The sequence below is a fragment of the Halomonas sp. DP3Y7-2 genome (genome assembly GCF_019800795.1).
Classification (GTDB): Bacteria; Pseudomonadota; Gammaproteobacteria; order Pseudomonadales; family Halomonadaceae; genus Halomonas; species Halomonas litopenaei_A.
In genome coordinates this window covers 172,151-347,117 of sequence record NZ_JAHVKJ010000005.1, presented here as the reverse complement: position 1 = coordinate 347,117, position 174,967 = coordinate 172,151, and the positions used below count along the sequence as shown (strand labels likewise).

Genomic DNA, 174,967 nt, shown 5'->3' with positions numbered 1-174,967 from the left:
ATGACGCTGCATACGCAGCAGCTGTTCAACCGCTATGGGGACATCTATAGCCGGGGCGACCTGACCCTGGCACGCAACAGCGCCTTGGCCAAGGCGGACCGGCTGGAAAACCGCTCCGGGACCATCGAAGCCGAGGGGGATATGACGGTCGCGGTGAGCAATGTCACAAATACCGTTGATGCGTTTTCTACAGAGCAACAGCTGGTAGGTCGTGAAGTTTCGGGCACTCAGTACGAAGTTCGTATGTATCGCAAAACGGTGGACCACGACGGCCATGATGGGAGCGGAGCGACAGAAACCATCACGCTACTGGGCACTATCGATCATTTCGGTGAATACCAGCTCGTTGAGCGCTTCGAAAATAGTGTCAGCCTGGAGTCCGCTGCTGCCGAAATAGTGGCCGGGGGTAATGTCACGTTGCTCACCGATGAACTGGTGAATGATGCCAGTATCATCGCTGCCAACGGCGATGTGGTGATTCGTACTGACACCTTGGAAAATACCGGCCGGTCCAACACCTTGGTCGAAAAAACCACCGTGTTGGCAACGGACGAAGACGCACTAGCCTGTACAAAGAGAGAAAACTTTAATCGCTGCATGGGCTATAGCGGCAGCGGTGGCCGTTTCTATCGATTGTTCATTGATGAATCCAACTCTCGATTCGATAGCTGGAATACAACGAGTGGATTTGATAGTGGCAACACGCTTCTTCCTCTTCCTTTTCTCACTGATGAAGTGGTCAAGGTCAGCGAGGTGGAAACCCGCACCATTCTCCCAGGTGGTGCTCCCGCCGTGATTTCCGCCGGTGGCCGTGTCTCCATTACCGCCACCGAGCAACTCCACAACGGCGATATCCAGGAACATACCCTGGCCCAGTTGCAGGGGCGCCTTGGCGATGCGGCGACCCAGGGGCCGGTTTCCACGCTGTCCATGACCCTGGGCCGTGATGCCGACCAGGCCAGTGCCCAGGGGCTGAACGCGCCATCGCGAGTGGACCGCAGTGGTGCCAGCCGCGATGCGTCGCTGGCGGATATCGGCGCAACGCCCAACACCGCTGGCGGGGGTCTTGACGGTGCACTGGACACCAGCGCGGGAGCCGGATTTGACGCGGGAGGCGGCGTCTGGGTCTTCGACGACGCGCCCTTCCTGCGGGTCGATATCGCGCAGACGCCGTCCTTCCGGCTGCCGGAAGGTGACTATGGCCTGTTCGTGCGCGCCCCCGAGGCCCAGGGGCGCTATCTGGTCGAGACCAACCCGGAGTTCACCAACCTCGAGCAGTGGCGCGGTTCCGACTACCTGCTCGACAAGCTCGGCTACACCGACGACGAGGCCTATCGGCTGCTCGGCGATGGTCGCTATGAATCCCGGCTGATCCGCCAGGCAGTGCTGGCCACCACCGGCCAACGCTACCTCAGTGAGGGGCTGGGCGATGACTACGCCCAGTATCGCTACCTGATGGATAACGCCCTGGCCTCGAAGGACCGCCTGTCCCTGGCGTTGGGGGTGGGCTTGAGCCCCGAGCAGGTGGCGGCGCTGACCCACGACATCGTCTGGCTGGAGGAGCGTCAGATCGACGGCCAGACGGTGCTCGCGCCGGTGCTGTACCTGGCCAACCTGGACAGCCGAGACGTGCGCGGTGGTGGGGTGATCCAGGGCCGTGACATCGACCTGATCAGCGGCGGTGACTTGGTCAACGTCGGCACCCTGCGCGCCACCCACGATCTTAATGCCTACGCTGCTGGGTCAGTGTTGCAGGGCGGCCTGGTCGAGGCCGGAGACGCCCTGAACCTCACCGCCCGCGACGATATCCGCAACGCCATGGGGGGACAGATTCGCGGCGATCGGGTCAGCCTGACGGCCCTTGAGGGGGACGTGGTCAACGACCGCCTAAGCGTGGCGGCTGGCACCTCACGGGACTATCGCAGCTATCTCGACCAGGGCGGCAGCATCAGCGCCCGCGATCAACTCGACATCCAGGCCGGGCGTGACGTGATCAATCGTGGCCGCCTGACAAGCGGTGCTGACCTGTCCGTGACCGCCGGTCGTGACATCGTGGCCGGAGCCGTGGTGGACGTCAGCCATTGGCAGGATGCCCGTGGTCGCGATTATCAGGACAGCGCCACGACGCTCGGCTCAACCACCACCGCCGGGGGCGATCTTACCTGGCAGGCCGGACGGGATATCGCGATCGACGCCAGTCAGGTCTTAAGCGGTGATGACCTGGTGCTGGCCGCCGGGCGCGACATGGCTATTGTCTCCGGTGAGGACAGCGACGCCAGCCGCGACGTCAGTCGTCGCCAGATCACCACTACCGATAACGTGACCCAGGTGGGCAGCACCCTTGAGTCGGGAGGCAGCGCGAGCCTTAGCGCCGGCGGTGACATCACCCTGGCGTCTGCGGCTAACTCCAGCGAGAGCCACACCCGCAAGCCCAACAAGACCTACGACACCCGCACAGTGCGCCAGCAGGGCGGCGAGCTGGCGGCCGGCACCGACCTGACGGTGGCCGCCGGGGGCGATCTCACCCTGGTGGCAAGTACCGCCAGCGCCGGTGATGAGGCGTATCTGTATGCCGGTGGCGACGTGGTCCTGCTGGCTGCCAACGACGAGGATTACTCCCGCTACGAGAAGAACGAGAGCGGTGGCCTGTTCGGCGGTGACAAGCATCGTCTCGATGAAGTGCAGGACCTGCGCGCCCAGGGCAGCGAGATCGCCAGCGGCGGTGACCTGATCATCGTCAGCGACGGCGACCAGACCTATGAGGGCGCCCGACTCGATGCGGGCAACGATCTGGTGCTGGACAGCGGCGGCGAGATCACCTTCGCCCATGCCCGTGACCTGCATAGCGAGACCCACGAGAAGAGCTCGAGCAATGCCGTCTGGCAGTCGGCCAAGGGCGAAGGCGAGACCGTCGAGACCCTGCGTCAGAGTGAGCTGGTGGCCCAGGGGGAGCGGATCATCCGCGCCGCCCAGGGCGTCAACGTCGACATCGAGCAGGTCGATGAACAGAGCATCCACCAGACCATCTCCGCCATGGTCGAGGCCGACCCGAGCCTTGCCTGGTTGGCCGAGATGGAAGCCCGTGGCGACGTCGACTGGCGCGAGGTCAAGGCCCTCCATGACCAGTGGGACTATGACCACTCAGGCATGAGCGCCGCCGCGCAGCTGGTGGTGGCGATTGTGGTGGCCTACTACGTCGGCCCCATGGCCACCAAGCTGGTCGCGGGTGGTGCGACAACTGGCGCCCTGGCGGCTGGTGGCTGGGCCAATGTAGCGGCTGCTACCTCGCTCACCAGTGTGGCCAGCAATGCCGCCGTCAGCACCATCAATCAACAGGGGGACCTCGGCGAGGCTTGGGGCGACGTCACCTCCAGTGACGCCCTGCGCGGCTACGCTGTAGCGGGCATGACCGCCGGGCTGACCAACGGCCTGTACGACGGTTGGACCGGCACCCAGACCGGCCTGACAACTGGCCTTCCTAATAGCGGGACGGTCACAGGCGCCCCCCTTGGCACCTGGCAAGGGGCGGGTCAGTTCGGCGCCAACCAGCTCTTGCAGAACACCACCTCCGCGCTGCTGGACCGGGCGCTTGGCGGTGACGCTGCGCTGGGTGACGCAGTTCAAGTGAGCCTGGCCAACACCTTCGCCGCCGCTGGTTTTAACGCTATCGGCAATACCTCCCTTGAAAACGGCAGCCTGAACAAGGCCGCCCTGCACGCCGTCATGGGCGGCCTGGCCGCCGAAGCCGCAGGCGGTGACTTCACCACCGGTGCACTCGCCGCCGGTGCCAACGAACTGCTGGTCGACAAGCTCGCTGGAGAGTACAGCGACCTGGACCAGGCCGACAAAGGCCGGTTGCTGGTAATGAACTCCCAGATCATTGGCGTCATTGCCGCCGAGATCGCCAGCAACGACGACAGTGAGCTGCAGATCGGTGCCCAGGTGGCGGGGAGTGCGACGCAGTATAACCGGCTGCTGCATCCGCAGGAGCGGGAGGTTTTGGCAGACCGGTCTCGCGAGCTAGCAGCGGAGCGGGGTGAACCTAGTATTGGTGATCTGAGCTGGGACGATATGTTCGCACTGGTCTCTGGCGCTCAGTTGGACGCTAGCCAAACCACCGCCTTCAGTGACTTGCTCGCCAGCTTGGGCACATCCAGCAATGCAAACAACCCACAGTATGCGAGGTTCATGAGTGACCTTCAGGTCGCACAGGCCGCCTACAATGAAATAAGGCAACAGTATGCTGGGCAGCCGCTCAGGTGGAGTGATGGAGAAGTCATCATCGCTCACGGTGAGCCAGTGGTCATGTTCCAAGCAAGCGAGGCCCAGTACCAAGATGGCAGCCTGTTTGGAGCGGTGGATTCCAGCTACTGGGGAAGTGGGCTCGACTCACCGTATAGTTTGGGAGCAACTGTCCACCACCAGGGCGAGATGGCTTCGATTGGCAGCGCTGGCTCCGCCGATACCATCAGGGTGTATGATCAAGCCTACTGGAGTGCCATGGGGGGCGGCGCTGAAGTCGACACCACCGATGTTGACATTGTATTGACGCTATCGGGTGGTGGTGTTGCAGCCAAGGCTGCGGCGTCGGGGATCAGAAGGTTGCTGCAGTCGCGGCTGGTTACCAATGGATCAATACCGCTTAGTAGGTTAGGCGACTTTTTTGTTGATGGGGCTATTCCTAAAGCTAGTGAGTTGAAAGTGTGGGCTGAAAGCCAGGGGTGGGTTGCAAGCCAGAGTGCTAGAGGTCCTTTAAAGTACTTGGACCAGAACGGTGTTGCTCGCATCACAATAAAGGGCGGAAGTGAAAGAGCACCGGGTAGTGCTGCGCCTCACATCGAGGTTAGAAATTCGGCAGGGCAAAGGATTGATCCGAAGACTGGAGAGTTGACGAGTCGTCGCTCGCCAGGGAATCACACGGAGATTGAACTTGATATATAATGACGAGAAATATAAAAAATGGAATGAGTACTTTACTATTCAAGGTCTTAAGGATGTTTATCTTCAGGATAGTTATGTTCTGAAGATTGATAAAGGGCCTGATCATATATCTTTTTTCATGGATTTTGTATTAATGGAAACGCACTCTAAATACATTAATTATCATCCAGGTGAGCAGTATTGCTACAGACGCGGTGTTATCGAGTTCGCTGTGGTGGAGAAAGTTAATAAGTTCTATAACAGTTTTATGGTTTTTAGTGATCTATCAGAAGAAGCTGATATGGGGAATATTGATGTTTTTTTATGGAAAGGGAAAAGGTACATCCTACAAGGAGATTGGGGGGAGCTGGATGTTGAATGTGAACGTGTAATGGTATACTTATACGGTTCTTGAACCAGATGGGCACGGTTTTCGGTCTCAATGAGCAAGTGGAACATGAGATTGATCAAGTAAGCTATCGCATGACTCGCCGGGCAGACTCAGCCTCCAGGCGCAATATTATTGGAGTGAAGGAGCGCAAGACTCCTGAAATAACGTAAGTTACGTCTCGGATGTTCAATTGGCCAGAAAGGGATGTCCGTTACTTCGGCCTAGCGCCGTAACGGAGTTGACGATCTGGTCAACGCCGGCGCCACTCAGGGGAGTGCGACGCAGTATAACCGGCTGCTGCATCCGCAGGAGCGGGAGGTTTTGGCAGACCGGTCTCGCGAGCTAGCAGCGGAGCGGGGTGAACCTAGTATTGGTGATCTGAGCTGGGACGATATGTTCGCGCTGGTCTCTGGCGCTCAGTTGGACGCTAGCCAAACCACCGCCTTCAGTGACTTGCTCGCCAGCTTGGGCACATCCAGCAATGCAAACAACCCACAGTATGCGAGGTTCCTGAGTGACCTTCAGGTCGCACAGGCCGCCTACAATGAAATAAGGCAACAGTATGCTGGGCAGCCGCTCAGGTGGAGTGATGGAGAAGTCATCATCGCTCACGGTGAGCCAGTGGTCATGTTCCAAGCAAGCGAGGCCCAGTACCAAGATGGCAGCCTGTTTGGAGCGGTGGATTCCAGCTACTGGGGAAGTGGGCTCGACTCACCGTATAGTTTGGGAGCAACTGTCCACCACCCGGGCGAGATGGCTTCGATTGACAGCGCTGGCTCCGCCGATACCATCAGGGTGTATGATCAAGCCTACTGGAGTGCCATGGGGGGCGGCGCTGAAGTCGACACCACCGATGTTGATATTGTACTGACGCTATCGGGTGGTGGTGTTGCAGCCAAGGCTGCGGCGTCGGGGATTAGAAGGTTGCTGCAGTCGCGGGTGGGAGGTGTTGGTAAAGTCCTTAATGTACCTGCAGAGGATGTAGCAATATCTATTGCTCCAAAGATTGAGCGGCAAATGGGGCGTAGAGGGTGGGACCGATCTTCGATTAGCGAAACGATTTTGGAACCCAGAAGAAAGGTTTCAACTTGTGATGTACGTCATAACCCTGAAATTGGTAGGAGGAATGATGATCCGGCTACAGCGTACATTAATAGTGACGGATCTTACGTAGTTAGGAAGATCGAACTGGGGATATTGTTCAGGTTTCAGATCGTACTGATCCTGATTGGAGATCTCCTTTTGATTGAGGTGAATGGAGTGGAGACTGACTATTTAACCATGAAGAATGCAGTTAACTTTCTTCATGAGTGTGAAAGTAAAAGAATCTTTGTTTTTGGTGTGGAGAGATTTTTATGTGGAGATGATGGAAACTTCCCTGATTTAGATGGAATCGCTGATTTTTCATCGTTAGGGGAAGAAAATGTATCTATGTCGATTATGTCGGCAAAGCAGTTTATGTCGTTGTTCGGGAGTGATGAGAATGAACGATTCAAGATTGTCTTTTGAGTTGTGAGTTCTAACCACCTTTTTCATCAAAGCGCTGAATAATAGTTGTTAGCTAAGGGTGGGCCAAGGGCAGATCAGCTTCTAAGTGCAACAGGATCAATGGGCGGATGGGGGAGCCTCATGACACTTCGCCAGGGATGCAGCTGCTGAGTGCTCCCCCCTGGCCGTGATTTCCACTGGTGGCACGTTCAGGACTGGCGAGGAAGTATATGTCGATGAGATTACGGACCGGACTGTGAACAGTTCGAGAGTTCGGGATGAGCGACAGACTGCTGTGGGCCGAGATGGTATCGCGGGTGATATTGGCGGGCATATTCAAGCTTGCCGTCATGGCGGCACCTGTGATCGTTTCAATCTGTTTCCTCAGAACTAGATTTTCAACAACAGCGCTTATAAGCGGTGGGTGAACGAAATCAACCTGTCTCTGCAAAATGGCGATGATGTGGGAAATGTGCCTGTGCGGCTGAACCGGGCCGATCCATGTAATCCGAGGCCGGATAGCATTGAGATCGAGTATCAGATCAATGGGCGAACCTTTACGCGTGATTTTGAAAATCAAGCGGGGGAAAGGGCAATGAACTCTATAGAAGAGCAACTGCAAGCCATCGATCAACTGACGTATGCTAGCTTGACTGATGTTCCGAGGCGTGTGGTAAAAATTTATGATGCGAGCAATATAAGTAATGCTATCCGGCTAAACCACCAGCTTGCGGCGGAGGAAATTGCAAGCGGCCGTGGTTTGAAAAGCATATTGTTCAACAGTGCGAATTTTCAGGTTTTCAAATAGAAATACGTTAGCAATATAAAGATCATATTGAGAATGTTTTAAATAGTCCAAGCAGTGTTCGCCACACCCCCGATGGGAGGAGCTTCCATTTGCATGAAGATACGGGAACTGTGGTTGTTAGAAATCCAAATGTGCCAGATGGGGGCACTGCATTTCAGACACTTAATTGGACCGAATATGTCTCACAGCTCCCCACAAGAACGGAGCCATATTGATGGACGATAACCCTCTACTTTTAATCATAAAACGGGCTTTGCTTTCACTAGAGGAAAAGGGGGAAATTGTGGTGTGCTCTGCTACGCCGGACTTTCCAGCCGAAATTATACTTGAGGCGGTAGAGGCCTTTGTTTCAAATGTAGAAATTTCTTTAAATGAAATGTCAAGTTTGAGATCTTTAGTCTTCCACTCAATCAAAGATACAGAGTTTTTTGATTGGGAGATGCAACTGCTGACAGGTCTTTCAGCAGATGAGTTTAGCGCTGTTGCTGAGAAACTCCCGAAAGGCTAGTTTTCAGGTCCAAGATGTTCAATTGAACATAAGCCGGCCTCTCCCAAACCTCTGTGAACCTGCGACGTTCGGGAGGGGCTGTGCGCCTCTCCTTGCTTTAGCAGTCTGTCTTGCTGTTTTACCCTATGATGAGAGAGGATTGTTTTTCCTGTAGGTTGTCTTTTGAAGAACTTTTCGTTTTTGTTGGAACGTTTCCACCGCAAAAATCTCGTGCTTCACTCGTGATAAATTCTTTAAAGGCTAGCGATGTCGTAGGGACTAATGGTAGTAGCTATGTTTACAGAGTGATTTATTAAGATGTTGAGAAAAATATTTCCATTGGAGTTGGTTCAAGTGGATTTGTGGTTAGGGCAAGCCCTGTAGGTAAATGGAAGTCATCGCCATGACTAGATTATATTTAATGTGTGAGTTTCTGGCTAGTCCAATTTTCTGTCCTGATATAGAGAGTATGGGCCATATTGGTATCGAAAACCTTCCAATCTCTATTGGACTTCGACGTAGAATTTTGTTGTGGGACTACACATATCAGGGCACCTATTGTGATGACTATCCCCCTGACTCCGGGTTTCAGAGTCGAGAGGAAGAGGTTGCACACGATAGAGAAGGGAATAAGTTAGCGAAATTTTTACAGCAAGAGCTCGGAAGTGACTACTCGGTGGAATACAAAGGCGTGAACTAATTTTGCCTCATTAGTCCTAGATTCACGGAATAACCGTAGCACTTTGGGCAAGGGTGGGGCATGACTCGGTGATGAGGTAGCGGGTGCCACCATTGCCTCCAGGCTGGATGAGGTCATGTCTTCAGATACAAAAAAAGCTCCGACGCGGAGGGCGCAAGAGCTTTTTTCAGAAGTATTCAGTGGTCGGAGCGACAGGATTCGAACCTGCGACCTTTGCAACCCCATTGCAACGCGCTACCAAGCTGCGCCACGCTCCGACTTGGCCTTTGGGCTCTGTGACCGTCTGGCCTGTCCCCCGAAGACGAGGCGTATACTAGCGCGTTCATTTCGAAATGAAAACCCCTTTTTGCGCTTTTATTTCAATTGGTTGGAAATTGACCGCTGGTGATGGTCAGCGCTGCCCAGTTTGTCTGTGCTCTGACACACTATAGGGAGAGTAAACAAGGTGCGGAGGGGACGCGGATGCCGCTGATTCTGGGAATGAGCCTATTGCTGGGCTGTCAGTTTGCGGGTGAATTATTGGCTCGGCTGTTGGGGCTGCCGATTCCGGGGCCTGTTATCGGGATGGTCATACTGCTGGTGGGTCTGACGATCCGCGGCAAGGTACCTAAGAGTCTGCGGACCACGGGTGAGGGGCTGCTGCGTTACCTGACGCTGTTGTTCGTGCCTGCCGGGGTGGGCTTGATGGTGCATGGTCGACTGATTGCCAATGATGGCGTGGCCATCGCGGCAACTCTGGTGCTGTCGACCGCGCTGACATTGGCGGTAACGGCCTGGGTGATGTCGTCGCTGGCGACGCGCAGGGGAGGTCGCTAATGGAAGCCTCTGCTCTGGATGAACTGTGGGTCTATCTGTCGGGGAATCCGCTGGTCTCGCTGCTGGTGACGCTACTGGCCTTTGCCCTGGCCGTGCGCATCAATCGTTGGCTGGGTGGGACGCCGCTGCTGCATGCGGTGACGCTTAGCATTGCGCTGATCATTACCTTTCTTCTGCTGACCGGGATTGACTACGCGACGTACTTTGAAGGTGCTCAGTTCATCCACTTTCTGCTGGGCCCGGCCACCGTCGCTCTGGCGATACCGCTTTACGATCACCGAGAGCGGGTGCGCCAGCTGCTGGTGCCACTGTTGGCCGCCTGTGGCGCGGGTATCGTGACGGCGGTGGCCTCGACGCTGGGCTTGGCGCTGCTGTTTGGCGCGTCTCCGCAGACAGTGCTGTCGCTGGCACCTCGTTCAGTGACGTCGCCGATTGCCATGGGGGTGGCGGAGCAGATTGGTGGTATTCCATCGTTGGCGGCGGGCCTAGTGCTGATTACCGGCTCCATTGGATGTGCCCTGGGGCCTTTCATTTTTCGCATGCTGGGCGTTCGTGATCCGGTGGTGCAGGGCTTCACCATGGGACTGGCGGCGCATGGCTTTGGTACCGCCCAGGCTTTTGCCAAGCTCGGTGCCATGGCGGGGGCCTTCTCTGGACTTGCCATGGGGCTCACAGGTTTGGTGACGGCCTTTCTGCTACCGGCGCTGGTAGCACTTTTCGGACTATGACCTTCGTCTAATGCGCAACGCAAACTGTCTCCGGCTGAACTATGGTCAAGCGAAGGACGAGGGATGACTTGACCTGACCGGAGGTCGCGATGTGGAAGACCATTACGTCTGTACTCGCCGCCTTCTTTGGCGTTCAGAAGGAATCCCGACGGCAGGAGGATTTCACCTCTGGCAAGGCGTCCAGTTTTATCGTGGTAGGCATCCTGGCAGGGGTGCTGTTTGTGGTGGTACTGGTAGTGATCGCCACCTTGGCGGCGGGGTAGTGACTCCACCGGCGAGGTGGCGATCTGCGTTGTGGCACCTGGTGTGGGGGAAGTGGGTGATGCGCTTCCGGGAAGTGCCGGGTAAGGCAACAGCGCGGTGTTGCATGCCGGATGCATCTGGTCATGACGGATGCGTCAGATGAAGATCCAGGGACTTCGCCGATCAGAACGTATCTACCACCGGGCACAGACGTAACACGACAGACGAATAACAACCGACGTATCACACAGGCTCCAGGAGGCATCGATGCGCATACGCCACGTATGGATGACTGCAGGAATGCTGGTTGCAGCGCTGATGACCGGAGTGAGCGGTTCTCTCCTCGCGGCTGACTGGAACATGCCGGTCGGTGTAACTGACGTGAGTCGTGAAGTGCACTCCTTGCACATGACGATTTTCTGGATCTGCGTAGTGATTGGCGTGGTGGTCTTCGGCGCCATGTTCTATTCGCTGTTTCGCTACCGCCATTCCCAGGGGGCCAAGGCCGCCACGTTTCATGAACACACCACGGTAGAGGTCATCTGGACCGCGCTGCCCTTGCTGATTCTGGTCGGCATGGCGGTGCCGGCCACGGCGACGCTGAAGAAGATGTATGACGCCTCTGACGCTGATCTCGATGTCATGGTCACGGGCCAGCAATGGCGCTGGCATTACAGCTATCTGGGTGAGGATGTCGACTTTACCTCCAATCTTGCGACCCCGCGTGAACAGATCACCGGTGACAGCGCCAAGGGGGACCATTATCTGTTGGAAGTCGATGAACCGTTGGTATTGCCGGTGGGCAAGAAGGTGCGTCTGCTGCTGACGGCAGATGACGTCATCCACTCCTGGTGGGTACCGGAGCTGGCGGTCAAGCAGGATGCGGTGCCGGGATTCGTCAACGAGAACTGGGTAAGAATCAACGAGCCGGGCATCTATCGCGGCCAGTGCGCCGAGCTATGTGGCAAGGATCACGGTTTTATGCCCGTGGTGGTCGAGGCGGTGGAGCAGGAGCAGTTCGACACCTGGCTGGCACAGCGCAAGGAGGCCGCCGCCCAGGAGGCGCAGGGCGTCGACCGCGAGTGGAGCATGGATGAGCTGATGGCCAGGGGCGAGCAGGTGTATGGCTCGATCTGTGCGTCTTGCCATCAGGCTGATGGCAGCGGACTGCCGCCGGCTTTCCCCGCCCTGGCGGGTAACCAGGCGCTGCTGGATGATCCCGGCCGACATGTCGACACCGTCGTCAACGGTGTGTCGGGGTCGGCCATGCCGGCGTTTCGCACCACGCTGAATCCTGTCGAGATAGCCGCTGTCATCACCTATGAACGTAATGCCTGGGGCAATGACTCGGGTGAGGTCACCCAGCCCGCCGAGATCGCCGCAATGCTGGCCGAGTGACGCCCCGTGCGTCACCCAGCCTCGATACACAGATTGACGTGACACGCTGACACCTGGTCCGTGTCGGACGGACTGCCAACCGGGGAGAACTTCGCCATGGCGTCACTGCCTCCCAAGCATCGTCTGCAATCCTCCGCAGCGGATAGCGCTGCGACAGGCCAGCACGAGCATCATCGACCCCGCGGCCTGATGCGGTGGGTGCTGACGACCAACCATAAGGAGATCGGTACGCTGTACCTGATCTTCTCCTTGACCATGTTCTTGATCGGCGGTGTCTTCGCCTTGGTGGTGCGGGCCGAGCTGTTTCAGCCAGGACTTCAGCTGGTTCAGCCTGAATTCTTCAATCAGATGACCACTATGCACGGGCTCATCATGGTGTTTGGCGCGGTCATGCCTGCCTTCGTGGGTCTTGCCAACTGGATGGTGCCGCTGCAGATAGGGGCTCCGGACATGGCGCTCCCGCGGCTTAACAATTTCAGCTTCTGGCTGTTGCCGATTGCCTTTACGCTGATGCTGAGCACATTGTTCATGCCTGGCGGTGCGCCGAACTTCGGCTGGACATTCTATGCCCCGCTGTCCACGACCTACGCACCTCCGTCCACCACCTTCTTTATCTTATCGCTGCATATTGCCGGAATCAGTTCGATCCTCGGCGCCATCAACATCATTGCGACCATTCTCAACCTGCGTGCCCCTGGGATGCGCATGATGGACATGACCTTGTTCGTGTGGACGTGGCTGATCACCGCCTTCCTGTTGATCGCCGTGATGCCGGTCCTCGCGGGCGTTGTCACCATGATGCTGATGGACATTAATTTCGGCACCAGCTTCTTCAACGCGGGGGGCGGCGGCGATCCGGTGCTGTTCCAGCATCTTTTCTGGTTCTTCGGGCATCCCGAGGTCTACATCATGATCTTGCCGGCGTTCGGCATCGTGTCGGTGATTATCCCGACCTTTGCGCGCAAGCGGTTGTTCGGGTACGCCTCAATGGTCTACGCCACGGCGTCCATTGCCATCCTGTCCTTTCTGGTTTGGGCGCACCATATGTTTGTCGTCGGACTGCCATTGGTCGCAGAGCTGTTTTTCATGTACAGCACGATGCTTATCGCGGTACCCACCGGGGTGAAAGTGTTTAACTGGATCACGACACTGTTTCGCGGCTCTATCAGCTTTGAGCCGGCGATGCTGTTTGCCATTGCCTTTGTCGTACTGTTTACCATCGGAGGTTTCTCGGGCTTGATGCTGGCGATCTCACCAGCAGATTTTCAGTATCACGACACCTACTTTGTGGTGGCTCATTTCCACTATGTACTGGTGCCAGGGGCGGTGTTCTCGATCATGGCGGCGGTCTATTACTGGCTGCCGAAGTGGACCGGCCATTATCCGCACCTGCGGTTGTCTCAGTGGCATTTCTGGCTGTCGGTCATTGGCGTGAACCTGACGTTCTTCCCGATGCACTTTTCTGGTCTCGCTGGCATGCCACGGCGTATTCCCGACTACTCGCTGCAGTTCGCTGACTTCAACATGGTGTCGAGCATCGGTGCCTTCATGTTCGGCCTTTCGCAGCTGCTGTTCGTGGTGATCGTCATCATGTGTGTAAGAGGTGGCAAGACCGCGCCCGCCAAGGCGTGGGACGGGGCTGAGGACCTGGAGTGGACCGTGCCAAGCCCGGCTCCGCTGCATACCTTCGAGCACCCGCCCCAGTATCGACCGGTCGAACACTGACGTGCGGGAGATCACCCATGGTGAATGTCGTCGAGGAGCGCAGGCCGCAGGTGCGACGCACCGTCATCAAGACCCTGGTGGTGCTGGCGGGTATGTGCGTCTTTGCCTTCGCGCTGGTGCCCCTCTACGACGTCTTCTGTCAGGTGACGGGCCTGAACGGCAAGACAGCGTCCAGCGCTCAGTCTCTGGTGCACCAGGAGGTGGATGCCGAGCGTACCGTGACCATGCAGTTCGTGACACGTGGTGCGGCTGGCCTGCCATGGCGGCTAGAGGTGGAGGAGCGACAGATCCGGGTGCATCCAGGGCAGAGCGCAGAGGTGCACTTCACCTTTCGCAATCTTGGTGAGCGCTCGCTGGTGGCCCGAGCTGTGCCAAGTGTGACGCCGTCGCCGGCATCGCTACATCTCCGCAAGCTGGTGTGCTTCTGCTTCGAGAACCAGCGTCTGGCGGCGGGCGAAAGCTTTACGGCGCCGCTGGTGTTTCAGCTGACGAGGGACTTGCCGCCCGAGATCAAGACCGTGACGTTGGTGTACACCCTATATCCCCAGGAAAACGACACCGTAACAGCAGCGATGCCGGACGATGGCAAGCATATTGACGCTGTGGCCACGCGGCGCTGGGCGGACAGGTCCTCAGGAGGTGAAACATGAGTGGTGGCAGCTACTATGTTCCCGTAACCAGCAAGTGGCCAATTCTGGGCTCTCTGGCGATGGGCGTGATGATGGTCGGAGGCGGCACCTGGCTGGTACATGGAGCCGTGGGGTCACCGCTGATGCTGGCAGGGTTGGTGGGGATTCTCGCCGTCATGGTGCTGTGGTTTCGCGATGTGATTCGAGAGTCCATGGCAGGCCTGTACGACGCGCAGATGGATCGCTCGTTCCGCTGGGGCATGGGCTGGTTCATCTTCTCTGAGGTCATGTTTTTTGCGGCCTTCTTTGGCGCGCTTTTCTACGTGAGAACCTTGGCACTGCCCTGGCTGGATGGCGAAGGCGCCAAGGGGGTGACGGCGCTGCTTTGGCCTGATTTCTCGGCCAGCTGGCCATTGCTCGATCCGCCGGATAGCCGCATTTCAGGACCCGCGGAGACTCTCAGTCCGTGGCAGCTGCCGCTGGTCAACACGCTGTTGCTGGTGTCATCCAGCATCACTCTTACCGTGGCTCATGAAGCGCTGAAGATGGGGGAGCGACAGGCAACGCATAACTGGCTGTTCGGCACCGTACTGCTGGGGACGTGCTTCATCATTATTCAAGGAGTGGAGTACTACGAGGCCTACCATCACCTCGGGCTGACCCTTGAAGCCGGCATCTACGGTTCAACCTTCTTCATGCTGACAGGCTTCCACGGCCTGCACGTCATCATCGGCACCATCATTCTCGCCAGCATCCTGCTGCGCATACGCAAGGGACACTTCAGTGGCGCCAACCACTTCGGCTTCGAGGCCGCAGCCTGGTATTGGCACTTTGTCGACGTGGTATGGCTTGGGCTTTTCATCTTCGTCTACGTCTTCTGACGCTGACAGGCACCGGGTGATGGCAAGCCCGCGTCCCTCGCCTCAAGGCACATGGGGGGCGAGACCAACAAGGCTGAAGCGGTCGAGAAGAAGTGGACTGAGACAGGGCTTGCTGGGATAGGGCTGACTGAAACAGGGCTGAATGAGACAGGGCTGACTGAGACAGACATGCTCAAGACAGAAAACGACCCGGGCGGGTCACGGACTGATCGGTTCAGCCAAGCGTGCCGCTGGCAAAACCATAGATCAACAAGCCCAGGAGCAGGGCAGCCAAGCCAACGCGGATCTTGAGGGAGATCAGCAGGCGGCGAGATTGACTGTCGTCCTTGAGCAAGAATCCGACGCCTGCGGCCAGGCTGGTCAGCATGGCAATGAAGACGATCAGGATCAGGGATTTGAGCAGCATGGCAAGCGTCCGTTCCGGTGACAGTGAGTGGCGGTGGTCGCCCCGATTGGTGGTGTGGTGCGTGCTCTGCGCAGCGCTGATCGTGCTGGGAGTGTGCCTGGGACTATGGCAGTGGGAGCGGGCTGCCGACAAGCGCCTCTATCTGGAACATCGCGATACGGCACCGACGGTGCACATGCCAGAGACAGTACCCCCAGACGGCGCAAGAGTGTCGTTACAAGGGCGGTTTATGGGTGCCGAAACCCTGTTTCTGGATAATCGCACCCTTGGTCAGCAACTGGGTGTGGCGGTGCTCACACCCTTTGTTGACCTGGAGGGACGGCGCTGGTTGGTGGAGCGCGGGTTTATGGAGACCGGCGTTTCAAGGATGGCACCGAGCGCTGATACGCCAGAGGGTACGGTCACGATCCGCGGCGAATGGCAGATCGACAGCCGCCGCGCGCCACGCTTTGGTGACAATCTCGAGGGCACTCGGTTGCAGCGAATCGAGCTGGCCAGCTGGCAGCAGCCTTTCACCTACCCCGGCTGGCTGCACCAGCGGCAAGGCGAGGGCCATCTGCTTGATTGGTGGGTGCCCAGCGTCATGCCCCCCGAGCGCCATCTTGCCTATGCGGTGCAGTGGTGGGCCTTGGCAGGGGTCGCGACGATCGCTTTGGTGGTGGGGGCCAGGCGGATGCGACAGGACCAGCTGATCAAGACAGACCTTGATGCACGGTAGCGACCGAAAAGACGGGAGGGCCCATGACGGCATTGGCATGGCAGCGCACGAAACTGATCGCTCTGATATCGATCTTCGTGGCACCGATGTTGGTAGCGTGGATCATGGCCGAATGGCGTATAGGCATCCCCGTCGAGCGAACGGCACACGGCTCGCTCGACAGCCAGGTGCCGGTGTTGTCGGAGTGGCCCATCGAGGCTCTGGAGACGGGGCAGGGGGTGACAGGGTCTGCTGATGAGGGCAGCCAGGCCAGCGGCGAACCCATGGCGAGTTCAAGGGCGTGGCGGCTGGTGTTTGATTGCGGTAGTGGCTGCCAAGCAGATGCTGACCGTTGGTGGCGGTTGCACCGTGCATTGGGTAAGGAAGCGCATCGGCTAACCAGGCTTCGCATTGGCGGAACGCCGCCTGCGTTACCCGGCGAATCCCTCTGGCGTTGGTCGACGGTGCCAGAGTGGAGTGGCCAAGGCAGAGCCTGGTTGCTGGATCCCGTTGGGAATGTGGCAGTGGCCTATGCCGATGGCACAGAGACCAGGGCAGTGATGGATGACATCGAGCACCTGTTCAAACGCAATCCAGAGTGGCCAGCCGCGGCAAGGCATCAGCAGGCTACGCCTGGGGTTTCCGGCCCACTTGATGGGCCTCCTTCGATGTCCGGATCAATGTCTTTTCTCGGTAATCGCGCTGATGCAGTCGCTATTGCTGGCGCTGAGGCCTGGGCGGAGACGCGGCCAATGGCCTTGTCTAGTGCACAGGCTTTTACGTCGCTGGTCAGCAGGGAGGTGGCCCATGAGTGATCGGCGGCTGTTCTGGTTGCGAGTGTTGAGCCTGGTGGGGGCCGCCTTCACGGCGGTGGTGATTCTGGCAGGGGCATGGACCCGGCTGCTTGATGCGGGGCTTGGCTGCCCGGACTGGCCGGGCTGTTATGGCAACTTCATGGTGCCGGATGCTGACCAAGCGCTGCGACACAGTCCCGACAGTCCGCTTGATGCCACCAAGGCCTGGATGGAGATGATCCATCGCTATCTGGCCAGCGGGCTGGGGTTGCTGGTGGTCAGCCTGCTGGTGATCGCCTGGCCTCACCGTCGACGGCAAGGCATGCCCTGGCGCCAGATGCTGTTGCTGTTTGCGGTGTTGATGGTGCAGGGCGCCTTTGGCGCTTATACCGTTACCCTCAAGCTGTGGCCTCAGGTCGTCACCTTGCATTTGCTGGGTGGACTGTCTGTGATGAGCCTCTTCGTCTGGCTGCATCTTCGCCTGAGACGCCTGGCTCGCGGCCAAGGTGTTGGCGCAGCGCGCCGGCCCGGTCGTGTGCTGACCATCGCGTTGTTGCTACTGGTGATGCAGCTGGCATTGGGTGGCTGGACGTCGAGCAATTACGCCGGACTGGCCTGCCAGGGGTTTCCTACCTGCAACACACAATGGTGGCCGGAGACCGATTGGGGGGAAGGTTTTCATCTCACCCAGGCAGTGGGGCCCACTTACCTGCATGGGGCTTTGCATGCTGAGGCGCGAACCACCATCCACCTTGCCCATCGCCTTGGAGCAGGATTGCTGGGCATCGCCTTGATGGTCGTCGTGGTCTGTTACTGGCGGCGTCGCGAGATGCGGCCCTGGCTGGCGAGCTTGGCTGCCGCGCTACTGCTACAAGTCGCACTGGGCGTGGCCAATGTGCTGTGGTGGCTACCCCTTGGCCTGGCGTTGCTGCATACAGCAGGGGCGGTATTGCTGGTGTTCACGTTCACTCTGGTGGTCTGGAAACAGCGCTACAGCACGGCCGTGGTGGTCCGCCAACGTCGACCAACGTCGCTGGTGCTGGCTGTGGATGACCTGGACGCCGACCGGCGGCGAGTCGGCAGCGCAGGCTCTTTGATACCTTCACGCTCTGGGCAAGATGTCGGTAGTGAGCCCCAGCGCAAGAAGCGGGGGTGGCTACATGCGTGATGGCCAAGCGGTAGGTTCCGGCATGGCGCCTGTGTCCGTATGGCGTGACCTGTTGGTGCTGTGCAAGTGGCGTGTCGTGGCGGTGATGCTGGTCTGTGTCCTGGTGGGCATGCTGCTGGCGGTGCCCTTGCCGCCGCTCGATACGGTGGTGCTCGGTCTAATGGGGATTGGCCTGTCTGCGGCCGGAGCCGCAGCGATCAATCATGTGGTGGATCGCAAGCTCGATGCCAGAATGGGGCGCACCGCTCGCCGGCCGCTGGCCTCAGGTCGGCTATCAACGCCCCTGGCATTAGGGTGGGCGCTGTCGCTGTGCGTGGTGGGGGTAGGGGTGCTGGCCTTCGCCGTCAATGACCTGACGGCCTGGTTGACCTTGGCCTCGCTGGTGGGCTACGCGCTGGTGTACACCGTCTTTCTCAAGCGGGCCACACCGCAGAACATCGTCATTGGCGGTGTTGCCGGGGCCGCGCCACCGCTGCTGGGCTGGACCGCGGTGACGGGCACCATGGCGCCCGAGCCACTGTTGCTGGTGCTGATTATCTTTGCCTGGACACCTCCGCACTTCTGGGCCCTGGCGATCTACAAGCGAGACGAGTACGCCGAGGCCGGAATTCCCATGCTGCCGGTGACCCATGGCCTGGACTTTGCGCGTTTGCAGGTGTGGCTTTACGGCTGGCTCACGGTCGCGGCGACGCTGTTGCCATTTGTCATTGGCATGAGTGGATGGTGGTACTTATGCTGCGTCCTGCTGCTGAATATACGGTTCATGCATTGGAACCTGAGGGTCTGGCGTGGTCGCGATGAACAGGTGCCGCTGCAGGCATTCTGGTTCTCGATACGCTATCTGTTGGGCGTGTTTCTGGCGTTGCTGAGCGACCACTACCTGTCTCTGGTGCTGACACTCTGGGCCTGATGCTCTCTTTCAGGTTCGCCCTTGCAGATGGGCTCTTAGGTATTCCCGGGATTTAGGCCCGGGTGTTAGGTCTCGGGCTTAGGCGTCAATTTCATGCCTCGGTTTTGGCCTTCAATGTTAGGGCTCGGTGGTAGGTCTGGGGCATGGGTTCATCTGATCGTCACTGATAGCCGCTATGCTTCCTCGAAAGGGGGCCGAGACCGATTGCCGCTGTGCAGGTCTGCTGGCGCGGATGGGGGCGTCCGCCCCCGGCGAAATCGGTTCCGCCCATTGTCAGGATGTGTAGAATGCGCCCTTTGACCATTGCAAAGGGGGCTTCTATGTCCACGACGCTTGCACTTGTCCTGCTGGGAATTGGCTGTGCCGTGATTGCAGGCATGGGCGGGTACGCCTGGTCACTGCGCAAGGAAGTGCGTCGCCGCGAGGCCTTCCGTCAAGACGAGGAACGTCGCGCGCGGGAAAACGGCCTGGAAAATCTCGGACTGGTTGCGTCGGCCCTGGTGCAGCGACAAGTCGATGTGACAGAGGGCTGCTGGCGCCTGAAAGTCCTGTTTGAACTGATCGACCCTGCGCTGCTTGAGCGGCGCGAGTTTCGCGTTGTTGCAGAGGTGTACGAGCAGACACGGCACCTGCACACGCACCAGGCTCGTCAGGCACTTACACCGAAAGAACGGTTTGCCGAGGACAAGCAGAGGTTGGCCGTGGAAGAGGCAAATCGTGAGGATGTGCTGGCTGCGGCACAGGCTGCGCTGGATTTTCAGGCCCGTTACCCCGACAGTCTCAATTGAGCGATCTCGAACACTGTTCGATGAAGTGAATGACGGGCGTCTATCGGCTGTGCTAATTTGATTGTACAGAAGCGATACGTCATGATGTCGCCTGCAAGGGATTGGTCGTGCAGCGCATTTCTTGCACGATGGGCCGTCGGCGGAAGACGTTGAGATATCGAAGGCTATCAGACTGGCTAGTCGCGATATTTCATGCTTTTCTTGCCTATGAGGAAGTAGGGTACCTATCCTGTTTCTCGATCGGCACAACATTGGACCCGCTGAAGAACAGGGTTACCCGTATTCAGCATTGAGTGTCAGAAAGAAGAAGGAGTCTTAAATGAAAAAATCAACGACTGGCTTGCTGCTCGGTTCTGCTCTGGTTGTCGGCCTCTCTGGCTGCGCCAGCTCCGCTTCACAGTCTTCCTCCGGCATGAGCGACGCTAAGCCGTGGTACCAGCACCCGATGGTGTGTGGTATTGCTGGCGGCCTGATCGGCGGCGGCATCGGCTACGGCACCACCAGCGACGACGACGAAGAAACCGGCGCAGCTGTTGGCGCTACTGTCGGCACCGTGGCTGGCGCTCTGCTGTGTGCTGAGCCGAACAAAGAGCCGATGGACGCTCCGAAGGATTCCGACGGTGACGGCGTTTATGATGCCAACGACCAGTGCCCGGGTACTCCGGCCGGTGTCGCGGTTGACGCCGTGGGCTGCCCGCTGGATTCCGACAACGACGGCGTGCCGGACTTCCAGGACCAGTGCCCGGGTACTCCGGCTGGCGTCCAGGTCAACTCCCTGGGCTGCGAAAAGGACCTGGTCCTGCGTGACGTGAACTTCGAGTTCGACTCCGCCACCCTGACAGCTCAGGCTGAGCAGGTACTGGTCGGCATCGCTGAGCGTCTGCGTGCCAACCCGAACGTCGGCGTGCGCATCGAAGGCCATACTGACAGCGTCGGTTCCGACACCTACAACAAGCAGCTGTCTCAGGAGCGTGCCGCTTCTGTTGCTCGCTTCCTGGCCAGCCAGGGCGTGCAGCCGAACCGCATGCGTGCTATCGGCTACGGTGAAGAGCAGCCGATCGCTACCAACGACACTGATGCAGGTCGTGCGGAAAACCGTCGTGTCGAGCTGGGTGAGTGGCAGTAAGTTTGCCCTGACCGAGTCTGTCTCGATCAGCTGATCGAGCGCGACGACATCAGCGAGGCGCCTTCGGGCGCCTCGCTGCGTTTGGTCGCGCAAGATTGTTGCGACATTCGCCCGCCGCGAAGGTAGAGCGTGGCATCGACGACGCTGCTTCTGGTAGGCTATGTCGCTGTTTCACCCATTGAATCCATTTTGGCGACACGTGATCCCTGGTATGGATCACCACTGCGCACAAGGACAGCTTGCATGCCCATCGTGACACTGCCTGACGGCAGTCAGAGAACCTTTGATTCCCCCCTTAGCGTCATGGAGTTGGCCGAAAGCATCGGCCCGGGACTTGCCAAGGCCTGCGTGGCTGGCAAGATCGACGGCGTATTGGTGGACGCCGCGGACCTGATCGAGACGGACGCCGAGGTGGCGATCCTGACCGCAAGAGACGAGGAAGGGTTGGAGATCATCCGGCATTCCTGCGCCCACCTGATCGGGCACGCGGTCAAGCAGCTCTATCCCGAGGCCAAGATGGCCATCGGCCCGGTGATCACCGACGGCTTCTATTACGACATCGATTTCGGCCAGTCGATCACCCCGGAAGACCTCGATACCATCGAGAAGCGCATGAAGCAGCTGATCGATGAAGAATACGATGTGGTCCGCGAGTACGTGGATCGCGATAAGGCGATGCTCGAGTTCCTGCATCGTGACGAGCCCTACAAGCAGGAAATTGTTCGCGGCATTCCCGAGGGCGATACCATCCGGCTGTACCGGCATCAGGAATACACCGACATGTGCCGCGGGCCTCACGTGCCCAACACCCGTCATCTGAAGGCGTTCAAGCTGACCAAGCTGGCGGGCGCCTACTGGCGCGGCAATGCGGACAACGCCATGTTGACCCGTATCTACGGCACCGCCTGGGGCGACAAGAAGCAGCTCAAGGCCTATCTGCACCGGCTGGAAGAGGCCGAGAAGCGTGACCATCGCAAGCTGGCGCGTCGTCTTGACCTGTTTCACATGCAGGAAGAAGCTCCGGGGATGGTGTTCTGGCACCCCAATGGGTGGACGCTGTGGCAGCGTGTCGAGCAGTACATGCGCGGTGTCTACAAGGAGGGCGGCTATCAGGAGATCCGCTGCCCGCAGATCATGGACGTGTCGCTGTGGAAGAAGTCTGGCCACTGGGACAACTACGCCGACGGCATGTTCTTCACCGAGTCCGAGAAGCGTGAATACGCGCTGAAGCCGATGAACTGCCCGGGGCATGTTCAGGTCTTCAACTCCGGACTACGCAGTTATCGCGAACTGCCGGTTCGCTTTGGCGAGTTTGGCGGGTGTCATCGTAACGAGCCCTCTGGTGCGCTGCACGGCATCATGCGCGTGCGTGCGTTCACCCAGGACGACGGGCACATCTTCTGTACCGAAGAGCAGGTCCAGCCTGAAGTGACCAGCTTCCACCGTCAGGCACTGAAGGTCTACAGTGATTTCGGCTTCGAAGACATCGCGATCAAGATCGCGCTGCGCCCTGAGAAGCGTATCGGTGATGACGAGACGTGGGATCGTGCCGAGAACGCACTGCGCGGTGCGCTTGAGGCTTGCGACGTCGAATGGCAGGAACTGCCTGGCGAAGGTGCCTTCTATGGTCCCAAGATCGAGTACCATATGAAAGACTGCCTGGGCCGCGAATGGCAGGTCGGGACCATGCAGGTCGACTTCATGATGCCGACTCGCCTGGGTGCCCAGTACGTGACAGAAGAGGGCGAGCGTAAGCCGCCCGTCATGCTGCACCGTGCCATTGTCGGCTCCATGGAGCGCTTCATCGGCATCCTGATCGAGCACTATGCCGGTGCCATGCCTTTGTGGCTGGCTCCTGAGCAGGCGGTGGTGATGATTATCACCGACGCGCAGAAGGAATATGCCGAAGCTTTGACCTCTCGTCTGCAAAAAATCGGTTTACGCGTCAAGTCGGACTTGAGGAACGAGAAGATCGGCTTTAAAATTCGCGAGCATACGTTGCAGAAGGTACCCTATCTCCTGGTGGTCGGAGATAAGGAAGTAGAGGCCGACTCGGTGGCTGTGCGTACGCGCAGCGGCGAAAATCTAGGCACCATGACGGTGGATGCCTTCATCGAGCGAGTTCAGGCCGAGCGGTACTAACGGGTAGGCGGCATGGGCCGCCCCCTCGTGCGAAGCTCGTAAAGGCACGCACCTTCCCAGCTCTCGCACCTTCCAAAGCTATAGTGGAGACGGAACCATCAAGCGAAGCAACCCCAGAGGACGCCCCCAGGACAAGCGTCCGCCAATGAACGAGCGTATCACCGAAGATCAGGTCCGCCTGATCGCTGCTGACGGCGAACAGCTTGGTATCGTGGACACCCGCGATGCTCTTGAGCGCGCCGAGGCTGAAGGCCTTGACCTCGTGCAGATTTCAAATGCCGATCCCATCGTCTGTAAGATCATGGATTACGGCAAGTTCGTCTTCGAGCAGAAGAAGCAGAAAGCTGCTCAGAAGAAGAAGCAGAAGCAGATCCAGGTCAAGGAAGTCAAATTCCGGCCTGGCACCGACGAGGGCGACTACCAGGTCAAGATGAAGAATCTGATCCGGTTCCTCGAAGGTGGCGACAAGGGCAAGGTCACCCTGCGTTTCCGCGGGCGTGAAATGGCGCACCAGGACATCGGCCGCAAGCTGATGGAGCGGATCGCGTCCGATCTCGAAGAGATCGGTACCGTGGAGTCCTTCCCCAAGATGGAAGGCCGCCAGATGATCATGATCATTGCCCCCAAGAAGAAGTGATTCGACGGCCCGTCCAACGAATGGCCAGCTCCAAAGCTGGCCATTGGCCCCGAATTTTCTAAAGAAACTCGAGCGGAGTTATTCTCATGCCGAAGATCAAGAGCAACAGTGGCGCTGCCAAGCGCTTCAAGAAGACTGCTAACGGCTTCAAGCACAAGCAGTCCTTCCGTAGTCACATTCTGACCAAGAAGTCCACCAAGCGTAAGCGTCAGCTGCGCGGCATGCAGCAGATCCACGATGCCGACAAGGCACTCGTGCGTCGCATGCTGCCGTACGTCTAATCCTTGGTGAACCCCCTTTAACGTCAGGAGAGTGCTATGACTCGTGTCAAGCGTGGTGTCGTCGCCCGTCGTCGTCACAAGAAGATCATGAAGCAGGCCAAGGGTTACTACGGTGCCCGTTCGCGTGTTTTCCGCGTAGCCAAGCAGGCCGTCATCAAGGCCGGTCAGTACGCCTATCGCGACCGTCGTCAGCGTAAGCGTCAGTTCCGTGCCCTGTGGATCCAGCGTATCAACGCTGGTGCTCGTCAGCACGGTCTGTCCTACAGCCGCTTTGTTGGCGGTCTGAAGAAGGCCGGCATCGAAATCGACCGTAAGGTCCTGGCTGACCTGGCTGTTCACGAGAAGGCGGCATTTGCTGCCATCGTGGAAAAGGCCAAGGCTGCCCAGTAAGCGCGTTCGATGGATGACCTGACCCTCTTGAAGGAGGGTCAGTGCATGATCGCCCCAGGGGAAGAGCAGCCGCTCTTCCCCTGTTTTTTTGGCGACCCTTTTATCATCGCTACTCTCCACTAAAGAAAGATCAACGCTACCGGAGCTCAACGTATGGACCACCTTCCCGATCTGGTTCAACAAGCTCGCGACGCCATCCAGTCCGCCGAGGGCATGGCCGGGCTAGACGATATTCGTGTCAGGTATCTGGGCAAGAAAGGCGAGCTGACGGCGCTGCTCAAGGGGCTTGGCAAGCTGCCGCCGGAAGAGCGTCCGGCCGCAGGTGAACGCATCAACCAGGCCAAGCAGGAGCTGGCCAAGGAGCTTGAGGCACGTCGTGACACCCTGGCCAAGGCAGAACTGGATGCCAGGCTCGCTGCGGAGCGTCTTGACGTCACGCTGCCCGGTCGCGGCCAGCCCGCTGGTGGCTTGCACCCGGTGACTCGAACGCTGGAGCGGATCGAGGGACTGTTCAAGCGGATTGGCTACGATGTGGCGGTAGGGCCTGAGCTTGAAGATGACCACCACAACTTCGAAGCGCTGAACATTCCTGCCCACCATCCTGCCCGCGGCATGGCCGACACCTTCTATTTCGACGCCACGCGACTGCTGAGAACGCACACCTCTCCCGTACAGGTGCGCACCATGAAGGCGGAGGAGCCCCCGATCCGCATAGTGTGCCCGGGCCGGGTGTATCGCAGCGACTCGGATCTGACTCACACGCCAATGTTCCACCAGGTCGAAGGCCTGCTGATCGAGGAAGACGTCAGCTTTGCGGACCTCAAGGGCACCATCGAAGACTTCCTGCAGGCGTTCTTCGAGCGTGACGACCTGTCCGTGCGCTTCCGTCCGTCCTACTTCCCGTTCACCGAGCCATCTGCCGAGGTCGACATTGCCTGTGTGATGTGCGCCGGAGAAGGCTGTCGGGTCTGCTCCCACACCGGCTGGCTGGAGGTGATGGGCTGCGGCATGGTGCATCCGGAGGTGTTCCGCCACGGTGGTATCGACCCCGAACGCTACACAGGCTTTGCCTTCGGCATGGGGGCCGAGCGCCTGGCGATGTTGCGCTACGGCGTCAATGACCTGCGCCTGTTCTTCGAGAACGATCTGCGCTTCCTGCGCCAGTTCCATTGATCAGAGGCCCGCACAGCGGCCCTTCGAAGAACATTGACTGCGTGAACAGGACGTCAAGGAGTCCTCATGAAAGTATCTGAACAGTGGCTGAGGGAGTGGGTTTCCCCTCAGCTGTCTACCCAGGGGCTGGCCGACCAGATCACCATGGCGGGGCTCGAGGTAGATGCCGTCGAGCCCGTTGCGGCGTCATTCAGCGACGTCGTGGTGGCACAGGTGACCGACAAGGTCCAGCATCCCGACGCTGACAAGCTGAACGTCTGCCAGGTTGACGATGGCAGCGGTGAGCCGGTTCAAGTGGTGTGTGGCGCCCCGAATGTGGCGGTGGGACAGCGGATTCCCTTTGCTCGCGTCGGCGCCGTGCTACCCGGCGATTTCAAGATCAAGAAGGCCAAGCTGCGTGGTGTCGAATCTCGCGGCATGATCTGCTCCGCATCGGAGCTGGGCCTTGAGGAAGGCACTTCCGAAGGCATCCTGGTGCTCCCCGAGGACGCACCGGTGGGGACGGCCCTGCGTGAGTACCTCGCGCTGGATGATCACACCATTGAAGTGGACCTGACGCCCAACCGTGGCGACTGCTTGAGCGTGCAGGGTCTGGCTCGGGAAGTGGGCGTGCTGAATCGTCTCGGCCTGACTGAGCCAACCATTGACCCGGTTGCTGCACGTCACGACGAGACCTTCCCGGTACGCGTCGAGGATGCTCAGCGTTGCCCGCGTTATATCGGTCGCCTGATCAAGGGTGTCGACATCAGCCGTCCGACGCCAATGTGGATGATTGAGCGCCTGCGCCGCAGCGGCGTGCGTGCGATCGACCCCGCCGTTGATGTCACCAACTATGTCATGCTCGAGTTGGGGCAGCCGTTACATGCCTTTGATCGTGCCAATCTTGAGGGTGCCGTCGTGGTGCGCCTGGCGCGCCAGGGTGAGGAGCTGGTGCTGCTTGACGGCCAGACCGTGTCCCTCGATCCGAGCACCTTGATCATTGCTGACGACAAGGGTCCTCTGGCCTTGGCGGGCGTCATGGGCGGCGAGCACTCCGGTGTGGGGGCCGAGACGCGAGATATCTTCCTGGAAGGCGCGTTCTTTACTCCTCTGGCGGTCGCAGGCCAGGCCCGCTCCTACGGGCTTCACACTGACGCGTCCCATCGTTTCGAACGGGGCGTCGACCCCGAGCTGACGCGACGTGCCGTGGAACGTGCGACTGCGCTGTTGATCGAGATCTGTGGCGGCGAGCCGGGCCCGCTCAACGAGCAGGCGGATGACGCTCATCTGCCCGGTCAGCGAGACGTCACGCTCCGCGCTGAGCGGTTGGCGAAGGCACTGTCAAAGCGCCTGGACGACGCTGAGGTCAGCGAAATCCTGGAGCGTCTCGGCATGGCGGTTGACGCCCATGATCGTGGTTGGACGGTCAAGGTGCCGAGTTGGCGCTTTGATATCACGATCGAGGAAGACCTGATCGAGGAGGTGGCCCGCATCCATGGCTACAATCGTCTGCCGGTACGCCGTCCCGCAGTACGCTTGGGCTTGAAGGCTGACCATGAGGCGCAAAGCCCGCTGGGCAGATTGCGCAGGCAGCTGACGGCCCGTGGCTACCAGGAAGCGATTACCTATAGTTTTGTCGCGCCTGAGCTGCAGCGGGCCTTGCTGCCTGAAGCGGTATCGCCGGTTCTCGCCAACCCCATCTCCGCGGACCTGTCGGTGATGCGTGCCAGTCTGTTTCCGGGGCTGGTGAGGGCGCTGGAACACAACCTCAATCGTCAGCAGACCCGTGTGCGCCTGTTCGAGAGTGGCCTGGTCTTCCGCGGCGAGCTCGATGACCTTGAACAGGTGCCGATGCTAGGCGCTGTCGTTTGCGGTTCGCGTCTGCCCGAAGGTTGGACTGGTGGCCGTGACAAGGTGGACTTTTTTGATCTCAAGGGAGATCTGGAGAGCCTGCTGGAGGTCAGCGGTGACGCCGACGCCTGGCGTTTCGAACCAGGCGAGCATCCCTCACTCCACCCGGGGCAGTGCGCGCGGATCCTGCATCGCGGTGAAGAAGCCGGCTGGATTGGCACGCTGCACCCCGCGGTCAAGAGCAAGCTGGGCCTCAAGACTGACGCCGTGTTGTTCGAGGTTCGCCTGGATGCACTCAGTCAGGGCCGTATCCCGGCCTTCGCACCGCTGTCGCGCTACCCCGAGGTGCGGCGTGACTTGGCCTTCGTCATCGATGAGGACCAACCGGTACAGGCGCTGCTCGACCGCGTCAGGGCCGAGGCGGGTGAATGGTTGACGGATCTGGCGCTTTTCGACGTCTATCAGGGCAAAGGTGTAGCCGAAGGTCGTAAGAGTGTGGCCTTGGGCTTGACCTGGCAGCATCCATCGCGCACGCTAAATGACGAAGAAATCAATCAGTTGGTCGATGCCATCGTGGCAACGGCTCGGCAGGGAGTCAATGCTGAGCTGCGTGCTTGACGCTTTAGCCTGACGGGCGCGGACGGTTGGCGTGACCATCACCATGAGGATGACGACATGGGAGCGTTGACCAAGGCAGAACTGGCCGAGCATCTGCACACGGAACTTGGCCTGTCCAAGCGGGAGGCGAAAACCATGGTGGAAGCCTTCTTCGAAGAGATCCGTGCCTGTCTGCGAGAGAATGAGCAGGTCAAGTTGTCGGGGTTCGGCAACTTTGATCTGCGCGATAAGCGCGAACGTCCTGGCCGTAACCCCAAGACCGGGGAAGAGATCCCCATCTCGGCGCGGCGTGTGGTGACCTTCCGGCCTGGCCAGAAATTAAAGAGCCAGGTAGGTCATCCAGATGACGAGGAATGACCGGCTGTAAAGCTGAGGCGCCGCCTGATACCAGGCGGCGCTTTTTTTGGTGCTGGTCCCGCTGTATCGATGGGCTGGTCATGTCGGGAGCCCGATGCGGGTTGTCGACCGCTTAGCCGTTGTCAGAGCCTGTGGCCGCCGCGCTCGGTGTCGCTGTCGTCGGTGGCTCGTCTCTCTCGGCGGCTTCTTCGGCCAGCGTCTTGCGCGGCAGCAGTAGGTTGAGCAGAAAGGCGCTGAGGGCCGCGATGACGATGGGCGCACCGCTCACGACATTCTTGAAGGTTTCCGGGAATTGCTCGATGGCGGCTGGCTCCGAGGCGATGCCAAGGCTCAGTGCGAGTGACAGGCCAACGATGGTCATGTTGCGGGCCGTCATCTCGTCTTTGATCAACAGCTGAATGCCGGTCACGGTGATCATGCCAAAGACTGTGATGGTGGCGCCGCCGATGACGGGGTAGGGGATGGTCGTCATCAGGGCGCTGAATTTAGGACTGAACCCCGCCACCAGCACGATAATGCCGGCAAGCAAGAAAACCGTGCGGCTGACCACCTTGGTAATGGCGACGATCCCGACGTTCTGGCTGTAGGTGGAGGTCGGCAGGGCGCCGAAAAGGGTGCTGATGGTGGTTGTCAGGCCATTGCCGAGAAGGCCTCCGGTAAGCTCCTTGGTGGAGAGCTCCCGGTTCATGCCGGCGACGCTGGTCGCAGATAGATCCCCAATGGTCTGCACTGAGTTGATCACACAGATGACCACCATGGAGATGATCGCAGCAGAGTGAAACTCCATGGCAAAAGGCATGGCCTTGGGCACTGCCAGCCAGGGCGCGTTATGGATCGGGCTAAGGTCGATCATGCCCAGCGGGATGGCAGCCAGATATCCCACCAGCATGCCGATGATGATGGCGGACAGCTTGATGATCCCGCGACCAAACTGTGATGCCAGCAGCACGGCAATCAAGGTCAGCAGTCCGAGCCCCCAGTTGGAGAGATTCCCGAAACCCTCTGCATTGACGTTGCCGCTTCCTGCAATGTAGCGGATCGCGATGTCATACAGCGACAGGCCGATGACCAGTACCACGGTGCCCGCCACGACCGGTGGAAACAGGTGACGAATGAACTGTATGAAGTAGCCCACTATCACCATGGTAATGCCGCCGATAAGTTGGGCGCCGAGAATACCTTCGATGCCATATTGGCTGCCGACGGCGATCAGCGTCGGAACGTAGGCAAAGCCGACACCGAATATGGCCGGCAGGCGAGCGCCAAACTTCCAGAGTCCGTACAGGTGGAACAGGGTACAAGCGCCGGAGGCCAGGATAGCGACCTGGATGAGCTGCAGTTTCTCGGCAGGGCTCACCCCCACCACGCCCGCCACGATAAGCGGAGGAGTGATGACTCCCGCAATCATTGCCAGCACGTGCTGTAACGAGATGGGAAGCGCCTTGGCCAGGCCTGGACGCCCGTGGAAATCAAACAGTGTCTTGGGAGGAGTGTGCATGTTCTCGGCCATTGTCATCGTTGTTGTTGTGCCAACAAGATCGGCCGGGACGAACTGTTGGCCAGACGTAGGGGCAGGGCGTGGGCGCTGCTCCTGATCCTGATGGCGAGGCGGTTGCTGTAGCCTACCTGGCTCTAGGCTAGTGTATTCACGACAATGTCGCGTGTGTATACAGGTTAAGTGCGCGATGGTGCGTCATGATTTGATCGATATCACACAGAGGCGAGGAGAAAGACGACTCGAGTTGAGGTTCTGGTTCAACTCGATGGGAGAGCGCCGCGTGGGCAGGGCACCCAGCCGCGTATGTCTTTGTTGGTGGGAGAGGGCCTGGCGGCAGACAATTCTGTGCTGAATGGCTGCGCTGTGCTGATTGAGTGGTCCGTGCAAGTGGTTCGTACGCTGAGGGCCGTACGGGTGCTGATGGGAGATATGGCAAACGGCGCTCCACGACCTGCTGGCGTGGACCTGGGCGGGGCGCAGCAGGGGGAAGAGACCGACCTTGGCGGGTCTAGACGCCGTGGCTTTCGAGGTACCAGGTGATCGCCACCTTGGCCACATAGCCGAGCATTCCGGCCCCGAGCACGATGAACAGCATCAGGGTGCCAAAGCGCCCCGCCTTGGATTGCTTGGCCAGATCCCAGATGATGAAGCACATGAACAGCATGAGTCCGCCGATCATGATGGGGGTGATCCATGTCTCGAAGGTGTCTTGCATAGAGGTCTCGCTGTCTGGGGAGGCGTCTTGCTTGCGCCTGCCATGGTAGCGCCTTGCCGGGCAGATTGCAGGTCGCCGGGGATGCGTCGGTCTCGGCCAGCATGCTAGAATCCGACCAGAATTCTCAGGTAATTCCTTTACATGCCTACACTCAAGATACTGGTTGGCACCATGTATGGTGGTGCACTCGACGTGGCGGAGCAGGTCAAGCCGCTGTTCGAGGAGGCCGGGTACGACGTCTCGGTTCTCGAAAATCCCTCTCTGGCTGATGTCACCGACGATGCGCCGGATCTCGCCCTGTTCTGCGTGTCGACGACAGGTAGCGGTGATTTCCCCGGCAATTTCGTCAGTTTCGTACGCGAATTGCAGGACAAGAGCCCGGGGCTGGGCCACCTGCGCTATGGACTGATCGCCCTGGGTGACAGCTCCTACGGCGACACCTTCTGTGGTGCCGGCCGCCGTCTGGATCAGCTGCTCGAGGAGCAAGGCGCGACCCGCCTTGATGACCGACTGGAGATCGACGCCATGGAAACCTTCATGGCTGACGATGAAGCCTTGCCCTGGGTCGAGGGCTGGATTTCTCGCCAAGATCTCAAGGTGGCATGATGGCACGGGCAATCGCGAGCCCTGCTCGCCTCAGCCTGATGGTGGGTCTGATGCTGGTATTGGCGCTGACCCTGCCACGTTATCAGATGGCCGGCCTGGCGACCCGCGAGACGCTGGTCTACATCGTGCTGGGTGTGCTCGCCCTGGCTTCCCTGTTTCAGTGGCGCCTGCTCGATGGCGCCGGGCGCTCTCGCTTTCTGCGCATGTTGTTCACGCTGCTTGGCTGCATGGTCGTGGCGCTGGTCGCCATGGTGATCTACAAGCTGGTGGTGGGCGGCGTGGCCCTGGGCGTCATCACGTTATCCCAGGGAGCGACCGCAGGCCTTTTGTTGCATGCTGTAGTACTGGTGTTTTCCAAGCGAGATTGAGCTGAGTTCAGCTGACGCCAGCCAGGGCGAGGTCCTGGCGCGGCCGACGCGATGACAAAACGCCCTGGATCATGGATCCAGGGCGTTTTTTTACCTGCCAAGAAGGCGATATCCGTCAGCCGGATCTACCTCCAAGGGTGTAGCACGGCACGTAGTCGCCGGCCAGCTTCATGCGTCCTTGGGCAACGAAGGAGGTCAGCAGGGCGTCCAGCTTCTCCATCAGGTCCGCTTCGGCGTGCAAGCGGAAGGGGCCGTGTGCTTCGATGGCGCGAATCCCTTGCTCCTTGACGTTACCGGCCACGATGCCCGAGAACGCGCGGCGCAGGTTGGCGGCCAACTCATGCTTGGGCAGTTCACGATTGAGCTCGAGCCCGGCCATGGCCTCGTGGGTGGGGACGAACGGCTCCTGGAAGTTTCGGGCAATGGTCAGGCGCCAGTTGTAGTAGAAGGCATCCTGACGGGCGCGCCGATACTCCGTGACCTTGTCGATGTTGGCGCGCATGGTGCGGGCGACCTGGGTGGGGTCGTCGATGATGATCTGGTAGAGCTCGCGCACGGACTCACCCAAGGTATAGACCAGAAACTCATCGATACGCTGAAAGTACTCCGCGGCACTCGCCGGCCCGGTGAAGACCACCGGCAGCTCCATGTCGACATTGTCGGGATGCAGCAGGATGCCGAGCAGATACAGAATCTCTTCCGCCGTGCCCACGCCGCCGGGGAAGACAATGATGCCGTGGCCCAGGCGGACGAAGGCTTCGAGGCGCTTCTCGATGTCCGGCATCACCACCAGCTCGTTGACGATGGGATTGGGCGCTTCGGCAGCAATGATCCCGGGCTCGGACACGCCGAGGTAGCGTCCTGGATAGCGCCGCTGCTTGGCGTGGGCAACGTTGGCCCCCTTCATGGGGCCTTTCATGGCACCGGGACCGCAACCGGTGCAGATGTCCAGGTCACGCAGGCCGAGATGGTATCCCACGTCCTTGGTGTATTCGTATTCCTCTCGAGAGATGGAATGACCACCCCAGCAGACGACCAGGCTAGGGTCGCGGCTCGGCTTGAGCGTGCCGGCCTTGCGCAGAATGTGGAAGACGGCGTTGGTGGTGCCTTCTCCCGTGGACAGGTCGAAGCGCGACTGGTTCTGGATCTCGTTGTAGACGTAGACGATATCCCGCAGCACGCTGGAGATGTGCTCGCGGATGCCGCGGATCATGCGGCCGTCGACAAAGGCTTCGGCCGGGGCGTCGGTCAGCTTGAGGCGCACGCCGCGGTCTTGCTGGAGCAGCTCAATGTCAAAGTTGGGGTAGGTTTCCAGCAGTGCCAGGCCGTCATCCATGGGGTTGCCGGAATTCAGTACCGCCAGCGTGCAGCGACGCAACATTTCATGCAGCCCGGTTTGAGAGCTGTCGCGGAGGCGGTTGACTTCATGCTGGGACAGGATTTCGAGGCTGCCCTCAGGGGAAATCGTGGTGGAAATGGTCTCGGCCATTTTTGGGCTTCCTTGTCAGAGGCGATTCAAGGCATCGGTGCCTTGTCGCACGCCTGGTTGAAGAGTTCGCGCACGGCTGTTTGGTCCGCGTCGCTCATGCCATCCTGGGCAAAGGCGCCATCCAGCCATTCATGGAAGACGGCGTCGAAGTCGTCGCTGCTTACCTCGCTGGGGTTGTAGTCAAGCTGGTCCACCACCAGGGGGATCTGCGGAATCAGATACCCGAGGGGAAACAAGTCGTCGGCACTGGCCTCACGCTCCATGTCCAGCAGGGCATCATGAATGGCGTCGGCACGTGCGGCGATGGGGTCATGCATGGAAAGTGACTCTTGTGCTGTGGTGGAAGGTGCTGTGGCTGACATCGAACTCTTGATCATGGTGTGATGCTATCACGGCCGTGCGTTCAGGCGCACCGCTGCGGCCCCCGGGTGGAAGTGGTAGACTATGCCGCGTCATCCGGATTGTGCCTGGCCCCGTCGCCTGATGGCCCAGGACGCCGGCGAATCATCCTGGCGTCATTCCATGTTCAATGCCCTGTATTTTCGTACCTTCATCACGCTGGTGGAAACCGGTAGCTTTACCCGTACCGCTCAGCGTCTCGAGATGACCCAGCCTGGGGTCAGTCAGCATATTCGTAAGCTTGAGCGGTACCTGGACAAGCCGCTGCTGGAGCGCCAGGGGCGACGTTTCCGGCTGACCGAGGCAGGGCGCCGTGTCTACGACTACGCGGTGAAGCTGTTTTCGGAGCACGAGCAGTTCCGACATTCTCTGGACGACGAGAGCCTGGACAGCGGTGAGTGCCGGCTGGCGTCGCCGGGCAGCATCGGCCTGATGCTGTATCCGTTTATTCTCGGCCAGCAGCAGCGCCATCCCGGGCTTACCGTCTCCTACTGCTTTGCCTTTCATCAGGAGATCCTGGCCGATGTACTGGCCGGGCGACATGACCTTGGGATCGTGACGGAGGCAACCCGGCATCCGGACCTGGTCTGCGAGCCATGGCACGACGAACCCCTGAGCCTTGTGGTGCCGGCAGACTTTACCGGTACCACCCTCAACGACCTGCTCGGACTGGGCTTCATCAGCTATACCGACGGCCTGGACAAGGCGGTGAGCCTGCTGCGAGCCAATTTCCCCGATGACTTCCGCTCGATGAGCCACTTTCCCCGCCAGGGCTTCACCAACGAGGTAGGCATGGTGCTGGATGCGGTGGCTCGAGGGCTGGGTTTCAGCGTGGTGTCTCGGCTGGTGCTGGAGACGTCGCCGTGGCAGCGCCAGGTGCGCGAAATGACGCTCAGCCAGCCGTTGGATGAGACGCTCTATCTGGTGAGTCGTCGCGGTGCTCAGGTGCCGAGTCGTTACCACCATTTACTGGAAGCCTTCCGTGAGCAGCGCCACCTGGAACGCTTCGGTCATCCTGATGGGCGGGCGCTGGAAGGCTAGCTTCAACGCACGAACCCCGCCAATTGGCGGGGTTCGTGGTCTAGCGAGGTCCGCTTAGTCGCGATACTCGTCGATGCTCGGGCAGGAGCAGATCAGCTGTCGATCGCCCAGCACGTTGTCCACCCGGTTGGCGGCGGGCCAGTACTTGGCCCCCTTGACCGCCTCGGACGGGAAGGCCCCGATTTCCCTGGAGTAGCCGCGGCTCCAGTCGGGGTCCATCAGGTCCGCCATGGTATGCGGCGCATGCACCAGCGGGTTGTCGTCGAGCGCCCATTCACCCTTCTCGACCCGAGCGATTTCCTCACGAATGCCGATCATGGCGTCACAGAAGCGGTCGAGCTCGTAAAGAGATTCGGACTCGGTTGGCTCGATCATCAGGGTGCCTGCCACCGGGAATGACATTGTCGGTGCATGGAAGCCATAGTCCATCAGGCGCTTGGCAATGTCTTCCTCGCTGATGCCGGAGGCCGCCTTGAGCGGACGAATGTCGATGATGCACTCGTGTGCCACTGTGCCGCTTTCGCCCTTGTAGAGCACCGGATAGTGTCCGTCGAGGCGCTGGGCGATGTAGTTCGCGCCGAGGATCGCCAGTTCGGTGGCCTCGCGCAGGCCCCGTGCGCCCATCATCTTGATGTAGGCCCAGGAGATCGGCAGGATCGATGCGGAGCCAAAGGCCGCTGCCGATACCGCGCCTGAGTCCGCCTCGACGCCGTCGAGGGGGGTGACGCTGTGATTGGCAACATGGGGGGCGAGGTGCGCCTTGACCCCGATGGGGCCCATGCCGGGGCCGCCGCCGCCGTGGGGAATGCAGAAGGTCTTGTGCAGGTTGAGGTGGCTGACGTCGCCGCCAAAGTCGCCCGGGCGGGCGAGACCCACCTGAGCATTCATGTTGGCACCGTCGATATAGACCTGGCCACCATTGGCGTGAACGATATCGCAGGCATCGCGCACTCCCTGCTCGAACACTCCGTGGGTAGACGGGTAGGTCAGCATGATGGCGGACAGGGTGTCGGCGTGCTGCTCAGCCTTGGCCTTGAGATCGGCAAGGTCGATGTTGCCGCGCTCGTCGCATTCCACCACCACGACCTTCATGCTGCACATGGCAGCGGAAGCGGGGTTGGTGCCATGGGCAGAGCTTGGGATCAGGCAGACGTCACGATGGCCTTCGCCCTGCGCCGCCTGGTAGCGACGGATGGCCACCAGCCCTGCGTATTCGCCCTGTGCGCCTGAGTTAGGCTGCATGGAAATGTGGTCGTAGCCAGTGATTTCGACCAGGAAGGCCGACAGCTCGTCGATCATCTGGCGATAGCCCGCGACCTGGTCCTTCGGCGCGAAGGGGTGGATGCGGGCGAACTCCGGCCAGGTGATCGGCATCATCTCGGTGGTCGCGTTGAGCTTCATGGTGCAGGAGCCCAGCGGAATCATGGCGTGGGCCAGCGACAAATCCTTGTTCTCGAGGCGCTTCAGGTAGCGCAGCATCTCGGTTTCGCTGCGATAGCGCTGGAACGTCGGGTGCTCGAGGAAGCGACTCTCGCGGCGGCAGGCGCTGGGGATGCCGCTGGCCTTGCTGTCGAGCACGCCATCGTCCAGTTCGCGCACGCCAAGGCCGTGTTCTTCGCCCAGCAGGACGTCGAACAGCACGTCCAGGTCGTGGGCCGTGGTGGTCTCGTCCAGACTGACGCCGACGTCGCCGTTGTCGAAGTAGCGCAGGTTGACCTCGTGGGTCATGGCGCGACCCAGGATCTTGCCACGATCAACGCCGGTCAGGCGTAGCGTGTCAAAGTAGCTGTCGTTGGTGAGGGAGACGCCTTTCTGTTCCAGGCCCGTGGCCAGAATGGTGGTCAGGCGATGAATACGGCCGGCAATGGTGCGCAGTCCCTCTGCACCGTGGTACACCGCATAGAAGCCGGCGATATTGGCCAGCAGCGCCTGGGCCGTACAGATGTTCGAGGTGGCCTTCTCGCGGCGAATATGCTGTTCGCGGGTCTGCATCGCCATGCGCAGCGCGGTGTTGCCGCGGGCATCCTTGGACACACCGATGATACGCCCGGGGATCGAGCGCTTGAGCTTGTCGGTGGTGGCGAAGAAGGCGGCGTGAGGCCCACCGAAGCCCATGGGGACACCAAAGCGCTGACTGGAACCGACCACGATGTCGGCACCCATCGCACCAGGCTCCTTGAGCAGTACCAGGGCCATCAGGTCGGTGGCCACGCAGGTCATGATGCCGCGGTCCTTGGCCTCGGCGATCAGCGGCGCCAGGTCATGCACGCGGCCGTCGTTGCCCGGGTATTGCAGCAGCGCGCCGAACACGTCGTGCTGGCCGAGCTCCGCTGCCGGAGCGGTAACGATGTCGTAGCCAAACCACGAGGCCCGGGTCTTGAGCACGTCCAGGGTCTGAGGGAAGACGTCGTCGGCGACGAAGAAGGCGTTGGTCTTGGCCTTCTTGTTGGAGCGACGACACAGCGCCATGGCTTCGGCGGCGGCGGTAGCTTCATCCAGCAGGGAGGCATTGGCCAGCTCCATGCCGGTCAGGTCCATGACCATCTGCTGGAAGTTCAGCAGGCCTTCTAGGCGACCCTGGGAAATTTCTGGCTGGTAAGGGGTGTAGGCGGTGTACCAGCCTGGGTTTTCCAGCACGTTGCGTTGAATGACGGCGGGCAGGTGAGTGTCGTAGTAGCCCTGACCGATGTAGCTCTTTGCCACCTTGTTCTGGCGTGCCAGCCGGTACAGATAGTCAAGTGCCTCGGCCTCGGCCTTGGGCGGGTCCAGATCGAGCTCACGACCCAGACGGATATTCGCGGGGACTGTCTTGTCGATCAGGGCATCCATGCTATCGACGTCAAGCGCTGCAAGCATCTTGGCTCTGTCAGCGGAGCCGGGACCGTTGTGACGACGAAGAAAGGCATCATGATCGGCCAGTTCGGCCAGGCGACGTGTATCGAAAGCCATGGAACACCTTGAATGTGGTGGATCGACGAGATCCAGTGTGAGTGAAGCGTTAGAAAAGATGACAGAAGTGCCTGAGCTGATGAGCCTGTGCGTCACAGGCTGCCAACGTCCTCAGCGATACGGCAGTGGGGTCGGGGAGGGCGCTATCTGCTGCTTGTCCTCTGACCTATACCCTCAGCCCTCAGCTCTTCCTGGGCGGTAACCGGGGCCCTGGTAGGCCCCGGTGGTGGTGGCGTGGCCCGCCACCAAGCCGGATCAGCCTTCGGCGTCGACCACTGCCTGATAAGCCTCTGCATCCAGCAGATCGTCGAGAGCGCTCTTGTCGTCCAGGCGCACCTTCATGATCCAGCCATCTTCGTAGGGAGCTTCGTTGACGGTCTCCGGCGAGTCTTCCAGAGATTCGTTGACCTCGATGACCTCGCCGTCCACCGGCGCGTACAGGTCGGAAGCCGCCTTGACAGATTCGATGACGCCAAACTCGTCACCTTTGGACAGGCTGCTGCCGACGTCAGGCAGGTCAACGAACACCACGTCGCCCAGGGACTCCTGCGCGTGGTCGGTAATACCGATGGTGACAGTTCCGTCGCCGTTGTCCTGAATCCATTCGTGGCTGTCGACGTAGCGCAGGTTGGCGGGGATTGAGCTCATCTCGATTTCCTATACGAAAAAGGTTTTCCGGTTTCGCGCATGCTAACGCCATTCAAGGCATTTGGCGAGTCCATGACAAGAGAATACCGAGTCGGTTGACGTATCCTCACGACATAGGGTGGATCGAAGCGCTCGTCGCGTCCAGCCCGGCGGGAAAGTTCGTGATGCCGTTCGCTGGCAGGTCACGCCTCTTCCCCACCCGAGGTAGCGCTGGCCGGGGCTGCTTGGCGCTTGAGGGTGGCGGGTCAGGCGGGCGGTGGGCAGCAGACATGCCAGGGGACTATGCTGATATTGCAGAACGGAGGCCTGCGCCCTGTGCTGCGGGCAATGTTTGCCAGGAAGCGCTGTCTTGGATATGGTGTCAAAAGTTTCCAATAAGAAACTTTGATGGAGGTGTCGCGAGAAGAAACTTTGATGGAGGTGTCGCGAGCCCGAAACGCAGCACATCGTCGGCGTAGGTCTTTATTCGGTGGTTGCCTTATGCCGGTGTCGACGGGCCTGTCTTATGCAGCTTGGGCCAGCGTTTGCGAACAGGGGCTTGCGTGAAACAGCGTGACTGGTGCGCGTGTAGCAATATCCGCTATCTTAGGCGGGTCCGTGCTACCTAATCCGCTGGCAGATCCGTTGTTTCGATAGAGTTTTATCGAAATGCGGCAGGGCAGCAGCGGGTAGCGCATCAATACGTGGCGCATAATAACAAGTGCCGAGTCAAAGGGAGACTTCCGTGGACGCACTCAACAACATCTTCTCCGCCATTAATGGCGTGGTGTGGGGGCCAGTCATGCTGGTCCTGCTGCTGGGGGTAGGCATCTACCTGCAGATCGGTCTGAAGATCATGCCTATTCGCAAGCTGGGTATGGGCTTCAAGTTGATGTGGGGGGGACGAGATAGCAAGGCGTCCTCCCAGGACGAGGGGGAAATTTCTCCCTTCAACGCCCTGATGACGGCGCTGTCCGCGACGATCGGTACCGGTAACATCGCCGGTGTGGCGACGGCGATTGCGCTAGGTGGTCCAGGCGCGGTGTTTTGGATGTGGATCACCGCACTGGTCGGTATGGCCACCAAGTTTGCCGAGGCCGTGCTGGCGGTGCGTTATCGCGAGACTGACGAGAACGGCTTCCATATCGGCGGGCCGATGTACTACATCAAGAACGGTCTTGGCCGCAAATGGCTGTGGCTGGGTGGCGCTTTCGCCTTCTTCGGCGCCGTGGCCGCCTTTGGTATCGGTAACACGGTGCAGTCGAACTCCGTCGCCGATGCGCTGGATTCCAGCTTTGGTATCCCGCACTGGGTCACCGGTCTGGTGATCATGGTGCTGGCGGGTGCCGTTATCCTGGGGGGGATCAAGCGCATCGCCAAGGTGGCGGGCAAGCTGGTGCCGGTAATGGGCATCGCCTACATTATTGCCGGCGTCTGCGCGCTGTCCGTGAATGCCGACCAGATCGGTAACGCCCTCTCCGACATCTTCTACTACGCCTTCAACCCCCATGCAGCAGTGGGTGGCTTTGCTGGTGCAGCGGTGATGGCGGCCATTCGTTTTGGTGTGGCGCGCGGTATCTTCTCCAACGAGGCGGGCCTCGGTAGTGCCCCCATCGCTCACGCCGCGGCGCAAACCAAGAATCCGGTGCGTCAGGGCCTGATCGCCATGCTGGGTACCTTTATCGACACCATCATGGTGTGCACCGTGACGGCGTTGGTCATCTTGACCGCCCCCATCTGGGAAACCGGTGAACAGGGTGCCTCGCTGACCGCGATGTCCTTTGAAAACGCGTTGCCTGGTGGATGGGGTGACATCATCGTCTCCATTGCCCTCGCGGTGTTTGCCTTCACCACGATTCTGGGCTGGTCCTTCTACGGCGAGAAGTGCTTCCAGTTCCTGTTCGGCACGCGCTCCATCATGCTGTATCGCATTCTGTTCGTGGCTGCCATTCCGGTAGGTGCGCTGGCGCAGCTTGGCTTTATCTGGCTGATGGCAGACACCTTCAACGCCATGATGGCGATTCCTAACTTGATTGCCCTGGCCCTGCTGTCGCCGGTGGTGTTCAAGCTGACCAAAGACTACTTCGACGGTAAGGACATCCTGCCGGGCGAAGACCTCGACCATCACAAGTCCTGAACCCAGGCCGTCGGCAGGAGGTGCCTCAAGGGCACCTCCTGTCGTTCGGGGGTTCTTTCATGAACCACGAGATGAGACGCCATGAGTGACCTCAAGACCACACCGCTGAATGCCCTTCACCGCGAGCTGGGGGCCAAGATGGTGCCCTTCGCTGGCTATGACATGCCTGTTCAGTACCCCCTGGGGGTGAAGAAGGAGCATGAGCACACTCGGGCCGCCTGTGGCCTGTTCGACGTGTCGCACATGGCACAGATCCTGATTCGCGGCGATGATGCATTGGTCGCCCTGGAATCGCTGGTGCCGGCGGACCTGGTGGGACTGCCGGAAGGCATGCAGCGCTATGGTCTGTTCACCAGCGAGGAGGGTGGCATTCTCGATGACTTGATGACGGTCAATGCCGGGGACCATCTCTATCTGGTGGTGAATGCGGCTTGCCGGGAGCAGGATATTGCGCACCTTCGCCGCGGGTTGCCGGATCATGAGATTGAAGTGGTAGACCGTGGCCTGCTCGCCCTTCAGGGCCCAAAGGCTACCAATGTCATGCAGCGCCTGTGCCCGGCGGCTTGTGACATGGTGTTCATGCAGCATGGCCGTTTCGACATCGATGGTATTGCTGTGTGGGTGAGTCGCAGCGGTTACACCGGCGAGGACGGCTTCGAGATTTCTGTGCCGGCAGAACAGACGGATGCGCTTGCCCGCAAGCTGCTGGCAGAAGACGAGGTCGAGGCGATCGGTCTCGGCGCGCGGGACTCGTTGCGCCTGGAAGCGGGGCTTTGCCTATACGGTCATGATATCGATACCACCACGACTCCGGTCGAGGCAGGGTTGATCTGGGCGATCGGCAAGCCAAGGCGTCGCGGTGGCGAGCGTGCCGGCGGTTTTCCGGGGGCGGACATGGTGCTGCACCAAATTGAGGTCAAGGACCATCAGCGCAAGCGGGTCGGGCTACTGGCCGAGGGCCGGGCGCCGGTGCGTGAGGGTGCCGAGCTGTACAGTGAAGACAACCAGCTCTTGGGCAGCGTGACCTCCGGGGGCTTTGGGCCCAGCGTAGGCAAGCCCGTGGCCATGGGCTACGTCACGCTCGACCACGCGGAGCTGGGCACCACGGTCTACGCCGAGGTGCGCGGCAAGCGGCTGCCGATGACGGTGACACGGATGCCGGTCATCACGCCTGGCTACTATCGGGGATAGGCCGCCAGCGAGCGTTCGTCACTTTAGGCCTGAGCTTTCAGCGTAGTGGGTGTTATACCGTTATCTTGTGTGTGAGATTCGGGGACAAGAGCCACAAAGCCTCAGCTGAACGCAAGCATCTCTACGAAACGGCGCCCATCGGCGCCGTTTTTTGTGTCAGCAAGACACTATTGCGATCTCGGTGCGCCTTCGCTGTCCGGCCTCTACGTCAGCTGTGATGTGTCAGGAGGTCGTGTCGAGGTGGCGAAAGGTCAAGTTGACCCGCTGGCCGACGCTACTGCGGGGCAGCAGCGCATGCTCCAGCTGCTCCTGACAGCCAGGACCCATCCATAGCAGGCTGCCATGCTCGAGCCAGACATTGAACGCCGGTGATCGGCGGTCCTTCCAGCGAAAGCGCATGGGTCGGCTGGCGCCGAGGCTAATGGAGGCGATGACGGGCAGGGGGCCAAGCTCTCGCTCATTGTCGCAGTGCCAGCCCATGCGATCGTCCCCACTGCGATAGCGGTTGATCAATACGCTGTTGAAGAGAGGCGTTGTGGGGGGAAGCTGAGCATTCAGCCGGTCCCGCAGATCAGCGACCAGCGGGTGCCAGGGGCATGGCAGAAAGTCGTTGCCGGAGAACCGGTAAGCGTGGTCGCCCATCCATACCTGCTGGCGCGGGATCAGGTGGGTCTTGCCGTAGAGGCGGATAGCGGGGCGCTGCCAATCCAGGTCTCTCAGCAGTCCTTCGAGGGTGTCAGTGGCGACGTCGCTCGGCAGAAGGCGTGAGACATACGTCAGCGGGGGCGACGTCAGAATGTGATGGGTATCAGGGTTGGGCATGGCGTCAGCATAACAGCCCTGCAGGGCCATGGCATGAGGGCCAGGCTCTAGATAAGGGAAGCTGGGGCTTATTCGAAGAGAAGCTGTGGCTCTTAGGAAGGGACGCTGTGGGAGCGCTGGGCGCTGTGTCAGATTAGGGCGGACCCGCTGGCAGGCAGTACAGGGTCCGCACACGGTTCACGACGTGGCTGCCACCATCAGCACAGAGGTGGTCGAGAGCCCCAGGCTGGCCAACGCCATGGCATATCCCAGCGCGGCACCGGCGACGACATCGCTGTAGTAGTGCAACCCCAGGCCAACCCGGGAGATGGCAATCAACCCGGCCAGAGGCAGTAGCCAAGGCAACAGGGCGGGACTATGCACTGCTGCCAGGGTGCAGAACATCACGGCGTGCATGGTATGCCCGCTGGGAAAGCTGTAGCGGTCTCTGGCGGGCTCGTTGCATTGGATGCTGCCGCCGAAGGTAATGAAGGGACGCTCACGACACAGGCGCGTCTTCAGCAGCTTGTAGACCGCGATGGCGACCAGCGCAGTAGCGATGTATTCGAACATCAAGCGCAGTCCGATATCACGGCCATGCAAGGCCGGCAGGGCGATGATCAGCGCCACCCATACCGGCCAATCGCCGAGCTTGCTGGCGATTTTCAGGGTAGACAGCCAAGGCCGATAGATGCTGAATCCGGCGGTGCGCTGGCAGAGCTGCCACTCGAGCATGTCGAGTCGGTCGAACCACTGAGGAATCTTGTTGGTCATCTCGTGTCTCCTCTCCGTTACATCAATCAGCGCCCGGCCCGGCGTGGGTCATGCCACTCTCAGGCTTCGGCAGGGTTCGAGAGCTGTCCGCGTGCATGGCGTGCATGTTCGTGGGCGTCCAGGAAGGTCTGAGCGATAGTGGGCCAGCGGTAGGCCAGTGCTCGTTCCCGAGCCGCTCTGCCCAGCCGCGCGTAACGGGCCTGCTGTTGGCATAGCGCCACAGCCTCTTGGCGGAAGGTCTGGTTATCTCCCGGCGGGATACTGACCCCATCGTGATCGGTGCTGATCAGCTCTGCTCCTGCGGCATGCCGGAAGGCGACGACGGCGAGCCCGCTGGCCATGGCCTCGAGTATCACGTTGCCCCAGGTTTCCGACAGGGAGGGAAAGACGAAGATGTCGGCGCTGGCGTAGTGTGTCTGCATCTGGGCTGAGTCAATGAACCCCGTGAAGATGGCGTCAGGCAGCGCCTTCTCGAGGCTCGCTCGTCCAGGTCCATCGCCCACCACGACCAGGCGCATGTCAGGACGAGCCTCCAGCATGTCGAGGAAGGTGTCTCTGAGCAGGTCGAGGTTCTTTTCTGGCGCCAACCGTCCGACGTACAGGGCTACCGGCTGGTGCTGACCGACTCCCCAGGAGTCCCGCAGCTCCTGGCTCCGCTTGTCAGGAGTGAAGCGGTCACCTTCGATACCACGCGCCATCACAGACACGCGCTCGAATCCTGCCGTCGCCAGTTCACGCGCCTGCTGATGTGTCGGCACCAGCGTGGCGGCGCAGCGGTTGTGGAAGTGGCGCAAGCGCTGGCGGACCAGCGGAGCTAGCCAGGGCACACCGTAATCCTGGCAATAGTGGTCGAAGTTGGTGTGCCATCCACTGACCACTGGTATGTCCAGTTTCTCGGCGGCACGCAAGGCCGACCAGCCTAGCGGGCCTTCGGTGGCCACATAGATGGCATCTGGCTTGGTCGTCTGCCACAGGCGCTTCAGCGTGCCGACGCTGGCCCAGCCAATTCGAACTTCCTTGTAGCGTGGCATCGACATCCCGCGCACACGTAGCTCGTGCTCCATGCCCTCCGCCTTGGCGGCGCTGGCATCGACCGGCTCCGGGCGGACCAGCTGCAAGGTCACGCCGAGGGCAAGCAGCTCCCTGCTGATACGTCCGAGTGTGTGGGCGACTCCGTTGATGTCGGGAGACCAGGTTTCGCTGACCAGACAGATGCGCATGGCGTTCCTCGTGCCCGTCGGGCCCCACTTGGCCCGCTCGAGGACGAGCATGCAATGCGCCCATGACAGCTCTGGGTCAGCCACGTGAATAGCCTGTTACTACAGGCGGACGGAGCGGGTGGCGCGAGCAGGAAAAAGCCGCTGCAGAGAGAATCGACGGAAAGACGCGGCGCAGGGCCAAGGGGTGAGCCGTCGCTCTGGGAGTGAGAGCGACGGCAGAGGGCGACGGCCGAGGCGTTTAACGCAGGATGGTGCCAGGATCGATGGGTTTGCCCCCATGGCGCATATCGAACAGCAGGTCATAGCGGCCGGTCGACGAGTGCTTGCCGACCGAGCACAGCGGCGTACCGCGGGTGACCTGATCGCCCTTGGATACCACAATGTCGCCGCACAGCGCATAGACGCTCTGCAGGTTATCGGCATGGTGCACGATGACCACCTTGCCAAGCTGGCGCATGCTGTCAGCGAAACTGACTTCCCCATCGGCGACCGCCTTGGCATTGGCACCCTCGTCGGTGGCCAGCAGCATCGGCTGCAGCCTGCCGCGACTGTCATTGCCGTAGCGGCGTACTACACGATAGTCGTCCAGCGGCCATGGCCAGCCACGTGCCCGCGATGTCACCGGGCCAGGGTCCGGCAGGCGGGCGCTGCTGGAAGGCGCGCTCGACGCAGCGGTCGCTCGGCTGGTCGATGCGCTGCTGGCGCGCAGTGGAACCTGAATCAGTTGCCCGACCTTGAGATCAGTAGCGCGGACACCGGGGTTCGCGCTTTGAATGCGCGCCGTGGTCGTGCCGAAGCGTCTGGCGACGGCGCTGTAGGTATCGCCGGGCCTCACCTGATAACGGTAGGGGCCGCCGGAGGGCGCGCGTTCCTGTCGTGACGGCACCAGCAGGCGTTGCCCCACCGCCAGGTGACGAGAATCGACACCCGGGTTAAAGCGCTGAAGACGCAGCAGCGGAATCCCAGCCCTGCGGGCGATCGTGCCGAGGGTGTCGCCGCGTTGAACGCTGATCCAGTCTCCTGCGATGGAGGCGCTCGCCACATGGCTGGATCTCGCGCTGGGACCGCTGTTGGCGCCGGAACCAGCGCACCCGGTGATCAGCAGCGCCATGCCGGCGATCACCAGCGGTGCGAGGCGAGCGAAGCGTCCTTGTCTTGCCAAAGGGCATTGAGCCATGAATGGAAGCGTTCCTTGTAGATCGGGTCGTCGTGGTAGCGGCCATCCAGCATCCAGTCAGCGACGTCCAGGCGACGCGCATCAAGCCGAATGGCCTTTTCCTTGCCACACAAAAAGCGCCAGAAACTCGGCGCGCTCGACTGGTAGTCGATCGTGACGTCGAGGATCGCATCCAGGCGATCTCCCAGCAGGGCCAGCACCTGCGCGATGCCCCCCGCCTTTGGACGCAGCAGATGGGTGAACGGACTCTGGCGCGCATCACGCTTGGCCGGCGTAAAGCGGGTACCCTCGACAAAGTTGATGATGGCGATGGGGACATCCCGCGCACGCTCGCACATGCGCTCGGTGGCCTTGCGGTCACGTTCCGCCAGGGCCGGATTGGCCGCCAGCTGTTCCTTGCTGTAGCGCCGCATGAAGGGAAATTCCAGGGCCCACCAGGCCATGCCGACTACCGGAATCCAGATCAGCTGCTGTTTAAGGAAAAAGCGAGGCATGGGGACCTTGCGATGCATCGCCATCATCAGCAGGAAGATATCGGTCCAGCTGCGGTGATTCGACAGGATCAGGTACCAGGACTCCGGAGACAGATCGTCAGGCACCGTTATCCTGACGTCAGGGCGTACCCAGTGGCGTATCCACCACAGGTTGAAGCCTATCCAGTTCAGAGCGATCGCGTTTAGGCCGCCCAGCACACGACGCTGCAGATGGCGTCCTGGGGTGATCAGCTTGAGCAGGGTCAAGCACACCAGGGGCAGGGTCCAGAACAGGGTGTTGGCCACGAGCAGCAGAATGCTGACCAGTCCCTTGAGGCTAGACATCAAGTTACATACCTCATCTCAGAATTGTGTCGCTTGGTTCGCTGCAGGGGGGCAGCGGGGAGCTCGCCAATCCTAATGGATATGCCGCTGGCTGCCCAGCCGAAGGCGCATCCTCGGCGCTGGCCACTCACTGCTGCGCCTCTTGCTGCGCTGCACGGGAAGGTAGCTGTGGGGGCGGCGTGGCACCCTCCAGGATATCGACCATGGCGCGGGCGGCGACAGACAGTTCATGGGGGTTCCAGGTCACGATACCGACCCTGCGCTCGATCGCCGGGTCGGAGAGTGGCCGACAGACGGCTCCGGCTTCTTGCATCTGCGACATGCACAATGCTGGCACGGCACTGACCCCAAGCCCGTTGGCGACCATGCGACCCACACTTGCCAGCTGATGGGTCTCGAAGGCGACCTTGAGCGCGCCATGGCGGCTGCCCAGCTGTTGTTCCAGCAGGCGCCTGACCATGGAGGGACGCTGAAGGGCAACAAAGTCCCAGTTCATCAGGGTGTCCCAGGACAACGATGAGTGCTGTACCAAGGGAGAGCGGGGGGGCAGCACCGCGATGAAGCGATCGCTGAACAGCGGGGTAAAGTGCAGGCTGCCTGTGGCTTCCGGCTCAAAGGCAATGCCCATCTCGACCTGGCGTTGGCGGACCATGTCGATGACCTGCTCGTTGACCACATCGTGCACGGTCACGTTGATACGTGGGTGACGGCGGTGAAAGACCGCCAGGGACGGCGCCAGCAGATTGCCCGCAAAGGCGGGCATGGCCGCCAGCGAGAGGCGACCCAATTGCAAGGTAAAGCGCTGGCGCAAGGCGTCCTCAGTGTTATCCCACTCCACCAGCAGGCGCTTGGCCAGGGGCACCAGCGACTCGCCTTCTGGTGTCAGTCGCACGCTACGGGTGGTGCGGATCAGCAGGCGCCCGCCCAGGCTGTCTTCAAGCCCCTTGATGGCCAGGCTAAGGGCGGGCTGAGACAGGTGCAGCTGCTCGCAGGCCTGGGTGAAACTCAGCGTCCTTGCGACGGCGAGAAAGGCGCGGAGTTGCTTCACGGTCATGGCGTGCTACCAAGGTCAAATTTATAAGGATGATAAAACAATCAATAAATAAAACAAACTTAACAAATATATTATCCCGGGCAACACTGCCATCAGTGCTACCTTGTAGCAGTGTCCTGCTGCCCAATGACGGCTGCCAGGCATTTCCTTCACTGATCATCGACAGACGAGGCGCCCACATGGCCGGATTCGACAAGCGCGTGTATTCCTATGAAGAGGCGATGGACGGCATCGAAAGCGGAATGACGGTACTGGCCGGAGGCTTCGGCCTCTGTGGTATCCCTGAAAATCTGATTGCCGAGATCAAGCGTCGCGGGGTCAAGGACCTTACCGTCGTATCCAACAACTGCGGCGTGGATGGCTTCGGCCTTGGTGTGCTGCTGGAAGATCGTCAGATCAGCAAGATTCTGGCGTCCTATGTGGGCGAGAACGCGCTGTTTGAACGTCAGATGCTTGACGGTGAAATCGATGTCCAGCTGACCCCGCAGGGCACCCTGGCGGAAAAGATGCGCGCTGGTGGCGCCGGGATTCCCGCGTTCTATACCGCCACTGGGTACGGGACACCTATCGGCGAGGGCAAGGAAGTCCGCGAGTTCAATGGACGTCACTACATTCTTGAGGAAGCGATTGTCGGCGACTTTGCCATCGTCAAGGGCTGGAAGGCGGATCGCTACGGCAATGTCGTATATCGCAAGACTGCCCAGAACTTCAACCCGATGGCGGCCACCGCAGGCAAGATCACCGTGGTCGAAGTGGAAGAGATCGTCGAGCCTGGCGAGCTGGATCCGGCCGAAATTCATACGCCGGGTATCTATGTGGACCGCCTGATCCAGGGCACCTTCGAGAAGCGTATCGAGAAGCGCACGGTGCATCAGGGCTGACAGGCCGCTAGATTCAGACCCGTTGAGGGTGCTTGCCAAGACAAGCGCCAACGGGCAACCAGCTCCATGACATAGACAAGAGGCATCAAGATGGCACTTACTCGTGAACAGATGGCACAGCGTGTCGCCCGTGAACTCGAAGACGGTTTCTACGTGAACCTGGGCATCGGTATTCCCACCCTGGTCGCCAACTATGTGCCGGAAGGCATGGACGTCATGCTGCAGTCCGAGAACGGGCTGCTCGGCATGGGCCGCTTCCCGACGGAAGAAGAGGTCGATCCGGACATGATCAATGCGGGTAAGCAGACCGTGACGGCGCGCCCTGGTGCGGCCATTTTCTCGTCTGCAGAATCCTTCGCCATGATTCGCGGCGGTCACGTTGACCTGACCGTACTGGGCGCCTTTGAGGTAGACCAGAACGGAAACATTGCCTCGTGGATGGTGCCCGGCAAGTTGATCAAGGGCATGGGCGGGGCCATGGACCTGGTGGCCGGGGCAGAGAACATCATCTGCACCATGACCCACGCCTCCAAGGATGGATCGTCGAAATTGCTGGAGTCGTGCACCTTGCCCCTGACCGGTGCGGGTTGCATCAAAAGGGTGCTGACCGATCTTGCCTACCTCGAGATCGATGACGGCGCCTTTATCCTCAAGGAGCGTGCGCCTGGTGTGAGCGTCGAGGAGATCAAGGAGAAGACCGCCGGCAAGCTGATCGTTCCAGAGCACGTACCGGAGATGGTATTTGACTGATTGACGTGTCAGCTTGAACACGCGTTATCGCGGCCCGGCTCTTGCCGGGCCGCTTTCGTTTCAGCGCTGCTTTCATTGAAGTGCTTCAAGGGGTTGTCGATTTTGTGACCATCTTGAGCATGCCCCCCCTGTGGCCGGGCCCCTGGGCCATTCAAACGCCTTGATGCACAGCCTTATCCACAGATTTTGTGGATGAACCTCCTGCGAGGGATGGTCTCCTCTCAACGGATCGGTACAATGCGGCGCCGTTGCCCCCGTATCGTCCCTGTCCTGTCCCTGTGGCCCACCCACGCAGAGTGGCCGACAGGCAGGTCGATCGTCCACGTCCCATACCCACGGAGGTTCCCCTTGCGCGCGCTGCCCGCCACGCTACCTGTGCTTTTTCTGTGTGAGATGTGCTTTCTGCTAGGTCACGGCCTGATCATGACCTTGCTGGGGGTCAGGATGTCACTGGAAGGGTTTCCTTCGCAGATGGCAGGCCTATTGATGTCGAGCTTTTCGCTGGGGTTCGTGGCGGGAAGCTATTGGCTCGAGAAGCGCATCCGCAGCGTCGGCCATATTCGCGTGTTTGCGGCCTGCGCCGCCTCCCTGGCAGTCACGGCCATGCTCCATGGTTTATGGGTAAATCCCTGGGCTTGGCTGGTGTGGCGGCTGATTGGCGGTGGTGCCACCGCGGGCCTGCTGATGGTGATGGAGTCATGGGTATCGGGTGAGTCCAGCAATGACAATCGGGGCAAGGTACTCGGCTGGTACATGGTGATCTCGACGACCTCACTGGCGGGTGGGCAATGGATGCTGAACATCGCCGACCCGGCCGGGCCGGCATTGTTCTCGGTGGTCGGTATGCTGTTTGCGCTGTCCCTGGTGCCGCTATCGATTCATCGTATCCACGGACCCAGTCGCCATGGCGATATTACCCCTCGCAAGATCAAGCTGAAGACGCTCTATCGTCGTGCTCCGGTCGGGCTGGTCGGCGCCTTCACTGGCGGTCTCATGGTCCAGGCCTTCTTTGCCATGACCCCCTACTATGGACAGGAAATTGGTCTGACAACGGCCCAGACCGCGAAATTCATGGCGGTGACCACACTGGTGGCGCTGGTGGCCCAGTGGGGCCTCGGTCGCGTATCGGATCGGCTGGACAGGCGGCGCGTCATCCTGTGGATGGCCATCGTCATGACCGTCACCGGGGCGCTGATTTCGGTAGTGGCGGGCGGCAGCTTCTGGTGGTTGCTGGCGATCGCCTGTGGTCATACCGCCATGTTGCATACGCTGTATTCATTGAGCCTTGCCCACACCAACGACTGGCTGGAGCCGGAAGAAGTGGTAGCCGCCAACGCCAAGCTGATGATGTGGTACGGCATCGGCTCGGTCATTGGCCCCTTCAGTGCGTCGCTGGTGATGCAGGCGGCAGGCCCCGATGGCCTGTGGCTGTTCCTGGGCATGGCGGCGTTTACGCTGGCCATGTTTGTGATGGTGCGACTGCATGGTGAACGAGATCGCCACGTGGAGCAGGAGCCCTTCGTGGCTCAGCCGGTCATGGAGACACCGCATTTCGCCGAGGTCGATCCACGCCACGAACCGCAGCAGCTGGAACTGGATCTTGAGGCTGAGTCGACCCCGAGCTGACAGTCGGTGCGCCAGGCCGAGTGCATGTCGTCTTGGATATGCGCGCAGGTGCTGACGCTATATGCGCTAGAGGATTTCGCAGCGACTGTGGGGTGGCAGCATCACGTCGGCGGTGCGCTCCTGGCCGGCACTGGCCTGTTTTTCCAGCAGCAGCAGTCCACCCAGCTGCACCCGATGCTCATCACCATGGGCGAAGGCCAGTCGGCGTGAACAGGTAGGGTAGAAGCGATGCTCGACCATGGCCGACATCGGCAACGGGAGGTCATCGTCGTCGCCGAGGGCAAGTCCTTGCTGGCGCACCGCGCTATCCAGCTGTGATAGGGGGCGGCCCAAGTGGTGGCAGTCCAGCGCCACGTGATGGACCCTGGGGCCCATCACTGACAGCCAGGCAGCCAGCGGGTGGGCTGCATGCAGGCGTTCATACAGCGACCAGTCAGGCATGGGCCAGGGACGGCAAGCTCCGGGAAGGGGCAGGGCCGAAGGGTGGCCCTGCTTGACCAGCGATAGTAGCGCGTCCCGAGGCGCTCGCGAGAGGCGGGTGGTCTGCAGCTCCACGATGATGATACGCGGGCCGTCGCCAAGCCCCCCTAGCAAGCAGGCCAGCAGGCCTCGCTCGGGCAGGGCATAGCGGTGCAGCGGGCGGTAGTCATGGGCTTCCAGCATCGGCAGCAGTGACGCGAGGTTCCATGGCGACTGGCTCAAGGTCACCAAGGTAAAGCTCTCGATCGGCGCATCCACTGGCCACAGGCGCAAGGCACTGACATCCGGATGCTGGTGAATGTAGTCCAGCCTGAGTTGCTGAACGAGGCGCTGCTGCTCTGTCATTGCCGTTCCTTGCCTGCCCGTTACCTGTGCCATGAGTATAGGCGTGGCGTCGTCAGGACCATTCAACGACGCGAGAACGTTTGTCTGCTTGGATCTTTGATGACGTCGTTTTTGCTCGCTTGAGCATAAAAGCCTGCGCTTAAAAAAACGGCGAGGGGTCCGATGGATCCCTCGCCGTGCTTTTACCAAGAGCTTTCTCTACGTGCTTTCTCGACGTGTTTTTTCACGTGTCTTTCAGATGTCTTCCACGCGTCCTTCGCGTCGTTCAGCACATCTGGCGTTTCGATCGCCGCCTACCGCGGTGTCTTTACCGCGTAGCCGTTCACGGTGGTGCCTGGCCAGGTGTCGAGCCGACTCTCGGTGGTGGTCAGGCAGGCAACATGGCGTTGTCACGGACGTACTGATCGAATTCCGTGAAACCACCGACGTGGGTCTGGTCCACGAAAATCTGCGGCACGGTGGTCACAGGCTTGCCAATGGTCTTTTCCATGTCGGCTTTGGTGATGCCTTCTTCATGGATATCGACGTAGCGGTAGCCTTCGATGCTGCCGGCATCGCTCAGGGTGTTGGCAAGCTCCTTGGCGCGCACGCAAAAGGGGCATCCAGGACGACCGAAAATAACAACAAACATGACATCTCCTTGCATACGCAATGCATTGACGAGTGGTATCTGTGACCCGCGTGAAGTCGCTTCGAAGACGACCTTCAAAGGCATTGGTTCAGCCCTATCGGTTGGTCGTTGGTGAGAACAGCACAGCGAAGCGAGCAGGTCGACGAAGAAAGTGGCGCGCATTGTGACGGATTGTGCTGTCGAAGGCCAATAGGTGGAACATATCTCTCCCTATCGGCCATCGCTATCACGCCTGGTCGGCGCTGTCCTCACGCAGCTCGCCGGCGTCGGCACGGCGCAGTAGATCGGCCAATTCGGCGTGGATACTCGGTGCGCTGACCAGCAGGTTTTCACCGTACAGGTCCTCCGGCAGACCACCAGGACAGGGGTAGAGGTGTCCGGTGGTGGCGCCAGCCTCGGCGGCAATTAGCCAACCGGCGGCGAAATCCCAGGGGGATACGGTTTCGTAATAGGCATCCAGCCGACCGCGAGCCACGTCACACAGGTCCAGCGCGGCGGAGCCATTGCGGCGGATGTCGCGGCAGCGATGAAGCACCGCGCCGAGTCGGCGCATCAGCGGGGGGCGGCTGTCACGACGATAGGGAAAACCGGTACCGACCAGGCTGGCGTCCAGGCTCTTCGCCTGGCTCGCCTTGATCGGCTGGTCGTTGCACCAGGCACCTTTGCCACGAACGGCGGTGTAGGTCTCTCCCAGGAACGGGGCATGCACCACGCCGAGCTGGGTGACCCCATCCTTGACGTAGGCAATCGACACCGCCACATGACACAGCCCGTGGGCAAAATTGACGGTGCCATCAATGGGGTCGACCACCCACAGGTCGCCACCTTGCTCCAGGGCATCCTTATCGGGCGAGAGTTCCTCGCTCAGGCGCTCTTCGCCGGGGAAAGCCGACTCCAGTCGCTGGCTGATCATGGTGTCGACGGCGACGTCGGTATCCGTGACCAGCTCCTGTCCGTCCTTGTAGTGGTGCTGTAGATCGTCGTTGTCGCGGGCGTCAGCGATCATCTGACCTGCGGCTTTCGCGATCTCGATGGTAACGGCCAGGCGCTCCTCGAGGTTCATGGGGCACTCCTTGCAGGGGACAATGGTGTAGAGTCTACCATCGCCACGATCTCACGCCGATATCTCGCACCCCGTGCCGCGTCAGTAGAGGAAACATCATGATCGCCCTGACCCGCGAACAATACCGTCGTCTCGAGGCCCTGGCGGCCGCCTATCGTGTTGCCCACCAGCAGGCATTGGACGTGTGCGCGGGCTCGCGCCGGGGGTTGAAGGTCGACGCGCTGTGTTTCGGGGTCTGTCCCGGTCATCCAGACTGGCTGCTGGGTGCCTGGCTGACGCCATGTCAACTGTCCCTTGCGCTGGTCAGAGATGTGTCCCAGGCGCCAGGCCCGGGCGACCGTCCCGCCAGCGTTCCCACCGATGAGATGCCCCGTTCTCCATGGTATGTGACCCTGCCACGTGGTGAATTCGCATTTTATCGGGAGGCGCTAGGCGACAGCTGGCTGTGGCGATGTGAGTTGCTGTCGGATCTGGACGATGTCGATGATATGGGCGAGGCCTGTCGCCTGGCTCAGCGGCTGATGGACCGCGTCATGACGGAAGCTTCCCCAGGCTGAACGATCCCTTGTTTCGACTATGGGATGGCTGGCGCTGCACTGCAGCACTATCTATGCTGGTGCCCTAATGTATGGCGCCGTTAGTGGCGAACCGTACGGGCGATAACCTGCAGACGCCTCGCGCAAGGAGAGAGAGATGAGTGCCAATTCCCCGACCAGGGTCGCACTGGTGACCGGCACCAGCAGTGGCATCGGAGCCGCGGTCGTGGCCGAGCTACGAGCCCAGGGACATGAGGTGCTGGCCGTCGACTTCAACCCGGAAGGGCGCCAGACTGCAGAGGCCGAGGGCGCCGCCTTCTATCAGGCTGACCTGACCCAGGGCGAGGCGTGTCGCGGTGCAGTGGATGAGGCGCTGGCACGTTTCGGTCGCGTGGATATTCTGGTCAACAATGCGGGCATTCAGCATGTCGCACCGATCGTCGATTTTCCCGAAGAGCAGTGGCGCCGGATCATCGATCTCATGCTCACCGCCCCCTTCCTGCTGACCCAGGCCGTGTGGCCGTCGATGCGTGACAATGGCTGGGGGCGGATCATCAATATTGCCTCGGTGCACGCTCAGGTGGCGTCGCCCGGCAAGTCGGCCTATATCAGCGCCAAGCACGGCATGATCGGGTTGACCAAGACCGCTGCATTGGAAGGGGGCGCGCAGGGGATTACGGCCAATGCGCTGTGTCCTGCCTATGTGAAGACACCGTTGGTGGATAACCAGATCAGCGATCAGGCCAAGCTGCATGGCATGGAGGAGCAGCAGGTCATTGAGCAAATCATGCTCAAGAACGCTGCGGTGAAGCGGTTGATAGAGCCCAGCGAGGTCGCTTCTCTGGTGGCGTACCTGGCCTCGGATGCGGCTGGCGCGGTTACCGGTGCCAGTTGGAATATCGACCTGGGCTGGACAGCACAGTAGTCATCGCGGAGACGTCACATGGGTCAGACGCCGACCAGTCGACCGGCGTCTGACACATCGCACCAGCGCGTCAGCGCCTGACCGGGCGCTTCTGCAGCTTGCGTTGCAGGGTTCTGCGGTGCATGCCTAGCGCTCTGGCGGTGGCTGAGATATTGCCATCGTGCTCCTGCAGAACCTTTTGAATATGCTCCCAGGTAAGCCGGTTGATCGAGGGAGGGTTGTCCGCCACTTCCGTCTCGGGGTTGCCTTCACGCTGCTCTAGCGCGGCCAGCACCTCGTCGGCGTCTACCGGCTTGCACAGGTAGTTGACGGCACCCAGCTTGATCGCCTCCACCGCCGTCGCGATGCTGGAGTAGCCGGTCAGTACCACGACGCGACACTGGGGAACGACTTCCAGCAGTTCGGGCAGCAGTTTGAGCCCGGACTCCTGGTCGAGTTTCAGGTCCAGGGTGGCGACATCGGGCTGGTGACTGCGGGCCAGTTCCAGCGCCTGGGTGGCGTCCAGCGCCACCTTGACGTCATGTCCTCGGCGCTGCATGGCGCGTTCAAGGACGTGGCAGAAGACGTCATCATCATCAATGATCAGTAGCCTGTGTGCGGTGTCTTGCATGATGTCCTCTATCGGGGAGACTCAGCTGACGCGGGGCAGTGACACCTCGGTCAAGGTGCCGCCTTCGGGGTGATTATACAGACTGACGCCACCGCCGAAGCGATTGATGGTGGCATGGGTAAGAAACAGTCCAATACCAAGTCCCTTGCTCTTGGTAGAGACGAAGGTGTCGCCCAGCTGATCGGCAATCGACATGGGAATGCCCGGACCGTGGTCGCGAATGTCGATGACGACCTGGTCCGCCGTCCAGTCGAGCTGGATCGCGATGTCGTCCGGTCGTGCATCGGCCGCATTGTTCAGCAGGTTGGTCAGCGCCTGGTCCAGGGTGGTATCGACGGCAATCATCGGTTGTCCCCGGCGTCGCAAGACACTGACTTCATGGGTGACATCCGGTCGCAGGACACGCCAGCGATCGATCACCCCTTCAAGCCAGGTCCTGGCATCGAGTCGTTTGGGCTCATCCTTGCGTTGCAGGTCGGCGCTGTCGACGAGATGGCGCAGGCGGGCCTTGCAGGTATCGACCTGCTGGCGCAGCAGGTCAATATCCTCCACCAGGCGTGGATGGTCGGCATGTTCACTCTTCAATTCGGACAGCACGACCGCCATGGTCGACAGTGGGGTACCCAGCTCATGGGCGGTGCCGGCGGCCTGTGTTGCCACGGCCAGCACCTGTTCGGAGCGCAGCGCGGCCTCCCGAGTTCGGGCCAGGGCCTGCTCCCGATGGCGCAGTGCGTGGGCCATCTTGTAGATGAAGAAGGTGACCAGACCGGCAGACAGGAAGAAATTGAGCCACATGCCGAGCACATGCAGGTTCACGCTCGAGGCATAGTGAGAGCCCAGCTGCGGTACGGGGTGATAGACCACCATCAGCGCGCTGTAGCAGGCCATGGCCGTGATGGCCAGAATCCAGGCATGACGCCAGGGCAAGGTGGCGGCGGCGATGGTTACCGGTACCAGATAGTAGGTGATAAAGGGATTGGTGGCCCCACCAGTGAAATAGAACAACAGCGTCAGGCCGGCGACGTCCAGCAGCAGGTGGAGTAGATACTCGTGGTGGCTGACATCCCGGGGGCGGCCGAGTCGCCACCAGGTGGCGATGTTGATGACGCCCATGGCCACAATCACGGCGATGACGGCAGGGACATCCAGGGCGAAGTCCAGCAGCTCGATACCCACGATGATGGCCACCAGGAAGCCGGTCCAGGTGATTCCCCGCACGAAGGTGAGGCGAACCAGATTACGGTTTGGCGTCGATAGGGGTAGCGGAAGTGCGGCTTGCATGATGTCTCCCTCATTAAGTGGCGGCATGATACCGCATCGCGCAATGGACCGTCGTATGTCTCGAGCTTGCTTGCCCAGATCAAGAGCTTTGGAGCCTGGCGATTGCGTTGTCACCCCAGCTGAGCAACAGTGGCAAGCTGATGTGGCGGCAGCGCTGAGGCCGCGTCGCTGACCTGGGCAGGCGGAACACCCCTGGTAGCGCAGTGTCGGCAACGCAATGACAGCGCTTGCGGGAATATCGGTAGCGCAGACATTGCGCTGGTGCGGACATCGACGGCACTCACGCTTGGCCAAGCCAGCGGCCGTTGATGCAAGAACAAGGGACTGGATGTACATGTTGAAGCGACTGTTACCGCTGTTGATTCTAGGGCTCGGGGTCGGAGGATTTCTGCTGCTCAAGGCGACCCGGCCGACGCCGCCACCGGTGACGGTTGCAGAGCGGGAATGGCCAGTATCGGCAATGACGCTCTCTCTGGGGCGCCACACGCCCAGACTGGCGCTGTATGGGGAAGTGGTCGCGCCCGACCGGGTCGAGCTGATGGCCTCCCTGGATGGGCATATCGCCGAGCGCCCTGTGCGCGAGGGCGAACACGTGGCCGAGGGTGACCTGCTGGTGGCGCTGGCTGACGAGGATGTCGACCCGGTGCTGGCGCGGGCGGAGTCTGAGGTGGCGCGACTGGACGCGGAGGTGGAGGCCGAGCAGGTTCGCTTCGACAGCGACGGCAAGGCGCTGGCTCGGGAGCAGGAGCTGCTGAACAATGCCAGAAGCCAGCTTGAACGCATGCGATCCCTGGTCAACCGAAACCTGGCCTCCCGTGCTGAGCTGGACGCCGATGAAAATGACATTGCCCGCGCTCAGGTCACTCTGGTGAGTCGTCAAGGCGAGCTTGACGGTCATCCGGCCAGGCTGGCCAGCCTGGAAGCACAGCGACGCCAGGCACAGGCTGCCTTGTCAGAGGCGCGTCGAGACGCCAGGCGGGCCAGGGTCCAGGCACCCTTTGCGGGGATAGTCAGTCAGGTCCAGATTGCCCCTGGGGACCGTGTCCGCGATGGAGACCCGTTGCTCGAATTGATACCTCTTGCTGGCCTCGAGGTGCGGGCGAGGGTGCCTCGTGGTGTGCAGGCGGAGTTGATGACAGGTCTCGACCAGGGCGTCGACGTCTACGCCTTTGACGACGAAGGGGGACGCTATCGGCTACGGGCCTTGTCCGGTCAGGGAGATCCTGCCGGTACGGAAGCCATCTTCGAGGCGCTGCCGTCGACGCCACGTCTGCGTCCTGGGGCATTGGTGTCGCTGTTCGTCGAGCGTCCGGCGGTTGCTGACAGCGCCTTGATCCCGTTCAGCGCCGTGTATGGGGCGGACCGAATCTATGTGATCGAGCAAGGCCGCCTGGTCCCCATCAGCGTGACCCGGCACGGCGAAGCGCCGGGGCCAGGCGGTGGCTCCTGGATGATCATCAGCGGTGAGGGCCTGGCCGATGGGCAACGCTTGGCCACGACTCACCTGCCCAATGCCATCGAAGGGCTGCGGGTGACGGATCTGTCTTCCCGTGAGTCCGAATCAACCTCCCAGCCGCCAGCCCAGCGTTCATCTCAGACCCAGACTCCGTCACAGGAGCAGAGTACCACCGACACGGCCACGGTTGCCGGCAGCGCATCCATCGAGGAGGACGCGCCGTGAGCAACGACCCACGGTCCTCGGGTGTCATCGGTTTCTTCACACGTCATCGGGTCGCCGCCAACCTGGTGATGGTGGTCATGCTGATGGGTGGGGTGCTTGGGCTGAGCCGGATGAACATCCAGTTCTTTCCGGACTTTGCCCTGGACATCGTGTCGGTACAGACGGTCTACACCGGTGCCTCGGCCGAGGACGTCGAGCAGGGCATCACGATCCCGCTAGAGCAGCGGCTGCGCAACCTTGATGGACTCAAGCGAATGACGTCGACCTCCGCCCAGGGGGTGTCGAGCATAACTCTGGAGTTCTACGAGGGGACCGACCCGGTGCTGGCGCTGGACGATGTACGCGAGCAGGTTGACGGCTTCGATAACTTGCCGAGTGCTGCAGAAGAGCCCCGGGTGGCCCGGGCCAAGGAGTATGAACCGGTCGCCCGCCTGCTGGTGTCTGGTGACGTGGATGCGCAGGCGCTGCGGAGCCTGGCAAGGCGCTTCGAGGACGAGCTGCTGGCGGCGGGTATCGATCGGGTGGTCCTCGATGGCATGCCTGAGCAGCAGATCAGTGTGCAGGTGCCTGTGGAGCGTCTGGGGCAGCTTGACTTGACGCTGCCGGAGGTGGCCCAGCGTCTCGATGGTATGTCCGTTGACCTGCCGGCGGGACTTCTCGGCAGCCAGGACGGCGAGCGGGAATTACGTGCGGTGCAGCAGCGCCGTGATGCCCAGGAGTTTGCCGATATCGCGGTGCGTGGCGGACAACGCGTGCGCCTGGCACTGGGAGATATCGCCTTTATCCGTCAGGAAGATCGTCCCCGGCAGATGGCCATGCAGTATGCAGGGCGACCTGCGATCGAGCTGGTGCTGCAGCGCTCCGAGAGCGGCAACTCGCTGGAGGCCGCCACCACGCTGCAGCAATGGCTGGACACCACTCGGCCCAATCTGCCCCAGAGCATCAAGCTGGATGTCTACGATGAGAGCTGGCAGTTCCTCTCCGAACGTATTGGGCTGTTGATCAACAATGGTCTGGGCGGCCTGGTCCTGGTCCTGGGCCTGCTCTATCTATTTCTTCCCGCCAGGGTGGCCCTGTGGGTCGCCATTGGCATTCCGACGGCGTTTCTTGGCGCCATGGCCGTGTTCTGGCTGATCGGTGGATCCGTCAACATGATGTCACTGTTTGCGTTGATCATGGCGCTGGGGGTGATCGTGGATGATGCCATCGTCGTCGGTGAGGACGCTGATGCCCACTTCCGGGCCGGTGAACCCGCGCGGCTGGCCTCATCGGGGGCCGCTAACCGCATGTTATGGCCGGTGGTCGCCTCATCCCTGACCACCGTCGCAGCCTTCATGCCACTGCTGATGGTGGGGGGCATCATCGGCAATATCCTGCGCGATATCCCGGTGGTCATGATCTGCGTTCTGGTGGCCTCGCTGCTGGAGTGTTTCGTGGTGCTCCCGGCCCATCTTCGAAATGCCTTTGGCGTGACTGCCGAGAAGGCTGGCGGGGGGTGGCTTAACCGCCTTAGAGCTCGGTTCGATCGTGGCTTCGACCGTTTTCGAGAGGGGCCGTTTCGGCGCTTCTCCCAGACGACGCTGCGCCATCGGGCCGTGACCCTCTCTGCCGCCATCGCCCTGGTGATACTCACCATTGGTCTGCTGGCAGGGGGACGCCTCGCCTTCAACTTCTTTCCCGCCCCGGAACCCAGTGTGCTGTATGCCAACCTCAGCTTTGTGACGGGTACCGCCAGGGATCAGGTGGAGGAATATCTGGAGGACATGGTAGATGGCCTCGACGACACCGAGCAAGCGCTCGGCGGGGATCTGGTCAAACACGCCGTAGTGCGTATTGGCAGCACCCTTGCGGTGGACGGTAGCGGTCGTACGGGGGATAACGTCGGCAGCATTTTGGTGGAGCTGGTGCCATCGGATCAGCGAGATGTGCGCAACCTGGCCTTCATTCGTGCCTGGCGTGAACGGCTAACAGAACGTCCTGGGCTGGATACCCTGACCATCGTCGAGCAGACCAGTGGTCCGCCCGGCAAGGACGTCAACGTTCGCCTGACCGGTGAATCTGCCGAGGAGCTCAAGCGCGCGGCCGAGTCGCTGGCGCTGAGCCTGGAACAGATACCCGGCGTGCTGGAGCCCGAGGATGACATGCCCTGGGGGCGCGAGCAGCTGATCTACTCCGTCAACGACTATGGCCAGGCCCTGGGCCTTTCGACACGGGAGCTGGGTGATCAGCTGCGGGCTGCCTTCGACGGGGTGCTGGTTCAGACCTATCAGGACGGTGCCGATGAAATCGAAGTCAGGGTGCTGTTGCCGAAGCAGCAGCGTGATCACCTGGCAACGCTACCGCGGCTGATGATTCGGGTTGATGATGGACGTCTGGTGCCCCTGGACCAGGTCATGACGCTGAAGCACCGGCAGGGTTTCGAGGCGCTGAGGCATGCGGATGGTCAGTTGGCCATCGAGGTAGGGGCCGATCTCGACAGCGAAGTCACCAACACCGAGGAAGTGATTGCGGCGCTTGAGGCGTCGGTGCTCCCGGCGCTGTCTGAACGCTACCACCTGCGCTACAGCTACGAGGGCTTGGCCGCGGACCAGCGGGAGACCTTTGCGGATATGCAGACCGGGCTGATCATCGGTCTTGGCCTCATGTACGTGGTGCTGACCTGGGTGTTCGCGTCCTGGAGCCTGCCCCTGATCGTGATGGCAACGATTCCGCTGGCGCTGACCGGTGCGCTGCTGGGTCACTGGTTCATGGGGCTCGACCTGACGATCCTGTCGATCTTCGGGCTGTTTGGACTGTCCGGCATTGTCGTCAATAACGCCATCATTCTGGTCGCGTTCTATCGCATTCAGCGAGAAAAAGGGCTTGGCATCGACGAGGCGTTGAACGAGGCGGTGGTGCAGCGGGTTCGCGCGGTCTTCCTGACCTCACTGACGACCATCGGCGGCTTGACGCCACTGCTGTTCGAGACATCGCTTCAGGCCCAGTTCCTGATTCCCATGGCGGTCACGATTGCCTTTGGCCTTGGGGTGTCGACCTTGCTGGTACTGGCGGTGATTCCAGTGCTGCTCAGCTACCTTGAGCACCTGAGAGAGTGGCTTTATGCCCGCCGCCACAGATCGCCAGGGCAGCCATCGCCAGATCAGCCACAGGAACCTTGATGCTTGATGCCCGACAGGTCAGCGATCGTCGGCATCCGATAGGCTCGTTCTGGGAGAGGGACGTCCTGGGATAGGGGCGTGCTGGGACAAACAGACGGCAGGTGCACGTCCAGCAAGCGGGCAGGTAATCGATTCCAGCATCACCTGCCCGCAGTCTCATCAGGCGCCTGCTCTGCGCGCCTGAAAGGTGGGTTGATCCAGCGGCTTATGCCGTCTCAGGTGTCAGGACTTGCTGATGCAGGGTGGCGCCTTCCACGTCCTTGAGGGTAACGGTCAGGGCCAGGCTGTCACCGTCCAGGTCGACCTGGCCGAAGAACTGGTACCCCTCGCTTGGCGGCAGGTTGACGCGACCATCGGCGGGGGCCTTCTGGAACACCACTTGCGGCCCGAAGGTGCCGTCCAGTGTGTTGGGGCCAAAGGTGCCTGCGTGAAGCGGTCCGCTGACGAACTCCCAGAACGGGGTGAAGTGCTTGAAGCTGGCGCGCTCCGGTGCGTAATGGTGAGCGGCGGTATAGTGCACGTCGGCGGTCAGCCAGACCACATTGGTAATGCGGTGGTCGGCGATGGCCTTGAGCAAACGCGCGATCTCATGCTCACGGCCGGACGGCAACCCGTCATCTGCGTTGGCGACCGCTTCAAAGTTGTCGCCATCACCGACCACCAGGCCTACTGGCATGTCGGAGGCAATGATCTTCCAGGTGGCCGTGGACGCCTTCAATGCCTCGATCAGATCATCCACTTGGCGCTGCCCCATCAAGGCCGATGCCGGGTCCGTGGCGGCCTGCTGATTGGTGCTGTTGGCGGCGCGATGGGTGCGCATGTCGAGCATGAACATCTCGAGCTCTGGCCCATAGTGGAAACGCCGGCGGATCATCTCCGGGGCTTCTGGCCGCTGACGAATCGGCATGTGTTCCAGGAAGGCACGACGCGCTCGTGCCGCCAGCAGGGAGACGTTCTTTTCGCTGTAGCGGGGATCATCAAGGATTTCCCCGGGGTACCAGTTGTTGACCGTCTCGTGATCATCCCATTGGGCAAACATCGGCACCTGGGCATTGAAGCGCTTGAGGTTGTCATCCAGCAGGTTGTAGACATACTGGCCGCGGTACTCTTCCAGGGTCTCGGCAACCTTGCTCTTGGCTTCGGTCATGCGATTGCGCCAGATGCTACCGTCTTCCAGATTGACCGTTTCCTCGAGCGGGCCGTCGGCGTAGATAGTGTCCCCGGAGTGCAGGAAGAAGTCCGGAGACTGCTTGAGCATCGTGTCGTAGATGCGCATGCCGCCCCGTGACTCATCGATGCCCCAGCCCTGACCGACGGTATCCCCGGACCACACGAAGCGCACCGAGCGTGCGCGCTGGCCTGGCATGACCAATCGGCCCACCGTGGGCTCGCTCAGGGCTCGGGCATCGCCGAGCGCTGCGTAGCGCACGCGGTAATGCACTTCTTCCATGTCGCCCAGCCCGGTGATATCCAGCTTCGTGGTCAGGCCACTGGTGGGCAGGGCGGTAGGACCCTGTAACGTGCGGGCGTTGGCGAATGTCGGGTTGTCCGCGATCTCCACCAGCATCTGGGCGGGACGGTCTACACGGGACCAGAGAATGGCGCGGTCCTGGGTAACATCGCCGGTCATCACGCCTGAGGTCAGCAGGGGGCGGCGTGCCTCGGCAAGCACAATGCCTGGGGCCGCGGTCATCAATCCTAGTCCCGCCCCGGCCTTGAGGCCTAGGCCGAGAAACTGGCGTCGTGTGGTAAACATGGGGCTCTCCTTGTCATACGGTCCGGGGAATGCTGTCGTCAGCGGGCAGAGGTCGCGACCGGGGGCTATTGATAGGGGGCTTTCGATAGGGGCTATCGATAGGGACTATCGAAGAACTACCGATAGGGACTATCAAGAGACGTTGTCGACTTCCCAGATCATGTGCCTGGCATGGGCAATCGGTTGCGTATCAGGGTGTCGACATGAGGCGGCAACACGTCTTAAGCGTTGCTGCTCAGAGCCCTTCTGTTTTGCCACCTCTGTGCTACTCACGGATTGGGTGCGCAGCCAGGCGTGGATAGCGTGGCCTGGATAGCGTGGAGTGGGTCAAACCGAGCGCTGACGACGGGAAATAGTGTCGTTCCGGCGCGTGACAAACTGATCGCAGAGATATGTCACTACGGTGTCTGGTGCCCGTGGCGATGACAGTACCGCTAGTCGGTGGCTTTAGAGGGAGGCTTTCGAAGGAGGCTTGCGTGCAGGCGCTAACGGCCGGCGCCACCCGGCAGACGAGGCTCCCGGGTGGCGCTGGTGGGTGGGTGCACGCGCCCGTGAGCGGGCGCCATGGCAGCGATGAAGGATCAGGCAGAGTCGGTGGGTTGTTCTGCCGCGACCCGGCGCTCGACCATCTTGCGGATCCTGGCAGGGGCGTTGTCGATACCCAGACGGACCCGCTCACGAATGCCGGTACGATCCTGTTCCTTCTGAATTTCCTCAAGAATGTCGAGGTCCTCGTTGAAGGTCAGGGTCATCAAGTGCTCCACGTCGCGATCGACGTCGTCGTTGGTGGGGTGATAGTTGCGCACGTGCAGCCAGAAGTAGTGGGTGGTCGAGTCGGTTTCAGGCGTCAGGAAATTGAAGCTGTAGGAGCGTAGTCCCTTGTCCTTGTTGTCCTCGGTAGGTTCGACGCCGGTATCGATGCCGCCGAAATCGACGTAGGACACCGACGGCATGTGCAGGTAATAGTACTGCCAGCGGTCGGTATTCCCCTTGAAGTTACCCATCTTTTCGAACAGCGGGACCGGCGGCTCATCCTTGATCCAGCGGTAGGCCAGTACGTGGCTGTCGCCCTGTTCTACCTTGACGCTGACGTCGCTGGCGCTGGCACCACCGATGGTACGCTTGTGCACATAGGTCGTATGGGCTGGATCCACCAGGTTGTCGGTGATGTTCAGATAGTTCGACTTGAAGTGCAGATACTGGCCATCCACCAGTCCCCAGCCGTCTTCACCGTAGTGGGGCACCTCCACAATCTGCGAGGGGTCGGCAAGCTCGGGTTCACCCATCCAGATCCATACGGCGTTGTAGCGTTCCACGACCGGGAAGGCTCGCACCTTGGCGCTGGGCGGAATATTGGGCTGTCCAGGGATGCGCGAACACTTGCCTGTGCAGTCGAACATCATGCCGTGGTAACCACATTCGACCTCGTCGCCTTTCAACTCGCCCAACGATAGTGGCGCCAGCTTGTGAGGGCAGCTGTCGAGAAGGGCGGCGGGTTCGCCGTTCTCGCGGCGATACATGACCACGGGTTCATTGAGAATGGTGCGTGGCAGTAGCTTGCGCTGCACTTCTTCGCTCCAGGCAGCGACGTACCAGGCATTGCGAATGAATTGAGCCATGGTGTTTCTCCTCTCTTGTTATTCGGTCCTGTTGTTCGGTCGTGTGTTTCGGTGGTATCTACTCGATGGGGCTATCAATGGATCAAGGGGGTTACGCTTTGAGTGACAGACTGGGGGTCGTGGATCGCGATACGCAGATGCACATGGAACTATTTGACTCGTGGTCTTCTTCGCTCAGGCAGTAGTCGCGGTGCTCTGGGGTGCCGTCGATGACGTCCACCGCGCAGACGCCGCATTCACCGCGATTGCAGTCGTACAAGGGGTCCAGGCCGGCGGCGATCATCACTTCCAGAATGGTCTTGTCCGGCGGCACCTCGAGGGTCATGCCGGATTCGGTCAGTTCAACCTGGAAGCCGGTGTCACCTGTCTGCTGTGCGGTACTCGCAAACAGTTCAAAATGCACCTGTTCCGCTTCCCAACCGTTGGCCTTGGCCGTTGCAATGACGGCGTCGATCAGCCCGCGAGGGCCACAGACATAGACGTGCTTGCCGGGGGCTGGGGGACCCATCAGGGTAGCGAGCTGCAGGCCTTTGCTCGGATCTCCACCGTCGAAGCACAGGTGAGCATGCTGACCGCACAGGCTTTCGATATGTGCTCGATAGGCCATAAGCCCCGGCGCTCGAGCGCCGACATGCATCTCATAAGAGGCGCCCTGTGCCTGCAACTGTGCGGCCATCGAGAGTATGGGGGTGATACCGATGCCGCCGGCGATCAGGACGTGGTGCGTGCCATCCTGTGCCAGAGGGAAGTCGTTGCGTGGACAGGATGCGCCAACAGTGACACCTTCCTTCAAACCATGCATGTAGGCGGAACCACCGCGGCTTTCTGGCTCCAGCTGCACGGCAATCTCGTAGTGAGAGGTGGGGTCCTGGCTATTGACCAGGGAGTAGGCACGCTCATCCCGACTGCCGTCAGCTAGCTGGACCTCTACTTTCAGGTGTGCGCCGGGAGTGAAGGTTGGCAGCGGCTGGCCGTCAGGGGATACCAGCTCGAAGGCTTTGATGGTGGGGGTCAGCTGGCGAATCCGGCGTACGGTCAGTGTGAGGCGAGTCTCTGCGCTTGGCATTATTGTTTCCTCTCTTGGCATCACGGCTGACTCCACTGTAGGGAGCCCCGACCACGAGAAAAACGCGGATATTGGAGAAAATAATGTCGTCGATGGGATAGTGGCTGGAGTCGTGCCTGAGATAGCCCTCAAGAGACCCCTCAAGAGACCCCTCAAGAGAGCCCTTAAGAGAGCCCCGCAGGAGACAAGGCGTCAGCTGAGCGACGGTTTTGCTGGCGCTGAGCAAGGTGACGATAGCCAGGATCGGCTCTAATCGTGGGTGTCCATGGAACAAGGAAGCGAGCGTCATGACCTACCCGAATGCCAACAGCATGCTGTGGTTCGCCTGCATCGTGGATCTAGGAAGCTTCGGGCAAGCCTCTGAGCGGCTGGGAATACCCTCCAGCACCTTGAGTCGCAAGTTGAGGGAGCTGGAACGCAACCTGGGGATACGGCTGCTGGAGCGCACCACCCGGCGTATGCACCTGACCGAGGCCGGCGCGGTGTTCTATCAACACTGTGTGGCCATGCGGCGGGAGGTCGAAGATGCACAGCTGGCCGTGGGCCAGCTGCAGTCGACCCCGAGTGGTGTGCTGAAGGTGGCGTCGCTCTACACCTTTGGTTCTCAGTACCTGGCGCCGCTGTTAGGAGGTTTTCTGCAGCAGTATCCAGATATCCGCCTGCAACTGACCCTGAACGATACCTCGGTGGACCTGCTTGCCGAGGGAACGGATATCGCGCTTCATGTGGGGCCGGTGGAGCAGGGGGGCTATCGCTTTCGTAAACTGGGCGAAGCGGTGATGCGGCTGTACGCAAGCCCCAGGTACCTGGACCGTCATGGACGGCCTAGCCACCCGGACGAACTGGTCAACCACGTAACGCTTGCCCAATCGCCCAACCCCGAGAGAGAGCGGGTGGTGTGGCAGCTCTGGCAGCCGGAGCATGAAGCCCTGCGTGTGCAGCTAAGGCCTGCGCTGGTCTCCAACGAACCGCTGTCGGCGCTGAACACTGCTCTGGGGGGGCATGGTATCTATTTTGGGACCTCGCTGATGGCCAGGCCCCACCTCGCGGAAGGGGCCCTGGAGGCCGTACTGCCGTCCTGGCGTGGCCCGACGCTGGAATTTCACGCGGTGTTTCCCAGTCGTAGTGGGCTGCCACCCAAGGTGCGCGTGTTTATTGACTATCTGGCGGAGCATATAGAGGAGAGTCTGGCCTAGGGCTCGTCTGAAAAGTGCCTGCGCCTAGCTCCTGGGCGTTTTCGGCCAACTCAAGGGAAACTGGACTGGCCCGTGGAGGTTTCCCGGATATCCATTCAGGCTCAGGCTGGGGAGGGGCGGCAGCGGATGTCCCGTCTGGGTGGATGCAGGCAGGGGCCTCGTCGCGGTATCATGGCGACTTTGCACACGGCGCCTAAGTGCCCGTGTCCCCACTCGACGAGCAAGCAGGCGTAAGTCTTCATGTCCAACCCCAAGCAGGCCCAGGAAACCGGGCTTCGGCGTACCTTTGCCATCATCAGTCACCCGGATGCGGGTAAGACCACCATCACCGAAAAAATGCTGCTGTTCGGAAATGCCATCCAGATGGCGGGGTCGGTGAAGAGCAAGCGTGATGATCGTCATGCCACCTCGGACTGGATGAAAATGGAGCAGGAGCGGGGGATCTCGGTGACGACCTCGGTCATGCAGTTCCCCTATGGCGGACGCATGGTCAACCTGCTCGACACCCCCGGGCACGAAGACTTCTCTGAAGATACCTATCGCACCCTGACCGCGGTGGACTCTGCCCTGATGGTCATCGATGGCGCCAAGGGGGTCGAGGATCGCACCATCAAGCTGATGGAGGTCTGCCGCCTGCGTACCACCCCGATCCTGACCTTCGTCAACAAGATGGACCGCGATATCCGTGATCCCATCGAGGTGATGGATGAGGTCGAGACCGTGCTGAACATCCAGTGCGCGCCCATGACCTGGCCGATCGGGATGGGGCGCCAGTTCAAGGGCGTCTATCACCTCTACAATGATGTCATTCACCTCTACACCCAGGGGCAGGGCAACCGAATCCCCGATGACAAGCGCATCGAGGGATTGGACAGCCCCGAGGTCGACGCCGTGCTCGGGGAAGATGTGGCTGAAGAACTGCGCATGGAGGTAGAGCTGGTGCGCGGTGCTTCCCATACGTTCGACCTTGAGGCGTACCGCCGTGGGGAGCTGACGCCGGTGTACTTTGGTACAGCGATGGGTAACTTTGGTGTGCGCGAGATGCTCGATGGCTTTGTCGAGTACGCGCCGCCGCCCCAATCGCGGGAGACCGATGTGCGCGAGGTGCCCGCGGAAGACGAGCGCTTCACTGGGTTCGTGTTCAAGATCCAGGCCAACATGGATCCCAACCACCGCGATCGCATTGCCTTCCTGCGGGTATGCTCGGGCAAGTACGAGAAGAACATGAAGATGCGCCACGTGCGTATCAAGAAGGACGTCAAGATTGCCGACGCCCTGACCTTCATGGCGGCAGACCGTGCGCATGTGGAAGAGGCCTGGCCGGGTGACATCATCGGTCTGCACAACCACGGCACGATTCAGATCGGCGATACCTTCACGCAAGTTGAGGATATGCGCTTCACCGGGATTCCGCACTTCGCACCTGAGCTGTTCAAGCGCGTGCGGCTGAAGGATCCGCTGAAGATGAAGGCCCTGCAGAAAGGCCTGCAGCAGCTGTCGGAAGAGGGGGCGACCCAGGTGTTCATGCCGGTGGACAACAATGACCTGATCCTTGGCGCGGTGGGTACCCTGCAGTTCGATGTGGTCGCCCATCGCCTGAAGGAAGAGTACAAGGTCGATTGCATCTACGAGGGCGTGAACGTCAATACGGCGCGCTGGGTCTACTGCGACGATGCCAAGATGCTTGAGGAATTCAAGCGCAAAGCCAGTGCCAACCTGGCCATCGATGGCGGTGGTTATCTCACCTATATCGCGCCGACCCGGGTCAACCTGCAGATGACCCAGGAGCGCTGGCCGGACATTCGATTCCGCGAGACCCGCGAGCACTGACATGTTGATCGACGCCCATTGTCATCTGGACAACGCGGCATTTGATCCCGATCGTGACGCTGTCCTGGCCAGGGCGCGTCACGCCGGCGTCGATCAACTGGTGGTGGCGGGCACCCATCGCCAAGGATGGCAGGCAACCCTGCAGCAGAGCCATCACGATCGTGTGCATGTCTGCCTGGGGTTACACCCGGTGTTTCTTGCCCATCATCACCTGAGTGGTGGTGACGACGATCTGGCGGCGCTGGCACGGGCCCTGGATCAGCATCCCGAGTGTGTCGCCGTGGGTGAATGCGGTATCGATGCCCGCTTTGGCGATACTCTCGAGCAGCAGTGGCGACTGTTCGATGCCCAGCTGGCGCTGGCCAAGGAACGCGACTTGCCGGTGGTGGTGCATTGCGTGCGGGCCAATGACGAGGTGGCCAAGCGACTGCGTCAGCTGGCGCTGCCGGCCGGTGGCGTCATTCATGCCTTTTCCGGGTCCGCGCAGCAGGCGAGCCGGTTCCTGGACCTGGGTTTCGTGCTGGGCCTGGGGGGAGCGGTGACCTATCCGCGCGCGGCGAGGCTGAGGCGGGCCGTCGTCTCGCTACCTGATGACGGTTTCCTGCTGGAGAGCGACAGTCCAGACATGCCGCTATGCGGCCATCAGGGGCAGCGCAACGAGCCTGCCAGGGTGGCCCAGGTATGCGACTGCGTAGCCGAGCTGCGACGGCAGACCATCGAGCGGGTGGCAGACTGCAGCAGCGCTAACGCCCGCAGGGTGTTTCGGCTGCCACCCGGATGATGGCAGCCTCGCTGTATCGTTCTGAGACCTAGACCAGCGTCTCTGGATCAAGCCGTTCCACCGCATAGGGCAAATGCAGCAACTTGCACTTCTGGCCCTCGGCCTCAAGCGCCATCTCCTCCGCCTTGGTGTTGAGGACGGCCAACACCTCTACCTGTGCGTAGGCGTCCAGGGCGCTTGCGACGACCTCACCCTGGCGCTTTCCTTCTGAATCCAGCACGTCAGAGCCTGCGGCCGGTAATTGAGTGCCTTCAAGCTGGGCCCGGTAGAGACGCTTCTTTACCTGGCCACGGAAGTGCGCTCGGGCGACGACCTCCTGTCCGGTGTAGCAGCCTTTCTTGAAGCTGATGCCGGCCAGCCCCTCCCAGTTGAGCATCTGGGGCAAGAAGCTGTCCTGCTGGTTGGCGTCAATGAAATGCAGCCCCGCCTGAATATCCGACAGTCGCCAGACGTCATTGCCGACAATGCTGCATTGCTGCGCCAAGCGCTCGAGTAGGGACCTGGCATCTTGCTCCTGGAGCATGATGACGTAGCGATCCCGTTGGCCCGGGTGCGCCAGTACCATCAAGGTGCCCTGGGTGGCCTGATGCCATACGGCTGGCGCTTTAAGGTCACAGTCGACCTCTGCCAGCGCGGCCGCCTCCTGCCCGATCAGGCCGATCATGGCCAGATCATCCCGTTGCTCGAGGGATGCCTTGTAGAAGGCAGCAAACTTGCCAAGATGGTTGGCCATTGGGGCGATCAGGCTGCGATGCATCAGCAGGCGATAGTGGTCCGGCGCCACCTGCATGAGCTGCCCATTGGCCAGCATGCGTCCCTTGGGCGTGCAGAAGCAGGTCAATGGCGCGAAGTCACCGTTGGCGTGCTGGACCTGGGCACTGGTCTGCCCTTGCAGAAAAGCGCTGGCATCGGCGCCGGTGATATCCAGAGCACCCAGGTGCACCAGCGGTGTGACCACGGTGCCGTCGAGGGCCTGTCGAGGCGCGTCGGGGGTCGTAAACTCGACCTGATCCGGGCCGCTGATATGACCGCCTAGCGCGGTGATCCAATCCGTCATGAGACCGTCCTGTCCGGCGGTAAGAAGTGGGTGCAGCATGTGAGCATCATGCATGTTATGCGCATGCGTGCAATGTGAGGGCGGACCCAGCGTTTTGCAAGCACGCGACCGCCGCCTGTCGGGACGCCGTCTTGTCCCTTCCTGTACTCGAACGGTCGAGGTCGGAGGATTGCGCCGCTGTCAGTCATGGCTGCCCATGCTAAGCTTTCGGGTTCGTCCACAGCGTTCAGGAAGTGATATTCGATGGCTCAATATTCTCTTGAGTTTAAGGGCGTGGATAGCGCCGAGCAGGTCAACCAGATCACCACCGCGCTGATGATGCTTGATGGTGTCGACAGCGTAGAAGTCGGTCGGCACGGGGCCGAGGTGGAGGGGAGAGCGCGTCGAGAGGCACTGATTGAGGCGATCAAGCGCCTCAAGCTCGGCATCGAGGTGAAGTGATGACCATCCATGTCACCACCGAGAAAGACGGCAAGCTGAGGCAGCGCGTTTCCATCGAGAGCTTCGACGACATTCTGGTCGACGTGCCGGTGCCCTATGGCGGAGACGGCCTGGCACCGGACCCACACGACTACTTCGACCTGTCGTTAGGCGCTTGCAAGGCCATCACCGCCCAGATGTACGCTCGCCGCAAGGAATGGCCCCTGGAGGGGGTTAGTGTGGTGGTCACCCGTGATGAGCGTGATGAACGCAAGGGGATCTACCGGCTCGATGTGGCGATGACGTTTCACGGAGTTGCCGACGCTCAGATGCAGGCACGGCTGGAAGAGATCAGCCACAAGTGTCCCATTCATCGGCTGATGACCAGCTCCACGGTCGAGATCACCACGCGCACCCTGGCAGAGTGAGCGCGTCAGGGCGCCGCTATTGCCTGGCTTCCGCCGCACCCTGGCTTTCGTTGCACCGCTTTACCGCACGTTGGTCGTGGCAGCGATGGTGTGTAGCTAGTGTCGGAGACGTGGGGATGGCGGTGGGGCTTGAAGGATGGTCGCTTCGCCCCGACCTGTTGAATATCCCTCTGCAGGAGTCACGATGAGCAAGTCGTTCCGTCTTTCATCCAAGTTCAAGCCCGCCGGCGACCAGCCCAACGCTATCTCCGGGTTGGTCGGTGGTCTCGATGCAGGCCTGGCCCACCAGACCCTGCTGGGGGTTACCGGCTCAGGCAAGACCTTCACCATGGCCAATATCGTCGAGCGGCTCCAGCGGCCGACGATCGTCATGGCACCCAACAAGACGTTGGCCGCCCAGCTTTACGGCGAGTTCAAGGCGTTTTTCCCCGATAACGCGGTCGAGTATTTCGTCTCCTACTACGACTATTATCAGCCTGAAGCCTACGTGCCATCGTCGGACACCTTCATCGAGAAGGACGCCTCGATCAACGACCATATCGAGCAGATGCGTCTGTCCGCCACCAAGGCACTGCTGGAGCGCCGTGATGCGTTGATCGTCGTCTCGGTCTCGGCGATTTATGGCCTTGGGGACCCGGATCAGTACCTGAAGATGCGCCTGCACTTCACTCGTGGCGAGTTGATCGACCAGCGGGGGTTCCTGCGGCGTCTGGCGGAACTTCAGTACACCCGTAACGACATGGACTTCAAGCGCGGTACCTACCGGGTGAGAGGCGATGTCATCGATATCTTCCCGGCGGATGCCGAAGACGAGGCGGTCCGGGTCGAGCTGTTCGATGACGAGATCGACTCGATCAGCCTGTTTGATCCGTTGACTGGCGAAGTGCGTGGCAAGGTCCCGCGCATGACCATCTATCCCAAGAGCCACTACGTGACCCCCAGGGAAACCATCCTGGCGGCGGTGGACCGGATCAAGGAAGAGCTGGTGGAGCGTCTGGCCTTCCTGCGTAAGGAAGATCGACTGGTCGAGGCTCAGCGCCTGGAGCAGCGCACGCTCTACGATATCGAGATGATGCTTGAGTTGGGCTACTGCAACGGCATCGAGAACTATTCCCGCTACCTGTCTGGAAGGAATCCCGGTGAGCCGCCGCCCACCTTCTTCGACTATCTGCCGTCCGATGCACTGCTGTTCATCGATGAGTCCCACGTGAGCGTGCCCCAGGTAGGAGGCATGTATCGGGGTGACCGCTCGCGCAAGGAAACCCTGGTGGAGTATGGCTTCCGCCTGCCCTCGGCGTTGGACAACCGTCCCATGACCTTCGAGGAGTGGGAGCGGATCTGCCCGCAGACGATCTTCGTGTCCGCAACGCCCGGCCCTTACGAGGCTGAACACGCCGGACAGGTCGTCGAGCAGGTGGTGCGACCCACTGGACTGCTGGATCCACAGATCGAGGTCAGGCCGGCGTCGACCCAGGTGGATGATCTGCTGTCCGAAATTCGGTTGCGTACCGGCGTCGGTGAAAGGGTACTGGTCACGACCCTGACCAAGCGCATGGCAGAAGATCTGACGGAGTATCTGGACGAACATGACGTCAAGGTTCGCTACCTGCATTCCGACATCGATACGGTCGAACGGGTCGAGATCATTCGTGATCTGCGACTGGGCAAGTTCGATGTGCTGGTGGGCATCAACCTGCTGCGAGAAGGCCTCGACATACCAGAGGTGTCTCTGGTCGCCATTCTGGATGCGGACAAGGAAGGCTTCCTGCGTGCCGAGCGTTCGCTGATTCAGACGGTCGGACGAGCCGCGCGTAACGCCAACGGCAAGGCCATCCTCTATGGCGATCGCATCACTGACTCGATGCGCAAGACCATCGACGAGACCGAGCGTCGTCGCGCCAAGCAGATGGCCCACAACGAGGAGCACGGCATCACGCCCCAGACGGTCACGCGCTCCGTGGCCGATATTCTGGAGGCTGCCCAGGCTCCCGGTAGCCGCAAGAGCAAGGGGCGGGGCAAGGATCGCAAGGTGGCCGAGCCGGAAGCCACCTACGACGTGTCCAGCCTGTCGGGAGATGAATTGCGCAAGGAAATGACGCGGGTCGAGGACGCCATGAGCGAGGCCGCCGCCAACCTAGAATTCGAAGAGGCTGCGCGTTTACGCGATCGCTTGCACGAGTTACGCGAGCGTCAGCTTGCCCTGGGGGCGATGTAGGTCCCAGCCTGCGGAGCCGGCATGATGGCGAGGGTTGAGGCGACGCTATCGCCTGCCGTTGGCAGGTAGCGCCCCTCACGATTCGCTTGATGGCCAATGGTTGCCGCCCCCGGTGTCCGACAGGAGGCAGAATGCCAGAAGGTCCCGAGATTCGACGCGTCGCCGACCGGTTGGGACAGCAGTTGCAAGGTCGCCGGCTCGATCATGTATGGTTTTCGTTCTCTGAACTTCAGGTCCAGGCGTCGTCGCTGATAGGGCGTAAGGTGTCATCGGTGGACTGCTGGGGCAAGGCGCTGCTGATTCACTTTGACGATCAACGAACGCTGTATTCACACAACCAATTGTACGGTGTGTGGAAGCTGCACCGGTGTGATCGTCCCCCGTCCACGCGGCGTTCGCTGCGGGTATCGCTGGCAGCGGGGCAGCACGCCGCCAGTCTCTATAGTGCATCTGATGTCTCCCTGTGGCAGCACGATGCACTAGCCGATCACCCGTTTCTTAGCCGATTGGGGCCAGATCTGCTGACCCACCAGGTCACTCCTGAGGATATCGAAGAGCGTCTCGACGCCCCGCAGTGGCGCGGTCGGGCGCTGGGAAACAGTCTGCTTGACCAGGGGCTGCTGGCCGGTATCGGCAACTATCTTCGCTCAGAGATCCTGTTCTTCGCCGGCGTCGCTCCAGGGCGGCGCCCCCGGGATCTGTCGACTCAAGAGCGCCAGCGACTGGCGCGCACGATCCTTGACATCACGCAGCAGGCCTACCGGCAGGCCGGGGTCACCAACCGCGCTGAGTGGGTGTCCCTGGCCCGGCAGCAGGGAGCCACACGGCGGGGGTGGCGGTTTGCAGTGTTCGAGCGGGATGGCAAGCCATGCCACGCCTGCGGCGGCGAGATAGAACGCATCAGCATGGCCTCGCGTCGGCTGTATCACTGCCCGCGCTGCCAGCGCTGAACCGTCTTTCACGCCTGTCTGGGTCGGGGAGTGGCTGCCTAGCGCAGCGCATTGCGCTACACTAGCGCCCCTCGCAAGCCTGCCGTGCTGCCTCCGCGTGGCCAAGAGAGCGGGCGTACCGACCCAGCCAAGGAGTCTGCCATGACCGTGATTCGCCAGGACGACCTCATCACGAGTGTCGCCGATGCCCTCCAGTACATTTCCTACTATCACCCGAAGGACTTCATCGACGCCATGGCGGCCGCCTACGAGCGTGAGGAGAACCCGGCAGCGAAGGATGCCATCGCCCAGATCCTGATCAACTCGCGCATGTGTGCCACGGGGCACCGCCCGATCTGCCAGGACACCGGGATCGTGACCGTGTTTGTCCACGTCGGCATGAATGTACGCTTCGAAGCGGACATGAGCCTCGACGACATGATCAACGAGGGCGTGCGTCGTGCCTACAACTTTCCTGACAACGTGCTGCGCGCCTCGGTTCTGGCTGATCCTGATGGCAAGCGCCAGAACACCAAGGACAACACCCCCGCGGTCATCCACCACAAGCTGGTGCCGGGTGACAAGGTAGAAGTCCACGTCGCGGCCAAGGGCGGCGGCAGCGAGGCCAAGTCCAAGTTCGCCATGCTCAACCCGTCCGATTCCGTGGTGGACTGGGTAATGGAGCAGTTGCCCAAGATGGGGGCTGGCTGGTGCCCGCCGGGCATGCTGGGTATTGGTATCGGCGGGACCGCTGAAAAGGCCATGGAGCTTGCCAAGGAAGCGCTGCTGGATCCGATCGATATTCAGGATCTTCAGGCCCGCGGAGCATCCAGCCGCGCCGAGGAGCTGCGTCTGGAGTTGTTCGACAAGGTCAACAAGAGTGGTATCGGCGCCCAAGGTCTGGGTGGACTGACCACGGTGCTGGACATCAAGGTCAAGGATTACCCGACCCACGCAGCCAACAAGCCGGTGGCGATCATCCCCAACTGCGCCGCCACTCGTCATGCCCATTTCACCCTGGATGGTTCCGGGCCTGCTGCGCTCAAGGCGCCCAAGCTTGAGGACTGGCCCGAGATCACGCGCGAGGCGGGTGCCAACGTCAAGCGCGTGAATCTCGATGAGGTGACCGCCGAGGACGTCCAGAGCTGGCAGCCGGGTGATACGTTGCTGCTGAACGGCAAGCTGTTGACCGGGCGCGATGCGGCTCACAAGCGCATGGTCGATATGCTGGCCAAGGGCGAAAGCCTGCCCGTGGATCTGAAGGGGCGCTTCATCTACTACGTCGGGCCGGTGGATCCGGTGGGTAATGAGGTCGTCGGACCTGCAGGACCGACAACCGCGACCCGCATGGACAAGTTCACCCGCACCATGCTTGAGCAGACTGGCCTGCTGGGCATGGTCGGCAAGGCCGAGCGGGGACAGCTTGCGATCGATGCCATTCGCGATAATCAGGCGGTGTACCTGATGGCCGTTGGCGGCGCCGCTTACCTGGTGTCCCAGGCGATCAAGGCATCCCGCGTGGTGGGCTTTGAAGACCTTGGCATGGAAGCCATCTACGAGTTTGAAGTGGAAGACATGCCAGTGACCGTGGCCGTGGACAGCCAGGGCACGTCGGTGCATCAGACCGGCCCGGCCAAGTGGAAGGAAATCATCGCCGAAGCGGTGTGACCCTGCCGCTACGACGGCCGGGGAGGCAGTGGCGTGATCCCAACGTCGCCTCTGGCGATGCGCGGCTCATGCGCTGACGAGATACGACGGCTCCGCCACCTGGCGGGGCCGTCGTCGTTACCGGTATGCTGGTGCCGGCACGAGGATGCAATACGGTGCCTTGTCACATGGACGGAGACCCGCGATGACCTCATGGTTGATTGGTGTGGCCATCTTTTTGATACATGTCGGCGGCGCCATTTCCGCTGTCATGGCGCTGATGTCGAGCCGTACCTCCCAGGGCGCGATTGCCTGGATCATCTCGCTGCTGACGATGCCCTATCTGGCCTTGCCCGCCTACTGGGTATTTGGGCGTCCACGCTTCTACGGCTACGTATCCGCTCGTGGGCAGCGCGACACCTTGCTGAGACGCGTGCTGCTGCGCTACCGAGATCGGTTCGACTCCTATCTGGTCAGTTCAAGCCATGCCGATGTCAAGGCGGTCGAGAAGCTGGCCATGATGCCGTTGACCAGCGGCAACCGCACCGAACTACTGATAGATGGTGAGCAAACCTTCGATAGCCTGTTCGCGGGTATCGATGCCGCTCGCTCCTACATCCTCATCCAGTTTTTCATTGTGCGAGATGATGCCCTGGGGCGACGCCTGCAGCAGCACCTGATGCGTGCCGCCGAGCGTCAGGTACGGGTCTACTTCCTGTATGACGAGATCGGTAGTCGCCAATTAAGCGAGGGTTACCTGCGGGACTTGCGCGACGCTGGGATCAACGTCAGCGCCTTCCATTCATCGCGAGGCTGGCGTCACCGCTTCCAGCTGAATTTCCGCAATCACCGCAAGATTCTGGTGGTGGACGGCCGCGAGGGCTGGCTCGGAGGGCTCAATGTCGGCGTCGAGTACCTCGGAGAAAATCCGCGACACGGAGCCTGGCGAGATACCCACCTCAAGTTGACCGGCCCCAGCGTGCTGGGTCTTCAGGAGGCCTTTTGGGAAGATTGGCACTGGGCCACGGGGACCATGCTCAGCCTGTCGTGGGCGCCGGCTGTCGATCATCACGACGCCACTGACGACAGTGACCGTCAGGTGGTGATCGTGCCCTCTGGTCCTGCCGATCCTCAGGAGACGGCCAGCCTCATGGTGCAGCATCAGATTCACAGCGCGCATCATCGGCTGTGGGTGACCAGCCCCTATTTCGTGCCGGACGAGGGGGTGCAGGGGGCGCTACGACTGGCGGCCATGCGCGGCGTCGATGTACGTATCATGATGCCGGAGCGTCCGGATCATCTGCTGGTGTTCCTGTCGGCCTTTGCCTTTCTGCCGGACATGATCAAGGCCGGTATTCGAGTGTTCCGCTATCAACCCGGTTTTTTGCATCAGAAAGTGATGTTGATCGATGACGAAGCCGCCAGTGTGGGCACCGTGAATCTCGATAATCGATCCTTCAGGCTGAATTTCGAGATTACCGCACTGGTCCCTCACCGCGGGTTCGCCAGTGAAGTGGAAGCCATGCTGCAACAGGACTTCGCCAATTGCCGTGAGGTGACGCTCGAGGAGATGCGTGCACGTCCTCTGTGGCGCAAGCTGGTGTCCCGTGCCGCGTATCTGTTGGCGCCGGTGCAGTAGGGTCCGGTTTTGTTGCAGCAAGGCATGGCTTAAAGGCACGGCTTCAGGGTACGGCAGCGGTGAAAGTGCGGCGGTCTCGACACAAAGTCCGGGACGATGCTTGGGCATGGGCCTGGTTTCGGGTACATTGAGCCGCTTTGGCATCCATCACAGCCATTTGCCCTCTCGAGAGCGTTAGTCGAAGAGGGCGACGTTGGACGGGGCAACAGTTCAAGGAGTACCGGTGAATCTAGAAACGAAATGGCTCGAGGACTTCGTTGCCCTGTCCAACACTCGGAGCTTCTCGGCCTCAGCGCGTCAACGCCACGTCACGCAGCCCGCTTTCAGTCGCAGGATTCGCTCTCTTGAGCAGGCGGTAGGGGTCACACTGGTAGACCGCTCTACCACGCCGATCGACCTGACCCCCCAGGGGCAGCTGTTTCTGGTCACGGCGCGCAACATCGTCGAGCAGCTCAATGAGTCGTTGGGCCACCTGCGTGGTCTGGCCATGGCCAATGAGGCGCTCGATGTGGTGGCCGCGCACTCTCTGGCCCTGAGCTTCTTTCCGCAGTGGATTTCCCGGCTGCAGAAGGGGTTGGGTGAGCTGCCTACCCGCCTGGTTGCGATGAACGTGGGGGAGGCCATTCACGTTCTGCGCGAAGGCAATTGCGACTTGATGCTGGCCTACTATGATCCCTATGCCAGCATGCAGTTGGATGGGGAGGTCTTCCCATCGTTCTCGATCGGCAGCGTCAAGATGATTCCGGTGTGTCAGCCGGACGCCAATGGCGAGCCACGCTTCTCGCTTGACGGCGATGCGTCGCTGCCCTATCTGGCCTATACCCAGGGTGCCTTCCTTGGCCGCAGCGTGCGTATGCTGCTGAAGAATGACCCCTTGCGGCTGCGCTTGCGCACCGTATACGAGACGGCGATGGCCGAGGGCTTGAAGGCTATGGTGATGCAGGGGGTAGGGATGGCATGGATTCCCGATTTCTGCCTGCGCCAGGAGCTGAAAAACGGCACCGTGGTCAGGGCTGGCGGTGAGAAATGGGATGTCCCGCTGGAGATTCGCCTGTACCGCTGTTCGCTGGTGCACAAGCCGGGTGTCGAGAAGCTGTGGCGTCAGATGATGAAGCTGCCACGTGACTTCCTGGAGGCCTGATGCTGGCCAGGCCTCGGTGGTGGGTGAGATAGCGCTCGTGGTCAGGAGCGCCGGTCGGCAGGCAGGCCAAGAAAGTTCTGAATGATGAAGAAGTGATCTTCGAACAGACTCTCCGGCTCCAGTTCGGCCAACGGTACCCAGCGAGCATGATCTCCGCCCTTGACGGGTTTGATCCGAGGAAGGTTCTGGTCAGGGCGCAGCGCAAAATAGAAGGCCTCGGCCAGGGTCCTGCCACGCCAGCTGCGATGGGGCTCGTCGAACAGGCGTTGTCCCCTCAGTGATCCCTTCAGCACCGGCTCCGGCACTTTCAAGCGGATACGCTCCCGCAACTCTCGCAGACAAGCATCCATCAAACGCTCCTGGGCGCTGATAAACCCCCCTGGCAGGGCATACAAGCCCTTGCCCGGGGCCGAGGTGCGCCTTGCCAACAGCACGTGACCCGACTGCACCACTACGGCGCATACGGTGACAAAGATCGGCGGATAGGGCGCCTGGGCCCAGGCCGCGCGATATTGATCAAGTAGCTGTTGTTCTTCTCCTAACTGGCGGTAGGGTTTGCTGTCCATGAACTCATGGACGTGCTCCACCACACCGGGTGGAAGGTCATGGCTGGCGTTAGTGGAGAGATATTCCACTGCGGAGCCCTGTGAGCGGAACAGCCGTTCACGAATCTGGCTGGCAGAGATCGCTTCTACCAGCGGCACGCTGACGGACTCCCACTGGGGGAACAGCGACAGGTAGTAGCTTGACTGTCCTCTGCTTGCGCCGATCAGACCGATTCGCGGCAGGCGCGCGCTTTCGGGGTGCGCCAGATCACGCACCTTGCGCTGTACGTCGTGGACCCAGACGTCGTCGTTGTACAGTGCGTCGAGCAACGGCACGATTTCGAGTCGGGCGTTGTCCTCGTCGTCGAAGGCGCTACGTAACATCTGGCGGCGCTCGTCGAAGCGCCAGGGGTTACGTAGAGATCGCGCCTGCCAGGCAGACCCTACCAGGACGATGACCTGGCGCGCCTGCTTCAGCGCCGCCCGGATCACAGCGAGATGGCCCAGGTGCGGCGGCTGAAAGCGGCCAATAAAGACAAGGCAGTCGAAGCTGGCCTGGGACGATGGGCTGGCCGGGACGGGGGGCATGAACGACTCCTGTATCGCAGACGCCGCCATTATGGTGGGGTGGGGCAGGTCGCGCAAACCCCTACATGAGACAGGGTGTTGAACATCGATTCTGCGTTGTCTCGCGCTCTTCGGTATGCTGACAGCAAAGAAAATGACGAGGGAACGTTATGATCATTCCATTCTTCGCCTTCTGGTGGGGAGTACTGCGGCGGTCCGTGGCGCTCTGGCTAGAGCGCAATGCTTTCAGCTATGCAGGGTCCCTGGCGTTTTACACGCTGTTCTCCCTGGCCCCCACGGTGATCATTGCGGTGACGGTGATTGGGGTAGTACTCGGTGAAGAGGCGGCCCAGGGACAGATCTTTGCCCAGCTGCAGGGCACCATGGGACACGACGCCGCCTCTGCCATCGAACAGGCCGTGGCTCAGTCGCGGATTCAGGAGTCCGGGCTGTTGCCGACCTTGCTGGGCTTTGGCGCCTTGATCGTTGGTGCCACCACCGTGTTCGGTCAGATGCAGTTTTCACTGAACACCATCTGGGGAGTAGCGGCCCGTCCCACCAGTAACAGTGCCTGGATCTTCGTGAAGAACCGGATGCTGTCGTTGACCATCGTGCTCGCGATCGGCTTCATTCTGTTGGTTTCGGTAGGTCTTGGGGTCTTTGTGAGGGCGGCATTGAAGGCCGCTGATGACCTTCTTCCCTATGTCAGTCTACTGACCAGGGGCATTGAGTTTGCCGTGTCGGTGGGGGTCATTGCCGCCTTGTTCGCCACCATCTTCAAGGTATTGCCGGACGTGGTGTTGCGCTGGCGTGATGTCATTGTCGGGGCCGTGGTCACCGCATTGCTGTTCTCGGTAGGACGCTCAGGTATTGCGCTGTACCTTGCCTACAACGCCACTGCATCGACTTACGGCGCAGCGGGCTCTGTGGTGGTGGTGTTGCTGTGGGTCTACTACTCCTCCTTGATCCTGCTGTTCGGCGCCGCCTTTACCAAGGTGCACCTGGTCGCCCGCCACAAGCCGATTATTCCTCGCAACAGTGCCGTGCTGGTCAAGCAGGAGTTGATGGATCAGCAAAGCGTGAAGGCCCAGTGGAGCGCTGAAGAGCAGCGTGAATTCGAACAGGAGGCGCAACAGCGTCAGCAAGAGGTCGACACGCTTGAGCGCGTCGATGGGATGTCCGAGCATGAAGTAGGCGGCACAGGCCATGCAGCCACCGCCCAGCAGCACGATCAGGCGCTGGAGGACGATATGGAGAGTGACATGATGTGCCTGGAGGCCGTTGTCGAAGGGCAGGTGCAAGGCGTGAGTTTTCGCTGGTCGACTCAGCAGCAGGCCCAGGCGCATGGGCTGGTTGGGCACGCGCATAATCAGCCTGACGGCAGCGTGGAGGTACTGCTGTGCGGCCCTCGCCATGAGGTCGAGCAGGTCGCTGAGTGGCTGGAGCAGGGTCCGCCCCAGGCCACGGTGACCCGAGTGACGCGTCAAGAGGTGACGCTCTCGTCGATGCCCGAGGCATTCACGACGGGCTGACGAGAAGGCGACAGCGACAGGGGGCGGTCACCGAGCGGTCGGTGGCCGCCCCCTTTGCTTGGGCGCCATGCGGCGTTGCTCCTTGCTAGATCAACGGGGCAACGAGCTAGTGCAAGATGCGTCGACGCCAGCGGCGTGCTGGGTTAGCCGAGCGTATCTGCGATCCATTGGCTGACCGCAGCACCGTCTACCTCGAGACACACCTGCGCAAGAGGAGTGCCGGACCAGCGAGGCTCGATGAACTGGCGACCCTCCGCGGCAAGAATGGTCTGGCCCTCCGCAGCGCCCTCGGTGACCACGGTGAGGTGGCCCCGGGTGGTCTTGAACAGCTCCGGGCGTACCAGCCAGGCCAATGCCACACTGTCGTGAGGGCAGCAGCCGTCGATACCCAGGGCATCACGGTAGAAGGCGCGGTAGAAGTCATAGCTGCCGGCGAGGACGCGACCGAGATTACCCTGGGCAGCTTCAATGCGGGACATGTGGTCGGGGGTAAGGATGCAGCGATGGGTGACGTCGAGTCCCACCAGGGTCAGCGGCCAGCCCGCCGTCAGTACCTTTTGCGCGGCGTGGGCGTCATTGAAGATATTGGCCTCCGCCACCGGAGTGACATTGCCCCCTTCGCGGATGGAGCCGCCCATGACGACCACTTGGCGAACCAGATTGACAATCTCTGGCGCCAGCTGAAGTGCCGCGGCCAGATTGCCCAGGGGGCCCACGGCGACAAGTGACACCTCACCTGGACGTGCTCGCACCGTATCCACGATGAATTGAGCCGCGTTGCGTGACTCCGCCTGGCCGGTGACGGGTGGCAGCGGAATGTTGCCAAGCCCATTGTCGCCGTGAATATGTTTCGGTGCCGGGTGTCGCGGCTTGACCATTGGGCATGCCGAGCCCTGGGCCACTGGCACGGGCTGGCCCGCCAACTCACCGAGCAACAGCGCATTGTGGGTGGCGGTATCGATATCGACATTGCCAAAGGTGGTGGTCATGCCCAGCAGGTCAATGTCGGGATGACGCAGGGCGATGGCGATAGCCTGGGCGTCATCAACGCCAGGATCGGTATCAAAGATGATCGGATACTTCACGATAGCTCCTGTGCAGCAGGCGTGGCGTGGTGCCACGCCTACGCTGAAGAAGAATGGCTCAGCGGATCTGGTGCTGACCGGATGAAAGGGCGCTGTCCACTTCATGGCGCGCGGGAACGCTGGTGGCAGCGCCCTGGCGTTGAACACCCAAGGCGGCTGCGGTGGAAGCGAGGGCCAGGCACTCGGCAACGCTTGCCTGCTCCTGCATGGCGGCCAGATAGTAGCCAATGAAGGTGTCGCCGGCTGCGGTAGTGTCGACGGCCTTGACGCTGCTGGCGGGCTGAAAGTGCCGCTGATCGCCGTGCTGGTACCAGGCGCCTTCGGCTCCCAGAGTCAACACCACTGCCGTTGTTGGAAGCTGTTGCGCCAGGGCGTCCAGCAAGGCCTCGGCAGAGGCGTCATCCTCGCATTCAGCGAGCCAGGCGGCTTCGCCGCGATTGACGAACAGCAGATCGACCAGATGCAGCGGCAGACGCTTGACGTCATCGCTCATCGGCGCAGGGTTGAAGGCGATCTGGACGCCGCGCTGATGTGCCAGCTGGATGCTGTCGGCGAGTACGCTGCACTCATTTTGCAGCAACAGCCAATCACCGGCTGAGCAAGCCTTCATCAGTTCGGCGATATCATCCGCCTTGAAGTGATGATTGGCGCCGGGGAAGAGCAGAATGGCATTCTCCGCGCTGTCGTCCACCTGAATGATGGCGTGTCCGGAAGGGCCTGGTACCTGCTTGACGCCGGCAACGTCGACGCCGGCATCCTGCAGTAACTCGCGAGCCCAGCCATCCTGTGCGTTGAGGCAGCCCCAGTGCTGGACCTGGCCTCCCGCTTTGGCAAGGGCCAATGATTGATTGGCGCCCTTGCCGCCAAGGCCGACACGGTGTTCGTGGCTGGCAAGGGTTTCTCCAGGACGCACCAGATGAGAGACGCGGTAGACATGGTCGAGGTTGATCGACCCGTAGTTATACAACATAGGGTGTCCGATGACGGTATGGGCTTAGGGCTTGAACGAAAAGTGCCTGCGCTTGGTGATACGGCGTTAGCGCGAAGTATCGGAGTGAAGGCCGGTGTGTGCAAGCGCAGTCAACAGTAGAGTCGTATTTATACCGTTATCTCCTGAGACGAACACCTTATTGAGGTGCCCTCGATTAACATCAACGTTAGACAAGGGCACGAGAACACGACGCTAGGTCGTCAGGCGTTTCGCAAGTTCTCGGCGGTCAGCCGCACGATGTTCTGTCGCGCTTCCGGGGTGATCCACGCACTGTGCGGCGTCACCAGTAGATTGAGCCGCGGCGTCTCGTTGAGCGCGTCAATCAGCGCATGACCATCGCGGGGTGGCTCTACCGGCAAGACATCCACGGCCAGGCCGGCCAGACGGCCATCACGCAGCGCCGCCAGTGCGGCTTCCTCGTCGATGACACCACCGCGGGCGCAATTCACCAGCAGCGCGCCGGCCTTCATGCGTGCAAGGTTGTCGGCGTTGATCAAGTGGCGGCTGTGTTCGGTCAGGGGACAGTGCAGGCTGACCACATCGGCCTCCGGCAACAGCTCGGCCAGGGCGGGGCGATGGTCGTTGGCTTCATTACCTGGACGTGCACTGAACGTCACCCGCATGCCGAACGCCTCGGCCAGAGAGGCGACGCGAGATCCAAGCTCACCCTGGCCGACCAGCACCAGATGCTTTCCTTCGAGCTGTACCGTGGGATGCCCCATCATGCAGAAGAAGGGACTCTCACCCCAGCGTCCTTCAGCAACATCGCTGGTGTACTGTGGCAGGCGAGTGGCCAGCGACAGGATCAGCATCAGGGTGTGCTGGGCGACGCTGGCGGTACCATAGGCGCTGACGTTGTCGACCCGAATGCCGCGTTGCCGGGCGACCTCCATATCGATGTTGTTGGTCCCCGTTGCCAGCACGCAGATATGCTTCAGCGAGGGCAGGGCGTTCAGCGTATCGGCGTCCAGCACGACCTTGTTGACGATCGCAACATCAGCACCGTCGAGGCGCGCGCGGGCCTCGGCGGTGGTGCTGGTGGGGTGGACGTCCAGGCTGTCGAGCTGCTCGCGCAGGGGGGTCAGGTCAATGTCGTCGCCCAGGCTGTCGGCATCGAGTAGAACGGCTTTCATCACGGCTCCTCTTGTCATTGGGGGTAGCATGGCCGAGTTTGAGCGGTTTGATCGCACAGGGCTGTGCCTCATGGGGTTCAGCGCGCTATAATACGGCCCCTTGATCTGGGCTTGGAATTGCTTTTGGCCGGCCCTATATCGCATGTCGGGACAGAGAGCTGCGGAAGATGTGCCGCTGTGGCGTCTCTGTTCCTACTTTTAGGGTTGATGCGAACGGAGACCTCAAACCATGCCCATCTACGAATATCAGTGCAAGGCCTGTGGCCACCGTCTCGAGAAGCTGCAGCGAATGAGCGCCGCTCCCTTGAGCGATTGTCCAGCCTGTGAAGCCCCCGAGCTGAATCGTCTGGTCTCTGCCGCAGGCTTTCGTCTTGCCGGCGGTGGCTGGTACGAAACCGATTTCAAGACCGGCGGCAGCAAGAAAAACCTGGCGGGCGACAGTGGTGCCTCGAGTGGCAGCAGCGGCTCCGGTAGCTCGTCCTCCGGAGACGGCGCCGCCGCCTGAGTCTCGATCCGTCCAACCTTCACGCAACATGACAGGAATCAACATGCGCAGCCATTATTGCGGCCAGCTCAACGAAACCCTGGTAGACCAGACGGTCAGCCTGTGCGGCTGGGTGCATCGCCGCCGTGACCACGGTGGGGTGATCTTCCTAGACCTTCGCGATCGTGATGGCATCGCCCAGGTTGTGGTCGACCCTGACACTGCCGAGGCCTTCGCCAATGCCGACCGCGCCCGCAGCGAGTACGTGCTGCGCATTCAGGGCCGTGTGCGCATGCGTCCCGAAGGCACCCAGAACCCGAACATGCCGACAGGCCTGATCGAGGTGCTGGCCAAAGAAGTAGAGGTGCTCAACACCGCCGCAACGCCGCCGTTCCAGCTGGACGAGCATGGCAAGGTCGGTGAGGAAATTCGCCTCAAGCACCGCTACATCGATCTGCGTCGCCCTGAGATGATCGAGAAGCTGCGTCTGCGTTCTCGCATCTCCCACAGCGTACGCGCCTTCCTCGAAGGCGAAGGCTTTCTGGATATCGAGACCCCGGTACTGACCCGCGCCACCCCTGAGGGTGCCCGCGACTACCTGGTGCCTAGCCGTACCCATGCTGGCAACTTCTTTGCGTTGCCGCAGTCCCCACAGCTGTTCAAGCAGCTGTTGATGGTGGCGGGCTTCGATCGTTACTACCAGATTGCCAAGTGTTTCCGCGACGAGGACCTGCGGGCGGATCGTCAGCCTGAATTCACTCAGATCGACCTCGAGGCTTCCTTTGTCGACGAGTCCGACATCATGGGTATTACCGAATCCATGATCCAGGGCCTGTTCAAGGATGTGCTGGATGTCGAACTTGGCGACTTCCCGCGGATGACCTGGCATGAGGCGATGCATCGCTTCGGCTCTGACAAGCCTGATCTGCGTATTCCGCTCGAGCTGACCGATGTCGACGATCTGATGAAAGACGTCGACTTCAAGGTCTTCTCTGGTCCTGCCAACGCCGAAGACGGTCGTGTGGCAGCGCTCAAGGTGAGTGGCGGTGCCAAGCTGTCACGCAAGGAAATTGACGAATACACCAAGTTCGTCGGTATCTACGGAGCGCGCGGTCTGGCCTGGATCAAGGTCAACGAGCGTGCGAAGGGTATCGAAGGTCTGCAGTCGCCGATCGTCAAGTTCATGGAAGACGTGATCGAGACGCTGCTTGACCGTGTCGGTGCGGAAGATGGCGACATCATCTTCTTCGGCGCCGACAAGGCGCGCATCGTCAACGAGGCACTGGGAGCGCTGCGGGTCAAGCTGGGCGAGGATCTCAATCTCTACACCCAGGCCTGGGCACCGCTGTGGGTCGTCGACTTCCCGATGTTCGAGGCGGATGACAACGGGCGTCTGAGTCCGCTGCACCACCCGTTCACCTCGCCAGCCTGCAGCCCGGAAGAGCTCAAGGCCAATCCGGCGGGGGCACTTTCACGCGCCTATGACATGGTGCTGAACGGTACCGAGCTGGGTGGCGGCTCCATTCGTATTCACGATCAGGCCATGCAGAGCGTGGTGTTCGAGATTCTCGGGATCGGTGAAGAAGAGGCCCGTGAGAAGTTTGGCTTCCTGCTCGACGCCCTGCACTATGGCGCGCCGCCCCACGGTGGCCTGGCATTCGGTCTCGACCGTCTGGTCATGCTGATGACCGGTGCGCGCACCATTCGGGAAGTCATTGCCTTCCCGAAGACGCAGAGTGCCGCGTGCTTGATGACGGACGCACCGGGCGATGTCAGCGCCGATCAGCTCAAGGAGCTGAACATTCGTCTTCGTCAGAAGGCCAAGGCCGACAGCGCCGAGTGAGACAAGCCGCCCAGGCCGTCACCTGGGCGCTTGCACCAGGGGCTTGTTTCGACAGGTCCGCCTGGCGCATGAATGACGCAGAACCCCCGCCATATGGCGGGGGTTCTGCGTTTGTATAGCGGTCATTCCTGCTTACTGCTGGCGAGATGGCGCCCCTGAAAACAACAGGGAAGGAAAGGGCGCAGGTGGCAGGGGCAGTGACGGCAGCCCAGGGAGTGGAATCGGCCCTGCTCGATTGGGCGCGGTCTGAGCAAGCTGCTGCGCTAGCCAATGGCGGGCAGGAGACAGTCGCTCTCCCGCTCGTAAACCAAGGTGTCGCAGGATGCGAGCATGGGGGCGTTCATCGGTATATAGCCCGACGATGGCCTGGGTCGCCTGATACAGCGGCCAAGTGGCGAGACGATGCTCCCGTTCATAGCCGACCAGCAGATGGGGGGCGGCGATATCCTTACCCTGCTGATAGGCGTCGATCAACCGTCGGGCCAGGCGGTATTGGCTATGTATCCCGAAGTTGAAGCCATGGGCGGTGACAGGATGCATGCCCACCGCCGCATCGCCGACCAACGCCAGGCGAGTGCCGACAAAGCGTTCCGCATAAGCGCTGACCAAGGGGTAGACGTGAGCTTCACCGTTGACGGTCATCGCTCCCAGTCGGTTGGCGTAGCGCTGTGTCAAGGCAGCGGAAAGCGCTTCTGAGGGAAGTGACGACAGTTCTGCCATCTGCCGGCTGGGCAGGGTGACTACCGCGGAGGATAGATGAGAGGTCAACGGTAGTAGCGCCAGTGTCTGGCCGTGATCAAACCACTCCCAGGCAGACTGGTCGTGAGCGCGTTCGTGGTGAACGCGGCACACCATCATGCTGCGTCCATTGTCCCGCATGCGTGCGGCGATCCCCATTTGACGGCGAGTCTCGGAAAAGCGGCTGTCGGCGGCGACCGCCAGCCGCGCTGTCACTTCCTCACCATTCTCTAGACGAAGCCGCGCGCACTGAGCATCTGTGTCAATCTGCTTCAGGGAAGAGAAGTGCCACTCGATGCCATCGATTCGACTTGCCTCATCGTAGGCCGCCTGGCGGATCAGATGGTTGGAGACCATCACGCCGAGGGGATGATCGGGATCGTGTGGATCCACCTTCATCGAGAACTGCGATGCACCATTGAAAATTCTTGCGCTCGCCAGTGGATACACCTGCTGCTGGGGAATCCGCTGCCATACGCCTAGCGTTTCCAGCAGACCCGCAGACGCTCGGGTGACGGCGATCTCGCGGCCATCTGGTTGGGGGGTGGAGAGCTGGTCCTGGCGCGCGCGCTCAATTAGCGCCACGTCCATTCCAGCGCCCGCCAGTGCACGCGCCAAGCAGATGCCAACAGGCCCCGCGCCTACGATGGCCACATCTTTCATACCTGACTCCTGTGTCGGATTCGCTGGTCATTTGAAGGAACGATAGAATGGTGCGCATTACGCTAGCACAGCCTCAGACGCTTTCGTCTGCATTGTGCGGTTATCTTGATCTGGTCAAGGATGGCAGCGCCACGACCCTAAGGACATAAATGCTAGATTTTTCCACCAATTCAGGCCAAGGCCATGCCATTCTTGCGGGCGATGACAACGGCCGTGGCACGTGTGTCCAGTACGCGGCACAGGAGAGACAGGGATGATTGTGCTGGGCATTGACCCTGGTTCACGTGTGACAGGCTACGGTGTACTTGACGCCAGCGAGCGACAGCCACGCTATGTGGCCAGTGGCTGTATTCGCCTCAAAGACGACGCCCTTGCGCAACGGCTCGCCCAGGTCTACGCCGGCATCAGCGAGTTGATTGGCCTCTACCGCCCAGGCGCCTTTGCCATTGAGCAGGTGTTCATGTCGAAAAATGCCGACTCCGCGTTGAAATTGGGACAGGCCCGAGGGGCTGCGATTGTGTGTGCCGCTAACCACGGTCTTACCGTCAACGAGTATGGTCCACGACAGATCAAGCAGGCGGTGACCGGTTCCGGTGGCGCAGAAAAGACCCAGGTGCAGCATATGATCACCGCCACCCTTGGGCTGTCGGGCACTCCTCAGGCAGACGCTGCAGATGCATTGGCGATTGCCTTGACGCACCTCTACGCGTCCCGAGGACTGGTCAATGAAGGCAATTATGGCGGGCGTCGCGGCCGTGGTCGCGGACAATCCTGGCGGCAGTACCGTCCCTGACGATAGCGTTGGAGCCGTGCCCTTGGATGAGCGTCTCTTTATGCAGACACCTTGATTTTCGAACAGTGTTTGTCACGCTAGCGATGGCTATCTGGTAGCCGTATAGTGGGCGCAGCCAAGGGGTAGTCCGGTGGCATGTTACGGCGTTGCACCAGCGAACTCCGGCCCCGGTCTCGGTTACACTGGTGGTCACCTACACCGAATGTTCAAGGAAGTTATAGCGCCATGATTGGACGCATCACAGGCACATTGCTCGAGACTCAGCCCCCCTGGCTCGTGGTGGATGTGGGAGGGGTCGGCTACGAAATGGAAGCCTCAATGACGACCCTGGTCGCACTGCCCGGTAGTGGTGAGAAGGTGTCGTTGTACACCCATTTGACCGTACGCGATGACGCTCATCTTTTGTACGCCTTTGCTCGCGAGCAGGAGCGGGCGTTGTTTCGGGCCCTGATCAAGGTCAACGGCATCGGGCCGAAACTGGCATTGGCGATTCTCTCGGGCATGGAGGAGGACGCCTTCGTGCGCTGCGTCATGGAGGACGACGTGAAGGCTCTGACACGTCTACCTGGCGTGGGCAAGAAGACCGCTGAACGCCTGGTCATCGAGATGCGAGATCGCTTCCCCCATTGGCAGCATCCCGACAGTCTCCCGCTGGAGGGACAGCCTGCGGCACCCACGTCCTCCACGTCTTTGCTGGCGGATGCGGAAGCAGCATTGGTCAGTCTCGGCTACAAGCCTACGGAGGCGAGCCGCATGCTGTCGGGACTCGAAGGGGAAGGCAGTACCGAAGCCATGATCAAGGCGGCACTGACACGCCGCATGGCGGGCTGACATGATTGAAACGGATCGCCTTATCGCCGGAGACACCCTGGAAGGCGAGGGTCGGGTGGATCATGCCATTCGTCCCAAGCGTCTCGCCGATTACATCGGTCAGCCGCGAGTGCGCGAACAGCTCGAGATTTTCATCCATGCGGCCAGAGCCAGAGACGAGAGCCTGGATCATACCTTGGTATTCGGTCCTCCTGGTCTCGGCAAGACGACGCTGGCGAACATCATCGCCACGGAGATGGGGGTTGGACTGACCTCGACGTCTGGTCCGGTGCTGGAGAGAGCCGGAGATCTGGCTGCCATGCTGACCAACCTGAAGGCCGGCGATGTGCTGTTCATCGATGAGATACACCGGCTCTCTCCTGTGGTCGAAGAGATCCTCTATCCGGCGATGGAAGATTTTCAGCTGGATATCGTGATTGGTGAAGGGCCGGCAGCACGCTCGATCAAGCTCGATCTGCCTCCTTTTACCCTGGTCGGCGCCACGACCCGGGCAGGCCGGCTGACCTCACCACTACGCGATCGCTTTGGCATTGTTCAGCGCCTGGAATTCTATGCCATCGACGAGCTGACCGAGATCGTGGCGCGTTCTGCGCGCTTGCTCGAGGTAGAAGCCGACCTCGCCGGTGCCAGAGAGGTGGCGAGGCGGTCTCGGGGCACGCCCCGAATTGCCAATCGCCTGCTGCGGCGGGTGCGTGACTTTGCCGAAGTGAAGGCGGGAGGTCATATCACCGCCGACGTGGCCGACCAGGCCCTGAACATGCTGCATGTGGACCACCATGGACTGGATCATATGGACCGCCGACTGCTGCTGGCGATGATCGAAAAGTTCGAGGGTGGTCCGGTAGGCGTGGACTCTCTGTCCGCTGCCATCGGAGAAGAGCGCGACACCATTGAAGATGTCATCGAACCCTATCTGATTCAGCAGGGTCTGATGATGCGAACCGCCAGAGGCCGGGTGGTTACCCGCCAGGCCTGGACCCATTTTGGCATGGCCCCGGACGACCGGGCCCTTGACGCTTCCAACGACTGATTTGAGACGAGGATTTCCGTGAACGACTCCATGTCCATTCCCCACTTGATCATGAACGCCAGCGGCGTGGTCCAGTTCGTCATGCTGTTGCTGATGATCGGTTCCGTGCTGTCCTGGATCGTGGTGTTTCAGCGCAGCTTCGTCATGCGGCGTGCCCGCAAGGCTCACCGCGCGTTCGAAGATCGGTTCTGGTCCGGCGTCGACCTCAACGAGCTGTACAAGAATGCTCCGGCCGAAGGCGATAGCCAGGGCGCTGAGCACATCTTTCGTGCGGGTTTCCGTGAATTCAATCGGCTGATGCCCAAGACGCGCAGCCCACAGGCGATCCTTGACGGCGTTCAGCGCAGCATGCGGGTGGCCTGGTCCCGCGAAGAAGAGCGCTTGAACCTTCATCTGGTCTTTCTGGCCACCGTCGCCTCGGCCAGTCCCTATATCGGCCTGTTCGGTACCGTGTGGGGCATCATGGGCTCCTTCCAGTCGCTGTCCATGGCCCAGCAAGCGACCTTGGCCACGGTGGCACCGTGGATTGCCGAAGCGCTGGTCGCTACCGCGATGGGCCTGTTTGCGGCTATTCCTGCGGTTATCTTCTACAACCGCCTTTCTGCCGAGTCGTCACGCTTGCTGGGCAAGTACGAAGACTTTGCCGAGGAGTTTCACTCCATCCTGCACCGCAACCTGCAGGGCCGTCCCGACGCAAGTGCGGCCTGAGGAAGGAGACCCTCCATGCTAGGACCCTTCAATCGCCGTGGGCGCAGCAAGCCCATGGGGGAAATCAACGTCGTGCCCTTCATCGACGTCATGCTGGTGCTGCTGGTGATCTTCATGATTACCGCACCCATGCTGACCCAGGGGGTGAAGGTCGATTTGCCACAGGTGACGTCTGAGCCGATCGAGGATGTCGAGAACAGCGAACCGATCATCGTGTCGGTCGACAAGGAAGGCCAGTATTTCATCAGTCTTGGTGGAGACGAGACGCAGGTCAGCCTGGATGAGCTCAGTGATCGCGTCATTATTCTGCTGGAGCGCAAACCCGGCACGCCGGTGATGGTGCGTGGTGACCGCAATGTGGCATATGGCCAGATAGTGACCCTGATGAGCACGCTGCAGGTGGCTGGCGTCGCCAACGTAGGGCTGATTTCCGAGCCCCCGCCCCAGGAAGGCTAGGAGAGCTCATGGCGAAACCACAACGGCGAACGACCAGCAAGCGCGCCGGAAGCGTCGGCTACGGCCTGCCGACAGTGCTGGCCGTGGCATTGCACCTGGGGCTGCTCATCCTGAGCGTGATCAAGTGGCCGACCAGCGAGCCTGAGACGCCCAATAACGCTATCGTGCAGGCAACGCTGATCAGCACCGAAACACGGACTGATCAGGCGCAGCAGGCTGCGGAGGCACGTACCCGTGCGGCGGAACGCCAGGCAGAGGAAGAGGCCAAGCGTGACGCCGAGCGGCAAGCCGAGCAAGAGGCTGAACGCAAGGCGCAGGAAGAGGCTGAACGTGCAGCGCAGCAGGAAGCGGAGCGGCAAGCTCAGGAACAAGCTGAACGGCAGGCCCAGGCGGAAGCGGCGGAGCAAGCACGTGCTGAAGCAGAGCGTCGCGCGGCTGAAGCGGAAGCTGCCGAACAGCAGCGGGCGCAGCAGGAGGCTGAGCGTGAAGCGGCACGTGAGCAGGCCGAGCAGGAGCGCCAGGCGGAAGCCGAGCGCAGACGTCAGGAAGAGGCCGCTCGTCAGCAGGAAGCCGAACGCCAGGCCCGCGAGGAGGCCGAGCAGAAAGCAAGAGAGGAAGCCGAGCAAAAGGCCAGAGAAGAAGCTGAGCGCCAAGCCCGCGAAGAAGCCGAGCGCAAGGCCAGAGAGGAAGCCGAGCGTCGGGCCCGCGAGGAAGCCGAGCAAAAGGCCAGAGAAGACGCTGAGCGCCAGGCCCGCGAGGAGGCCGAGCAAAAGGCCAGAGAAGAAGCCGAGCGCCAGGCCCGCGAGGAAGCCGAGCGAAAGGCCAGAGAGGAAGCCGAGCAGAGGGCCAAAGAGGAAGCCGAACGCAAGGCCCGGGAGGAGGCTGAGCGCCAGGCACGGGAGGAGGCTGAGCGGCAGTTGCAGCGCATTATCGAAGGCGATTCCGATGCCGTCTCCAATGCCGAGCAGGGCGCCGAGGCCGCCAATGGCTTCATTCAACTGGTGCGACGTGCCGTAGAGCAAGCCTGGGTCATCCCGCCGAATGTCGGCAATGGCACCACGGCCGAAGTTGAAGTTCGGCTTGGTCCCTCCGGGGAAGTGTTCGCGGTGAGCATCCGTCGCTCCAGTGGCGATGCCGCCTTTGATAATTCGGCGATTCAGGCGGTGGAGTCGGCCGCGCCATTTTCCGAGCTGCGGGACCTTCCCAGCGGCGTGCAACGCGACTATCGTCAATTCAATCTGCGGTTCAGACCAGGAGACATTCGCTGATGAGAGCATTGAACGCGAGTTGGTGGGCAGGAACAGAGCGTCGATCCGGTGGTCATCGACGTACGCTCTGCAAAGGACTGGCTTCGGTCGTGACCGGCGCCATGCTGTGGCTGGTTGGCCCCGTGGCTTCTGCAGACCTCACCATCGATATTACGCGGGGTAACGAGCGCGCCACGCCCATCGCCGTGGTTCCCTTCGCTGATCAGGCCGGTGGCTTGCCCGAGGACATCGCCCAGGTCGTCTCCGACGATCTGGAGCGCAGCGGCTACTTCGAGCCTCTGCCCCGCTCGGCGATGTTCAACCAGCCCTCCAGCAGTGACGACGTCACCTATGGCGACTGGCGTAGCCTGGACTCCCGCTATCTGGTCGTAGGCAGCACCAGCCAGGAAGGTGGACAGGTCAAGGTGCGTTACGAACTGCTCGACGTCAGCGGCGAAAGTCGTCTGCTCGGAGAGACTGTGACGGCCTCAAGCTCCGACCTGCGTGGGGCGGCCCACTATATCAGTGACCAGATCTTCGAAGAGATCACCGGTATTCGCGGCGCGTTTTCAACCCGTATTGCCTATGTCACGTCCCAAGGCGTGGGTGATAACACCCAGTATGGTCTTTATGTGGCGGATGCCGACGGTCGCAACAGCCAGCAGGTGCTGACATCCGATGAGCCGATCATGTCACCGGCCTGGTCTCCTGACGGCGGCAAGCTGGCGTACGTATCCTTCGAGACCGAGCGTCCGGCGATCTATGTCCAGAACCTGGCTACCGGACAGCGGGCCAAGTTGACCGACTTTGAAGGTCTCAATAGCGCGCCGAGCTGGTCCCCGGATGGCCGTCGTCTGGCCATGGCGCTGTCCCGCGATGGCCAGCCTGAAATCTACGTGATGGATATCGGTTCTCGTAACCTGCAGCGTGTGACCAACTCCAGCAGCATCGAGACCGAACCGGCCTGGAGCCCCGACGGCAGCAGCCTGATCTTTACCTCTGACCGCTCTGGAGGTCCACAGATCTATCGTCAGAGCGTCAACGGCGGCAACGCCGAGCGTCTGACCTACACCGGTAGCTACAACGCTCGTGGACGCCTGTCTCCGGACGGCAAGACGCTGTTCTTGATCCACCGTGGCAACAATGGTTATCAGGTGGCGAAGCAGGATCTGGACAGTGGGCGCCTGGTGGAAATTAGCGATGCACAACAAGCTGAATCTCCCAGTATCGCGCCCAATGGCACCATGGTAATCTTCGCCACCCAGCAGGGTAGTACGGGGGTGCTGGGGGCGGTCACCGCCGATGGACGTGCGCAGTTCCGCCTGCCAGCCGCCCAGGGTGATGTGCGTGAGCCGTCCTGGTCCCCGTTCCTCAACTGATTCGTTGGTAGCCTCGGCCCACGAATCGACTTTGATGCATCAAGCAAGGAGAGTGACACGATGTTTCTGAAGCCCTACGCCCGTTCGCTGGCAATCGCCGCTTCCCTGGCCGTGCTGGCCGGCTGTTCCAGCACTGGCGGCACCCAGGACGGCAGCGCCGCCGGAAGTGGTTCCGGCACCATGGGCGGATCCGGTGTCGGCACCGGCACCGCAGGCAGCGGCCAGGTAAGCGGCTACGGCACCGATGGCTCCGGCCAGATGTCCGATGCACGCATCCCTGAAGTGCGCACCATCTACTTCAACTATGACAGCGACGCGATTCGCCCTGAGTTCGAGTCAGTGGTCAATGCCCACGCTCAGTACCTCAGCCGCAATCCGAATGCCTCTGTCGTGTTGCAGGGCCACACCGACGAGCGTGGTACCCGCGAATACAACCTGGCACTGGGTGAGCGTCGTGCCGGATCTGTCGAGCGCTACCTGCGCCTGCAAGGCGTCAATCCGTCCCAGGTGGAAGTCGTCAGCTACGGTGAAGAGCGCCCGGCGGCTCGCGGTAGCAACGAGGATGCCTTTGCACAGAACCGCCGCGTGGTCTTTGCTTACTAAAGGTCACTGACGTCGGACGTGGGAGAAGTCAATGAGACACAGTCTTAAGGGACTGTGCGGCGCGGGAGCCTTGGTGCTCCCGTTGTCCGTCATAGTACCCGCCATCATGTCACCAGCGCTGGCCCAGCAACCGGTTGTCAGGGATCTTGGAGGCAGCAACAGCTTTTATGATCAGACGGCCACCCAGGCCCAAGCCAGCGGTAACCTGGCCTTGTTCAACCAGGTCGAACAGCACCAACGGGAGCTGAGAGAGCTGCGCGGGCAGATCGAGGAGTTGCGCTATCAGCTTGATCAGCTGAAGCAGCAGAGCCGCCAGCAGTACATGGACCTGGATCAGCGCCTCAGCGAGCTGCCTGCCCAGGCGCCGCAAGCCTCATCCTCAGCGGCCGCTGCCGACACTTCCGAGCCGAAGGGCGACTCGACCAGTAACTCATCCCAGCAAGCGGGAAGCGGCGCGAGTGACCAGGCTCGCGAGGCGTATCAGGCCGCTTTCTCCAAGGTCCAGTCACGCAATTTCGATCAAGCCATCAGTGATTTCGATACCTTCGTGGATCGCTATCCCGACAGCAGTCTGACCGGCAATGCCTACTACTGGCTGGGTGAGTTGCATTCGGCCCAATCGTCGTTTGGCGATGCCGAAAAGGCCTTTGACACCGTGCTGGAGAGATTCCCCGACAGCAGCAAGGTTCCCGATGCGATGTACAAGCTGGGACTGCTGAAAGCGCGCCAGGGGGATACGGATGCGGGACATGCGCTGCTGAAGTCGGTGCAGGAAGACTATCCTGATAGCAATGCCGCATCGCTGGCCGATGACTACATGCGCCAGAGCGGGGCCTGATCGAGGAATCGCCATGAGTGACCATGAGACCGCCTGCAAGATCGACTATCAAGCGCCCAGTGACTTGCTTAGCGATCGCATCGTTCTGGTAACCGGCGCCGGAGACGGTATTGGTCGAGTTGCCGCGATCGAATACGCTCGCCATGGTGCTACCGTGATTCTGCTGGGTCGCACCACGTCCAAGCTTGAGAAGGTGTATGACGAGATAGAAGCGTCGGGGGGACCACAGCCGGCAATCTTCCCGCTGAACTTCGAGGGGGCAACGCTCAAGGACTATCACGACATGGCTGAGGCGTTGAACAAGGAGTTCGGTCGTCTCGACGGCATCCTGCACAACGCCGGGCTCCTGGGCAAGATCACACCCTTCGAGCAGTACAATCCTGAGCTCTGGGAGCAGGTGATGCAGGTCAACCTGCAAGGGCCGATCTGGATGACCCAGGCCCTGTTACCATTGCTGACCCAGTCCCAGGATGCCTCCGTCATCTTTACCTCCTCCAGCGTCGGTCGCAAAGGGCGGGCCTACTGGGGAGCCTATTCGGTGTCAAAGTTCGCCACCGAAGGGTTCTCGCAGGTGCTGGCCGAAGAAATTGAGCACCTCGGGACGCTCAGGATCAACACGCTGAACCCTGGTGCGACACGCACGGCCATGCGCAAAGGGGCTTATCCCGGAGAAGATCCGATGACCCTGCGCACACCGGAAGACATCATGCCAACCTACCTGTGGCTGATGGGTCCGGATAGCAGGGGCTGCAACGGTCAGGCCTTCGACGCTCAACCACCAAAGCGTTGAGTGTGACTTACTGCCATTGCCTTGAGCTGCCTCAGGTGGTGCAAGATGCAAGGCAATGGCAGCGTGGACCTGAGCTTAGTGACGACGGCTTGGCCGTAGTCGGTCTTTCCACTGCCGTCGTGTCAGGGCAGGCTGAGCGCTTCCACGACCGCCTCAGCAGTGTCGAACCAGCGATCCGCTGGCCACTGCCGAATGTCGTCTTCCTCTGCGATATAGCCATATCCCACTGCGATAGCGGTCATGCCGGCCGCTCTGGCGGCTTGCATGTCGCGCACGTGGTCGCCCAGATACCAGCACTCCTGCGGGGCCACTGACAGGCGCCGTGCTGCCTCGAGCAATGGTTCCGGATGGGGCTTCTTGTGGGGTAGGTCATCGGCACACAGCAAGGCTCCAGGCTGCAGTCCCAGCGCCTCGACCAAGGGCTCGGCGTACAGGCGCGGCTTGTTGGTGACGATGCCCCAGGGACGCGAGCGATCGCTCCAGTGCAATAACAGGCGGTCGAGGGGCGGAAACACCTGGCTGTGGTCGGCGACAGCTTCCGCGTAGAAGTCGAGCAATGTCTGGCGTGCTGCGGCGTGATCAGGATGCGACGGTTCCAGTCCCAGGGCGAGGGTCACCAGTGCACTGCCGCCATTGGAGACTTGAGCGCGGATGCGTGGGTAGGGCAGCGCCTCCTGACCATGCAGTTGGCGCAGTCGATTGGTGGCCATCGCCAGATCAGGCGCCGTATCGACCAGGGTGCCATCGAGATCAAACAGCAGGGCCTGGGGCGATGACTGACTCATGCCACCTCCTTACGGCAATGCATCAGATAGTTGACCGAGACATCCTCGGCAGACAGCGAGAAGCGGCGGGTTACCGGATGGTAGACCAGTCCTGTCTGTTCGCAGACCTTGAGCCCAGCGTCACGGCACCAGCGAGCCAGTTCCGATGGACGGATGAAGCGCGCATAGTCATGGGTTCCGCGGGGCACCATCTTGAGCAGATATTCCGCTCCCAGGATGGCCAGGGCGTAGGACTTGGGGTTGCGATTGATCGTCGACAGCACCAGTTGCCCACCCGGCTTCAACAGTGAGGCGCAGGCCCGGATGATCGCTTCGGGATCGGGGACATGCTCCAGCATCTCCAGGCAGGTGACGACATCGGCACTTGCTGGAGCTTCGCTCGCCAGATCCTCGACGCTGACCAGCCGGTAGTCGACGTCTACGTCGTGCTCCCGGGCATGCTGTCGAGCGACCTCCAGCGAGGCGTCGGCGAGGTCAATTCCGGTGACTCGGGCACCGCGTCGTGCCATGGCCTCAGCCAGGATGCCACCGCCACAGCCCACATCGATGACCTTGCGACCAGCCAGCCCAACCCTGGCGTCGATAAAGTCCAGGCGCAGCGGATTGATGGCATGCAGCGGCTTGAATTCCCCTTCGGGATCCCACCAGCGATCCGCCAGCGCAGAGAACTTGTCGATCTCGCTGTGGTCAACGTTGGCGGAAGGGGTATCGGACATGTTCATTAGGTTCTCCAAGGCAAGCCGCCAATGTCAGCGGACCACATTCGTCTGATACGCTATTCTACGCATTCCCTGTTCCAAGTCCCATGGTGCACGTCGCCATGGATGACACTAGAACCTCCTGTTTTCGACAAGAAGGAAGTCTCCATGATCCGCAAGGCCGTTCTCCCTGTCGCTGGTTTTGGCACCCGCTGCCTGCCTGCGTCCAAGGCCATCCCCAAGGAAATGATCACCATCGTGGATCGCCCGGTGATTCAATACGTGGTCCAGGAGGCCGTTGCGGCAGGTATTCGTGACATCGTCCTGGTGACTCATGGCACCAAGAGTGCCATTGAAAACCACTTTGACAAGCACTTCGAGCTGGAAGCCGGGCTTGAGGCCAAGGGCAAGACCGAATTGCTCGAAGAGCTGCGGGCCATCGTACCAGCCGACGTCAATATCATCAGCGTGCGCCAGCCCGAACCGCTGGGTCTGGGACACGCCGTGCTATGCGCGCGCCCGGTGATTGGCGACGACGAACCCTTTGCGGTGCTGCTGCCGGACGTGCTGGTGGATGACGATGGTCTCAGCCGCAATGACCTGGCCGGCATGATCGAGGCGTTTGAACAGACCGGGCGCTCCCAGCTGATGGTCGAGGAAGTCCCCCGCGAGCTGACCTACAAGTACGGCATTGTGGCACCCAAGGGCGAACCGCCCCAGCCGGGCGAATCCTGCCAGCTCGATGGTCTGGTAGAGAAGCCCAAGGTGGAAGAAGCGCCTTCCAACCTTTCTGTGATCGGTCGCTACCTGCTCCCGGGACGGATCTTTCCGATGCTGGCCCGCACCAAGCCGGGCGCCGGCAATGAGATTCAGCTGACAGACGCTATCGAGGAGCTGCGCAACGCTGAAGGCGTTGACGCCTACCGTATGCAGGGCACGACGTATGACTGCGGTCATCAACTCGGTTATCTTGAGGCGATTCTGGCTTACGGTCGCCGACATGCTCGCTATGGCGAGGGCTTCACGGAGCTGTTGAAACGCTACGCTGCCGAGGACTGATGCCATGAAAGTGGTGATACATGGAAGTGAACTGTCAGCCGCCACCGCCGCCGCTGCCTTGTCCTGGGTGGGTCATGATGTCGTCTGGCGTCCTCTGGACCGCCGCTGGGACGAGCTGAAGGACAGCGGATGGCTCACTCGTGAGCCATCCGTGCTCGCGCATCTGACAGCGGCCATGGAGGCCGGGCACCTCAAGGTAGATCACGACGACCCGCCGCCGTACGCCGCCGTGGACGTCTTATGGCTTGCGCTGTCGCCCACCCAGCGTGATGAGGCGGCACGACTGGTCAAGGATGCGGCCGAGATGTTGGCCAACGGGGCGGTGATTATCAACAATGCTACCTTCCCGGTAGGTGATACCGAGCGTTTCGAAGCGCTGCTGCCCGATAAGGACGTCATGTCGGTGGCGTTGCCCGACACCCTTGAGGAAGGCCGCGCCTGGGACACCTTCACTCGGGCAAGAAGCTGGCTGCTGGGCTGCGACGATGATCGTGCAGAGCGCCAGGTCCGTGAACTGATGCGGGCGTTCAACCGTCGGCATGAGGTGTTCAAGCGCATGCCTCGGCGCGCCGCCGAGCTGACCAAGCTCGCCATCAACGGCATGTTGGCGACGCGGATCAGCTATATGAACGAGATGGCCGGACTGGCGGACACCCTTGGTGTCGACGTCGAGTACGTGCGCCAGGGCATGGGGGCAGACCCCCGTATTGGCTATGAGTACCTGTACCCGGGCTGCGGTTTTGGCGGTCCCAATTTCAGCCGCGATCTGGTGGGGCTGGCAGATGTACAGTCGGCCAGCGGTCGCCACTCTGAATTGCTCGATCAGGTCCTCGAGATCAACGAGCACAAGAAAGAGACGTTGTTCCGCAAGCTGTGGACCCATTTTCAGGGTCGTCTGGAAGGCCGCCGTGTGGCGATCTGGGGCGCCGCCTTCAAGCCCGGCACGGCGCGGATCGATCACGCTCCCGTGCTGACGCTGCTGCGTGCCCTGTGGGCCCAGGGCGTACACGTGCATCTGCACGACCCGGCAGCGCTGCCGGAGGTGCAGGCAGCGGTGGGTGATCATCCGCTGCTGACACTGCACTATGGAGACCCCCTCGACGCCTGTCAGCAGGTAGATGCGCTGTTGCTGGTGACCGAGTGGAAGGCTTACTGGAACCCGGATTGGCAGCTCCTGCACCAGCGCCTGAACGAGAAGCTTATCCTCGACGGGCGCAACATCTTTGACCCCGCGTATGTCGCGGGGCAGGGCTTCCATTACCGCGGCATCGGCAGGCGTGCAGACCCCGTCTGTTGAGTCTTCCTCAATCCTGAGCGTTGCGAGCGGCAAACGGCCAATTGATCAGAGGCCACAGCCGCTCCAGCGCCTCACTGTCGCCCAGGACGTCCAGTACCAAAAGGGGTTCACCCTGTGTCGTCATAGGCTCACCTGTCCCGGTGGTGGCGATGACAAGGGAATCGTCCTGACGCAGAACCCACACCCAAGCGGCGCTCTCTCCGGCCTTGCCCAATGTCCTGATGCAGGCCTCCTTCATTCCCTCGACACTCCCGTACTGACGCTGAATCATCGTCGCCAGTGGCTCCACCAAAGGCTCCGGGCGCGGTGTCAGGCAGTGCCAGAACAGGGTCAGGTTCCACGCCTCCTGAGCGTGATGACGCACCTCTTCACTGGCCGCTCGCAGCCCGTCGTCAAGTGACAGCGCTGCTTGCCCTTGCACGGCCGCCCAGCGGTTGAGAACCCGCAGATGATCGAGATGATCGCCCATGTAGCGGTGTTCGATCCAGCTCTTGGCAAGCCGAGGCTCCAATAGATGGCTGTCGTAGGGTAGTGCGGGTAATTCGAAGGACATGATAGCTCCTGAACAGGTCTTGCCACGGGGTCCAATAGCGGCGTCAATAGCATGTTGACAGCAGAGAAGCGCGCAGCGCCGTGCGTAATGGTGGTAAAAAACCTTACACTATCAGCCAACTGTTGGCTGCCAGCGACGTGACGTACGGTTCTCGGATCGCTACAGGTTGTGTTCGCGCCAGCTCCTCATGCAGATCAGGAGACCCCTATGGCTCACCCCCCAGACATCGGACGCCCGGGCAGTATCGTGCCGGATCCGGGCGAAAGCGTGTCCGCTACCCGTTATCGGCAAGCACCAGCGCCCAGGCTGTGGCCTTTGTGGCTGCTGATGCTGTTGGTCGTAGGTGGCCTGGCGGCGGGTAGCTGGTGGTTGTGGCAGGAACGCCAGCGGCTTGATCAGGAATTGAACCGTCTGCGCGGAGAACTCTCCAACGTTCACGCTCGCTTCCAGGCCGAACAAGGGGAGGGCGACCTGATAGCAGAGTTCGAGCGCCGCCTGGATGGGTTGGAGAGCGCCAATGAGGCTCTCGACCAACGGCTAGGGGAAGGCCTTGCTGGAGTGGAGAACGCACTTGCCGAACAGGCACAGGCATCGCTGGACCGCCAGGAAGTGAACGCAGAAACTTTGCAGGATCTAGACGAGAGGCTGTCCACTCTCAGCGACACCCTGGCATCGGCCCGCTCGTCACTGGCAGCGGTAGAACGGGCCGGCGACAGCGCCAGAGGTGCCCTCGAGGCGCGCATGGACAGGTTCGACGACGCCCGCGAGTCATTTGCTGGACGGCTGGCGTCCGTCACTACCCGGGTAGATGAAGTGGTCAGCCGACTGGATACTCGTCTCGGCGAGATGCTGCCACGGGTAGAAATCGCTGAAAATCGCCTGTCCGAGGTGACGCGTGACGTTGAAGGCTTGCGCCAATCACGCCAAGATGTGGCCGAAGAGCAGCAGGCGCTGGAGGCCAGGATCGGACAGCGAATCGACGCCATGGAAGACAATATGGCGTCGCTGGCCGCCGATCTGCGCGACCTGCGCCAAGCTCAACTCGCCTTCAGCGCACAACTGGAAGCGCTGCGTTGATCCAGTACCCACGTCAGGAACGCTACAACATGATGGAACATCGTGCTCCCGCTCGCCGGAGACTGGGTGCTGTTGCCTTGGGACCGGGCCTGCTGCTGCTGGTGGCACTGCCGACGTTCGCCATGGATGCCGAGGTCCAGGGTATCGAAGGACGAATCGCTGACAACGTCGAGGTCTACCTCGAGGGGCTGGATGGCAGCCAGTACCGCGTCGAACGCCTGCGCAACGAAGTGGCGCGCCTGACCCAGGAAGCCATGAGGGTGTACGGCTACTATGAGCCGTCCATCGAGATGCGCTTCGATCGTGATGAAGAGCCACAGGAAGTCTTCCTGACCATCGACAAGGGAGATCCGGTGCGCCTTGAGGTCATCGACTTCACGTTGGAAGGGGACGCGAAGGACGATGCGCCCTTCCAACTGGCGATCGACGCCTACCCGCAAGAGCTCGGGGACATCCTCGAGCATGCTCCCTATGACAGCCTCAAAAGCCGACTTCAGGGGCTGACCATCGAGCGCGGGTACTTCGACTGGCAGTTTACTGATGAACGTATGGAGATACGCCCCTGGGCGGATAGTGCACGCATTTACCTGGGCATGGACAGCGGCCCTCGCTATCGCTTCGGTAATGTCTACATCAAAGGCAGTCACATCGTCGAAGATCGCCTGCGCAATCTGGTCCCCTTTGACTACGGTGATCCCTACCTGGCCAGCGATGTGGCCGAACTGAACAACCGACTGAGCTCGACCGAGTGGTTCGGCTCGCTGACGGTTCGCCCCCGGCTGGAGCGCCAGAAAGGCAGTCTTGCTCTGCCGGAGCACGATGGCTGGTGGTACTCGGTTGATGTGAGCGAGATCCCGGCACCGTTCTCTGGTCCCCGGATTAGCCGAAAAGCCTTGGCCAGCGCACTTTCCCTCTATCCGCCTGCGCTACCCACAATGCCAGTGGATGTCACCGTTACCCCCGCTGATCGACATCAGTTTGAGGCGGGTGTCGGCTTTGCCACGGATGTAGGGCCCCGGCTTCAGTTTTCCTGGGAGCAACCGTGGGTCAACCGCTACGGGCATAGCTGGGACAACCAGGTCTATCTGTCTGCACCCGACCAGCAGTTCAGCGGTACCTATCGCATTCCCCTGGAAGACCCGCTCAATGACAGCTATCGGCTGCAGTACGGTCTGCGTAATCAGGATATCGAGGATACCGAGAGTTTCGAGAGCACCGTGGACTTCGGGCGCCACTGGGTCTTTGAAAACGACTGGGAACAGACGATCTACGTGCGTACCACCTATGAGGACTTCACCCAGGGTGAGCAGTCCGATCAGGTGCTGCTGTTGTACCCCGGGGTGAAATGGTCCCGGGTGCGCACTCGCAATCCCCAGTTTCCGACCTGGGGCGACCGCCAGAACCTGGAGCTGCAGTATTCTCATGAGTCCTGGGGGTCGGACGCGGAATTCTTTCGCATGACCGGTGACACCGCCTGGATTCGCAAGCTGGGTGACGACAACCGCTTTATCGGCCGTCTGGGCGTAGGCGCGATCAACACCGATGATTTCGACAAGATCCCGCCATCACTGCGCTTCTTTACCGGTGGCGACACCAGCGTGCGTGGTTACAGCTACGAATCCCTGTCCCCGGAGGATGAGAACGGCGACCTGGAAGGCGGGCAGCACGAATTTACCGCCAGCGTCGAGGCCCAGCGCCGGATCACCGGCAAGTGGTGGGGGGCCACCTTTGTCGACATTGGCGATGCGTTTTCGGAGTGGTGGCCCAATGACCTCAAGAAGAGCGCTGGGGTGGGTGTGAGATGGATCTCTCCGGTGGGGCCGATACGTTTTGATATCGCGCATCCCTTCGATGACGAGGACGATAATTTCCGCCTGCACTTCGCCATCGGACCAGAATTTTAAGGCCAGCCGGCGCCAGCCCCCTGACAGGAGGGCGCCAGCCCCTGCAATGAGGCTTCAATGAGAAAAGGACGCGCCCTCTGGGCCTTGACACGATTGTTGATCTGGCTGCCGTTCAGCCTGATAGGTCTGGTGCTGCTGATTGTCGGCCTGGTGCTGAGTCCTTGGGGGACACGGATGGCCCTGGATCAGGGCAGTCGCATGGGCGTGCTGGAGTATTCGTCGGTCCAGGGAGCGTTGCTCGACAGCTTTGATCTTGAGGGTTTTCGACTGGAAGCGGGCAGTGTACGGGTGAGCGTCGACTCCCTGTCCCTGGCGTGGGCGGAGGACTGCCTGCTCAATGGTCGGCTGTGTCTCGACCACTTGCGCGTGTCAGGCACCGATGTACGCCTGGGCGAGAGTGATACGGTCGCCGAGCCTGAACCGGAGCCAGTGCCGTCCAACGAACCAGCGGCGCCGCTATCGTTGCCCTTTCCGGTCGAGATTCGCGAGCTGACGGTGAGCGACGTTGCGGTTCACCTGGCGGATGGGACGCAGCTGGCCTGGGAGAGCTTTACCACTGCGGCAGTAGCCGAAGGCGATACGCTTTCCGTCAGTCCCACGCGTCTGGCGGGACTGCATCTTACGCTGCCATTGACGCCTGGGGCCATGCTGGCCCTCAGTGATGCGGAGCACGACGGTCCGAAGGTAAGCGCCGACGCCATTGATGCGGCGATCGCCGTTCGTTCTCCGTTGCCTGGCAGCGCTGCGGCAGAGCTGGAAGGTGCCGCCTCCAAGGCCGATGACATTCCTCTGGATCAGCGTGAACGGCTTGTCCTGCCCGAGGTCACTCTGCCCCTGGCCATCGAAGTGCCGGAGCTGGTGGTGGAGGACACTACCATCGATGGCGCCTTTGACTACCAGGTAGAGCGATTGGACCTGAGCCTGCTGGCACGGGGACAGGACGTCACGATTGAGCCGCTGGCCGTGGCCACCCAGGACGCCGATGCAGAGCTCCAGGCCAAGGCTACGCTGAGCGGCGACTACCCGCTAGAGGTTCGCTTTGCCGCGGACCTGTTCCAGCCCGAGATTTTTCCTGCTCTTGATGGCGAGCGTGTCGAGCTTTCCGCCAATGGCAGTCTTGCCGAGCTGGAGCTCAATTTGACCACGACTGGCCCCGTCTCCACGCAGCTGGTCGCCCGCCTGGATGCCCTCGACCCGACGCTACCGTTCACCGCGGCCTTTTCCAGCCCTCGTCTGCAATGGCCGTTGCCGGGCATGCAGCCGGCCCAGGCGGACGCCGAAGGGGACGAGACCAAAGCCACCGATGTCGATCCTTGGGTCGCTGAGGATATTGATCTGTCCGTCGACGGCTCCCTGACCGGATATCAGCTGAAGCTGGCCCTCGCGGCCGAGGGGCCTGATCTGCCGAGAACCACCCTGGCCGTCGATGGTCAGGGCGATCTGTCACACTTCTCCTGGGCACCGCTTGAACTCGCGCTGGAGGGAGCAGGGCAGCTGCGCACGCAGGGCACTGTCGACTGGTCGGATGGCGTAGCCGTGACCGCCACCGCCGCTCTGGACAACCTCAACCCTGAGCCTTTTGTCGAGGGTTTGAAGGGTAATCTGAGCGGCACCCTGGACGTCGCCTTCACCCAGCAGGACGAAGGTTGGGAAGTCGATGTTCCTGATATCGATATCCAGGGAACGCTGGATGATCGCCCCTTGTCCTTGGAGGCCGCGCTTGCCGGCAACAGTGCCATGCGCTGGGATATCGATCGCCTCGATTTCCGCCAAGGGGACAACCAGATTGAGGCCAAGGGCCAGGTCAGTGAAGCCCGCCTGAACGTGGATGCAGAGCTTGCCTTACCCGACATGGCCAGCCTGTATCCTGGGCTGTCGGGGCGTCTGTCTGGCAATATCCAGGCACGAGGCAGTCTTCGTTCACCACAGCTGGAGCTCGCCATCGAGGGGAGCGGTGTCGGCTATCAGGAAAATCGTGTTGGCGAGCTCGCCCTGGCCGGTCGTGTCCGCGGCCTCGATGACCCCCAGCTGGATGTGGGGCTGTCCGCACGTCAGGTAGACGCTGCTGGCCAGCGTTTCGAGGATATCGCCCTCGACCTGGATGGTCGCCTGTCCCAGCATCGGCTGGAGCTCACCGTCGACGGCAGTGACGAAGGCCCGCTCAACCGCCTTGTGCTGGCCCTGGACGGTGCCATGAACGATGCCCGCGACCGCTACCGGGGGACACTGACGCCGCTGGAGATTACCTTGCCCCAGGGCGATATTGCACTGGATGGGCCACTGGCCTTCGATGCCAATCTGGCCCAGGGCTCTGTGCGCACCGATCCTTTCTGCCTCGCCCGCCAACAAGGTGGGGCGATCTGTATCAGCGAACCGCTCAGCGCCTCGGCAGATGCCGGCAAGCTGACCCTCGACATCAACGAACTGCCCATGGACCTGGTCAATGAGGCGCTGCCCGAAGGCTGGGCCATCGATGGCGATACCGGTGCGCGTGTGGTGGCAGGGTGGTCAGCGGGCGGCAGCCGCTGGCAGGCAGATGCGCAGCTCGACAGTGAAGTCAGCGTGACCGGTGTGGATGCCTATGGCCAGCCCTGGTCGGTGCCTGCCACACGGCTGTCATTGAATGCTGACGCCAGCGACGCCCGCGTCGACCTCAACGTCGATCTTTCCCTGGCCCAGAGCGGTGACATCACTCTGGCCCTGACGATCGACGATCCCGTGGGTCGTGGTGGACTGGACGGCAACCTGTCGATAGACGGCGTCAGCTTGTCACCGTATCGCCCCCTGGCAGCGGGACTGGATCAATTGGAAGGCACCTTGGCCGGCAACATTCGTATTGCGGGCAGCCGCGAGGCACCGGATCTCAGCGGGGAGCTGAGCTTGACGGGTCTCAAGGCTCACGGAGGAGACATCCCTGTCGCGGTGACGGATGGTCGCCTCAATATCGATCTGACCGGCGACAGCGCACGTATCTCTGGCTATGTCGATGGTGAAGAAGGGCGCCTCAACATCACCGGTAACGCCGCCTGGCCAGGCGGTAGCTGGGAAGCCAATCTGGCGCTGTCCGCGGTCCAGGACCCGTTGCTGGCCGCGATGCCTGCCTATGGCCGGCTCAAGCTGGCTCCTGACCTGACGATAACGGCGAACCCCACCCGCCTGCGTATTCGCGGTGAGGTGCGTATTCCCTGGGCCCGCCTCGACGTCGGCGAGGTGCCGCCGTCGGCAGTGTCCCCAAGCAGTGACGAGATCATCATCACTCGCGAAATGGACGAGCAGGCCAGAGAGGCCGAGCGTCAGGCCGAAGAAGACCCGGTGGGTGCCTCCACCGCCCAGGCCATGGCGGAAGCGGGTATGGCCATCGATATCCGTATCAGACTGCTGCTGGGTCCTGACGCCCGTTTAAGTGCCTATGGCTTGCAGACGGAGCTGGCCGGCGACCTGGAAGTGCGTCAGAACGCCGGCCCGCTGCAGCTGTTTGGGGATGTCAGCCTGGTCGATGGGCGCTTCCGGGCCTACGGCCAGGACCTGCAGATCCGCCAGGGTAAGGTGATCTTCGCCGGACCGCCTAGCGTGCCGACGCTGGACTTTGAGGCCATTCGCAATCCAGCCAGCACCGAGGACGGCGTGGTGGCAGGTCTCAAGGTGACCGGGACTGCCAGCCAGCCGGACCTGGAGATCTTCTCCGAACCCGCCATGGACGAGTCCCGTGCTCTGTCCTACGTGCTTCGCGGACGCGCCCCTGATGACAGCGGTGACGCCAGCGGTGCGCTGACCTCGGCACTGATCGGCTTGACCTTGGGTAAGACAGGCGGCGCCGTCGGCGCCATGGGTGAGGCCTTCGGCATCCAGGACCTGTCACTGGATACCTCCGGTAGTGGTGAAACCAGCCAGGTGGTCGTCAGTGGCCGCCTGACCGATCGTCTTGAGGTGGGCTATGGCGTGGGCATCTTCTCGCCCATCGCCGAACTGACGCTGACCTACCAGCTGTGGCGAAGCCTGTACCTGGAGGCGGTATCCGGTGCTGCCCAGGCGGTTGACCTGATCTACACCTGGAGCCTGCCGGGCAACCCGCCAGAGCTGCAGTAAGCGCTGTGCAACAACCCAGCAGAAGCCCCGACCAAGGTCGGGGCTTCTGCTGTTTCAGGTCAGGGACAGCTCCTGCAGATAACGTTCCAGTCGCTTGCCTAACCAGTAATCGGGGCGGTAGCCGTCTCCGGGCGCCATGAACCCCACATGCCCCCCTTGCTCCGCCAGCTCCATGGTGACCATGGGGGAGCGCTGCGGAAAACGATCGATCAGATCCGCTGGCATGAACGGATCATCCTTGGCGTGGAGCAGCAGCGTCGGCACTTGAATGCGATCCAGCACGGGACCGCTGGAGGCCCTGGTGTAGTAGTCCTCGGCATCACGAAAGCCGTGCAGCGGTGCCGTGATCAGGTCGTCATAGTCACGCAGGCGCTTGAGCTTTCTGACTTGTTCCGCCGTCGCGACAAGGGGAAGCTCCCCGCGCTCCAGTCGAGGCAATACCTTGCGCTTCAGTGATCCGAGCAGATGGCGTTCGTAGACCCGCGAGAAGCCTTCACCCAATCGTTGGGCGCATGCGGCAAGGTCCAGCGGCGCGCTGATGACCAAGGCCGCATGAAGACCCAGTGCATCACACTCTGGTTCGGCCAATAGCCGCAGTAGCATGTTCCCGCCCAAGGAGACGCCGGCGACGACCTTGGGAGCCCCGGGAAAACGCCCAGACAGGCTATCCAGTAAAACCCGAGCATCCCCGGTGTCGCCGCTGTGATACGCCCTGGGCAGGCGGTTGGGTCGACTCCCACAGCCTCTGAAATGCATCAGCAGCGGGCGATAGCCCTGGTCTCTGGCCGCCGCCAGCAGATCGTGGGCATAGGGAGAGCCCATGCCTCCCTCAAGGCCATGGAACAGCACAAACAGAGGGGCCTGCACATCCGCCGGTTCAGGCGTCACCCATGCCAACTCAACTTCATCACCGTCCGGCAGCGTGAAGAATTCCTGGCGCCACTCAACCCGTTGCGGTCGCAGCAGGCGGGGTAACAGCGTCTGTACATGGGGGTTGGATAACCATCGAGCGGCACGAAAACGAGAGGGTACCAGGCTTGCCGAGCCATCGGCGTTGATCGACGCAGGGTTGGCTGTGGGTTGGGGCAAAGGAATATCTCCAGTCAGCCAGCGGCGCTGCAGTGACCGCTGACATTCACGTCAAGGTGTCCTGTGGCTAAAGTCCTGGCAGTAACCCAACGATCATTTACCTGCCAGGAATCAGCAAGACTACATCAGGAAGGCTACATCAGAAGACTAGGGCACCAGCGCCCGTGCGCGCAGGACTTGCCACGCGGTATCGACCGCTGCACGTCGTGTCGTGAGATGTCGGTAGAGTCGAATATCAAAGCTCACGACCCAGCGCTCATCTCCTGCAGGCACCAACTCGCCGCTCGCGAGGGCCTGGGACAAGCTGCGTTCTGGCAACCATCCTAGGCCATAGCCAAGGCTGACCAGTTCTCGGATATTGCCACTCTGGATGCTCTCGTTGAGCACTGTCAGGGTGGGGGAATCTCCCAGTCGATCAAGGTGGGCGCGTATCGCCGCATCGATCATGCCTCGTGGATGATAGGCGATCAATGGCAAGGAACGCCCCTTACCAGACTCCTTGCCGATCCCTTTACCCGCGTCGTTGCCGCCTCCGAGAGCGAACCTGGGCTGGCCTCGGTCATCGGCAAGGCTGACGGGAATGAAACGTTCACGCCCGATGACGCAGTAGTCGGTATCCTCATTGGCCAGTTCCAGCGGGCTGCCCGTGGTCGGCCAGTAGCATAACGCCAGGTCGATTTCCCCGGAGGCCAAGCCCTGGAAGTAGTCACCCACCAGCCAGGCGGTGGCACGCAGATAAGGCTGTATGGGCGGTGGTTCGCGCCAGTGCTGAAGCCATTGTGGCAGGAATTGGGCAAGTAGGCTCTGGGGCGCACCGAGACGCAGCTGTCCAGCCTGCTCCTCCGCCATCTGTGCCAATCTCTGACGAGTCTGGTCGACGCGACGGGTCACGTCGTGGCACATGCCGAGAAAGGCCTCACCCGCGGGCGTCAGTGACAGCGGCAGGGTCTGGCGATTGATCAGCGTCGTGCCCATCTCCTCTTCCAGCAACTTGATGCGGCGAGAGAAGGTAGGTTGGGTCACATTTTGCTCTTCGGCGGCGCGAGAAAAGTGTCGCGTACGGGCCAAGGCGAGAAAATCTTCCAGCCAACGTATTTCCATGGAAGGGTCACCTGTCCAGCAATGCGACGATTGTGCCAGATAACGTCATGCCGGGCGTACCCGGCATGACGAAAACGGAGGTACTACGACTGCCACAGACGTCATAGCAAAAGGCGGGCATCACGTAAGACGACCTTCCTCGACACCATGGCAGGCCACTTGCCCGCCGTCATCCGTGGCGATCAGTGTCGGGATTTCCCGACGGCAGCGATCATTGGCATGGGGACAGCGGCCATGGAACACGCACCCCGACGGCAGATTGACCGGCGTCGGCACTTCCCCCTGCAACCGCAGGTGCTGGGGACGGTCGTCTTCCAGTCGTGGAATCGCCGACATCAGGGCCTGGGTGTAGGGGTGACGTGGGCGAGCAAACAGCGTCGCCGTAGGTGCTACCTCACAGACCCGGCCCAGATACATCACGGCCACCCGAGTGCCGAAATGTTCCACCACTGCCAGGTCGTGGGTAATGAACAGATAGGTGAGATGATGCTCGCGCTGTGCCTCCATCAACAGATTGAGCACCTGAGCCTGGATCGAGACATCCAGCGCGGAGATCGGCTCATCGGCAACGATGAACTCAGGATCAATCGCCAGTGCCCGAGCAATGGCAATACGCTGTCGCTGGCCTCCGGAAAACTCATGCCCATAACGGGAACCCCAGTCTGGGGCGATGCCGACCGATGACATGACCTCGTGGACCTTCTCGACCACCTGAGCCGGCTTCCAGTCGGGATGATGCAGGCGGATGGGCTCTTCCAAGGTCTGCTGAATGGTCATGCGCGGGTTCAGCGAGGCGTAGGGGTTCTGGAAGATCATCTGCATGCGCTGGCGGTAGGGCAGCAGTGCCTTGCTATCCAGATGGTCGATACGCTCTCCGGCGTAGCGAATCTCACCGGCGCTGGGTGTCAGCAGTCCCATGACCGTGCGTGCCACGGTGGACTTGCCGCAGCCCGACTCGCCGACCACGCACAGGGACTCACCGCGGCGAATATCGAGGTCAACGCCGTTGATGGCATGCACGTGATGCTGTTCACGCACAATACGCCCTCGCCGGAACTTGAGCTGTTCAAGAAAGTCACCGGACAGCGAAAAACGCTTCTCCAGCCCCCGGATCTCGAGCAGGCTATCACCGCCTGGGGCGGGTTCACGCTGAGTCGACGCATCCTGATGCATCGGCGCCATGGCGGCTTGAGTCGTCTGGCTCATGAGTTTTCCTCCCTGACCTCGATACGCTCGGCATCCTGCATCTCGGCCACCATGTGGCAGGCCACCTGACAGTTGCCGGAGCTGACGAAGGCCGGTACCTCAGTCTTGCAGCGACTGCGCTCGCTGCCGTCCTGACGTGTTGCAAAGTCACAGCGTGGATGAAACGGGCAGCCGCTCGGCAGCTGGCTCAACGACGGCATGCTGCCGCGAATCTGGTTGAGCCGTTCTCCCGGCGTCGCCATTTGCGGCAAGGCATTGATCAGACCCTGGGTGTAGGGATGCTGGGGGTCGTTGATGATTTCTCGGGTCGGGCCTTGCTCAATGACACGCCCGGCATACATGACCAGCATGCGCTGCGTGACCTGGCTGACCACCCCCAGATCATGAGTAATCAGGATCAGGCCGACGTTATGCTTTTCGCAAAGCTCGAGCAGCAGCGCCATGATCTCTGCCTGGATCGTGACATCCAGTGCCGTTGTCGGCTCATCCGCGATGATGATGTCCGGGTCCAGCAGCAGGGCGATGGCAATAATGATGCGCTGACGCATGCCCCCAGACAGTTCGTGGGGATATTGATCCAGCCGTTTCTCTGGAGAAGGGATCTGTACCTGTTCGAGCTTGCGCAGGGAAATGGCGCGAGCCTCGCGGCTGGAGATACGGCGGTGGGCCTTCAAGCACTCCACCATCTGCTCGCCGATCGACAGCACCGGGTTGAGGGTCATCATCGGATCCTGAAAGATCATCGAGATCCGGTGGCCACGAACCTTGCGTAGCTGGCGGTCACTGAGTCCCGTCAGCTCGAGCCCGTCAAAGGTGATGCTGCCCCCCGCAATGTAGCCGGGCTTGGCAATCAGATTCAGTAGGCTGAAGGCGGCAACGGACTTGCCAGCACCTGATTCCCCCACGATGCCCAGGCGTTCACCACGGTCCAGGCTGAAGCAGACGTCGCGCAGCGCCTTGACGTCGCCCTGACGAAGGGCGAAGCGCACGTCGAGATGATTGACGTCGAGTAGTGCCATGGTTGTCCTCCTAGCCCTTGTACAGTCGTGGATTGAGCACGTCACGCAGCCAATCGCCGAGCAGGTTGATGACCAGCACCAGCACCACAAGTACCAGGCCGGGGATCAGGGTGATCCACCAGGATCCCGACTGGATATAATCGAAACCGGACTTGATCAGCGAGCCAAGGGAAGGCTGCGTCTCGGGCATGCCAAGCCCAAGAAAGGACAGCGCAGCTTCGGAGATGATGGCATTGGCCACCTGGACCGTTGAGATGACAAAGATCGGTGACAGGGTGTTGGGCAGGATATGGCGGAACATGATGCGTCGACTGCGCAAGCCCATGACCCGCGCTGCATCCACATATTCCTTGGACTTCTCCGCCAGCACCGAGGCACGCACGGTACGCGCATATTGTGGCCATTCCGCGAGGCCGATGATCAGCACCAGCAGCCACATGGCGTAGTCCGAGTAGGTGGCACCGCCAAAGATCGCCTTGAACAAGGCGCCAACCACGATGGCCACCATCAGCGTGGAGAAGGACAGCTGAATATCCGCCAGGCGCATCAGGAAGGCGTCGACACGTCCTCCCAGATAGCCGGCCAACAGCCCGAAACACACGCCCAAAGCTGCCTGCAAGGCCACCGCACCGAAACCAATGACCAGCGATACCCGCATGCCATAGAGAATGGTGGACAGCATGTCGCGGCCCTGGGAGTCGGTACCCATCAGATACTGGGGGTCGGCCCCATCGATCCAGAAAGGCGGTAGTTCTGAGGCCAGAATATCGATCTGGGCCAGGTCATAGGGGTTGGCCGGGGCCAGCCATGGAGCCAGCAGGGCGGCGAGGACCATGACGACGAACACCAGCAGGCTGACCTGGGCGATCACATCGCGTTTGAAACTGTACAAGAGGTAGGAGTCGCGAAACCGCTCCCACCGAGTGCTGGTCGCAGTGCTGTGGGTGCTCATGCGGGCTTACCTGTCAGCTTGACGGTGGGGTTGACCAGGCCGTAGACCAGATCGACCAGAGTATTGGTGATCACGAAGATCAGGCCGACGATCATCAGGTAGGTCACGATCAATGGGATGTCCGAGCGCTCGATGGCATCGAGGAACATCAGGCCCATGCCGGGCCACTGGAACACCGTCTCGGTCAGAATGGTGTAGGCCACCAAGGTACCGATCTGCACGCCACCAACGGTGATGACCGGCAGCATGGTGTTCTTGAGCGCATGCAGGAAGTAGATGCGACGCATCGAGATTCCCTTGGCACGGGCGAACTTGACGTACTCGGACTGCAGCACTTCAAGCATTTCTGCACGAATCAGGCGAATGAACAGCGGCAGCATGATCGACGCAAGGGAAATCGCCGGCAGCACCAGGTAGGTCAGGCCTTCCAGGGAAGCGAAGTTGGTGCTCCAGGTACCGAACACATGGACAGGATCACCACGTCCATAGGCCGGCATCCCGCCTTCGGTAGACACTAGCCCGTTAAGCCAGGCGCCCCAGCCAGTGTCGGCCGGAAAGGGGGTGAAACTGACGCCAATGGCAAACAGTTGAATAAGCACAATCGCGGTGAGAAACACCGGGATGGAGATACCGATGATCGACACCCCCATAAAGAACCGGGACAGCCAGGCGCGAGGCTTGATGGCGCTGTAGACCCCAATGGGAACCGACAGGGCGATGATCAACAGGGTGGCGGCGAAGACCAGCTCAAGCGTGGCTGGAAGGTGGCGCAGGATCACCTCGGTGGTCGGCTCGTTATAGACGTAGGAATAGCCGAAATCAAACTGGGTGGCATTGGCAGCAAAACGCAGATATTGCACGAAAAACGGATCGTTGAGGCCCAGTTCCTCACGCAGCGCTTCACGCTCGCTCTCGGGTACCGATTGTCCGACCATCTGCTGGATCGGGTCACCCAGATTGTCTTGAATGGCGAAGGCAATCACGCTGATGACGAACATCACCAGCAGCGCATGAAAAAGGCGCTTGATCAAAAATGCGATCATTTGGCGTTACCAGGGTACAGGCCCTCAGCTCCGCGAGGTTGTCACGAAGCTGAGCGCACTGAATGGGAGCGAAGGGCACCAGGGTGCGGTGCCCGTAGGCTTACTCTTCGTTGATGACCAGGTCACCCAGATAGGGGAAGTTCAGCACGTTGACCACCGGCTCGATGTCGACATTGGCGGCCGAGGCCCAGGCCAGGTCCTGCCAGTGCAGGGGAATGAAGGCGGCATCGTCGTACAATCCCTGCTCCAGCTGTTGCAGCATCTCGCCACGCTTCTCGAGATCCAGCTCCAGGTTGGCGTCGACCATGAGCTGGTCGAGTTCCGGGTTGCAGTAGTTGCCCGCATTGTACTGACCCGCCCCGGTGTCGGCGTTGGGGCATTCGGTCAGGTACTGGTGGAAGTTGGCGGAATCCTCGGTATCCGAGTGCCAGCCAATCATCATCATGTCGGCGGCGCGGTCGTCGTACTCTCCCCAGTACTGGGCTTTGGGCAGGGTCTTGAGGTCCACGGTGACGTTGATGCGAGCCAGCATGGCGGCAACCGCCTGGGCGATCTTGGCATCGTTCACGTAGCGGTTGTTGGGCGCCATCATGGTGATGGAGAAACCGTCCTCATAGCCTGCTTCGGCCATCAGTTCCTTGGCCCGGTCCAGGTCGAAGCGCGGCTCGAGCTCCGGGTTGTGGCCGGAATAGCCGTCAGGCGAGAACTGGGCAGCCGGGGTGGCAAAGCCTTTCATCAGGCGATCGGCAATGCCTTCCTGGTTGATCGCGTAGACGAAGGCCTGGCGCACGCGGGGGTCCTGGAACGCCTCGACCCGGTCCTGGTTCATGTGGAACAGGATGATGCGAGTGCCGGACATGGTCACCAGGTTGGTGTCTTCGTCACTCTCGATGCGCTCGAGATCGTTGGGCGGCACCGGAGCGATGAAGTCGACATCGCCGGACAGCAGGGCGGCCACACGGGTGGCATTCTCGCTGATCGGCGTCAACGTGATGTTATCGACGTTACCCGGAGACTCGCTGTCCCAGTAGTCATCAAAGCGCTCGAAGTCGACCCTGACCCCTTGCTGGCGGTTGGTCACCTGAAATGGGCCGGTACCCGACACATTGCGCGAGGCATAGGAGTTACCGTTCTTGACGATCTCATCCTTGGCCTTGCCGTCCTCTGTCTCACCAGAATAGAACTGGCTATCCATCGGGAAGATATAGGTCGCCATGTTGAGGAGCAGCGGGTTGGGCCGCTTGGAGACAATCTCGACGGTATGATCGTCAATGACATTGACGGTTTCGATGGGCTCGAAGATGGCCTTGAAATCGCCGCTTTGCTTCAGGCGATCAACGGTCCAGGCGACGTCTTCCGCGGTGAATGGGTTACCGGAGTGGAAAGTGACGCCTTCGCGCAGGGTGATGCGCATGGTGGTGTCGTCGATCTGTTCCCAGTCGGTCGCCAGGCGAGGCTCGAACTCGAAGTCCTTGGTCCAGCGCACCAGCGGGTCAAAGACCATGTGTGACAGCTGCAGGATACCGCCAGACAGCTGCTCGTGGATGTCCAATGACACCGGATCGGCGTCATAGGCCATACGCAGGGTAGTCTCAGCGACTGCCGCCTGAGGCAGGGCAGCCGTCAACATGGCCGCGCCCAGAGCGCTGGCCAGAAGGGTCTTCTTGAACATGGAAGGTGGTCCTGCTTGTTATTGAGGTTGTTGTAATGGCTAGTCGGACGCTTGGCGCAATTGGCACATGCCGCCTAGTCAATGTCCACCAACAACATAGTGAGATGTGCCGTTTAAACACAATCGAAATTCTGATAACCCCCATGCGAGGATTGAATAGAACACGATGCATGTCATGCAGGCAGGAAGGGGGAAGGGCCACGGCAGCCGCGCAGGGTCCGCTTATAGTGCCTTGTGGTTCACCCGCTGGGTCTGCGCGTCATCCCGGAAACCGAAGATCCTGTGGACGGGCTGCCCACTGAACGATGTCCACTGAACAATGCCCGCTGAGAGAGCGCTAGTCATGGGTGAGCCGCCTATGGACCTGCTATCAGCAGTTGCACTCGTCGCAGTTCGTCTTGCGCAGTTCGTCTTTTGCGGTTCGTCTTTTGCGGTTCGTCTTTCGCAGTTCTCCTTGCAGCACGACCTTCCTCAGCGAATCCATACTGATGACGCGCGAGAAAACCCCCGCTCGGCGAAGGCCAGGCGGGGTAATGCACCAAGCTGACGACATCGTCGCTGGTCGGAGGGGTGATCAATCCTGCGACGGGGTGACGCGATCGATCCGATAGAGTTGGGCAACCTGATCGAGGCCGTGGACACTGCACTCCAGGTCCGTCACCCGGCCGTCGCTGAGGCCATAGACCCAGCCGTGGACCGACAGCTGCTGTCCGCGCTGCCAGGCACGCTGAATGATCTTGGTGCGGCAGAGCGTCTTGACCTGCGACTGGACGTTCAATTCACACATACGGTCGACCTGCTCATCCAGCGGCAGCTGCTCGAGCTGAGGGCGGTGCATGCTGTACAGCTCACGTACGCTGTGCAGCCAGTTGTCCACCATGCCATTCTCGCCACCGGTCACCGCCGCACGCACGCCGCCGCAGTTGTAATGACCCACGATCATGATGTGACGTACCTTCAGCACGTCGACGGCAAATTGCACGACCGACAGAGCATTCATGTCGTTGTGATAGAGCAGGTTGGCAACGTTACGGTGGACGAACACCTCACCCGGAGGGAGATCGATGATCTGGTTGGCCGGCACGCGGCTATCCGAACAGCCAATCCACAGGTACTCGGGGCTTTGCTGCTGGGCCAGACGAGAAAAGAAGTCGGGGTCATCCTGGCAGACCTTGTCAGCCCAAGCCCGGTTTCTTTCAAGGAGGTTGTCGATATCACTCATGTTCTTTCCCCGTCTGTGCGAATGGTGACTAAAGTGGTGCATGTTTTTACCCCCGTCGGCCAAGGTGGTCAAGCACCCTCCCGGGGTAAGCGTACCGCTGGTATCATGGCAGCCTGCCGCCGCGAGCGGACCATCTGTCCTCTCCGGTGTCCTCAACCTGGCTATTCGTAGGCGAGGACGTTGGAGCGAGCTGACGAGAATCGGATTTCAGGAGACGCAAGTGTCACAATACGACTACGACCTCTTTGTCATTGGTGCCGGCTCTGGCGGTGTACGCGCGGCGCGCACCGCAGCAGCAACAGGAGCCAAGGTGGCCGTCGCTGAAGATCGCTACCTGGGTGGCACCTGCGTCAACGTAGGCTGCGTACCGAAGAAGCTGTATTCCTACGCCGCCCATTTTCATGAGGCCTTCGATGATGCAAGGGGCTTCGGCTGGGAGCTCAATGAAGCCCCCAGTTTCGACTGGAACACGCTTCGCGACAACAAGATCGGGGAGATAAAGCGTCTCAACGGTATCTACGGCAAGCTGCTCGACAACGCAGGTGTGCGCCTGATCAATGGCCGCGCCAAGGTGGTCGACGAGCATCGTGTCGAGGTCGCAGGTGAAACCATCAGCGCCGAGAAGATTCTTGTGGCGGTGGGTGGCTGGCCATGGGTGCCGCCGTTCCCGGGCAGTGAGTTGGCCATGAACTCCAACCAGATCTTCGACCTGGACCACTTCCCTAAACGTTTTCTGGTCCTCGGTGGTGGCTACATCGCCGTCGAGTTTGCCAGCATCTTCAACGGCCTGGGCGCGGATGCCCATCTGGTGTATCGGGGGGAGCTGTTCCTGCGCGGCTTTGACCAGGAGGTCCGCGAATTCACTCGGGACGAGATGGCCAAGAAGGGCGTTAACCTTCACTTCAACACCAACATCGAGTCTCTCGAGAAGGTCGAGGGCGGCATCAAGGCTACCCTGACCAACGGCGATGTACTGGAAGTGGATGCGGTGCTGTCGGCCACCGGTCGTAAGCCTCACCTGGAAGGCCTGGGACTGGACCGTCTTGATATCGCCCTCAACGAGAATGGCTCGATCCAGGTCAACGATTGCTTTGAGACGTCGGTGCCGTCCATTCTGGCGCTAGGCGACGTCACCGGCGGGCCGGAGCTCACCCCGGTGGCCCTGGCCGAGGCCATGCACCTGGTCGCTCACCACTATGGGGATGCGCCCAAGGCACCGATGAACTACGACAACATCGCGACAGCGGTGTTCTGTCACCCGAATATTGGCACCGTCGGCTTGTCCGAAGAAAAGGCACGTGAGGTATACGGCGATATTCGTGTCTACACAGCCGACTTCCGTCCGATGAAGCACACCCTGTCCGGTAGCGATGAGCGCTGTCTGATGAAGCTGATCGTCGATGACAAAAGCGACGTGGTGGTGGGCGCCCATATGGTCGGCGAAGAGGCTGGTGAAGTCATTCAGGGCATCGCCATCGCCGTGCGTGCCGGACTGACCAAGGCCCAGTTCGATGCCACCGTTGGCATTCACCCCACCGGCGCAGAAGAGTTCGTGACCATGCGGACTCCAACCCGCACTTGAGGCATCGACTGTAGCGGCAACGCGGACAGCACTGGCTCACCTCTATAAGGCACCTTCGGGTGCCTTTTTGTTCGATGCTTTGTGTTTTCATTTCAGGCATAGCGGTAGGTGTTACCAGCAGCGCCAGTCATGACCGTCAACAGGCTACGCTCGTCGTGCTCAAAGGTAGTGATGCACCCGTTGGGGCGATATCTTCCAGCGGCAGGCCGCGCTCATCAAAGCGCATCTGGCGTGTGCGCCCATCCGGCTCGGTGACTTCGATAGGAAGCCCGTTGGCGTCATACTCGATGCGGGTGGTCAGACCCTGGGGATCGGTGATCTCGATCAGCCGTCCGCGGTCATCGTAGCGATAGTGGCTGGTGCGCCCTTCACCATCGATATGGCGACTGAGGCGACCGTGTTCATCCCAGCGCCAGTGCTCACTGCCAAGCTCCGGGTGGAAGGGGTGAGTGATCGACTCGATCTGGTTGTGATAGTTGTAGCGGTAGTAGGTGATGATGCCGTCGGCATCGGTGACCTTGGTGTACCACAAGCCCCGGTGGTACTCGAAACGGGTGTCTTCACTGCCGTCTTCCAGACGATTGCGGATACAGCGCGCGTCATGGGCAGAGGGCTGGGCACCGTCGGCCTTGCCCGGCCAGTCCCACTCCAGCATAACGGCCAGGCCATCGCGATGGGTGTAGCGCGTGACCAGATGGTGATACTAGCGCTGGCGTTCTGGCAGCAGTCCCATCTGCAGTAACGTCGTCTCCGTCATTTGGCTTTTTTCCACGTGTTCTGGCTTGGTGGTATCGAAGCGTTCCTCCGTCGTGACGATGAGTGTGCCAACATCAGGAAGGTACTCATCATAAGCAAGAAACGGCAGTTGGCCTGAAATATCAACGTCCGGCACTACCGCCATCCAGCCAACATGGCGCCTATGGGGGAATACTCTATGTTTCATGTATGAGAGCGGACATGCGCTAAGCCAAATAGGCTTTTGAACATTGGAAATTGCGGTGCATATTCTTGTAAACGCTATCATTTCATGACGCCCTTCGTGATTTTTGAGCGCTTCTATTTCCAGACTAAAGCGGGCTAGTCTATGTTCAGTGCCGCCAGATAAAGAACTAAAAACAGTTTGTGATCCTTCTCTTTCATTTGCTGGTCCTTGTGCAGGAACTTTCTGAGACCAAGCGTGAAAAGTAATTCCTTTGATGTTTCGGCGTGGAATGGTTCTATCTAGCTTCATTGTTCTTATTGAGCTTGTTATGATCTGCTCTTTTTCCTTTGGCAGGTCTAGGTACACAACCTCACTTGGTGTGGCCTTGGCAAGATAGAACCATTCGTTGAGGACGGGGTCTATATCTGTTGTTGAATTATTTAAGTTCATCCATGTTTCATATACGCTGTCAGGGTCTGCTTGATTTATACTCTGATAAAAAAATAGAGTTACATGTATTGGCTCCATCACATTAGTTCTCCTAATTATTTTTTATTTGGCATTAGATCTGAGTATGGAAGGAAGTAACACTCGATTTCCATATCTCTTGACTCAAACATATCGAGAAAGTAGAGATAGACTGATTGTGCTGAGAAGTACCACCTAAGTGTAGCCAGAGGTTTACTTCCGGCTATTGCATCAACTTGGGCCTGGGCTTCAGTAATGAAATTTCTTATTGTGGTTATCATAAAAGGTACTTTGCCTTCGCGTATGATTCCATTTTCATCTATGGAAAGAAATCGCTCATACCCCTTCTTAGCTTCCACCAAGGTGCATGAGCTGGACCAGAATCCATCAAAATCCACTCCGTTATATCTCCATTCTTGGATTCTTCCACCGACCATGTTGAAGAAAGGACCTCCCCCCATATTGGCAATATACAGCTGGTAGAAGACCCAATCACCACCGCCTACATGATAGTTTCGATTAAGTGGCTGGTGAATATAACCGTCTCTTGGCTTGCAGTCGTTACAATCCTCGCACTCTTCGGTACGCGTGCCAACATCAGTTGTCGAGCCAGGAATAGACTTAGCGTCTTGGGACTGGTCCTGACTCTCCTCCGTCCCTCCCTCGGTGGTTGGCCCGGCGATATCACCAAAATCTTCAAGATCCTCCAGATCTGTCTCATCGTCGATAACGATAGCTATATATACTGCCACCGCGGCGGCTGTTACCACCTCCGCCGCCTTCTCCGCCAGCCATACAGCAATGGGGAATGCTGGTGCGGCCATGTATTATCTCTCTCTATTCAAGGTAGGGCGAAATGCCAATAACGCAAAAAGATCCATGGCGACCAGGTCTGGCGTATCGCTGCTTGTCTGAAAGTGCTCTTTCATGTATGCAACATTGCGAAGCTTGGGGGCGCTAACGCCATAAAGCATGTAGTTGAAAACAAGGGCTTTCTTGGTGAGTCCGAGATCAACAGCAAGGGCATATCCCTCGCTCAGTCGTAATGACAGGGTGTCGTGGCCAAGCTTGTCGTAGATGCGAGGCAGTTTTTGCCGGAAAGTGTCCAGGGCATCTTGAACCATGACGTCTTGATCGGGAATCCGCAGTCGCCGTTCCTGCTCTGTTGTCAGTTGAAGCATGCGAGTCTTCCTTGACGATCGAAGAGCTTCCGCTGGTCATTCAGCCGAATACCCCAGTAGTGAACCGGACCCATTAGCGTGGTGATTTGTTCTGGCGTCAGTAGGTGCATCAGGCGTTGCCAGACGCAGGGGTCGTAATAGCGCAGCAGGGCCAGTCCGCCGTCGGGCAGCTGCATATCCAACTGAGCCTTGAGGTGGCGATAAAGCGTGCGTGTGCCATCGGTATCGACCCATAGCCAGGAAAGTGCCGGGGTGTGTTGGTCCAGGGCGATCAGGTAATCCCGCTCGGTGGCGGTAAGATCGTTCCAGGCGATAAGGTGAGGGGCGATATGGACGAACGCACCTTCTGGCGTGGCCTGAAACAGACTGCGGGTTCGCTTCTGGTCATGCAGGTTCAACACGAAGCGCTGGGTGGAAGACGATATCGACATATCGACCAGCACGTAGCCGATCAGTGCTTCTACGTGCGCCTCGGCGAGCATCTTGAGCAGCAGGACATCGGCCTGCATATGGGTTGGGTACACCCTGAGCTCCTTGTCGATGGTGACGTTGTCAGCGGCGTAAATAGGTGCTGTGCTGGGCGGCGGCATCCAGCAAGCAGCTATAGCAGATGGCCTTTCTTGGCAGTTGATCAAGGCTGTAACTGAGACTCGCGGGCCCCGCAAACAGGTGCTGCCCGCCCCTGACGTCGATCAGCCCCGGCGCATGAATTTCGATATCGCCGCCCTTGAGGCGGATATAGCCCCCGCCGCTGGTCAGCAGAATCTCTTCGGCGGCGGCGATGTGAACGGCGTCCTCGGTGGAGGTGATGGTGACCTTCTTCTCGGCGGTCAGGGCCATCTCGTCAGACTGGGCCTGGACATCGACCTTGCCCTGGGCAGCGAACAGCTTGATGCCGGCGCGCTGGACAAATAGCGAGAGCTTCTCGGACAGCGAGCCAATCAGGCTACGCCCGGTGGCCAGGTTGATGTCTTCACCGCTGGTCACGCTGAGCGACTTGCCCTGCACCAGGTGCGTCGACTGCGGCGTGCTGGCGGCGATACCGGCAGGGGAGGCCAGGTGCAGCCAGAGCCTTGAGGCTGCCGGCCTCACCCTGGCCGCCTTGGCTTGCACTCTGTGCGCTGCTGCCATCGAAGCGGTCTTTGTTGGTGCTGGCGGGTCGGCCATGGCGCCCCTGAGCATCGTCGCTGGCCTTATGCAGGTCATTGAGGCTTGCCAGCGGTTCGGCCTGATGGTCAACGGCGCTGTCACTCAGCGTATCGGCAAGCTGCCAGGCGGCTTGCAGTTCACGCCAGGCCGGTGACAGGTCGAGCTGTTCACCGCCTGCCCCCAATTGGCCCCAACTGGTCAGCAGCAGGCCCTCGTTGGCGCGTACGGCGCCATAGGCGTCGGTGCGCAGCTCAAAGCCGGTACCGCGAAAGTCGCCGCGCGTATTGCCCTGCTGGTGAATCAGATAGCCCAGGTTGAGCTGGCTCTTGGCATGTTCGGAATTGAGCCGTACCCGCTCCTGATCGGTCGCGTCGTCAAATACCAGTTCGTTGTACTTGCCACCGCGATAGGTCTTCGACTTAAGGCCGGACAGCAGGCCGTTGGAGTGCCACTCGGGTCGCTCGTCACCGTTGTAGAGGCGCCCGGTGATCAGCGGGCGATCCGGGTCGCCCTCGAGGAAGTCGACGATGACCTCCTGACCGATGCGCGGCACGAACACCCCGCCCCAGCCGGCGCTGGCATTGGGTGAGGCGACACGCAGCCAGCAACTCGACTGGTCGTTATGGGTGCCTTCACGGTCCCAATGAAACTGCACCTTGACCCGGTTGAGCCGGTCGGTGTGGATCTCTTCCCCTTCGGGACCCACCACGATGGCGGTCTGGGGGCCACCCATGACGGGCCGGGGGTGGTCCAGGGTCGAGCGGTAGGGCAGGAGCCGGCGCTGGGCCTCGAAGTCGAGCAGAAAGTGGCCGGTCCCGGCGCGCTGATAGTCACCCTGGTGAAGGCTCTGGCCGTCAATCGCGTCTTCCAGGCCATGGGCGCGACGGGCGTCCGTCAGCTCCTGCTGCAAACTGCCCGGCAGGGTAGAGAGGTGAGCCGACACCGGCAGGGCGTTCTCGGCGTACAGGTTCAGCGCCAGCACCAGAAACTCGCGTTCGCTGGCATTGCCTCGGTCATGCTGGTGGTGCTGGGTCAGGGTGAAATGGCCGCCGACCTGGAGCTGGCGAGCACCACCGGCACCAAAGAAGCGCTTGGCGCGGGATTCCAGCGCCTCCAGGCGATTGACGCCAAGACGCTCGCCCCGTCCATGGTCCGCATAGTAGTACTCGCCGGGAAAGTCATAGACCTCGTTGGCGGGCAGATTGCCCTGGGCACGGATGGTGTGCTGAGTGTTGCTGGTATCGCGTCGTGGGTGCTTGTAGTCGAAGGTCGCCAGGCTGACACGCGTCGGCTGCTGCACCCGCTTGCCGCCCCACTGGGTGATGGCGTCCTCGGTCTCTGTCGCTGCCTGACGATGAAAGCGAATGGTCTGGGGGGCGACGGCGGGGCAGGTCATCACATCGTCGGTGATCACCAGACGGTGGCTGACCTCGCCCGCGCCACTGGCGCTGTCGGAGGACGCGTTGGTAAAGGGGTGGTGCTCGAAATAGTAGAACAGACCTTCCTGTTCCATCAGGCGATTGACGAAGTGGTAGTCGCTCTCGCGGTACTGCACGCAATAGCTGCGGGCGGGGTAGTCCCGGCGCAGGTCGAAGCGATAGCCCCCCTTGGCGACGTCGTGGCCGGCGAACACCGTCTCGATGATCTCGACCACCGTCTTGTCCTGAAAGATGCGGCTGTCGCGGCCAAGGCTGAGCATGGCAAGCCAGGGCACCAGTTCGAGCTGGTAGTAGTAGACGCCGCCGTCTTCACCGAGCAGGGCGGCGGATTCCACCAGCCCGGAAAGCTGGCGGTAACTCCCGTCGGCCTGGCGAATCTCCAGCGTGGCGGGTTGAGCGATCAACGACTTGAGTTCGATATCTCCACGCTGGGCGATCACGTCCAGACGATAGCGATAGGGTCGCGACAGCATTTCCTCCCCGACCAGGCGATGGGGAATCAGGGCGTGGCGGGATGAGGAATGGCCGGATAGCTGAAGCTTGAGCAGCCGGTGGTCCTGGGTCAGAGGGACATCAAAGGCAGCCAACAGCTCATGCAAGCGGCGGGGGGAGGGCGGGGCATTCGTGCCAGGCTGGTCAGAAGCGTCAGAGTTATCGGAAGTGCCAGAAGGCGGCTGACCGGAGGAAGGAGGTATCCACATGTCAGTGCCCTCCCGTCTTGCCGTCATCTACGAGGACACAGCCCACCCAGTGGACATTTCCCAAGCGACATGAACGCGACAACAACGGCATGCGAGATCCTCCCTGACAGCGCACGGGGCCATAGACACGGGGCTATAAACACGGAGCCATAGACACGAGGCCCTGAATGAGAAGGATCCTAAGCATTGTGAAACCGTGACGCAGCGAGGAGCTGCGCACTTTCAGACATTGCCCATAGCGGGAGCGCGAATCCGCGAAGTTAGTGACAGGTTGTGGCGGATTTCACAGCAGTTGGCGTTGCTGAGGCGATGAGAAAAACGGAAGCTGGCCGTTCGTCAAGCGCCTTCTATACTCATTGAGGTACGTATTTCATGATCCAGGAGTGTCGATACGCACCTCAAGAACGGGGGCCTGGGCTGACATTCGAGTCGCTGGCAAGCGTTGGCGGCTACTGCCGGTACCAAGGCGCCCAACCACGGGCGCTTCGGCGCTCGCATAACATTTTGTTATGATTCTGAGGCTTAAGAATAATCCAGATTTTGAAATGTCATAATCGACTGTTATAATGGCTGTCCAAATTCGCTACAGCGAAGCATAACGAACATGACTGCAAGCACTGAGCCCTTCACACCTTCCGCCGACCTCGCCAAGCCCACCGTGGCAGATGCAGTGGTCGGGCACGAAGAGGCGCCGCTGTTTATTCGCAAGTCCAATCCCGAAGACGGCTGGGGGATTTACGAGCTGGTCAAGTCGTGCCCTCCGCTGGACGTCAATTCCGCCTATGCCTATCTGCTGCTGGCAACCCAGTTCCGTGACAGCTGTGCGGTTGCCACCAACGAGGAAGGGGAAATCGTCGGCTTCGTCTCTGGCTACGTGAAAAGCAATGCCCCGGACACCTACTTCCTGTGGCAGGTAGCGGTGGGCGAGAAGGCCCGCGGAACCGGACTGGCACGGCGCTTGGTCGAGGCCATTCTGACGCGACCAGAATTCACCGAGGTACACCACCTCGAGACCACCATCACGCCTGATAACCAGGCCTCGTGGGGATTGTTTCGACGCTTGGCAGATCGCTGGCAGGCCCCGCTTAACAGTCGCGAGTATTTCTCCACTGACCAGCTAGGTGGTGAGCACGATCCCGAAAACCTCGTGCGCATCGGTCCGTTCGATACCACACGCATCTAGCTCCATCACTTGATGGCGAGGCATTTACCGACGCTTCGCCATTCTCTCCTCATTCAGATTCACTGCTTACGAACCCGACAGGAGGTCACCAATGCAGACCCAGATCCTCGAACGCATGGAATCCGACGTTCGTACCTATTCTCGTTCCTTTCCGGTCGTATTCACCAAGGCGCAGAATGCTCGCCTGACAGACGAGACCGGTCGCGAGTACATCGACTTTCTTGCCGGTGCAGGTACCCTCAACTACGGGCACAACAACCCGCACCTCAAGCAGGCGCTGGTCGACTACCTGGCCACCGACGGCATCATTCACGGTCTCGACTTCTGGACGGCCGCCAAGCGCGACTATCTCGAGACCCTCGAAGAGGTGATCCTCAAGCCGCGTGGTCTTGACTACAAGGTCCACCTGCCTGGTCCGACCGGCACCAATGCGGTGGAAGCGGCCATTCGTCTGGCCCGCGTGGCCAAGGGACGTCACAACATCGTGACCTTCACCAATGGCTTCCACGGCGTCACCATGGGGGCGCTTGCCACCACCGGTAATCGCAAGTTCCGTGAAGCCACCGGCGGCATCCCGACCCAAGGCGCATCCTTCCTGCCGTTTGATGGCTACATGGGCAGCGAGACAGATACGCTGGATTACTTTGAAAAGCTCCTCGGTGACAAGTCCGGCGGCCTGGACGTGCCTGCGGGCGTGATTGTGGAAACCGTTCAGGGTGAGGGCGGTATCAACGTCGCCGGGCTCGAGTGGCTCAAGCGACTCGAAAAGATTTGCCGCGACCACGATATCCTCTTGATCATTGATGATATCCAGGCGGGCTGCGGCCGCACCGGCAAGTTCTTCAGCTTTGAGCATGCGGGCATCACACCGGACATCGTGACCAACTCCAAGTCGCTGTCCGCGTTCGGCCTGCCGTTCGCCCACGTCTTGATGCGTCCCGAACTCGACAAGTGGAAGCCCGGCCAGTACAACGGTACCTTCCGTGGCTTCAACCTGGCCTTCGTGACCGCTGCAGCAGCCATGCGCAAGTACTGGAGCGACGATACCTTCGAGCGTGATGTCCAGCGCAAGGCACGCATCGTCGAGGAACGCTTCCAGAAGATTGCCGCCTGGCTGAATGACAAGGGTTACACCGCGTCGGAGCGGGGCCGCGGACTGATGCGTGGCATCGACGTTCAAAACGGTGAAGTGGCAGACAAGATTACCGCCAAGGCCTTTGAAAACGGCCTGGTCATCGAGACCAGTGGCCAAGACGGTGAAGTGGTGAAGTGCCTCTGCCCGCTGACCATCACCGATGAAGACTTGCTCGAAGGCCTCGATATCCTCGAGCGCAGTACCCACGAGGCGCTTAGCTGAGATCCTCAGGACCGGCTAATCCTGGCTTAGCCCTGAGATAGTCACGGCCTGATAAGATCGAGGGTCATGGTGGCACCAACGTCCCGAGGGATGGTGCACCATGGCCTGTCGAAATCCCCTGACAATGGAGTGTTCAATGATCGTTCGTAACTTGGAAGAAGCACGTCAAACCGATCGCCTGGTCAAGGCAGAAAACGGTAACTGGGACAGCACCCGACTGATGCTCGCCGATGATGGCGGTCAGTGCTCGTTCCATATCACGCGTATCTTCGAAGGCACCGAGACTCACATCCATTACAAGCATCACTTCGAGGCGGTCTACTGCATCGAAGGAGAAGGAGAGGTCGAGACTCTGGCCGACGGCAAGATCTGGCCGATCAAGCCAGGTGATATCTATATCCTGGACCAGCATGACGAGCACCTGCTGCGGGCCAGCAAGACCATGCACCTGGCCTGTGTCTTCACACCGGGACTGACCGGCAAGGAAGTGCATCGCGAGGATGGCTCCTACGCTCCGGCCGATGACTGAACGGTGTGATGGCCATAACAGCCAAGCACAACAGCGGCGCCCCCTGGTGGGCGCCGCTGTCGTTTTGACATGCCAACGTTGGCGCAGATTGAAACAAGACGCCGTCACTGACGTCGCTGCCAATGCGGCCACGACGTCTCGTTGGATCCGTCGCTACGTCAGGCAATTTGCAAATTGTGCCAAAAAGTTGGGCAGCCCCCCTATACTTTGCTTCACACCATCTGATGGAAGCGCTGACCATGCCTGCCCGTTGTCTTGCTGCCGACTACCGCTACCCCCGTCTGGAAGGGCGCCCGTCCCGTCCTTGGCTATCGGTGTTCGCAGCCCCGTTGCTCCTTTCGATCGCGGCCTCCGCCCACGCTTCAGAGGGCGCAAGCAGTATCTATGTTCCCGGGGCCTATAACGATTTTGCTGCCGGGCTTGCACCGCCGCCCGGCGTCTACGCGCGCAATGATCTGGTGCGTTACGAAGGGGAGATCGGTGCCAGACCTTTGGGCGGTAGACTGGATGCGGGCCTTGAGCAGACCCTGTGGTTCAACCTGCTGAAGCTGACCTGGGTCACAGACGTGGAATGGCTGGGGGCTACCTACATTGCTGGCATCAACATTCCCTATGTGTTTGATGTCAGCGTAGATCTCAACGCCGAATTTGCCGGGCAAGAGCGCTTCAGCACGGGCAGCAATGATGGCTTCGGTGACCCGTACCTGGTGCCCATTGCGTTGAATTGGGCCAACGGCGCGCATCACACCACCGCAGCGGTGGGAGTGAATATCCCGGTGGGACGCTACGACGAAGATGATCGCATCAATCTGGGGCGCCACTATTGGGCCATCGACCCGACAATCACCTATAGCTGGCTACCGGCAAGCGGCTGGGACCTGTCACTGACGGCTGGCATCCTGTTCAACTTCGAGAACGATGCCACCGATTATACGACCGGGGACGAATTTCACCTGGATGTGTTGGCCGCCAAATATGTGACGCCGGGTTTCGGCCTTGGCGTAGCCGGTTATGTCTACGAGCAGCTGGAGTCGGACTCCGGGCCGGTGCCCGACCGTCTGGATGATGGCTTTCGCAGTAGTGGAGCAGGGGTGGGGCCGGCCTTCATGAAGAGTGTTTCCCTCGGGCAGACACCGGTCACGCTGATCGGCAAGTGGCTTCACGACGTGTCCTCGGAAAACCGCTTTGACGGCGACACCGTCTCCTTGTCCGCCGCCTGGGCCTTCTAGGGCCTTTGTGCAGGGCGGGAAGGCCGCTTGAGACACGCGGCGGTCCAGGAACGGTTGCACATGCCAATGGTGGTAGCCGCGTCACTTACCGAGCACCACATGACACCAGGGCGCTCCTGCCTGCGAGCGCCAGGCTCAGGTCAGGCCGTGCCCATATCGGCTCTGGAATTGCGGATTTACAACTATTGACACATTGCGTGTTTCCGCTGCCCACCAAAGGTCACTGGTGGTGTCTGGCATCGGCGCGATGCAGCTCGAACTCGCGCCGCTTCCGTATCTCGCCGAGATAACACTCGCGCTCATATGTCCCGTTGCTGGCTCACAGGAAGACCTTGCACTTTAGTCAAAAGATGTTATTTGCGACTTGCGATCTGGATGCTCAAGACACTACTTTGTCATACATAATATAACAACGTCAGGTGTGAGCCTGGCGTCAGACGGGGAAGCCGCAGGGTAGGGCATTCCTCCGGGCGCCAGAGATGACAACAACAGCAATAACATCGATACGAGGTCTCGCCATGTGTTCTGCACGTCATGCCACCAACGCCGCCATCCTTGCTGCCGTTACTGCCAGCGTGGGACTTGTTGCTACCCCCGCCATGGCGGAACAGTGGCGGGGATGGAACATTCACCCACCGGAGTATCCCAATAGCATTGCGCTCGAGACCTTTGCCAAGCAGGTCGATGACAAGACCGACGGCAGGATCACCCCCAAGGTCTACCACAATGCCGTATTGGGAGATCAGCCCGACGCCATAGAGCAGACACGCAATGGAGCGCTGGACTTCGGCAATTTCAACATGGGACCGATGGGGCCCATGGTGCCTGCGGCCAATGTGCTGTCACTGCCGTTCATCTTTGAAAGCGAAGAGGCCATGTATGAGCTGATGGACGGCGAGATCGGTGACCGCTTCGCTGCTGCCATGGAAGAACAAGGCTTGATCGCTATTGGCTGGTTTGGCGCCGGATCACGCAGCCTCTACAACACCGATCATCCGGTGCAGACCCCTGATGATGTCAAGGGCATGAAGGTGCGGGTGATGAACAACGACCTGTACGTGGAGATGATCGACGCTCTTGGCGGTAATGCCACGCCGATGGCCTACGGGGAAGTCTATCAGTCGCTGACCACGGGTGTGATCGATGGTGCGGAAAACAATTTCCCCTCCTATGAGTCCAGCGGTCATTACGAGGTAGCCCGCTATTACTCGCTGACCAATCACCTGGTGATTCCAGAGTGCCTGTGTGTGGCCAGAAGTAGCTGGGAGCAGCTCTCGGCCGACGATCAGGCGGCCATCAGGGAGGCAGCGGCGATCGCCACCAGCGAGCAACGGGAGCTGTGGGCCCAGCGCACCGAGGCCAGCCGTCAAAAGGCGCTTGATGCCGGCGTCGAAATCAATGAAGTGCCCGACAAGACGGCCTTCCAGACGCTGATGGAACCGGTCTATGACGGCTTCCTGAGCGATAACCCCGACCTTGCATCTCTGGTCGATGACATTCGCGCGGCGCAGGCCGACTAACCTCACGGACGCGCTGACATCGTCAGCCCAAGGAAGCACTGACGACATCAGCCGAGCGCAATGACACGCAAGGCTCCGGAAGCGAAGAAGTCGGAGCCCATGCGGCATAGGCGAGGTGTTCGAGCACCGCGCAACGCAACAACTCATGCGCTCAGGCGATGATGCCGTGTTTCCTCTGCGATCAGGCTAGGCCGGCCACTGCATGGGGCTGGCAGGGAGGTATCTGTGTGAAAGCACCCCATCAATCGTCTTCGGCGGAGCCAGTACCCAGCGCCTCGCAAGGGTCAACGTCGACGCGCCGCGGGGCCTTTCCGCCGGCGTCGCCTGAATCCCGCTCCATTCGCTATCAGCGGCAGCCGCCGGATACGCTGGACCGGCTGCTGGATAGCCTGGCCAACGGCTGCATCATGGTGGCAGGGGTCTTGCTGGTGTTTTTGATCATCACCTTCGGCTGGTTGGTGTTTGGTCGCTACATCCTCAATGACACGCCCACCTGGGTGGAGCAATCCGCCTTGCTGTGCGTGGTGTACATCACGTGCCTTGGCACCGCAGCGGGGGTTCGCCACAACGCTCATCTGTCCATCGATCTGCTCAGGGATGCCATGCCCGGACCGATAAAGACGCTGATGCACCATCTTGCTGACCTGTTTGTGCTGGCCTTTGGCGGTTTCATGGCGTGGCAGGGCTGGCTGTTGATGATGACCAACCTGGCCCGGCCGATTCCCATGCTCGGGCTTTCTGAAAGTTGGCGTGCGGCCCCCTTGGTGATCTGCGGCGTGCTGATGTCGCTATTCGCCCTGGTCAACATTGTCCGGCGGCTCGCTGGCCACCCGACATCCACACAGGAGACCTGAACATGGGACTGGCGATCGTCTTTGGGCTGTTCGCACTCGGGCTTGCGGTGGGTGCTCCCGTTGCCTTTGCGGTTGGGTTAGCCGCCGTAGGCGGCTTCCTTTACGAGGGCCTGCCGCTGTTTGTCGCGTTCCAGCGGATTCTCTCTGGTATCTCGGTATTTTCCCTGCTGGCGATTCCGTTCTTTATTTTCGCCGGCGAACTGATGCTGCATGGGGGAATTTCCCAGCGTCTGGTCAGGCTCGCCTCCGCTGCGGTGGGCCGTGTGCGAGGCGGACTGGGGGTGGTTAACGTCACCTCATCGATGCTGTTCGGTGGCATTTCAGGGTCTGCGGTGGCCGACACCTCGGCGCTGGGCTCCATTCTGATTCCGGTCATGAAGGAAAAGGGCTATGACGCAGACTATGCGGTCAATGTCACCGTCACCTCGTCGGTGGCCGGCGTCGTCATCCCCCCCAGTCACAACATGATTCTGTATGCCGTGGCAGCCGGTGGCGGTCTGTCCATCACCCAGCTGTTCATGGCGGGCATCGTGCCGGGCATCGTGATGTGCGCGCTACTGGCCTTGGCTGCCTATCTGGTCGCGGTGAAACGAGGGTATCAGGGCGAGCCTTTCCCCGGCTGGCAGGCGCTGGTGGTCAGCCTTGCGGCGGCACTGCCAGGACTTCTGACGGCGGTGATCATCGTCGGCGGCGTACTCTCCGGAGTGCTGACGGTGACCGAGTCCGGTGCCTTCGGTGCGATCTACGCCATCGTCATCACCGCACTGGTCTATCGCGAGCTCAACTGGGCCTCGTTTAAGCAGGCTGTCTACCAGTCGGTGCGAACCACCGCGCTGGTGATGATTCTGGTGGGCTGCGCGTCAGCCTTTTCCTATCTGCTCGCACTGTACAGCGTACCGGAGCTGCTCACCGAGGCGCTGCTGGGCATCAGTGACAATCCCATCGCCATTCTGCTGATGCTCAACCTGATCCTGCTGGCTCTGGGCATGATCATGGACATGGCCGCACTGATTTTGATCTGTACACCGATTTTTCTGCCCATCGCCACCCAGTTCGGCATGGATCCGATCCAGTTCGGCATCATGATGATGATGAACCTTGGCCTCGGCCTGTGCACGCCACCGGTAGGCGCCTGTCTATTCGTCGGCAGTGTGGTGGGCAAGATCAAGATCGAGCAGACCGTACGTACCATCTGGCCGTTCTATCTGGCGTTGTTTGCTGCGCTGATGCTGGTGACCTATGTACCGGCACTGTCCATGGCGCTACCCAACTGGCTGCAATGAACGCCCCTAGACCCACTGCCGAAGACGTCGGAGCATCGCCCATGAAGATAGCCAAGGTACAGACCCATCTACTGGATCATCCTCTTGACCAGGCCTTCGAAAGTGCCTCCATGCGCTTCGAGCGCCGCCAGCACTGCCTGGTCGAGATCACCTGTGATGATGGCACCGTAGGGTGGGGCGAATGCCTGGGACCGGCCCAGGCCAACGCGGGGGTGGTGGCCACCTATGCTTCGTCCCTCATCGGCACCAACCCCCTCGAGCATGAAAAGCGCTGGCTCGAGCTGTACAACCGGTTGCGCGATCAAGGCCAGCGTGGACTGACCATGACCGCGCTCAGCGGCATCGACATCGCCTTGTGGGATATCAAGGGCAAGCACTATGGGGCGAGCATTGCCGAGTTGCTGGGAGGCCGCTTCAGAGAGCGTGTAGAGGCCTACGCCACTGGATCCTTTCGCCGTGATGGCGTCGATCGCGTCAGCGATATCGCGGCAGAGGTCGCCGGCTATACGGCGGAAGGCTTTAACGGGGTCAAGATCAAGATTGGCTTCAACGTCGAAGAGGACCTGCGGGTCATCGCTGCGGTGCGGGAAGCCATCGGTTCTCGGCGTCGCCTGATGATCGACGCCAACCACGGTTACGATCTGCTCGAAGCACTTGAAGTGGGACGTCAGGCGGCGGCCTTCGGGGTGGACTGGTTCGAGGAGCCGGTACTGCCGGAGCAGATAGCGACCTATCGCGCGGTGCGTGAAGGTCAGCCGCTGCCGGTGGCAAGTGGTGAAAACTGGCACGGCCGCTATGCCATGCAAGAGCCGCTCGCCAGTCGGGCCATCGACATCTGCCAGCCGGATATTTGTGGGGTAGGGGGCTTCACCGAAATGCGCCGGGTGGTGGACATGGCCGCGCTGCACGGCGTGCGGTTGATTCCCCATGTGTGGGGTACTGCGGTGTGTATTGCCGCCAGCCTTCAGGCCATGGCCGCGCTGCCACCCAACCCACCGAGACGCGAGCCTATCGAGCCCATCATGGAGTTTGACCGTACCCACAACCCCTTTCGGCAAGCCGTGGTGCTTAAGCCTTTGGAGCATGATGCCGGCTGGGTGTCGATCCCCGATGGTCCAGGGCTTGGCATCGACATCGATCGCGACGCCCTGACACGTTTCGCCCTCAAGGAGACAAACCTGTGATTCCGGCCAATACCCGTCCACTCGAAGGACGCCACCCTCGGCTGGTAGCCCCGGCAGGTGCTACCGACTGCCACGTGCACCTGTATCTCGAGGGCTTTGAAGGTCAGCCAGGAGGGCCGCCGATCAAGGAACTGGCGACGGTCGACGACTTGCGTCGCTATCAACGCTGGATGGGGCTGGACCGTGTGGTCGTCACCCAGTCCAACGCTTACCAGTTCGACAATGGCGCCTTGCTGAGCTCCCTCGACCAGCTCGGCCTTGATAGCGCCCGCGGTGTGGCAGTGGTGGCCCCCGATACCTCGATGAGCACTCTGGAGCAGTGGCACGCGCGAGGCATCCGTGGTGCCAGGATCATGAACTTGCCCGGTGGCGCCGTGCCGATCGCTCAACTCAAGCAGATCGAGCCGCTGATCCGACCACTAGGTTGGCACTTGATGGTGCAATTCAATGGCCGAGAGCTGGACCAGCACTTGCCAACCTTACAAGGCATCGACTGCCCGTACATCATTGACCACATCGGCAAGTTCATGGATCCAGTTCCCGCTGATGATCGCCGCGTAGACGCGATTGTGCGATTGCTGGATCGGGGCAATGCCTGGTTCAAGATCTGCGCCGGCTACGAATCAAGCGTGACCGGAGGACCCCAGTACGAGGACGTGGGCGCGATTGCTCGACGGGTGATCGCCCACGCGCCAGAGAGAATCCTGTGGGGCAGCAACTGGCCACATGTCGGTGTGCCACGGGAGCAATACCCGGACGACCCTGACCAGCTGGATATTCTGTTGAGCTGGGCAACACAAGCGCAACGTCAGAAGATCCTGGTCGATAACCCGGCCACACTATATGGATTTGCCAGCTGAATAGCTTGAGAACAGGCTTGTCGGCAGAGTAACGGTGGATGGACCGGGCCGTTAATGGGCATGAGCATCAGCACGCTCAGCCTGGCCGGGATAGAGATAACCGTCGAGACATTCAACGGGCGTACAGATCAAGGAGACTGACATGCTGAATCGACTACTGGTAACCGGCGCAGCGGGTGGACTGGGCCAGGCCCTGCGACCGCACCTGGGCCGTCTTGCTCGCCACGTTCGGCTGTCCGACGTGGCGGAACTACCAGGCGGGTCAACGGCAGATAACGAGGAAGTCGTGCGGGCAGACCTCGCTGATGGTGCTGCGGTCATGCGCCTGGTCGACGGCTGCGACGGCATTCTTCACCTCGGTGGCGTTTCGGTAGAGCGCTCCTGGCAGGAGATTCTGCCCGCCAACATCATGGGTACCTATCATCTCTACGAGGCGGCTCGGCAGCAGCAGTGCTCGCGCATTGTCTTCGCCAGCTCCAATCATGCCATCGGCTTCTATCCACGCACCGAACGTCTGGATGCCCGGGTTCCGCACAAACCGGACTCTTTGTATGGGGTGTCAAAGTGCTTCGGCGAGGACCTGGCCAGTCTGTATTTTGACAAATTCGGGGTGGAAACCCTCGCCGTGCGGATCGGCTCCTGCTTTCCAGAACCGGCCGACACTCGAATGCTGGCGACCTGGATGAGCGTCGACGACTTCGTGGCATTATTGGAGCGCGCCTTCGTTGCACCCAAGCTCGGCTATACCGTGGTGTATGGCGCATCCAACAACGCCGAGCAATGGTGGGACAACCGCGAGGCGGGATTCTTGGGCTGGGTACCCAAGGACAGCTCGGAGCCCTGGAGAGCCCAGACGGAGGCAAGGGAAGGGCGCCTGGACCCGAACGACCCTGCCGTGCGCTTTCAGGGCGGCAAATTTACCGCCCAGGGCCACCCGGATGATTGAACCAATGGGCACAGTGGCGCATCGCCAAGGCGGGCGACCCTGTACCAAATAATGAGGAATGTCGGCGGTGATCGCCTAAAAGACCCGCCGTCAACACCCTGTTACAATGACGCTTTGCGGAAAGACGTGCGTCCTGCATGCGCACTGAAGAGGAATCGACCATGGCAGCCAAGCCTGTACCCCGAACGGAACCGGTACCGCTCAACGTCAAGAAGCTGACCCGTGAGGGCAGCCTTTCCATGAATGTGGCTGACCAACTGGAGGGGTTGATCACTGCTGGCACCATCGCTGTAGGCGAAAAACTGCCCACGGAGAGCGGTCTGTGCGACTCCTTTGGCGTCAGCCGCACGGTGATCCGTGAAGCGGTGGCCCATCTGAAATCCCTGGGCCTGGTCGAGGCCAGGCGTGGGGTTGGCACCACCGTTATTCGCCAGGCGCCCGCAGAAGCCATGCCAGCGAAGCGCATCAGGCCGACCACCGTAGAAGATATCCTGCACGTGCTTGAACTGCGCTTGAACCTTGAGCCTGCGGCGGCGGCATTGGCCGCCGAGCGCCATGAGCTGGCGGATGTCGATCGGCTTAAAGAATCTCACCAAGCCTTCGTCAAGGCGCGCCAACAGCACAGTCAGGCACGCAACGAGGATTTCGACTTTCACCATGCCATCGCTCAGGCGACGCACAACCCGTTTTTCCCCCAGGCGCTGGAACAGCTGGATCTGAGCGCCATTCCGCGCTCGAAACTCGCGTCCAGCGAAGTCAATGCCGAATCCAGCGTGACCTATCTAAAGCGCGTGGAGGCGGAGCATCAGGACGTGCTTGACGCGATCCTGTCACGCCAGCCCGATGCTGCCAGAGCCGCCATGGCACGACATCTGGAGCGCGCCCGCGAGACCTACCAGCAGTTCAAGGAAAAAAAGTAGGAGGGTTAGGGAGTACGCTCGAACACCAGTGTGACTTCCCCGAGCGTCACACCGAACTTTGACATGGTGGTGCGATTGATCAATCGACCGTCTGGCTGCAGGTACATCCAGTCATCCATGGTGAAGGTGATGTCCCGCTCGCCGACACGAACCTCGAGTGGGTAGCGCATGTGGAAGGCGTGACCCGCCTGACGTGCCATGACAACGCCCTCGACGTCGCTGGCACGGCCTTGCCAGCGTCCACCGTCACCTCGCTCGAAGGTCCACACCCGACGGTCCTTTTCACCGTCCGCGTAGGTGAATCGCTCATCCAGGGTCAGGGTATCGCCGTCGACGCGACCTTCAATGTCGACGGTGAAGCGTCGCTGCACCTCGCCGCTGTAGTCTTGGACCATGCCCCAGGCTCGCGTCTGGCCGTCGAAGTACTCGGCGATATCGAGCCGCGGCGTCGTTCCAGCGTAGCGTGCGACGTCGACATTGGCGCAACTCACCAATATCAGAAGCACGGCCAGCCCGGCGACCCATCGGATTTTACTGTACATTGCAAAGATCCTTGTAAAAGTGTCGTACAGTAAATATAGGGAATAACGGGTGGGACTGCCATCAGTGAGCCATTCTTCAATAGTTCGCATAATCTATATTATGTTAAATGCGCAGTGTGAAGGGAGATGTGGAAAGCATCGACCTGGATAGCCCAGACCCGAAAACGCTGGATCCAGAGATACCAGGCTTGATCCAGAGATACCAGGCTTGATCCAGAGATACCAGGACTGGTGGCATACCTTGAGCTCAGGCATCGCCTTGGGTAGCTGCTTTAAGCCTGCGAATGGCGAGACAGCACTGAGCCCTACCCTGGCCCGTCCTTCATCAGGGATCAATGCCAAGAGATCCTTTGCACGCGATCACTTCCGCTCGAAGCTCGATCGCTGGTCTACCAGGAAATCAATCAGTGCTCGGATCTTGGCAGGCATGTGCGCTCGCGATGGCACGTACAGATAGAACCCGGAAAAAGGCTGACACCACGGCTGCAGTACCCGAACCAAGGTTCCGTCCGACAGTTGCTGACGGACGCACAGATCCAGATGCTTCACCAAGCCGACCCCTCTGACTGCAGCATTCAACATGCTGTCGTCATCATTGAAGATCGCGTTTCCTTTGGGTTCAAACACCAGGCTTCGCCCGTCTGGCTCTGGTGAGGTAAAGCCCCAACGATCGATCGCACCGCTTGACGCGAATCGATAACCCAGACAGTTGTGCTGGACGAGATCGGCTGGCGTCGTCGGGATACCGTGCCGCTTGATGTACTCGGGAGAGGCAACGATGGCCATCTCGATCGGCGGCGTCACCGGCACAGCCACCATATGCTCATCCAAGCTCTCCCCGAGACGCAATCCGGCATCCATCCCTTCGGAGACGATGTTGGAAAAGCCATCGTTCATGACGAGCTCCAGTCGCAACTTTGGGTAGCGAGCGAGAAATTCGTCCATTCGAGGTTCCAGCAACAGTCGGGACGCGACCCGGGATGTATTGATCCGGATGACACCCGACGGCTCCGCCTGGGCCTCGCCCACTTCTGAGACGGCCCGCTCAATGGACCCCAGAGCTGGCTTCAGCGAGTCATAAAGTCGCTGCCCTTCTTCAGTCAATGACATGTTCCGAGTGGTTCGATTCAACAGACGAACGTTCAGCTGCTGCTCCAGAGTCTTGAGCTGCTGGGACAGCGCGGCACGCGACACTTCCATCTCGGTGGCGGCCCTGGTGAAGCTGCGATGGCGGGCAATGTGGAAGAACCACACCAGTCCCGGGTATTGCGTGGGATCCAAGGGCATATTGGTAACCGTGACTTAACAGTCATGTCATTATAGAGCCGTTTATCGAAAACAGTAGAGCTCCTAATCTTGTCGGTATTGAGCGGTACACACCCTATGATCCCGATAGGAGCCTCACCATGAAAAGCGTCAGCATCCCGACCCTCAACGGCCAAGGCACCACCCTCGCCGCGGATATTCATTTCCCTGCCGGCTTCGATGACGGCAAGGCTTATCCCGCCGTAGTGGTCTCGCACCCTGGTGGCGGCGTAAAGGAGCAAACCGCCGGCTTGTACGCCAAGCACCTGGCGGAGGGCGGTGTTGTGGCCATCGCCTATGATGCCTCGTATCAGGGTGCGAGCAGCGGCGAGCCCCGCCAGCTGGAGAACCCCCACGTGCGCACCGAAGACATCAGCGCCGTGATCGACTATCTGACTACCCAGTCTTACATCGATGCCGAGCGCATCGGCGCCATGGGGGTCTGCGCCGGCGGGGGCTACACCGCTAACGCCGCCATTAACGACCGCCGCATCAAGGCGCTGGGTACCGTGAGCGCGGTGAATATCGGCCAGATGTTCCGCAACGGATGGGATGGCAGCGTCGCCGATGCAGATGCCCTGCCGCTGATTCAGCACGGCTCACAGGCCCGTACCGAAGATGCTGGCAACGGTGATCTGGCCACCCTGCCCCTGGCACCGATGCGCCGTGAAGACGCGCCAAACGAGGAACTGGCAGAAGCCTGGGAGTACTACCACACCCCGCGCTGCCAGCATCCGAATGCGCCCGGCTTTATGACGGCTCGAAGCCTCACCCAGATCATCACCTACGATGCCTATCACAAGGCTGAGGCCTTTCTGACCCAGCCCCTGCAGGTGGTGGCCGGCAGCGCGGCGGGCAGCAAGTGGATGAGCGATGACCTGTATGCGCGCGCCGCCAGCCAGGACAAGCGCTTCCATGTGGTGGAGAACGCCAATCACATGTCGTTGTATGACGTACCCGGTTACGTCGAGGAAGCCGTATCGGTGTTGGCCCCGTTCTTCCGGGAAACACTGTAAAGCCAGAGCTATCCAGACCTCTCCAGAACTATGGAGGGGGCCTGCCGGGTGCTTCAGCTACCACTCTACTGTCTGTCAAACCTCACCATTCGTGAAGGAGTCCATCATGAGCCATGTCCAGAACGTCAGCTACCAGAATCTCGGCTGGGAAACCTCGGCTGATCTCTACCTGCCGCCGGCCTTCGATGAAAAACGGCGCTATCCGACCATCGTCAGCACCCATCCCATCGGCAGCTGCAAGGAACAGACGTCCGGCAATGTCTACGCGAAGGCGCTGGCCGAGCAAGGCTTCGTGGTGCTGGCCTTCGATGCCAGCTTCCAGGGTGCCAGCGGCGGCGCACCACGCTATATCGAAGACCCGGCGATTCGCGTCTCCGACATCCGTTTCGCCATCGACTATCTGGTCACCCTGCCCTATGTCGATGCCGAGCGGATCGGCGCCATCGGCGTATGCGGTGGAGGTGGCTACACCATCCATGCAGCGATGACAGATCATCGCATCAAGGCTCTGGTCTCAATCACGGGGGTGAACTTCGGTCGACTGATCCGCGAGAGCTTCAGCGAGTTCGACCCGATCGGCGCGCTTCAAGCCATGGCCCAGCAGCGCACGGCAGAGGCCCAGGGCGCACCACGTCACATCATCGACTATCTGCCGCCGTCGGTAGAGGATGGCCGGAACAACGGTATCAACGACATCGACGTGCTGGAGGCCACCGACTACTACAAGTCGCCCCGCGGCCAGCAACCCAATGGCGCCACCAGTGGGCTGTTCTCTTTCAACAGCGCCGCGATGGGCTGGGACGCCTTCCTGCAGGCGGAAGTACTGCTGACCCAGCCGTTAATGGTGATCATCGGCGACAAGCCCGGCGGCTTCGGTGCCTATCGCGATGGTTGGGAGATCTATGGCCGCGCCGCCTCAAAGGATAAGCATATTGTCGTCGCCGAAGGCTGGTCGCACTACGACCTCTATGACCAACCCGAACCGGTGCGGCAGGCCCTCGACGCCCTGGTGCCGTTCTTCAGGGAGCGACTGTGATCCCCAAGCGGTAATCCCCTGCACATCGCTCTCCCACGCTCGCTCCGGTGAGAACACCGGGGCGATCCCTCTACAAGGTGCACCTGGTGGCCTTGGACAACCCGCCAAGGCAGGCGAGGAAACCCACATCCGGAAGGCCATGGATATGTCACAAGACCCTGCCAGGAATGCAATCCCCAATAAGTTATGGCACATCATCCGCACCACACCAGGATGGTTTCCTCGGCATGAAGGGGCCTGACAGTGCTGTAGAAGCCAATTGAGTATGAACCCGGCATCACTGAGCCGACAAGACAGCGCGAATATCGCTCAGTGATCCAGGTTCTGAACGAGAGCTGAAACCGACAATTGGCACAATATTTACCATAGAGTGCTGATATACCGAGCGTTGCTGACGGCTTGGTCGGTAGCTATGTTCACTTCCATGGTGCGAGGACGCCCGTGCTGGGCTGGATATGACGCACGGACTTCGCTCCGGCGACCTTCCCGCGACGCCGCCAGTGCGTCTCGCCTTCACCAACCACGCCCCCAGCGGTACTTGAATCCTCCTTTCGCCCATGTGCCAGCATGGACAGCGCAGGCATCGCTCCTTATCATCCCTTCAATTTGGTTCATTCGGATGCGTCATTAGGGCGCAGGCCGTCAGCCAAACCTTTTTGCCGATGCCGATACAAGGACGCTAGCGTCATGCCTCTTCGACCGACCTGTATGATTCCTCTGGCCGCCGCTGTCATGCTGGGAGGCTGTGCTCTGGCACCGGTCGATACACAACCGCCCCCCGAGCCTCTTACGCCGGCAGAATTTCACGCTGAAATGCAGCGGCTGGAAACCCGCCTGGCCGGCCAGTGCAACATTACCGAGGATGTGCTGAGCGCCCAGCGCGCCCAGGACCTGCGCATGACCGCCGATATCCGTGAAGTCGGCAGTCTGCTCCGCGGCGTCCGCAGCGACCTTGAGGCATTGGATCGAGACACCTCACAGGCCAATGTTCAGGTTGCCCAGTGTGAGGCCTCTACCGAGTCTGGCATTGACAACAAGGAGCTGCTCGGGCGCAGCGAGTGGGTCGGCTTGCCCAACGTCGGCACGTATCTGAAGGCGAGAATCGACTCCGGGGCCAACACCTCGTCGCTGTCCGCCACCGATGTCACCACCTTCGAACGAGATGGTGATGAGTGGGTTCGTTTCAAGCTTGGGCTGAACGACAAGGACTCTGTGGTCGAATCGGTGCGAGACAAGTGGATCGAAGCACCGGTCAAGCGCAATGTCACCATCGTTCAGGCCAATGGTGAGGAAAGTCGTCCGGTGGTCAGCCTGCTGATGACCCTTGGTCCCATTCGTGAACAAGTTGAGTTCACTCTCAATGACCGTACCCACCTGAGCTACCCGGTGCTGCTTGGGCGGCGATTCCTGCTCGACATTGCCGTTATTGATGTGGCTCGCCACTACCTGCACGACCGCCCCGAATTCCCAGGAGGGGAATCCGCCAGCGAAGCCGCTGATGAAGAAGCGGCCGATCGTGATGATCAGGAACAGCCCTGACCGAACGCTGTGTGCCAGCCCTCAGCTGGCTGGCCTTTCGCTCCCGTTTAAGGAAGACCCATGTCCAGATTGCCCTTTTATCTGATCGTCGCCCTGCTGATGGTGGTCGGCATCGCTACAAGCATCCATCGCCACGTGGAATTCGAGGTGCCATGGACCCCGGGTGAACAGCGCCAGGTCTGGGAAATCGAGGCTCAGGTCACCTTTGATGGCGATGGCAAGCCGGCCAAGGTGGACATGGCTCTGCCCTCCTCCCAACCGGGTTTCCGGGTGCTGACTGAACACACCGCGTCCCCGGGCTACGGGCTTGCTTTCCTGCAGCAGGATGGCGCGCGCCGTGCGGAATGGTCCACCCGTGAAGCCAGCGGTGACCAGCGTCTCTATTACACGGCCCAGGTCCTGGTGACCGAAGGCGGACGCAAGGCATCAGAGCCGCCTCCGCCCCCGCCCGTCAGCGATGTGGCGTGGCAACGGCCCTACGATACTGCTGCCCAGCAGGTCATCGACCGTGCCTGGGACCGCTCCTCGGATGCCTTCACCTTCGCCCGGGAACTGCTGAGCGAATTTGCGGACAACCGTCAGGGCGAGAACGCCCGTCTGCTGCTGACTCAGTTTGACCGTGTCCCCCTCGCCGTCCGCTTGCTCAACCAGGCGGGAGTTGCCGCGCGTGAAGTCAACGGCCTGATGCTCGAGAGCGGACGCCGCCGCCAGAGTCTGACTTCCTGGATCGAAGTCTACGACGGTGACCAGCGCGCCCTGTTCAACCCTGCCACCGGTGAACAGGGCAAACCCGACAACCTGCTGATGTGGGAAAGCGCCGGCAACGCTGTTCTGGAAGTGGAAGGCGGCAGCGACTCGCGGATTTCCTTCTCCATGCTGGTCCGCAATCAGCCCGCTGCGGCAGCGGTCAGAAGCCAGCTGGCGGAAGACAGTGACACCCTGCTCAACTTCTCGATCCACAGCCTGCCGTTGGAAGAACAGGCGCTGTTCCAGACTATCCTGCTGATTCCCATCGGCGCTCTGGTGGTGGTGCTGCTGCGGGTACTGGTGGGAATCAAGACCTCGGGCACCTTCATGCCCGTGCTGATTGCCCTGGCCTTCATCCAGACATCCCTGCTGACCGGCCTGATTGGCTTCCTGCTGGTGGTGGCGGTAGGCCTGGTGATTCGTAGCTACCTGTCGCACCTGAATCTATTGCTGGTGGCGAGGGTGACGGCGGTGATCATAACGGTCATCGCCATCATCTCCATCTTCACGGTCTTGTCCTATCGATTCGGGCTTAATGCCGGTCTCACGATCACCTTCTTCCCGATGATCATTCTGTCCTGGACCATCGAAAGAATGTCCATCCTGTGGGAGGAAGAAGGCCCCAAGCAGGTACTGATTCAGGGTGGTGGCAGTCTGCTGACAGCGGTGCTGGCTTACCTGGCCATGAACAATCCCTGGATTCGCCATATCACCTTCAACTTCCTCGGGCTGCAGCTGATCCTGATGGCCTTCATCCTGCTGCTGGGCAACTACACCGGCTATCGCCTGCTCGAACTCCGGCGCTTCAAGCCGGTGACGGAGGACTGATTCATGCGTGATTGGACCAGCCCAGGCAAGCTGAGGGCCAAGGGGATTATCGGTATGAACCGGCGCAACATCCGGTACATCGGCCGATACAATAGCCGCAAGCTTTACCCCCTGGTGGACGACAAGCTCAAGACCAAACTGCTCGCTCAGGAGTATGGCATCACCACCCCCGAGTTGATCGGCACGGTGTCTACCCAGTTCGGCGTCAAGCGGATTGGCGACATGCTGGCGGGCCATAATGGCTTCGTCATCAAGCCGGCCAAGGGCAGCGGCGGCAAGGGCATCCTGGTGATCGAACGTGTCGAAGGCCGGCATTTCATCAAGCCAAGCGGCGCCGAGCTCGATATCGAGGACATCGAGAGGCACGTCTCGAACATCCTCTCCGGTCTTTACTCCCTCGGCGGAGCACCCGATGTGGCGCTGGTCGAGGCGCTGATCAACTTCGACACTTCCTTCGCGGCTTACACCTATGAAGGTGTGCCGGATATTCGCGTCATCGTATTTCAGGGATATCCCGTCATGGCGATGATGCGCCTGTCCACCGCTGCTTCGGATGGTAAGGCTAACCTTCACCAGGGGGCAGTAGGCGTCGGCATCGATATCGCCAGCGGACGAGCTGTTCGCGGCGTCCAGTTTGACCGCGCGCGCACCGACCATCCCGACACCGGGCACGAGTTGGCCAGCCTGCAGATTACCGGCTGGACCACCCTGCTGGAGCTGGCCTCCGGCTGCTTTGAAATGACCGGTCTTGGCTACTTGGGTACCGATATGGTGCTCGACCGAGATCGCGGCCCGATGCTGCTTGAGCTCAACGCGAGGCCAGGCCTGGCCATCCAGATGGCCAACGGTGAGGGGTTGCGTCGTCGCCTGGACCTGATCGAGGCACAGACAACGTCGCGCAATGCAGCCGAACGGGTCGCCTTCGCCCAGCACCATTTTGCTCGCCAAGGAGAGCTGCAGGACAGCCCAGCCGAAGCCATCTGACCCGCCTGCTTGCTGGCTCGCACCTGAGCCAGCAGGTAGACTGACATCTGGATTTGCACTTTTAGGCCCCCATGACCGATACCGCCCTGCTGCAACAGGCTGAAGAACACTGCGCCCGACGTGGTGTACGCTTCACGCCGATTCGTCGCCGCGTGCTCGAGCTTATTGCCGACGCCTGCGGTGGACTGAAGGCTTATGATCTTCTGGACCGGCTGGCCAAGGACCATGCGGCCGCGCGGCCGCCGACGGTCTATCGTGCTCTGGAGTTTCTGATCGAACAGGGGCTGGTCCACCGCATCGAGTCCTCCAATGCCTATGTGGCATGCCCGTGTCCTGAGCATGCTCATCGCTTTCAACTGCTGATCTGCCGTCAGTGCGGGCTCGTGGAAGAACTGCATCTGGACGATATCAATGAGGAGTTGTCCGCACGGGCTCGATCCTTGGGCTTCAAGGTACAGCGTCAGACCATCGAGCTTCACGGCCTGTGCCAGCAGTGCCAATCCCGCGGCGACGATAGCTCAGCCCACAACGGAACCTCTACCCATTCCACCGACAACGGAGCCCCATGAGCGATTTCATGAAACGCCTCGAGAGCGAACCAAAGGACAGTTGCCACTCCCTCGAAGAGGTGCTGAACCACGTTCGTTTCAATGGGGATGGGCTGCTGCCTGCCATTGCCCAGCAGCACGATAGTGGCGAGGTGCTGATGATGGCGTGGATGAACCGCGAAGCCCTGCAGGAAACCCTGAGCACCGGGCGCGTGTGCTATTACTCACGCTCACGCAGCAAACTGTGGCGCAAGGGGGAGACCTCCGGGCAGCAGCAGCATTTGAGAAGCGCTGCGCTGGACTGTGATGGCGACACCCTGCTGCTTCAGGTCGATCAGACCGGACCTGCCTGTCACACCGGACGTCGTAGCTGCTTCTACGTGGGACTGGAGGACCAGCAGGCGCGCATCACCAGCGCCCCGCTGATGGACCCCAATGAGCTCTACAACAAGAAGTGATGCACGCCGTGGCAGTCAAGCAAGCACTGCCCAGGTGAGCGATGGTAACCGGGTCGACCCTCACACGGGCGAGACGGGCACTCCGGCACAGCATGGCGCCCACCCTGCTCCGCCGCCGCCCCTTCTACAGCATCATGCAGGCTGTCGCTGTGGCAAGGATCATGCAGACGACTCACCCTCGGCTCCTTTGCAGCAGACACCTGGAGAGCCAGCACTCCCCCGTCAACGGGGGCTCAAGCGCTGGCTGTCACTGCCACTGCTCGGTGTCATCCGTGTCTATCAGACGGTGATCAGCCCGGTGCTGGGGCCACGCTGTCGCTACTGGCCGAGCTGCTCTCACTACAGCCATGAAGCCATCGTCGTGCATGGCCCACTGCGGGGTGGCTGGTTGGCAGTGAAACGCATACTTCGCTGTCATCCCGGTGCCGAGGGAGGCATCGATCCCGTGCCGGGCGGGCCCAGTGAACAGCTGTGTCGCGATGATCCTGAGCTGGATGATCATTTTCGGCCTCGCCCTTAGCGGAACCTATAAGGAGACACTGCATAAATGCCTACGCAGACGAGTCGCGGCGCTTGGCGGGCCTACGCAACACTCCGTTGACTCTGCCAAGCCCGGCGGAGCGACAGCTTTCGTGTATCTCTAGCGCTCGACCTTGCCGGACCGTTACGCCGCCTCTTGCTCGGCGACGCGATAAATCCTCTGCAGCATCGCATTGAGTCCGTTACTACGGGTCGGCGACAGGTGCTTGTCGAGCCCCAGATCCTTGAGAAAATGAGGACTGGTGGCGAGGATGTCGGATGGCGTGCGCTCATTGTAAATCCGCAGCAGCACCGCAATCAGCCCAGATACGATAGCCGCATCCGAAACGGCAGCGAAGTGCAGCAGGTCGCCCTGACGCTCGTGGCGCATCCACACATTTGACTGACAGCCCTGGATCTTTAGCTCATCCCGCTTGTCTTCTTCAGCAAAGGGCGGCAGCGCCTTGCCCATGTCGATGATGTACTGATAGCGATCCATCCAGTTGTCGAACAACTCGAATTCTTCCAGCAGCTCCTGCTGGGCCTGTTCCGCGGTAGTGGTCATGGAAACTCCCTGAAATAGCTCGCGCCAGTATACCTTTACCACGCCCCCGGCGTCGTCCCTCCCGCGGCCACCCTTCTGCTGCGAACATGAAGACCTACTGCGAACATGAAGACCTACCGCGGACATGAAGACGACAGCGAGCGTGCTAGACTGTATTCGCTTTATCCCCAGCGATGAATGCATGGTATCGGTATCTGCGATAAGCCAGGCTCGGAAACGCTCGGCCATGCTCCCTTGTCGGGAACATCGGGTACCTCGACACGTCTTGGTGACTCGCTGTGATGCGTCGACGTGATGTCTCGGTCGTGATACATCGGGCATGACAACCCGGTTACAACGGCCAGGTATTCGCCACCCGTTCTGGCAAGTCGGTGTTAGCGTCCCGGTTTCAGGGGCTGGGCTTTTCAGAACCGGGCTTTTCAGGACTGGGCTTTCAGAACTGGGCATTTTAGATTTGGGCTTTAGCGCCGCCACGGAGTCTATATGGCAGAACACCCTCCCGAAGGACCGGGAAAACGACAGCCCCGCGACCGTCGGCTTGCCGCTCTCGAGAAGCAACTTGACCGCTACCTGGAAGACGCTCGCTCGCGCCATGCCTTGGCTGGCAAGGAAACGCCTGCGCACGAACGTGGGCTGACATCGCAGCAACTGGAAGACATCATCGCGCACCTGGCCGCCCAGCGACGGGCCAAGCGTGCGGCAATCCTGACCAATTTGCTTGACCTGGCGGACCGAGCCGGCACCACCGTGGGTGCCTTGTCCTTGATCGCCCTGTTCTTTGCCGACAAGGACAGTCATGCCACACTGGTCGTGGCCAACACCGCAAAGCCGCTATGGGGAGCCTGTATTGGCTTCGGGCTCGCACTCGTGGCATCCTATGCAAAGGCCCTGCTGACCTGGAGGGATAAGTAATGACCTTTCACATCGCCATGCTGATCATGCTGGCCGCCACCCTGGCACTTGCCGTGGCAGCCTACCAGTTAGATCGCGGCTACAAGTCAGACGTCAAGGCACTGACCGAGCACGCCGATCGCTATCTCGCGCGTAAGCGCGGCCATTTCAGGCCCTGAAACCGATCTGTCAGATTGTTCCTGAAACCAGTCCTCGTAGAACCCAGCCTCTGAAATCCCAGCCAGACGCCTGGCCATGCTGACCATGGCTAACGCGTCAATCGGTGCAGGGACTGCTGACGGTGCCACTCTTCATCTTCCGAGTGAAGGTAGATCGCCGTTGTATCCAGGCGTGAATGGCGCGCAGTCTCAGCCAGGTAGCGCAGCTCCACCCCGGCCTGGGCCTGATGGGTCAGCCCGGTATGCCTCAGCCAGTGTGGCGTAGCCTCGCGCAGTTGGGCAACGTAGCGCGCCTCACCGCCCTCCTCTTCCAGCGCCTCTGCTGCCTCGCGAAAGGTCTGGCGAATCATCCGATACAGCTGGTTGTCGCCCAGCGGTGCCTGGCCATCGAGTCGACGTAAGATCGGACCTTGCGCTGCGCCCAAGGCATCTGACACTCCATAGAGCGAGCGGGCTTCCTCCAACAGCTCCTGCATGTCTGGTGGTACCGGAATCTGGGCAAACTTTTGCCCCTTGCCGACGACCTGCCACCACCACCGCCCCTCTCTCGAAACGATGTCATCAAAGCGTGCGGCGCTCATTTCGCTGATGCGCGGGGCCAATAGATAGCCAAAACCCAGTATCAGCCTGCGCCTGAACCAAAGGTAGCGCATGCGCTGCGTCGCCAGTAAAGGCAACGGGCGACTCGCCCAGGACCATAGCCAGTCCCATAACGCACGCTCCAGATAGCGTTCGATCCTGCGCTGGCCATTATTGAGCCTCCGCCGCTTGTCGCGCATCAATCGAAACGGATTGCGCGACAGCCAACCGGCCTCCACCAGCCAGGCCATCATGCCCTGCAGGATCACCAGGCTCTGGCGCCGACTCGACGGTGACAGAGGCCCGCGAAAGGGCCTCCAGCGTGGATCTTGGCGCGGCCTGGTCGGCCCAACCCAGTGCTCCGCAGGCACCGGGTTGGCCAGGAATCGTTCGAACTCGTCGATGTCGGCGCGACGCAAACCCGCGAGGACCTGCTGGCGCTCGGCCAGCCACAGCAGCAGCCGCTCAGCCTCCCGTCGGTAGGCCCTGAGGGTTTGCGGGCTTGCCGCGTACTCCTGCAACCAGCAGGTGACAGCCTCCCGGTCGTCATTAGCCTCGATTAGCGCGCCTGGGCGTTCAGCCTCCCGCGCGGCAAGCCACTGAGAAGACTCCGCGCGCCAGGCAGCCATGCCACCTCCGCCAGATCTGTCGTTATCTGCCATTGATAAAGCCCGTCACCACCATGGATTGAACACCCTCCCTGCCCCTTCCATGCTGCCCCTACAGCGACAATTATTCAAGATAAGGCGCGTAATCTTGATTTTCTAGGCGCTATCATAAATATTATTATGTTTACGTATGTAGTGTAATTACACTAAGATCGTCACATGCACAGCGCTGAGGCGATGGCGCGCGATCGCCGCCGCGGCCAATGGACACACTGGATCGTAGTCAGCACCCCCGCATTCAGGCATGATCTGCCGCTGGCGCTAACATGCCCGCTCAAGGAGACCCCGATGGCCCGCACAGGGATTACCTACGACGACGTACAGCGAGCGGTGGACACTCTGCTGAAGCAGCAGGAAGCCCCTAGCGTTCAGAAGATCCGCGAAGTGCTTGGGACTGGCAGCTTCACCACCATCAGCGAGCATCTGCGCGAATGGCGGTCTCGGCGTGAGGAGCGGCGTGATGTGCCACCGCCTCAGGGGATGCCGGCAGAACTCGTGTCACTGGCAGAAGAGTTATGGACCAAGGCACAGGAAGCGGCAGCCGAGAACCTCGCCCATTACCGCCAGGAAGCTGACCGTAACGTCGAGGCGGCACTGGAGAAGGTCGCTACCGCCCACCGTCGCGCGGAAGACGCGGAGCAGCGCGAGAGCGCCCTTGCTGCCCACCTTTCCTCGGTGGAAGCGCGCCTGCAGGAGGCTGCCAGTGAGGCGGCTCACCTGACATCGGCAAAGCAGGGACTGGAGGAGCTGCTGACCAAGGAGCGCGAGCGCCGTAGCCAGCAACAGGATCAACTCGAGCGCCTGCAACAGGACAAGGAGCAGGAAGCAAGGGAATTCCAGCGTGCACTGGAGGAGCAGCAGCAACAGCAGCGCGAGAAGCTCGCCCAGGAAGAACAGCGTCACGAAGCGGCTGAGGCACGCCTGATGGCGATGCTGGACGAAGCCCGTCGCGAGCGACAGGCGCTGGAGAAATCCCATGCCCAGCGCTTGAAGCAGGCTGAGCAGCGCCACGACACGCTACAGCAGCAGCTACACGCCCTGCGCGGGGAGCTTGCGGATGAGGAAAAACGGCATCGAGAAACGCAGCTGGAGCGATCTCGTTCGGAAGAGGCGCTGCGCGCACGCGGACATGAAGTGGATTTACTCAACGAACGCATCGAGGAGCAGCGTCGCCTGATAGCGAGCCACACAGAGCGACTGAAGGGACTGGAAGAAAAGCTCGACGAGAAGATCTGGGCGCTGGCTCGGCAGCAGCGGGAGCAAGATGCCGCCTCACCAAACGATGAATCCAAGCTCAAGCGAGACCCAGGCCGCGACAGCTGACGCGCCCGGCGCTCCATAAAACCCTGCGCTCCATAAAACCCTGTGCTCCATAAAAAAAGCGCCGCTCCAGAGAGCGGCGCTTTTTGCATTCGGCATACAGATGGGTGACGCCGATACCTCGCCAGCCATCGCGGCCGACGATCAACTGAGCATGACTTACCGATAATAGGCGTTGGTGGTATCGGTGTGATCGGTGACGTCACGGATACCGGCAAGCTCGGGAATCCGCTCCATCAAGGTCTTTTCGACCCCTTCCTTTAGCGTCAGGTCGACCGCGGCACAGCCCTGGCAGCCACCACCGAAGGCCAGCACGGCCACCTGATCGTCGGTCAGCTGGATCAGCTTGATCTCGCCACCATGGGCGGCCAGGCCCGGGTTGATTTCGCTGTACAGGATGTAATTGATACGATCCTCGAGCGGGCTGTCGGCATTGACCTTCGGCATCTTGGCGTTGGGCGCCTTGATCGTCAGCTGCCCACCCATGCGATCCGCATTGAAGTCGACAACGGCCTCCTCCAGGAACGGAATGCTGTTGGCGTCCAGGTAGACGGCGATCTTGTCGAGCTCAAGCCGCTCGTCACTGGGCTCTTCCTCGCCCGGACGACAGTAGGCCAGACACGTTTCTGCGTAGGGGGTACCCGGCTGGGTGATAAAAATCCGCACCGCAATACCGTCGACGTTCTGCTTCTCGAGCAGTTCGGCCAGGTAATCCTGTGCGCTGTCGGTGATCTGGATGTTCTCGCTCATGGCTCTCTCACTGGTTCGCCCCGCCTTGACTCAAGGCTCGTGGCCACTGCGGGTTGGATGACTGCATGGTAAGCCCAAGCTGGCCCAGACTCAATCCCGAGTAAAACACTCAAGAATGTCTCGCAACGGTGAACGGATCCGGCATCGCGACAACAGCGCCATTGCCCCTGCCGCCACGGCCAGCGCTTTGGTAAGATGTGCGCCTTTCGAACGGATCCCCCGGCGACTTGCCATGTCTGCGCCAATCACATGGGGGCCGAGCCACGCCAACGCAAGCGGTGGCATATAAAAAATTCTGCGTCAGTCGACCTGACTAGCGTCCAGCTGGAGACCCACCTTCCCATGGCCGTAGCCGCACCAACCGCTCAGACCGCCCGCCTCGTCGACAGCCTTTCCCAGCGCATCCTCATGCTGGATGGTGGCATGGGAACCATGCTGCAGAATGCAGCGCTGAGCGAAGAAGAGTTTCGTGGAGAGCGTTTCAAGGACTGGCCCTCGGACGTCAAGGGTAATAACGATCTGCTGGTCCTGACCTGCCCGGACCTGGTATCGCGGATTCACCGCGACTACCTGCTGGCCGGCGCCGATATTCTCGAGACGAATACCTTCAATGCGACCCGCCTGTCGCAGTCCGACTATGGCATGGAAGCCCTGGTACCCGAGCTCAACCGCGAAGCGGCTCGTCTGGCCCGCCAGGTCTGTGATGAGGTCGAGGCGGACACCGGGGTAGCTCGCTATGTCGCCGGTGTACTGGGCCCGACGTCGCGGACGGCGTCCCTGTCTCCAGACGTGAATGACCCCGCCAAGCGAAACGTGACCTTCGATGCTCTGCGCGACAACTATCGCGAGGCGGCTCTGGCATTGATCGACGGTGGTGCCGATCTGATCATGATCGAAACGATCTTCGATACCCTGAACGCCAAGGCCGCGATCTACGCGCTGGAGGAGATCTTCGACGAAACCGGCCAGCGCCTGCCGGTAATGATCTCGGGCACCATCACCGACGCGTCAGGCCGCACCTTGTCAGGGCAGACGACCGAGGCATTCTGGAACTCCGTGCGCCACGCCCAGCCGCTGACCGTTGGCCTCAATTGCGCCCTGGGGGCCGAAGAGCTGCGGCCGTACATCGAGGAGCTGTCCACCAAGGCCGACACCTTCGTATCGGCTCACCCAAACGCTGGCCTGCCCAACGAATTTGGCGAATACGACCAGACGCCTGAGGAGATGGCCGCCATCGTGGCCGAGTTCGCACGCAGCGGCCTGGTGAATATCATCGGCGGCTGCTGTGGCTCCACACCGGAACACATTGCGGCGATCCACCGTGCCATCAAAGACCTGACGCCGCGTCAGATTCCACAGCGCAGCCGCGCCTGCCGCCTGTCAGGCCTCGAGCCGTTCAACATCGAACATGACTCGCTGTTTGTGAACGTCGGTGAGCGCACCAACGTCACCGGCTCGGCGCGCTTCAAGCGCCTGATCAAGGAAGAGGATTACACCACTGCGCTCGAGGTGGCACTTGAGCAGGTCGAGAACGGCGCCCAGGTGATCGATATCAACATGGACGAGGGCATGCTCGAGTCCAAGGATGCCATGGTGCGCTTCCTCAACCTGATCGCCGGGGAGCCGGACATTGCTCGCGTGCCGATCATGGTCGACTCCTCCAAGTGGGACATCATCGAAGCGGGCCTGAAGTGCATTCAAGGCAAGGCAGTGGTCAACTCGATCTCGCTCAAGGAAGGCGAAGACGCTTTCCGCCACCAGGCCACCGAGTGTCGCCGGCATGGCGCCGCGGTCGTCGTCATGGCGTTCGATGAAACCGGCCAGGCGGACACCTTCGCGCGCAAGACGGAGATCTGTCAGCGAGCCTACAACGTGCTCGTCCATGACATCGGCTTTCCTGCTGAAGACATCATCTTCGACCCCAACATCTTTGCCATTGCCACCGGCATCGAGGAGCACAACAACTACGCCGTCGATTTCATCGAGGCCACCCGCTGGATTCGTGAACATCTGCCCCATGCCATGGTCTCCGGCGGCGTATCCAATGTGTCCTTCTCGTTTCGCGGTAACAATCCCGTGCGCGAGGCCATCCACTCGGTCTTTCTGTACCACGCCATTCGCGCGGGCCTGACCATGGGGATCGTCAACGCGGGGCAGCTGGCGGTGTATGACGACCTGCCCGAAGCCCTGCGTGAAGCGGTCGAGGACGTTGTCCTCAACCGCCGTGACGACAGCACTGAGCGCCTCCTCGATATTGCCGATCAGTACCGCGGCGATGGCTCTAGCGGCGACAAGAAGGAGGATCTGGAGTGGCGCAGCTGGGAAGTAGAAAAACGCATTGAACACGCGTTGGTGAAAGGCATCACTGCCTTCATTGAAGAGGACACGGAGCTGGCCCGCCAGAGAGCCAGCCGCCCTATCGAGGTCATCGAAGGGCCGTTGATGGACGGCATGAATGTGGTGGGCGACCTGTTTGGCGCGGGCAAGATGTTTCTGCCCCAGGTGGTCAAGTCGGCGCGAGTGATGAAGCAGGCCGTCGCCTATCTGATCCCCTATATCGAAGCGGAGAAGAGCGAGGACACCCAGGCCAAGGGCAAGATCGTCATGGCCACGGTGAAGGGCGACGTCCACGACATCGGCAAGAACATCGTCGGTGTGGTGCTTCAGTGCAACAACTATGAGGTCATCGACCTTGGCGTCATGGTGCCTGCCGACAAGATCCTGAAGACGGCCCGAGAGGAGAACGCCGATATCATTGGCTTGTCCGGACTGATCACGCCGTCCCTGGACGAGATGGTGCACGTGGCCAAGGAAATGCAGCGACAGGGCTTTTCGCTGCCGCTGCTGATCGGGGGCGCGACCACGTCAAAGGCCCACACCGCGGTCAAGATCGAGCCCCAGTATGATGAGCCGGTCATCTACGTGACCGATGCCTCGCGCGCCGTGGGCGTCGCGGGTCGCCTGCTGTCTCCTGGTCTCAAGGAAAGTTACGTCAAGGAAGTGCGTGAGGAGTATGAAAAGGTACGTGAGCGCAACGCCAAGCGCCGCCCCAAGGCAGCGGACCTTTCCTACCGTGACGCCTGCGCCCGCAAGCCCGTGCTGGACTGGCAGGGATACACCCCCCCGGTACCGACCTTCACCGGCCTCAAGGTCTTCGACGACTATGATCTTGACGACCTGGTCGCACGGATTGACTGGACGCCTTTCTTCATGAGCTGGGAGCTGGTCGGCAAGTTCCCGAAGATCCTGGACGATGAGATCGTCGGCGAGGCTGCACGCCAGCTGTTCGACGAGGCTCAAGTCATGCTGCGCAAGTTGATCGACGAGGGGCGCATCAAGGCCCGCGGCGTGATTGGCCTGTGGCCGGCCAATACGGTGGATGATGATGTCATCGAGGTCTACGCCGATGACAGCCGCAGCGAGGTGATCGAACGACTGCATCACATTCGCCAACAGACCACCAAGAACCGCGAGGGGGTCTGCTATAGCCTGGCAGACTTTGTCGCCCCCAAGGACAGCGGCACGCCCGACTGGATCGGTGGCTTCGCCGTCACCGCGGGGCATGGCGTCGAGGCCCTGTCCAACGAGTACAAGGCCCGCGGTGATGACTACAACGCCATCATGGTTCAGGCCCTGGCCGACCGCCTTGCGGAAGCCTTCGCCGAACTGATGCATGAGCGGGTGCGCAAGGAGTTCTGGGCCTACGTACCGGAAGAGCAGCTGGACAACGAAGCGCTGATTGCCGAGAAGTATCAGGGTATTCGACCGGCCCCTGGCTACCCTGCCTGCCCGGACCATACCGAGAAAGCCACGCTGTTTCGCTTGCTTGACGCCCCCGCCAACAGCGGACTCGAGCTGACCGAAAGCTTCGCCATGTGGCCCGCCGCAGCGGTATCCGGCTGGTATTTCTCGCACCCGCAGTCGAAGTACTTCTCTACCGGCAAGATTACCCGGGACCAGGTAGAGACACTGGCGACCCGCAAGGGCATGGCGCTGGACGAGATAGAGCGCTGGCTCTCGCCCGTGCTGTCCTACGACACCTGATGCGCGTGGCGTCACCCTGCAAGCTGCTGCCAGAGCTCAACCGCTGGAACATGATCCTGCGGCTGGCGCTCCCCATCATGGCGGGCATGCTTAGCCAGAGCCTGATGAATCTGGTGGACGCCGCTCTGATAGGGCGGCTGGGCGAGACGGAACTGGCCGCCGCAGGGGTGGGAGGGTATGCCATGTTCATGGTCACGGCCTGCCTGTTTGGGCTGTCCTCCGGAGTCCAGGCCCAGGTTGCCAGGCGTCACGGAGAGGCGGATGTCAGCGCTGGAGCACGCGATCCTCGTGCCGAACCCCTGGTATCTGGACTGGCGCTGGCCGCCCTGCTTGGTCTGCCTCTCATGCTGCTGTGTCTATGGCAGGCCCCAACCCTCATCGGTTGGCTGAATGATGATGGCGCCGTCTCTGCTCTCGCCGTGAGCTACTTTCGCTGGCGGGTGATAGCGTTGCTGCCGGTGGCCATGATCTTCTGCTATCGAGGCTACTGGAACGGTATCCAGCAGACCGGGCTGTACCTGCGCATCATGCTGATCATGCAGGCGGTCAACCTGGTGGCAAGCGTCGGACTCATCTTTGGCTATTGGGGACTACCGGCCATGGGCGTGAGTGGCGCTGGCCTGGGCAGCAGCCTGTCGCTGTTCGTCGGTCTCGGCATCTGGGCCTGGCTCAGCCGCCGCGCGGGAACGCCCCGTCGCCCCTGCCCCAGGACACTGGCAACGACGCTTCGCCTCGCCACCCCACACTCCTTTCAGCAGCTCTGGTTTGCGGCAGGCTACGCCGTGCTGTTCTGGATTCTTGGCCAGATCGATACCGCCAGCGTCGCGGTCGGCCATGTTCTGGTCAACCTGTCGCTACTGTTGATTCTGCCGGGTGTTGGCCTGGGCATGGCGGCGATGAGTCTAGTGGGGGAAGCGCTGGGCAATGCCTCGCCGGAAAAGGCCCATCGCTGGGGCTGGGACACGGTCAGGGTGGCCTGGCTACTGCTCGCCCTTCTGGCCCTCCCCATGCTAACGATTCCCCACGCCGTCCTAGGCCTGTTCCTGCATGAGCCCGACCTGATCACGCTCGGGGTTGCTCCGTTGCGGTTGACCGCCATGATGATCGTGATTGACGCCGTCGCCCTGGTGTTCACCCAGGCATTGCTGGGTGCCGGCGCCAATCGCACGGTCATGCAGCTGACCCTGGCGTGCCAATGGCTGGTGTTCTTGCCGCTGGCCTGGTGGTTTGGCGTCCATGAAGGTGCCGGCCTATTGGCGGTATGGTGGTGCCAGCTCGGCTATCGCGCCCTCAATTCACTATGCTTTGCCATCATTTGGCAACGTCGCCGATGGCAACAACTGGCGGTATGAGGGTATGCTGACAAGCCTCTTATTACTATTTTCACCCAAACTATAAATATTTATTCTTTTATCGCATAATGGCGTGCAGGTAGAGTAACCCGCAACGTCCCGTCATTCCCTGGCTGCAGGAAAGCGCAGAATGTATCGCTACGACAATCATGACCAGACCCTGGTCGACGAACGCGTCGCACAGTTCCGTGACCAGATGCGTCGCTATCTCGAAGGCAAGATCAGCGAGGAAGAATTCCTCCCGATTCGGGTGCAGAACGGTCTGTACGTGCAGCGTTACGCGCCCATGCTGCGCATCGCGATTCCCTACGGCATGCTGGCCTCTTACCAGCTGCGCAAGCTCGGTGAGCTGGCTGCTCGCTATGATCGTGGCTATGGGCATTTCACGACGCGTACCAACCTTCAGCTCAACTGGCCGAAGCTGGAAGACGTGCCTGACATGCTGGCGGAGCTCGCCAGTGTGCAGATGCACGCCATCCAGACCAGCGGCAACGATATCCGCAACACCACCACCGACCAGTTCTCCGGCATCGCCGGGGACGAAGAAGTGGATCCGCGGCCTTGGTGCGAGCTGATTCGTCAGTGGTCGACCTTCCACCCGGAATTCTACTACCTGCCGCGCAAGTTCAAGATCGCGGTGACCGGCGCTGCCCAGGACCGTGCTGCCATTCAGGTGCACGACATCGGCCTCAAGCTGTGGCGCAACGACGCCGGGGACGTGCGCATCAAGGTCCTCGTCGGTGGCGGCCTGGGGCGTACCCCGATGATTGGCGAGACGCTCTGCGAAGACCTGCCCTGGCAGCATCTGTTGACGTACCTGGAAGCGGTACTGCGGGTGTATAACCAGTTCGGTCGCCGGGACAACAAGTTCAAGGCGCGCATCAAGATTCTGACCAAGGCCCTGGGCGTCGACGAAATGCGCCGGCGGGTCGAGGAAGAGTGGGCGCACCTGAAGGACGGCGTGCAGACCCTCAACCAGCAGGCAGTGGACGACATGGCCGCTCATTTTGTCGATCCGCCCCGCCGTGACGTGGACGCATTGGCCATCGAGGCCTTCGAAGCGTTGCGCCGGGACAACCGCGCCTTTGCCCGTTTCGTGACCAACAATGTGACCGATCACAAGGTGCCTGGGTACAAGGCCGTCACGCTGTCTCTCAAGCGCAGCGGACAGTCGCCTGGTGACGTCACCTCAGAGCAGATGGCGCAGATCGCCGATCTGGCTGACGACTACAGCTTCGGCGAACTGCGGGTGACCCACGAGCAGAACCTGGTGCTGTCCGACGTGGCCGTGGACCAGATTGAGGAGCTGTGGCACAAGCTGGAAGCGCTTGGCTTGGCCAACCCCACCGTGGGCACTCTGGCCGATCTGATCTGCTGCCCTGGCGGTGACTACTGCGCCCTGGCCAATGCCAAGTCAATTCCGGTGGCTCAAGCCATCCAGGAACGCTTCGAAAGCCTCGACTTCCTGTATGATCTCGGCCCGCTGGACCTCAATATCTCCGGCTGCATGAACGCCTGCGGTCACCATCACGTTGGCCATATCGGCATTCTTGGTGTGGACAAGAAAGGCGAGGAGTACTACCAGATCTCGCTTGGTGGCAGCCAGGGCAACGAAGCGTCATTGGGCAAGATCCTTGGCCCCTCTTTCTTCCGTGAAGACGTGCCGGACGTCATCGACAAGGTGCTCAAGGTGTATGTTGGCGAGCGTCAGCCCGACGAAGCCTTTATCGACACCTATCGCCGTATCGGCCTGAAACCCTTCAAGGAGTTTGTCTATGCAGCCTGAAGCCACCCTCCAGGACACGCCGCAGCGTCCGCTCATCAAGGAGCGTCGACTGGCTGAGGACACCTGGGTTCGCCTGGAAGACGAAGCCTCTGCCGACCAGCCCAGCAGCATCGTGCGCCTGGACATCTGGCTCGCCGCTGAGCGTCGCGACGACCTGGCCCCCTGGTTGCCCAGCGACACGGTGCTGGATGACGATACCGTGGCCGAGCTGCGCAAGGCGCCACTTATCGCCATCGACTTTCCCAAGTTCACCGATGGTCGCGGCTACACCCTCGCGCGTGTGCTGCGGGAACGGTACGGTATCAGCGGGGAAATTCGCGCTGTCGGCGATGTGCTCATCGACCAGCTGTCCTATATGGCTCGCTGTGGCTTCGATGCCTTCTCCCTGCGCGAAGATCAGATCGTCGAGGATGCGCTGAATGCCTTGACCATCTTTTCCCGCCACTACCAGGTGTCTATCGACAACCCGGAACCGATGTTCCTTCGCCGCCAGCGTGAAGCGCGTGAGCGCCAGCGTGACACCGCCGTCGCCTGATACGTCAAACGACGCAGCAGCATTGAACCGCTGATGTGCCAGCACTGACCTGCTGTCACCTAGGGTTCAAGACAACAGCGCCGCCCAATGGGGCGGCGCTGTTGTTTGGTGAAGCTTATTGACGTAGAGGTTGCTTGTTACCGTCAGGATTGGCAGCAAGTCCCCGCCGAGAGGTACTAGACACTAGGGGCTAAGGACTGAGGACTAAGGACTAAGGACTAAGGACTAAGGACGAGACACTAAGCACCAGAACTAGCCCCGACGTTTTTGCTGGCGTTCCCGGTTGGCCGATCGCGCACGCTCGCTCTTGCGTAGCATCACCCAGGTAGCGCCCAATCCCCCATCCCCCTCTTGTGCAGAAACAAAGGCGTGAACCTCCTCCAGCGTAGGTAGCCACTTGGCGAGACAGGATCGCAGCACATTGGCCGCGCCATCGATCTCTCGGCTGCGCCCGTGAACGATGAGTACGGAGCGAAGATCAGCAGCGTAAGCATCGCGGATAAACTGCGGCAGGCTGGCACGGCACTCGTACAACGGTCTGCGCAACAGGTGCAGGCTGGCCTGTACCGGGTAGCCCCCCTGGCGCAAGCGCTCCATCACGCCAATCTGAATGCCATCTCGCCGAAACTCAAGCGGATCATAGGGAGGCACCAGGTCAACGAAGTCGTCACTCAAACCGTCCGCGCCATCGTTGCCACTCAGGGCATGGCGCCGCCTGGCGATCTGTGACTCGGTGGGTGCTGCTGGCCGATGACCTGCATCGGCACGATTCTGGCTGCGGCGCAGTGGCTGGACATCCCCCATCATGGTCTTGAAGTCGATATCGTCATGGCCATGGTCAGTTCCGCTGGCATGGAAGGAATCGGTCATGGGGCACCTCCTCGTCATCGGGTCTTTATCCTAGCAAGCCGAAGACGATCATCGATAGACTGTCGTGCAAACGCCCTGCCATCGTCGGCGCCAGACGTCTTCTTCTCGTGCAGAACGTTGTGCACGGCTTCCTGGCCACGCTACAGTGCCAACGCTCATCCCTTTGCGGTCACTGCTTATGTCGTTGCTGTCACGCTGGATCCCTCGTCTGTGCCTTGCTCTGGTCATGGCCGGCATCCTCGGCCTTGGCTGGCTGTGGTACACCTACAAGAGCCCACTTGGCTACACGCCACCAGCGCAAGCGACAACCGTCAATTCGGCTCGTTCAGAGCTCGACTTGGCGGATGAACATCGGGTCTTTGTTTACGGCACCCTGCGCTGGCCGTGGGTACGCTGGCTGATTACCGGTGACGACCTAGAGACAAGCCCTGCACTATTGCGTGGGTTTGAGCGGGTTGGCCTGGACCTTGAGCCCGCGCCACAGGCCTACGTGCCTGGTCAGCTGTTACAGGTCGACGGCGACGAATTACGCGCCCTCGATCGCTACGAGCGGCTGGGCCAGCGCTACGAGCGGGTCAGGGTGGCGCTGGCCAATGGTACGCCGGCCTGGGTCTACCTGCGTCTGGATCCACACTGACACGCAAGTTCGTCGAGACGATGCGCTCACCCATCTCATCGCCCAGGTCCTTCGGTGCGGGATACGCACAGCGTTGTGGGGCCCGGTGCCGGGGCATTACAATGTGAGCCCTTTCTCCTGCCGTCGGAGCTGTCATGGCCACTCTCGTCCTGCTGCATAACCCGCGCTGTTCCAAGTCGCGTGAAGCCCTTGCCCTGCTCGAGGAGGCCGGGATAGAGGCGCAGGTCCGGCGTTATCTGGACGATCCCCTGAACGGCCAGGAGCTGCGCGAGCTGATCGCGCGTCTGGATGGCTCTCCTAGGGACCTGGTCCGCACCAACGAGACCGAGTGGAAAACGCTGGGCGCCGATCGTGACGACCCGGAACAGGTTATTGCGGCGATTCAGGCTCATCCGCGTATCCTCCAACGGCCGATTCTCGATGACGGACAGCGTGCCGTGATCGGACGACCACCCGAAGACATCAAACGCCTGTTCTAGCACTCCGCGGCCATTGATCTCCGCCTTTTTCATGGGGTGAACGCCCTGCCCTCAACGCCGTTTACTGGTCAACTCAATAGGAAACCGCATGTCGGATTTGCCCTACGTACTGGTCCTCTACTATTCACGCCAGGGCGCCACACGCGCACTGGCAGAGCGGATTGCCGCCGGCGTGGAGTCGGTCGCGGGAGTGGACGCAAGGATCCGCACGGTTCCTCCGGTGTCGCCCACCTGTGAGGCGGTAGATCCGGAGATTCCCGAGGAAGGTGCTATCTACGCCGAACTCGATGATCTGCGCCATGCCAGCGGCCTTGCTATCGGCAGTCCTACGCGCTTTGGCAACATGGCTGCGCCGCTCAAGCACTTTCTCGACAGCACCAGCGAGCTATGGCTGTCCGGTGCACTGATCGACAAGCCGGCCACCGCCTTCACCTCCACCTCCAGCCTGCACGGTGGGCAAGAAACCACGCTGATGACCATGCTCGTGCCGCTGCTGCACCATGGCATGGTTTACGCAGGCCTGCCCTACAGTGAGACGGCTCTCACCCGCACTCAAGGCGGCGGCACTCCCTACGGTGTCAGCCACCTCGCCGGGGTCCGCAGCGATCGTCCGCTGGATGAACACGAGCGCGAACTCGCCTTTGCCCAAGGCGAACGAATCGCCAGGTTGACGCTGGCGCTCTCGGCTGCCCGCAAGGCGGCATCATGAGGGCCTGGCTCGAGGAAGTGGAACGACGCAAGGGCCTGGATCAGCTCACCACGAGAGCACGCCAGGTAGTGCTGGTAGGGTTTACCGCACTGCTGGCCATGATGATCTATCGAGGGTTCTCGGTAGAGGCCGACGGCAATCGATTCGGGCCGATGATCGCCTTCGTCCTGCCGTTGATCCTCTTTCTGCCTTCCATCCTTACGCGGCGACCGCGTGGACACGCCTGGCTTGCCTTTGTCAGCCTGCTGTACTTTGCTCAAGGAGTCATGGTCGCAAGCCTGCCAGGGCTGGGTGGTCGCGGCATCCTGGAGGCTGTGGTGGCGCTGGTATTGTTTGCCGGCTGTACCGCCTACGCCCGCTTTCGTTCGCGCCAGCTACGCCAAGCCTGAACCAGTTGGCATCTCCCCATGCGTCCTGGTTGGCCGTTAGCGTGGTGCAACACGACGGCCTGGGTGTGCGTTGCCTAAACGATGACTTGGCAAGGCGACAGCGACTTTCGTGGATGCGATGATTCTGGTAGCGGCCAGCCGAACACAACTCACGTTCACTGCTTAATTGGATACCACTGGAGACACTCATGACCCGTGATATTGCGGACATCCGACGCGACTATGAAGGCGGTATTCTCGACGAAGGCAGCGTACCGAACGACCCCTTCACCTTGTTCGACGAGTGGTTTGCCCTCGCGCTGGATAGCGAACCCCAGGACGCCAATGCCATGACGCTATCGACGGTAGATAGTCAGGGACTGCCCCATGCGCGGATTGTGCTGCTCAAGGGCATCGATGCCAACGGCATGGTGTTCTACACCAATTACCACAGCCATAAGGGCAGCGAGCTGGCCAATGTTCCCCATGCCGCACTGACCTTCTGGTGGCCCTCTCTGGCACGTCAGGTACGGGTGGAAGGACAGGTCGAGCGCGTGGCGGAAGAAGAATCAGACGACTACTTCTCCAGTCGGCCCCGGGGCAGCCAGCTTGGTGCCTGGATCGCGACGCAAAGCGTGGTGATTCCTGACCGCGGCTGGATAGAACAGCGCCAGCAACGCTTCGAAAAAGCCTACGAAGGTCAGGACATTCCTCGACCCGTACATTGGGGCGGCTATCGCGTCGTACCGGAGATGATCGAATTCTGGCAAGGGCAACCCAGTCGCCTGCATGATCGCGTGCGCTATCACCGCCGCGATGATAGCTGGGAGGTGGCTCGCCTGGCTCCGTAGAAAGAAAGCAGGCTGCTCTAGGAAGCATCTGTCGAAGAGAGTCTGTCGACAAGAACCTGTAGAGCAACCCTTCTTGAGAACTCAGGCCCACCGGCGCATGGAAGGATGCTGCGCCGGTGGCGGCGTGATCATTCCACCGGCCGTTCCAGGCGGTGCCGCTGCCAGTCACTGGTGGGCTCGTTGAGTCGCAGAACGGCATCCACCACCTGCTCCTCCATGTTGAAGCGCTGACGGAACCCCAGATGTTTCATCAGTGCCCGCATGGGATGATTGTCGATCATGATCTTGCCGAACATTTCCAGGGTACCGACACCCTTGCAGTAGCGGATCATCTTCTCCATCAGCCGACTGCCAATACCCAGCCCCTGAAGATCATCACGAATGATGATAGAAAATTCGGTGCGAATGTTGTCGGGGTCATTCCACACGCGCACCACCCCCAACATTTCCTTGCTGCCATCCTCGCACAGACGCTCTGCGATAAAGGCCATCTGGCGGTCGTAGTTGATATGGGCCAGGCGTGACAGGTCGCCTTGGCTCAGGTCGGTCTTGTTATGGAAGTAGCGAAAGCGAATACTCTCTTCCGACAGCTGACGGTGGAACTCGGTGATCAGCGGCGCGTCCTCGGCACGGATGGGGCGAAACTCCACTTCCCATCCATTGCGTAGTGTGACCGATTCTCGCAACTCCTCCGGATAGGGCATGATCGCAAATCGCGCGGGCTGCCCCAGGTCCATGGCGAAATCCACCGCCACCATGCCATCACGGTTGAGCAGCAAGGGGTTGATCTCTAGCCCCCGCAACCTGGGCAGGTCGGTTGCCATCTGCGACAGCGTCACCAGCACCTGGCAAAGACGCTGCGTGTCACGTTCGGGATCGCTTGAGTGCTCACGAATCAGCCGGTAGGCATGAGTGCGGCCTACCATGTCGGCCGCCAAGGTCATGTTGAGCGGCGGCAGCGATACCTGTCGGTCGGCCAGGATATTCACCTTGTAACCGCCGATGCCAAAGACGATGAGCGGGCCGAACACCGGATCGCGAGTGATCCCGGCACACAGCTGCATGGAATGCTTGCCCCGCTGCATGGGCTGGAGACAGAACTCGCGCACCTGAAAACCTGGGAACTTCTCGGACACTTTCTCGCTGAGACGATCCATGGCGGCTGCGACGTCCGCAGGTGAGGCGATGTCCTGAATCAAGCCAGCCGACAGTTTGTGAGGATGCTGGCGGTAGCGGAATGGCCGACTGTTGCCATCATGTACCACCTTCAGGGCAAAGGGCCCCTCCATGGCTCGGGACAATTGCGCCGCGTTATCGGTGCTGTCGGGATAGAGGCTCTTGGCCACCGGCAGGCCATAGGCCTTGAGCACCTCGGCCGTCTCACTATGGGCAAGACTTTCCCTGCCCTCGGCCAGCACCCGATCGATCAGCTGATGACAGCGCTGGCGCACCTCTGCCGCAGTAGAAATGGGAAGACTTGGCGGCGTCTGCTGCAATAGCGATTGGACTCTCTGATAGTCCACCATGTGCATGAATGCCTTGACCGCCTTCTCAGGAGACAGGTACGTGGGGATACCGGCTTCATGACAGAGATGACGGGCGTCGACAGCCTGTTCGAAGCCCATCCAACTGGTCAGCAGATTGCGCGGGAAACGCCGCCTTCCACCAATCAGCGCTTCGGCGGTGGCCCGGGAGGGCGCCAGGCGCGTGGGGGCATGAACCACCAGCACCGCATCGACGTTGGGATCCGCTGCCACCGCCTCCAACGCTGCCACAAAACGCTCTGGGGTGGCATTGCCTCCCAGGTCCACCGGATTTTCACCTGGCTTGCTGATATCCAGGTCCTGTTCGCGCAGCGCGCGTTGGGTATCATCCTCGAACTCGGCCAGGCGACCGCCGGAGCTAATCAGCTTGTCGATGGCGAGCATGGCCGGGCCTAACCCATTGGAAACGATTGCCAGCCGATCCCCTTTGAGAGGGCGCATCCGCGACAGGGTTTCCAGCGCATCATAAAGCTCATCGGAATCGTTGACCCTGACCACCCCCGCCCGGGCAAAGGCCGCATCGAAGACCTGATCGCGATGGGTGATACCCGGTGTCGGTGGCAGTCCACTCATGTCACTTTGCGCCGTGCGACCGCTCTTGATGGCCAGGACCAGGCGACTGCGTGACGCATCTCGCACGGCGGTCATGAAGTGCTGGGCATCATGCACTCGCTCCAGGTGCAGCAATATCGCCTGGGTCGGCGAGTTCTGATTGATGTAGTCAATCAGGTCAGGAAGCATCACATCGATGCTTTCACCCAGCGTCAGCAAGTGTGAAAAGCCAATACCTCGCCCCGCAGCCCAATCGATCATGGCGTTGGCCAGCATGCCGGACTGCCCGAGGTAGGCGACCTTACCCCTGGGAACCGTGTGGCTCGAATAGGAGGCATTGAGGTGCCTTCCGGGCACGATCAGCCCCATGCATTCGGGTCCCAGCACGCGAATACCGGAGGCCCTGGCGGCATCGAGCATGCGCTGGCGAAGCGAGGACTTGCCGCTATGCTCATCATCCAGTTGGCTGCCTCCGGACAGCACCAGCGCAGCCCGTACGCCACTCTCGCCAAGGCGGGAAAGCAGCTTCGGCAAGCTATTGACCGGAGTGCACAGAATCGCCAGATCGACGATCTCGGGTAACTGCGATGTCCGCGTGACACAGGTGACCCCATGCACGCTGGCGTAGCCCTTGGCATTGACCGCCCAGAGTTTACCCGTGTATCCCCCATCGAGAAGATTGCGAATGACCTGGCCTCCCGTGGAGTGCGTCTTCTCGGAGGCGCCCACGACGGCTATCGACGCGGGATCGAAAAAACGGCGCAAAAACTGGGTGCTCACGGCAAGACCTCCTGGGCGAATCGTACCCCGATGGGTGGCACCTGGCGTGCCGCCCAAGCCAATAGTGGTGGAGTGTGGCGCGGAGCCTTCCGCGCGTCCACCCTTGGGTGTCACGTCAACGGTGTCGCCACAGTGGGCGCGTTCGACCATTGGTGACTGTCTTCCCAGGCCGTCTCACCCTTAAGGTGGCGCCATGACCGCCGGAGCCTCGCATGATTACAGCCTACTTGACCCATCCGCAGTGCCAGCGCCACGACATGGGACCAGAGCACCCGGAGAGCCCACTGCGACTGGATGCCATCAGAGCTCAGCTGATGCGTGCAGGTGTGCTGCAGCATGCCATGCAGGCCGATGCTCGCGAGGTCACCCGGGAACAGCTGGAGCGCGTGCATGGCACTTCCTACCTGGCGCGCCTCGACGCCGCTCTGCCTGACGCCGGCCACGCCCACCTGGACGCCGACACCTTGATGAACCCCGACAGCCTGCAGGCAGCAAGCTTTGCGGCTGGGGCGGTCGTCAAGGGCGTGGACCAGGTCCTCAAGGGCAAGGCTGATAACGTGTTCTGCGCGGTGCGTCCGCCAGGACACCACGCCGAAGCCGATGAAGCCATGGGTTTCTGCTTCTACAACAACGTCGCCGTCGGTGCGGCCCACGCCCGAGCGGCCCATGGCGTGCAGCGCATCGCCATCCTCGATTTCGACGTGCACCAGTGCAATGGCACTATCGATATCTTCAAGAATGATCCCGATACCCTGATCTGTACCAGCTTTCAGTCGCCCTTCTATCCCTGGCGGTATCTCGACACTCCCTACCCAAATGTGGTGCACACGCCACTGCCTGCCGGCACACAGAGTCTTGAGTTTCGAGCTGCCATAGAGCGTGACTGGTGGCCTGCGCTGGACCGTTTCAAGCCCGAACTGGTGATCATCTCGGCGGGCTTTGACGCCCATCGCGACGATCCCATGGCCGAGCTATGCCTGGACGATCAGGATTACCACTGGATTACCCAGGGCATACTCGCCATAGCGCGCCAACATTGTGAAGGGCGCGTCGTCTCAGTGCTTGAAGGAGGCTACGACCTCATCGCTCTCGGCAGATGCGCTGAAGCCCATATGCGCGCCCTGCTGGGACTGGCCTACTCACCTTCCGCCGCCACCTGACGGCGCGCCTCCCTCCCTCTCACGGGGCTGTAAGTTACGGGCTGTGGCTTAAGCGGCGGCGTCTTACGGGTAAAACAGGCAGAAGCGAAACAGCCGAGGGCTGTGTTAGCCTAAAGGAAATCAGATTTCCTATCGTGAACACCGCCATGGCGCAACATACCGATCAGGAGGCAGCGCTCGAGATTGCCTCCGGCCGCAAGGCCTTCGTTGAACCCCTCCGTCTGGGTGAGCGGCTCAAGGAAATACGCCTTGCCAACCAATGGACGTTGGAAGATGTCAGCCAGCGCACGGGGCTGGCCCGCTCGACACTTTCCAAGATCGAGAATGATCAGATATCCCCGACCTTCACCGCCGTCCAGAAACTGATCGGTGGGCTTGGCATCGACTTGCCACAACTGCTGTCACCCCCACGCCAGCAGTCGCGCACCATGGGCCGACGCGATATGACCCGTCGCGGCGATGGTCAGCGCCACCCAACGCCGACCTACGAGCACGAGCTGCTCAGCTGCGAACTGGCTCAAAAGCGAATGATCCCGTTCAAGACGATCGTGCGGGCGCGTCGGTTCGACGAGTTTTCCGAGTGGGTGCGTCATGACGGCGAAGAGTTCTTGATGGTGCTGGACGGAGAAGTCCTGCTCTACTCGGAGTTCTATGAGCCGCTGGCGTTGGCCGAGGGGGACAGCATCTACTTTGACAGCGACATGGGCCATGCACTGGTCTCTACCAGCAAGGAAGACGCCACGATCCTGTCGGTCTGTACACGACGAGAAGCGGTAGGCTAGCAACACCAGCTAGGCGGAAATGGCCAGGCACCAGATGACAATATGACCTCAACGCCTCCGGGCATCCGTCCTATTGGCGTCGCTGAAGATCCCCCGGCCGGGGATCAGGCTTGGCATCATGGATAAACCGCTCTCGCCCATGGATGATCTGCAGTCTGCGCCCCTTGGCGCGGGCAATCAGCAGCACCCCAAACCTCTCGGCAAGCTCGACGCCTTTCTGGGTAACGCCTGAGCGGGATACCAGTATCGAAATGCCCAACTGCGCCACTTTGAGTACCATCTCGGAGGTCAGTCGCCCGGTGGTGTAGAAGATGTCGGGTACCTGCCCATCCCCCGGCGTTAACCACTCACGCCCGGCCAGAGTATCCACGGCGTTGTGGCGCCCCACATCCTCGACGAAGTCCAGCACCTCCTGCTGGCGGCACACCGCACAGCCATGTACCGCGCCCGCACTGCGGTAGGTGTCGTTATAGGCCCCTAGTGCCTCCAGCAAGGCGTAGATCACCGATTGACGTACCGGCTCACGCGACAGTGCTGCCATCGAGGTCTGATCCAGCAGGCGGCCGAACACCGTGCCCTGGCCACAGCCAGTGGTAACGGTGCGCTGGCCAAGGCGCTGCTCGAGATCGTCAGGCTCCTCTCGCGTCACCACGGCCGCAGCCTCTACCTCCCAGTCCACCATGACAGCGTCCAGGTCCTCACGCCGCTGTATCAAGCCCTGATTGCGTAGATACCCCACCACCAAGGCCTCAGGGTCGGCACCAAGGGACATCAAGGTGACGATCTCCCGTCGATTGAGGTAGACCGTCAAGGCCCGCTCTGCGGCGATCGCCTGGCGACGGGGATGACCAAATTCATCGACAACCTCAATCTCGAGCGTCGCTGGCAACTGCGCGTAGCTTCTCTGGACCTTATGCTGGACCTGATGCTGGCTGCTGGGCTTGCTGAATGACATGCAGACTCCTGGAGGTCGGTGGCAGCCATCGTAAGGGCGTGAATCAAATGCCTGTTAACGGCATAATGCATGTTGGGTATCATTGAATGAGCGTTCGCTGATACTGTCGTTCCCCAGAGGCAAGGATGCCGCACGGAGACAATACACCATGACTGAGATGTCCAACAGGCGACAACTCAGCCTTGACCTTGGTCACCACGACCGTATGGTCAAAGGCTTTCGCCAGCGCAACTGGGAAATCACCGGCCTTGAACCCGGAAACAGCGGTCCCTGGGTGCTGACGCTGGTGCTGAGCATGACCGAGCGTGCCGCCTACCGCTTCAACCTCGAGTCCCAGACACCACGCCTGTTCGTTCGCGCTGGCCACAGCGACCTGCCTCCCAAGCCCGACGCGGTCACCGCGAGCCAGGATGTCGCTGCCAACTGGATGGACGGTGAACACCGAGTGCTCGCGACACCCATGCCCTTGGCCCTGCAAGCCTGGGTCGAGGCCTATCTGGCAGCCCATGGCGAAGCGCCGACAGAAGGGCGCAAGAAGAAGCGCAAGGGCGCAGGCCGTGCCCGGGAGAACACTGCATGAGCCGCCTGTCGCGCTGGTCTCAGCGCAAGCTGGATGATCACGAAGCGCCTGACCACTTAGCGTCCGTGGATGAAACGCAGCGAACCATTGGGGCCGGCAACGAGCCGGAAGATGTCCCCAGTGATCGTATGTACGCTCCCGGGCACGCCGCTGTGCCAAGCCCAGCGCAAAGCCCGGCGCAAGCGCAACCGACGAAAGCTGCAGAGGGCGACGCCAGCGAGTCTGCTGCTGGCACTGACGCCACCGCCCTGCCCGACCCAGAGACGTTGGTTCCAGGCAGTGATATACGCGCCTATCTTGAGCCAGGCATCGACAAAGCCTTGAAGCAGCGTGCCCTGCGGCAGCTTTTCAGTGCCGAGCGCTACGGCATTCGCGACGGTCTGGACGACTACGACGATGACTTCCGACAGCGCCTGACACCGCTGGCCAAGGAGACCGCCCAGCGTTTGCGCCGCTGGTGGGATAACGTCGACGACGCGACTGACGATCGGACTCTCGATACCGATACCGATACCGATGCCGACAGTGTTGGTCAAGACCGGGCTGATAAAGAGGCTGGCGACCAGCAGGCTTTTGACCACGGCATCGCCGAGAAAGACGCCGCTGGGCATGCGCAGGACCAAGCTACCAACGAGGGTGGTGCCACTCCTTCTCGCCCACGCACGGGCCGGGAGGCGTCTACCGCAGCATGCAGTAAGTCTCACTGCCAGACGCTCAGCGAAGACACAGCGAGGGGCGACGACCAGGACCTCTCGGGAGATACACCTCAACCCTGACCTTATCAACGTTTGGCCCACGTCTTCGACCAAGGGCGGTTGGCGAATTTGAGATTGACCGCTCACACTGAGTCCTAGACACATAAGAAAAAAATGATAACGACCAATACGTTCTCGACCGTGGAACAGCATGAACCAAAGAATTGCGACGATACCGGTAGACCAGGAGGTCAACCGGAAAGCCCGTGAGCGCGCACTTGCCGCCAGCTCATGGCCAGTCAACCTGGCAGCCTCCTCCGTCGGCTATCAGAGTCATGGCCATGCGCTGGCCATCGGTGACAGCCAGGCCCTGATCGCCCTGCTGGATCGCCAGGGAGACTCATCATCCCTGGCCAGCCTGACGCTGGTCGTCACCGACGCCGGATATCAAGCGCTCACGACCCATGCTGATCTGCGTGCCCATGCCGATCTGCGTGTCTTCGTGCAACCACTGCTGGGCAAACACCCTGCGGACCTGCACCTCGAGGGCTACCTGGGCAACTTCAGGTTGTGGCTGCCGACACCCGATGGGCCTATCAACCTGGCCAAGGCGCTGCTGGAACGTGACGGCCATGACCTGGTCATCGACCTATGCGCAGAGCCCAGCCTGCCTCGTGAGCTTCCTCCCCCCGGGTACTTTCACGCACCTGTTGCGGGGGAGCAGCGCGACACCCTCATTGATGGTCTGGCTGACTGGGTTGGGGACTTCGAGAAGCCTCGCTACTTCCAGATTCATAACGATCGCTGCGCCCACTCCACACGTGGCTTTGAAGGCTGTACTCGCTGCCTGGAGGTTTGCCCAGCCGACGCTATACACAGTGTTCCTGGAAGGATTGGCGCGCACATCGAGATTGACCCTCAGCTGTGCCAGGGCGTAGGTAGCTGTTCCAGCGCATGCCCCACCGGAGCCATCGAGTTTCGCCAGCCTCACAGCCTACGTCAGCAGGACACCTTGCTGGCGTGGCTCGATGGGTATCACAACGCTGGCGGCACGTCGCCGGTCGTGCGCTTCGTCCAGGCCGACTACACCGATCATCAACAACCCGACGCGCCTCACGTGATCGACGTGGCCCTGGAAGATCTTGGCGCCGCCGGTGCTGACCACTGGCTATCGCTGATCGCCGCGGGAGCGTGTGAAGTCCGCATTGTCGACTACCCCTCCATGCCGCCGCGCCTCGCCGCTCATCTGGAGGATCAGCTGGCTCAGGCTCGCGGACTGCTCGCGGCACTTGGACATTCTGAACAGCGACTCCAGCGTTTTGCCGCCAACGACCCGCTCAGCAGCGATGCTTTGCCCCGCCATGCGGGTTTGCCCACCCGCCTGAGCCGCCTTGACGACGACGCCGACAGTGACGGCGATGATGAGCAGGGCAAGCGGCGACGCCTCAACCGAGTGCTGGAGCACCTGGCGCTCCATGGCGAGCAGGATGGTCAACGACACAGCATGCCAGGCGGCAGCCCTTTCGGGGGCATCGACGTCAATAGCGATGCCTGCACCCTATGCATGGGCTGCGTCGCCAGCTGTCCCACGGACGCGCTGGCCGCGGGCGGGGACACACCTAGGCTCGACTTTCGTGAGGCCGACTGTGTGCAGTGCGGTCTATGCGCAAAGAGCTGCCCTGAGTCCGCCATCACGCTGCAGCCCGGATTCTTCGCCAGCCCAGCGCGAGCGGACTGGCGCGTGTGCCACGAAGACAGCCCCTTTCACTGCATCTCCTGCGGCACCGCGTTCGCCACTCGCAGCACCATCGAGGCCATTCAGCAAAAGCTCGCCCAGCATCCGTACTTCAGCGGTGATCAGGCACGCCGTCTGGAGATGTGTCAGGACTGCCGCGTCAAGGATGTATGGCAGGAGATGGCGACCAACCCGGAGGCTCAGCTCAAGGTATGACGGCTCAACACTCGCCCACCGACATCTCGCCCGGGCAGGACGATGAGGCCCGGGCCCTCAGAGCGGACATCTATGCCCTGCTCGCCGCCTTGCTGAGAACGCCACCCGACAACGCACTGCGTGAATGGCTGGCCTCTCTCGAGACATCGACAGACGACATACGTTTCGCCCAGGCCTGGCAGCGCCTGGCGAATGCCGCCGCGGACAGTACCAGCGAAGGGCTGAAACGCGCTCACTTCGTTCACCTGGTCGGCGTCATCCAGGGCGATGTGCTGCCTTACGCCTCCTACTATCGTGAAGGCGGCTTGATGGAAGCGCCATTGGTCGCCCTGCGCCAGGAGCTGCGCACGCTTAATCTGGAACGCTCTCCCGATGTGAGTGAGCCCGAGGACCACCTGGCCGCCCTGTGCGAAGTCATGGCCATGCTGGTGGCGGAAAGCCATCCCCACGAGGCCGGTTTCTTCCATCGCCACCTGGCGCCATGGGCCACTGACTGTGCACGGGATCTCGCCGCCGTGGCATCGCCCTTCTATGCCGCCATCGGCGCGCTGGCGTCACTCTTCTTCGAACGCGAACGCAGTCAGTTGCAGGCTACGCCCCACCCCTCATCCCAGACCCTCGGCATGGCAACCCCAGACGTTCGTCGCCAGCCCCAAGGAGCAGGAGATCAAGCATGAGTGCTACCCCCGATACACAACGACGTCGCTTCCTGAAGGTGCTTGGCGGGGGCACGATTGCCGCTGCCGGGGCAGCGGTCGTGGTCAGCCAGACGGCTCAGGCGACAGCAGAGGACAACGCCGACGCCTCATCGGCCAAGCGTGACCCAGCGTCTTCCGGCAATTACCGGGAGACAGAGCACGTGCGTGCTTTCTATGACTCTCTACGCGACTGATACCCAGGAGATCCTGCTATGCGTCTGACACGCACCTCTTACACTCCCAAGGCATCCGGGCTGGGTATCTCGCGGCGACAGTTCCTCAAGCGCAGTGGAGCCGCCACCGGCGGTGTTGCCGGCCTAGGTCTACTTGGCAGCCCGATGATGCGTCGCTCCGAAGCCGCCGAGAAAACCCCGTACAGCGACGCACCGGTAGAGACACGCCGGACGATATGTTCACACTGCTCCGTCGGCTGCGGCGTCTATGCAGAGGTTCAGGAAGGCGTCTGGACCCACCAGGAACCGGCCTTCGACCATCCGATCAATCGCGGCGCCCACTGCGCCAAGGGCGCCTCGTTGCGTCAGCATGGCCACTCGACGCGACGCCTGAAATACCCCATGAAACTGGTCGCCGGCGAATGGCAGCGGCTGTCCTGGGATGAGGCCATCGACGAGATCGGCGCCAAGGTACTGGAACTGACGGATCAGCATGGGCCAGATAGCATCTACTGGCTGGGATCTGCAAAGTTCAGCAATGAACAAGCCTACTTGATGCGCAAGTTTGCGGCGCTGGCGGGCACCAACAACACCGATCACCAGGCCCGTATCTGCCACTCCACGACGGTGGCGGGCGTTGCCAATACCTGGGGCTACGGGGCGATGACCAACTCGCTCAATGACCTCCAGAACAGTCGTTCGATCCTGTTCATCGGCTCCAACCCCAGCGAAGCGCATCCCGTGGCCATGCAGCACGTGCTGCTCGCCAAGGAGCGCAGCCAGGCCGAAATCATTGTGGTGGATCCTCGCTTCACCCGCACCGCAGCGAAGGCCGATCACTACGTGCGGATTCGTCCCGGCTCTGACGTCGCCTTTATCTGGGGACTGCTGTGGCATATCTTCGAAAACGGCTGGGAAGACCGTCAATACATTGAGCAGCGCGTCTATGCCATGGACGAGGTGCGCAATGAAGTGGCCAACTTCCCGCCCAGCGAGGTAGAGCGAATCACCGGCGTGCCCGAAAATGTCATGCGGGATACCGCAAGGACATTGGCTGACAACCGCCCGGGTTGCATCGTCTGGTGCATGGGAGGCACCCAGCACACCACCGGCAACAACAATACTCGCGCCTACTGCATTCTCGAGCTCGCCCTGGGCAATATCGGCAAGTCAGGTGGTGGTGCAAACATTTTCCGTGGCCATGACAATGTTCAGGGCGCTACCGACCTGGGACTGATGTCCCACTCGCTGCCCGGCTACTACGGTCTCGCCGAGGGCGCGTGGCAACACTGGGCCCAGATCTGGGGGCTGGACTACGAGTGGCTCAAGAGCCGTTTCGACCAGACCGAGTACGCCGACGGCTACCCGATGAATTCCAGCGGGATCACGGTGTCTCGCTGGATTGATGGCGTGCTTGAGGACGATGCCGATATTTCGCAGCGCACCAGCCTCAAGGCGATGTTCTACTGGGGACATGCCGTCAACTCCCAGACGCGTGGCACCGAGATGCAGAAGGCCATGCAGAAGCTGGAGATGATGGTCATCGTGGACCCTTATCCCACTGTGGCTGGCGTCATGCA

Annotated in this window: 158 protein-coding genes, 1 tRNA gene and 2 pseudogenes (1 of these 161 only partly in view); 107 read left to right on the top strand and 54 right to left on the bottom strand. The window is 60.8% G+C overall.

The window, feature by feature from the left end; genetic code table 11:
- The 6 genes and pseudogenes from KUV45_RS06880 to KUV45_RS06860 form a co-directional block, all read left to right on the top strand.
- A partial coding sequence (locus tag KUV45_RS06880) for a DUF637 domain-containing protein (RefSeq protein WP_222163882.1) occupies nucleotides 1-4,941 on the top strand: 4,941 nt, incomplete at its 5' end.
- Nucleotides 4,931-5,335, top strand: a complete 405-nt coding sequence (locus tag KUV45_RS06875; RefSeq protein ID WP_222163881.1) for a hypothetical protein — start codon at nucleotides 4,931-4,933, stop codon at nucleotides 5,333-5,335. The genes KUV45_RS06880 and KUV45_RS06875, both read left to right, overlap by 11 nt.
- Before the next feature lie 369 nt (nucleotides 5,336-5,704).
- Nucleotides 5,705-6,561: pseudogene (locus KUV45_RS06870) on the top strand (colicin E5-related ribonuclease).
- Between the two features lie 10 nt (nucleotides 6,562-6,571).
- Nucleotides 6,572-6,820, top strand: a complete 249-nt coding sequence (locus KUV45_RS20430) for a hypothetical protein (RefSeq protein WP_224852095.1) — start codon at nucleotides 6,572-6,574, stop codon at nucleotides 6,818-6,820.
- A gap of 403 nt (nucleotides 6,821-7,223) precedes the next feature.
- Nucleotides 7,224-7,607: a hypothetical protein gene (locus tag KUV45_RS06865; RefSeq protein ID WP_222163879.1), complete on the top strand. Its 384-nt coding sequence runs from the start codon at nucleotides 7,224-7,226 to the stop codon at nucleotides 7,605-7,607.
- A gap of 214 nt (nucleotides 7,608-7,821) precedes the next feature.
- Nucleotides 7,822-8,115, top strand: coding sequence for a hypothetical protein (locus KUV45_RS06860; protein ID WP_222163878.1), 294 nt, complete (start codon nucleotides 7,822-7,824; stop codon nucleotides 8,113-8,115).
- Nucleotides 8,116-8,974: 859 nt separating this feature from the next.
- Here KUV45_RS06860 and KUV45_RS06855 read toward each other — a convergent pair.
- Nucleotides 8,975-9,051, bottom strand: a tRNA-Pro gene (locus KUV45_RS06855).
- A gap of 205 nt (nucleotides 9,052-9,256) precedes the next feature.
- Here KUV45_RS06855 and KUV45_RS06850 point away from each other — a divergent pair.
- The 7 genes from KUV45_RS06850 to KUV45_RS06820 all read left to right on the top strand — a co-directional run bounded on the left by KUV45_RS06850 (nucleotide 9,257) and on the right by KUV45_RS06820 (nucleotide 15,214).
- Nucleotides 9,257-9,610, top strand: a complete 354-nt coding sequence (locus tag KUV45_RS06850; protein ID WP_206938478.1) for a CidA/LrgA family protein — start codon at nucleotides 9,257-9,259, stop codon at nucleotides 9,608-9,610.
- Nucleotides 9,610-10,338, top strand: a complete 729-nt coding sequence (locus tag KUV45_RS06845) for an LrgB family protein (protein WP_206938480.1) — start codon at nucleotides 9,610-9,612, stop codon at nucleotides 10,336-10,338. Before KUV45_RS06850 ends, KUV45_RS06845 begins: the two co-directional genes overlap by 1 nt.
- A gap of 89 nt (nucleotides 10,339-10,427) precedes the next feature.
- Nucleotides 10,428-10,601: a DUF2970 domain-containing protein gene (locus KUV45_RS06840; RefSeq protein ID WP_206938482.1), complete on the top strand. Its 174-nt coding sequence runs from the start codon at nucleotides 10,428-10,430 to the stop codon at nucleotides 10,599-10,601.
- A gap of 247 nt (nucleotides 10,602-10,848) precedes the next feature.
- Nucleotides 10,849-11,979, top strand: coding sequence for a cytochrome c oxidase subunit II (gene coxB, locus KUV45_RS06835; protein WP_222163877.1), 1,131 nt, complete (start codon nucleotides 10,849-10,851; stop codon nucleotides 11,977-11,979).
- A 96-nt stretch (nucleotides 11,980-12,075) separates the two neighbouring features.
- Nucleotides 12,076-13,704: a cytochrome c oxidase subunit I gene (ctaD, locus tag KUV45_RS06830; protein WP_206938486.1), complete on the top strand. Its 1,629-nt coding sequence runs from the start codon at nucleotides 12,076-12,078 to the stop codon at nucleotides 13,702-13,704.
- A gap of 17 nt (nucleotides 13,705-13,721) precedes the next feature.
- Nucleotides 13,722-14,354: a cytochrome c oxidase assembly protein gene (locus tag KUV45_RS06825; protein ID WP_222163876.1), complete on the top strand. Its 633-nt coding sequence runs from the start codon at nucleotides 13,722-13,724 to the stop codon at nucleotides 14,352-14,354.
- Nucleotides 14,351-15,214 carry a cytochrome c oxidase subunit 3 gene (locus KUV45_RS06820; RefSeq protein ID WP_222163875.1) on the top strand — a complete coding sequence of 288 codons (864 nt, stop codon included), beginning with the start codon at nucleotides 14,351-14,353 and terminating at the stop codon, nucleotides 15,212-15,214. Before KUV45_RS06825 ends, KUV45_RS06820 begins: the two co-directional genes overlap by 4 nt.
- Nucleotides 15,215-15,428: 214 nt before the next feature.
- Here the strand turns inward: KUV45_RS06820 and KUV45_RS06815 are convergent, their stop codons facing one another.
- Nucleotides 15,429-15,620 (bottom strand): DUF2909 family protein, encoded by a 192-nt coding sequence (locus KUV45_RS06815; RefSeq protein ID WP_206938492.1) that lies wholly within the window; start codon nucleotides 15,618-15,620, stop codon nucleotides 15,429-15,431.
- Here KUV45_RS06815 and KUV45_RS06810 point away from each other — a divergent pair.
- From KUV45_RS06810 to ihfA, 13 genes are all read left to right on the top strand, one after another.
- Complete coding sequence (locus KUV45_RS06810) at nucleotides 15,619-16,338, top strand: SURF1 family protein (protein WP_222163874.1); 720 nt, start codon at nucleotides 15,619-15,621, stop codon at nucleotides 16,336-16,338. The genes KUV45_RS06815 and KUV45_RS06810 overlap by 2 nt on opposite strands.
- A 23-nt stretch (nucleotides 16,339-16,361) precedes the next feature.
- Entirely contained in the window at nucleotides 16,362-17,132 is a 771-nt protein-coding gene (locus KUV45_RS06805) for a hypothetical protein (protein ID WP_222163873.1), read from the top strand.
- Nucleotides 17,125-18,279: a heme A synthase gene (locus KUV45_RS06800; RefSeq protein ID WP_222163872.1), complete on the top strand. Its 1,155-nt coding sequence runs from the start codon at nucleotides 17,125-17,127 to the stop codon at nucleotides 18,277-18,279. Before KUV45_RS06805 ends, KUV45_RS06800 begins: the two co-directional genes overlap by 8 nt.
- The gene (gene cyoE / locus KUV45_RS06795; protein WP_222163871.1) at nucleotides 18,272-19,189 is read left to right on the top strand and encodes a heme o synthase; all 918 of its coding nucleotides are present in this window, start codon (nucleotides 18,272-18,274) and stop codon (nucleotides 19,187-19,189) included. The genes KUV45_RS06800 and cyoE overlap by 8 nt, the downstream gene beginning before the upstream one ends.
- A 320-nt stretch (nucleotides 19,190-19,509) precedes the next feature.
- Nucleotides 19,510-19,977, top strand: a complete 468-nt coding sequence (locus KUV45_RS06790) for a DUF2489 domain-containing protein (RefSeq protein ID WP_206938501.1) — start codon at nucleotides 19,510-19,512, stop codon at nucleotides 19,975-19,977.
- Between the two features lie 319 nt (nucleotides 19,978-20,296).
- Nucleotides 20,297-21,103 (top strand): OmpA family protein, encoded by an 807-nt coding sequence (locus KUV45_RS06785; RefSeq protein ID WP_206938504.1) that lies wholly within the window; start codon nucleotides 20,297-20,299, stop codon nucleotides 21,101-21,103.
- A gap of 243 nt (nucleotides 21,104-21,346) precedes the next feature.
- Nucleotides 21,347-23,245 (top strand): threonine--tRNA ligase, encoded by a 1,899-nt coding sequence (gene thrS, locus KUV45_RS06780; RefSeq protein ID WP_222163870.1) that lies wholly within the window; start codon nucleotides 21,347-21,349, stop codon nucleotides 23,243-23,245.
- A 97-nt stretch (nucleotides 23,246-23,342) separates the two neighbouring features.
- The gene (gene infC, locus KUV45_RS06775) at nucleotides 23,343-23,882 is read left to right on the top strand and encodes a translation initiation factor IF-3 (protein ID WP_308126699.1); all 540 of its coding nucleotides are present in this window, start codon (nucleotides 23,343-23,345) and stop codon (nucleotides 23,880-23,882) included.
- Nucleotides 23,883-23,968: 86 nt separating this feature from the next.
- Nucleotides 23,969-24,163 (top strand): 50S ribosomal protein L35, encoded by a 195-nt coding sequence (gene rpmI, locus KUV45_RS06770; RefSeq protein ID WP_045991495.1) that lies wholly within the window; start codon nucleotides 23,969-23,971, stop codon nucleotides 24,161-24,163.
- Between the two features lie 36 nt (nucleotides 24,164-24,199).
- A complete protein-coding gene (rplT, locus tag KUV45_RS06765) occupies nucleotides 24,200-24,553 on the top strand; it encodes a 50S ribosomal protein L20 (RefSeq protein ID WP_045991494.1) in 354 nt (117 codons plus the stop codon).
- Between the two features lie 153 nt (nucleotides 24,554-24,706).
- Nucleotides 24,707-25,726, top strand: a complete 1,020-nt coding sequence (gene pheS / locus KUV45_RS06760) for a phenylalanine--tRNA ligase subunit alpha (protein ID WP_206938518.1) — start codon at nucleotides 24,707-24,709, stop codon at nucleotides 25,724-25,726.
- Between the two features lie 66 nt (nucleotides 25,727-25,792).
- Nucleotides 25,793-28,174, top strand: a complete 2,382-nt coding sequence (pheT, locus tag KUV45_RS06755) for a phenylalanine--tRNA ligase subunit beta (protein WP_222163868.1) — start codon at nucleotides 25,793-25,795, stop codon at nucleotides 28,172-28,174.
- Between the two features lie 57 nt (nucleotides 28,175-28,231).
- Nucleotides 28,232-28,531: an integration host factor subunit alpha gene (gene ihfA / locus KUV45_RS06750; RefSeq protein WP_206938522.1), complete on the top strand. Its 300-nt coding sequence runs from the start codon at nucleotides 28,232-28,234 to the stop codon at nucleotides 28,529-28,531.
- A 112-nt stretch (nucleotides 28,532-28,643) separates the two neighbouring features.
- On the opposite strand, the gene KUV45_RS06745 is transcribed toward ihfA, so the two are convergent.
- Both KUV45_RS06745 and KUV45_RS06740 read right to left on the bottom strand, forming a co-directional pair.
- Complete coding sequence (locus tag KUV45_RS06745; protein WP_224852096.1) at nucleotides 28,644-30,029, bottom strand: uracil-xanthine permease family protein; 1,386 nt, start codon at nucleotides 30,027-30,029, stop codon at nucleotides 28,644-28,646.
- A 508-nt stretch (nucleotides 30,030-30,537) separates the two neighbouring features.
- Entirely contained in the window at nucleotides 30,538-30,744 is a 207-nt protein-coding gene (locus KUV45_RS06740) for a DUF2788 domain-containing protein (protein WP_206938526.1), read from the bottom strand.
- 141 nt (nucleotides 30,745-30,885) lie between these two features.
- On the opposite strand from KUV45_RS06740, the gene KUV45_RS06735 reads away from it, so the two are divergent.
- Together KUV45_RS06735 and KUV45_RS06730 are read left to right on the top strand one after the other, a co-directional pair.
- The gene (locus KUV45_RS06735; RefSeq protein ID WP_222163866.1) at nucleotides 30,886-31,350 is read left to right on the top strand and encodes a flavodoxin domain-containing protein; all 465 of its coding nucleotides are present in this window, start codon (nucleotides 30,886-30,888) and stop codon (nucleotides 31,348-31,350) included.
- A complete protein-coding gene (locus KUV45_RS06730) occupies nucleotides 31,350-31,718 on the top strand; it encodes a hypothetical protein (protein ID WP_206938530.1) in 369 nt (122 codons plus the stop codon). Before KUV45_RS06735 ends, KUV45_RS06730 begins: the two co-directional genes overlap by 1 nt.
- A gap of 115 nt (nucleotides 31,719-31,833) precedes the next feature.
- On the opposite strand, the gene ppnN is transcribed toward KUV45_RS06730, so the two are convergent.
- Both ppnN and KUV45_RS06720 read right to left on the bottom strand, forming a co-directional pair.
- A complete protein-coding gene (gene ppnN / locus KUV45_RS06725; protein WP_242520577.1) occupies nucleotides 31,834-33,207 on the bottom strand; it encodes a nucleotide 5'-monophosphate nucleosidase PpnN in 1,374 nt (457 codons plus the stop codon).
- A 26-nt stretch (nucleotides 33,208-33,233) separates the two neighbouring features.
- Nucleotides 33,234-33,524: a YfcL family protein gene (locus KUV45_RS06720; RefSeq protein WP_222163865.1), complete on the bottom strand. Its 291-nt coding sequence runs from the start codon at nucleotides 33,522-33,524 to the stop codon at nucleotides 33,234-33,236.
- 205 nt (nucleotides 33,525-33,729) lie between these two features.
- On the opposite strand from KUV45_RS06720, the gene KUV45_RS06715 reads away from it, so the two are divergent.
- A complete protein-coding gene (locus KUV45_RS06715; protein ID WP_206939245.1) occupies nucleotides 33,730-34,647 on the top strand; it encodes a LysR family transcriptional regulator in 918 nt (305 codons plus the stop codon).
- A 54-nt stretch (nucleotides 34,648-34,701) separates the two neighbouring features.
- Here the strand turns inward: KUV45_RS06715 and gcvP are convergent, their stop codons facing one another.
- Both gcvP and gcvH read right to left on the bottom strand, forming a co-directional pair.
- Nucleotides 34,702-37,596, bottom strand: coding sequence for an aminomethyl-transferring glycine dehydrogenase (gene gcvP, locus KUV45_RS06710; RefSeq protein WP_222163864.1), 2,895 nt, complete (start codon nucleotides 37,594-37,596; stop codon nucleotides 34,702-34,704).
- Between the two features lie 255 nt (nucleotides 37,597-37,851).
- Nucleotides 37,852-38,244, bottom strand: coding sequence for a glycine cleavage system protein GcvH (gene gcvH, locus KUV45_RS06705; protein WP_206938536.1), 393 nt, complete (start codon nucleotides 38,242-38,244; stop codon nucleotides 37,852-37,854).
- Between the two features lie 781 nt (nucleotides 38,245-39,025).
- On the opposite strand from gcvH, the gene KUV45_RS06700 reads away from it, so the two are divergent.
- Both KUV45_RS06700 and gcvT read left to right on the top strand, forming a co-directional pair.
- Nucleotides 39,026-40,360, top strand: coding sequence for a sodium:alanine symporter family protein (locus tag KUV45_RS06700; protein ID WP_261315889.1), 1,335 nt, complete (start codon nucleotides 39,026-39,028; stop codon nucleotides 40,358-40,360).
- 81 nt (nucleotides 40,361-40,441) lie between these two features.
- Entirely contained in the window at nucleotides 40,442-41,551 is a 1,110-nt protein-coding gene (gcvT, locus tag KUV45_RS06695; RefSeq protein WP_222163862.1) for a glycine cleavage system aminomethyltransferase GcvT, read from the top strand.
- A gap of 222 nt (nucleotides 41,552-41,773) precedes the next feature.
- Here the strand turns inward: gcvT and KUV45_RS06690 are convergent, their stop codons facing one another.
- From KUV45_RS06690 to KUV45_RS06665, 6 genes are all read right to left on the bottom strand, one after another.
- Nucleotides 41,774-42,373: an alpha-ketoglutarate-dependent dioxygenase AlkB gene (locus tag KUV45_RS06690; RefSeq protein WP_222163861.1), complete on the bottom strand. Its 600-nt coding sequence runs from the start codon at nucleotides 42,371-42,373 to the stop codon at nucleotides 41,774-41,776.
- A gap of 177 nt (nucleotides 42,374-42,550) precedes the next feature.
- Nucleotides 42,551-43,126, bottom strand: a complete 576-nt coding sequence (locus KUV45_RS06685; RefSeq protein WP_222163860.1) for a phosphatase PAP2 family protein — start codon at nucleotides 43,124-43,126, stop codon at nucleotides 42,551-42,553.
- Nucleotides 43,127-43,185: 59 nt separating this feature from the next.
- Nucleotides 43,186-44,346 (bottom strand): glycosyltransferase family 1 protein, encoded by a 1,161-nt coding sequence (locus tag KUV45_RS06680; protein ID WP_222163859.1) that lies wholly within the window; start codon nucleotides 44,344-44,346, stop codon nucleotides 43,186-43,188.
- Nucleotides 44,347-44,584: 238 nt separating this feature from the next.
- Nucleotides 44,585-45,523, bottom strand: a complete 939-nt coding sequence (locus tag KUV45_RS06675; RefSeq protein WP_222163858.1) for a LysM peptidoglycan-binding domain-containing protein — start codon at nucleotides 45,521-45,523, stop codon at nucleotides 44,585-44,587.
- A complete protein-coding gene (locus KUV45_RS06670; RefSeq protein ID WP_206938559.1) occupies nucleotides 45,466-46,341 on the bottom strand; it encodes an acyltransferase in 876 nt (291 codons plus the stop codon). Before KUV45_RS06670 ends, KUV45_RS06675 begins: the two co-directional genes overlap by 58 nt.
- A 127-nt stretch (nucleotides 46,342-46,468) precedes the next feature.
- Complete coding sequence (locus KUV45_RS06665; RefSeq protein WP_222163857.1) at nucleotides 46,469-47,395, bottom strand: LysR family transcriptional regulator; 927 nt, start codon at nucleotides 47,393-47,395, stop codon at nucleotides 46,469-46,471.
- Between the two features lie 179 nt (nucleotides 47,396-47,574).
- On the opposite strand from KUV45_RS06665, the gene KUV45_RS06660 reads away from it, so the two are divergent.
- From KUV45_RS06660 to KUV45_RS06650, 3 genes are all read left to right on the top strand, one after another.
- Nucleotides 47,575-48,276: a CoA transferase subunit A gene (locus KUV45_RS06660; protein ID WP_206938569.1), complete on the top strand. Its 702-nt coding sequence runs from the start codon at nucleotides 47,575-47,577 to the stop codon at nucleotides 48,274-48,276.
- 90 nt (nucleotides 48,277-48,366) lie between these two features.
- The gene (locus tag KUV45_RS06655; RefSeq protein WP_206938571.1) at nucleotides 48,367-49,026 is read left to right on the top strand and encodes a CoA transferase subunit B; all 660 of its coding nucleotides are present in this window, start codon (nucleotides 48,367-48,369) and stop codon (nucleotides 49,024-49,026) included.
- A gap of 348 nt (nucleotides 49,027-49,374) precedes the next feature.
- Nucleotides 49,375-50,652 (top strand): MFS transporter, encoded by a 1,278-nt coding sequence (locus tag KUV45_RS06650; RefSeq protein WP_222163856.1) that lies wholly within the window; start codon nucleotides 49,375-49,377, stop codon nucleotides 50,650-50,652.
- A 66-nt stretch (nucleotides 50,653-50,718) separates the two neighbouring features.
- Here the strand turns inward: KUV45_RS06650 and KUV45_RS06645 are convergent, their stop codons facing one another.
- The 3 genes from KUV45_RS06645 to KUV45_RS06635 all read right to left on the bottom strand — a co-directional run bounded on the left by KUV45_RS06645 (nucleotide 50,719) and on the right by KUV45_RS06635 (nucleotide 53,171).
- Nucleotides 50,719-51,477: a DUF1338 family protein gene (locus KUV45_RS06645; RefSeq protein WP_222163855.1), complete on the bottom strand. Its 759-nt coding sequence runs from the start codon at nucleotides 51,475-51,477 to the stop codon at nucleotides 50,719-50,721.
- A gap of 367 nt (nucleotides 51,478-51,844) precedes the next feature.
- Complete coding sequence (locus KUV45_RS06640; protein WP_206938577.1) at nucleotides 51,845-52,108, bottom strand: GrxA family glutaredoxin; 264 nt, start codon at nucleotides 52,106-52,108, stop codon at nucleotides 51,845-51,847.
- Nucleotides 52,109-52,334: 226 nt separating this feature from the next.
- Nucleotides 52,335-53,171 carry an inositol monophosphatase family protein gene (locus KUV45_RS06635; protein ID WP_206938579.1) on the bottom strand — a complete coding sequence of 279 codons (837 nt, stop codon included), beginning with the start codon at nucleotides 53,169-53,171 and terminating at the stop codon, nucleotides 52,335-52,337.
- Nucleotides 53,172-53,269: 98 nt separating this feature from the next.
- On the opposite strand from KUV45_RS06635, the gene hybE reads away from it, so the two are divergent.
- Together hybE and KUV45_RS06625 are read left to right on the top strand one after the other, a co-directional pair.
- Nucleotides 53,270-53,728 carry a [NiFe]-hydrogenase assembly chaperone HybE gene (hybE, locus tag KUV45_RS06630; protein ID WP_222163854.1) on the top strand — a complete coding sequence of 153 codons (459 nt, stop codon included), beginning with the start codon at nucleotides 53,270-53,272 and terminating at the stop codon, nucleotides 53,726-53,728.
- A gap of 136 nt (nucleotides 53,729-53,864) precedes the next feature.
- The gene (locus KUV45_RS06625; RefSeq protein ID WP_222163853.1) at nucleotides 53,865-54,632 is read left to right on the top strand and encodes a 3-hydroxybutyrate dehydrogenase; all 768 of its coding nucleotides are present in this window, start codon (nucleotides 53,865-53,867) and stop codon (nucleotides 54,630-54,632) included.
- Nucleotides 54,633-54,702: 70 nt separating this feature from the next.
- On the opposite strand, the gene KUV45_RS06620 is transcribed toward KUV45_RS06625, so the two are convergent.
- On the bottom strand, nucleotides 54,703-55,242 hold the full coding sequence (locus KUV45_RS06620) for a response regulator transcription factor (protein WP_206938592.1): 540 nt from the start codon (nucleotides 55,240-55,242) through the stop codon (nucleotides 54,703-54,705).
- Nucleotides 55,243-55,263: 21 nt separating this feature from the next.
- Nucleotides 55,264-56,523 (bottom strand): ATP-binding protein, encoded by a 1,260-nt coding sequence (locus tag KUV45_RS06615; RefSeq protein ID WP_222163852.1) that lies wholly within the window; start codon nucleotides 56,521-56,523, stop codon nucleotides 55,264-55,266.
- A gap of 334 nt (nucleotides 56,524-56,857) precedes the next feature.
- On the opposite strand from KUV45_RS06615, the gene KUV45_RS06610 reads away from it, so the two are divergent.
- Nucleotides 56,858-58,204, top strand: a complete 1,347-nt coding sequence (locus KUV45_RS06610; protein ID WP_222163851.1) for an efflux RND transporter periplasmic adaptor subunit — start codon at nucleotides 56,858-56,860, stop codon at nucleotides 58,202-58,204.
- On the top strand, nucleotides 58,201-61,362 hold the full coding sequence (locus KUV45_RS06605) for an efflux RND transporter permease subunit (RefSeq protein ID WP_224852097.1): 3,162 nt from the start codon (nucleotides 58,201-58,203) through the stop codon (nucleotides 61,360-61,362). Before KUV45_RS06610 ends, KUV45_RS06605 begins: the two co-directional genes overlap by 4 nt.
- Nucleotides 61,363-61,567: 205 nt before the next feature.
- On the opposite strand, the gene KUV45_RS06600 is transcribed toward KUV45_RS06605, so the two are convergent.
- The 3 genes from KUV45_RS06600 to KUV45_RS06590 form a co-directional block, all read right to left on the bottom strand.
- Complete coding sequence (locus KUV45_RS06600) at nucleotides 61,568-63,118, bottom strand: alkaline phosphatase (RefSeq protein WP_222163850.1); 1,551 nt, start codon at nucleotides 63,116-63,118, stop codon at nucleotides 61,568-61,570.
- 581 nt (nucleotides 63,119-63,699) lie between these two features.
- On the bottom strand, nucleotides 63,700-64,737 hold the full coding sequence (locus tag KUV45_RS06595; RefSeq protein ID WP_222163849.1) for an aromatic ring-hydroxylating dioxygenase subunit alpha: 1,038 nt from the start codon (nucleotides 64,735-64,737) through the stop codon (nucleotides 63,700-63,702).
- 91 nt (nucleotides 64,738-64,828) lie between these two features.
- Complete coding sequence (locus KUV45_RS06590) at nucleotides 64,829-65,803, bottom strand: PDR/VanB family oxidoreductase (RefSeq protein WP_222163848.1); 975 nt, start codon at nucleotides 65,801-65,803, stop codon at nucleotides 64,829-64,831.
- Between the two features lie 287 nt (nucleotides 65,804-66,090).
- On the opposite strand from KUV45_RS06590, the gene KUV45_RS06585 reads away from it, so the two are divergent.
- The 3 genes from KUV45_RS06585 to KUV45_RS06575 all read left to right on the top strand — a co-directional run bounded on the left by KUV45_RS06585 (nucleotide 66,091) and on the right by KUV45_RS06575 (nucleotide 69,610).
- Nucleotides 66,091-66,999: a LysR substrate-binding domain-containing protein gene (locus KUV45_RS06585; RefSeq protein WP_222163847.1), complete on the top strand. Its 909-nt coding sequence runs from the start codon at nucleotides 66,091-66,093 to the stop codon at nucleotides 66,997-66,999.
- A gap of 240 nt (nucleotides 67,000-67,239) precedes the next feature.
- Nucleotides 67,240-68,829 (top strand): peptide chain release factor 3, encoded by a 1,590-nt coding sequence (locus tag KUV45_RS06580; RefSeq protein WP_222163846.1) that lies wholly within the window; start codon nucleotides 67,240-67,242, stop codon nucleotides 68,827-68,829.
- Nucleotide 68,830: 1 nt separating this feature from the next.
- On the top strand, nucleotides 68,831-69,610 hold the full coding sequence (locus KUV45_RS06575) for a TatD family hydrolase (RefSeq protein ID WP_222163845.1): 780 nt from the start codon (nucleotides 68,831-68,833) through the stop codon (nucleotides 69,608-69,610).
- Nucleotides 69,611-69,638: 28 nt separating this feature from the next.
- Here the strand turns inward: KUV45_RS06575 and KUV45_RS06570 are convergent, their stop codons facing one another.
- Complete coding sequence (locus KUV45_RS06570; RefSeq protein WP_222163844.1) at nucleotides 69,639-70,667, bottom strand: folate-binding protein YgfZ; 1,029 nt, start codon at nucleotides 70,665-70,667, stop codon at nucleotides 69,639-69,641.
- A gap of 243 nt (nucleotides 70,668-70,910) precedes the next feature.
- Here KUV45_RS06570 and KUV45_RS06565 point away from each other — a divergent pair, with 243 nt between their 5' ends.
- The 7 genes from KUV45_RS06565 to KUV45_RS06535 all read left to right on the top strand — a co-directional run bounded on the left by KUV45_RS06565 (nucleotide 70,911) and on the right by KUV45_RS06535 (nucleotide 79,086).
- Nucleotides 70,911-71,108, top strand: a complete 198-nt coding sequence (locus tag KUV45_RS06565; protein ID WP_206938615.1) for a hypothetical protein — start codon at nucleotides 70,911-70,913, stop codon at nucleotides 71,106-71,108.
- Nucleotides 71,108-71,515 (top strand): OsmC family protein, encoded by a 408-nt coding sequence (locus KUV45_RS06560; protein WP_222163843.1) that lies wholly within the window; start codon nucleotides 71,108-71,110, stop codon nucleotides 71,513-71,515. The genes KUV45_RS06565 and KUV45_RS06560 overlap by 1 nt, the downstream gene beginning before the upstream one ends.
- Nucleotides 71,516-71,699: 184 nt before the next feature.
- Complete coding sequence (gene uvrB / locus KUV45_RS06555) at nucleotides 71,700-73,730, top strand: excinuclease ABC subunit UvrB (protein ID WP_222163842.1); 2,031 nt, start codon at nucleotides 71,700-71,702, stop codon at nucleotides 73,728-73,730.
- A 131-nt stretch (nucleotides 73,731-73,861) separates the two neighbouring features.
- Nucleotides 73,862-74,680, top strand: a complete 819-nt coding sequence (gene nei, locus KUV45_RS06550; protein WP_222163841.1) for an endonuclease VIII — start codon at nucleotides 73,862-73,864, stop codon at nucleotides 74,678-74,680.
- Nucleotides 74,681-74,821: 141 nt separating this feature from the next.
- Complete coding sequence (locus KUV45_RS06545; RefSeq protein WP_222163840.1) at nucleotides 74,822-76,327, top strand: fumarate hydratase; 1,506 nt, start codon at nucleotides 74,822-74,824, stop codon at nucleotides 76,325-76,327.
- A 184-nt stretch (nucleotides 76,328-76,511) separates the two neighbouring features.
- Entirely contained in the window at nucleotides 76,512-77,945 is a 1,434-nt protein-coding gene (cls, locus tag KUV45_RS06540) for a cardiolipin synthase (RefSeq protein ID WP_206938625.1), read from the top strand.
- A gap of 223 nt (nucleotides 77,946-78,168) precedes the next feature.
- On the top strand, nucleotides 78,169-79,086 hold the full coding sequence (locus KUV45_RS06535; RefSeq protein WP_206938627.1) for a LysR substrate-binding domain-containing protein: 918 nt from the start codon (nucleotides 78,169-78,171) through the stop codon (nucleotides 79,084-79,086).
- A gap of 41 nt (nucleotides 79,087-79,127) precedes the next feature.
- Here KUV45_RS06535 and KUV45_RS06530 read toward each other — a convergent pair whose 3' ends face one another.
- The gene (locus tag KUV45_RS06530; RefSeq protein ID WP_206938629.1) at nucleotides 79,128-80,219 is read right to left on the bottom strand and encodes a bifunctional nicotinamide-nucleotide adenylyltransferase/Nudix hydroxylase; all 1,092 of its coding nucleotides are present in this window, start codon (nucleotides 80,217-80,219) and stop codon (nucleotides 79,128-79,130) included.
- Nucleotides 80,220-80,368: 149 nt separating this feature from the next.
- On the opposite strand from KUV45_RS06530, the pseudogene KUV45_RS06525 reads away from it, so the two are divergent.
- Nucleotides 80,369-81,265: pseudogene (locus KUV45_RS06525) on the top strand (YihY/virulence factor BrkB family protein); the annotation flags it as partial.
- Entirely contained in the window at nucleotides 81,263-81,730 is a 468-nt protein-coding gene (yccX, locus tag KUV45_RS20375) for an acylphosphatase (RefSeq protein ID WP_308126698.1), read from the top strand. The pseudogene KUV45_RS06525 and the gene yccX, both read left to right, overlap by 3 nt.
- Before the next feature lie 143 nt (nucleotides 81,731-81,873).
- On the opposite strand, the gene KUV45_RS06515 is transcribed toward yccX, so the two are convergent.
- From KUV45_RS06515 to KUV45_RS06505, 3 genes are all read right to left on the bottom strand, one after another.
- Nucleotides 81,874-82,815 (bottom strand): nucleoside hydrolase, encoded by a 942-nt coding sequence (locus KUV45_RS06515; protein WP_222163839.1) that lies wholly within the window; start codon nucleotides 82,813-82,815, stop codon nucleotides 81,874-81,876.
- A 58-nt stretch (nucleotides 82,816-82,873) separates the two neighbouring features.
- Complete coding sequence (locus KUV45_RS06510) at nucleotides 82,874-83,785, bottom strand: ribokinase (RefSeq protein WP_222163838.1); 912 nt, start codon at nucleotides 83,783-83,785, stop codon at nucleotides 82,874-82,876.
- 221 nt (nucleotides 83,786-84,006) lie between these two features.
- Complete coding sequence (locus KUV45_RS06505; RefSeq protein ID WP_222163837.1) at nucleotides 84,007-84,939, bottom strand: D-2-hydroxyacid dehydrogenase; 933 nt, start codon at nucleotides 84,937-84,939, stop codon at nucleotides 84,007-84,009.
- Between the two features lie 229 nt (nucleotides 84,940-85,168).
- Here KUV45_RS06505 and KUV45_RS06500 point away from each other — a divergent pair, with 229 nt between their 5' ends.
- Together KUV45_RS06500 and aspS are read left to right on the top strand one after the other, a co-directional pair.
- A complete protein-coding gene (locus tag KUV45_RS06500; protein WP_222163836.1) occupies nucleotides 85,169-85,444 on the top strand; it encodes an FmdB family zinc ribbon protein in 276 nt (91 codons plus the stop codon).
- A 43-nt stretch (nucleotides 85,445-85,487) separates the two neighbouring features.
- A complete protein-coding gene (gene aspS / locus KUV45_RS06495) occupies nucleotides 85,488-87,266 on the top strand; it encodes an aspartate--tRNA ligase (RefSeq protein ID WP_206938644.1) in 1,779 nt (592 codons plus the stop codon).
- Between the two features lie 132 nt (nucleotides 87,267-87,398).
- Here the strand turns inward: aspS and ubiM are convergent, their stop codons facing one another.
- Entirely contained in the window at nucleotides 87,399-88,667 is a 1,269-nt protein-coding gene (gene ubiM / locus KUV45_RS06490; protein WP_222163835.1) for a 5-demethoxyubiquinol-8 5-hydroxylase UbiM, read from the bottom strand.
- Between the two features lie 253 nt (nucleotides 88,668-88,920).
- Between ubiM and ruvC the strand changes: the two genes are divergently transcribed.
- The 10 genes from ruvC (at nucleotide 88,921) to KUV45_RS06440 (ending at nucleotide 97,342) form a co-directional block, all read left to right on the top strand.
- On the top strand, nucleotides 88,921-89,460 hold the full coding sequence (ruvC, locus tag KUV45_RS06485; protein ID WP_222163834.1) for a crossover junction endodeoxyribonuclease RuvC: 540 nt from the start codon (nucleotides 88,921-88,923) through the stop codon (nucleotides 89,458-89,460).
- Nucleotides 89,461-89,685: 225 nt separating this feature from the next.
- Nucleotides 89,686-90,291 (top strand): Holliday junction branch migration protein RuvA, encoded by a 606-nt coding sequence (ruvA, locus tag KUV45_RS06480; RefSeq protein ID WP_206938656.1) that lies wholly within the window; start codon nucleotides 89,686-89,688, stop codon nucleotides 90,289-90,291.
- Nucleotide 90,292: 1 nt separating this feature from the next.
- Nucleotides 90,293-91,321 carry a Holliday junction branch migration DNA helicase RuvB gene (gene ruvB / locus KUV45_RS06475; RefSeq protein WP_206938665.1) on the top strand — a complete coding sequence of 343 codons (1,029 nt, stop codon included), beginning with the start codon at nucleotides 90,293-90,295 and terminating at the stop codon, nucleotides 91,319-91,321.
- 18 nt (nucleotides 91,322-91,339) lie between these two features.
- Nucleotides 91,340-92,029: a protein TolQ gene (tolQ, locus tag KUV45_RS06470; protein WP_224852098.1), complete on the top strand. Its 690-nt coding sequence runs from the start codon at nucleotides 91,340-91,342 to the stop codon at nucleotides 92,027-92,029.
- 15 nt (nucleotides 92,030-92,044) lie between these two features.
- A complete protein-coding gene (gene tolR / locus KUV45_RS06465) occupies nucleotides 92,045-92,485 on the top strand; it encodes a protein TolR (protein ID WP_206938666.1) in 441 nt (146 codons plus the stop codon).
- Between the two features lie 8 nt (nucleotides 92,486-92,493).
- Nucleotides 92,494-93,753, top strand: coding sequence for a cell envelope integrity protein TolA (tolA, locus tag KUV45_RS06460; protein WP_222163833.1), 1,260 nt, complete (start codon nucleotides 92,494-92,496; stop codon nucleotides 93,751-93,753).
- 101 nt (nucleotides 93,754-93,854) lie between these two features.
- Entirely contained in the window at nucleotides 93,855-95,111 is a 1,257-nt protein-coding gene (gene tolB, locus KUV45_RS06455) for a Tol-Pal system beta propeller repeat protein TolB (RefSeq protein WP_222163897.1), read from the top strand.
- 60 nt (nucleotides 95,112-95,171) lie between these two features.
- A complete protein-coding gene (gene pal / locus KUV45_RS06450) occupies nucleotides 95,172-95,714 on the top strand; it encodes a peptidoglycan-associated lipoprotein Pal (RefSeq protein WP_206938672.1) in 543 nt (180 codons plus the stop codon).
- A gap of 31 nt (nucleotides 95,715-95,745) precedes the next feature.
- Nucleotides 95,746-96,552: a tol-pal system protein YbgF gene (ybgF, locus tag KUV45_RS06445; protein ID WP_206938674.1), complete on the top strand. Its 807-nt coding sequence runs from the start codon at nucleotides 95,746-95,748 to the stop codon at nucleotides 96,550-96,552.
- 13 nt (nucleotides 96,553-96,565) lie between these two features.
- The gene (locus KUV45_RS06440; RefSeq protein WP_222163832.1) at nucleotides 96,566-97,342 is read left to right on the top strand and encodes a YciK family oxidoreductase; all 777 of its coding nucleotides are present in this window, start codon (nucleotides 96,566-96,568) and stop codon (nucleotides 97,340-97,342) included.
- A 122-nt stretch (nucleotides 97,343-97,464) separates the two neighbouring features.
- Here the strand turns inward: KUV45_RS06440 and KUV45_RS06435 are convergent, their stop codons facing one another.
- Together KUV45_RS06435 and ubiG are read right to left on the bottom strand one after the other, a co-directional pair.
- Nucleotides 97,465-98,127 carry an HAD-IA family hydrolase gene (locus KUV45_RS06435; RefSeq protein WP_222163831.1) on the bottom strand — a complete coding sequence of 221 codons (663 nt, stop codon included), beginning with the start codon at nucleotides 98,125-98,127 and terminating at the stop codon, nucleotides 97,465-97,467.
- A complete protein-coding gene (ubiG, locus tag KUV45_RS06430; protein ID WP_374107020.1) occupies nucleotides 98,124-98,843 on the bottom strand; it encodes a bifunctional 2-polyprenyl-6-hydroxyphenol methylase/3-demethylubiquinol 3-O-methyltransferase UbiG in 720 nt (239 codons plus the stop codon). Before ubiG ends, KUV45_RS06435 begins: the two co-directional genes overlap by 4 nt.
- 150 nt (nucleotides 98,844-98,993) lie before the next feature.
- Here ubiG and galU point away from each other — a divergent pair, with 150 nt between their 5' ends.
- Entirely contained in the window at nucleotides 98,994-99,884 is an 891-nt protein-coding gene (gene galU, locus KUV45_RS06425; RefSeq protein ID WP_206938682.1) for a UTP--glucose-1-phosphate uridylyltransferase GalU, read from the top strand.
- A 4-nt stretch (nucleotides 99,885-99,888) separates the two neighbouring features.
- Nucleotides 99,889-101,181, top strand: a complete 1,293-nt coding sequence (locus tag KUV45_RS06420) for a nucleotide sugar dehydrogenase (protein ID WP_206938684.1) — start codon at nucleotides 99,889-99,891, stop codon at nucleotides 101,179-101,181.
- Between the two features lie 7 nt (nucleotides 101,182-101,188).
- On the opposite strand, the gene KUV45_RS06415 is transcribed toward KUV45_RS06420, so the two are convergent.
- Entirely contained in the window at nucleotides 101,189-101,734 is a 546-nt protein-coding gene (locus tag KUV45_RS06415) for a Fe-Mn family superoxide dismutase (RefSeq protein WP_222163829.1), read from the bottom strand.
- A 207-nt stretch (nucleotides 101,735-101,941) separates the two neighbouring features.
- Between KUV45_RS06415 and KUV45_RS06410 the strand changes: the two genes are divergently transcribed.
- The 3 genes from KUV45_RS06410 to KUV45_RS06400 all read left to right on the top strand — a co-directional run bounded on the left by KUV45_RS06410 (nucleotide 101,942) and on the right by KUV45_RS06400 (nucleotide 108,801).
- Nucleotides 101,942-102,811, top strand: a complete 870-nt coding sequence (locus tag KUV45_RS06410) for a hypothetical protein (RefSeq protein ID WP_222163828.1) — start codon at nucleotides 101,942-101,944, stop codon at nucleotides 102,809-102,811.
- Between the two features lie 29 nt (nucleotides 102,812-102,840).
- Nucleotides 102,841-104,715 carry an autotransporter assembly complex family protein gene (locus KUV45_RS06405; RefSeq protein WP_308126697.1) on the top strand — a complete coding sequence of 625 codons (1,875 nt, stop codon included), beginning with the start codon at nucleotides 102,841-102,843 and terminating at the stop codon, nucleotides 104,713-104,715.
- Between the two features lie 84 nt (nucleotides 104,716-104,799).
- Entirely contained in the window at nucleotides 104,800-108,801 is a 4,002-nt protein-coding gene (locus KUV45_RS06400) for a translocation/assembly module TamB domain-containing protein (RefSeq protein ID WP_224852099.1), read from the top strand.
- 54 nt (nucleotides 108,802-108,855) lie between these two features.
- On the opposite strand, the gene KUV45_RS06395 is transcribed toward KUV45_RS06400, so the two are convergent.
- From KUV45_RS06395 to can, 8 genes are all read right to left on the bottom strand, one after another.
- Complete coding sequence (locus KUV45_RS06395) at nucleotides 108,856-109,890, bottom strand: hydrolase (protein ID WP_224852100.1); 1,035 nt, start codon at nucleotides 109,888-109,890, stop codon at nucleotides 108,856-108,858.
- A gap of 147 nt (nucleotides 109,891-110,037) precedes the next feature.
- Nucleotides 110,038-110,991 (bottom strand): LysR family transcriptional regulator, encoded by a 954-nt coding sequence (locus KUV45_RS06390; protein ID WP_206938692.1) that lies wholly within the window; start codon nucleotides 110,989-110,991, stop codon nucleotides 110,038-110,040.
- Nucleotides 110,992-111,111: 120 nt separating this feature from the next.
- A complete protein-coding gene (locus KUV45_RS06385) occupies nucleotides 111,112-112,173 on the bottom strand; it encodes an ABC transporter ATP-binding protein (RefSeq protein ID WP_222163894.1) in 1,062 nt (353 codons plus the stop codon).
- 20 nt (nucleotides 112,174-112,193) lie between these two features.
- Nucleotides 112,194-113,216, bottom strand: a complete 1,023-nt coding sequence (locus KUV45_RS06380; RefSeq protein WP_206938694.1) for an ABC transporter ATP-binding protein — start codon at nucleotides 113,214-113,216, stop codon at nucleotides 112,194-112,196.
- Nucleotides 113,217-113,226: 10 nt separating this feature from the next.
- The gene (locus tag KUV45_RS06375; RefSeq protein ID WP_206938697.1) at nucleotides 113,227-114,168 is read right to left on the bottom strand and encodes an ABC transporter permease; all 942 of its coding nucleotides are present in this window, start codon (nucleotides 114,166-114,168) and stop codon (nucleotides 113,227-113,229) included.
- The gene (locus KUV45_RS06370; RefSeq protein ID WP_206938698.1) at nucleotides 114,165-115,211 is read right to left on the bottom strand and encodes an ABC transporter permease; all 1,047 of its coding nucleotides are present in this window, start codon (nucleotides 115,209-115,211) and stop codon (nucleotides 114,165-114,167) included. Before KUV45_RS06370 ends, KUV45_RS06375 begins: the two co-directional genes overlap by 4 nt.
- Nucleotides 115,212-115,311: 100 nt before the next feature.
- Nucleotides 115,312-116,883 (bottom strand): ABC transporter substrate-binding protein, encoded by a 1,572-nt coding sequence (locus KUV45_RS06365; RefSeq protein ID WP_206938699.1) that lies wholly within the window; start codon nucleotides 116,881-116,883, stop codon nucleotides 115,312-115,314.
- A gap of 574 nt (nucleotides 116,884-117,457) precedes the next feature.
- Nucleotides 117,458-118,105 carry a carbonate dehydratase gene (gene can / locus KUV45_RS06360; protein WP_206938703.1) on the bottom strand — a complete coding sequence of 216 codons (648 nt, stop codon included), beginning with the start codon at nucleotides 118,103-118,105 and terminating at the stop codon, nucleotides 117,458-117,460.
- 220 nt (nucleotides 118,106-118,325) lie between these two features.
- Between can and gorA the strand changes: the two genes are divergently transcribed.
- On the top strand, nucleotides 118,326-119,687 hold the full coding sequence (gene gorA, locus KUV45_RS06355; RefSeq protein ID WP_222163826.1) for a glutathione-disulfide reductase: 1,362 nt from the start codon (nucleotides 118,326-118,328) through the stop codon (nucleotides 119,685-119,687).
- Nucleotides 119,688-119,823: 136 nt separating this feature from the next.
- On the opposite strand, the gene KUV45_RS06350 is transcribed toward gorA, so the two are convergent.
- Genes KUV45_RS06350 through KUV45_RS06320 form a run of 7 tightly spaced genes read right to left on the bottom strand, consistent with a single transcriptional unit; the run spans nucleotide 119,824 to nucleotide 125,547 of the window.
- On the bottom strand, nucleotides 119,824-120,342 hold the full coding sequence (locus KUV45_RS06350) for an RHS repeat domain-containing protein (protein ID WP_222163825.1): 519 nt from the start codon (nucleotides 120,340-120,342) through the stop codon (nucleotides 119,824-119,826).
- A 48-nt stretch (nucleotides 120,343-120,390) separates the two neighbouring features.
- Entirely contained in the window at nucleotides 120,391-121,137 is a 747-nt protein-coding gene (locus KUV45_RS06345; RefSeq protein ID WP_222163824.1) for an Imm52 family immunity protein, read from the bottom strand.
- A 17-nt stretch (nucleotides 121,138-121,154) separates the two neighbouring features.
- Complete coding sequence (locus tag KUV45_RS06340; RefSeq protein WP_222163823.1) at nucleotides 121,155-121,901, bottom strand: Tox-REase-5 domain-containing protein; 747 nt, start codon at nucleotides 121,899-121,901, stop codon at nucleotides 121,155-121,157.
- Between the two features lie 3 nt (nucleotides 121,902-121,904).
- Nucleotides 121,905-122,258, bottom strand: coding sequence for a hypothetical protein (locus KUV45_RS06335; RefSeq protein ID WP_222163822.1), 354 nt, complete (start codon nucleotides 122,256-122,258; stop codon nucleotides 121,905-121,907).
- Nucleotides 122,246-122,782 (bottom strand): DUF4123 domain-containing protein, encoded by a 537-nt coding sequence (locus tag KUV45_RS06330; protein ID WP_222163821.1) that lies wholly within the window; start codon nucleotides 122,780-122,782, stop codon nucleotides 122,246-122,248. Before KUV45_RS06330 ends, KUV45_RS06335 begins: the two co-directional genes overlap by 13 nt.
- A 28-nt stretch (nucleotides 122,783-122,810) precedes the next feature.
- On the bottom strand, nucleotides 122,811-123,350 hold the full coding sequence (locus tag KUV45_RS06325) for a DUF2345 domain-containing protein (RefSeq protein ID WP_222163820.1): 540 nt from the start codon (nucleotides 123,348-123,350) through the stop codon (nucleotides 122,811-122,813).
- Nucleotides 123,232-125,547, bottom strand: a complete 2,316-nt coding sequence (locus KUV45_RS06320) for a type VI secretion system Vgr family protein (protein ID WP_222163819.1) — start codon at nucleotides 125,545-125,547, stop codon at nucleotides 123,232-123,234. The genes KUV45_RS06325 and KUV45_RS06320 overlap by 119 nt, the downstream gene beginning before the upstream one ends.
- 604 nt (nucleotides 125,548-126,151) lie before the next feature.
- Here KUV45_RS06320 and ectA point away from each other — a divergent pair.
- The 11 genes from ectA to KUV45_RS06265 all read left to right on the top strand — a co-directional run bounded on the left by ectA (nucleotide 126,152) and on the right by KUV45_RS06265 (nucleotide 137,412).
- On the top strand, nucleotides 126,152-126,730 hold the full coding sequence (ectA, locus tag KUV45_RS06315; RefSeq protein ID WP_222163818.1) for a diaminobutyrate acetyltransferase: 579 nt from the start codon (nucleotides 126,152-126,154) through the stop codon (nucleotides 126,728-126,730).
- Nucleotides 126,731-126,821: 91 nt separating this feature from the next.
- A complete protein-coding gene (gene ectB, locus KUV45_RS06310) occupies nucleotides 126,822-128,087 on the top strand; it encodes a diaminobutyrate--2-oxoglutarate transaminase (protein WP_222163817.1) in 1,266 nt (421 codons plus the stop codon).
- Nucleotides 128,088-128,223: 136 nt separating this feature from the next.
- Nucleotides 128,224-128,616, top strand: coding sequence for an ectoine synthase (locus KUV45_RS06305; protein WP_206938725.1), 393 nt, complete (start codon nucleotides 128,224-128,226; stop codon nucleotides 128,614-128,616).
- Nucleotides 128,617-128,855: 239 nt separating this feature from the next.
- A complete protein-coding gene (locus KUV45_RS06300) occupies nucleotides 128,856-129,845 on the top strand; it encodes a transporter (RefSeq protein WP_222163816.1) in 990 nt (329 codons plus the stop codon).
- 518 nt (nucleotides 129,846-130,363) lie between these two features.
- Nucleotides 130,364-131,365, top strand: a complete 1,002-nt coding sequence (locus KUV45_RS06295) for a TRAP transporter substrate-binding protein (protein ID WP_222163815.1) — start codon at nucleotides 130,364-130,366, stop codon at nucleotides 131,363-131,365.
- Between the two features lie 227 nt (nucleotides 131,366-131,592).
- The gene (locus KUV45_RS06290; protein WP_224852101.1) at nucleotides 131,593-132,219 is read left to right on the top strand and encodes a TRAP transporter small permease; all 627 of its coding nucleotides are present in this window, start codon (nucleotides 131,593-131,595) and stop codon (nucleotides 132,217-132,219) included.
- Nucleotides 132,220-132,221: 2 nt separating this feature from the next.
- Nucleotides 132,222-133,502 (top strand): TRAP transporter large permease, encoded by a 1,281-nt coding sequence (locus tag KUV45_RS06285; protein WP_206938731.1) that lies wholly within the window; start codon nucleotides 132,222-132,224, stop codon nucleotides 133,500-133,502.
- A gap of 41 nt (nucleotides 133,503-133,543) precedes the next feature.
- Nucleotides 133,544-134,686: a mandelate racemase/muconate lactonizing enzyme family protein gene (locus KUV45_RS06280; protein ID WP_222163814.1), complete on the top strand. Its 1,143-nt coding sequence runs from the start codon at nucleotides 133,544-133,546 to the stop codon at nucleotides 134,684-134,686.
- Nucleotides 134,683-135,546 carry an amidohydrolase family protein gene (locus tag KUV45_RS06275; RefSeq protein ID WP_224852102.1) on the top strand — a complete coding sequence of 288 codons (864 nt, stop codon included), beginning with the start codon at nucleotides 134,683-134,685 and terminating at the stop codon, nucleotides 135,544-135,546. Before KUV45_RS06280 ends, KUV45_RS06275 begins: the two co-directional genes overlap by 4 nt.
- Before the next feature lie 142 nt (nucleotides 135,547-135,688).
- Complete coding sequence (locus KUV45_RS06270) at nucleotides 135,689-136,492, top strand: NAD(P)-dependent oxidoreductase (RefSeq protein ID WP_206938735.1); 804 nt, start codon at nucleotides 135,689-135,691, stop codon at nucleotides 136,490-136,492.
- Between the two features lie 161 nt (nucleotides 136,493-136,653).
- Nucleotides 136,654-137,412: a FadR/GntR family transcriptional regulator gene (locus KUV45_RS06265; protein ID WP_222163813.1), complete on the top strand. Its 759-nt coding sequence runs from the start codon at nucleotides 136,654-136,656 to the stop codon at nucleotides 137,410-137,412.
- 5 nt (nucleotides 137,413-137,417) lie between these two features.
- On the opposite strand, the gene KUV45_RS06260 is transcribed toward KUV45_RS06265, so the two are convergent.
- Nucleotides 137,418-137,954 (bottom strand): DUF3833 domain-containing protein, encoded by a 537-nt coding sequence (locus KUV45_RS06260; protein ID WP_206938738.1) that lies wholly within the window; start codon nucleotides 137,952-137,954, stop codon nucleotides 137,418-137,420.
- Between the two features lie 360 nt (nucleotides 137,955-138,314).
- The gene (locus tag KUV45_RS06255; protein ID WP_222163812.1) at nucleotides 138,315-139,241 is read right to left on the bottom strand and encodes a LysR family transcriptional regulator; all 927 of its coding nucleotides are present in this window, start codon (nucleotides 139,239-139,241) and stop codon (nucleotides 138,315-138,317) included.
- 119 nt (nucleotides 139,242-139,360) lie between these two features.
- Here KUV45_RS06255 and KUV45_RS06250 point away from each other — a divergent pair, with 119 nt between their 5' ends.
- The 8 genes from KUV45_RS06250 to yidD all read left to right on the top strand — a co-directional run bounded on the left by KUV45_RS06250 (nucleotide 139,361) and on the right by yidD (nucleotide 146,935).
- Nucleotides 139,361-140,275, top strand: a complete 915-nt coding sequence (locus KUV45_RS06250) for an alpha/beta hydrolase (RefSeq protein ID WP_206938742.1) — start codon at nucleotides 139,361-139,363, stop codon at nucleotides 140,273-140,275.
- Between the two features lie 106 nt (nucleotides 140,276-140,381).
- Nucleotides 140,382-141,311 (top strand): alpha/beta hydrolase, encoded by a 930-nt coding sequence (locus tag KUV45_RS06245; protein WP_222163811.1) that lies wholly within the window; start codon nucleotides 140,382-140,384, stop codon nucleotides 141,309-141,311.
- 687 nt (nucleotides 141,312-141,998) lie between these two features.
- The gene (locus KUV45_RS06240) at nucleotides 141,999-142,850 is read left to right on the top strand and encodes an ATP-dependent zinc protease (protein ID WP_206938746.1); all 852 of its coding nucleotides are present in this window, start codon (nucleotides 141,999-142,001) and stop codon (nucleotides 142,848-142,850) included.
- Nucleotides 142,851-142,910: 60 nt separating this feature from the next.
- Entirely contained in the window at nucleotides 142,911-144,425 is a 1,515-nt protein-coding gene (locus tag KUV45_RS06235; protein WP_206938748.1) for an inactive transglutaminase family protein, read from the top strand.
- A 3-nt stretch (nucleotides 144,426-144,428) separates the two neighbouring features.
- Nucleotides 144,429-145,409: an alpha-L-glutamate ligase-like protein gene (locus tag KUV45_RS06230; RefSeq protein WP_206938750.1), complete on the top strand. Its 981-nt coding sequence runs from the start codon at nucleotides 144,429-144,431 to the stop codon at nucleotides 145,407-145,409.
- Nucleotides 145,410-145,480: 71 nt separating this feature from the next.
- Nucleotides 145,481-145,978, top strand: a complete 498-nt coding sequence (locus KUV45_RS06225) for a transcriptional repressor (RefSeq protein ID WP_206938751.1) — start codon at nucleotides 145,481-145,483, stop codon at nucleotides 145,976-145,978.
- A complete protein-coding gene (gene hisI, locus KUV45_RS06220; RefSeq protein WP_222163810.1) occupies nucleotides 145,975-146,415 on the top strand; it encodes a phosphoribosyl-AMP cyclohydrolase in 441 nt (146 codons plus the stop codon). The genes KUV45_RS06225 and hisI overlap by 4 nt, the downstream gene beginning before the upstream one ends.
- A 244-nt stretch (nucleotides 146,416-146,659) precedes the next feature.
- The gene (gene yidD, locus KUV45_RS20290; RefSeq protein ID WP_224852115.1) at nucleotides 146,660-146,935 is read left to right on the top strand and encodes a membrane protein insertion efficiency factor YidD; all 276 of its coding nucleotides are present in this window, start codon (nucleotides 146,660-146,662) and stop codon (nucleotides 146,933-146,935) included.
- A 144-nt stretch (nucleotides 146,936-147,079) separates the two neighbouring features.
- Here yidD and KUV45_RS06210 read toward each other — a convergent pair whose 3' ends face one another.
- Nucleotides 147,080-147,499 carry a SufE family protein gene (locus tag KUV45_RS06210; RefSeq protein WP_206938771.1) on the bottom strand — a complete coding sequence of 140 codons (420 nt, stop codon included), beginning with the start codon at nucleotides 147,497-147,499 and terminating at the stop codon, nucleotides 147,080-147,082.
- A gap of 483 nt (nucleotides 147,500-147,982) precedes the next feature.
- Between KUV45_RS06210 and KUV45_RS06205 the strand changes: the two genes are divergently transcribed.
- Nucleotides 147,983-148,411, top strand: a complete 429-nt coding sequence (locus KUV45_RS06205; RefSeq protein WP_222163808.1) for a hypothetical protein — start codon at nucleotides 147,983-147,985, stop codon at nucleotides 148,409-148,411.
- Complete coding sequence (locus KUV45_RS06200; protein WP_206938775.1) at nucleotides 148,411-148,569, top strand: hypothetical protein; 159 nt, start codon at nucleotides 148,411-148,413, stop codon at nucleotides 148,567-148,569. Before KUV45_RS06205 ends, KUV45_RS06200 begins: the two co-directional genes overlap by 1 nt.
- Nucleotides 148,570-148,658: 89 nt before the next feature.
- Here KUV45_RS06200 and KUV45_RS06195 read toward each other — a convergent pair whose 3' ends face one another.
- Nucleotides 148,659-149,777: a site-specific integrase gene (locus tag KUV45_RS06195; RefSeq protein WP_222163807.1), complete on the bottom strand. Its 1,119-nt coding sequence runs from the start codon at nucleotides 149,775-149,777 to the stop codon at nucleotides 148,659-148,661.
- A gap of 327 nt (nucleotides 149,778-150,104) precedes the next feature.
- Between KUV45_RS06195 and KUV45_RS06190 the strand changes: the two genes are divergently transcribed.
- On the top strand, nucleotides 150,105-151,139 hold the full coding sequence (locus KUV45_RS06190) for a DNA-binding protein (RefSeq protein WP_222163806.1): 1,035 nt from the start codon (nucleotides 150,105-150,107) through the stop codon (nucleotides 151,137-151,139).
- 156 nt (nucleotides 151,140-151,295) lie between these two features.
- Here KUV45_RS06190 and nfuA read toward each other — a convergent pair whose 3' ends face one another.
- The gene (gene nfuA / locus KUV45_RS06185) at nucleotides 151,296-151,886 is read right to left on the bottom strand and encodes a Fe-S biogenesis protein NfuA (protein ID WP_206938806.1); all 591 of its coding nucleotides are present in this window, start codon (nucleotides 151,884-151,886) and stop codon (nucleotides 151,296-151,298) included.
- 342 nt (nucleotides 151,887-152,228) lie between these two features.
- Between nfuA and metH the strand changes: the two genes are divergently transcribed.
- The 4 genes from metH to KUV45_RS06165 all read left to right on the top strand — a co-directional run bounded on the left by metH (nucleotide 152,229) and on the right by KUV45_RS06165 (nucleotide 159,603).
- The gene (metH, locus tag KUV45_RS06180; RefSeq protein ID WP_222163805.1) at nucleotides 152,229-155,930 is read left to right on the top strand and encodes a methionine synthase; all 3,702 of its coding nucleotides are present in this window, start codon (nucleotides 152,229-152,231) and stop codon (nucleotides 155,928-155,930) included.
- 23 nt (nucleotides 155,931-155,953) lie between these two features.
- Nucleotides 155,954-157,282 carry an MATE family efflux transporter gene (locus KUV45_RS06175; protein ID WP_374107019.1) on the top strand — a complete coding sequence of 443 codons (1,329 nt, stop codon included), beginning with the start codon at nucleotides 155,954-155,956 and terminating at the stop codon, nucleotides 157,280-157,282.
- Nucleotides 157,283-157,412: 130 nt separating this feature from the next.
- A complete protein-coding gene (locus tag KUV45_RS06170) occupies nucleotides 157,413-159,068 on the top strand; it encodes a nitrite/sulfite reductase (protein ID WP_222163803.1) in 1,656 nt (551 codons plus the stop codon).
- Nucleotides 159,058-159,603 (top strand): DUF934 domain-containing protein, encoded by a 546-nt coding sequence (locus KUV45_RS06165; RefSeq protein ID WP_222163802.1) that lies wholly within the window; start codon nucleotides 159,058-159,060, stop codon nucleotides 159,601-159,603. Before KUV45_RS06170 ends, KUV45_RS06165 begins: the two co-directional genes overlap by 11 nt.
- Nucleotides 159,604-159,855: 252 nt before the next feature.
- Here KUV45_RS06165 and smrA read toward each other — a convergent pair whose 3' ends face one another.
- On the bottom strand, nucleotides 159,856-160,473 hold the full coding sequence (gene smrA / locus KUV45_RS06160) for a DNA endonuclease SmrA (protein ID WP_206938818.1): 618 nt from the start codon (nucleotides 160,471-160,473) through the stop codon (nucleotides 159,856-159,858).
- 178 nt (nucleotides 160,474-160,651) lie between these two features.
- Between smrA and KUV45_RS06155 the strand changes: the two genes are divergently transcribed.
- The 5 genes from KUV45_RS06155 to pdxH all read left to right on the top strand — a co-directional run bounded on the left by KUV45_RS06155 (nucleotide 160,652) and on the right by pdxH (nucleotide 163,517).
- Nucleotides 160,652-161,110 carry a gamma-glutamylcyclotransferase family protein gene (locus KUV45_RS06155; RefSeq protein WP_222163801.1) on the top strand — a complete coding sequence of 153 codons (459 nt, stop codon included), beginning with the start codon at nucleotides 160,652-160,654 and terminating at the stop codon, nucleotides 161,108-161,110.
- Nucleotides 161,111-161,244: 134 nt separating this feature from the next.
- A complete protein-coding gene (gene arsC, locus KUV45_RS06150; protein ID WP_206938822.1) occupies nucleotides 161,245-161,589 on the top strand; it encodes an arsenate reductase (glutaredoxin) in 345 nt (114 codons plus the stop codon).
- 88 nt (nucleotides 161,590-161,677) lie between these two features.
- Nucleotides 161,678-162,298: an NAD(P)H:quinone oxidoreductase gene (wrbA, locus tag KUV45_RS06145; protein WP_206938824.1), complete on the top strand. Its 621-nt coding sequence runs from the start codon at nucleotides 161,678-161,680 to the stop codon at nucleotides 162,296-162,298.
- Nucleotides 162,295-162,687, top strand: coding sequence for a DUF2069 domain-containing protein (locus tag KUV45_RS06140; protein WP_222163800.1), 393 nt, complete (start codon nucleotides 162,295-162,297; stop codon nucleotides 162,685-162,687). The genes wrbA and KUV45_RS06140 overlap by 4 nt, the downstream gene beginning before the upstream one ends.
- 188 nt (nucleotides 162,688-162,875) lie before the next feature.
- Nucleotides 162,876-163,517, top strand: a complete 642-nt coding sequence (gene pdxH / locus KUV45_RS06135) for a pyridoxamine 5'-phosphate oxidase (RefSeq protein ID WP_222163799.1) — start codon at nucleotides 162,876-162,878, stop codon at nucleotides 163,515-163,517.
- A gap of 128 nt (nucleotides 163,518-163,645) precedes the next feature.
- On the opposite strand, the gene KUV45_RS06130 is transcribed toward pdxH, so the two are convergent.
- A complete protein-coding gene (locus tag KUV45_RS06130) occupies nucleotides 163,646-166,393 on the bottom strand; it encodes a bifunctional acetate--CoA ligase family protein/GNAT family N-acetyltransferase (RefSeq protein ID WP_222163798.1) in 2,748 nt (915 codons plus the stop codon).
- Nucleotides 166,394-166,605: 212 nt separating this feature from the next.
- On the opposite strand from KUV45_RS06130, the gene KUV45_RS06125 reads away from it, so the two are divergent.
- Both KUV45_RS06125 and KUV45_RS06120 read left to right on the top strand, forming a co-directional pair.
- Nucleotides 166,606-167,553, top strand: coding sequence for a histone deacetylase family protein (locus KUV45_RS06125; RefSeq protein WP_222163797.1), 948 nt, complete (start codon nucleotides 166,606-166,608; stop codon nucleotides 167,551-167,553).
- 146 nt (nucleotides 167,554-167,699) lie between these two features.
- Nucleotides 167,700-168,335, top strand: coding sequence for a helix-turn-helix domain-containing protein (locus KUV45_RS06120; protein ID WP_222163796.1), 636 nt, complete (start codon nucleotides 167,700-167,702; stop codon nucleotides 168,333-168,335).
- Nucleotides 168,336-168,405: 70 nt separating this feature from the next.
- Here the strand turns inward: KUV45_RS06120 and KUV45_RS06115 are convergent, their stop codons facing one another.
- Nucleotides 168,406-169,290: a formate dehydrogenase accessory sulfurtransferase FdhD gene (locus KUV45_RS06115; protein ID WP_222163795.1), complete on the bottom strand. Its 885-nt coding sequence runs from the start codon at nucleotides 169,288-169,290 to the stop codon at nucleotides 168,406-168,408.
- A gap of 148 nt (nucleotides 169,291-169,438) precedes the next feature.
- On the opposite strand from KUV45_RS06115, the gene KUV45_RS06110 reads away from it, so the two are divergent.
- The 6 genes from KUV45_RS06110 to KUV45_RS06085 form a co-directional block, all read left to right on the top strand.
- A complete protein-coding gene (locus KUV45_RS06110; RefSeq protein ID WP_224852103.1) occupies nucleotides 169,439-169,870 on the top strand; it encodes a DUF3305 domain-containing protein in 432 nt (143 codons plus the stop codon).
- Nucleotides 169,867-170,646, top strand: a complete 780-nt coding sequence (locus tag KUV45_RS06105) for a DUF3306 domain-containing protein (protein WP_222163794.1) — start codon at nucleotides 169,867-169,869, stop codon at nucleotides 170,644-170,646. Before KUV45_RS06110 ends, KUV45_RS06105 begins: the two co-directional genes overlap by 4 nt.
- Before the next feature lie 130 nt (nucleotides 170,647-170,776).
- Nucleotides 170,777-172,516, top strand: coding sequence for a 4Fe-4S binding protein (locus KUV45_RS06100; RefSeq protein WP_222163793.1), 1,740 nt, complete (start codon nucleotides 170,777-170,779; stop codon nucleotides 172,514-172,516).
- On the top strand, nucleotides 172,513-173,193 hold the full coding sequence (locus KUV45_RS06095; protein ID WP_222163792.1) for a molecular chaperone: 681 nt from the start codon (nucleotides 172,513-172,515) through the stop codon (nucleotides 173,191-173,193). Before KUV45_RS06100 ends, KUV45_RS06095 begins: the two co-directional genes overlap by 4 nt.
- Complete coding sequence (locus KUV45_RS06090; protein WP_206938867.1) at nucleotides 173,190-173,408, top strand: twin-arginine translocation signal domain-containing protein; 219 nt, start codon at nucleotides 173,190-173,192, stop codon at nucleotides 173,406-173,408. The genes KUV45_RS06095 and KUV45_RS06090 overlap by 4 nt, the downstream gene beginning before the upstream one ends.
- Nucleotides 173,409-173,426: 18 nt before the next feature.
- On the top strand, nucleotides 173,427-174,967 hold the 5' portion of the coding sequence (locus tag KUV45_RS06085; protein ID WP_222163791.1) for a formate dehydrogenase subunit alpha. 1,315 nt of this gene lie beyond the right edge of the window; 1,541 of the gene's 2,856 nt are visible here — the first part of the coding sequence; the start codon lies at nucleotides 173,427-173,429; its stop codon lies beyond the right edge, outside the window.

What these genes read in the sequence shown, in the direction of transcription:
- KUV45_RS06120 (WP_222163796.1), top strand. Translation starts at nt 167,700, where the DNA reads ATGGCGCAACATACCGATCAGGAGGCAGCGCTCGAGATTGCCTCCGGC.
- ubiM (WP_222163835.1), bottom strand. Translation starts at nt 88,667, where the DNA reads ATGAAAGATGTGGCCATCGTAGGCGCGGGGCCTGTTGGCATCTGCTTG.
- KUV45_RS06745 (WP_224852096.1), bottom strand. Translation starts at nt 30,029, where the DNA reads ATGCACACTCCTCCCAAGACACTGTTTGATTTCCACGGGCGTCCAGGC.
- KUV45_RS06370 (WP_206938698.1), bottom strand. Translation starts at nt 115,211, where the DNA reads ATGATCGCATTTTTGATCAAGCGCCTTTTTCATGCGCTGCTGGTGATG.
- KUV45_RS06235 (WP_206938748.1), top strand. Translation starts at nt 142,911, where the DNA reads ATGTCCAGATTGCCCTTTTATCTGATCGTCGCCCTGCTGATGGTGGTC.
- KUV45_RS06715 (WP_206939245.1), top strand. Translation starts at nt 33,730, where the DNA reads ATGTTCAATGCCCTGTATTTTCGTACCTTCATCACGCTGGTGGAAACC.
- rplT (WP_045991494.1), top strand. Translation starts at nt 24,200, where the DNA reads ATGACTCGTGTCAAGCGTGGTGTCGTCGCCCGTCGTCGTCACAAGAAG.
- KUV45_RS06810 (WP_222163874.1), top strand. Translation starts at nt 15,619, where the DNA reads ATGGCAAGCGTCCGTTCCGGTGACAGTGAGTGGCGGTGGTCGCCCCGA.
- KUV45_RS06245 (WP_222163811.1), top strand. Translation starts at nt 140,382, where the DNA reads ATGAGCCATGTCCAGAACGTCAGCTACCAGAATCTCGGCTGGGAAACC.
- coxB (WP_222163877.1), top strand. Translation starts at nt 10,849, where the DNA reads ATGCGCATACGCCACGTATGGATGACTGCAGGAATGCTGGTTGCAGCG.
- can (WP_206938703.1), bottom strand. Translation starts at nt 118,105, where the DNA reads ATGAGTGATATCGACAACCTCCTTGAAAGAAACCGGGCTTGGGCTGAC.
- KUV45_RS06530 (WP_206938629.1), bottom strand. Translation starts at nt 80,219, where the DNA reads ATGCCCCCCGTCCCGGCCAGCCCATCGTCCCAGGCCAGCTTCGACTGC.
- KUV45_RS06365 (WP_206938699.1), bottom strand. Translation starts at nt 116,883, where the DNA reads ATGTTCAAGAAGACCCTTCTGGCCAGCGCTCTGGGCGCGGCCATGTTG.
- KUV45_RS06285 (WP_206938731.1), top strand. Translation starts at nt 132,222, where the DNA reads ATGGGACTGGCGATCGTCTTTGGGCTGTTCGCACTCGGGCTTGCGGTG.
- KUV45_RS06420 (WP_206938684.1), top strand. Translation starts at nt 99,889, where the DNA reads ATGAAAGTGGTGATACATGGAAGTGAACTGTCAGCCGCCACCGCCGCC.
- hybE (WP_222163854.1), top strand. Translation starts at nt 53,270, where the DNA reads ATGATCGCCCTGACCCGCGAACAATACCGTCGTCTCGAGGCCCTGGCG.
- pheT (WP_222163868.1), top strand. Translation starts at nt 25,793, where the DNA reads ATGAAAGTATCTGAACAGTGGCTGAGGGAGTGGGTTTCCCCTCAGCTG.
- KUV45_RS06340 (WP_222163823.1), bottom strand. Translation starts at nt 121,901, where the DNA reads ATGGCCGCACCAGCATTCCCCATTGCTGTATGGCTGGCGGAGAAGGCG.
- KUV45_RS06860 (WP_222163878.1), top strand. Translation starts at nt 7,822, where the DNA reads ATGGACGATAACCCTCTACTTTTAATCATAAAACGGGCTTTGCTTTCA.
- KUV45_RS06585 (WP_222163847.1), top strand. Translation starts at nt 66,091, where the DNA reads ATGACCTACCCGAATGCCAACAGCATGCTGTGGTTCGCCTGCATCGTG.
- ectB (WP_222163817.1), top strand. Translation starts at nt 126,822, where the DNA reads ATGCAGACCCAGATCCTCGAACGCATGGAATCCGACGTTCGTACCTAT.
- KUV45_RS06690 (WP_222163861.1), bottom strand. Translation starts at nt 42,373, where the DNA reads ATGCCCAACCCTGATACCCATCACATTCTGACGTCGCCCCCGCTGACG.
- KUV45_RS06815 (WP_206938492.1), bottom strand. Translation starts at nt 15,620, where the DNA reads ATGCTGCTCAAATCCCTGATCCTGATCGTCTTCATTGCCATGCTGACC.
- ctaD (WP_206938486.1), top strand. Translation starts at nt 12,076, where the DNA reads ATGGCGTCACTGCCTCCCAAGCATCGTCTGCAATCCTCCGCAGCGGAT.
- KUV45_RS06620 (WP_206938592.1), bottom strand. Translation starts at nt 55,242, where the DNA reads ATGCAAGACACCGCACACAGGCTACTGATCATTGATGATGATGACGTC.
- KUV45_RS06575 (WP_222163845.1), top strand. Translation starts at nt 68,831, where the DNA reads ATGTTGATCGACGCCCATTGTCATCTGGACAACGCGGCATTTGATCCC.
- KUV45_RS06225 (WP_206938751.1), top strand. Translation starts at nt 145,481, where the DNA reads ATGACCGATACCGCCCTGCTGCAACAGGCTGAAGAACACTGCGCCCGA.
- uvrB (WP_222163842.1), top strand. Translation starts at nt 71,700, where the DNA reads ATGAGCAAGTCGTTCCGTCTTTCATCCAAGTTCAAGCCCGCCGGCGAC.
- ruvB (WP_206938665.1), top strand. Translation starts at nt 90,293, where the DNA reads ATGATTGAAACGGATCGCCTTATCGCCGGAGACACCCTGGAAGGCGAG.
- gcvH (WP_206938536.1), bottom strand. Translation starts at nt 38,244, where the DNA reads ATGAGCTCAATCCCCGCCAACCTGCGCTACGTCGACAGCCACGAATGG.
- KUV45_RS06335 (WP_222163822.1), bottom strand. Translation starts at nt 122,258, where the DNA reads ATGCTTCAACTGACAACAGAGCAGGAACGGCGACTGCGGATTCCCGAT.
- pheS (WP_206938518.1), top strand. Translation starts at nt 24,707, where the DNA reads ATGGACCACCTTCCCGATCTGGTTCAACAAGCTCGCGACGCCATCCAG.
- smrA (WP_206938818.1), bottom strand. Translation starts at nt 160,473, where the DNA reads ATGACCGATTCCTTCCATGCCAGCGGAACTGACCATGGCCATGACGAT.
- KUV45_RS06295 (WP_222163815.1), top strand. Translation starts at nt 130,364, where the DNA reads ATGTGTTCTGCACGTCATGCCACCAACGCCGCCATCCTTGCTGCCGTT.
- KUV45_RS06505 (WP_222163837.1), bottom strand. Translation starts at nt 84,939, where the DNA reads ATGAAAGCCGTTCTACTCGATGCCGACAGCCTGGGCGACGACATTGAC.
- KUV45_RS06680 (WP_222163859.1), bottom strand. Translation starts at nt 44,346, where the DNA reads ATGCGCATCTGTCTGGTCAGCGAAACCTGGTCTCCCGACATCAACGGA.
- KUV45_RS06110 (WP_224852103.1), top strand. Translation starts at nt 169,439, where the DNA reads ATGACTGAGATGTCCAACAGGCGACAACTCAGCCTTGACCTTGGTCAC.
- KUV45_RS06270 (WP_206938735.1), top strand. Translation starts at nt 135,689, where the DNA reads ATGCTGAATCGACTACTGGTAACCGGCGCAGCGGGTGGACTGGGCCAG.
- KUV45_RS06560 (WP_222163843.1), top strand. Translation starts at nt 71,108, where the DNA reads ATGACCATCCATGTCACCACCGAGAAAGACGGCAAGCTGAGGCAGCGC.
- KUV45_RS06785 (WP_206938504.1), top strand. Translation starts at nt 20,297, where the DNA reads ATGAAAAAATCAACGACTGGCTTGCTGCTCGGTTCTGCTCTGGTTGTC.
- KUV45_RS06255 (WP_222163812.1), bottom strand. Translation starts at nt 139,241, where the DNA reads ATGCCCTTGGATCCCACGCAATACCCGGGACTGGTGTGGTTCTTCCAC.
- KUV45_RS06640 (WP_206938577.1), bottom strand. Translation starts at nt 52,108, where the DNA reads ATGTTTGTTGTTATTTTCGGTCGTCCTGGATGCCCCTTTTGCGTGCGC.
- KUV45_RS06200 (WP_206938775.1), top strand. Translation starts at nt 148,411, where the DNA reads ATGACCTTTCACATCGCCATGCTGATCATGCTGGCCGCCACCCTGGCA.
- KUV45_RS06580 (WP_222163846.1), top strand. Translation starts at nt 67,240, where the DNA reads ATGTCCAACCCCAAGCAGGCCCAGGAAACCGGGCTTCGGCGTACCTTT.
- KUV45_RS06825 (WP_222163876.1), top strand. Translation starts at nt 13,722, where the DNA reads ATGGTGAATGTCGTCGAGGAGCGCAGGCCGCAGGTGCGACGCACCGTC.
- KUV45_RS06165 (WP_222163802.1), top strand. Translation starts at nt 159,058, where the DNA reads ATGCAGCCTGAAGCCACCCTCCAGGACACGCCGCAGCGTCCGCTCATC.
- KUV45_RS06155 (WP_222163801.1), top strand. Translation starts at nt 160,652, where the DNA reads ATGTCGTTGCTGTCACGCTGGATCCCTCGTCTGTGCCTTGCTCTGGTC.
- cls (WP_206938625.1), top strand. Translation starts at nt 76,512, where the DNA reads ATGACCTCATGGTTGATTGGTGTGGCCATCTTTTTGATACATGTCGGC.
- ruvA (WP_206938656.1), top strand. Translation starts at nt 89,686, where the DNA reads ATGATTGGACGCATCACAGGCACATTGCTCGAGACTCAGCCCCCCTGG.
- metH (WP_222163805.1), top strand. Translation starts at nt 152,229, where the DNA reads ATGGCCGTAGCCGCACCAACCGCTCAGACCGCCCGCCTCGTCGACAGC.
- KUV45_RS06545 (WP_222163840.1), top strand. Translation starts at nt 74,822, where the DNA reads ATGACCGTGATTCGCCAGGACGACCTCATCACGAGTGTCGCCGATGCC.
- KUV45_RS06105 (WP_222163794.1), top strand. Translation starts at nt 169,867, where the DNA reads ATGAGCCGCCTGTCGCGCTGGTCTCAGCGCAAGCTGGATGATCACGAA.
- KUV45_RS06500 (WP_222163836.1), top strand. Translation starts at nt 85,169, where the DNA reads ATGCCCATCTACGAATATCAGTGCAAGGCCTGTGGCCACCGTCTCGAG.
- KUV45_RS06805 (WP_222163873.1), top strand. Translation starts at nt 16,362, where the DNA reads ATGACGGCATTGGCATGGCAGCGCACGAAACTGATCGCTCTGATATCG.
- KUV45_RS06405 (WP_308126697.1), top strand. Translation starts at nt 102,841, where the DNA reads ATGATGGAACATCGTGCTCCCGCTCGCCGGAGACTGGGTGCTGTTGCC.
- KUV45_RS06170 (WP_222163803.1), top strand. Translation starts at nt 157,413, where the DNA reads ATGTATCGCTACGACAATCATGACCAGACCCTGGTCGACGAACGCGTC.
- KUV45_RS06305 (WP_206938725.1), top strand. Translation starts at nt 128,224, where the DNA reads ATGATCGTTCGTAACTTGGAAGAAGCACGTCAAACCGATCGCCTGGTC.
- KUV45_RS06510 (WP_222163838.1), bottom strand. Translation starts at nt 83,785, where the DNA reads ATGTTGTATAACTACGGGTCGATCAACCTCGACCATGTCTACCGCGTC.
- KUV45_RS06665 (WP_222163857.1), bottom strand. Translation starts at nt 47,395, where the DNA reads ATGACCGTGAAGCAACTCCGCGCCTTTCTCGCCGTCGCAAGGACGCTG.
- KUV45_RS06190 (WP_222163806.1), top strand. Translation starts at nt 150,105, where the DNA reads ATGGCCCGCACAGGGATTACCTACGACGACGTACAGCGAGCGGTGGAC.
- ihfA (WP_206938522.1), top strand. Translation starts at nt 28,232, where the DNA reads ATGGGAGCGTTGACCAAGGCAGAACTGGCCGAGCATCTGCACACGGAA.
- wrbA (WP_206938824.1), top strand. Translation starts at nt 161,678, where the DNA reads ATGTCGGATTTGCCCTACGTACTGGTCCTCTACTATTCACGCCAGGGC.
- KUV45_RS06590 (WP_222163848.1), bottom strand. Translation starts at nt 65,803, where the DNA reads ATGCCAAGCGCAGAGACTCGCCTCACACTGACCGTACGCCGGATTCGC.
- tolB (WP_222163897.1), top strand. Translation starts at nt 93,855, where the DNA reads ATGCTGTGGCTGGTTGGCCCCGTGGCTTCTGCAGACCTCACCATCGAT.
- KUV45_RS06320 (WP_222163819.1), bottom strand. Translation starts at nt 125,547, where the DNA reads ATGTGGATACCTCCTTCCTCCGGTCAGCCGCCTTCTGGCACTTCCGAT.
- KUV45_RS06685 (WP_222163860.1), bottom strand. Translation starts at nt 43,126, where the DNA reads ATGACCAACAAGATTCCTCAGTGGTTCGACCGACTCGACATGCTCGAG.
- KUV45_RS06820 (WP_222163875.1), top strand. Translation starts at nt 14,351, where the DNA reads ATGAGTGGTGGCAGCTACTATGTTCCCGTAACCAGCAAGTGGCCAATT.
- nfuA (WP_206938806.1), bottom strand. Translation starts at nt 151,886, where the DNA reads ATGAGCGAGAACATCCAGATCACCGACAGCGCACAGGATTACCTGGCC.
- KUV45_RS06610 (WP_222163851.1), top strand. Translation starts at nt 56,858, where the DNA reads ATGTTGAAGCGACTGTTACCGCTGTTGATTCTAGGGCTCGGGGTCGGA.
- KUV45_RS06440 (WP_222163832.1), top strand. Translation starts at nt 96,566, where the DNA reads ATGAGTGACCATGAGACCGCCTGCAAGATCGACTATCAAGCGCCCAGT.
- KUV45_RS06380 (WP_206938694.1), bottom strand. Translation starts at nt 113,216, where the DNA reads ATGGCACTACTCGACGTCAATCATCTCGACGTGCGCTTCGCCCTTCGT.
- KUV45_RS06265 (WP_222163813.1), top strand. Translation starts at nt 136,654, where the DNA reads ATGGCAGCCAAGCCTGTACCCCGAACGGAACCGGTACCGCTCAACGTC.
- galU (WP_206938682.1), top strand. Translation starts at nt 98,994, where the DNA reads ATGATCCGCAAGGCCGTTCTCCCTGTCGCTGGTTTTGGCACCCGCTGC.
- KUV45_RS06670 (WP_206938559.1), bottom strand. Translation starts at nt 46,341, where the DNA reads ATGTCTAGCCTCAAGGGACTGGTCAGCATTCTGCTGCTCGTGGCCAAC.
- KUV45_RS06720 (WP_222163865.1), bottom strand. Translation starts at nt 33,524, where the DNA reads ATGCATGACCCCATCGCCGCACGTGCCGACGCCATTCATGATGCCCTG.
- KUV45_RS06090 (WP_206938867.1), top strand. Translation starts at nt 173,190, where the DNA reads ATGAGTGCTACCCCCGATACACAACGACGTCGCTTCCTGAAGGTGCTT.
- KUV45_RS06375 (WP_206938697.1), bottom strand. Translation starts at nt 114,168, where the DNA reads ATGAGCACCCACAGCACTGCGACCAGCACTCGGTGGGAGCGGTTTCGC.
- KUV45_RS06410 (WP_222163828.1), top strand. Translation starts at nt 101,942, where the DNA reads ATGGCTCACCCCCCAGACATCGGACGCCCGGGCAGTATCGTGCCGGAT.
- KUV45_RS06850 (WP_206938478.1), top strand. Translation starts at nt 9,257, where the DNA reads ATGCCGCTGATTCTGGGAATGAGCCTATTGCTGGGCTGTCAGTTTGCG.
- KUV45_RS06790 (WP_206938501.1), top strand. Translation starts at nt 19,510, where the DNA reads ATGTCCACGACGCTTGCACTTGTCCTGCTGGGAATTGGCTGTGCCGTG.
- KUV45_RS06565 (WP_206938615.1), top strand. Translation starts at nt 70,911, where the DNA reads ATGGCTCAATATTCTCTTGAGTTTAAGGGCGTGGATAGCGCCGAGCAG.
- KUV45_RS06735 (WP_222163866.1), top strand. Translation starts at nt 30,886, where the DNA reads ATGCCTACACTCAAGATACTGGTTGGCACCATGTATGGTGGTGCACTC.
- ectA (WP_222163818.1), top strand. Translation starts at nt 126,152, where the DNA reads ATGACTGCAAGCACTGAGCCCTTCACACCTTCCGCCGACCTCGCCAAG.
- thrS (WP_222163870.1), top strand. Translation starts at nt 21,347, where the DNA reads ATGCCCATCGTGACACTGCCTGACGGCAGTCAGAGAACCTTTGATTCC.
- tolR (WP_206938666.1), top strand. Translation starts at nt 92,045, where the DNA reads ATGCTAGGACCCTTCAATCGCCGTGGGCGCAGCAAGCCCATGGGGGAA.
- KUV45_RS06625 (WP_222163853.1), top strand. Translation starts at nt 53,865, where the DNA reads ATGAGTGCCAATTCCCCGACCAGGGTCGCACTGGTGACCGGCACCAGC.
- pal (WP_206938672.1), top strand. Translation starts at nt 95,172, where the DNA reads ATGTTTCTGAAGCCCTACGCCCGTTCGCTGGCAATCGCCGCTTCCCTG.
- rpmI (WP_045991495.1), top strand. Translation starts at nt 23,969, where the DNA reads ATGCCGAAGATCAAGAGCAACAGTGGCGCTGCCAAGCGCTTCAAGAAG.
- KUV45_RS06345 (WP_222163824.1), bottom strand. Translation starts at nt 121,137, where the DNA reads ATGGAGCCAATACATGTAACTCTATTTTTTTATCAGAGTATAAATCAA.
- yccX (WP_308126698.1), top strand. Translation starts at nt 81,263, where the DNA reads ATGGATCAGCAAAGCGTGAAGGCCCAGTGGAGCGCTGAAGAGCAGCGT.
- KUV45_RS06595 (WP_222163849.1), bottom strand. Translation starts at nt 64,737, where the DNA reads ATGGCTCAATTCATTCGCAATGCCTGGTACGTCGCTGCCTGGAGCGAA.
- KUV45_RS06675 (WP_222163858.1), bottom strand. Translation starts at nt 45,523, where the DNA reads ATGGCTCAATGCCCTTTGGCAAGACAAGGACGCTTCGCTCGCCTCGCA.
- KUV45_RS06260 (WP_206938738.1), bottom strand. Translation starts at nt 137,954, where the DNA reads ATGTACAGTAAAATCCGATGGGTCGCCGGGCTGGCCGTGCTTCTGATA.
- tolA (WP_222163833.1), top strand. Translation starts at nt 92,494, where the DNA reads ATGGCGAAACCACAACGGCGAACGACCAGCAAGCGCGCCGGAAGCGTC.
- gcvP (WP_222163864.1), bottom strand. Translation starts at nt 37,596, where the DNA reads ATGGCTTTCGATACACGTCGCCTGGCCGAACTGGCCGATCATGATGCC.
- cyoE (WP_222163871.1), top strand. Translation starts at nt 18,272, where the DNA reads ATGCGTGATGGCCAAGCGGTAGGTTCCGGCATGGCGCCTGTGTCCGTA.
- KUV45_RS06390 (WP_206938692.1), bottom strand. Translation starts at nt 110,991, where the DNA reads ATGGAAATACGTTGGCTGGAAGATTTTCTCGCCTTGGCCCGTACGCGA.
- KUV45_RS06415 (WP_222163829.1), bottom strand. Translation starts at nt 101,734, where the DNA reads ATGTCCTTCGAATTACCCGCACTACCCTACGACAGCCATCTATTGGAG.
- KUV45_RS06800 (WP_222163872.1), top strand. Translation starts at nt 17,125, where the DNA reads ATGAGTGATCGGCGGCTGTTCTGGTTGCGAGTGTTGAGCCTGGTGGGG.
- KUV45_RS06570 (WP_222163844.1), bottom strand. Translation starts at nt 70,667, where the DNA reads ATGACGGATTGGATCACCGCGCTAGGCGGTCATATCAGCGGCCCGGAT.
- KUV45_RS06645 (WP_222163855.1), bottom strand. Translation starts at nt 51,477, where the DNA reads ATGACAGAGCAGCAGCGCCTCGTTCAGCAACTCAGGCTGGACTACATT.
- aspS (WP_206938644.1), top strand. Translation starts at nt 85,488, where the DNA reads ATGCGCAGCCATTATTGCGGCCAGCTCAACGAAACCCTGGTAGACCAG.
- KUV45_RS06655 (WP_206938571.1), top strand. Translation starts at nt 48,367, where the DNA reads ATGGCACTTACTCGTGAACAGATGGCACAGCGTGTCGCCCGTGAACTC.
- KUV45_RS06100 (WP_222163793.1), top strand. Translation starts at nt 170,777, where the DNA reads ATGAACCAAAGAATTGCGACGATACCGGTAGACCAGGAGGTCAACCGG.
- KUV45_RS06615 (WP_222163852.1), bottom strand. Translation starts at nt 56,523, where the DNA reads ATGCAAGCCGCACTTCCGCTACCCCTATCGACGCCAAACCGTAATCTG.
- KUV45_RS06230 (WP_206938750.1), top strand. Translation starts at nt 144,429, where the DNA reads ATGCGTGATTGGACCAGCCCAGGCAAGCTGAGGGCCAAGGGGATTATC.
- KUV45_RS06115 (WP_222163795.1), bottom strand. Translation starts at nt 169,290, where the DNA reads ATGTCATTCAGCAAGCCCAGCAGCCAGCATCAGGTCCAGCATAAGGTC.
- KUV45_RS06210 (WP_206938771.1), bottom strand. Translation starts at nt 147,499, where the DNA reads ATGACCACTACCGCGGAACAGGCCCAGCAGGAGCTGCTGGAAGAATTC.
- KUV45_RS06095 (WP_222163792.1), top strand. Translation starts at nt 172,513, where the DNA reads ATGACGGCTCAACACTCGCCCACCGACATCTCGCCCGGGCAGGACGAT.
- KUV45_RS06350 (WP_222163825.1), bottom strand. Translation starts at nt 120,342, where the DNA reads ATGCTGGAGTGGGACTGGCCGGGCAAGGCCGACGGTGCCCAGCCCTCT.
- ubiG (WP_374107020.1), bottom strand. Translation starts at nt 98,843, where the DNA reads ATGTCCGATACCCCTTCCGCCAACGTTGACCACAGCGAGATCGACAAG.
- KUV45_RS06385 (WP_222163894.1), bottom strand. Translation starts at nt 112,173, where the DNA reads ATGGCGCCGATGCATCAGGATGCGTCGACTCAGCGTGAACCCGCCCCA.
- KUV45_RS06195 (WP_222163807.1), bottom strand. Translation starts at nt 149,777, where the DNA reads ATGGCTGCCTGGCGCGCGGAGTCTTCTCAGTGGCTTGCCGCGCGGGAG.
- KUV45_RS06845 (WP_206938480.1), top strand. Translation starts at nt 9,610, where the DNA reads ATGGAAGCCTCTGCTCTGGATGAACTGTGGGTCTATCTGTCGGGGAAT.
- ppnN (WP_242520577.1), bottom strand. Translation starts at nt 33,207, where the DNA reads ATGGCCGAGACCATTTCCACCACGATTTCCCCTGAGGGCAGCCTCGAA.
- KUV45_RS06205 (WP_222163808.1), top strand. Translation starts at nt 147,983, where the DNA reads ATGGCAGAACACCCTCCCGAAGGACCGGGAAAACGACAGCCCCGCGAC.
- KUV45_RS06240 (WP_206938746.1), top strand. Translation starts at nt 141,999, where the DNA reads ATGCCTCTTCGACCGACCTGTATGATTCCTCTGGCCGCCGCTGTCATG.
- KUV45_RS06700 (WP_261315889.1), top strand. Translation starts at nt 39,026, where the DNA reads ATGCTGGTCCTGCTGCTGGGGGTAGGCATCTACCTGCAGATCGGTCTG.
- nei (WP_222163841.1), top strand. Translation starts at nt 73,862, where the DNA reads ATGCCAGAAGGTCCCGAGATTCGACGCGTCGCCGACCGGTTGGGACAG.
- KUV45_RS06125 (WP_222163797.1), top strand. Translation starts at nt 166,606, where the DNA reads ATGATTACAGCCTACTTGACCCATCCGCAGTGCCAGCGCCACGACATG.
- KUV45_RS06435 (WP_222163831.1), bottom strand. Translation starts at nt 98,127, where the DNA reads ATGAGTCAGTCATCGCCCCAGGCCCTGCTGTTTGATCTCGATGGCACC.
- KUV45_RS06840 (WP_206938482.1), top strand. Translation starts at nt 10,428, where the DNA reads ATGTGGAAGACCATTACGTCTGTACTCGCCGCCTTCTTTGGCGTTCAG.
- KUV45_RS06660 (WP_206938569.1), top strand. Translation starts at nt 47,575, where the DNA reads ATGGCCGGATTCGACAAGCGCGTGTATTCCTATGAAGAGGCGATGGAC.
- gcvT (WP_222163862.1), top strand. Translation starts at nt 40,442, where the DNA reads ATGAGTGACCTCAAGACCACACCGCTGAATGCCCTTCACCGCGAGCTG.
- KUV45_RS06600 (WP_222163850.1), bottom strand. Translation starts at nt 63,118, where the DNA reads ATGTTTACCACACGACGCCAGTTTCTCGGCCTAGGCCTCAAGGCCGGG.
- KUV45_RS06730 (WP_206938530.1), top strand. Translation starts at nt 31,350, where the DNA reads ATGGCACGGGCAATCGCGAGCCCTGCTCGCCTCAGCCTGATGGTGGGT.
- KUV45_RS06300 (WP_222163816.1), top strand. Translation starts at nt 128,856, where the DNA reads ATGCCTGCCCGTTGTCTTGCTGCCGACTACCGCTACCCCCGTCTGGAA.
- KUV45_RS06740 (WP_206938526.1), bottom strand. Translation starts at nt 30,744, where the DNA reads ATGCAAGACACCTTCGAGACATGGATCACCCCCATCATGATCGGCGGA.
- ybgF (WP_206938674.1), top strand. Translation starts at nt 95,746, where the DNA reads ATGAGACACAGTCTTAAGGGACTGTGCGGCGCGGGAGCCTTGGTGCTC.
- pdxH (WP_222163799.1), top strand. Translation starts at nt 162,876, where the DNA reads ATGACCCGTGATATTGCGGACATCCGACGCGACTATGAAGGCGGTATT.
- arsC (WP_206938822.1), top strand. Translation starts at nt 161,245, where the DNA reads ATGGCCACTCTCGTCCTGCTGCATAACCCGCGCTGTTCCAAGTCGCGT.
- hisI (WP_222163810.1), top strand. Translation starts at nt 145,975, where the DNA reads ATGAGCGATTTCATGAAACGCCTCGAGAGCGAACCAAAGGACAGTTGC.
- ruvC (WP_222163834.1), top strand. Translation starts at nt 88,921, where the DNA reads ATGATTGTGCTGGGCATTGACCCTGGTTCACGTGTGACAGGCTACGGT.
- KUV45_RS06250 (WP_206938742.1), top strand. Translation starts at nt 139,361, where the DNA reads ATGAAAAGCGTCAGCATCCCGACCCTCAACGGCCAAGGCACCACCCTC.
- KUV45_RS06280 (WP_222163814.1), top strand. Translation starts at nt 133,544, where the DNA reads ATGAAGATAGCCAAGGTACAGACCCATCTACTGGATCATCCTCTTGAC.
- KUV45_RS06635 (WP_206938579.1), bottom strand. Translation starts at nt 53,171, where the DNA reads ATGAACCTCGAGGAGCGCCTGGCCGTTACCATCGAGATCGCGAAAGCC.
- KUV45_RS06140 (WP_222163800.1), top strand. Translation starts at nt 162,295, where the DNA reads ATGAGGGCCTGGCTCGAGGAAGTGGAACGACGCAAGGGCCTGGATCAG.